We start from the raw sequence: 225,564 nt of genomic DNA, 5'->3' as shown, positions 1-225,564 counted from the left end.
ACTCAAGCCCGCTTGCGGGCTTGAGCAACTTGGATTCATGGGCGTGCTTTATGGACTTCTTAGAAGTCCATGCCGCCACTCAAGCCCGCTTGCGGGCTTGAGCAACTTGGATTCATGGGCGTGCTTTATGGACTTCTTAGAAGTCCATGCCGCCCATGCCGCCCATGCCGCCGCCGCCCATGCCGCCAGGCATGCCGCCGCCAGCCGAATCCTTCTTCGGAGCTTCGGCGATCATGGCTTCGGTGGTGACGAGCAGGCCGGCGACCGAGGCCGCGTCCTGGAGGGCCGTGCGCACGACCTTGACCGGATCGACGATACCCATGACGATCATGTCGCCATATTCGCCGGTCTGGGCGTTGTAGCCGAAGGTCGCGCCCTTGTTCTCAAGGATCTTGCCGGCAACGATCGAGGCTTCCGCACCAGCGTTGGCCGCGATCTGGCGGGCCGGAGCCTGCAGCGCACGACGAACGATGTTGATGCCGGCGGCCTGGTCGGCGTTGACGCCTGTCACCTTGATGTTGGCCGAAGCGCGCAGCAGGGCAACGCCACCGCCAGCAACGATGCCTTCTTCCACGGCCGCGCGGGTCGCGTTGAGGGCGTCATCGACGCGGTCCTTCTTTTCCTTGACTTCGACTTCCGTCGCACCGCCGACGCGGATCACCGCAACGCCGCCGGCGAGCTTCGCCAGACGTTCCTGCAGCTTCTCCTTGTCGTAGTCCGAGGTGGTCTCCTCGATCTGCTGCTTGATCTGGGCGACGCGGCCCTGGATCTCGGCTTTCTTACCGGCGCCGTCGACGATCGTGGTGTTCTCCTTGGAGATCGACACCTTCTTGGCACGGCCGAGCATGTTGAGGCCGACATTCTCGAGCTTGATGCCGAGGTCTTCCGAAATGACCTGGCCACCGGTCAGGATGGCGATGTCTTCCAGCATGGCCTTGCGGCGATCACCGAAGCCCGGCGCCTTGACGGCGGCGATCTTCAGGCCACCACGCAGCTTGTTGACGACCAGCGTGGCGAGCGCCTCGCCTTCGACGTCTTCCGAGATGATGAGCAGCGGCTTCGAGGTCTGCACGACGGCTTCGAGGACCGGCAGCATCGCCTGCAGGTTGGAGAGCTTCTTCTCGTGCAGGAGGATGTAGACGTCCTCCAGCTCGGCAACCATCTTGTCGGCGTTGGTCACGAAATAGGGCGAGAGATAGCCGCGGTCGAACTGCATGCCTTCGACGACTTCGAGTTCGGTCTCGGCGGTCTTGGCTTCCTCAACCGTGATGACGCCTTCGTTGCCAACCTTCTGCATCGCTTCCGCGATCATCTTGCCGACCGACTCGTCGCCATTGGCCGAGATCGTGCCGACCTGGGCAACTTCCTCGGAGGTCTTGATCTTCTTGGCGGCCTTGCCGAGAGCAGCGACCACTTCGGTGACGGCCAGATCGATGCCGCGCTTCAGGTCCATCGGGTTCATGCCGGCCGCAACCGACTTGTGGCCTTCCTGGACGATCGACTGCGCCAAAACGGTCGCGGTCGTGGTGCCGTCGCCGGCGATGTCGTTGGTCTTCGAAGCAACTTCGCGGACCATCTGCGCGCCCATGTTCTCGAACTTGTCTTCAAGCTCGATTTCCTTGGCGACGGTGACGCCGTCCTTGGTGATGCGCGGGGCGCCGAACGACTTGTCGATGACGACGTTGCGGCCCTTGGGACCGAGCGTGACCTTCACCGCGTCGGCGAGGATGTTGACGCCGCGCAGCATGCGCTCACGGGCATCGCGAGAGAATTTTACGTCTTTGGCAGCCATGTTTTAGCTCCTGGCAGGGGCTCGGATAGAGCCCGAAAAATTCAAGTTGAGGGTGAGGCCGATAATCAGCCGATGATGCCCATGATGTCGGATTCCTTCATGATCAGAAGGTCTTCGCCATTGAGCTTGACTTCGGTGCCCGACCACTTGCCGAACAGGATGCGGTCGCCGGCCTTGACGTCCAGCGGGACCAGCTTGCCAGCTTCGTCACGAGCGCCGGAGCCGACGGCGATGATCTCGCCTTCCTGCGGCTTTTCCTTCGCCGTATCCGGGATGATGATCCCGCCAGCGGTCTTGGATTCGGATTCGACCCGGCGAACGACCACGCGGTCATGAAGCGGGCGGAACTTCGACTTTGCCATTTTTTCTTCCTCGATGAGAACGGTGAGAAACAGTTCCTCCGTCCGGCGGCGCCGGACACATAGTTAGCACTCACCAAAGGCGAGTGCTAACGTGGCGCTGAAATAGGCCGCCGACCTGCCAGAGTCAAGGCGCGCGGAGCGCCTCTTGGTAGGATGGCGATGACTTATCGAAGCTTGGCCGAACCGAGCACCAGGAGCGGACAACGTTCCGCCAGGGGATAACTGCCGCTTGGCACGACGCGCACCTGGTCGAACCAACCGCGCGCCTCATCCTCCAGCATGGCCAGCGTCGCGAAGCTGTACTTCGTTTCGGAGCCCGCATAGACGTCGATCGTGTTGATGGATGCCATACTCCATCCGGTGCATGCGGCAAGGGCCTCCCGATTCGGAAACAGCTTGTCGAATGCCGCACGGATTGCTTGCACATCGACGCTGCTGTCGCAGTCGCCGGTCGTGCACGCCATGGCTATCCGCCATTTGAGCGCGTGGAAATTCTCGATTCCGCCGGCCAGGACCAGAGCTTCGATGCCGCGCAGGTCATCCGCGGTTTCCGGCCGAGCAAACACGCGGATCGCCGCACGCCGGCCAGGCTTTAGCACCCTTGCGATTTCACCGAACAGCGAACCGCGCGCGGCCTTGGTATCGACCGCCGACAGGCAGCCGTCGCCGATGACCGCGTCGAAACATTCCCGCTCGACCGGGAGGTCAAGCCAGTTGCCGGCCATCGCCCTTCGCGAGATGTTGTCGCCGGCCCATACGCCGGAAATCATGGCAGCCGATTGATCGATCGCCAACATCGATCTGCCTAGAACCGCCAGTTCAGGTGTCACCCCAAGCAGAAGTACATCGGCATTTCCGAGATCGAGTTCGCGCTCGAATATGCCGACGGTTTCCGGCGTCGGCCGGAGCGGGGCGTCCAGGAGCTTCCAGTGCCGATGATAACTGTCCCAATGATTCGTCATGCAGACCCGTTGGAGCCCAGGAAAGTCTGGCATTGATTGATTAGAGCCGCTTAATGGAAGTGGGGATGGAAGCCAAGAGGTTAGCTGGTGGCGCGCATCATTGTCATAACGCATGAGCATGACCGGTTTCTGGGTCGCCGCGGCCTTCTGCTGCGCCGGAATAGCCGTTACATGCTTTTCGATATTCTCGAGGACCTGAAGAGGCGGGGCCATTCGGTCCGGATTCAGCCTGGCCTCTCCGGACAATCCAGCGCCGATGTCGCGGTTCTGCACGTCGATGCGACAACGACACCGGCAGATTATCTCGAATATGCGCGGAGTTTTCCCTTATGCCTCAATGTCGGGGCCGCCGACATATCGAAACGGCGGGTAAGCGGAGCGCTTCTGGCCGAGGGCGACGGCTGGCTGGGCCCGGTCATCATCAAAAGCAATCTCAACAACCAGGGCATTCCGGAGACACGGCTCAATCGGCGGTCGAGGCGTGCCGGCCAACCGGCACCCTTTGCGCACGTGCCAGCCATGCCGTCCTACGAGGTCTACCAATCCCGGGACGACGTTCCCGATGGCGTCCTCGATCGCGATGATCTGGTCGTGGAAAAGTTCATCCCGGAAAAAGAACCTGACGGCTTTGCGGTGCGCTTCTGGGTGTTTTGCGGAGAGCGCGAGCGCTGCACCCGCTACGTCTCGCCAAACAGCCTGGTCAAGGCATCGGAAACGATCCGGCGCGAGCCCGCCGCTGTTCCCGACGAACTGCGCGAACGGCGGCGTGAACTCGGCTTCGACTATGGAAAATTCGATTTCGTCATGCATGAGGGCAGGGCTGTTCTCCTCGATGCCAACAAGACGCCCGGCCGCCCGCAGAACCTGGTGAAGATGTTCGCGGCCGGCGCTTCCGACCTGGCCGATGGTTTCGAAGGCCTCATCCGCCGGGCGAGATAAGGTCCCCGGTTGCCGGTCGCTAAAGAAACAGCCGCAACTGGGTGTGGATGATCGATCGGTAATCCTCGATGGTCCGGCGGCTTTCCGCTTCGCCCTGCGCAAGCGCCAGGCGCACAACGCCGCCGGCGAGCTGGAAGATCAGCAGAACCATGCGTTCGAATTGCTCGTGCTTTTCCGGCTCGAGCAAGGCGATGACGTGGTCGCAGAACATCTTGGCCTGATGCCGGGTTTCGGCGATGTCGAGATTCTTCAGCGCCTTGTCGGCCTGGATGGCGTTCTGCAGATCCTGGATGGCCGGATCGCCGGCGACCCGGCTGAGGTAGTCGTCAAGCAGCCGGTCGGACGCGGCGATGACGTCCTTGGCTTCGCGGACATCGGCGACGATCGCCGTCAATCGCGACCGGCTGACCTCCGAGAATCGCTCATAGAGCATCGCCAGGATCGCCGACTTGTTGGGGAAGTAGTGGTAGACGGTGGCGATCGGCCCGCCCGCCAGCATGCCGACCTCCTTCATGGTGACGGCATCGATGCCCTTCTCGCCGATCAGCCGCATGGTGGTCGACAGGATGGCGTCGATGCGCTCGCGGCTGCGCTCCTGCTTGGGCCTGCGCCTGGGCTCGGTGATCGTTCGACTTGCTTGCGTCATGCACCGATCTTTCGCACGAGTTCCCAAATTCCGGTTGACAAGAAATATGATCAAGTATCAGTTTCTGAAATACTGACAGAGTGTCAGCTTTTTTGCCGTGCGGCAAGGACGTTGGGAGGCGCCTATGGCTTCGACAAGCGCTGATCTTCAGGGCGAAGGCGACTGGCTGGTCGGCAATCCCAGCGGCGGGCAGCTCGCCTCGGCCCTGTGGATCGGGTCGGTCGGCCTGCTCATTCTCGGTCTGCAGCCCGTCCTGCTCGGCGCCCTCTATACCGAGGGCCATGTCAGCGGCGACGAACTGGCGTTGGTCGCCACCGCCGAGATGATCGCCATCGCGATTGGTTCGGCGATCGTCGCGATGCTGCTTTCCGCCCACAACATGCGCTGGAAAAGTGCCGTCCTCCTGCTGCTCTTGGCGCTGGCCAATGTGTGGACCGCCTATGCCGCCGGCGCCAACACGCTGATGGCGGCCCGCGCGCTGGCCGGCCTTGCCGAAGGCGGCCTTGTCGCGGTCGCCACCGAACTGATTGCCCGTTCGCGGCGCGCCGAACGCATCGGCGGCTATTTCGTCACCATGCAGACCCTGGCGCAATGCGCTCTTGCCCTGGTGCTGGCGCTCTATGTCATTCCAGCCGCCGGGTCGGCGGGCGGCTTCCTCGTTCTTGCCGTCGTCTGCGTCGCGTCGCTGGTGGTCGCCTTTGCTGTCCCCGCCGATTATGCCGATCTGCCGAAGGACGAAAACCTCGCCAATGTGCTGACGGCTTCCTCGATCACCGCGCTGTTATCGGTCTTCTGCTACTTCATGTTCTTCGGCGCCGTATGGGCCTTTCTGGAGCCGCTTGGCGCCCAATTCGGCATCGATGGCCGCACCGTCGGGCTGATCGTCTCGGCCAGCCTCGCGGCGCAGGTGCTGGGCGCGATGACGGCGACCGTGTTCGAGGCGCGCATCGACTATCGGCTTGCCATCACGGCGATCGGCCTCGTCGCGCTTGTCGCCTCGCTCGTGCTTGCCAGCGGGCCCGGCCTCACGATGTTCTGGGTCGTCGCCCTGATCATGGGTTTTATCCTGCTGTTCATCGTGCCCTACCAGATCCGGCTGGCGATCACCGCCGACGAGACCCGCACCGCCGTGCTGCTGGTGCCGGCCGCCCAGCTTTTCGGCCTGGCGATCGGACCGGTCGCGGCGTCGCTGCTCATCGACGGCAAGGAGTTTCGCCCGGTTCCCGAGTTCGCCGCCGCAAGTGCTGTCGCCAGCGTGGCGTTGCTCGGCCTGTTTGTCCTGGCGGCGCGGCGTCGCCGCGCGATTGCGTGAGCCCCATGTCGAACAGCTGGAGCAACTGGTCCGGCTTTGTCACCGCCGAGCCGCGGCTGCTTGCCAGTCCGGCAGATGCCGGCGAACTCGGCGATCTCATTCGCACCGCACCCGGCCCGGTCCGCGTCGTCGGCGCCGGTCACTCCTTCACGCCATTGGTGAAGTCCCAAGGCACCATCCTGTCGCTGGAGAAGCTGGAAGGGCTGGTTGCGCATGACGCGAAAAGACATCAGGCGCGTGTGCGGGCAGGGACGCGGCTTGGTCCGCTCATGCACATGCTGCAAGGCATCGGCCAGGGCCTGCCCAATATGGGCGACATCGACCGCCAAGCGATAGGCGGCGCCCTGGGCACGGCCACCCATGGCTCGGGGCCGACGCTGGGCGCGTATCACACACAGCTGGAAACGGTGCAGATCGTCGACGGGCTTGGCAAGGTCCGCGACTTCAAGCGGGAAGGGGATCAGGAAACGATCCATGCGATCGGCGTTGCGCTTGGCGCCTTCGGTGTGCTCAGCGAAGTGACGTTGAACAACATCGCGACCTACCGGCTGCGGCGCCGCAAATGGGTGCTGCCGATAGCCGACATGCTGCGCGATTTCGAAACGATGATGAGCGAGCACCGGTCGGCCGAATTCTACTACATCCCATTTTCAGGCTACGCGCAGTTCATCGCCAGCGACTTCAGCACCGAGGCGACCACTCCGCGCCCGACCGACGATGACGAGGGCTCCCTGCGCACGCTGCGCCGCCTGCGCACCGGGCTTGCCTGGCTGCCGTCGCTGCGCCGCAGGCTGATCCTGGGCGCGGTCGCCAAGGTGCCGGCCGAGGATTACGTGCAGGACTGGCTCAACGTCTATGCCAGCGACCGGCAGACCAGGTTCAACGAAATGGAATATCACCTTCCGTTCGAGGAGGGGCCGAAGGCGCTGGCCGAGATCATCGAACTGACCGAGAAGCATTTTCCGGAAGTCTATTTCCCGATGGAAGTGCGGTCGGTGGCATCGGATGAATTCTGGCTCTCCCCTTTCCACAAAAGGCTCACCTGTTCCATCGCCATCCACCATGACGCGGCGAACGATCCGTTGCCGTTCATGCGCGCGGCCGAGCCGATCTTCCGCAGATATGGCGGCAGGCCGCACTGGGGCAAGATGCACAGCCTGAAAGCGGCCGACCTGAAAAAGCTCTATCCGCGCTGGGACGATGCGATGGCGGTGCGCCGCGACATCGATCCGCAAAACCGCTTCGTCTCGCCCTATATGGCCGACCTGTTCGGCATCGAACCCAGTTCTTTCGGCATCCAGCCATGAAGGCGTATTTCGCCACGCTTTCGGATGCGCTGAGAGAGGCGGACATTTTCCAACCCTGCCTGCTGCTCGACCTCGATCGGCTGGATGGCAACATTGCCCTGGTGAAGAAGCGGCTTGACCCCAGTCTTGCCGTCCGTTTGGTCGACAAGTCGCTCGCTTGCCTCCCGCTGCTCTCCCATATCGGCAAGGCGCTTGGAACCCACCGCCTCATGACCTTCCATCCGCCGATCACCGAGGCGGTGCTGAAGGCGTTCCCGGATGCGGATCTGCTGTACGGCAAACCGATGCCGGTTGGCGCGGCCAGGGCGGTGCTTTGCAGAGGCGACGTGGCTTGGTCGCGGGTCTGCTGGCTGATCGATACACAGGAGAGACTGGCGGAATATGGCGCGCTCGCCGACGAACTCGGCGCCGAATTGCGCATCGCTTTCGAAATCGATGTCGGACTGCATCGCGGCGGCTTTGCCGAACCGGCGGCCCTGTCGCGGGCGCTGAATGCGCTGCCTACCCACAAAGGGCTGCGCTGCGAAGGCGTCATGGCCTATGAGGCGCATGCGCCGCACATACCCGGCCTGTTCGGTGGACCGGCCAAGGCGTTGGCGCAAGCCTCCGAACAGGCCGCCGCTTTCGTCGCGCGCCTCGGCGCCGACCAGCGCCATGTCCTGAACATTGGCGGCAGCAAGACCGCGCTGCTTCATCATGGCGGCATCGCCAATGAAGTGTCGATGGGCTCGGCCTTCGTGCTGCCCGTCGATTTCGACACGCCCGGCCTTGAGGGCTTCCAGCCGGCGGCCTTCATCGCGACGCCAATCCTGAAAGTGGTCGAGCCGATGCTGCCTGGCCCGCCGGCGGTCTCGCGCCTGCTGCAGGCGCTGGGCCGGTTTCCGCGCAAGGGCTGCTATCTCTATGGCGGCAAGTGGATGGCCGAACCGGTGTTTCCCGAAGGCATGACGACAAACGGCCTGCTTGACCTGTCTTCCAACCAGCAATTCATGGGTCTGCTCGCCCAGGCCGTCGTCAGGCCCGGCGACTATGCGTTCCTGCGGCCCACGCAGAGCGAGGCCGTGCTGCAGCACTTCGGACCGATCGCGGTGCTTTCCGGTGGCAGGATCGTCGACCGCTGGCCGGTGTTGCCGATGCTGTAAGCATCTCGGGCGCCTTCCCTAATGGCTGACTCCGTCAAGTAAATGATCGATCCTGTGCCAGCAGGAGATGACTCGAATGACAATCCACCATCAGCCAGACAAGGCTGCGCCCAACAAGGGCCTGATCGATGCGGTGCGGGCGTTCAACCGCTTCTACACCCGCCAGATCGGACTGCTCGATGAAGGGCTGCTGAAGAGCGCCTTCTCGCTGACCGAGGCACGCGTGCTCTACGAACTGGCGCATCGTGACGGACTGACCGCGACCGATCTCGGGCGCGACCTCGGTCTCGACGCCGGCTATGTCAGCCGTTTGCTGAAGAAGTTCGAGCGCCTTCACCTCATCTCCAGGGCCACGCTGACTTCGGACGCTCGGCAATCGTCGATCGCGCTGACGCCGGCGGGCAGGAACGCCTTCGCGCCGCTGAACCAGGGTTCGCACGATCAGGTCGCGGCGCTGCTCGATCGTCTGCCTGCGTCGGAGCAGGACCGGCTGGTCAAGTCCATGCGGACCGTGCAGCGTCTGCTGGACGCCGGTGCAGAGCCCAAAATCCCTTATCTGCTGCGGCCGCCGCAGGTCGGCGACATCGGCTGGATCATCCGTCGGCAAGGCATGCTCTACGCGCAGGATTATGGCTGGGACGAAACCTATGAGGCGCTGGTCGCCGAAATCCTCGCGGCGTTCGTAAAATCCTACGATCCGAAATGGGAGCGCGGCTGGATCGCCGAGCGCGAAGGCGAGGTCGTCGGCTCGGTCTTCGTCGTGCGCAAGTCGGATCAGGTGGCCAAGCTCAGGCTGCTCTATGTCGAACCTTCGGCACGGGGGCTCGGCATCGGCAAGCGCCTGGTCGAGGAATGCATCGGCTTTGCCCGCGCCAGGGGGTACAGGACGCTGACTCTATGGACCAACGATATTCTGACCGCCGCCCGGCACATCTACCAGGCGGCCGGTTTCAGGCTGATCGAGGAAGAGCCTCACCATTCCTTCGGCAAGGATCTGGTCGGCCAGAACTGGGAACTGGAGCTGTAGCAGCGCGTCATGCCTTGACGGGCACCCAGATCTCCAGCCCGCCATTGCCGGTGTGGGCATCGAATTCAGGCCCGTAGCGCTCGAATTCCGGCGCATCGGCAACCTCATGGCCGGATGCCGGCAGCCAGCTGTTCCAGATCGTATTGATCGTTCGCCGGATGGTCGAGATGTGTTCGCGATGCGTGAAAACGGCGTGTCTCTGCGCCGGCACCCGCACCCGTTGGAACTCCTTCGGCAGATCGGCGAAGTCGCGCACCTCGACGCCGACGACATAATCGAAATTGCCGGCATCGTCGCCGTTGAGGCAGACGCCGTAGAAAACGCCGGCCACTTGCCCGGGGATGTGGCCGATATGGGGAGCGAAGCGCTGCCATTGCATTGGAATGCCGGCGCTGGACTCACAACTGTAGCGCTCGCCCAGTCCGGCGATGAGGAATGGCCGGCTGGTCTCGAAGCGCGGTGGTTCAAGTGTGGTCAAAAGCGAATTGTCCATCAGGATGGGCTCCACGAGGTCGAGGGTCTCAGTCGAACCTTGCGCGCGCACCAGTTCCGGCGTGGTGCCGAACTGGTCGCGGAAGGCCCGGGTGAATGCCTCATGCGAGTTGTAGCCGGCGTCGAGCGCGACGCACAGGATGTCGGGCGCCCCGCCGGCCAGCCTGCGCGCCGCCTCGGTCAGCCGGCGCGAGCGCATGTAACCCATGACGGAGCGGCCGGTGGCGGCGCCGAAGGCGCGCGTCACATGAAAGCGCGATACGCCGCTGCTTTGGGCCACGTCGTCGAGCGTAACAGCCTCCGGCAGGTGGCTTTCGACAAACCATAGCGCCTTCTCGGTCGGGTTCATGTGTTCCTCGCATGTGGCGTCCTCACTCTGGCGCCTCGTTGCCCGGCCAGCTTGATCGAAATTGCGCATCGCGCAAATAGCGATCGGGCCCGCGCGGTGTCGTCCGCGCGGCCTGTCGTCTATCGTTGGCTCGGATGGCCGGCAATCGCCGTTGAACGGCCGGCTGGTTCAGCGGTAACGCGCCTGGTTCCATTTGTGGCCAAGCAGCGAAAGGATGATGATCAGCCCGTTGAAGAACTGGACGTAGAAGCCGCTGAGCCCAGCCGCCACGACGCCGGTTTGGATAAACGACACCGTGACGGCGCCGATCGCGCCGCCGGCCACGGTGCCGATGCCACCCCAGGTCGGCGTGCCGCCGACGAACACCGAGGCCAGCACCGGCAAGAGATAACCGTCGCCGGCGGTTGGCCACCAGGTGAAGTTGATCATTACCGAGAACGTGCCGGCGATCGCGGCCCCGATGCCGACGAAGACGAACACTTTCACCCGCACGCGCTTGACGTCGATGCCCATCTGCTGGGCACTGTCGGGATTGTCACCGACCACCTTCACCTGCGCGCCGAAGCGGTGGCGGTTATATAGCATCGCCGAAAGGACGACGAAGGCTATGGCCCAGAAGATCTGCACCGGAATGCCCAGGACCTGGCTGGAGAAGATCCTGTAGGCCCAGCTGTCGGCAAGGCTGGTCAGCGAAGTCGATCTGCCCTCATTGATGATCTGGATCAGGCCGCGCAGCAGGAAATTCATGCCGAGCGTGGCGATCAGCGACGACAGCCCGCCATAGACCACCAGCGACCCGACGAGGAAGCCGAGCAGCGTGCCGGTGACCAGCGCCGCCGCAATGCCGAGGAACGGATCGTAGCCCGCCTGCACCACCAGCGCGAAGACCCAGGAGGCAAAACCCATCGTCGCGGGAAACGACAGGTCGATCTCGCCGCAGGTGACGACGAAGACCAACGGCACGACCACGAACAGCGCCACGGGAAGCGTGGTGAGCACGGCGCTGTAGAGATACCAGGTTGTGAAGACCGTCGGGTTGGCGATCATGAAGACCGCCATCATGACGACGAACACGCCGAGCGTGCCAAGCGACGCGCGGTTGTCAAGGATGAAGCCGCGCATCCAGTGATCGGACGGGTGTTTCCACTCGTTCTGGGAACTGCCTTGGCGGGAAATGCCGGCCGACGGCTCATGCAGATCGGGCTCCATGGTCTTGCTCATCGTGCTCTCTGCTCCGCGTCGCCGGTGTCGTGCAGCCCGGCCAACCCGCCCGGATGGGCGACGTCTTCCATGAAGTTGATGAGGTCTTCGGCCGACTTGACCTCGCTGCGATCGGCGGTGAGCGCGACCTTGCCGCGATCCAGCACCACGAAGCGATCGGCGATGTCGAAGACATGATGGATGTTATGGCCGATGAACAGGATCGAGCGGCCGCTCGCCCGCACCTGGCGCACGAAATGGAAGACCTTGGCGGTCTCGGTCAGAGACAGCGCCGTCGTCGGCTCGTCGAGGACGATCAGTTCCGCCTGCTTGTAGATCGCGCGCGCGATCGCCACGCCCTGGCGTTCACCGCCCGAAAGCTGGCCGACGATCGAATGCGGCGTGAACACTTTCGAGGTGAAGCCGATCTCGCGCATCAGCCGGCTCGCCTCCTCGATTTCCTTGCCGACCTTCAGCCAGCCGAAAGGGCCGGTGAGTTCGCGGCCCATGAAGATGTTGCGGACGATCGTCTGCTGCACGGCCAGCGCCCGGTCCTGGAACACCGTTTCGATGCCGGCCTCGCGCGAACGTGCCGCATTCCATCCGGTCACCGGCTTGCCGCGGATGAGAATCTCGCCGCTGGTCGGCTTGACCACACCGGAGAGGATCTTGATCAGCGTCGACTTGCCGGCGCCGTTGTCGCCGATGAGGCCGACCACCTCGCCGCGATCGACGCTGAGATTGACCCCGCCAAGTGCGTAGACATGGCCGTAGGACTTAGCGATATCGCGCAGTTCTATGAGACGTTCGGCCATCGCATCCTCGCTTGATTGTCTGGCGCCAGCCTTCTCGCCAGCGGCCCCGCCGGCCGGGGCCTGATCCCGGCCGGCGGCTTGGGAGGTCAGCGCAGCGCCTGCTTGGCGAGTTCTGCGACGATCTCGTAATTTTCGGGCGTGACGAAACCGGCGCCGGTGTCGACGTTCATCGGCGCCAGACCCAGCACCACCTGCTGGCACAGGCTGAGGATCGGCAGATAGCCCTGCAGGAATGGCTGCTGGTCGGCCGTCAGTTGCACCCAGCCCCCCTTGAAGCCCTCGACGATCTGCGGGCTGGTGTCGAAGCCGAAGTTGAAGATGTCGCCAGGCTTTCTGCCAGCTGCCTGCATGTAGGTGGCGACATTGCCGAGCATCTGTCCGCCGGGATAGCCGACGGCCTTGACATCGGGATTGTTGAGCAGCGCTGCCGTAAGCACCGGTATCGCCAGATTGGGGTCGGAAGCCCATTCGCCGCTCGGCGGCGACGACAGCTGGATGACTTCGACGCCCGCCTCCTTCAAGGCCGCCACCGTGCCGCGCTCGCGTGCGCCGCGGCTCTCGTTCTCGAACGGGCCGATCATGATCGCCTTGTCGCCGGCCTTCAGCTTACCGAGCTTGAACGCTTCGGCGCCAAGTGCGCGGCCCTGCTGTTCCTGCTGCGCGCCGATATAGCCGCCACCGAACGCCGCCGTCACCTTCGGCACCGGGACGTTCTGGTACATCATCTTGATGCCCTCCTTATGGGCCTCGTCGGCGAGCGGCATGATCGCGGCGTCGCCCGGATGGCCCATCATGGCGATGCCCTGGGGCTTGACCGCGACCGCTTCGCGCAATTGCTGCACCATCTTCTCCGCGTCCCACTGGGAGAAGATGTAGTCGACCTTGGGTCCGAGATCTGCCGCCGCCTGCTTGGCGCCATTGTAGACGATGGTGCCGAAGGCGTCGCCCTCGGCGCCGCCGACGAAGAAGCGGATGTGGACGTCCTTGCACCATTGGGCGTCGAGCGCCTGCGCCGGCAAGGTGAAGATTGCGGCGGTAAGCGCCGTGGCCGCCGCCACGACGGCCGTGCGCAGAAGTGTCGTCCTGTTCGCGATGCTCATGCACGTTCCTCCCATTGTTTTCCTCGTCAGCCGAGGGGCCTTTGAACGATTGCTTTGGCAATGCCACTTGCGGCCGGCTCCTCCCGCCGACCGATCGTCACGCCGGATTTGGCAGGTAGCTCGCACCTCCCCGGCATAGTTTGAGATACTGCAGGGCGCGTGCCTGCCCCGTGATCTCGAGGTCGCCGCGATAGACCGGGTCGTGCCAGCCTTCGATGTCGATGGCGCCCTTGTACCCGGCCAGCCTGAGTTCACTGATCACCCTGGTCCAGTCGCTGTCGCCGAAGCCGGGCGTGCGCATCTGCACGAAGGGCAGGCGGCCGAACACGCCGTTCTCGCGGATGACGTCCCAGCGCACCGTGGCGTCCTTGCCGTGGACATGAAAGATGCGATGCGCCCATTTGCGGATCTGCGGCATCGGATCGATCAGGTAGACGAGTTGGTGGCAGGGCTCCCATTCGAGACCGAGATTGTCGTTGGGCAATTCGTTGAACATCAGCTCCCAGGCATCCGGATTGTGGGCGATGTTCCAGTCTCCGCCGGCCCAATTGCCGTCCATGGCGCAATTCTCGAAGGCGATGCGCACGCCCTTGTCGGCGGCGCGTCTGGCCAGTTCGCCCCAGACCTCGCGATAGCGCGGCAGGCTGTCGGTCAGCGGTTTCCCGCGGATGCGGCCGGTAAAACCGCTGACCAGCCTGGTGCCGAACAGATGGGCGTTGTCGATCACCGTTTTCCAGGCCTCGAGTACGCCGCGGTCGGTGTCGCCGCTCTCGAGCGGATTGCCGAACACGCCGATCGAACTGACGGTGACGTCGGCACCGCCAATCGCCTCTTCAATCTCTCCGGCGAGCCGCGGCAGATCCTTGCCGCCGAGCGTCTGCCAGAAAAAGGGCTGGATGCTCTCGAAGCCGAGCGGCAGGATTTGCCTGATATAGGCGGCCGGGTCTTCGAGATTGGCCCGCACCATGGTGCCGATCCTGATGTCGAGAAGCGGGTTCGGCATGGTCATCCCTCCTGCGATGCGATGTTCACGCGACGACCGGTCTCGGCGCTCTCGATCGCCGCGAAGACCATGGCAAGGCTCTTGATGTTGTCCGAGCCCCGTGTCTCCGGCGCGGTGCCGGTTTCCACGGCTTGCACGAAGTCGGCAATGACGCCGAGATGCCCGCCGATACGGTCGGACGGATCGAGGGGAGGCACCGTCACCAGCCCGACCTTGTCGATCAGGCCTTCGCGCTCCGGCAGCACGACTTCCGCCTTCACCTCGTCATGGCCGTCCCAGATCAGGCTGCCGCGTTCACCGACGATACGCCAGCTGCCCTCCCAACTGGTGCGAAAGCCGTCGGCGCACCAGCTGCCCCGATAGGTGAACATCCTGTTTCGGCCGAGCCCGAAAGTGGCGCTTGCCGACGACCCTTGCCGATACCAGGAATTGGCCGGCTCCCATTCCTGGCAATAGACATCGGCAGGTTCGCCGTTGACCATGTAGCGAGCGGCATCGAAGGTGTGGATCGCCATGTCGAGCAACAGCACGTGGCGCATCTCTTCGCGAAAACCGCCAAAGTGCGGCGCCACGAAAAAATCCGCGTGGATGCTGGTCGGCGCGCCGATGGCGCCTGAATCCAGAAAGCGGCGGATGCGCCGGACATTGGCGACATAGCGGCGGTTCTGAACGACGGCGTGGACGCGGCCGGCGCGCCGCGCGGCGTCGACGATGGCGCGGGCGTTGGCCGGACTGTCGGCGAGGGGCTTTTCCGTCAGCAGGTGACAGTGATGGGCAAAGGCCGAATTGGCCACCTCGCGGCGGGCGGCCGGAACGACCACATCGAATACCGCATCGGCTTTGGTCTGATCCAGAATGACGTCGAGATCGGTGCCGATCGCCGCCCCGGCGAGTTCGTATTCGCGGGCCCGCTGGCGTGCCCTGTCGGCGTCGAGGTCGACGAGACCGGCAATCCTGATTTCAGGGGACTGACGGGCGGCCTCGAGCCACGTTTTGCTCATGGCTCCGCACCCGACCAGGACGACATGCAGCATCCGGCGCTCCTCCGCCAACCCCTCCCGGTTGGCATTCACGGTTCTTCCGTAAACGTTTACGATGACACACCCGAAGGCGTAGAATGTCAACCGGATTTGTGGGCCGTTCGTCTGAGTGGCCTTGGCCGCAAGGTCCGCTAATGTTAGCGGGAACGGAGGGGATTGGTCTTGGCATCCAGCATTCACGATCTTGCGCGTCATTTGAATATTTCGATCGGCACGGTGTCGCGGGCGCTCAATGGGCGCGCCGATGTCAATGCCGAGACGCGGCAGCGCGTGCTCGATGCGGCGCGCCTACTCAACTATTCACCCAACCAGTCGGGCAGGAACCTGCGCCGGGGCACCACGCATGCCGTCGCGTTCATGCTGCAGCCCCACCCGGGTGATCAGCAATATGGCGAGCCGTTTTTCATTCCGTTCCTGAGCGGGTTGCAAGCGGCACTGGCCGAGCACGGGCTCGACCTGATCATCGTCATGGGCGCGCCCGCCGACTATCAGCAGGAGCGCCTGCGACGGGTCGTCGAGACACGCCGCGCCGATGCCGTGCTGCTGGCCTGGACCCGGCGTGAGGACGATCGCATCGACTATCTCAGCAGGGCCGGCTTTCCCTTTGCGACGCTCGGCCGAAGCCAGTCCGGTGACGAGACCTATCCCTCGCTCGACCTCGATTTCGAGAAGGCGGGCGCCGACGCAGTCGACCGCCTGGTTGCACGCGGCCACCGCCGCATCGCCGCCATCCGGCCGTCGCTCGACCTCAACTTCGGCTATCTGTTTCTTGATGGCTATCGCAAGGCGCTGCGGCGGCACGGCATCGACATCGATCCCGAGCTGATCGCCGACGGCTTCATCAACGAAGCCGGCGGCTACGCCGTGACGCCGCAAGTCATGCGCTCGAAGGATCCGCCGACAGCGATCATCTTCAACAATGACGCGATGGCGCTCGGCGGCTGCAAGGCGCTTGCCGAGATGGGGATCATGCCCGGCCAGGGCATCGCGGTGATGGTCATCGTCGATACGCCGCTCTGCCGCTATTTCTCCCCGGCGCTGACCGCTTTCCGCCCGGCATTGGAGCCGATGGGACGGCGGCTCGGCGAAATCCTGCTCGCCTCGCTGCCGGCTTTCGCCGGGCCCACGGGGCCGCAGACCATCAGGGAGGTCTGGCCGCTGGAACTGGTCGCGCGCGACAGCGATTGACCACACGCCTGTTTCCGCCATCCGCATTTGCCGGCTTTCATAGCGAAGTGGCATCTTGAATAGTAAGCACGCTTATTATATGTATCGCTCATGGTTTCAGATGGCATCGATAGATTGGGATTTTTGATCCACGACGTGCAACGCCTGATGCGCAAGCGCTTCGAGGCGCGCGCCAGCGGGCTCGGCCTGTCTTCGGCGCAATGGCGGCTTCTGGTCCGCGTTGCCAAGGAGGCGGGCGTTGCACAGGCGCGGCTCGCCGAACTGCTCGAAATCGAGCCGATCAGCGTTTCACGCCTGGTCGATCGGATGGAGGAGGGCGGCTGGATCGAACGCCGCTCCGACGCGACCGACCGGCGCGTGCGCATGATCTTCCCGACCGAGAAGGCGAATGCGGCCTATGCGGACGTCAAGAGCCTTGCTGGCGAGGTCTATGAGGAATCGCTCAGCGGCGTTTCGCCGGAAGACCGGCGCATCCTGATCCGGGCGCTGGATGTAATCGTGCAAAATCTGACGGACAGCGAAGCTTCGTCGCTTGAAAAGATCAAGAGTGCGGAAGGTGCGGCAGCATGAACGCGGTAGCCAAGGTAGAAGAAAACGCTCCCAAGGTGGAGATGGAAGCGCCGGTCCAGCCGGCATCAGCCCCGGTCGCGGTCGCTCCTCCAGTGCAACCCGCGCCGGCGCCGAAGAAGAAGCGCCGCTTCGGCCGCTTCTTCTTGATGTTCGCCTTGCCGGCGGCATTGATCATCGGCGGCGGCTATGTCTGGGTGACGGGCGGGCGCTACCAGGAAACGGAAAACGCCAATCTGCAGCAGGCCAAGGTGTCGATCGCCTCTGACACGGCCGGTCGTATCGTCCAGGTCGCCATAACGGACAACCAGACGGTCAAGCAGGGCGATCTCCTGTTCGCCATCGACCCCGAGCCCTACCGGATCGCGCTCGCCCAGGCGGACGCCGCGGTCGCTACCGCGCGTCTCAATGTCGAGCAGTTGCGCGCGGCCTATAGCCAGGCGCAGTCGCAGCAGAAGTCCGCTGCCAGCGAGGTCGACTATGCGCAGTCTCAATTCGATCGCGCCGCCGATCTTGCCCAGAAGGGCATCAACGCCAAGTCGTCGCTGGATCAGGCCAAGAACGATCTCGACAAAGCCAGGCAGCAACTGGCTGTTGCCGAGCAAGGCATCATCAGCGCCAAGGCGGCACTCGGCGGCAACCCCGACATCGAAACCGACAAGCATCCGACGGTGATGTCGGCGCTCGCGGCGCGCGACAAGGCTGCCTATGATCTGGAGCAGACCACCGTGAAGGCGCCTGCCGATGGTGTCGTCTATCAAGCCGCGTCCTTCAAGGTCGGCCAGTATGTCGGCTCCGGCACACCGTTGTTTGCGCTGGTCGAGACCGGCGACACCTGGGTCGACGCCAATTTCAAGGAAACCCAACTGACCAACATGAAGCCGGGCCAGAAGGCGGAGATCGTGGTCGATACCTATCCGGGCAGGACCTTCGAGGCGACGGTCAGGGCTATCGGTGCCGGCACCGGCGCGGACTTCTCGCTGCTGCCCGCCCAGAACGCCACCGGCAACTGGGTCAAGGTCACCCAGCGCATCCCGGTGCGCCTGGAACTGACCGACCCCGACGCCAAGGTGGCGCTGCGCACCGGCATGAGCGCCTCTGTTACGGTCGATACGGGCGTCGCGCGTGGCTGGCCGTCGATCTTCGGTCACGCTACGGCCGGCGAGCCCGCGAAGTAGTCGGCAGAAGCCCGCGGAGACCGGGCGGGTGAAAGCGAGTTGAAGGATTGGTCTGACGGGAGGGGTGGGAAGGATCAGCGTTTGGGCCGAGCCGCGTGGCTGCGGTCCAAAATCTGAAAACTTCGACACGGACCTGTCGGTCCTCAGGTTTCCGGGCGGCAGGCATCCGCTCATCAGAGACTTTCAGTCGATGTAACCCCCACATCGATAATCGCGTCCCACCGCGACGAAGGTCTCTCAACGGAAGGCTTTGCCGCCCGGAAACCCGTTGTACACGTTTCTGTTACCTTCTGGAAGTTCTGCGCCATGAGCACGTCCGAACCATTCAAAGAAGTGCCGCATCGTGGCCTGATCACGGTCGCGCTCATGCTGGCGACGGTCATGCAGGCGCTCGACACCACCATCGCCAACGTCGCGCTGCCGACCATGACCGGCGATCTCGGCGCCTCGCCCGACAACATCAACTGGGTGCTGACCTCCTACATCGTCGCCGCCGCCATCATGACGCCTGTCACCGGCTGGCTCGCCGACCGTTTCGGCCGCAAGGAGCTGTTCCTGACGGCGGTGGTCGGCTTCACCATCTTCTCGATGTTGTGCGGCCTGGCGTGGAGCCTGGAAACCATCGTGCTTTTCCGGCTGATGCAAGGTGTGTTCGGCGCCGCGATCGTGCCGCTGTCGCAGACCTTCCTGCTCGACATCAACCCCAAGGAGCGCCATGGTCAGGCGATGGCCATATGGGGCGCCGGCATCATGCTGGGACCGATCCTCGGCCCCACGCTCGGCGGCTGGCTGACCGAGAATTTCAACTGGCGCTGGGTGTTCTTCATCAACCTGCCGGTCGGCATCGTCGCCTTTCTTGGCATGGCGGCCTATTTGCCGGCGGTCGCCCGGCGGGTGCGCAGCTTCGATTTCTTCGGCTTTGCCATGATATCGCTCGGCGTCGGCGCCCTGCAGCTGATGCTCGATCGCGGTGGCGAGGTTGACTGGTTTTCCTCGGTCGAGATATGGATCGAGCTCGGTCTTTCGCTCACCGGCTTCTGGGTGTTCATCATCCACACGATGACATCGGAACATCCGTTTATCGATCCGAAGATTTTCCTCGATCGCAATTTCGTCACCGGGCTGGCGTTCATCTTCGTCATGGGCGTACTGATCCTGGCCTCGATGTCGCTGCTGCCGCCGATGCTGTCGACCATCTTCGGCTATCCGACGGTCACCATCGGCATCGTCATCGGGCCGCGCGGTGTCGGCACCATGATTTCGATGCTCGTCGTCGGGCGCATCATGGGCAAGGTCGATGCCAGGATTCTCGTCGTCATCGGTTTCCTCCTGACCGCGCAGTCGCTCTACACCATGGCAAGCTTCACCCCGCAGATGGATAACTGGCTGATCCTCAGCTCCGGCGTGATCCAGGGCCTCGGCATGGGCATGGTGTTCGTGCCGCTGTCGACGGTTGCCTTCGCCACGCTCGACGCCCGCTACCGCACCGATGCAACCTCGCTGTTCAGCCTGGTGCGAAATCTTGGCTCGTCGATCGGCGTGTCGGTCGTGACCGTGCTGCTGGTGCGCAACACCCAGATCAACCACGCCGAGCTTTCGACCTTCATCAACCCGTTCAATCCCAATCTCTGGGCGGTCTCGCCAGCAGCCGCCGGCGGCGACCCGACGGCACTGTCGCAGGTCGACCGAATGGTCAATCTGCAGGCGATGATGATCTCCTACGTCAACGACTTCAAAATCCTGATGATCATGACGCTGGCCGCCATCCCGTTCGTCTTCCTGCTGCGCAAGCCGAAAACAGCGCCGGCCGGCGGCGCGCCTGCCGCTCATATGGACTGATGTAGCGGCTGCTCGTCAGCGGATGTCCGCTGCCGGCGATGTCTTTGCTACCTGCCGAGCACCAGCGACCAGTAGCGCAGGTTGGGGTCGCGGCCGTCACGGACATAGGCAAGTCCGAAGCGGCTGAAGTCCGGATCGAGTATGTTGCGCCGGTGTCCCTGCGAGTGCATCCAGATATCGAACAGCTTCTGTTGGTCGAAGCGGCCGGCCGCGATGTTCTCGGCCGCGGCACCGTGTACGCCATTGTCCCTCATGCGCGAGGCGAAATCCTCGCCCCAGCCGGTGGTGTGGCTCATGTTTTCACGCTGCGCCATGTAGCCGGCCTGCTGCAATGCTGCTTGCTCCAACTGCGCGTCCGGGGTCAGCGGGCCGCGCCCGGCCGTGGCGCGCAGGCTTGCCAGCGTGCCGGTTGCCGAGGAGGAAACCCCGGCGCCTTGCCCTGTCGGCAGCGAGACGGTGCTGCAGGCGGCAAGCCCAAGCAAGGCCGCCAGGCCAGCCGCCTTGAGCCCAGCCGCCTTGAGCCAGCTGCGCCTGTTCAAGTTCGCGATCTGGTCGCAATCGATTTTTGAAGTGGTCATGCGTGCCTGACTCGGTCGCGATCATGGCTTTTGCCGGGCAGGCGGTTAAAAATCTCGATCGAAGCGGCCCCTAGTTCACAAGCGTGATGAGGCGGCTGGAGTACATCTCTCGATTTCCGAACACCGCCGTGCAGTCGGTCTTGATGGAAGAGTTGCCTGTCATCTGCACGGTCAAGCCAACAAGCCTCAGGCAGTCCCCCTGACCACTCATGTCCGAATTGCCGGCAAACGAAACGGCCGCGTCAGGCGCATAGACGAATCCGCTGATCGCGGAATTTGCGCCGCCATTCAGGGTCAGGGCCGAAATGTTCCCGCGGCTCTGGAAGATGGTGATGCCGGCGTAAGGCCCGCTGGTGGGCGGGGAAAGGTTCACCTTTTCATTGGCGTTTATAATGATCTGTGCCCCTTCCGTGAGGAATATGGTTACGCCCTGGCCGCTCAGGCTTCCGTTCCCGCCCGGCTTCAGGGTGACGCCGCGCAAGATGTAGACGCCCGGGTTGAGCGTGATGTTTCCTGACAATGTCTTGTCGCAATAGGTGCCGGGCGACAGCGTGTAGGTTTTGCCGTTCGGCACCGGCAGGCAAAGTGTGTAGGGGGGAGGGACGATGTCGGCCAGGGGATCGAAGGACGCATATTGATGTTCGAGCGGCGCGCCGCAGGTGAGATTGGCAGCGGGCGGAGAAAGCCCGGAAGTGCCGCCGACGGCCGATACGCAGCCCGCCGAGACCTGCGCGGAACCGCCCCTGCTGACGGCGTCGGACGCGTCCGAGTTTGCCGCGATCACGCAGTTGCTCATGGCGACATCGGTCGAGCCTTGCAGGCTCACCGCCGCCGACGCATGCGGATCGAGCGCCAGCACGCAGGCCTGCGCGCCCGGGTGCATCTTGACCGTTGCCGACCGGTGAGCTGGCCAGGGGGCAGCGCCATTGATGAAGCTCGGACGGTTGATGCCGGACGACAGCGAGATGTAATAGGCGCTCGGATCGCCGCTGGCGGTGGCCGAAAAGGCGGAAACGCTGTCTGAATATTCCTGCTGGTCGGCAATGCTCAAATTGGCTGCGAAGAATGTCAGCCCAAGCCCCTGGACATCGCTCGCGCTCATGCTGGGCAGGTATTTGGTGCCGACGGCAAGGCCAGCCGCGTCCAGCGAGTTCTGCAGTTGCGCGGCGTCATCGCTCGTGCCCGTCAGGTCGAGGGTGCCGGCGACGACTGCCATTATCGGCAGCAAGGCTACGGCGGTCGCCATGGCGAAATTGCCTCGTTCGCAAGACCAGAAGCCCTTCAACGTGAACATCGCCCCTCGCCAACCTTTGTAAAGCTCAGGTGATACGCTCTGGGTCTCTACGAGTAATTTAAGCAATAGCTAAAATGCATGGATTCTAAAATGAACTCAGTGGTTCGCCAGACGATGACCGCTCAGCAAACCTTATGAGACGCGGCGACAATCCCGGGAAGATCGGCTATTATGTCAGCGTTCTTGAAGTGGCAGCTACGGGCAGCCACCCTAGGCGGTGACCGCCCCCCGAGAAAAACGGAGGAAGGTTATGGCCGGCTTTCATGTCATGGCGGACGCGTACGGGATGCATGTGCAACCAGCGGTCCGCCGCATTTCCACGGCGGACCTCTGGGACGCGCTCAGACTTGGCGCCGATGACTTCTGGGCCAAGCCCTCGCATTACGTGTTCCTGTGCCTGATCTATCCAGTCGCCGGCCTGATCCTGACGCAGTGGACGTCCGGCTCCAACGCCATCCAGCTCGTCTATCCCTTGATGTCGGGCTTTGCCCTGGTCGGGCCGTTCGCCGCGATCGGACTCTATGAGATCAGCCGCCGGCGCGAGCTCGGCATGAACACCAACTGGCGGCATGCGCTCGATGTTCGCCATTCATCGGCGCTGCCCTCGATAGCGGTTATCGGAATCATGCTGTTCGCGCTGTTCCTGTTGTGGCTGTTCACGGCGCAGTCGATCTACACCAGCCTTTTCGGCGGCGAGCCGCCGGCTTCGGTCGGGGCCTTCCTGCGCGATGTGCTGACGACCAGCAAGGGCTGGAGGCTGATCCTTCTCGGCAACGCGGCCGGCCTGGTTTTCGCGGTGGTCGTGCTGGCGACCACGGTCGTTGCTTTTCCGCTTCTGCTCGATCGGGATGTCGGCGCCGTTTCGGCGATAGAGACCTCGGCGCGCGCGGTCATGGCAAATCCGCTGCAGATGGCGCTATGGGGCCTCATCGTCGCGGTGCTGCTGGTGATCGGCTCGATCCCGCTGTTTGCCGGTCTCGCCGTCGTCATGCCGATCCTCGGCCACGCGACCTGGCATCTCTACCGCAAGGTGGTCGAGCCGGCCCAGATCCGGCCGCCGCGCCGGCCGATGTGACGCTTCAGCGCTGCGCGTCGGTCGCCATCTTCAGCGCCAGCGCCGTCAGCACGGTTCCCATCATCCAGCGCTGGATGACCAGCCACAGCGGGCGTCCGGCGAGGAAGGTGGCGATCGAGCCGGCCGTCAGCGCGATGACGGCGTTGACGCTGAGGCTGATCGATATCTGCGTCGCGCCCAGCACCAGAAGCTGCGACAGGACATGGCCCTTGCCGGGGCTGATGAACTGCGGCAGCAGCGACAGATAGAGAACGGCCACCTTGGGATTGAGCAGATTGGTCATCAATCCCATGGCGAACAGCTTGCGCGGCCGGTCCTTCGGCAGATCGCGCACCTGGAATGGCGAGCGTCCGCCCGGTTTCACGGCCTGCCAGGCCAGCCACAAGAGGTAGAGTACGCCGGCAAAGCGCAGCACGTCATAGGCATAGGGCACCGCGATCAGCAGCGCCGTGATGCCGAACGCGGCCGACAGCACGTAGAACAGGAATCCGACCGCAACGCCGCCAAGCGAGATCAGTCCGGCCTTCGGCCCTTGCGACAGTGAGCGCGAGATCAGATAGATCATGTTCGGACCCGGCGTCAGCACCATGCCGAGGCAGACCAGCGCGAAGGCGAGATGGTTGGCGGTATCGGGCATTGTTCGTTCCCCAGCCTGCCGCGATGGATGAGAGACCATGCGAGCGGCCAATCTGTGCCTGTCACGGCAGCCGCCCGCAAGGGCTTGACGGCGCCGGGCGTTGCGCCAGGGGAAGGAACTCGGGTTAGCCGACGACGCGCAGGTTCGACAGCTCGTTGCCGATTTCCTTGAAATCGTTTGCCAGGCTGGCGCCGGTCGCATTCCAGAACAGCTTCGCCGGTTTGCTCGGATCCGTCGCATCCTTGCGGAAGCGTGAATTCGACGAGCAGGATTTCAGCGCATCGATCGCCAGCTTGTCGCTGGCCTTGGTCGTCGACAGATCGAGCGCCACCGTCATCACCATGATGTTGGCTGCCTTGGCGTTGTTGCAGAGCGTGGCCATCTGCTCGTTGAGGGCATTGGTGTAGTTGCCGTTCGAATAGTCGAACTGACCGATGGCGCTCGATGTGCCCATGAACAGGCGGCCGACCGAGGTGCCGTTGTAGCCGGGGTTGAGGTAGCCGAAGGACGCATAGGTCGATTTCGAATTGGCGGGGTCGGAATAGCCCAGCGAGGATGGCGTATAATAGGTGTTGGCGCCGTCGGTCAGCACGATCACCACCTTGTCGTTGCCTCTTTCGGCTTCCGGGCGCCCTTGCGTGAACGGCTCTCCGCTCGAGACCACCCGCCAGCCCCAGGCCATGCCCTCGGGAACATTGGTGCCGCCATTCGGCTGCATCAGGTCGATCGCCGCCTTGATCGAGGTGAGCCCGTCGGCGACGCTGACATCGGTCAGCGGCGTGATCGGGTTGGTGGTGCAGCTGTAATTCGGCCCGTTGCCGGCAGGCAGTGCCGGCGCATCGATCGGCCGCGGCTGGAAATATTTGGCCATGTTGCGCAGCCGCGATTGGCCGCTGCTGCTTGATGGATCGTCGTTCCACCAGCTGTTGATGGCACCATAAGTTACCGGTGCGGCCTCGTCGGGGTCCTGGGTGAGTTTCCAGTGATTGCCGGGTTCGTCGGGCGCGAACATCGGCACGAACATCGTTGCCGGATCGCCGACGCCGATGCCGGTGTTGGCCGAGCCACCGGACGGCGTGGCGTCGTTGATATTGTAAGGGTAGGGCCGTGCCTCGACGCAGCCTTGCCAACTGGCGAACGGACCGTAGGAGTCGACATAGTCATATTCGTTGTGGCTGCTTTTGCAGGTGTTGTTCGAATTGTATGCGTCGCAGACCACGCGCTTGCTATTGACGATACGCTCGTGGTTGGTGACGACCTTCATGTCGCGATAAAGCGAAAACCGGGTCAGCATCTGGCCTTCCTCGGTTCCCCAGCCGGTGCCGCGCTTGTACCAGATGCCGTTGGTCTGCTGGGCGTATTTGTTGGCGCCGTTCAGCGTCGACCAGTCGAAATTCTCGTTCGATACCGGCGACAGACCCTCGGTGTCCATCCACGAGGCGTTGCCGTTGCCGGGGCCGACATTGACGGAGGCGGCAAAGGGCACGAGGCCGAATTGCACCGGCCTGTCGACCTGCTTGATCATCGCGGCCTGCTGGGCAAGCGTGTCGACCAGTTGCTTGGCCGCTGTTTTGAGCAGATCGATGCGCATTTGTCCTGAGCCGGTGCCGGGCGTGACCATCGATCCGGAATTGTCGAGCACCAAGGCAACCTCCAGCGTATTTTTCAGCCGTACTTCCGAGCATGCAGTGAAACCGATATCGGTTTCGCCGGTGCCGCCGAGCAGTATCTTCGCCGTCGGCAGGAAATAAGGATCGTAGGTCAAGGTGCTGCAAATCTTCATTGTTCCGCCGCCAGCGGTGCTGCTGGGCAATGTGAGATTGAGCGTCGCCTTGGCGGGATCGATGCTGTTCAAATTGGCGTTGAAAAAGTCGAACGCGTAGGCTCTCAGCTGATCGTCGGTGGCGCCTTCCGTCAGCCGGCGGGCCGTGGCGAAGTTGGCGGCGTCGAGCGCGTTCATCACCATCTGCTTTTCACGGTTCATTTCCGTGAAATCGACGGCGATCGCCAGGCCGCCCATCAGCGGCACCATCGCCACAGCCGTCATGAGAGCATAGTTGCCGCGCCTGTCGCGGCGGAACTGACGCCAGATTTCAAACATGCTTGCAGCAGCCCCCGCCGACGGATTCTCGGCCGGCGCCAGCTTTCCACAAAACGCTGAAGGACGGGTTTGGGAAACCGCTCTATTGCTTGGTCGGCGCTTCACCAACCGCTAACCAATCAAGGCCGCGGCTTGCGCCGCAATTCGCGCCGATCAAGGCGAAAGCTGGTGACAGCATGGGCTGGTTCGGATAATTCGAACCGGCCGCGGGGAACCGTCGGCCGCTGTAACCGCAACGATCACACTGAAGGAAACGGCATGGCGGATTCGCCTGAAATCGTCGGCTCGCTCGAAGACGTCTCGAAAGCCTATTCGGCAATTCTTTGCGATGTCTGGGGGGTGGTGCACAATGGCGAATGGCATTTTCCGGCTGCCGCGGCTGCGCTGGCAGCGGCAAGGGCGGACGGCACTCCTGTCGTTCTGATCACCAATTCGCCGCGCCGCAGCGCCGATGTCGTGGCGCAGATGAGCGTGATCGGCGTTCCGCCATCAGCCTATGACCGTGTGGTGACCTCGGGCGACGTGACCCGTGATCTGATCGCGGAGGGCCCGCGCAAGGTCTTCCACATCGGCGCCGACCGCGATCTGACCCTTTATGACGGCCTCGATGTCGAACTCGTCGAGGAGTTCGAGGCCACCGGTGTGGTGTGCACCGGACTGTTCGACGACGAGGTCGAAAAACCCGATGACTATACGGAACTGCTGCGCCGGTTGCGCGCCAGGAATCTGCCGTTCATCTGCGCCAATCCCGATATCATGGTGGAACGAGGCGAACGGATCATCTGGTGCGCCGGCGCGCTCGCGCGCGACTACGCGCAGCTCGGCGGTCGCACGCTGATCGCCGGAAAACCCTACGCGCCGATTTACGAGGTCGCGATGAAGGAGGTGGCCGAGATCCTCGGCCGGTCGGTTGAGCGTTCGCGAATACTGGCAATCGGCGACGGCATGATGACCGACGTCAAGGGCGCTGCCGACAATGGTTTCGACGTCCTCTATGTCTCTGGCGGCATTCATGCCCGCGACTATGGCGATCCATCCCGGCCGGATCCGGCAAAGCTCGGGCTCTTCCTGGAGCGGCACGGCTATCGTCCGGTGGCCGTGATCGCAAGACTGCAGTAGGTGGCAATGGTCGCGTTCCAGCATCTTACGACAACCGCGCCGCTGCCCGCCGATCTGCGAGGGGGCGTGGTCGCGATCGGCAATTTCGATGGCGTCCACCGCGGCCATCAATCCGTGCTCGAACGGGCATTGGCGGAGGCCGTGCGGCGTGGCGTACCGGCCTTGGTGCTGACCTTCGAACCGCACCCGCGAACGGTTTTCAGGCCTGATCTGCCGCTTTTCGTGCTGACGCCGCCGCCGATGAAGGCGCGCCTCCTGTCGCTGCTGGGCTTTGCCGCGCTCGTCGAGCAGCCGTTCACGCGCGACTTCGCCTCGCTGTCGGCGGAAGCCTTCGTCACCAATGTGCTGGAGAGTGCGCTGGGCATTACCCATGCCGTGACCGGTTTCGATTTCCATTTCGGCAAGGACCGCCAGGGCGGGCCGGCTTATCTGATGGCTGCCGGCGAGCGCCACGGCTTCGGTGTCACCCTTGTCGACGCCTTTCGCGACGAAGGCGCCGAGGTGGTTTCGTCGAGCCGCATCCGTGCCTTGCTTTGCAAGGGCGAGGTGGCCGAGGCCGCCGGTCTGCTTGGCTATCGCTTTACGGTGGAAAGCGAGGTTGTCGGCGGCCAGCAGCTCGGGCGAACACTCGGCTTTCCCACAGCCAATATGAGGCTTCCGGCGGAAGCCACGCTCAAGGAAGGGATCTACGCCGTCCGCTTCCGTCGCGCGGACGGTACGCTGCACGACGGCGTCGCCAGCTTTGGCCGCCGCCCGACCGTCGACGACAATGGCGCGCCGCTCCTGGAAACCTTCGTCTTCGATTTTTCCGGCGATCTCTATGGCGAGACTTGCGAGGTGTCGTTCTTCGGCTTCCTGCGCAGCGAGATCAAGTTCGACGGGCTCGACGCATTGGTCGTGCAGATGAAGCGCGATGAAGCCGAGGCCCGCGCGCTGCTTGGCGGCGTCAAGCCGCTCTCCGGCCTGGACGCCGCGGTGGCGTTCTGAAGCATGATCCCGAAAGGGGAAACGAGTTCCTATTTCTTCAACGCAAGACCGACGGCGATGAAGGTCCAGCCCTGGAAGATCAGGTCGATCGCCAGGAACAGTCCGAGCACCCACAGGCTGTTGACCGGCCAGCCCATGGCGATGATCAGGCCCGCGAGCACGCTGATGACGCCCGCCGCGACAATCCAGCCCCAGCCGCGCTCCGGACGGTGGCTGTAGCCGACCCAGGCCCGCAGCGCGCCGGAAGCTACGAGCGCGATGGCCAGCAGGAAGGTCAGCACCGCCGAGGCGAGCAGCGGATTGTCGAAAGCGAAGAACCCTGCGACCGCATAAAGCAGTCCGCTGAGCAGCCAGTAGAAGAAGCGGCCCCAGGTCTTGACCCCGAAAGCATGCATGATCTCGATGATGCCGGCCACCAGCATCAGCCATCCGACAACGTAGACGGAAGCCACCGTGGCGATGAACAGATTGCCGAAGGCTACACCGCCGAGGATCAGCAGCACCACGCCCAGACCGACGAACCATCCCCATTTGTCACGCGTCCGGCCGATCGCGTTCTTCAGAGTATCGCCGTGCAAGGTCATGTCGCCACCTCCATAGAGGACCGCCAGCATGCAGGGAGGTTACCCTCGGCGCCGACCCGCGTCCAGCCGATGGCGGGCGCGATGGTGCAGGCAATGCGCGCTGGATGTCTCGCCCTTAAATCAAATTTTACCAAAGCCTCGTCAAAGCTGTCGCCGCAGGGCAGTTGTATCGTGTTAGTGGAGTGACCATGAGTCAGGTCGGGAAGATTTCTGTAGCCGTGGCTACTGTCGTGCTCGCCATGTCAGGCGCGGCCGAAGCCGGTGATGGCGCTTTCGGCTGGCTGTCCGGCGACTGGTATCTGACGGTCGGCGCGACCGGCCTGGTGGCGCCCAATTTCGAAGGCGGCAAGAAATACATGCTGAGCGCCCAGCCCATCATTTCGCTGGGCAAGGCCGGCCCCGCTGCTCGCTTCACCTCGCGCAACGACAATATTTCGCTGGCGCTTGTCGACGATGGCGGCGTCCGTGCCGGCCTGACCGGCAAGTTCCTGTTCTCGCGCGACGACGGCGATGCCGACGAACTCAGGGGGCTCGACCCGGTCCGCTGGGGCGGCGAGGTCGGCGGCTTCTTCGAATTCTATCCGACGGACTGGATGCGCGCGCGTGCCGAATTGCGGCATGGCATCCGAGCCCATAACGGCTTTGTCGCCGACATCGCCGCCGATGCATTCTACGATGTGACGCCAACCGTCAGGATTTCAGGTGGTCCGCGCGTGTCGTTCGCCTCGGCGAACTATTTCGATGCCTATTACGGTGTCAACGCGCAGGAAGCCGTGGCCTCGGGCTTGAGCCAGTACAATCCCGGCGGCGGCCTGAAATCCGTCGGCCTCGGTGGCGCGGTGACCTGGAAGGTGACCGATCCGATGACTGCCAGCCTGTTTGGCGAATATTCGCGCCTGGAGGGTCCGGCCGCCGATTCCAGCCTGGTCAGGGAGCGTGGCGACCGCAACCAGTTCATGGTCGGCGTGTCGACCACCTACCGCTTCGACTTCAAGATGTAAGCGAATCGAACGAGACGCTTTATTCCTGCGCTCTTCTCCGCTAAAAGCCCAGCAATGACGAGCTTTTTGCGCCTTCACGCGCCAACGATACGAATTACCAGCCCGGTGTTCCCAGCAGCCTGAAGGCTGTAGGAGCCGCCGGGAATATTGCGCGCGGCCTCTCGCGCTTTTCCAGATCATCAAAGCATGTCGCCCCGAGTGGGCCCCGTTTTTGGGAACGGCATGCGTGTAAAATAGAGTTTCACGCCGCAAGCCACGTGGCCCGGCATGCACATGGCAGACCAATGACCGACGAAACCCAATCGAAGATCGACTATTCGAAGACCCTTTATCTGCCGCAGACGGAGTTTCCGATGCGCGCCGGCCTGCCCGAGAAGGAGCCGGTGCTGGTCAAGCGCTGGCAGGACATGGACCTCTACCGCAAGCTGCGCGAGAGCGCGGCGGGGCGTACAAAATACGTGCTGCATGACGGCCCGCCCTACGCCAACGGCAACATCCATATCGGCCACGCGCTGAACAAGATCCTCAAGGACGTCATCACCCGCTCATTCCAGATGCGCGGCTATGACTCGAACTATGTGCCCGGCTGGGACTGTCACGGCCTGCCGATCGAATGGAAGATCGAGGAACAATACCGCGCCAAGGGCAAGAACAAGGACGAGGTGCCGGTCAACGAATTCCGCCAGGAATGCCGTGAATTCGCCGCGCACTGGATCTCGGTGCAGGGTGGAGAGTTCCAGCGTCTCGGTGTCATCGGCGACTTCAAGAACCCTTATACGACCATGGCCTTCCACGCCGAGTCGCGCATCGCCGGTGAATTGTTGAAGTTCGCCATGTCCGGCCAGCTCTACCGTGGTTCCAAGCCGGTGATGTGGAGCGTCGTCGAGCGGACTGCGCTCGCCGAGGCCGAGATCGAGTACCAGGACTACGAGTCAGACACGATCTGGGCGAAGTTTCCGGTGGCCAATCTCGTCGTCGCCAGTGTGGTGGACGGGCAGCCGGCGGAGCTCGATCCGGACCTGAGCGGTCGGTCGCTTGACCTGCTGGATGCTCATGTCGTCATCTGGACGACGACGCCGTGGACCATCCCGGGCAATCGCGCCGTCAGCTATTCGCCGCGTGTCGCCTACGGCCTCTACGAGGTGACGGCGGCCGAGAATGCGTTTGGCCCGCAGCCAGGCGAGAAGCTGATCTTTGCCGATGCGCTGGCAGAGGAAAGCCAGGCCAAGGCCAAGGTCACCTTGAAGCGTCTTCACGGCATCAGCGCCGAACAGCTTGGAAATCTTGTGCTTTCGCATCCCTTCAAGGGCCTCGGTGGCGGCTATGAATTCCCGGTTGCGATGATTGCCGGCGACCATGTCACCGACGATGCCGGCACCGGCTTCGTGCACACCGCTCCCGGCCATGGCCGGGAGGACTTTGATGCCTGGATGGACGCCGCGCCCGCGCTGCGCCAACGTGGCATCGACACCGAAATCCCGTTCACCGTCGACGATGCCGGCTTCTTCACCAAGGACGCGCCGGGCCTCGGCCCTGACCGCGAAGGCGGAGCCGCGCGCGTGATCGACGACAATGGCAAGAAGGGCAACGCCAACCAGGCGGTCATCGATGAGCTGATCAAGCGCAATGCGCTGTTCGCGCGCGGCCGGCTGAAGCACAGCTACCCGCATTCATGGCGTTCGAAGAAGCCGGTCATCTTCCGCAACACGCCGCAATGGTTCGTCTACATGGACAAGGACCTCGGCGACGGCACCACGCTGCGGGGCCGCGCGCTGAAGGCCATCGACGAGACGCGCTTTGTCCCGGCCGCCGGCCAGAACCGCATTCGCGCCATGATCGAGGAGCGCCCGGACTGGGTGCTGTCGCGCCAGCGCGCCTGGGGCGTGCCGATCGCCGTCTTCGCCGACGAGGATGGCAATGTGCTGAAGGATGAGGCCGTCAACCGCCGCATCATGGACGCCTTCGAGGCGGAAGGCGCCGACGCCTGGTTCGCGCCCGGCGCCAAGGAGCGCTTCCTCGGCAATCACGATGCCTCCAAATGGAAGCAGGTGATGGACATTCTCGACGTCTGGTTCGATTCGGGCTCGACACATGTCTTCACCTTGGAAGACCGGCCCGACCTGAAGTGGCCGGCCGACGTCTATCTCGAAGGCTCCGACCAGCATCGCGGCTGGTTCCACTCCTCGCTGCTCGAAAGTTGCGGCACCAGGGGCAGGGCGCCTTACGACACCGTCGTCACCCATGGCTTCACCATGGACGAGGATGGGCGCAAGATGTCGAAATCGCTCGGCAACACGGTCGTGCCGCAGGATGTGATCAAGCAGTCCGGCGCCGATATCCTGCGGCTCTGGGTGGTGACGACCGACTATTGGGAAGACCAGCGCCTCGGCAAGAACGTGCTGCAGACCAACATCGACGCCTATCGCAAGCTGCGCAACACCATACGCTGGATGCTGGGCACGCTCGCCCATGACGATGGTGAGGTCGTTCCCCTGGAGACGATGCCGGAGCTTGAGCGGCTGATGCTGCACCGGCTGGCCGAACTCGACGAGGTCGTACGCCAGGGCTACGACGCCTTCGAGTTCAAGCGCATCACGCGCGCACTGCTCGATTTCATGGTGGTCGAGCTGTCGGCCTTCTATTTCGATATCCGCAAGGACGCGCTCTACTGCGACGGCCCGTCGAGCGTGAAGCGCAAGGCCTCGGTCCAGGTGGTGCGCCATCTCTTCGATTGCCTGGTGAAATGGCTGGCGCCGATGCTGCCCTTCACCATGGAGGAGGCGTGGCTCGAGCGTCATCCCGATGCGATGTCGGTGCATCTCGACCAGTTCCCGCAAATCCCGGCGGGTTGGAGGAACGAGGCGCTGGCGGAGAAATGGCGCAAGGTCAGGCAGGTGCGCCGCGTCGTCACCGGCGCGCTCGAGATTGCGCGTGCCCAGAAGGTGATCGGCTCCTCGCTGGAGGCCGTCCCTGTGGTCACGATCAACGATGCGGCGCTCGAGGCGGCGATATCGGACGTCGACATGGCTGAAATGGCCATCACCAGCGATCTCGTCATTGCCCATGGCGAGGCCTCGCGAACCGCCTTCGCCCTCGATGATGTCAAGGGCGTTGCCGTGGTCGTCGAGAAAGCGCAGGATCGCGGCCTGGTCAAATGCGCGCGTTCCTGGCGCTACACCGCCGATGTCGGGCAGGATTCCGAGTTTCCGGATGTTTCGGCACGGGATGCCGCGGTGCTGCACGAACTGAAAGCGGTGGGAAGGCTCTAGTGCCTGTCGCCCAAAGAAGTGCACAAATGCCACGCCGCGCGGGTGCAAACCCGCCCGTGCGTTGCCCTTAACGAGCGGTTGAGGTAAACACGCGAAACTCCGGCAGACAAATTGTCGCCGGATTTCCGTCGCAAGTGCTTGCACGATGGGGACCGGACACAAGGCCGGTGCGATCGAGAGGTTGTCTAGAGTGGGACTTTTTGGCATGACCGAAAGATATAACGCGCGCCTTGCGCTGCTGGCGCCGCTTGTCGCATCGGGCCTCGCTTTGTCCGGCTGCATGGGCTCTCCGACCTACGGCACCGACAAGACCGCCGCCGAGCAACTGGCCGGCGATCTTACAGGCGCCGTTTCCTTCGCGCCGAAGCGCAAGGACCCGATCGACTACAAGCCGCGTCCCACCCTGGTGAAGCCGGCACCTGGCCAGAAGGAAGCGCTGCCTGCCCCGCAGGAAAGCATCCAGACGGCAAACGCCGGTTGGCCCGAATCGCCCGAGCAGCGCCGCGCGCGCCTGCGCGCCGACGCCACCGCACACCAGAATGATCCGGCCTACCAGTCGGAGATCGTCGATGACGTGCAGACGGATCCGGCTTCGGTGAAAAGGGCGATGGAGGAATCAGGATCCAGCCACCCGCCGGCGTGGAAACCCGCCGATTCCGACAAGGGCCGCGCCGCCGAGATCCAGCGCCGCCTTGCCGAGAGCAAGCAGGGCGATCCGAACACGCGTAAATACCTCAGCGAGCCGCCATTGGCCTACCGTGTCGCCTCCGATGCCGCGCCGCAGAACGAACTCGGCGAAGACGAGTACAAGAAAGAACGCGCTCTCAAGGCAAAGGCCGAGGGCAAGAAGGGCGGCTGGTTCGACTGGTTGCAGTAAGAACAAGTCGCGCAGGTCTTGCGGCGGCCTTGGCTCAGTCTCGACGTCCCCTGAAAAAATCCTTCAGCAGCAGGCCTGCTTCGGTCTCGGCCATGCCCGGATAGATGTCGGGCGTGTGGTGGCAGGTCGGAGAGGCGAAGAAGCGCACGCCGTTGACGACGGCGCCGCCCTTTTCGTCGGCCGCGCCAAAATAGAGACGGCGCAGCCTGGCGAAGGAGATTGCCCCGGCGCACATGGCGCAGGGCTCCAGCGTGACATAGAGATCGTGGCCGGTGAGCCGCTCGCTCGAGAGTTTGCCGCAGGCTTCACGGATCACCAGCATCTCGGCATGGGCCGTCGGGTCCGCAAGCTCGCGCGTGCGGTTGCCTGCACTGGCAATAACCGCGCCGCCATTGGCGATGACCGCGCCGACCGGCACTTCGCCACGCAAGGCTGCCGCTTCGGCCTCTTTTAGCGCCAGGGCCATGAAATCCGGCCTCTTCAAGGGGTTTGTCTTCCCATTATATCCTCGCCACCCGGCGGTGATCCTGTTATGGAGCGCATCAACCCGAAAAATCGGACTCGATTTTCGGAAATGATCATGCGCCAAATCAAAAGTGCTACAGCGTTCGTTGCGCGCCGAACGGATGCGCCACGCTGTAGCAGCGCAAACGGACAAAGGCCACATGGACGACAACGACAAGAAATCTCCGCGCAAAGCCGGCCCGGGCAGGAGTGGCCCGAAATCGGCAGGTGCACGTGGCCGCGATGCCGGCAAGGGCGGGAAGCCGTCCTTTGCTGCGAAAAAACCTTATGCGCCACGTGGCGATCGGCCGATGGCCGCCGACGGCGACCGGCCGAAGCGGGACTTCAAGGGCGGCGACAGGCCATTCAGCAAGGGACCGCGCCCCGAAGGCAAGCCTTATGAAAAGCGCGAAGGCACGCGCAAGCCCTACGCGCCGCGCGGCGACCGCCCGATGGCAGCCGAAGGCGAACGCAAGCCTTATGAAAAGCGGGAGGGACCACGCAAGCCCTACGCGCCGCGCGGCGACCGCCCGATGGCAGCCGAAGGCGAACGCAAGCCTTATGAGAAGCGCGAGGGACCACGCAAGCCCTACGCGCCGCGTGGCGACCGTCCGGTTTCTGCATCGGCGGAGGGCGGTGAAAAGCGCTTCGACCGTCCCAAGCGTGATTTCGGAGATCGTCCGAAGCGGGATTTCGCTGACCGTCCAAAGCGTGACTTTGGCGGCGACAGACCCAAGCGTGATTTCGGTGATCGGTCGCAAGGCGCGTCTGGCGGCGGCTTCAAGCCGCGCTCGCGGCCTGCCGAAGCAACGGAAGAAGCCGGCGAGCGCATCGCCAAGCGGCTGGCACGCGCCGGGCTCGCCTCGCGCCGCGACGCCGAGGAGTTGATCGCCGCCGGCCGCGTCAAGGTCAATGGCAAGGTGCTGGCCTCGCCGGCGTTCAACGTCATGCCCAATGACATCATCCATCTCGATGGCATGGAAATCCCGCCGATCGAACGCACGCGCCTGTTCCTGTTCCACAAGCCGGCCGGCGTCGTCACCACCAACCGCGATCCGGAAGGGCGCAAGACTGTCTTCGACGTGCTGCCCGCCGAACTGCCGCGGCTGATGACCATCGGCCGCCTCGATATCAACACCGAAGGCCTGCTGCTGCTGACCAATGATGGCGGCCTGTCGCGCGTACTCGAACTGCCGGCCACTGGCTGGTTGCGCCGCTACCGCGTGCGCGTTCATGGCAAGGTCGAGGAAAGCGCGCTCGCCGGCCTGCGCGAAGGCATTGCCGTCGACGGCGTCTTCTACGGCGCCATCGAAGCCAGCTTGGATCGCGAGCAGGGCTCCAACGCCTGGCTGACGATCGGTCTGCGCGAGGGCAAGAACCGTGAAGTCAAGAACATCCTCGGCGCGCTCGGCCTCGACGTCACGCGGCTGATCCGCATCTCCTACGGTCCGTTCCAGCTCGAGGATCTCGCCGAGGGCCATGTTCTGGAGATCAAGGGCCGGGTGCTGCGCGACCAGCTCGGCGAGCGCCTGGTCGAGGAATCCGGCGCCAATTTCGACGCCGAGATAACAAAACCGTTTTCCAATCAGCCGGTGCGGCGTACCGAAGTCCGAGAAGTCGAGCCCGAACGGCCGAAGTTTACGCGAGACGGCGAGCGCCGGCCGATCGGCGAGGGTGGGCTGATCAAGAACCGCAAACGCCGGGAAGGCAGCCGCGACGAGGCGCTCGGCAAACTGTCGACGAGCCCCGACAGGGGTGAGAGACAAGAAAAGAGCTTCGGCGATCGCGGTCCGCGACCGGAGCGCGGTGGCTTTGGCGATAAGCCGCGTGGAAGTTTTGGCGACAAGCCGCGCGGTGGATTCGGTGACAAGCCTCGCGGCGGCGGCAAGAAACCCGAGCGCGAGCAACGGCCGATCGAGCCGCCCGGCCAGCGCAAGGCCAATGTCTGGATGGCGCCGGGAGCCCGGCCGATCGGCAAGGGCAGGGCGGAGGCCGATGCGGCCAAGGCGGCCGAGAACAAGGCACGCAAGGCCTCGTTCAAGCCGTCTTATGGCAAGCCCGCCGGCAAGCCAGGTGGCGCGAAACCGTTCGGCAAGCCGCGTGGCGAGCGTCCAGGAGGCGCCGGTGGCGGCGAGCGGCCGCGCGGCGGCCCCAAGGGCCCCCGGACAAGATGAGAATCGTCGGCGGTGAGTTTCGCGGGCGTCCGCTGGCGACGCCCCGCAGCAGCGCCATCCGCCCGACGACCGATCGCACCCGCGAGGCCGTCTTCAACGTTCTGGCGCATCGCTTTGCCGGGCAACTGGACGGCGCGCGCGTGCTCGACCTGTTCGCTGGCACCGGCGCGCTTGGCCTGGAAGCCCTGTCGCGCGGGGCATCCTATGGCGTCTTCATCGAGGAATCGGCCGAGGGCCGTGGTCTGATCCGCGACAATGTCGAAGCCTTCGGCCTGACCGGACGCACCAAGATCTTCCGCCGCGACGCAACCGGCCTTGGCGAGGCGGGCACGCTGGCGCCGTTCGGCCTGGTCTTTGCCGATCCGCCCTATGGCAAGGGCCTTGGCGAGCTAGCCCTGCGGTCGGCCCAGGCCGGCGGCTGGCTGCGGCCAGGCGCACTCTGTGTGGTCGAGGAGACGGCGGTGGTTCCCTTCGAGCCAGGCCCGGGCTTTTCCGTGCTTGATGAGCGCAACTATGGCGAGACCGTGATCCGCTTCATCGAAGCTGCCTGAGAGGCCTGCTTTCAGCCGTGGCCTCTTTGCCGCCGCCTTTGCCGGCAACATGACCAACAATTCACTTTGCTTGTCGCCAGCGCCTTGCCTATCGTCGCTGCATGAAACCGGAGCCATCGATGACATCAAGGACTGAATGGCTTCGGGCCACGCTGCTGGCGACGTCGCTGGCATTGTTCATGACCGCCCCCGTCCTGGCGGACGGCCCCGTATTGCCAAGCACAGTGCCGGCCGAGTTCAAGGTCACGGACTTCCTGCTCGACAACGGCATGGAAGTGGTCGTCATTCCCGATCACCGCGCGCCGATCGTCACCCACATGGTCTGGTACAAGATCGGCAGCGCCGACGAGCCGCCGGGCAAATCCGGCATCGCCCATTTCTTCGAGCATCTGATGTTCAAGGCCACGGCCCACCACGCGGCCGGCGAGTTCGACCGCGCCGTCTCCGACATTGGCGGCTCCAACAACGCCTTCACCTCCTACGACTACACCGCTTTCCACGAGACGGTGGCACCGTCGGCGCTCGAGCTGATGATGAGCTTCGAAGCCGACCGCATGCGCAACCTCATCCTCACCGATGACGTCATCAAGACCGAGCGCGATGTCATCCTGGAGGAGCGCCGCTCGCGCATCGACAACAATCCGCAGGCCGTGCTCGACGAAGAGGTCGATGCCACGCTATGGCAGAACCAGCCCTATCGCATCCCGGTCATCGGCTGGATGCAGGAGATGGAGCAGCTGAACCGCACCGACGCGGTGGCGTTCTACAACAAATACTACCGGCCCAACAACGTCGTGCTGATCGTGACCGGCGATGTCGAACCGGACACGGTGAAGGCGCTGGCCGAAAAGACCTATGGCAAGGTGGCCCGCGGGCCGGACCTGCCGCCGCGCGTCCGTCCGGTCGAGCCGGAGCAGAACACCAGGCGCACGGTCACGCTCTCCGACGCTCGCGTCAGCGTGCCGAGTTTCTCGACACAATGGGTCGTGCCCTCCTATCACACTGCGAAGCCCGGCGAGGCCGAAGCGCTCGATCTGCTGGCCGAGATCCTCGGCGGCGGCAACCGCAGCCGGCTTTACCAGGCCCTTGTCGTCAAGCAGGGCATTGCTTCCGGCGCCGGTGCGTACTTCCAGGGCACCATGCTCGACGACACCAATTTCACCGTCTACGGCGCGCCGCGCGGTGACGCCAAACTGGCCGACGTCGAAGCCGCGGTCGATGCGGAAGTGGCGCGCATCGCCAGCGACGGCGTCACCCCGGACGAGCTCGAAAAAGCCAAGGACCGCTATGTCAGGTCGATGATCTTTGCTCGCGACAAGCAGGATTCCATGGCCAACATCTATGGCTCGACGCTTGCCACCGGCGGCAACGTCCAGGACGTGCAGCAATGGCCGGACCGCATCCGCAAGGTCACCACCGACGAGGTCAAGGCCGTTGCCGCGCGCTATCTGGTATTGGGCCGCTCGACGACCGGCTATCTCTTGCCGCAGCAACAGGCGGGGAATTGATGATGACGAACCAGTTTAGCGGCGCGTTGACGTCTCCCCGCCAGGCTCCCCCTTCTCCCCTCGCGCGAGAAGGGAAGGCCCTCCACGCCCTCGCAACCTTCTTCCTCTCCGTGCTCTTCCTGGTTCTGCCGGCGCTTGCCGCCCGCGCCATGGAGATCCAGTCCGTTACCTCCTCGAAAGGCGTCACGGCTTGGCTGGTCGAGGACTATTCCGTGCCGGTGGTCGCCGTCCGCTTCGTCTTCGGCGGCGGCTCGACGCAGGATCCGGTGGGGAAGGAAGGTCTCGCCAACCTGATGACCGGCCTGTTCGACGAGGGTGCCGGCCCGCTCGACTCGGAAGCCTTCCAGATCAAGCTCGATGATGCCGGGGCCGAAATGAGCTTCGACGAGACCCGCGATGGCATCTACGGTTCCATGCGCATGCTGGCCGAACAGCGCGACGAAGCCTTCGACCTGTTGCGTCTGGCGGTCAATGAGCCGCGCTTCGACCAGGCGCCGATCGACCGCATCCGCGCGCAGGTCCTGTCCGGCATCATCGCCAACGAGAACGATCCCGACACGGTGGCGCAGAACCGGTGGGCGCGCGCCGTCTATGGCGACCACCCTTATTCGCGTTCCGACCAGGGCACCAGGCAGAGCATCGCCGCCGTCACGCAGGCCGATCTCGAGGCCCTGCACAAGGCGGTGTTCGCGCGCGGCGGCCTGCATGTCGCCGTGGTCGGGGCCATCGACCCCGAGACCCTGAAGAAGAAGCTCGACATGGTGTTCGGCGACTTGCCGCGGGACCAGGCGCTCGCTCCTGTAGCCGATGTCGAGCCCAAGCTGGCGCAGCATATCGAGGTGAATTACGACCTGCCGCAGACATCGCTGCAGCTCGCCTGGCCGGGTGTGAAGCGCAAGGCCTCGGATTTCTTCCCGGCGGTGCTGATGAACGAGATCCTCGGCGGCGGAACTTTCACCTCGCGCCTGTTCCAGGAGGTGCGCGAAAAGCGCGGGCTCGCCTACAGCGTCAATTCCTCGCTGGTCAACCAGGACCATGCCAATGCGCTGATCGTCACCACTGGGACGCGCTCCGATCGCGCGGCCGAGACGCTCGCCATCGTGCGCGACGTCGCCAAGCGCCTGGCCGAGGATGGCCCGACTGAGGCCGAACTGGCGGCGACCAAGAAATATCTGATCGGCGCCTATGCGATCAGCAATCTGGATTCGTCGAGTTCCATCGCCGCCACGCTTGTCGAGCTGCAGATTGACGATCTCGGCATCGACTACATGCAGCGCCGGGCCGGCTATATCAACGCGGTGACGATCGATCAGGTCAAGGCGGCGGCGAAGAAGCTGCTGACGACCGAGCCGACCATCATGGTGGTCGGGCCGCCGCTGGCGGGAGCCGGCAAGGGATGAGCCCCACTTTCGGCATAGCGTTCGGCGGTGGCGGCGCGCGCGGTCTGGCGCATATCCATGTCATCGAGGCGCTGGACGAGCTCGGCATCAAGCCGGTGGCGATAGCCGGCTCGTCGATCGGCGCCATCATGGGCGCCGGCATGGCCTCGGGCATGACCGGCAAGGATATCCACGACTATGCCCGCTCGATCCTCGGCCGCCGTGCCGAGGTGGCGAGCCGCATGTGGCGGGCGCGGCCGGGCACGATCGCGGAAGCCATGCAAAATGGCATCCGCGTCAGCCAGTTCAATGTCGAGCGCATCCTGAAGGCGTTTCTGCCCGAGGCTATTCCCGAATCCTTCGCCGGATTGAAAATCCCGCTGAAGGTGACAGCAACCGACTATTTCGGCCACAAGCTCGCCGTGTTCGACGATGGCGACCTGCATTCCGCCCTTGCGGCCTCTGCCGCCATTCCTGCCGTCTTCCGTCCGGTGACGCGCGACGGCAGGCTGCTGATCGACGGCGGCATCTACAACCCCGTGCCCTTCGACCTGATCGAGAAGGATGCCGATATCATCATCGGCGTCGACGTGGTTGGCGCGCCGGAAGAGGCCGACCGCAAGCAGCCGACCTCCGTCGACCTGATGTTCGGCGCCACGCAATTGATGATGCAGTCGATCATCGCCAACAAGCTGAAACAGTGCCAGCCTGACATACTGGTCCGCCCAGCGGTATCGAAATACCGCGTCCTCGATTTCCTGAAGATCGAGGCCCTGATGAGCGAGACGGTTGAAATCAAGGATCGGCTGAAGCGGGAGGTGGAGGTCGCAATTGAACGGCGTTCCGCCAACGTCGAGGCAAAAAGGACAAGAACACCAGCCAGGTCGTGATCGCGGTCAGCGAGACTGCGAGGCTACTTTGTGCCGTGTCGGCGGGGCATCATGCCGAGGCGGCAACAATGCCTCCGCCTCGCTCAGTCCTTCGCCCGCTCCACATAGGACCCGTCCGCCGTCATCACCACGACGCGGGTGCCAGGCGCGATGTGCGGCGGCACGGTGGTGCGCACGCCATTGGAAAGCACGGCCGGCTTGTAGGAAGACGATGCCGTCTGGCCCTTGGTCGTCGGCTCGGTCTCGACCACTTCGAAGGTGGCGCGCTGCGGCAGCACCAGGGCGATCGCGATGCCGTTGAACTGTGACACCTGCACCGGCATGCCCTCCTTCAGATAGGGCGCCGCGTCGCCGACCACGGCTTCAGACACCGCCACCTGGTCGTAGGTTTCCGGGTTCATGAAGTGATAGCCTTCGCCATCGGCGTAAAGGAAGGTGTGCTCGCGCTCCTCGACATAGGCGCGCTCCACCTGTTCGGTGGTGCGGTAGCGCTCCGACACCTTCACCCCGTCGCCGATGCGGCGCATATCGAGCTGCGTCACGGGCGTGCCCTTGCCGGGGTGGATGTTTTCGGCGAAGAGGATCACATAAAGCTTGCCGTCCTTGTCGACGACATTGCCTTTGCGGAGCGAACTGGCGATGACTTTCACCACGGTTTTAAATCCTGCGAGAGTTGACTGGCGTTTGCCGGCTTGCGCGGCGCTGGATGGGGGCCTAGCGCATCTTGGCGCGAACCGCCAGCCCCCTCGGCGAACCGAAGCGCGCTGATGACCGCCGCGTCGCCCTGGTGGACGCCGCATGTCCATGCCGACCGCCGTCCGCGCCTGATGCTGCGCAACGGGATGACGGCTGCCTTGCGCGACTGGTTCGCCCGCAACGACTTCATCGAGGTGGAGACGGCGGCGCTGCAGGTCTCGCCCGGCAACGAGGCGCATCTGGCGGCCTTCGCCACCGAAGCGGTCGGGCCGGATGGCGTCCGCTCGCCGCTTTATCTCCACACCTCGCCGGAATTCGCCTGCAAGAAACTGCTTGCGGCGGGGGAGCAGCGCATTTTCAGCCTGGGGGCCGTCTACCGCAACCGTGAGCGCGGCCCCTTGCACCATCCCGAATTCACCATGCTCGAATGGTATCGGGTGGGCGAGACCTATGAAAGCCTGATGCGCGATTGCGGCGATCTGCTGGCGCTGGCCGCGACACGGGCAGGGGCCACGCACTTCTCTTTCAGGCGCCGCGACTGCGATCCGTTTTCCGAGCCGCAGCGACTGACCGTGGCGGACGCCTTCAGCCGCCACGCCGGGATCGATCTGCTGGCCACGGTCGCGCCCGACGGCGGCACGGACCGGGACGCGCTGCATGCCGCTCTGATCCAGGCCGGTCTGCGCACCGCGCCTGACGACAGCTGGGCCGATTTGTTCAGCCGCGTGATGGTGGAAAAGATCGAACCCAATCTCGGCTTCGGCCGCGCGACCATTCTTTGCGAGTACCCGGTCGCCGAGGCGGCACTGGCGCGGCCGAGCCCGAGGGATCCGCGCGTCGCCGAACGCTTCGAGCTCTATTGCTGCGGCGTCGAGCTCGCCAACGGCTTTGGCGAACTGACCGACGCGGCCGAGCAACGCCGGCGCTTCGTCATCGAGATGGACGAGAAAGAGCGCGTTTATGGTGAGCGCTACCCGCTGGACGAGGACTTCCTCGCCGCGTTGGCCATCATGCCGCAGGCCAGCGGCATCGCGCTCGGCTTCGATCGGCTGGTGATGCTGGCGACCGGCGCGCAGAAGATCGAGGACGTGATCTGGACTCCGGTCGCGGCATCTTGAAGACGGGCTGCCGCCCCTTTGATCTCAATGCGCGAATACCTGCTCCAGCGAGCGAAAGCCCTTGAATTCCAAGGCATTGCCCGAGGGATCCCGGATAAACAATGTCGCTTGTTCGCCGGGCTCGCCCTTGAAGCGGACCATCGGCCGCTCCAGCCAGTCTATGTCGTCGCGCGCTTCCAGCCGTGTCGCCAGACGCTGCCAGTCGTCCATCAAGAGCACAGCGCCGAAATGCGGGATCGGCACCAAAATGCCGTCGACCTTGCCGTCGCTTGCAGCTTGCGCGGCCTGCGGCCGCAAATGCGCCGACATCTGGTGGCCGTAGAGGTCGAAATCGACCCAGGTCGCCGACGAGCGGCCGATCGCACAGCCCAGTACCTCGCCATAGAAAGTTCGGGTTTCATCGAGATCACGGACTGGAAAGGCAAGATGGAAAGGCGTCATGGCGAAGGCTCCAGATAGGCAAAAACCGCGACGTCCGCTCTTTGCGGGCGCTTCGATGGCGATTTGGTCGCAACATCCTGATTGCCCTTCGGCCATTGCACAAGCGGCAGTGGAACAATAGATGGTGCGGCAGCACCTGCCTTCCGGACAGGCTGAAGAAAACAGGATCAAGTGCATGACCGACAAGCTCGACGCCGCGAAATTGACGGACCGTGTCGCGGCCCTGGTCGAGGCCGCCAAACGCGCTGGCGCCGATGCCGCGGACGCCGTCGCGGTGCGTGGCCGCTCGACCGGTGTTTCGGTGCGGCTTGGCAAGGTCGAAAACACAGAGGCGTCCGAGGGCGACGACGTTTCGCTGCGGGTGTTCGTCGGCCAGCGTGTGGCCAGTGTATCGGCCACCGCAGTGTCCGATCCGAAGGCCCTTGCCGAGCGCGCCGTCGCCATGGCCAAAGTGTCCCCCGAGGATCCCTACCAGGGTCTTGCCGACCCCGCGCTGCTCGCCAGACAGACGCGCGATCTGGACCTGTTCGATGCAACCGAAGTGTCGGCGGACCAGTTGAAGGAGGCGGCCCTTGCGGCCGAGGCGGCGGCTCTCGCCGTCAACGGCGTAACCAATTCGGCCGGCAGCAATGCCAGCGCCGGGCTGGGCGGGCTGGTTCTGGCCACCTCGCACGGTTTTCTCGGCCAGTATGTCGCCTCGCGCTTTTCGCGCTCGGCCAGCGTGATCGCCGGCGAGGGCACCGGCATGGAACGCGACTACGAATTCTCCTCGCGCCAGCATTTTGCCGATCTCGACGCGGCCGAGGATATCGGCCGCCGGGCCGGCGAACGGGCCGTGCGTCGCCTTGGCGCGCGCAAGGCGGCGACCGGATCGGTCGACGTGGTGTTCGACCCGCGCGTCGCGCGCGGCATTGCCGGCCATATCGCCGGGGCCATCAACGGCGCTTCCGTCGCGCGAAAAACCTCGTTCCTGCGCGACATGATGGGCAAGCAGGTGGCCGCGTCCGCCATCACCGTCACCGACGAGCCGCTGCGGCGCCGTGGCCAGGCCTCGCGCCCATTCGATGGCGAAGGCGTCGAGGGCGAGAAGCTCCTGATGATCGAAAAAGGCGTCCTCAATCACTGGTTCCTATCGACATCGGCGGCCCGGGAGCTCGGCCTCGTCACCAACGGGCGCGGCACGCGCGGCGGCTCCTCCGTCTCACCGTCTTCCACCAATCTTGCCATCGAGCCAGGCGAAAGGTCGCCGGAAGACCTGATCGGCTCGCTCAAGAGCGGCTTCTACGTCACCGAAGTGTTTGGCCAGGGCGTAGACATGCTCACCGGCGAATACAGCCGCGGCGCTTCGGGCTTCTGGATCGAAAATGGGGCGCTTGCCTATCCGGTCGCCGAAGTCACCATCGCCTCGAACCTGAAGACGATGTTCCTCAACATGATGCCCGCGAATGACCTTGATCGCAATTTCGGCACCGCCGCCCCGACGCTCCTGATCGAAGGCATGACCCTTGCCGGAGCATGAGCTGACCACCGCCGGTGCCGATCTGGACCTGCCGCTGCTGCGCGACGCCGCCCGCGAGGCGGGTCTCATCGCCATGCGCTACTTCGGCAACAATCCGCAGGTCTGGATGAAGGGCGGCACCTCGCCGGTCAGCGAAGCCGATCATGCCGCCGATGCGTATCTGCGCCAGACGTTGCTTGCGGCACGGCCGGATTATGGCTGGCTGTCGGAAGAGACGGCCGACGACCCGGCGCGGCTTTCGGCGCGCCGCACCTTCGTTGTCGACCCGATCGACGGTACGCGCGGCTTCCTTGAAGGCCAGCGCGCCTGGTGCGTCAGCGTCGCCGTCGTCGAGAATGGCCGCACGCTCGCCGGCGTGCTCGAATGCCCGGCGATGGACGAGACCTATTCCGCGCTGCCAGGCCAGGGCGCATTCCGCAACGGCAAGCGCATTGCGGTGCGCAAGCCAGGCGACAAGCCCGAGATTTCCGGCCTGAAGCAGTTGATCGACCTGATGCCGGCCGGCTGGCAGGAGCGGCTGCAACGGGCGCCCTACAGCCCTTCGCTTGCCTACCGCCTGGCGATGATCGCCAACGGCACGCTCGACGGCACCTTCGTCAAGCCGAACGCGCATGACTGGGACATCGCCGCCGCCGACCTCATCCTGCGCGAGGCAGGTGGCCAACTGCTCGACCCGCATGGCCACGCGCCGTCCTATGCCGGCGAGGTGACCCGCCACGGTGCGCTCGCGGCCGGCAGCGGCGAACTGCTGGCGGTGCTGGTCGACGTCATTGCCGGGCTGGATGGCTGAAAGCGTTTTCGAAGGTTCCAAAGTCGGCGGCTTTGGTCTAGACCTGTCACAAACTCACGATATGTGAAGGACCGACATGGCCGCGGAAGACGGAAAGAAACAGCTTTTGCATCTGGTATTCGGCGGCGAACTGAAGAAGCTTGGCGGCACCGAGTTCCGCGATCTCGATGCGCTCGACATCGTCGGCGTCTATCCGGATTATCAATCCGCGCACACGGCGTGGAAAGCCAAGGCGCAGGCCAGCGTGGACAATGCTCATATGCGTTATTTCGTCGTTCATCTGCACCGTCTGCTGGATCCCGATAGCAAGGCCACCGGTTGACTTCGATGGAGCATGATCTGGCGAAAGAGCCAGCCGGCGAGGCCGCGCCCACGGGCAGGGGCCGCAGCCGCACGACCAAGGCCTTCTGGCGCAGGATTCGCGAACCGCTCGCGCAGTCGCGATTCGTCAAGAACGCCATTGCCAGCCTGCTCGCGCAGTTCGTGCGGCTGGTTCGCCTGACCAGCCCCCTGGTCGCCGGATCGGCGCGCTTTTCGGGCGGCGCCTATGCCGAGTTCGAGCCGGGGATCATTGCTCTGTGGCATGGCCAGCACCTTTTGACGCCGGCCTATTACCCCAAGCGCAAGCCGCTGGTTGCCATGGTGTCGCGTAGCGCCGATGCCGAGCTCAACGCCCTGATGCTGGAGAAATTCGGGATCGAGGCGGTGCGCGGTTCGGGTGGGCGCGACAATGCCAGGCATCTCGACAAGGGCGGGGCTAAGGCGCTCATCGCCCTCAAAAAGTCGCTCACATCAGGCAAGAACGTCGCCATGATCGCAGACATTCCTCACGGTACCCCGCGCGATGCAGGGCTCGGTATCGTTCTCCTGGCTCGCCTCTCCGGCCGGCCGCTGCTGCCCGTCGCCATCGCCACCAGCCGCCGCAAGGTGCTGGAAAAGAGCTGGGACAAGACCACCATCAACCTGCCCTTCGGCCGCTCCGCCGTGACCATCGGCACGCCGATCTTCGTGGCGGCGGATGCCGATGACGCCGAAATGGAACGCAAGCGCCAGGAAATCACCACCGCCCTCAATGCCGCGACCGCCGAGGCCTACCGCCTCGTGGATGCTCCGCAGTGAGCGGCCGCTGGGCCCGCACCATGTTGTCGGCATACCGTTTTGCCGGCGCGGCAGCCTATCCGCTGGTCGGGCCTTATGTCGCCTGGCGCACCTCGCGCGGCAAGGAAGACCGCAATCGCCGGCGCGAGCGCTACGGCGTCGCCGGACGGCCGCGCCCCGAGGGCCCGGTGATTTGGATCCATGCCGCGAGCGTCGGCGAGACCTTGGCCGTCGTGCCGCTTGTCGAAAGCATCCTCGACTATGGCGTCAACATCGTGCTGACGACCGGTACGGTCACCTCGGCCCAGGTCGTCGACGAGCGGCTCGGCGACCGCATCATTCACCAATATGTGCCACTCGATCTGAAGCCGGCGGTCAGCCGCTTCCTCGATCACTGGAAACCCGATCTGGCGATCATCGCCGAATCCGAGATATGGCCGATGACCATCCTCGAACTTGGTGCCCGCCACGTGCCGCAGGTGCTGGTCAATGGCCGGCTCTCCGATCGCTCCTTCATGTCTTGGAAGAAGCGGGCCAACATCGCCGAGGCCCTGTTCGAGAATCTGGCCCATGTCGTTGCCCAGTCCGACGTCGACGGCGAGCGTTTTCGGGCGCTCGGCGCCCGGCCGGTGACGGTGTCGGGCAATCTCAAGGTCGACACCAACCCGCCGCCGGTCGACTTGCGAGCGCTTGGCACATTGCAGCGGCAGATCGGCGATCGGCCGACCTGGGCGGCGATCTCGACCCATGATGGCGAGGAAGTGGTCGCCGCGGAAGTTCACGCGACGCTGCACAGGCGTCACCACGGCCTTTTGACGATCGTCGTTCCGCGCCATCCCGATCGGGCCGAAGCCCTTGCCGCGCAGATTTCCGGCATGGGCCTTAAAGTCGCGCGGCGCAGCAAGGGCGACCGTATCGGGGCCGATACCGATATCTTGCTTGGCGATACGATCGGCGAAATGGGCTTGTATCTCCGGTTGACCGAAATCGCTTTCGTCGGCCGCTCGCTGACCTCCGAAGGCGGCCAGAATCCGCTTGAGCCGGCCATGCTCGACACCGCCGTTCTCGCCGGGCGCAACGTGCAGAATTTTCGCGAGGCCTACCAGCGCCTGCTCGACAGCGGCGGCGCCAAGCTGGTGCGCGACCGCGACATGCTGGCCGGCGCCGTCAATTTCCTCCTGACCAACGAAGTGGCGCGCCACGAGATGATGGCTGCGGGGATCGCGACTGTCGAAGAGATGCGCGGCGCACTGGCACACACGCTCAAATCGCTCGAACCCTATATCCAGCCGCTGGTGGTCAAGGCGCGCCTGAAGGGCGCCAACGGGCGTTAGAATGGCCTCCGAAGCACCGCCATTCTGGTGGGAAGAGCCGGACTGGAAGGTCCTGGCGCTGTCGCCGCTGTCGGCTGTCTATGCGCTGGTTGCCGGTCGCGGCATGCGGCGGGCCCGGCGCGAGAAGATCCAGGCGCCGGTTCTGTGTATCGGCAATTTCACCGTCGGCGGCACCGGCAAGACGCCGGTGGCGATCGCGCTCGCCCAACAGGCCAAGCGCATGCATCTGAAGCCCGGGTTCCTGTCGCGCGGCCACGGCGGTTCCTTCGCCGAGCCGCATGTCGTCGATGTCAGCCATGACAGCGCCAGGCATGTCGGCGACGAACCGCTGCTGCTGGCCGAACATGCCCCGGTGGCGGTGACGCCGAACCGTGCCGCCGGCGCCCGGCTGCTGCTGGAAAAACACGGTTGCGATTTCCTGATCATGGACGACGGCTTCCAGAGCGCGCGCATCCACATCGATTATGCACTGGTCGTGGTCGATGCCCGCTATGGGATCGGCAATGGCCGCGTCATCCCGGCCGGTCCGCTCAGGGCCAAGATCGTCGACCAGCTGGTCTTCACCAGCGGGCTGCTGAAGATGGGCGAGGGCACGGCCGCCGACGCCGTGGTCCGCCGAGCCGCGCGTGCCGGCCGGCCGATCTTCGAGGCCCACACGGAGCCGAGCAGCACGGCCGGGCTTGCCGGAAAGCGGTTCCTGGCCTTTGCCGGCATCGGTCATCCCGAAAAGTTCTTCGACACGGTGCGTGACGCCGGCGGCGAAGTGGTCCTGTCCAGGCCCTTTCCGGACCATCACTTCTACGCCGAGGACGAGCTTGCCGAACTGGCCGCGACGGCACGCGCCGAAGGCCTTGGCCTGATCACCACCGCCAAGGACGCCGCCCGGCTGCGTCACGGCGCCCCGCAGGACTTTCTCGACCGTCTCGACGTGCTGGAAATCGACACGGTGTTCGAGCTTGATCACGTGCCCGAACGCATCATCGAGGAAACGCTCGATGCCTGGCGGCAGCGCAAGTTGAGGAGATGAAGCTACTTCAGGAAAAAGTGCGTGGCGGTCTTCAGTCCGGAATTGCGTAAAACAATGAAGGAGAGCGGGTCAGATTCTATCAAACGCTGGGCCGCTCTAACTCCGTTTGCGCAACTCCGGATGCACCTCGATTTCGCGGCGCAGCGATGCGGTGGCGTTCACGTAGGGTTCCTGCCTGGCGACGCTCCAGTATTTCAGCTCGTCCAACGGGATGTTTTCGCCCGTCACCGCGCAGCGCACGAACGAGCCCGGGCTGGTGACCTGGAAATCGCCATCGAGATAGCGGATGCGGGCTTCCTTGCCGCCCGGGCCTTCGAAACGGTTCATCATGCAACGGCACTTGAGTTCATCGGGATTCAATCGCCATAAATCGTGGGCAAGGTCAAGCTTGGCGCAATGCTCATATAATATTGCGGTATGGCACAATGGTTGTCAGGAAGCGCCATGGACATCGCCAATGCCAGTATGACGTCTTTGCTGAAAGAAGCGCTCATTCCCGGGCCGGTGCCTTCGCCCAGGGCCGATCCCGCGACCGCGGCTCTGGTCAAAGCGCTCGTCCAGCCGGCGGCGCCCGCGATGGTGCAATCGGCGCAGTTCGCCGCCCAGGCGCTGCAAGGCTCGCTACCGCGGCCGGCCGGTCAAACCTCGCAACGCCTGTCCTCCCCCGAGATCGAGGATGCCTACCGGGCCGTCATGGAACCTGACGCCGCCACCCACCATGCATTGGCACGAGCCTCGACGGGTGGGGCAGGGACGGACACCGATCAGGCTTCGCGCGGCTTCGCTCCGCCGCGGATAACGGCCAACGACAGCACCCCCAAACTCGCGGCGCCGCCGGCCCTATCCACATTCTCGCCGGCCGTCGCTTCGGCCGCGGTGCTGGTCGCGGCCAATGTCAACGCGCCGCAACCGCGCGGCGCCTCCATCCGTCCAGCGGGCCATGCTCCCCGATCCGAGCCAGTTCCGTCGTCGCTGTGGACGATATCGATCGTGACGGCCATCGTCTCGGCCGCAACCACCACGATCGTGCTTTTGCTGTTCCGTTAAGCGAGTATCACGCGATTTCCAGCAGCGGCCGTCACGTATTCTCCGAGATGCGTCAGAGCCTAATCCTCATCCTGCAGGAAAGCTTCCAGCCTTGCCGAAGCAAGCCCGGCCTGTTCGGCAATGCGCCTGGCGAGATCCGCGGCGGCCGCGCGCGGCCGGCCCACCGGACGATCCAGCCAGTAGGAAACGGGATTGAGCACGGTGCGATCGTCAACGGCGACGAGGCGGCCGGACTGTATCTGGTGCTCGGTGAGCGGCGGCCGCGCCAGCGCGATGCCGAGGCCATGAGCCGCTGCATCGAGCACCAGATTGTAATCCTCGAAACGACGGTCTTGCGGGCGCGGCCGGTAGTCCATGTCCTGCGCGGCCAACCAGGCGCGCCAGCCCGAAGCGTCGGAATCGTTGATCAGCGGGAATTTGAGCAGCCGGGCTGGATCGCCGCTGCCGATCTCCCGTGCGAGGCCGGGCGAGGCGATCGGGAAGAGATATTCTTCGAACAGTTGCACCGAGACACGGCCCGGGATGCGGCCGCGACCGCAGCGCACCGACAGATCGATGCCTTCGTCGGCGAGATCGGCCTGGCGGTTGTCGACATCGAGCACGATGCGCAGGCGGGTGGGATCGTTCTCCAGCGCCGCCATGCGCGGCATCAGCCACAGGCCGCTCACCGAAGGAATGGAGGCCAGGCGCACCACCGCGGTGCCGCGCGGCTCCACCCACCGGTCGGAATTGACCGAGATCAGCGCGAAGGCTTCGGTGGTCCTGAGATGCAGGCGATTGCCTTCGTTGGTCAGCGTCACGCCGCGCGCGCCGCGCTCGAAAACCTTCAGGCCAAGCCAGTCCTCGAGTTTGGCGACCTGCCGGCTGACCGCGCCATGTGTGAGGTTGAGTTTTTCGGCGGCGGCCGAGAAGCTCCCCGTGCGCGCCGCCGCGTCGAAAGCGCGCAACGTCTCCAAGGGCAGCATACTGTTCGAGCTGTGATCCATGCTCACAGGTGACCCTCGATTTGGTCGTTTGTCAATTGACCTGGAAAGGCGTTTCCTGCTCCCGAGACCTGAAGAATCCGAGGCACTGGGATGAGCACGACGACAGGCACGTTGAATTCGACACAGCGGATGGACACCACGGCAGCCATTGCCGTGGCGCTGACGGTGATCGGCTGGGCCTCCGCCTTCCCGGCGATCCGGGCCGGGCTCGCCGCCTTTCAGCCGCTGGAGCTTGGCGCCCTGCGCTTTGCCATCGCCGCCGTGCCGGCGGCGATCTTCCTTGCCGTCAAGCGTCCGGCTCTGCCCAGGATCGGCGATCTCTGGCGCTTCGCCTTTGGCGGCGCCATTTTCGTCGCGCTCTACACGGCGATGCTCAATTTTGGCGAACTGACGGTCTCGGCCGGAGCGGCGGGCTTCATCATCAATGTCAGTCCCATCTTTACCGCCATCATGGCAATGGCGCTGCTCGGCGAGCGCTTCTCCGGCCTGGCCTGGATCGGCACGGTCATCTCCTTCGCCGGCATCGGCATCATCGCCGTCGCCGACGGGCATGGCCTTCATTTCAATGCCGGCGCGCTGCTGGTACTTGGCTCGGCCCTCTGCTCGGCCGTCAACACCATCGTCCAGAAGCCGCTGTTTGCCCGTCATCATCCGCTGACGATCGCGGCGTCCAACATGGTGCTCGGCGCGCTCTGCCTGGCGCCCTTCCTGCCCACCGCTCTGCAGCAGGCCGCTGTCGCCAACACTGCCGGCCTCGGCGCCGTCATCTATCTCGGCATCGTGCCGAGCCTGATTGCCTATGCGGCGTGGGCAACCGCGCTGTCGCGCCTGCCGGCGGCGCGTGCCTCGAACTTCCTCTATCTGGTCTCGCCGATGTCGGCCCTGATCGGCTTCTTCTGGCTGGGCGAGGTGCCGACGCTGCTCGGCATCCTCGGCGGCGCGCTGGCGCTCGGCGGTGTCATCGTGGTGAATTTGAAACGCTGATTCAAAAGCTTGCGATCTTTCCCTGACTCGTGTCGGGAACCACCGATTTCATCGCCAGTTGACGGCTGCCGCAAGGCAAGGCAACTGTCACTCGGTCTTGGCGGATGGTCGTCGCGGGCGCTGCGAGGTCGGGATGGGAAGACGTTTTATCTCAACGGTCGTTTGCTTGTTGCTGCTTAACGCGAAAGCCGTCGCGGGTTGGTACCACGTGGAAAACTACGAGGGTTTCCTCGGGCCGTCTCCCATCCATTTCTCCATACAGACATATGATAGCTTAGGCAGCGCGCCAAAGGTCGATGGAAGCTACTTCTACGACGCGAAGCAGAGCCCGATTGCGCTGTATGGCACGGTCAGCGGCACCAAGTTCGTGCTTTGCGAGATTTCAGACGACAAGGAATTCTATCGGATAATTGTGCAGGGGCCGAGACCCGCTGTCGATGCCACAAGCTGCCATTCTCCCTCGACCTCAATGGAAACGCTATGACCGGAAGCTGGAGCAAGGGCACTGATAGATATCCCGTCACCCTCAAGAAAATAGCGAGCCTGGATGACACTGGCGAGGCGAAGATCGATGGCACGGTCGAGATTTCCTTCTGGGCGCAGACAGCCACCGACAGGTTTTCGGGAATTTACACGAATACCAGCGCCGGCCTTTGCATGGAAAAAATGCGTGTCGTCAAAAAGAGCAGCCGCAAGGTTGTCCAGGAAATTACCTTCGCCGATGACGATGCGTGCAGTGCCGGCATGCTGATGACGACCATCTATATGAACGTCGAGAAATGGGTGGAGCGAGGCAAGGACGTCATTTCCGTGAATTTTCGAGGCGGTGGCGCCGGAACCGCGGTCGATTACGTCTTCAATTCACGGACAAGGAAATATCAGCGGAGGAAGTGAGGGCTGGCCGCCGGGCAGCCGTTTCACCGCCGTCCGAACAGCCGCTCGATGTCGGCCAGCTTCAGCTCGATATAGGTCGGGCGGCCATGATTGCAGGTGCCTGAGCCCGGCGTCGCTTCCATCTGGCGCAGCAGGGCGTTCATCTCCTCGGCCTTGAGCAGCCGCCCGGAGCGCACCGAGCCATGGCAGGCCATGGTGGCGGCGATCTTGTCCAGCCGTTCCTTGAGCGTCTCGACCGTGTCGTTGTCGGCAATCTCGTCGGCGAGGTCGCGGACCAATTGCTGGACGTTGGTCTCACCGAGCATCGACGGCGTCTCGCGCACGGCGACCGCACCCGGTCCGAAACGCTCAATGCCGAGGCCGAAGCGGGCGAGCGTTTCGGAATGCACGGCCAGCCGCTCGGCGTCCTCCTCCGGCAGGTCGACAATCTCGGGCAGAAGCAGCATCTGTGACGGCACCGGCCGCGCATGCAGCGCGTTCTTCAGCGCCTCGTAAACCAGCCGCTCATGGGCCGCGTGCTGGTCCACGATGATGAGCGAATCCCTGGTCTGGGCGACGATATAGTTCTCATGCACCTGCGCGCGCGCGGCCCCCAGCACCGCGCCGAGCAGCGTCTCCGCCGCCTCGCTCTGCCCGGCGCGCGCATCGGCGCTGGCAAGCGGGCCGGCATCGAACGCAGCTTGCTCATTTTCGCCAAATCCGCCCTGTCTTGCGCCGGTGTGTTCAAAGCCCGGGCTGTCGAATTGCATGTCGAGCGGCCGCTGCGGCGAGCGCGCGGGATCGAAGCCGGCGGCGCCTGAAGCGCGATAGGCCGCGTCGTAGCTGCGATGGCCATTGGCCGGGCCGGGATGCGCATAGGACGGGCTGCCCGGCCGAAACGCTGCCATCATGCCGGCGGCGCCGGTGGTGGCCGAGCGGATGCCGGCATCGGCCAACGCCTGCCGGATCGCGCCGACGATCAGCCCGCGCACGAGGCCCGGATCGCGGAAGCGGACATCGGCTTTGGCCGGATGGACGTTGACGTCGACGATGGCCGGATCGAGCGAAAGAAACAGTACCGTCACCGCATGGCGGTCGCGCGGCAGGACGTCGGCGAAGGCGCCGCGGATCGCTCCGGCGATCAGCTTGTCGCGCACCGGGCGGCCGTTGACATAGGCATATTGCTGCAATGCGTTGGCGCGGGTGAAGGAGGGGATCGACACATGGCCGGTCAGGTGCACGCCTTCGCGCATCGCGTCGATGGCAATGGAATTGTCGGGAAAGTCGGCGCCCATCACCTGCGCGACCCGGCGCAGGCTGCCGTCCGCGCTGTCATCGGTAGCCGGCAGTTCCAGAGTCGTGCGGTCGGAACCGGCCAGCGTGAAACGCACCGTGGGGAAGGCGATGGCGATGCGCTTGACGATGTCGCTGATGGCCGAGCTTTCGGCGCGTTCGCCCTTCATGAATTTCAGCCGTGCCGGCGTGGCGAAGAACAGGTCGCGCACCTCGACCGTGGTGCCGCGATTGGCCGCCGCCGGCTTGATTGGCAGGACGCGGCCGCCCTCGATGCCGATCTCTGCGGCGCTGTCGCTAGAGGCCGTGCGCGAGCGGATCGACAGCCGCGACACCGAGCCGATCGATGGCAGCGCTTCGCCGCGAAAGCCGAGCGAACGAATGTCGTTGATATCCTCGGTGAGCTTGGAGGTGCAGTGGCGTGCGATGGCCAGCGCCAGTTCCCGTTCAGGAATGCCGAAGCCGTCATCGGTGACGCGGATCAGGTTCAGCCCGCCGCCCGATGTGACGACTTCTACCTTGCTGGCCCCGGCATCGAGCGCATTCTCGACCAGTTCCTTGACCACGCTCGCCGGACGCTCGATGACTTCGCCGGCGGCGATCTGGTTGATCATCGTTTCGGAAAGCTGGCGGATGGGCATGCTCTGATCTTACACGGATTCGGTGGGCGCGCGCGAGGCCACTTTACGCCTGCGCCAGCAGCCAATCCCTAACCTTGCGCGCATTGTCGCTGAGCTCGCGGTTCTTCGGCCAGATGACGTAGAACGCGGTGCCCGTCTTCATGACATGGTCCGTCACCGGCACCAGCAGCCCGGTCGACAGCAGCCGCTCGACAAGGTGGCGCCAGCCGAGCGCGATGCCTTGCCCTTCCATGACCGCCTGGATCACAATCGCATAGTCATTAATGCGCAAGCCACGCTCCGCATTGCGGAGGCTGGCTCCGGCCGACTGGAACCATTCGTCCCAGTTCGGGGCCTCGCGATAGGGCTCTTCCAGATGAATGAGGCGGTGTGTCGCCAGTTGCTCGACGGTCTCGGGCCGGCCGAATTTCGTCAGATAACTGGGACCCGCGACCGGAAAGATCTCTTCGTCGGAGAGCGCTAGCGAGTGGTAGTCCGGCCAGTCGCGTGGCACGCCTCCGCGCACGGCAAGCGGAATGCCTTCCGCGATGATGTCGAGATCTCGGTCGCCGGTCTGGATGCGCAGATCGATGCCCGGCAGTTCGTCGCGGAACCTCTGCAGGCGCGGCATCATCCAGAACGAGCCGAAGGCGGTCGAGGCGGCGAGCGTCACATGGCCGCCAGTCGCCTGCAGACGCAGGTCCTCCGCCGACTTGCGGATGTGGGAAAGGCCGAGCGAGACGTCGGCATGGAAGCGCTCGCCGGCCTCGGTCAGGCTGACCTGGCGGTGGCGGCGCTGGAACAGCGTGGCGCCAAGCTGTTCCTCCAACCCGCGCACGGCATAGGAAACTGCGGCCTGCGTCATGCCGAGCTCGCGCCCGGCGGCGGTGAAACTCGACAACCGGCCGGCCGCCTCGAAGACGATCAGGCTGCCGGCGGAGGGCAGGAGGTGGCGAAGGCTTCGCATAAGCTCAGCTTATACAAGAGATCAGGATTTTCCAGCGTCACAGTCGAATTTCACCTCGCTAAGTTGACCGGGATCGAAGGGATGGAGGCTCCATGAACGCACCGGCCGCTGAATTGACCGAGCAAACCCATCGCCGTGGTGGTGGCCGTCTCGGGCGCAAGGCGATGAGGAGCGCGCCGATTGCCTCGTTCCCGACCCTGGTGCGCCAGATTCCGGTCTATAAGATCGTTCCCGATGAGGCGGTGGAACTGATCCACGAGGAGTCGCTCAAGATACTCGAAGAAGTGGGCTGCGAATTCCGCGACGACGGAGCCATCGAGCTCTGGAAGGCGGCTGGGGCCGATGTCAGGGAAACGCGCGTGCGTATCGACCGCGCGCTGCTGATGGAGCTCGTCTCGAAAGTCCCATCCGAATTCACGCTCCATGCGCGCAATCCCGAGCGCACGGTCCGCGTTGGCGGCAAGAACTCGATCTTCGTGCCGATGTATGGCGCGCCCTACATACGCGACCTCGACAACAACAGGCGCTACGGCACGCTTGCCGACCTCAACAATTTCCACAAACTCGCCTACATGGCGCCGGCGCTGCATTCCTCGAGTTCGGTCATCTGCGAGCCGATGGAAATCGCCGTGCCGAAGCGGCATCTGCACATCATCCATTCGGCGCTGAAACATTCCGACAAGCCGTTCATGGGCATCGTGACGTCCAAGGAGCGCGCCGAGGACACGATGGCGATGGCTGCAATCGTCTTCGGCGAGGAGTTCGTCCGCGAAAACCCGGTGCTGGTGGCGATCACCAACTGCAATTCGCCGCTGGTCTGGGACGCCACCATGATCGATGCGATGCGGGTCTATGCAAGCCACAATCAGCCGCTGATCCTGGCGCCGTTCGCGCTCTGCGGCGCCTCGACCGCGGCGTCGGCCGTCGGCGCGGTGGCGCAGGTCAATGCCGAGGCGCTCGCCGGCGTGGCCCTGACCCAGCTCATCCGTCCCGGTTCGCCCCAGATCTACGGCCAGTTCATGGTCACGGTCGACATGAAGACCGGCGCGCCGATGGGCGGGACGCCGGAGGCCGCCCAGATGATGTATCTGATGGGCGCGCTGGCGCGGAAATACCAACTGCCTTGGCGCACGTCGGGCTTTCATGTCGGCTCCAAGCTCAACGATGCCCAGGCCGGCTACGAATCCAACATGCTGATGCATGCAGCCATCCTCGCCGGCGCCAACTACATCTGGCATTCGGCCGGATGGCTGGAAGCGGGGCTCACCTGCGGTTACTCGAAATTCGCCACCGACTGCGAACAGCTTGTCGGCTGGTACAAATATGCCGGCGGCCTGCCTTTCGACGATTTCAAGGAAGCGATGGCAGCGATCCGCGAAGTCGGGCCGCAGGGCCATTTCCTCGGCACCCAGCACACGCTCGAGCATTTCGAGAAGGCTTTCTTCATGCCGAGCATCATGGACTTCAACTCCTACGAACAATGGAAGGCGGAAGGGGCGAAGGACCACGACACGCGCGGCCGCGAGAAGGCGCGCAACATGCTTGCCGACTATGAGGAGCCGAAACTCGACGAGGGCATTGCCGACGGTCTCAAGGATTTGATCGCGCGGCGCGAGGAAAAACTGCCTGACAGCGTTAGTTGAAAAAGCAGGCAAAGACCTCACGGGAACAACAAGGGGAGAATGACATGACGATTTTCAGAAGCAACGGCGATCGTGTGCCGCCCGCTATCGAAGCGATGGCGGCGGAAGCGAAGGCGGGTCGCATGGACCGGCGCGAGTTCCTGGCGCTGGCTAGCGCGCTTGGTGCGTCGACGGCATTTGCCTATGGCATGATCGGCCTCGCCGCGCCGACGCAAGCTGTGGCCGAGGAACCGAAGAAGGGCGGGACGCTGCACGTCTCGATGGCGGTGAAAGCGCAGAAGGATCCGCGCACTTACGATTGGGTGGAACTGGCCAATATCTCGCGTTGCTGGCTGGAGCCGCTGGTGCGCTACACCAGGCAATTCACCTTCGAGCCGGTGCTGCTCGAAAGCTGGGACATCAACGACGACGCCACCGAATACACGCTGCATGTGCGCAAGGGCGTCGCCTGGAACAATGGCGATGCCTTTAGCGCCGATGACGTGGTGCACAATGTGACGCGCTGGTGCGAGAAGGGCGTCGCCGGCAACTCGATGGCGGCCCGCGTCGGTGCGCTGATCGATGCCAAGACCGGCAAGGCCAGGGACGGCGCCATCACCAAGGTCGACGACAACACGGTCAAGCTGAAGCTCAGCGAGCCCGATATTTCGCTCATTCCCAATTTCACCGATTATCCGGCGCTCATCGTGCACCGCAATTTCGACGCCGATGGCGCCGACCCGATCAAGAAGCCGATCGGCACGGGAGCGTTTGAGTTGGTCTCTTACGACGTCGGCCAGAAGGCGGTGGTCAAGCGCCGCGAGAACGGCAAATGGTGGGGCGGCGAGGCGCCACTCGACGGTATCGAATTCATCGACTACGGCACCGATTTCAACGCCACCGTGAACGCGTTCGATTCCGGTGAAATCGACCTCAATTTCGAGTCGCCCGCCGACTTCATCGACATTCTCGACAAGATGGGGCTGCAGAAGTCTGAGGTCGCGACCGCCACCACGCTGGTTGCCCGCACCAACATCACGCACAAGCCATACGACGATCAGCGCGTTCGCAATGCGCTGCAGATGGCGGTCGACAACAACGCGGTGCTGCAGCTCGGCTACAACGGCCGCGGCACGGTCGGCGAGAACCACCATGTCAGCCCGATCCATCCCGAATACTATGCCCTGCCCAAGAAGGAGCGCGACGCCGCCGGCGCCAAGAAGCTGATGGCGGACGCCGGGCAGGCCGACTTCGAGCACGAGCTGATCACCATCGAGGACGACTGGCAGAAGAACACCGGCGACGCGATCGCCGGCCAGCTGCGTGACGCCGGCATCAAGGTCAAGCGCACGGTGCTGCCGGGCTCGACCTTCTGGAACGACTGGACGAAATATCCCTATTCGATGACCATCTGGTACATGCGCCCGCTCGGTGTCCAGGTGCTGGCGCTGGGTTATCGCACCGGCGAGGCCTGGAATGAATCGGCCTATTCCAACCCCGACTTCGACGCCAAGCTCAAGCAGGCGCTCTCGCTGATCGATGTCGCCAAGCGCAAGGAGGTGATGAAGGATGTCGAGCAGATCCTGCAGGACTCCGGCGTCATCATCCAGCCGTTCTGGCAGAAGCTCTACAGCCACACGAACAAGAAGGTGAAGAACTTCGGCGTCCACCAGACCTTCGAGATGGACCTCCAGAACGTCTGGCTGGACGCCTGACGCCAGAAGTTCTGCCACACAGCGCCGGCGCTCCCTTGCGCCGGCGCAATGCCGCCGATGGGGAAGAATTTGCATGTCCGGCCGGGTCTTCAAACGTTTGTTCGAGCCGGCCACCTTGCGTGGCAAAACATTGCGCAACAGGATCGTGTTTGGAGCCCATACGGCGAACATGGCCGAGAACGGGCTGCCGACCGAACGCCATGTCGGCTACTACGCCGAACGCGCCATCGGCGGGGCCGGCATGATCGTGGTCGAGCCGATGCCCGTGCATCAGGCCGCCGTGCTTACCCGTGGCAATTTCAGCCCGTCCGATGACCGCGTCATCCCGTATTTCCGCAAGGTGACGGAGGCGATCCGCGGCAACGGCGCCGTCGCCATCCAGCAGCTCTACCATGTCGGTCAGCACGCGGACGCGGACAACTCGTTTCACCCCGGTTGGTCGCCTTCCGGCCTGCCGAGCTACCACGATTCCGACGGCTCGCATCGGATGTCCGAAGCCGAGATCGAAGAAACGATCGACGGCTTCGTCCAGGCCGCGCGCCGTTGCCACCAGGCCGGCTTCGACGGCGTCGAGGTCTGGGCGGCGTACCATTCGATGCTGGACCAGTTCTGGACACCTTGGTCGAACCGCCGGGACGACCGATGGGGCGGCAGCCTCGAAAACCGCACCCGCATGAGCCGTGAGGTGATGACCAGGATTCGCCGGGAATGCGGCGATGATTTTATCATCGGTCTCGCGATCAATGATGAGCCCGAAGTCGAAGTGGCGCTGAAGCGCGAAGCGCTGGCCGAGATCATCGACCTCCACGACCGCGATGCCTTGATGGACTATGTCACTTGCGGAACGGGTTCCTACTTCGATTTCTACAAGATCATGCCGACCTTCGTTTACCCGGAGAAGCTCGGTGCCGACCTGGCGTCCGTGCTCAAATCCACCGTGCGTCACGCGTTGATCACCGCCGAGAGCCATATCCGCACGCCCGAGAACGCCGAGAGCGTGCTGAGCGAAGGCCGTGCCGATCTCGTTTCCATCGTGCGTGGGCAGATCGCCGATCCGCATCTGGCTGCAAAGGCTGCCGCCGGCCGGCCGCAGGACATTCGCGGCTGCCTGTCCTGCAACCAGATGTGCTGGGGCCGGCGCAGCCGTGACTACTGGATCAGCTGCGTCATCAATCCTTCCGCGGGGCGGGAATGGGAGTGGGGCGGCGACCGCTTTGCTCCGGCCGGCCAGCCGAAGCGCGTACTGGTCGTCGGTGGCGGCCCGGCCGGTCTCGAAGCGGCGCGCGCCGCGGCCGAGCGCGGCCATCGCGTCACGCTGGCCGAGGCATCCGATCGCCTTGGGGGGCAGTTCCGCCTTGCCGGGCTGCAGCCGCGCCGTGCCCAGATTCTGGACCTGATCGACTGGTATGAGCGCCAGCTCGGCCAGCTCCAGGTCGATATCCGCTACGGGCAGTATGTCGAGGCCGACGATGTCGAGCGCGAAGGCGCCGATCACGTCATCGTGGCGACCGGCTCGATGCCACCGGACGGCGCTTTCCAGCGGGCCTTGCCGCACTGGGAGAGCATTCCGGGCGGCGGTCCGGTGCTCTCGGCCGAAGCGGTGATGGCGCGCGAGGCGAGGCCGGGAAAAAATGTTCTCTTGCTGGACGATGGCGGCAATTGGAAGGGCTGCGGCACCGCCTGGAAACTCGCCGAGGATGGTCACAATGTAACGCTTGTGACACCGGACGCCCTGGTCGGCAAAGAGCTTCAGCGAATGGCCGTCGATGCGCCGCTGCGACGGGCACTCGCCAAGCTGAAGGTGCGGTTTGTGACCGAGAGCGCCGTCGTTCATTGGGACGGCAGGGTGGCCAGGATCGCTTCGCTGCTCGACGGGACCGGGCAGCAGGTCGAGGCCGACGCTTTGGTCTTCGCCACCACCAGCATGGCGCAGGACAGCCTGTCCATCGAGCTCGAAAGGCGCGGAATTGCGCATACCTCCATCGGCGATTGTACCGCCTCCAGACAGGCGGCATTTGCCATTCATGACGGGCGCAAGGTGGCGCTTGGTCTTTGACCATGGCGAAAGGCGCCAGACCAGGCAAGGCATGAACGAGGCTAATGTCTGAATGCGTATCAGGTCAATCAAAGTCTATCAGATGCTTCTGCCTGTTAAAGGCGGTGCCTACCGGATGGCCAGCGACACCGTGCAGAATTTGGACAGCACGCTGGTTGAAGTCACCACCGAGGATGGACTGTCAGGCTGGGGTGAGACTTGCCCGATCGGCCCTGTTTATCAACCCCAGCATGCTCTGGGCGCGAGAGCGGCAATTGCTGAAATAGCGCCGGGACTTATCGGCGAGAACACAGCGTCCATGCGCCGCCTCGCCAAACGAATGGACGAACGGCTGAACGGTCACAACTATGCCAAGGCGGCCTTGGACATAGCTCTCCTCGACCTCGCCGGCCAGTGGCTGGGCGTCCCTGTTTCAACACTTCTCGGTGGTGCGCTCACCGATCGCGTGCCGTCATACTACTCGACGACCGTCGGTGCTCCGGACGAGACCGCGCGTATTGCCGCCGACAAGGTCAATGCCGGATATCCACGGCTTCAGATCAAGATCGGCGGGCGGGATCTCGAACAAGACGTCGCCACTGTGCACAAAGTATGGGAGGCGGTTGGCTTCAGGGCCCGCATAGCCGTCGACGCCAATCGCGGCCTGACCGCTGCCGCGGCGCTGCACATCGATCGGCTTTGCCAGGCAATCCCGTTCGTGTTCGAACAGCCTTGCAACACCATGGAGGAAGTCGCTGGTCTCAAAGGGCGCGTTACGCATCCGATCTATCTCGATGAGAGTACCGAGGATTTGAATGCCGTGCTTCGGGCAGTTTCGTCAGGTATCGCCGACGGATTCGGATTGAAGGTCACCCGTCTTGGTGGTCTGACCAAGATGGCCACGGTCCGCGACCTGTGTGCGATACGATCTCTTCCGCACAGCTGCGACGATGCCTGGGGCGGAGACGTCATCGCCGCGGCATGCGTCCACCTCGCCGCTACCGTCGAGCCGAGACGTTTTGAGGGAGCCTGGATCGCGCAGGAGTACATCGAAGGGCATACCGATCCCGCAAACCCGATCGTGATCGAGAACGGGCATATACGCGTCCCGCAGATCCCAGGGCTCGGTGTCAAGCCTGAGCGCTCCCAACTCAACGCGCCGATCGCCACTTTCGGAAACTAAGGATCGTTGGATTTGATCTATGCAAGCAGACGCGCCGCCCGGAGGAGGCTTCATGAGCCGCAAAAAAGCCGATATGCACGATGCGTGGTATTGATTGCCTTCCGCAGTCAAACATTCGGGGAAATCCATGAAACTGCTGCTCGCTGCCATCCTGTCGATTGCCGCACCAGCCGCTGCATTGGCCGGCCCGGCGTCCGACGCCGTGAAGTTCTTCTATGTCCCGCAGGTCAAGTTCGAGGCCGACGCGCAATACCGCGATCGCTTCACCGAGCCGGTGACGAAACTGTTCGACCTCAACGACCAGGCCACCAAGAAGAATCCGGACCAGGTCGCCTGTATCGACTTCGACCCCGGCCTCGACGCGCAGGATTTCGACCAGAAGGCCCTTTCCAAGACACTGAAGCTGTCCGAGACGGTGGAGGGCGATACGGCGCAGGTGGTGGCGAGTTTCAGTCTTTTTCCGGAAGGAGACGATTCGCAGCGCGAAATGCACTGGTCGCTGAAGAAGGTCGACGGCAAGTGGAAGATATCGGACATTGCATCGAAGACCAGCGACTGGACGCTGAGCCAGCTCGAATGCATGGCGGGCCAAGATCCGGAGTGATGCGATGGCCGGTCGCACGCTTCTTTTGTTCTCGGCCGTGTGCCTGCTGGCGGCGGACTTGAACGGCGCGGCCGCTCAGGGGCTGTTGGGCGCGCCGCCGGCAAAAGCTCCGGCCGGGACCGCGCCCGATGACAGCGTGACGCCGCCGGCAACCCCGCCTGGCGGCGCCGCGGAGCCGCCGACCCCACCCGTCGCATCGCCGCCAAGCGAGCCTGCCGCTCCAATCCAGCCGGGGTCGCCGACCGCGGTGGTGCGGCCGTTCTACGATCAGGTCGGCCTGGAGGTCGATCCTGCTCAGCGCGGCCATTTCATCGATCCGGCGAAAGCCGTGCTCGACAAGAGCGATGCCTTGCGCAAATCCGGGCAGGGCGAGTGCCTGGACCCCAACATGGCGCTCGACAATGCGGACTACGACAAGGCCGAGATCGACAAGAGCCTGAAGACGCTCGAAGCGATCAATGGCGACCAGGCCAAGGTGATCGTCGCCTTCGTCGTCGCCGGTAACCCGCACCGCCTCGAATGGAAGTTCAAGAAGGTCGATGGCGAATGGAAGATAGCGGACCTTTTGTCGGTGACCGGCGAATGGGCGCTCAGCCAGTACCAGTGCGAATGATGGCCGAACTAGCCGCGCCCGCGATAGGGGGTGACGCCGGTATCCGGCAGCCAGGCGCCTTCGGGCGGAGCGCCGGTCTGCCAGAACACATCGATCGGAATGCCGCCGCGCGGATACCAATAGCCGCCTATGCGCAACCAGAGCGGCTTGGTCGCGGCCACGATGCGGCGTCCGATCATCACCGTGCAGTCTTCATGGAAGGCGCCATGGTTGCGAAACGAGGTCATGAACAGCTTGAGCGACTTCGATTCCACCAGGGCGGCATCGGGTGCGTAGTCGATGACGATGTGGGCGAAATCCGGCTGTCCGGTCACCGGGCAGAGCGAGGTGAATTCCGGGCAGGTAAAGCGCACGATCGCCGGCGGCCCGTCGCCGCGCGAAAACGGCACGGTTTCCAGGACCGCGGCTTCGGGGCTCTGTGGCGTCTCGACGTGCGTGCCGAGCTGGGTGAGATTTTTGGTATCGATCATATGCGGTTTCCCTTGGATTTGCCGCTCATAGCACAAATTAAAACGGCAGGAAGACGATGACCAGCAACGACCCGCTTCTCCAACCCTACCAGCTCAAGCATTTGACGCTGAAGAACCGGGTGATGTCGACCAGCCACGAGCCGGCTTACTCGGAGGACGGCATGCCGAAGGAGCGCTACCGGCTCTACCATGCCGAAAAGGCCAAGGGCGGCATGGCGCTGACCATGACCGCCGGCTCGGCGATCGTTTCGCGCGACAGCCCGGCTGCCTTCGGCAATCTGCACGTCTATGACGACCGCATCGTGCCGTGGTTGGCCGAACTCACCGATGCCTGCCATGAGCATGACTGCAAGGTGATGATCCAGATCACCCATCTTGGCCGCCGCACGGGTTGGAACAAGGCCGACTGGCTGCCGGTGCTCTCGGCTTCGCCGGTGCGCGAGCCGGCGCATCGCGCTTTCCCCAAGACCATCGAGGACTGGGACATCGAGCGCATCGTCGCCGACTATGCGTCGGCCGCCCAGCGCTGCCAGGCGGCCGGGCTCGACGGCATCGAGTTCGAATCCTACGGCCATCTGATGGACGGCTTCTGGTCGCCTGCCACCAATCATCGCGATGACGAGTATGGCGGTTCGCTCGACAACCGCCTGCGCTTCACCAACATGGTGCTCGATGCGGTGCGGGCGGCGGTCGGCGAGAAATTCGTCGTCGGCATCCGCATGGTCGCCGACGAGGATTTCGACAAAGGCCTGTCGAAGGAGGAGGGCGTCGAGATCGCCAGGCGGCTGGCCGGCTCCGGCAAGCTCGATTTCCTCAACATCATCCGGGGCTCGATCGAGACCGACGCGGCGCTCACCAAGGTCATTCCGGTGACCGGCATGCGGTCTTCGCCGCATCTCGATTTCGCCGGCGAGGTGAGGGCGGCGACGAAATTCCCGACCTTCCACGCGGCGCGCATTTCCGATGTCGCCACCGCGCGCCATGCGATCGCCACCGGCAAGCTCGACATGGTCGGCATGACACGCGCCCATATCGCGGATCCGCACATCATCAAGAAGGTGATGGAGGGCCGCGAGCACGAGATACGTCCCTGTGTCGGCGCTACCTATTGTCTCGACCGCATCTATGAAGGCGGCGAGGCGCTATGCGTTCACAATGCGGCGACCGGCCGCGAGGCGGATATCCCGCACGTCATTGTCAAGACGGAAGGGCCCAAGCGGAAAGTGGTGGTCGTCGGCGCCGGCGCTGGTGGGCTGGAGGCGGCGCGCGTCGCAGCCGAGCGCGGTCATCAAGTCACCATCCTCGAGGCATCATCACAAGCTGGCGGCCAGGTGCGTCTGGCGACCCAGAACCCGCGCCGCAAGGAATTGATCGGCATCATCGACTGGCGGCTGGCCGAACTCGACCGGCTCGGCGTCGAGATCCGCTATGACACCTGGGCGGAACAGGACGATGTTCTGGCGCTGGCGCCCGACGTCGTGGTGATCGCCACCGGTGGCCTGCCGCAGAACCCGCCGCTGGCCTCCGGCGACAATCTCGTCACCTCGAGCTGGGACATCGTGGCCGGCAGCGTCAAGCCGGCCGAAAATGTGCTGCTCTACGACGACAATGGCGGCCATCAGGGCATGGGCGCGGCCGAACTGATTGCCAACAGCGGCTCGAAGCTGGAACTGGTTTCGCCGGAACGCTTCTTCGCCCCCGAAATGGGCGGCATGAATCACGTACCCTATGTCAGGGCCTTCCAGGAAAAGGGCGTCACCGTCACCATCAATACCCGCCTGCGCTCGGTGCGGCGCGAGGGCAATCAACTGATCGCGGAACTCGCTTCGGATTTCGCCGATGGCTGGCGCGGAGAGCGCAGGGTCGACCAGGTGGTGGTCGAGCACGGCACGGCGCCGCTCGACGATCTGTATCTTTCGCTGAAACCGCTGTCGAAGAACGGTGGTGCGGTCGACTATGAGCGTCTGGCCAACGGCGGCGACATTTTTCCCAAGCGCAACGCGGATGGCGGCTTCGTGCTCTTGCGCATCGGCGACGCGGTTGCCTCGCGCAACATTCACGCCGCCATCTATGACGGGATCAGGTTCGGGATCAGGATTTGATCACGATCGGGTGGCGCGCAACGACCTTTGCAAGGAGAGCCACCTGCCGCTCTGGTCCGTTGCGCGCCGCGCATGATCGGCTTTCACCGGCCGTGCGATTCTAAAACATCTTGGCGGTCGCCATGCAGAGCACGGTGATGACCAGCAGCCCGCCGGCTATGCGTTCGCCCCTGGTCATTTTCGCGCGCAGCGCCGTTTGGGTCGCGGCATCGGCGCCGGCAAGCTGCCTGCTGGCGGAGCCCACAAGCGCGCCTTGCACGCCGGCGGCGATCAGCGCCGTCAAAATGCCGAGCGCCAGTATCTTTTCCATCGAGCCAAAAGCACCCTCATGAAAGAAATACCAGAGCAGCAAACCGGTCAGGAAAGCCAAACCGGCCGCGCCCATTTGCGGCCGGAAGAACCGCTCTGCCCGGATGTCCGGATCGCGGCCAACCGCGATGGTCGTGCCGGCCCAGAAGACGCCGGCCATGACGTGCAGGCCGATGACGGCGATATAAACATATTGCATGACCGCATTCCTCTCATTCGCCCACCGCCTACGCGCCGCAACCATGCTGCGATGCCATCAATAAGGCAAAATTAGATATCTAACGGTTAGATGTCAACCATGAAGCCAAGTTTCACATTCCCACTGCTTGCTCTACTGTCAGATCATGACACCATTTGACCGCCCGCCGGTCGGCATGAATCTCGGCCGAACCGCCAAGCTTGTCGCCCAGGCCTTCGACGCTGCCTTGGTTGAAGCAGGCGGCACATTGCCGGTCTGGCTCACGCTGCTGTCTGTCAAGTCGAGCGAGCTTGCCAATCAGCGCGAACTCGCCGGCATGATAGGCATCCAGGGCGCGACGCTGACCCATCATCTCAACGCGATGGAAGCGCAGGGCCTGCTGACGCGGCGGCGCGATCCCGTTAACCGCCGGGTTCACCTGGTCGAATTGACGGAGACGGGAGAAGCGCTGTTCGAGACGTTGCGGCAAGCGGCACTCGTCTTCGACAAGCGGCTTCGCAAAGGACTGTCCGACGAGCGTCTGGCGGAATTTGCGCAGGTGCTTGCGGCGTTGCGGAAAAACGTAGAGAGCTAGGAATGCCGGCCTGTTGGACGCACTGGCCTCGGCATGCATACCGACCATGAACAGCGTTGCCGGAACCTGCGCGGCCTCCAAGACGTCGAGGATGTTGCTTGTACCGTTCAGCGGACCGTCGTCGAAGGTGAGATAGATGGTGCGATCCGCGCCATGGGCAGGCAACGCCGACATCAACATGGCTGCCAGGGCAAGCCGAAAGAATGTCATGGGGCCGCTATCCCCTCGCGATCAGGACAGGCCGCCATTTCCGCGGCTGCTTGTCAAGGCTGGCCGGGTTACGCCAGGCTTCCCTGCAATACCGTCAGCCTGGCTTTCTTCGGCATGCGGGCGGTCAGCCATTCCAGCGCCTTGTCATGCGGCATCGGGAAGGCGATGGAATAGCCCTGCACCTGGTCGCAGCCGATCGCCATCAGCGAATCGAGCTCGGCCTCGGTTTCGGCACCCTCGGCAACGATGGAGATGCCCAGCCCCCGCGCAAGTTCAGTGATGGCGCGCACGATCTTGGAGTTGTCGCCATTCTCATGGATGTTTTGCACGAAGCGACGGTCGATCTTGAGCCTGTCGATCTCGTTGGGATTGACGTGGCTGAGCGAAGCGTAGCCGGTGCCGAAATCATCGAGCTCCAGATGCACGCCGGCCGCCCTGATATGACGCAGCTTCGCCGCGATGCCGGTCTTCTCGTCGTCCAGAATGACGGATTCGACGATTTCCAGCGACAGTTTCTGCGGCGGCAGTCCGGCTTTCTCCAGCGTATCGAACAAAAACGCATCGAAATCATGCTCGCGCAACTCGGTACCCGAGACATTGACTGCAAGCCGGCCGAAAGCAATCCCGGTCCGGTTCCATTCGGCGGCCTCGTTGATCGCCTTGCTGATCACGATACGGCCGATCTCCGGCATGAAGCCGCATTTCTCGGCGACCGGGATGAATTCGCCCGGCGAGATCATGCCGCGCTCGGGATGATTCCAGCGCACGAGCGCTTCGATGCCGCTGATGGTGCCGTCGGTCAGCGAGACCTGCGGCTGGAAATAGACCTGGAACGCCTTTTCGGAAATGGCGACCTTGATGTCGTGTTCGAGCTGCTTGCGGTAGTCGAGTTCGCGGCGCAGTTCCTCGGAGAAGAACGAGAAGTTGCCGCCACCCATTTTCTTGGCGGAGTAGAGCGCCAGATCGGCATGGACGAGCAGGTCCTGCGCATTGTCGGCATCGATCGGATAGACCGCGATGCCGCCGCTGGCGCCCGGGAGAATGGTGGTGCCCTGGAACACGATCGGCTCGTTGATGTGCACCAGGATGCGCCGTGCCAGCATGTTGATGTCCTCGGTGCTGCCGGCTCCGTTGAGGATCATCACGAATTCGTCGCCGCCGAGCCGCGCGCACAGATCCGACGCGCGGCAGGAATCGCGCATGCGCTGTGCCGTCACGACCAGGACATAATCGCCGGCGGCGTGACCCAGCGTATCGTTGATCTGCTTGAAGCGGTCGAGGTCGAGCTGGACTACGGCCAGGCGCTCGCGCCGGCGATGCGCGCCCTTGATCAGCGTCTCGAAATGGTCGGTGAGGAAGGTGCGGTTGTGCAGGCCGGTCAGGCCGTCATGCACCGCGATGAAGGCCATCGAATTGCGCGCGTCGACCAACTCACGCGTCTTGCGCAGGATCGCGTTGGACATCGGCCTGAAGATGAACAGCGCCACCAGCAGGATGACGCCGAGTGTGGCGTAGAACAGCGTGCGGTGGAGGGAGAGCAGCTTTTCGGAGCGCTCGTCGGCATCGGCGCTGATGCGCTGGCCGAGCGCGGCATAGCCCGACAGCGTGGCATTGGCGACCGAGGCATCGAGATTGACGCGGTCGGCGCCGCCCTTGTAGCCGCCATTGTCGCCAAGATTGAGCTGCGATTCCAGTGCAGAGACCAGCCGGTCGCCATTGGCGATCAGGCCAACCGAGAAATAGTCGAGATGGAAGGGCTTGGCGAAAAGCACGCTCTGGATCGACTTCGCATCGAGCTTGGCCGGCGATTGCGGATCCGCGCCCGTCTGCTTGAGCAGCAGATCGTAGTTCGTCTCGAACTCCGCCGTGGCCTGCTTCAGCGCGCTGACCAGCGCCGGCTGCTTGTCGCGCGAGGCGGCGCCCGTTGCGTTGGCCAGAAAGACGATGCGCTGCGACAGCGTCTTCTGCGTGCCGACGATGTCGAGCAAGGTGTTGTTGTGCTGCTGCGTGGCCATCGTCTGCTGCAGCAGGACGAAGGAGGCCGCGACCATGGCGGCAATGATCAGCAGCGCCAGCCAGTAGCCAGCCTTGATCAGCAGTATGAGCTTGCCTGAAACGGTTTGCACCGGCTGCTGAGACATGTTCGGGGGCGGTCCTCTCGCCAACGGATTTATGCGAGCACCATTGAACTGCAAACGTTAACAGGACTGGAAATCGACGGCCGGCCGGCGCGGACGAGAGGCGGAAAGATCACGAAATGGTTATCGGGTTCTTTCGCGGCCGGCCTGCATTTGAGCATTCGTCGGCCCATGCGTTTCCGGGTGGTCACCTGGGCAATGTCGGAACGTCCCAGCTGATGCTGCCCGGCCACCTGATCCGTCGCTTTTGCGATGGATTTTTTGTGCGGGCGGGACGACAGTCTGCCGACGTCAAACGGGGCCCGATCATGACCGCAGCATTTCTCTCCCATATCGACAGCGAGCTTGCCGGGTTGAAATCCGCCGGGCTCTACAAGTCCGAGCGGGTGATTTCCTCGATGCAGTCGGCTGAGATCGAGGTCGGCGGCGAGAAAGTGCTGAACTTCTGCGCCAACAACTATCTCGGCCTTGCCGACAGCGCGGAACTGCGCGCGGCGGCCACGCAGGCGCTCGACCGCTACGGCTACGGCATGGCCTCGGTACGCTTCATCTGCGGGACGCAGGAAGAACACAAGCAGCTCGAGACGACGATTTCGTCGTTCCTCGGCTTGGAGGACACCATCCTCTACGGCTCCTGCTTCGACGCCAATGGCGGCCTGTTCGAGACGCTGCTTGGCGAGGAAGACGCAATCATTTCCGACGCGCTCAATCACGCCTCGATCATCGACGGCGTCCGGCTGTCAAAGGCCAAACGCTTTCGCTACGCCAACAACGACATGGCCGATCTCGAGGCACGCCTGAAGGAAGCCAAGGATTGCCGCTTCCGGCTGATCGCCACCGACGGCGTGTTTTCCATGGACGGCATCATCGCCAATCTCTCAGGCGTCTGCGACCTGGCCGAAAAATACGACGCCATGGTCATGGTGGATGACAGCCATGCGGTCGGCTTTGTCGGCGGAAACGGGCGCGGTTCGCCCGAGCATTGCGGTGTCGAGGGCAGGGTTGACATCATCACGGGCACGCTCGGCAAGGCGCTCGGAGGCGCTTCGGGCGGCTACACCTCGGGCAAGAAGCAGGTGGTCGACTGGCTGCGCCAGCGCTCGCGGCCTTATCTCTTCTCCAACACGCTGATGCCGGCGATCGCCGGCGCCTCGATCAAGGTGTTCGAGCTGATCCGCAATGGCGACGGATTGCGCGAGCGCCTATATGCCAATGCGGCGCGGTTCAGGTCCCAGATGGGCAAGCTTGGCTTCACGCTGGCCGGGGCCGACCATCCGATTATCCCGGTGATGCTGGGCGATGCCACATTGGCGCAGGAGATGGCGGCGCGCATGCTGAAGCGTGGTATCTACGTCATTGGATTCTCATTCCCTGTGGTGCCGAAGGGCCAGGCCCGCATCCGCACCCAGATGTCGGCGGCGCACTCCAGCGCCGACATCGACCGGGCCGTGGAAGCGTTCGGAGCGGTCGGCAGGGAATTGGGCGTGATTTCCTGAAGGGCCGGTAGCGAAAAGCGATTCCGGATCAAGAGATTCAAGGGACAAGAGAATGTCGAACATGATGAAGGCACTGGTGAAGGCCAAGGCCGAACCGGGCATCTGGATGGAAGAGGTTCCGGTGCCGGAGATCGGCCCGAACGATGTGCTGATCAAGATCAAGAAGACCGCGATCTGCGGCACCGATGTCCACATCTACAACTGGGACCAGTGGGCGCAAAAGACGGTTCCTGTGCCGATGGTGACCGGCCACGAATTCGTCGGCACGGTAGCCGACTTTGGTGCCGCGGTCACCGAATACAAGGTCGGCCAGCGGGTGTCGGGCGAGGGACACATCGTCTGCGGTCATTGCCGCAACTGCCGCGCGGGCAGGGGACATCTATGCCGTAACACGCTCGGCGTCGGCGTCAACCGTCCGGGCGCCTTCGGCGAGTACCTGGCCATTCCCCAGCACAATGTGGTGCCGATCCCCGACGATGTGCCGGACGAGATTGCCGCGATCTTCGATCCCCTGGGCAATGCGGTCCACACGGCGTTGTCCTTCGATCTGGTCGGCGAGGATGTGCTGGTCACCGGCGCCGGACCGATCGGCATCATGGGCGCGCTGGTGGCGCAGTGCGTCGGCGCACGCAAGGTTGTCATCACCGACATCAACCCGGTGCGCCTGGCGCTGGCGAAGAAACTCGGCGTCCAGCATGTCGTCGACGCTTCGCAGGAGAAGCTGCGCGACGTCATGCCAGCACTCGGCATGACTGAAGGTTTCGATGTCGGGTTGGAGATGTCGGGCGCCGCACCTGCCTTCCGCGACATGATCGACACCATGAACAATGGCGGCAAGATCGCCATCCTCGGCATCGCCCCGACTGGTTTCGAGATCGACTGGAACAAGGTCATCTTCAAGATGCTGCACTTGAAGGGCATCTACGGCCGCGAGATGTTCGAGACCTGGTACAAGATGATCGCCCTGGTGCAGGGCCCGCTCGACGTCTCGGCGCTCATCACGCACCGCATCGGCATCGACGATTTCCAGGCCGGCTTCGATGCGATGCGCAGCGGCAGTTCCGGCAAGGTGGTGATGGACTGGTAACCGCGCGCATAGCGCCATCCGGTCTGCGCGAGGCGCCCCCTCTGTCCTGCCGGACATCTCCCCTCAAGGGGGAGATCAAATAACGGGATAGCTTTGCGCCAGGACGGAGGGGCGCGCTGTCCCGCCAGCCTATCCCCATTCTTTCAGCGCTACTTTTGTTCCAATGCCCTTTCAAGTGCCGCCACCCCACGCACAATCGCCGCACGTTCGTCCACGCCAAGTTTCGCCAGCAGTTCCCGCTCGAAACTCTGCGCTAGCGGCACCATCTCGCGATAGGCTGCAAGCCCGACTTTGGTAAGCGTCAAGTGCTCGACGCGGCGGTCGTTCTCGTCAGGTGTTCGTACCAGCCAGCGCCGCCGTTCTAACTCGGCCACGGCGCGCGAGACCTTGGTCTTGTGCATGGCCGACTGCTCGCCAAGTTCCGTCGCGGTCATCGTGCCGCGCTGTCCCAATCCCGACAACGTGCGCCATTCGGGCCGGGTCAGGCCATGGCGGTCCTTATAGACCTTCGAGAATTCGCGGCTGACCGCATCTGCAAGGCGGTAGAGCCGGTAGGGCAGAAAGCTTTCGAGTTCGAGAATGTCCATTGTCCGCATCCGGGAAAAACGGAAGATTGATAGTTACATTTTCGATGGTTACAAATGAAACCAATTTGGTCAATCCGGGAGGAAGCAATGGCCTTTTCCTATATGCCGGGTTTCGGCAACGACTTCGAAACCGAAACCTTGCCCGGCTCACTGCCGCAGGGACGCAACTCGCCGCAGCGGCCGGCCTACGGCCTCTATGCCGAGCAGCTTTCAGGCTCGCCCTTCACCGCGCCGCGCGGCACCAATGAGCGCTCCTGGCTCTATCGCATCCGGCCGAGCGTCAAGCACACGGGCAGGTTCAAGGCGGCGAGTTATCCCCTGTGGAAGAGCGCCCCCAATGTCGGCGACCACGAGCTGGCGCTTGGCCAGTACCGCTGGAATCCGGTGCCGATGCCGAAAGAGCCGACCGACTTCATCAAGGGTATGCGCACCATCACCACCGCCGGCGACGTGCTTGGCCAGACCGGCATGGCTGCCCATGTCTATGTCGCCAACCGCTCGATGACCGACGATCATTTCTTCAACGCCGACGGCGAGCTGCTGATCGTGCCGCAGGTGGGCAGCTTGCGCTTCATCACCGAGATGGGCGTCATCGAGCTTCGGCCCGGTGAAATCGCCGTGCTGCCGCGCGGCCTCGTCTTCAAGGTCGAACTGGTCGACGCCGAAGTGCGCGGCTATGTCTGCGAGAATTACGGCGCCAAGCTGACGCTGCCTGACCGCGGCCCGATCGGCGCCAATTGCCTGGCCAACCCGCGCGACTTCAAGACGCCTTGCGCCTGGTTCGAGGAGAAGGAGACGCCGTGCCGGCTGATCGTGAAATGGTGCGGCAATTTTCACGTCACCGAGATCGGCCATTCGCCGCTCGACGTCGTTGCCTGGCATGGCAACTACGCGCCCTATAAATATGATCTGGCGACCTTTTCGCCGGTCGGTGCGCTGCTGTTCGATCACCCCGATCCGTCGATCTTCACCGTGCTGACGGCGCCGAGCGGCGAGGAAGGCACCGCCAACATCGATTTCGTCATCTTCCCGCCGCGCTGGCTGGTGGCAGAAAATACGTTCCGGCCGCCCTGGTACCATCGCAACATCATGAGCGAGTTCATGGGCCTGATCCATGGCCAGTACGACGCCAAGGAGGAAGGTTTTGTCCCCGGCGGTATCAGCCTGCACAATCTGATGCTGGCCCATGGCCCGGATGCGCCTGGCTTCGAAAAAGCCTCGCGCGCGGACCTGAAACCGGTCAAGCTCGACAACACCATGGCCTTCATGTTCGAAACCCGCTTTCCGCAGATGCTGACCCGCTACGGCGCCGAACTCGAAACCCGGCAGGACAATTACATCGATTGCTGGGCCGACCTGAAGAAGCGGTTCAATGGCACGCCCGAGGGCGACTGGTCTTGAGCGGCAAGCCAATGCCGGACCGGCTGGTGCTGCTCGGGTCGAAAGGCGGTCCGGCACTGCGGCCGGGCGGGCCGTGGCCGAGCTCGACGCTGCTCGAAATCGGCGGGCGAGCCATCGTCGTCGATTGCGGGCTCGGCGTGACGCGCGGTCTGGTCGATGCCGGTGTCAGCCTGAAGGCACTCGACCTGATCTTCATCACGCATCTGCATTCCGACCATGTGCTGGAACTCGGGCCGCTGATCCACACCGCATGGACGGCTGGCTTGGCGACGCCGGTCACCGTGTTCGGGCCGCCTGGGCTTGGCCACTACTGGCGGCGCTTTTGTCAGGCGATGGAATTCGACATCGAGATCCGCATCGCCGACGAGGGCCGCCCCGATATTCGCGAGTTGGTCTCTATCGACGAATTCGTCCAAGGGCATGTGGTCGAGCAGCGCGGACTGAAGGTGACGGCGCTGCGTGTCGACCATCCGCCGGTGACCGATTGCTTCGCCCTGCGCTTCGAGCATGGCGAAAACAGCGTGGTGTTCTCGGCCGATACTGCCTTCTTTCCGCCGCTGGCCGATTTTGCCGATGGCGCTGCTATCCTCGTCCATGAAGCCATGCTGGAAGAAGGCATCGAGCGGCTGGTTGCCAGAACCGGCAATGGCGCGCGGCTCAGGGAACATCTGCTCGCCAGTCACAGCTTTGCCGAGGAGGCAGGCCGTATCGCCAGCGATGCCGGCGTCAAAAGATTGGTGCTCAATCACCTCATTCCAGCCGACGATGCCGAGATCGGCGAGGTCGACTGGATCGCCGCTGTCAGGAAAACATGGGCCGGCGACTTGACGATCGCTCGCGACGGCCTTGTTGTGGAGTTAAGCGGCGCCAAGGCCGCATCAGGAGAGGGAACCGCATGAAGCTTGCCACGCTGAAGGACGGAACACGCGACGGAAAACTCGTCGTCGTTTCGCGCGACCTGACGCAATACACCGACGCCTCGTTCCTGGCGCGCACGCTGCAGGCCGCACTCGACGACTGGCGCAGGATCTCGCCGCATCTCGCGACCATAGCGGAATCGCTGGAGAACAATGCGATGCCGGCGGCCCGTTTTCACGAGCATGACGCGCATTCACCGCTGCCGCGCGCCTATCAATGGGCCGACGGCTCGGCCTATGTGAACCATGTCGAACTGGTGCGGAAGGCGCGCGGCGTCGAGATGCCGGCAAGCTTCTGGACCGACCCGCTGATCTACCAGGGTGGCTCGGATTCCTTCGTTGCCCCGCGCGATCCGATCCGTCTAGCGGACGAGGCCTTCGGCATCGACATGGAAGCCGAGATAGCCGTCATCGTCGACGATGTGCCGATGGGCGCCAGCCACGATGAGGCGCGCGCCGCGATCCGCCTGATCACGCTGGTCAACGATGTCACGCTGCGCGCGCTGACCGGGCCGGAACTGGCCAAGGGATTCGGCTTCTTCCAGTCGAAACCGTCCTCCGCCTTCTCTCCGGTCGCGGTGACGCCGGATGAGCTGGGCGATGCCTGGGACGGCGGCAAGGTCAATCTGCCGCTGCTTGCCGACATCAACGGCAAGCCGTTCGGCCGCGCCGATGCCGGTGTCGACATGACCTTCGATTTTCCGGCCCTGATTGCTCACGCTGCCCGCACAAGGCCGCTGGTGTCAGGCACCATCATCGGCTCGGGTACGGTGTCCAACAAACTCGACGGCGGCCCGGGCAAGCCGGTCTCTGCGGGCGGAGCCGGTTATTCCTGCATCGCCGAACTGCGCATGATCGAGACCATTGTGTCAGGCGAGCCCAAGACACCTTTCCTGCGCTTCGGCGACACCGTGCGCATCGAGATGAAGGACAGATCAGGGCATTCGATCTTCGGCGCCATCGAGCAGAAGGTCGAGAAATACCAGCGGTAGGCACAATGAGAGGTTTGAGTGATGGACCTGCTGGATCATCTGCGTCGCATGGCGAAGAACAATCTCTGGTCGAACGACCGGCTCTATCGCGCCGTGCTTGCGCTGAAGCCCGGTGAATTCGAGGCCGAGCGCACCAACTTTTTCCCGTCGATCAAGGCAACGCTCAACCATGTCCTCGCGGTCGATCATCTCTATCTCGATTTTCTCGAAGACGGCGGCCTCGGTGCGGCTGCCTACGATGACTTCGTGCCTTTCGATGCCGCGCCGGAGCTTTACCTGGCTCAGCTTGCGGCCGACCGGCGGCTGATCGCCTTCTGCGATGGCCTGTCGAAGGCCGATCTCGATCGCAGCGTCGTCACCGACCGGCGCGAGGACGGCATGATCCCGGAAAAGACCGGCGATATCCTGGCGCACGTCTTCCTGCACGACATCCACCATCGGGGCCAGGTGCATGCCATGCTCGCGGGTACCTCCGTAGCGCCGCCGCAGCTCGACGAGTTCCTGCTCGATTATGACGTTAAGTTGAGAACAGCGGAGGTCGAACGGCTGGGATTATGAAACGTCATGCCAGCGCGACGTCATAGAGAGCAAATTGCTTGTCCGCTGTCAGGATGGTGAGATTTTCGACCTGCGCTTGGGCGATCAGCAGCCGGTCGAACGGATCGCCATGGTGGCGGGGAAGGCGGCCGACAACATGCGCATGCTGAAACGTGATGGTCAGCGGCTGGAATTGCATTCTCGGGAGTAACGCCGGCAGGTCGTCCGGAACGTCGAGTTTGCCGATCGATCGCTTGATCGCGATTTCCCAAACGCTTGCCGCGCTGGCGTAAACGGTCGCGTCCGATGCAAGGACAGCCCGGTGCTCCTCGCTGAGTCGAGGGTCGTCCTTAATAGACCAAAGGATAATTTGCGTATCGGCAAGAAAGGAGCCGGCAGTCATTTGACGTATTCGTCCCATTCGGGACCGAGTTCGTCAAAATCGTCCGCTATCCAAATCTTGCCCTTTAAGGCGCCAATACGGGGCAGGAGATTTTCGCCGAGCGGTGGCACCAGCCGAGCCGCGATCTTGCCGTGACGTGTAAGCACGATCTCTTCGCCAGCTTCCGCACGGCTGATCAGTTCCGACAGTTTTGCCTTGGCTTCTGCAATGGAAACATTCACGGGCTCGACCTCTTATGACCAAAATTTAGGTCATAATTAGTCGAGCCGCAAGCGGAGCCGGAGAAATTACTCTGCCGCCTGAACCTTGATCACACCGCGCTTGATCTGGTCCTGCTCGATCGATTCGAACAGCGCGCGGAAATTGCCTTCGCCAAAGCCTTCGTCGCCCTTGCGCTGGATGAACTCGAAGAAGATCGGCCCGATCACGGTCTTCGAAAAGATCTGCAAAAGAATCTTGGTCATGCCGCCGTCGACCACACCTTCGCCGTCGATCAGGATGCCATGCTTCTTCATCCGCTCGATCGGCTCGTCATGGCCGTTCACGCGGTCATACGACATGTCATAGTAGGTCTCGGGCGGGCCGGGCATGAATTTCAGCCCGTTCTCCGCGAGCTTGTCGGTGGCGGCGTAGATCTCGTCGGTTCCCACCGCGATGTGCTGGATGCCTTCGCCATTGTACTTCTTCAGATATTCGGCGATCTGGCTGGTTTCATCCTTGGACTCGTTGAGCGGAATGCGGATCTTGCCGCAGGGCGAGGTGATCGCCCGGCTGACCAGGCCCGTGATCTTGCCGTCGATGTCGAAGAAATGGATCTGCTTGAAACCGAACAAATTGCGGTAGAAATCCCACCATTTGTCCATCTGGCCGCGATAGACGTTGTGGGTCAGGTGGTCGAGGAAATAGAAGCCGACGCCTTGCGGCTTGGGGTCGCGTTCGCCGAGCCACTCGAATTCGGCGTCGTAGGCCGAGCCCTTCTTGCCATAGCTGTCGATGAAATAGAGCAGCGAGCCGCCGATGCCGACGATAGCAGGCACGTCGAGCGCCTTGTCGTCGCCTTCGTAAGGCGTGGCGCCCTTCGAGACGGCATGCTCGAAAGCGTGCTTGGCATCGACCATCCGCCAGGCCATCGAGGCAGCACAGGGGCCGTGCTTGTCGGCGAATTTCATCGCATGCGAGCCGGGCTCGGCATTGACGACATAGTTGATGTCGCCCTGGCGCCAGACGGTGATGTCCTTGGTGCGATGCCTGGCTACCGCGACATAACCCATGCGGGTGAACAGCTCGGCCAGCTTCTGCGGCTCCGCATGCGCGAATTCGACGAACTCGAAACCGTCGGTGCCGGCGGGGTTGTCTTTGCTGATCGTGGCGGGCGGCGCGTCGTGCGGGAAAGGACCCATGATATCCTCCGGAAGCTGCTCGGCCTGAAAAGACCGTCTGAAACCATAATAGCGCGGAGCCGGCGCACGGTGCTTGCATTCAAACGCTTGAAATGGTGATCTCATGCGCGAATCGTGCATGATGAAGGCCAAAGCCATGGATGACGCGCGCATTGATCAGTTCGACCGCAAGATAATGGCGCTTTTACAAGGCGACGCGCGGCTCACCAACAACGATCTCTCCGAGCGGGTGAACCTCTCTGCCTCGCAATGCTCGCGCCGACGCCAGCGGTTGGAGGAGGACGGCTACATCAAGGGCTATCGAGCGGTGCTCGACCGCGACAAGCTCGGTTTCTCGCTGGTCAACGTCATCTCGGTGACACTGGCCACCCACAATCGCGACAATGCGCGCCGCTTTAGCGAATTGGTGGCACGGCTGCCCGAGGTGCAGGAGGCTCATGCGCTGACTGGCGAGATGGATTACATCCTGAAGGTGGTAACGCCAGACCTCAAATCACTGTCGGAATTCGTCAACGGCGTGCTCCTGCCGCACGAATCCGTGCAGCATGTGAAGACGGCGATCGTGCTGGAGACGCTGAAGGAGACCGGCGCGCTGCCGATTTAACCCTTCGACTGCTGGATCAGCCCGTACAGATTGGTACAGCGGGCTCCGGAGCGGCAATAGGCGAACACCGGGCCGTCGAGCTCATCGAGCGCCTCGGCCTGGTCGTCGACATTCGCTCGCGTGATCTGGCCGCTGATCACCGGAATGTAGCGAAAGGCGAGGCCAGCGGCCTCGACCGCGGCCTTGAGCGTGTCCGCCGAAGGCTGTCCCGGCTGCTCATCATCAGGCCGGTTGCAGATCACGCTCTTGAAGCCGGCTTCCTTGATGGCGGCAACGTCCTCGGGCTGGATCTGGCCCGAGACCGAATAGTCTTCGCTGATCTGGCGGTATTCCATGGCTCGTATCCTCGCGATCTCTTTGACGGCAGTCTTGCCACTCCGGGAGGGGGGCGGCAATCCGCATCGAAGGAATTCTCTGCCAAATAGATATTGCGCGCCAGAAAATCCAACCGGGCCGATACGGCCCGGCTGGCCGCAGATCAAACTCAGCTGCCGAGAATGGCGCCTTTGATCTGGCGGATGTTGTTGTGCATCATGTCGATATAGGTCGAGCCAGGGCCGTCGGGCTGCGACAGCGCGTCCGAGTAAAGCGTGCCGCCGACCTTGATGCCGGTCTCGCTGGCAATCTGCTCGATCAGGCGAGTGTTGGTGATGTTCTCGACGAAGATGGCCGCGGCCTTGTCCTGCTTGACCTGCTCGACCAACTTGGCGACATCGGCGGCCGACGGCTCGGAATCGGTCGAGATACCTTGCGGGGCGAGGAAAGTCAGGCCGTATTCGTGCTCGAAATAGCCGAAGGCGTCATGCGAGGTGATGACGACGCGCTTTGCCTCGGGGATCGACTGGATCGCCGCCTTCACTTCGCCTTCCAGCGCGTCGAGCTTCTTGGTGTAGGCGGCGGCATTGGTCTGGTAGCTGACGCAGCCGTCGCTGTCGGCCGCACAGAAAGCTTCGGCGATGTTCTTCACATAGATCCTGGCATTGGCGATCGACTGGAAGGCGTGCGGGTCGGTGACCGTCTTGCCGCCGCCGGTGCCGGCGCCTTCGGCCGCGTCGGCTTCGGCGAATTCAGGCTTGAAGTCGATCGGCGTCACTCCCTTGGTCAGCGTGACGATCGAGGCCTTGGTGGCGCTGGCATCGACCAGCCGCTGCAGGAAACCTTCGAAATGCAGGCCGTTGACCAGCACGATGTCGGCCTTCGCCATGGCGACCGCGTCGGCAGGGCTTGGCTCATAGACATGGGCGTCGCCATCCGGCCCGACAATCGTGGTGATCGCGACGCGGTCGCCGCCGACGTTTTTGGCAAAGTCGGCAATGACCGTAAAGCTGGCGACCACTTTCAGCGGCGCCGCCAAGGCCGATGATGCGCCAAAGGCGGTTAATGTTATAACGCTCAATGTCAGGGCGGCGTGGATCGTTTTCAGCATAAGCGGGGTTCCTTCTAGGGGGTGAGGCGGATCAGGCCGTTCTGTGACGGTGATGGATGATGCGACCGCGCAGGATGCCGCGCGTGCCAAACAGGATCGAGGCGAAATAAACGACACCGGCCGACAGGATGATGGCCGGGCCGGAGGGCAACGACGCATGATAGGACAAGAGCAATCCGGCAATGCAGGAGGCAAAGCCGATCAGCACCGCCAGCACGCACATCGGCTCGACGCGTGCGGTCCAGAATCGCGCGGCTGCCGCCGGCAGCATCATCAATCCGACGGATAGCAAAGTGCCGAGCGCCTGGAAGCCGCCGACGAGATTGAGCACGACGAGGCCGAGGAAGATGAAATGCACCGGGCTGCCCATGCGGCTGACCGAACGCAGGAACAGCGGGTCGAGGCATTCGGCGACCAGCGCCCGCCAGAAGATGGCCAGGCTGGCCAACGTCACCGCGACGATGCCGGCAATCAGCATCAATGCCTCGTTGTTGAGCGCCAGCACCGTGCCGAACAGCACATGCATGAGATCGACGCTGGAGCCGCGGATCGACACCATCAGCACGCCGATGGCGAGCGAAATCAGATAGAAGGCGGCCATCGAGGCGTCCTCGCGCTGGATGGTGAAGCGCGAGACAGCGCCAGCGCCGAGCGCGACGATGACGCCGGCGATCAGGCCGCCAATGGTCATAGGCAGGATTTCAAGGCCATAGAACAGGAAGCCGGCGGCCGCCCCTGGCAGGATGGCGTGCGCCATGGCGTCACCCGACAGGCTCATGCGCCGCAGCATCAGGAAGACGCCGATGGGGCAGGCGCCGAGCGACAGCATCAGCGAGCCGAACAGCGCCCGCTGCATGAAGCCGAAATCGGCGAAGGGAGCAATGAAGAGACTGTAGAGCGCGTCCATCAGGCGGCCCTCGGTCCGGCGCCATGGTGATGGTCGTGATCATGGCCATGATGATCATGATCATGGCCATGAGCGTGCTCGTCAGGCTCGCACCAGGGGGCGTTCTCTTCCCAGGCTTCGTGGAAGCGGCGCGCGCGCAGCAGGTTCTCAGGCTTCAGCGTCTCCCGGGTATCGCCCCAGGCAACCGGCTGGCGGGCAAGCAGCAGTGTTTCGGGAAAATTCTGGCGCACCAGGTCCAGATCATGGACCACCACCATGATGGTGCGCTCTTCGCCATGCCAGCGCTTGATCAGGGCAATGAGGTCACCGACCGTCTTGGCGTCGACCGCGTTGAAGGGCTCGTCGAGCAGGATCAGGTCGGCATCCTGCAACAGCACGCGGGCAAACAGCGTGCGCTGCAGCTGGCCGCCCGACAGCGTGTCGATCGGCCGCTTCTCGAAGCCGCCGAGGCCGACGGCCATCAATGCTTGGCTGACGGCTTCGCGATCTTCCCTGGTATAGCGGCCGAGCATGCCGCGCTTCGGCCACAGGCCAAGCGAGACCAGATCGACGACGCGGGCGGGAAAGGAGCGATCGAGTTCCGACTGCTGCGGCAGATAAGCTGCCCGCACGCCCGACGCGCGGATGACCTCGCCGGCCATTGGCTTCAGCACGCCGACAATACCCTTCATCAGCGTCGATTTTCCGGAGCCGTTGGCCCCGACCACGGCCGTCAGCGAACCCTTGCGGATCGTGCCATCGAGGTGATGGATCGCGGGATGACTGTTGTAGCCCAGCGTCAGGTCACGGAAGGTTAGGCAGGTCTGGGTCATATCGTTCCGTTGGGAAGTCGAGCCTGGCCGCGATAGTGGCCGTTGGATATGTGATGTTATTACATTAGTCAACAGGCCAATCCGGTGGATTTGCGACCCGGCGGCTCAACTTGCCGTGAGTTTCTTCCGCGCTGGTCCAAGGAGATTTGGCGCCGGCGGCCTTGCCCGAAGCCCACGCCGACTCTAAACAAGCGCAACCCTCAAACGAAGGAACCTCGCAATGAGCATTCGTCGCATCGATGTTGGCCCGCGCATGAGCCAGATCGTCATACACGGCAACACCGTCTATCTGGCCGGCCAGGTCGGCGAGCCCGGCGGCAACGTCGCCGCGCAGACCCGCGACATCCTCGCGACCATCGACGAATTGCTGGCCAAGGCCGGCACCGACAAGACCAAGATCGTCCAGGCGATCATCTGGCTGGCCGACATGGGCACCTTCGCCGAGATGAATTCCGAATGGGACAAATGGGTGCCGCAGGGCCACACACCCGCTCGCGCCACCGGCGAGGCGAAGCTCGCCGGCCCCGAATATCTGGTCGAGATTATTATTACGGCTGCGCTGTAAAGCGGCTGTAGGTGCCGATCTTCCCCAAGCGGGAGATCGGCTTACCCCTGCGACGGCGTGAACCTTGCCACCAGCGTGTGGCTTTCCGCCGGATAGATGAAGCGCACGTGTGTAACCGGGTGCTCCGCGCTCCAGGTGCGGCGCTCCACGACCAGGCAAGGCGCGCCAGGATCGATATCGAGCACGTCGGCGATAGTCTCATCGGCGGCCACGGCGCGTATCCGATGTTCGGCCTCGCTCCACGGCACGCGGCCGATCAGCCATGGACCCGCCGCGATTTCCAGAAACTCTTCGTCCCCGGCTTCCGCGACCGCCGAAAGATTGATCAGACGTTGCTCGAGTGCGAATGGCCGTTCGCCGGCAAAATGAAGGCCTTCGACCGCCAGCACCGAACCCGCGGCGGACAATCCGAGCAACGCCCTGTCCTCCACGTTGCTGCGCCGCCTCAGGCGTTCCAGCCGTTCGTAGCGATAGGGCAGGCCGAGCGCCTCGACCTCGATCCTGATGTCGTGAAGCTCCAGCACCGCTGCCTGCGATTGCGGCTGGCGGACAAAACTGCCCGACCGGCGGCGGCGTTCAATCAGACCTGCCTTGGCCAACTGCGACAGAGCCTTGTTCACCGTCATGCGTGAGCATTTGTATTCGGCGGTCAGCTCATGTTCGAATGGGATACGGTGGCCGGGCGCCCAGGTGCCGGACAGGATCTTTTCGCGGATATCGGACAGGATGCGCTGATGCAGCGAGACGGTCTCGCTGTCGTCTATGTCCGTCCGTTCAGCCATGCTCATCTGCGTTAACCCTCGGAAAGCGCAGTCATCACGCTGCGAAACCGTGCGGCGATAGCCCCGCGCTTGGCGTGTCTGCCAGCGCTGACCTGTTTCTTGCCATGCACCCAGACGCAATCGACCTTGCTGCCATTGGCAAAGATCCAGGCATCGAGGATCGCGTCGCCGGTCTTGCCAGCCAGCGAGGGATTACCGACGTCGAGCGAGACGAGATCGGCGGATGCCCCAGTCGCGATTTGCGAGGCGCCGGCACCAAGGGCGACGCCACCGCCGTCAAGCGCTGCGTCGAACAGGGCGCGGCCTGTTGAGCCGCCGGCTACCGCAAGCACATTGCGGGCGCGGTGCGCGAGGCGCTGCGAATATTCGAGCTGGCGCAATTCGTCGGGCAGGCCGATCAGCACATTGGAATCGGAGCCGATGCCGAAGCGGCCGCCATGCTCCCTGAACAATGGCGCGGCAAAGGTGCCGTCGCCGAGATTGGCCTCCGTGATCGGGCAAAGGCCGGCAATGGCGCCGGTCTTCGCCATGCCGATGGTCTCGGCATCCGTCATATGGGTGGCGTGAATCAGGCACCAACGCTGGTCGACAGCGGCAGCCCCAAGCAGAAATTCGACCGGACGCGCGCCGGACCAGGCAAGGCAGTCCTCGACTTCCCTGACCTGTTCGGCGATGTGGATGTGGATCGGTCCGTTTGGCGCCATGGCGGTGACTTCGATCAGCTCTTCAGGCGTCGCGGCGCGCAGACTGTGCGGCGCGACGCCGACGACAGCTTGATTCAGCGCGCGAACCGATTCACGGCTTTTCTCCACAAGCCGGGCGAACTGATTCACATCGTTGATGAATCGGCGCTGGCCCTCATTCGGAGCTGCGCCGCCGAAAGAGGAGTGGGCGTAAAACACCGGCAGCAGCGTCAGGCCGATACCCGTTTCGCCAGCCGCGGCAGCGATGCGCTCGGCCATCTCGGCTGGGTTGGCATAGGGTTGTCCATCCCGATCATGGTGCAGATAATGAAATTCGCCGACGCGGGAAAAACCGGCCTCCAGCATTTCGACATAGAGCTGCGCCGCCACCGCCTCGACTTGGTCGGGAGTCATCGACAGCGCGAAGCGGTACATCACCTCGCGCCAGCTCCAGAAACTGTCGGCGGAGGGGCCTCGCAACTCGGCAAGGCCGGCCATGCCGCGCTGGAAGGCGTGGCTGTGCAGGTTGGGCATGCCTGGCAGCAGAATGGAATGGCGTTCATCACCGGGCAAGGCGGCGGCTTCAGGCTCCACGGCCGTAATGCGCCCATTGGCAAAAGTGATCCGCACATTGTTGTGCCAGCCGTTAGGAAGAAGCGCCTGTTCCGCAAAGATATCGGTCACTTTTCTCTCCGCTTTCCGGTCTCGTATGTGATGATGGCACTTGCAGTGCGTTTCAATATGTATATACATAATCGCCACCGATTGAAACGGAAAAGATGATGGCCGTAGAGAGCAGCAAAAACCACGTAGGGGGGCTTCGCCTGTGGCGCAATGCGCGTCTGGCGACCATGGCTGAAAATTCTGCCGGATTGGGTATCGTCGAGCATGGTGCGCTCGCCGCGCGCGACGGCCGCATTATCTATGCCGGTCCGCAATCCGAGATGCCCTCGGCCTTTGCCCAAGGCGAGATCATCAATTGCGAGGGCCGCTGGATTACGCCCGGCCTGATCGACTGTCACACCCATCTGATCCACGCTGGGAACCGCGCCAACGAATTCGAGATGCGGCTGGCCGGCGCCACTTATGAGGAAGTCGCCAGGGCCGGCGGCGGCATCGTCTCGTCGGTCAAATCCTTGCGTGCTGCCAGCGAGGGCGACCTGGTTGCCCAGACGCTGCCGCGCCTCGATGCGCTGATTGCCGAGGGCGTAACCACAGTGGAAGTAAAGTCGGGCTATGGCCTCGATCTCGAAAACGAGAAGAAGTCACTGCGCGCCGCGCGACAGCTGGGCAATGAACGCCGGGTGACGGTTCGCACGACCTTCCTTGGCGCCCACGCGCTGCCGCCGGAAGCCAAGGGCGACAAGGATGCCTTCATCGATCTCGTTGCCAAAACGATCCTTCCCGGCGTCGTCGAGGAAGGCTTGGCCGATGCCGTCGATGGGTTCTGTGAAGGCATCGCCTTTTCGCCGGAGCAGATGGCGCGCGTTTTCGATGTCGCCCAGGCGGCTGGCTTGCCCGTCAAACTTCACGCCGACCAGCTGTCCAATCTGCATGGCGCTGAACTTGCCGCCCGCTATGGCGCGTTGTCGGCCGACCATCTCGAATATACCGACGAGCCAGGCGCGGTGGCAATGGCCAAGGCGGGGACCGTGGCGACGATCCTGCCCGGCGCCTACTACTTCATCCGCGAGACCAAGAAGCCACCGATCGGCCTGTTTCGCCAGCATGGCGTCAGAATGGCTGTTGCCACCGACAACAATCCCGGCACCTCGCCGCTGACCTCGCTGCTTCTGACCATGAACATGGCGGCCACCCTGTTCGGCATGACGGTCGACGAATGTCTTGCTGGCGTCACCCGCGAAGCCGCGCGTGCGCTGGGGCTGCTCGGCGAGACCGGCACGCTGGTATCAGGCAAATCCGCCGATTTGGCGATCTGGGACATCGAGCGCCCCGCCGAACTCGTCTACCGCATGGGCTTCAACCCGCTGCATGCCCGCATCTGGAGAGGACAATGACCGAACTGACCCTGAAGCCCGGCAATGCGACGCTGGCCGACTGGCGCGCCATATACCGTGGCGCCGTGCCGAAACTGGACGATGCCTGCCGTCCGAAAATCAAGGCGAGTGCCGAAGCTGTCGCGCGCATCGTTGCCAAGGGTGAGCCGGTCTATGGCATCAACACTGGTTTCGGCAAGCTGGCCAGCGTGCGCATCCCCGCCGACGATCTCGAGACCCTGCAGCGCAACATCGTGCTTTCGCATGCCGCGGGCGTGGGCGAGCCGATGCCCGTTGCCGTTGCCCGGCTGATGATGGCGCTGAAACTTGCGAGCCTCGCGCAGGGCGCCTCCGGCGTGCGCTCGCAGACCATCGAGCTGCTTGAAGCGATGCTGGCCAACGACGTCATCCCGGTCGTGCCGGCGCAAGGTTCCGTCGGCGCCTCCGGCGACCTTGCCCCGCTGTCGCACATGACGGCGGTGATGATCGGCGTCGGCGAATGCTTTACTCCGCATGGCCGTTTCCCGGCCAAGGTCGCGTTCGTCTCGCACGGGCTGGAGCCGGTCACGTTGGGCGCCAAGGAGGGCCTTGCGCTGCTCAACGGCACCCAGTTTTCGACGGCCTATGCACTGGCCGCTTTGTTCGATGCCGAGGTGCTCTACCAGTCGGCGCTTGTCGCCGGCGCGCTTTCGACCGACGCGGCCAGGGGTTCCGACGCGCCGTTCGACCCGCGCATTCATCTGTTGAGAAAGCACCGTGGCCAGATCGAGACCGCTGACGCGCTGCGCGATTTGATGGCCGGCAGCGCCATCCGCGAGTCGCACCGGGTCGGCGACGAGCGTGTGCAGGATCCCTATTGCCTGCGTTGCCAGCCGCAAGTGATGGGCGCCGCACTCGATGTCCTGCGCAAGGCCGCCGATACGCTCGAAACCGAGGCCAATGGCGTCACCGACAACCCGCTGATCTTCGCAGAAGACGATACTGCTCTGTCCGGCGGCAATTTCCACGCCGAGCCGGTGGCTTTCGCCGCCGACATGATCGCGCTGGCCGTCTGCGAGATCGGCTCGCTCTCGGAACGCCGCATCGCCATGCTGGTCGATCCCGCGCTGTCAGGCATGCCCGCTTTCCTGACGCCCAAGCCCGGTCTGAACTCCGGCTTCATGATCCCGCAGGTTACGGCGGCCGCGCTTGTCTCGGAAAACAAGCAGAAGGCCTATCCGGCCAGCGTCGATTCCATCCCGACCTCGGCCAACCAGGAAGACCACGTCTCGATGGCCGCGCATGGCGCACGCCGCCTGATCGGCATGGTCGAGAACGCAACCGCGGTGATCGGCATCGAGTTGCTGGCCGCCGCCCAAGGCTGTGATTTCCATCAGCCGCTGGCGTCGAGCGCAGCACTGGAAGCCGTGCGCAAGCTGGTTCGCGCCGAGGTGCCGCATCTCGATAACGACCGGCACTTCCACCCCGACATGGAAAAGGCGATCGCCATGGTGCGCAGCGGTGCGGTTGTGAAAGCCGCGAGCGCGGTGGCACTGCCCTCGATTGCCGGAGCGGCGTGATGACGGCCACCCCTTGGCTCACGGTCACACGCGGCACGGCGCCGCTGCTGGTGTCGATCCCGCACACAGGTATCGACCTCGCCGGCCTCGAAAACCGGCTGGCCTCGCCTTGGCTCGGCCGTCGTGATTGCGACTGGTGGATCGACGATCTCTATGATTTTGCCGCCGGTCTCGGCGCCACTGTCGTGCACACCGCGATCTCGCGCACCGTCATCGATGTCAACCGCGATCCATCCGGCGCCTCGCTCTATCCCGGCCAGGCAACCACCGGCCTGTGCCCAACCGAAACCTTTGACGGCGACCCGCTCTACCGCGACGGCGAAGAGCCGGGGCCATCGGAGATCGACGAGCGCCGGCTGAAGTTCTTTGCACCCTATCACGCCGCCTTGCAGGCCGAGATCGACAGGTTGCGCACCTTGCATGGCAAGATTGTCCTCTATGACTGCCATTCGATCCGCTCGGTGCTGCCACGCCTGTTCGAAGGCACGCTGCCGGTGTTCAATCTCGGCACGAATGACGGCAAGAGCGCCGATCCGACGTTGCAGGCGATGGTCAACCAGATCATGGCCGAAACCGGCGAGACTTTTGTCGTCAACGGACGCTTCAAGGGTGGGTGGATAACGCGCCATTTTGGCCAGCCGCTACAGGGCGTGCACGCGCTGCAGATGGAACTCTCCAATCGAGGCTATATGCGCGAGCCCGAGGGGAAGGGCACGCCGGACAATTGGCCGGTGCCCTACGACGCCGCGTTCGCCGCTCCGATCCGCGCCACGCTGACGCGAATTCTTCAAACCGCCATTGACTGGGCCGGGCACTGACGCGCCGCCTCGTCCGAAAGGGACAATGATGAACAATCCCCGTCACAACATACGCGAAGTGCGCGCCCCGCGCGGCGACAAGCTCAATGCCAGGTATTGGACCACCGAAGCGCCGCTGCGCATGCTGATGAACAACCTGGACCCGGACGTTGCCGAAAACCCCAACGAACTGGTCGTCTACGGCGGCATCGGCCGGGCGGCGCGGACCTGGAACGATTTCGACCAGATCGTTGCTTCGCTGAAGATGCTTGGCGAGGACGAGACGCTGCTGGTGCAGTCGGGCAAGCCGGTCGGCGTGTTTCGCACCCACCCGGACGCGCCACGCGTGCTCATCGCCAACTCCAATCTGGTGCCGCACTGGGCGACCTGGGAGAAATTCAACGAGCTCGATAAAAAGGGCCTGATGATGTACGGCCAGATGACGGCCGGCTCCTGGATCTACATCGGCACGCAAGGCATCGTGCAGGGCACCTACGAGACCTTCGTCGAGGCCGGCCGCCAGCATTATGGCGGCAATCTCAGGGGAAAATGGATATTGACCGGCGGCCTCGGCGGCATGGGCGGCGCGCAGCCGTTGGCCGCCGTCATGGCCGGCGCCTGCTGCCTGGCGATCGAATGCAATCCCGACTCGATCGATTTCCGCCTGCGCACCCGCTATGTCGACGAGAGAGCCGAGACGCTCGACGAAGCCATGGAAATGATCGAGCGCTGGACCAAGGCCGGCGAGGCGAAGTCCGTCGGCCTGCTCGGCAACGCCGCCGAGATCGTACCCGAAATGTTCCGTCGCGGCATCCGCCCCGACATGGTCACCGATCAGACCTCTGCCCACGACCCCATCAACGGCTATCTGCCGAAGGGCTGGACGATTGCCGAGTGGCGCGAAAAGCGTGTCAGCGACCCCAGGGCGGTCGAGAAGGCGGCTCGCGCCTCCATGCGCGAACATGTCGAGGCGATGGTGGCGTTCTGGAACGCCGGCGTGCCGACGCTCGACTATGGCAACAATATTCGCCAGGTCGCCAAGGATGAAGGGTTTGAAAACGCCTTTGCCTTCCCCGGTTTCGTGCCGGCCTATATCCGTCCGCTCTTTTGCCGCGGCATCGGCCCGTTCCGCTGGGCGGCACTCTCCGGCGATCCGGAGGACATCTACAAGACCGATGCCAAGGTCCGCGAGCTCACTCCCGGCAACACCCATCTGCACAATTGGCTGGACATGGCCCGCGAGCGGATTTCTTTTCAGGGGTTGCCGGCGCGCATCTGCTGGGTTGGCCTCGGCGACCGGCACCGGCTGGGTCTTGCCTTCAACGAGATGGTGGCAAAGGGCGAACTGAAGGCGCCCGTCGTCATCGGCCGCGATCACCTCGATTCCGGTTCGGTCGCCTCGCCAAACCGCGAGACGGAAGCGATGAAGGACGGTTCGGACGCCGTGTCCGATTGGCCGCTGCTCAATGCGTTGCTCAACACAGCTTCGGGCGCCACCTGGGTGTCGCTGCATCATGGTGGCGGCGTCGGCATGGGTTTCTCGCAGCATGCCGGCATGGTTATCGTTGCCGACGGCACGCCGGATGCTGCAAGGCGCCTGGAACGGGTGTTGTGGAACGACCCGGCGACCGGCGTCATGCGCCACGCCGATGCCGGCTATGACATTGCGATCGAATGCGCCAAGGAGCACCAGCTCAACCTGCCTGGCATTTTGGGCTAAGCCATGCGCGTTCTTCGTGCCGCCGACTACCGCGTCATGCCGTGGAAGAACGGCGGCGGTACGACGACCGAGATCGCCGTCTCGCCCGCTGGCGCTGGGCTCGACGATTTCGACTGGCGCGTCTCGATGGCCCGGGTCGAGACGAGCGGGCCGTTCTCCAGCTTTACCGGCATCGACCGCACCCTGTCGGTTCTGGAAGGCGAGGGGATCGTGCTTAATGTCGCCGGCCGTCCGCCCGAGCGGATGACAGCGGCTTCCCAGCCTTTTTCCTTTCCAGCCGACCAGCCGACGAGTGCCGCGCTGATCGCCGGCCCGATTACCGATCTCAACGTCATGACCCGCCGCGGCCGCATGTTGCATCAAGTCGAACGCCTGCCGGTTTCGGCGCCTGTGGAAATCTCGACCGAGGCCTGTTCCACCCTCATCCTTTGCCACAGAGGCCATGCCATTTTCGCCGGCGCCACGCCTGTCCGCCTCGAGCCGCTCGACACCCTGCTGCTCGGGCCGGATGTGCCTATCTTGCGGGTTGAGCCCGCCCCGGATGCGACCCTTTTCGTGGTCCGCATAATCAGGGCCGCCTGACGGGTTTGCCGCCAACGGTTACCGCCTGTTTCCAAACATGATCGTGATGCCGGCGAAATATAGCGTACACTGACGATGGCATCACGAAAAAGCCCGAATCCTCTCCGTCGATCGGTCCCGACGGGAGCGAGGGGCGCTCGTCTTTGAGTTGGTCGAAAGATGACGCTCCGTCGTGGTGCGGAAACAAACTTTCGGCATAGGGGTTGATGCAGCCGATTGCATTTGAACCGGTTTTAGGGCCATTGCCGTGGCGGTGACGCCGCTGAGTGCCCGCTTACGGAATTTTCAATGAATATTCAGACGAACCCAGCCCAGATCGAGAAGACAAGCGCGAGCTTCCCGGCCATCACGGAAGAGCCGATACGATCGGTATTCCTGCCGGAGGAACGGCTCCGGCTGCTCGGCGAGAGCCTGGCCAAGGGCGATCTGACGGATCTGTTCGGCTTGATCCCGTTCGACTTCCAGGCCCGCATCCGTGACAGCGCCAAGAAGATCCTCGAAGTCTACCGGTCGACCAATGCCGCGCAGGGGAGGGGCGAAACCATCACGCCGGCCGCGCAGTGGCTGCTCGACAACAACTATCTGATCGAGGAAACCATTTTCCAGGTCAAACGCGACCTGCCGCGCCGCTTCTACCGGCAATTGCCAACGCTGAAACTGCCCGACGGCGGCACCGTGCCGCGCGCATTGGCTCTGGCCTGGACCTATGTCGCGCATTCCGACAGTTCCGTCTCGGCGACCATGTTCAAGTCCATCGTCCAGGGTTTTCAGTCGGTCGAGCCGCTGAAAATCGGCGAACTCTGGGCACTGCCGTCCCTTTTGCGCTTCGTGCTCATCGAAAACCTCCGCCGCCTGGCGGTCAGGGTCAACCGCACCCGCCAGATGCGCCAGATCGCCAACGACGTGGCCGACAAGGTGCTGGCGACCGACGACAATCCGGACCGGCAGGCGATCCTTGCCAATTTCAGCGCGCATGCACAGGACACCACCTTCGCCACTCAGCTGCTCTATCGCCTGCGTGACGGATCGCAGAATGCCGGCAAGGCGCTGGAGTGGCTGGAAGGCGAACTCGAAAAGACCGGCTCGGATGCCGAGGAAATCATCATTTCCGAGCACCAGACGCTGTCCAGCGGCAATGTGACCACCGGCAACATCGTTCGCGGCCTGCGCCTCATCAACGACGTCGACTGGACGGTGTGGTTCGAGGGCGTCAGTCGCATCGATACCGTGCTGCGCGAGCGCACGGATTTCGCCGCGCTCGACTTCTTCTCGCGCGATCAATACCGCACCGCGATCGAGGAACTGGCACGCCGCTCGAACCTGTCGGAGTACCGTGTCGCCGAAAAAGCCATCGAACTGGCCGGCCATGCTGTCAGCGAAACCGTCCCGGAGAGCGGTGAGGGGGTTGATGCCCAGGCTGCATCCGTTCACACCGATGTCGGTTTCTATCTCGTTGGCCCGCGTCGGCTGGAACTCGAAAAGACGATCGGTTATCGGCCCACGATCAGCCAGATCGTCAAGCGGACCTTCGCCAAAACCGGATGGCTTGGCATCGTCCTGCCCGTCTTCGCCCTGACCGTCCTGCTGCTCGTCCTGTCGGGCAACGCCCTTTCCAATCTCGGCCTGTCGGTTCCGTCCATCGTGCTGATGCTGGCCCTGTTTGCCGTGCCGGCCAGCGAAGGCGCGCTCGCTTTCTTCAACACCGTGGTCTCGCTCTTCCTCAAGCCGACACGCCTGATCGGCTATGACTACCGGCACGGCGTGCCGCCAGAGGCGCGCACCCTGGTGGTCGTGCCGTCCCTGATCGGCTCGCGTGACGATGTCGAGGAAAACATCCGCAACATCGAAGTGCATTACCTTGCCAATCTGGCGGACGAGATCCATTTCGCGCTGCTTTCGGATTGGCCCGACAGCAAGATCGAGATCGATGCGGCCGATACCGAGATCTTAGACTTCGCCCGTGCCGAAATCGCCCGCCTCAATGCGCGCTATCCCTCCGAAGGCGCGCCGCGCTTCTACATCCTGCACCGCCGCCGGCTCTACAATGCCGCTCAAGGGTCCTGGATGGGTTGGGAGCGCAAGCGCGGCAAACTGCACGAACTCGATCTGTTGCTGCGCGGCGACAGCGATACCACCTTCCTGCCGCTCGAAGTGCCGCTGCCGGAAAAAGTCGTCCATGTGATGACGCTCGACGCCGATACCCGCACCACCCGCGATGCGGTATCGAGCCTTGTCGGCAAGCTTTGCCATCCGCTCAACCGCCCGCATTTCGACGCCATCAGGCGTGTCGTCACCGCCGGCTACACCATCCTGCAGCCGCGCATCACCGCTTCGCTCACCAGCGGCGACGAAGCCTCGTTCTTCCAGCGCGTCTTCTCGGCCAATCGCGGCCTTGATCCCTATGTCTTCGCTGTTTCGGACCTCTATCAGGACGTCTTCAGCGACGGGTCCTTCACCGGCAAGGGCCTCTATCATGTCGATGCCTTCGAGGCCGCCTTGCAGGGCCGCATCGAGGAAAACACCATTCTCAGCCACGATCTGCTCGAAGGCGCGCTGGCGCGCGCCGCGCTGGTCACCGACGTCGAACTGGTCGAGGATTACCCGACCCGCTACTCGGTCGATGCCTCGCGCCACCATCGCTGGGCGCGCGGCGACTGGCAGCTTTTGGGATACATCTTCAACCCGCGCTCCGGCGTTCCGGCCCTGTCGCGCTGGAAGATGGTCGACAATCTGCGCCGCTCGCTGACGCCGATCTTCTGGGTGATGGCGGCGATCGCCGGCTGGACCTTGCTGCCCTTCACGCAGGCCGCGCAGTGGCAGGCCTTGCTGATCCTGAGCCTGTTCATGGCGCCGACCTTCGACGTCGTCAACGCCATCCTGCCCAAGAGCGGCGACCAGACGCCGCGCGGCCATTTCTCGGCGCTGGCGCGCGACGTCGCCTTCGGCACCGCCATGGTGGCGCTGAAGATCGTGCTGATGGCACATAACGCCTGGATGATGGGCGATGCCATCGTGCGCACGCTCTACCGGCTGTTCGTCAGCCGGCAGAACCTCCTGGAATGGCGCACCGCCTCGCAGGCGCACAAGGCCGGCGACAACGATGTCGGCTCCTACTACGGAATGATGTACGGCGCCGTGATCATCGGCTTTGTCGGCCTCGCCATTCCGGTGCTGGCCGATTCCACCGGTGCCTTCGTCGCCTTTTTCTTTGCCTTGTTCTGGATCGGCTCGCCGGCGATCGCCAGCTGGATCAGCCGCTCCGCTGAAACCGAGGATCGGCTGCGCATATCGCAAGCCGACATCCACACGCTGCGCACCGTGGCGCGCCGTACCTGGCATTATTTCGAGAGCTTCGTGACGGCAGAGCATCACAATCTGCCGCCGGACAATTTCCAGGAGAGCCCCGCGCCAGTCGTGGCGCCGCGCACCTCGCCGACCAATATCGGCGTCTACTTGCTCTCGGTCGTCTCGGCACGCGATTTCGGCTGGATCAGCCTGTCCGATGCCATCACCCGCATCGACGCCACCATGACCACCATCGAGAGCATGCCGCGCCATCGTGGCCATCTCTTCAACTGGTACGATACCACGACGCTGAAGCCGCTCTATCCGCTCTACATTTCGGCTGTCGACAGCGGTAATCTCGCCGGCCACCTGGTGGCGGTGGCGGCTGCCTGCGCCGAATGGGCGGAGGCCCCGTCCGTCCACCTGCAGGGCGATTTCGAGGGCATCCTCGATACGGTGACCATCCTGAGCGAAAGCCTCGATGAACTGCCCGACGACCGCCGTCAGTTGCGCCCGTTGCGCCAACGCCTTGTCGATCGCCTCGACGGCATGCGGCGCGCGGTGGAGACGATCAAGGCACAGCCGGAAATGGCCTCCATCCGCACCATCAACCTGGCGGTCCTGGCCGGCGAAATCCGCAAGCTCGCCACCGCCATTCACACCGAAGCCGCATCGCCGCAGAGCGACGTCATCGTAGACTGGACGGCAAGGCTCGAAACCACCTGCGAGGCGCACGTCCACGACGCCCACAGTGACGAGAACGCCGTCGAGGCTCTGCGTGCCAAGCTGCTCACCTTGCGCGAGCGCACCCGTCGTTTCGCCTTCGAGATGGAGTTCGCCTTCCTGATGCGGCCGGAGCGCAAGCTTTTGTCGATCGGCTACCGGGTCGAGGAACATCAGCTCGACGAAAGCTGCTACGACCTTCTCGCCTCCGAGGCGCGGTTGACCAGCCTGTTCGCCATCGCCAAGGGCGATCTGCCGACCGAACATTGGTTCAGGCTTGGCCGCCCGATCGTCGAGATCGGCTTCCAGGGTGCGCTGATGTCGTGGTCCGGCTCGATGTTCGAATATCTGATGCCGCCGCTGGTGATGAAGGAGCCGCAAGGCTCGATCCTCAACCAGACGAGCAAGCTGATCATCAAGCGCCAGATGCAGTATGGCCGCCAGAAGAATGTGCCGTGGGGCATTTCGGAAGCGGCCTACAACGCCCGCGACCGGGAACTGACCTATCAGTACACCAATTTCGGCGTGCCGGGGCTTGGGCTGAAGCGTGGCCTTGGCCAGAACACGGTGATTGCGCCTTACGCGACCATCATGGCGGCGCAGTTCAACCCGCGCGAGGCGGTGCAGAATCTGACCCGGCTGCGCGAGATCGGCGCGCTTGGCCGTCATGGCTATTACGATGCGGTCGACTTCACGCCGCAGCGCGTACCGGAAGGCACCAACCACGCGGTCGTGCTGAACTACTATGCCCACCATTCGGGCATGTCGATCGCCGCCGTCGCCGACGCCATCTTCGAAGGTCGCCTGCGCGATCGCTTCCACAGCGATCCGGTCATTGAATCGGCCGAACTGCTGCTGCAGGAGAGGGCGCCACGCGACATTCCGACCGCGACCGTCCGCACCGAGGCCGACGAGCGCTCCAAGGACGAGACCGAGACCGAGAGCCCTGACACCCGCATCGTGCTCGATCCCGCGCGGGCGTTGCGTTCGACCAATGTGATGTCGAATGGCCGCTATTCGGTGATGGTGACCGCGACCGGCTCCGGCTACAGCCGCTGGGGCGATCTTTCCGTCACCCGCTGGCAGCCCGATCCGGTCGAGGATCGGCTTGGCTCCTACATCTTCCTGCGCGATGCCGCCACTGGCGACTGGTGGTCCGCGACTTCGGAACCCAGGCGCGCGGCCGAGGAAAAGACGCAGGCCCTGTTTTCCGATGACAAGGCGAGCTTCGTGAAGCTGGTCGGCACGCTGCGCTCCGAAGTGGAGTGCATCGTCATCTCCGAGGGCAATGGCGAAGGCCGTCGCATCACGCTCTACAATGAGAGCACATCCGACCGTCACATCGAGGTGACGTCCTTTGCAGAACTGGTCCTGGGTTCGGAAGCTTCCGACAACGCGCATCCGGCCTTCTCGAAAATGTTCGTGGAAACGGAAATCGCCGCCAACAACGGCGCGATCTTCGCCACGCGCCGCAAGCGTGAAACCAGCGAACCGGATGTGACGCTGGTGCATTTCGTCACCGATCCGTCGGGACCGGCGCGTGATGCCGAGGCCGAGACCGACAGGCGCGCCTTCATCGGCCGTGGCCGCACCATCGTCGATGCCGCCGCCTTCGATCCAGGCGCCAGGCTTGGCGGCCATTCCGGCTTCACGCTCGATCCCATCGCCTCACTGCGTCGTCAGGTGCGCGTACCCGCCAACAAGAAAGTATCGCTGACCTTCTGGACCGTCGTCGGGGCAAACCGTGCCGAGCTGGAGGAGGCGATAAGCCGGCTCGACCATCAGGAGAGCTTTGCCCGGCAGGCGATGCTTGCCTGGACGCGTAGCCAGGTGCAGACCCGCCATATGGGCCTCAGTCTGACCGACGCGGCCAATGTGCAGAAGCTGGCGCGCTATCTGATCTATCCCGACCCGTTCCTGCGGTTGCCGGCCGAGTCCATCGCTTCCGGGTTGGGCAAGCAGTCGAGCCTGTGGCCGACCAGTATTTCGGGCGATTACCCGATCTTCCTGGTCAGGATCGGTGACGTTGCCGATCTCGAGATCGTAGCCCAGGCGTTGCGCTTCCAGGAATACATGCGCACCCGCGGCATGATGATCGACTTCGTCGTGGTCAACGAGCAGGCTTCGTCCTATGTCCAGGATCTGCAGCGCGCGGTCGAGACGCTGTGCGAAAACAGCCGCTTGCGCGGCAAGGAACTCGGACCCCGCCAGCACATTTTCGCGGTGCGCCGCGACCTGATGGAGGAAACCACCTACAAGACGCTGCTCGCCGTCGCCCGGGTTGTGCTGCATACACGTAACGGCACCATCTTCGACCAGATCGAACGGGCCGAGGCGGCCGCGCTGCAGGCGCGCGATGGCTTGCAGCCGGCAGGATTGCCGGGTTCGCGCGAAATCGCGGCGCTCGCACCGCAGATGCATGCATTTGCCTCGCAGGCGGTGGCCGACGTCAGCGCCGATGGCTCCGGCCTCAGCCTGTGGAATGGTTTCGGCGGCTTCGACGGCGACGGGCGGCACTATGTGGTGCGCCTGGCTGGCCGGCGCACGACGCCGCAACCCTGGATCAACGTCGTCTCCAACGCGTCGTTCGGCTTCCACACCTCGGCCGAGGGAGCGGCCTTCACCTGGAGCCGCAACAGCCGCGATTACCAGCTGACGCCATGGTCGAACGATCCGGTGTCCAACCGGCCGGGCGAGGGCGTCTATATTTACGACCAGGCCAGCGGCAAGGCGTTCTCTCCGCTCGCAGCGGTGGTGCGCGATCCCGCGATGACCTACGAGGCTTGGCATGGCCAGGGCTTCTCGACCTTCCGCTCGAAGCGCGGACCGTTGTCGATGGACCTGACCCATGTCGTCGATCCCATCGATCCGGTGAAGATCACGCGGCTGCGCATCCAGAATTCCGGCCCGGTACCGGCTCGGCTGCGCGTCTATGCTTACGCCGAATGGGTGCTTGGCGGGCATCGGTCGCGCACCGCGGCAACCATAGTGCCGTCCCGCGACGGAGCCACCGGCGCGTTGCTGGCGCAAAATCCCTACGGGCTCGATTTCAGCGAGCGGGTGGCCTTCCTCGCCGCCGACACCGGCGTCCACTCGGTGACGTCAGACCGGGCCGAATTCCTCGGCCGGCACGGGTCCAGCGAGCTGCCACAGGCGGTGCTGAGCGGTTCGGCCCTGTCGGGTCGCGTCGAGGCCGGAGATGATCCTTGCGCGGCGATCGCTCGCGACGTCGAGATTCCGGCCGGCGCCGACGTCACACTTATCTGGCTGCTCGGCGATGCCGATTCCGCGGCGCAGGCGAGCGCGTTGGTGCAGACGCACCGGGGCAAGGACTTCGACCAGCGCCTGGCCGACAATGAGCGCGAATGGCGCGCCTTCCTCGACACCATCCAGGTCGAGACGCCGGACAAGGCACTCGATGCCATGGTCAATCACTGGCTGCCCTATCAGAGCCTTGCCTGCCGCATCCGCGCCCGCTCGGCCTTCTACCAGGCAAGCGGCGCCTTCGGCTTCCGCGACCAGTTGCAGGACACGCTCGCCTTGCTGGCGCACGACCCGACGCTGGCGCGCGACCAGATCCTCAACGCCGCGCGGCGGCAGTTCCCGGAGGGCGACGTGCAGCATTGGTGGCTGCCGCGGACCGGCGCCGGCGTGCGTACCCTGATCTCCGACGACGTGGTGTGGCTCGCCCACGCCACGTCCCGCTATCTCATGGTGACCGGCGACGCCGCCATCCTGAAGGAGCAACTGCCTTTCCTCGATGGACAGGCGCTGGGTGAAGGCGAGCACGACGCCTTCTTCACCCCGGAAATCTCGAAGAAGACAGTGTCGCTCTACGACCACTGCGCGCGTGCGCTCGACCTTGCCATCAAGCGCAGCAGTCCAGCCGGCCTGCCGCTGATCCTTGGCGGCGACTGGAACGACGGCATGAACCGTGTCGGCGAACACGGCAAGGGCGAGAGCGTGTGGCTGGGTTGGTTCCTGTTGAAGACGCTGGGCGACTTCGCCGCGGTCGCCAAGACCGAGGGCGACACCAAGCGCGCACAGGCCTGGGCAAAGCATGCCGACGCGCTGAAGCGGGCACTCGAAAGCACGGCATGGGACGGCGAATGGTACCGGCGCGGCAGTTTCGATGACGGCACGCCTTTGGGCTCGCGTACATCGCAGGAGTGCAAGATCGACTCCATCGCCCAGTCCTGGAGCGTGCTGTCGGGCGAGGGCGACCCGGCGCGGTCGACCACGGCCATGCAGCAGGCGACGAAGCTGCTCGTCGACGACCGTCTCAAGATCGTCAAACTGTTCACGCCACCCTTCTCGAAGACACAGAAGGACCCCGGCTACATCAAGAGCTATCCGCCTGGCGTGCGCGAGAATGGCGGCCAGTATACCCACGCGGCGACGTGGTTCGTCATTGCGCTGGCCGAGATGGGGCAGACCGATGAAGCTTATCGCTGCTTCTCAATGCTGAATCCGGTCAACCACGCGTTCGACGAGGCCTCGGCCGAGCACTACCGAGTCGAGCCCTACGTGGTGGCGGCCGATATCTACTCCGGGGACGACAAGGGAGGTCGCGGCGGCTGGACCTGGTACACCGGGTCGGCGGGCTGGCTTTACCGGGCGGCGGTCGAAGGCATCCTGGGCATCGAACGGCGCGGCAAGCAGATCACATTCCGGCCGAAGCTGCCCAGCCACTGGGATGGCTACCAGGCTTCACTCAAGATGCTGGGCGCCGAGATCAAGGTCCAGGTCATTCGCGACAAAAAGGTCAAGACGATCTCGCTCGAAGTCAATGGTTCGAAGACAAAATCGACGTCCTTCGCACCCAAAGCTGGTGACCAGACCGAGGTCGTGGTCAAGATACCGGCATGAAATCAACCATTTAGTGATTAGATCGCGCGTCCTCCGGGACGCGCGATGCCGTGCATTGTTTACTTGCGCGCGGGGTGCCGACGACGTTGGCCAGCCGCCCGGACCAAGTCATGCCGGCCTGCCGTGATTAAAAATGTGGCACAGCTCGACCACTGCCATGATTTTGCCGCAAGGCTGACATTTCACCTTTTATCTCAAACTGTTAGGTGATCACGCCAGATTTCGTATCGTCGTCATCTTTTGTTCGCTAAATGGGAACGGAAGAGATAGACGGGCATTGTTTTGCGACGCATCAACCGTTACGTGTCAGGAAATGGTGCGGTGCACAATATTGGTATTGGGCACAATAGAACGTTGGCGGAGTAGCTGAAGTGTCACTTCTGCAGATCTATTGGAGAGCGCTGGGGTATCTGGCTGCCGACAAGAAGCGCGTCGCGCTGATCTGTTCGGCCAACGTCGCTCTTGCAGCCATCGCGATCCTCGAGCCGATCATGTTCGGCCGGGTCATCGACGCGATTTCCGCGCACGGTTCGGTTTTCTCCACGCTCGCCGTGTGGGCCGGCCTCGGCGCCTTCAATGTCATGGCTTTCGTCCTGGTGGCGCGCGGCGCCGACCGGTTCGCGCACGCCCGGCGCAGCGAAGTGCTCTGTCAGTCGTTCGAGCGCGTCATCACCATGCCGCTCGCCTGGCATCATCAGCGTGGCACCTCGAATGCCCTCCACACGCTGCTGCGCGCCGTCGAGACTCTGTTCAGTCTCTGGCTTGAATTCATGCGCCAGCACTTGTCGACCGCTGTCGCGCTCGTTCTGCTGGTTCCGACGGCGCTCAGCATGGATGTGCGCATGTCGATGGTTCTGCTCGTGCTCGGCGTGCTCTACGTCGGCATCGGCCGCCTGGTGATGAAGCGCACCAAGGAAGGCCAAGCCGCGGTCGAGCGTCACTATCACAAGGTGTTCGCGCATGTGACGGACTCGGTGAGCAACGTCGCCGTGCTGCAGAGCTACAATCGTCTCGGCTACGAGGCCGAGGCGCTGCGTGGCTACGTCAAGAACCTGCTCGACGCGCAGAACCCGGTGCTCGACTGGTGGGCTATCGCCAATGCGCTCAATCGGCTGTCGTCGACGATCTCGATGATGGTGGTGCTTCTGATCGGCGCTTACCTGGTCACTCATGGCCAGCTGCGCATCGGTGACGTCATCGCCTTCACCGGCTTCGCCACGCTGCTGATCTCACGGCTCGACCAGATGTCGGCTTTCGCGAACCAGATTTCGGAAGCTCGCGCCAAGCTCGAGGATTTCTACAAGCTCGAGGACTCGGCCGCCGATACCGCCGAGCCGGATGGTCTGCGCGACCTTGCCAACGTCACCGGCCATGTCCGTTTCGAGGATGTCAGCTTCGAGTTCGCCAATTCGGGGCAGGGCGTCAGCGACGTGTCCTTCGAGGTGCAGGCCGGCCAGACCGTCGCGATCGTCGGACCGACGGGTGCGGGCAAGACCACGCTCATCAACTTGCTGCAGCGCGTCTTCTCGCCGTCCAGTGGCCGTATCCTGATCGACGGCATCGATACCCGCACGGTGACCCGCAAGTCGCTGCGCCATTCGATCGCCACCGTGTTCCAGGACGCCGGGCTTTTGAACCGCTCGATCGAGGACAACATCCGCGTCGGCCGCGCCGATGCGACCAACGACGAGATCCATGCCGCCGCCACCGCGGCCGCGGCGCAGGATTTCATCCTGGCCAAGAGCAATGGCTACGACACGGTGGTCGGCGAACGTGGCGGCCAGCTCTCGGGCGGCGAGCGCCAGCGCATCGCCATTGCCCGTGCCGTGCTGAAGGATGCCCCGATCCTGGTGCTCGACGAGGCGACCAGCGCACTCGACGTCGAGACCGAGGACCGCGTCAAGGAAGCGATCGACGAATTGCGCCGCGACCGCACCACTTTCATCATCGCCCACCGCCTGACCACCGTCCGCGACGCCGATCTGGTCGTGTTCATGGACAAGGGCAGGGTGGTCGAGATGGGTGGCTTTGCCGAACTGTCGCTGCGCAACGGCCGCTTCGCCAGCCTGCTGCGCGCCGGCGGCCTGCTCAACGACGAGGAAGTCCGGCGCCTCAGCCGGTCGGTGCAGGGCGAGGCCGCCTGAGCCGTTAACGGTTCCGCCTTCTCCCGAACGGGAGGAGGCAAGACCAGAGCTGCGACACCGCCGCTCGATTGCCCCAAACGCATCGGCGGTCTATGTAAAGTCGCATGAGTGACATCACCTCACGCCTGAGCGGCTTGACCGATCTCGCCAATCCAACGCGGTTCGTCGGGCTTGCAGACAAGCTTGTGCCGTGGCTGGCGGCGCTCGCCGCGCTCACCCTCGCGATTGGCCTCTATATGAGCTTCACCGCGCCCGAGGATTTCCAGCAGGGTATCACCGTTCGCATCATGTACATCCACGTGCCTTTCGCCTGGCTCGCCATGATGTGCTACACGCTGATGGCGGTCTCCGCGCTTGGCACGCTGGTCTGGCGCCATCCGCTGGCCGATGTCGCGCTGAAATCGGCCGCACCCATTGGAGCGGTGTTCACCGCGCTGGCGCTGATCACCGGTTCGATCTGGGGCAAGCCGATGTGGGGCACCTGGTGGGTGTGGGACGCCCGCCTGACTTCCGTCTTCGTGCTGTTCCTGATGTATCTCGGCATCATTGCGCTGACCCGTGCGCTGGATGATGCCAGCCGCGCCGCCTGGGCCGCCGCTATCATCACGCTGGTTGGCTTCATCAATATCCCGATCATCAAATTCTCGGTCGACTGGTGGAACACGCTGCACCAGCCTGCCTCGGTGTTCCGGCTCGGCGGCCCTACCATCGACCCGAGCCTGCTCTGGCCTCTGCTGGTGATGGCTTTCGGCTTTACCGTGCTGTTCTTCGCGCTGCACCTGATGGCAATGCGCACCGAAATCCGCCGCCGCCGGGTGATAGCCATGCGGCGGGTGGCGGCGCGGCAGGCGGAGCGTCCGGTCTAAAACCTCATGTCATCAGCCCGCGAGCCGCCACTGGCAGCGTTTCGAGAACCTTCTCGCCGTCTATCAGATTGACCTCGTTGAACAGGTTGGTGACGACGCAGCAGTGGTCCGGCACCACGCGCACGCGTTCGCCAATGCGCAGCCTGCCGTCGCCGGAAAGCGTGACCGTGCCGTGCTCCTCGCTCAGGCCCGTCACCAGTGCTCCGGGGACGCCCATCAACTCTCCAAAATCCTTTAGCCCTAGCGTATCGCTGGACAGGGCCTTGCTGCCGCTATCGAGAATGGCGCGCGTCGCTGACGGATGGCTGACCACGGTTGCGAGCACCGTCAGCGCGCAATCGTCCAAGGTGCCGACGCCTTTGGCGACCTGGTAGCGATCGAGATAAATGTAGGTTCCCGGGCGATACTCCGTGACGACGGATGCGTCGACGGAGCGCCACATATCAGGCGTGCCGCCGCTGGAGATGCGCTCGCAGGCAAGCCCCGAGGCAGCCAGCGCCTGCTTGGCGGTGGCGAGCCAGGCTTCGGCTTCAGCCGCGCGGCCGGCGGCCGGATAGGTCATCAGTCCGCCGAAGGTGAGGCCACCAGCCTTGTCGATCAGCCTTGCCAGCGCCACTGCTTCATTGGCTGTCTGTACGCCGCAGCGACCCATGCCGGTGTCGCATTCGACCAGCACGGACAGAGGATGGCCGGCATCGGTGAAAGCTGCCGCGAGCCCTTCCAGCGTGTCCATGCTGTCGGCCGTGACCGACAGGGTCACGCGGCCATGCAGCGCCTTCAGCCGCGCGAGCTTGGCGCGCCCCAGGATGTTGTAGGGAAGAAAGATATCGGTCAGCCCGGCGTCGGCCATTACCTCGGCCTCGCCGATCTTCTGGCACGTGATGCCGACGGCACCTGCCGCCATTTGCTTCTTCGCCCAATAAGGCAGCTTGTGCGTCTTGATGTGCGGCCTGAGCTTCAGTCCGTTCTTGTCGGCATGAGCCTGTGCACGAGCAATGTTGGCTTCGGCGCGTGCGACGTCGATCAGGATCGAAGGCGTATCGAGGTCATGGATGGTCGGCATCGGCTATCCCTGTGCAATTCGCAAGGGGTTATGAGCCTCAAAGCAAGCGATGTCACGCGGCCAGCGGGCCGCGATCTGTTGGCCATGACTGGCGCGCGAAAGGCTCGAACAGGCAGGGCTCGATCAGGCAAGATGGATCGACACCGCACCGGCGTTCGGCTATGCGATTGTCGGAAAAATCGACACGAGGGTCATCATCATGAAACGCTCCGCCATCAACGACATCATCCGCGAAGCCGACGCTTTCATCCGCTCGTTCGGCTATATCATGCCGCCCTTCGCCTACTGGTCGCCGGAAGAGATGAAGGCGCGCCAGGTCGATTCCTCGGCCATCTTCACCTCGCGGCTCGGCTGGGACATCACCGACTACGGCCAGGGCAAGTTCGACGATCTCGGCCTGTTCCTTTTCACCGTTCGCAACGGCCGCTACGAGGACATGAAGAAGGGCATGGGCATGCTCTATGCCGAGAAGATCATGATTTCGCGCAAGGAGCAGATGTCGCCGATGCACCGCCACAACATCAAGGCCGAGGACATCATCAACCGCGGCGGCGGCAAGCTGGTGCTTGAACTGTTCATGCATGATCGCGACGGCGGCATCGACCCCAAGGCCGAAGTATCGGTGCCGGTCGACGGAACCATCCACAGGCTGCCGGCGGGCGGACTGCTGAAGCTCGATCCGGGCCAAAGCGTCACGCTCTTGCCCGGCGTCTGGCACGCCTTCTGGGCCGAGGGCAAGGATGTCCTGATCGGCGAGGTGTCGACCGTCAATGACGATCGCACGGACAACGTCTTCCGCGAGCCGATCGGCCGTTTCGCCGATATCGAGGAAGACACACCGCCCCTGCATCTATTGGTGGCGGACTACGACAAATGGCTGGGCTGAGGGCACCCGTCCTCAACCAATTCGCCCCCGATTTGCGGGCCAGAAACCAAGCCCGAGGAGAAATAAGTCTTGAAATCAGCTCTGGTTCTAGCCATTGCCGCCTTGGCGGCGCTCGGTTTCGGTATGCCGGTCCAGGCGGCGGGCTTCACCAATATCGTCCTTTCCGCGACGAAGGACGGGGGAACGCCTCAGAGCAACTTCCCTGTCGAGACACCGGTGATCTACGTCTCGGCTGACCTTGTGGATATCGCGCCAACCTCGAAAATCACATTCTCCTGGGTCTCGGTTGATTCCCACGGTGCCGCGCCGGAAAACTATACGATCGACAAGGTCGACCTCGACGTAGGAGCCAACAATCAGGCTGATTCACAACTCAGCAAACCCACGGCGGGATGGCCGGAGGGCACCTATCGGGTTGATTTGGCCATCGATGGAACGGTTGCTGAATCGGTGCCCTTCAGCATTCCATGATTGAACTGCCCGGGAAGGGTGCGATGGGCATCAAGGACAACAGCTGAGTGCCGATTGCACGCCCGTCCGGCACAGGCACGATGAGCTGATCGGCACATCGGCCTTGGCCAGCGCCGTGGCGAGTTTTGCCTGCAGTGCAGGCAGCTCTTGGCTCTCGCCGCGCCGCCCCAAACATTCCACCAGCCCGTGCAGCGCCCAGACATTGTCCGGGTGCCGGGCGCAGCGCTGCACATTGCCGCTCAGGCCGAGATCGTCGCGATAGACCTGCTCGGCCTCTTGCGCGTGGCCCTGGTCGAGAAGCAGCGCCGCCAGCGCATGGCGCGGCGGGTGCATCCACGCCCACGGCTCGGTGTAGGACAGATTGTCGTCCAGCTCGACCGCGTGCCTGAGATGGCCATAGGCCTGCTCGTGCAGGCCCTGATGATAGGCAAGCTCGCCGTCGAGCAAGGCGGCACCGACGGCGAGCGAGGCGCGGGCCGGGTTGCTGAGAAAACGCCGCTCGGCTGGAATGCCTTCGAGATGCTGGTGGAAGCGTTCACGCTCGCGCTCGGCGTCGGTGAATTGCCTCAGCGTCGCATGCGCCACGCCCTTGGCGTAATGCTGCATGGCCGCCGTCAGCGTATAGAGGCCGGGCTCTTCGGTTGCCGGCTCGCCGATGATTTCCCGCCAGCGACCGAAGCGCACCAGCACGTGCGATTTCATCGCATGATAGCCTTCCACGGTCTGGGTGAGTTTGGGCCGATCCTGGATGGCGACCACGTCGCGCGTCACCAGGCTGCGCACCTTGTCGGCGGCCCACAGCGCCGGCTGGTACTGGCCCGACAACATGCAGGTGAACATCATCAGGTGCAGATCGTGGCAGCAGCCGAGCAGATAATAGGTCGGCTCATTGGCGTAGGCGAGATAAAGGTCGTTGGCCCGAACCGCCTTTTCGCTGGCGAGCTTCGCCTTCTCATACTCGCCGCACAGCACATAGATATGCCCCGGCATGTGGTTCATGTGCCCGGCATCGGGGCACATCTCGCCGAGCAGATCGGCCGAGCGCATGCCGCGCTCCGGCTGGGTCGACATTTCCAGCAGATGGATGTGCAGGTGGACGATCGCCGGATGCTGCGTGATGCCGGCTTCGTCTGCGAGCCGGATTGACCGCTCGCAAACCTCCAGCGCCTCGACGACATCGGAATTCGGCGCCGGTTCACCGGTCTTGAGGTTCCACAGGCGCCGCACCGTGCGCATCATCAGCGCCTCGACGAGAAGCGCCATCACATCGTGATCGTCGGGAAACTCTGATAGACCCGCCGCATCGTGGCGGCATAGGCGTCGTCCCATTGCTCGAATTCCTGTGGCGTCACCCGGTGCGGTTTCTGGAAACGGCAGGCCAATGCCTCGATCAATTGCCTTTCGACCTCGCTGGCTGCAGCCCCACTGGCGCGCGCGAGCTGGGCATGCTCGAAGCAACGCTTCGTCGCGCTGTTTGCCTCGGCCTCGCCATGCTCCTTCCAGGTCAGATTGTAGAAAGGCCCGGCTGCATAGGCGATGCCCCAATGAACCATCGGGCAGTCCGGATCGGTCTCCAGCGCCTTCTCAAAGCACTTGATGCCTTCCTCATGGTTGAAGCCGTAGCACCAGTTCAGACCGATGTCGAACCAGCGCTGGGTCTCGGAGGAGCGGGTGGAGATCGGGCGGCGGTAAGCGCCGAGATTGAAGCGATCCATGGGTCTCATTCAAGTCCGGTTCGCCGCGAGCCAAGCCCTGGCCAGATTCTTCGCCATCAATGTGTTCCGAAATTCGTAGCCATGGCAAACACCATGGTTTTGGGGTGAATGTGAAGAGCGGCAGCGCGCCGTCCTAGTCGGTTGCCTCGGGCGCCGCTTCGTCTTGCCAGCCGCCTAACTCCGGCAGGTCGTCAAGCCAACTTTTCTCGGTCATCACGGCATCGCCGGCCCGCGGTGCGGCCTCGGTGGCGTTTTGAATCAGCCAATCCACCCACTTCCGATAGGCAACCGGGTCCATCCGGGGCGGCAGCACCTTGGCCTTCAGCAGCATCCTCTTGCTGAAGCTGGTTTGCCTGCGCAGTTTGGTCGTCGTGAACTTGATAGCCTTGCCTTGATATTCAACCGTCCAGCGGTCGCCTCCATGGCCGGCAAGCCTTTCTACGGCGAAACCGGCATCGACCGGTCTCTCCCGCCAGGGAAGCTCGATGGCGTTCCTCCTCAGATCGATGGCCCATCGCCTGTAGTTGGCCCCGGGACGCTGGGGCGGCAGCACGCCGGCCTGTTCGAGCATCTTCCGTCGGAAGGTAGGCTGCTTCTTGAGCTGGCCGGTCGTCAGCTCGATGCGATGTCCACGGAATTCGACATGCCAGCGGATCCTCCCATTGCCGACATACTTCACCAGCCTGTCGATAAAGAACTCGCCATCGGCAAGCATCACGCAGCCTTGGCTGATGCTTTCGACGATGAACTCGGTGTCAGTGACCATCAGGGGGCCTTATGCAGGATTCGTTCGCGAAGCGTAGCGACAGCGATGTGCCGGATTTATGCACCAGAAAAGTGTTCCGGTTCCGATTTTCGCTAAGTGACCATTTTCATTGAAAAATGCTTGGCTGGGGTTCCTGGAAGCTTTTCAAACTTTCTGGGTCGCGCCTCAGCCTGAATTGCGGGTGCTTATGGACAAAGTAGGATACTAGATTCGGGTTTGTGAGGCATCGACTTCCTGGCGCGTTTGCCCACCTCATGTGCACGTCCGGAGGTATCCAAATGTGATTGGCAGCTTTGCGCCTCATCGGCCACTCAGCATCCCGTCGCACTGCCTGAAAGCGGACGTAGTCCGCAACAGCTTGTAAGTCGCCTGCTCGACAGAGATCTGACCTATCAGTGTCCGCACTGCGAAGCCAAGCTCGGTCGATTTCCAAGCTCTGCCTAAGGTTTGGTGGCCAATGCGGAACTTTTGGCAGGCCGAGAGCTTCTCCAAGCTCGAGACCACAGGAGGAACGAGTGGCCAATCTTGGAAGACTTGCGATCGCTATGCTGGGGGTCTTGGCTTATCAAAACCGCGACAAGATCGCAGAGATGATCCGTGGAGCGGGAGAGCGCGATGCAAACAATCCGCAAGGGGGGATACTGGACCAGGTGTCCAGGGGCGTTGCCGGCACCGCGCTTGGCGATATTCTCGACCGTTTTAAAAATGCAGGTGCTGGCCCGAAGGTGGACTCCTGGGTTGGCACCGGGCCGAACGAGCCGATCGAGCCTCATGAGGTGGAAAAGGCTATTGACGCGCAGACGCTGGAGGCACTTTCAACGCAGACTGGCCTCTCGCGCGAGGAGCTCATTGCGAGGATCACCAGGGATCTGCCGGACGCCGTTAACCAGATGACCCCAAACGGCAAGCTGCCAGCAGATCACCGAACGAACGACTCGGTCGAGCCGACCCTACTAGACGACGTGCCACGGACCGGGAGCGGGACGCCGAAGCAATAGGAACAGGCTATGAGATATGGTCCCCATATTCTGCTGAGTTTACTTGTCACCATGGTGCCCACGTCGCTGCTCGGTGCTCAGGGATGGCAGGGCTTCGGGATCAAACATCTCGGCTTCGTGTTCGATGTCCCCCCGGGGTTTGTACTTACCCAGCGCTCCGACCAAGGGGCAGCCTTCGAGGGCAAAAACAAAGCGTTTCTCGCAGTATGGGGGGCGCAACTCGGCAAGGCGAGTTTTCGCACCGAGATAGAGCATCGCATGGCAGTGAATGAGCACGACGGCTGGAGGTTGACCTATAAGCGAGTGACGCCGCAATGGGCCAGCTATTCTGGGCTGAAGGACGGTCAGATACTGTATGTCCGGGCCGTCAAAGTCTGCGACGGCCGCGCAGCACTGTTTACGGCCACCTACAATCGTGACGAAAAGCTCCCCTACGATCCGATTGTCGTTCGCATGGTAAAATCGCTAAGGGCCGATGGTTGTTAACCAAGCTGTATACGACCCGGCTGGATGGCGCTGCTTGCATGTCCTGCTGGTAGGGCATCGCATCGATCTCCAGAGGCCAGTCCGATCAAAGCGACGTCAACGGTTCTACGCCTCCTGGTTGTCCACGCTTGAGAGTCACGGCCCTGGACGCGACCGCTCGCCGGCGAGGCCCTTCGCTGCCGGCATCCGTCGAGACGGGTACGCGTGAGCACGGCATCGAAGCTCCAGGAACAAAGTGGTTCCGCTAATGTTGGGAGAAAAATTAGCGGAGACTAATATGAAATTCTTACCCGTTCTGGAACCGTGCGACACATGGGCGGTATTCGACACCACGAGCGACGAACCGGCCGAGTTTGCAGGTGAGTGCCTCATTGGTCTGACAAAGGCCGCCGCTATTTGGCTCTCGGCAAGAGCCAGCGACGATGAAAGAAGAAACCGTTGCCGGCATGCATCGAGCATCAGCGTACTGGGTAGCGGTGGGTTTCTTCAGCAGCAACCGCGTGAACAGTCGTGGGGGTGATGAGTGACGAGGCCATGGCCGCCGTATTGGCCTCACGCGATGATGAAGTGCAGGTCCTCGGTGTATTCGACGCAGCGAACAAGAAAGAAGCCGCCCTTGAACTTCGCCGTCTTGGAGAGGCAGTTCACTTTTTGGCCAACGCGTCGGTATTGGGCTACGACGTTCGTTCTGCGATAATCTTTCATGGAGTTGCGGGAGCGCCATGCTTGAGGGCGAAGCAATGTGAGCAACTTTGGGCGAAACACGGCGCGCTGCTGGTAAAGTAACACTGCAGTTCTTGATGGAAGGCTTGTCGGTGACGGGCTGGTCCGACTGTGTCTGCGAGTCCTGGCGGCTGGCCCGGGCCTCGCCCGATCCGGCTGCTTTACGGATGACTGCGTTGAAAGGATCCATGTGAGGACATCTGGCCGGATGCCCCGATCAACTTGACCTCAAGTCACTGGATGGGCGATTGGGAACCGGCAGCGTGCTCGGGGGGAGAACGCGCCGACGGCCGTATTGCCTCTCCCCAAAGCGCCTCATGGCGCCTGTGGCGTTCGCCAAACTCCGAGCCGCTTTTTGACTAGCCGGATTTCAAGCTAAGACACTAGCCAATCACGGCATTTCTTCACGACCGCCAGAGCCATGCGAGAAGGACTGGATTTCATCCATGTCGATCTTCCCGTCACCGTTCTGGTCGATTGCAGAGAAGATTCTGCCGACAGCCTCCTGGACCTCGTTCTCGGACAGCGATCCGTCACCATCCGTGTCCAGAAGCGCCAGTACAAGTCGCATCCCGGTGCCGCGCATCATGCGAGGACCATGATTTCCGACCATTCCATGCTCACCGGCCGGGCCGCCATTGCGGTGCCGCTGCCAACCGTCTCCATGACGGGAAGCTTCCTCTTGACGGTTGTCACCCTCCTCTTGCCGATTGTTACCTTCGTTAGAGCTCCGATCCTGTTGCATTCTCTCCTGGACGGCTTGCTCAATCATCTGGCGAATCATTTCATGCGTCGGCCCACCCGTCTGTCCGCTCACATCCGGCAGTTGCCCAGTTCCGGGCTGTTGGGTCGCCGGGGTTGGTGCAGGTGTTCCGTTCGTCTGGGCGAGCGCGGGGAAGGCCGCGAACATCAAAGCGGCGGCCGCGGTGGTCGTGCAGCGTGGAAATCTCATGACATGCTCCATTGGTTGGTCGTGGTCTGCCTCAAGCTGTTTGGCTGGCCCCCAACTTGGAGTTCATTCCGATTGTTCCTCCCTGGAGATCGGGTCACGATGAAGTTACACGACCATGGAGTACGGGCTTCAACATACTGTGCCGACAGCAGCCGCACGTCATGGCCACGTGCAGTCAATTCTCGCCCAACAACGCAATGAGCTGCAGGCTTCGATCCCGACCAGGTAGCGTGGCAGGCCCTCGAAGAATGGCAGCACGCGCCCACGCGTCAGCTTCCTGCGAACGACAATCTCACCTCGTGGACTTGCAGGATCGGCAGCTGCGGCGGCCTCATGCGAGCCGGCCGGGGCGAAACTGAAAAACAACGATTAAAGAGGTGTGGCTGGGGAACCTGGATTCGAACCAGGACTAACGGAGTCAGAGTCCGTGGGTCTACCGTTAACCTATTCCCCAGCAGGCGTGACTATCGCCATAAAGGCGAAAATCGCGCGGGCTGAACGGCTGAGCCGCTTGAGCGCTGCCTTGTAGCCGCCAGTGGAAAATAGTCAAGTCTGCTTTGCGGTTCAATTGCCAGGTTTTGTCACCGGTTTCGAACGCCAGCTTTTCCCGTGGCGTGCGAACCTCCAAGCCTCAGCTCTCCTTGCGGCTGAACTGCGAGCGTTCGAAGAACAGCACGATGCCCAGGCCCAGAAACAGCGGGACGATGAGATAAAACAGCCGGAACACCAGCAGCGCCGCCACCACGCCGACCGGGTCCATGTCGGAAAGCCCGGCCAGGAACACCACCTCGAAAACGCCGAGGCCGCCTGGCGCGTGCGAAATCTGGGCGACCGAGAAGGAGACCAGGAAGACGCCCAGCACGACGAAATAGCCGGGATTGTGCACCTCGGGCAGGGCGAAGAAGATGATCGCCGCGGCCGCGAGCAGTTCGATCGGGCCGATCAGCAACTGCCTGGCGACGATCGGCAGCGCCGGATAGTGCAACTGAAAGCCGGCAATCCTCAGCGGGCGCAGGTGCAGCCAACTGCCGAATGCATAGGCTGCGATGAGGACCAGCATCGCAATGCCTGCCGCCTTCGACAGGCCGTGATGGGCAATGCCGGAAAAGCGGTCGATGATCTGCGGCTCGAACACCAGCACAAGGCCGGAGGCCAGTAACGTCGACAGTACGAAGGTTATCCAGCAGATCGCCACCAGCACGCCGACTTCCTGGCCGGTCAGCCCCCTTGTGCCGTAGGCACGGTAGCGGATGACGGCGCCGGAGAAAACCGAGCCGCCTATATTGTGCGACAGCGCGTAGGTGGTGAAGGAGCAGAGCGTCACGAACAGCCACGACACCTTCTTGCCAATATGCAGCAGCGCGATGTGATCGTAGCCGGCGAGCGCGGCATAGGCGACGACCGAGCTCAAACCCGCCAGGATCCAGCCACGAGTTGGAATGGCCGCCAGCCCGTCCCAGACGTCGTCGAGCGAGATGCCGCGCAATTCATGCCAGAGCAGCAGCAGCGAGAAGATCACCGCGCCGATGCCGACGACCGGCCAGAAATAGCGTTTCCAGTTCATTGCCCGACTGCCATGCGTTGCGTATCCGCTTCCTTTCCATCGAGAGGCCGTCCGCCCCGGATTCCCCATTCATTTCAGAAATGCCTTATTGAAGCCGGCTATTCAACCGCGAACACTTGTCGCGCCTGATGCCATCCCTGTTTGCCGGGCGGCGCGACGGTGTTGCGCTACCAGCCCAGCCTTGCCGGTGCATTACGCCAGTGCAAAAACAGGCCCGCGCACCCAGCCGGCAAAATTCAGCATGCGGCTCTTGGTGATCGGGCACGGCGCTGTTAGTCTGGCGGCAACTTGAAACATGCCAAAGCGCCTGCTGCGTCCTTCACCGGTTCGCGCGGCGCCGGAAGGAACGACAGTGGAAGACCGCGACACCGGCGCAGGCGCGCCGGAGGTGGGCGCGTCCAGCGCTTCCCTGGGGCCATCAGGCCCGGGGACAGCCGGTTGGCAGCAACGCCGCCCAACGGAGCCTCGCTCCGTGAATGGGCAGGCTGGCGACGCGACCCAGAAGGGCAAGCCCAAGAAACGGCGCAAGCGAAGGCGTGGACGCAAGGTTTTTGCGCGCGACGAGGCGCGCCCAGGGGACAATCTATCGCCGGTGCAAGGCAAGGCTCATGTCGCGGTGGTGGATTTGAAGCCTGTTGCCGCGGCGACAATCTCGCCCGCCGCCTCATTGCCTCGCCCCGAACAAGGCCACCGCCGGCCCCCGGTGCACGAGCTTCCCGTCTTCGCCGCGCTGGACCTCGGCACCAACAATTGCCGGCTGCTGGTCGCCGTTCCCACGCGTCATGGCCAGTTTCGCGTCATCGATGCCTTCTCGCGCATCGTCAGGCTGGGCGAGGGGCTCACCGCCAATGGCCGGCTCGGCCAGCCGGCGATGGACCGCGCGGTCGAGGCGCTGAAGGTCTGCGGCGATAAATTGCGCGGTCGCAAGATCAGGAAGGCAAGGCTGATCGCCACCGAAGCCTGCCGAACAGCCGAAAACGGCGTGGAGTTCCTCGATCGCGTCGAACGCGAAGCCGGCCTGAAGCTCGAGATCATCGACCGCCAGACCGAAGCCCGTCTCGCGGTTTCCGGCTGCGGTTCGCTGGTCGAGCGCGACACGCAGGGCGTCGTCCTGTTCGACATCGGTGGCGGGTCTTCCGAGATCGCGCTGATCGATCTCACCGGCCGCCGTTCGCCGCGGCTGGCCAATCACATCGTCTCATGGACCTCGCTGCCGGTCGGCGTCGTCTCGTTGGCGGAACGCTTTGGCGGCCGCACCGTGACGCGCGAGATATTCACCGCCATGGTCGACGACGTCGCCGGCAGGCTGGCCGCTTTCGATGGCCGCGATCGGTTGAGCCATCTCAAGGCCAGCCCGAATTTTCATCTGCTGGGCACTTCGGGCACGGTGACGACGCTGGCCGGCGTCCATCTCGACCTCGAGCGCTACGATCGCCGACGGGTCGACGGCCTGTGGATGGACCGCGACAGCGTCGACCGCATGGTGGAGAAACTGGTCGGCTGGGATTTCCAGCAGCGCTGCGCCAACCCCTGCATCGGCGCCGACCGCGCCGATCTCGTGCTGGCCGGTTGTGCCATCCTCGAAGCAATCCGCGCCGTCTGGCCCTCGGAGAGGCTGCGCGTCGCCGACCGGGGCTTGCGCGAAGGAATATTGAGTGAGCTGATGGCCGATGACGGCGTCTGGCGCAATGACGGGCGTGCTAGGGCATCATGATCATGCTCAAACAAGAAATCAGGCAATGACGAAGAAACCGGAAAAGCCAGGGTCCGCCAGCATTCGCGTGCTGAAGACGCGGATCAAGAAGAAAAGCGGGCTGAAGGAATCGTCGCGCCGCTGGCTGCAGCGCCACATCAACGATCCCTATGTCCAGCGCTCCAAGGCCGACGGCTATCGCTCGCGCGCGGCCTACAAGCTGATCGAGATCGACGACAAGCACCACCTCTTGAAGCCCGGCATGAAAGTAATCGATCTGGGTGCCGCCCCCGGCGGCTGGTGCCAGGTCGCGGCCGCGCGCACGAAATCGACGGCCGAAAACCCGCATGTCGTCGGCATCGATTATCTCGAAATGGACGCCGTGCCCGGTGCGCCGGTGCTGCTGATGGATTTCCTGGACGCCGACGCGCCGCAAAGGCTGGCCGAGGCGCTGGGCGGGGATCCGGATGTCGTGCTGTCCGACATGGCGGCGCCGACCACCGGCCACAAGCGGACCGACCATATCCGCACCATGCATCTGTGCGAGGTGGCGGCCGATTTCGCGCTCTCGGTCCTCAAGCCGGGCGGCCATTTCCTCGCCAAGACCTTCCAGGGCGGCGCCGAAAATGAGTTGCTCTCGATGCTCAAGAAGAATTTCCGCTCCGTCCATCACGTCAAGCCGCCGGCCTCACGCGATGAATCGGTGGAGCTCTATCTGTTGGCCAAGGATTTTAAGGGGCGAGAGTCCGGTCCGCCGCCAGGCGGATCGGAACGTCCAGTGGACGTTCCGAAGGACTCGAGCGCCCCGAGCCATAGCGAAGGGCCGGGGGACGCCGACGGCTGAAAGGCCAGCTCCCCGCCGGTCCGCCGCCAGGCGGATCGGAACGTCCAGTGGACGTTCCGAAGGACTCGAGCGCCCGGAGCCATGGCGAACGGCCGGGGACGCCGCGGCTGATCGCTCTACGGCGACTTATCACTCTCCCGGCGATCTGACGGGTTCCAGCGTCTTCGGCGTCGTCAGCCGGCCATGGCCGGAGACGGCGTTACCGGCGTCGGGCGCCATCCGCATGAACGACAGCGACGCCGCCGCCGACACCGCCGCCACGATGAAGAAGGCGGTATGGAAGTCGCGCAGCGTCAGCGGGCCGCCATGGATCGAGGTCGAGACTTCCAGAATGCCGCCGGCGAGCGCCACGCCGAGCGCGATCGAGAGCTGCTGGAACACCGCCGTGATCGGCGTTGCCTTGCTGGTATCCTCGGCCGACACCTCGGCATAGGAGAGCGCGTTGACGCCGGTGAAGAACATCGAGCGGATGAAGCCGCCGACCAGCAATATGGCCAGCATCAGCGCGTAAGGTGTTTCGGGGGTGAAGAGGCCGTAGATGGCGATCGATGCGGCGGCGACCAGCGAGCCGACGATCAGCACGCGGCGAAAGCCGACAACGCGGAAGATCAGCGCGGTGACGAATTTCATGCCGATGGCGCCGATCGCCGAGACAAAGGTGATCATGCCGGACTGGAACGGTGTCAGCCCGAACCCGATCTGGAACATCAGAGGCAAAAGGAAGGGCACGGCGCCGATGCCGATGCGAAACAGCGAGCCGCCAAGCACCGACGAGCGGAACACCTGGTTACGGAACAGTTCGAGCGCCAGCAGCGGATTTTTGGCGCGGCGCGCATGCATGAGGTAGAGCCCGCCCGACAGCAGTCCCACGGCGATCGTGATGAAGCCGGTGGCCGGCGGCAGATAAGGCAGGCTGACCACAGACAGGCCAAAGACGACGCCGGAAGCGGCCAGCCCGCTCAGAACGAAGCCGACGAAATCGAGCGGCGGCGTCTCGGTTGCCTCGGTTTCCGGCAGGAAGCGGGTGGCAAGCCAAATGCCGATCAGGCCGATCGGGACGTTGATCAGGAAGATCCAGTGCCAGGTGAAGTAGGTGGTGATGAAGCCGCCGATCGGCGGACCCACCAGCGGGCCGACCAGTGCGGGAACGGTCAGCCACGACATGGCGGCGACCAGTTCGCTCTTGGGCGTGGCGCGTACCAGAACCAGGCGCCCGACCGGGGTCATCATGGCGCCGCCAATGCCTTGCAGGAAACGCGCGACCACGAAGGCGGGCAGAGAACCGGAGAGGGCACATGCTACCGAACCGGCAATGAACACTGCAATCGCGGCACGAAAGATGGTCTTGGCGCCGAAGCGATCGGCCATCCAGCCGCTGATTGGAATGAAGATCGCCAGCGACACCAGATAGGCCGTCAGCGCCAGTTTGAGCGCGATCGGGCTGGTGTGGATGTCGATGGCGATCGCCGGTAGCGATGTCGCGATGACGGTCGAATCCATGTTTTCCATGAAGAGAGCGACCGCCAATATGAGCGGAATGGTGCGGTTCACAAGACGCGTCCGGACTGATTCTCTGTGTCGTCGGCTGGGGCAAGCCGGCACGCAGGGCGGTTATCACGGGCAGAGGGTGATGTCGTGTTAAATTGCTGTCACTTTTGTGCGACTGCAAGGATGCGGCCTTTCGCTTTGGCATGCCCCATGCCGGCAGAGATCCCTGCCAGGCAAGGGACACCTTGCATGGAACGACACACGTCATTATTGTAGTGAATATAACTACTATGGGACATTGCCATGGAAAAAGGTGTTTCGGCGGCCGATGCCAATCGCAGGTTTTCTCTCCTACTGCGCGGCGTTCGCGAAGGACAAAGCTACGTGGTGACCAGTCACGGGCGTCCGGTCGCTCGGATCGTGCCCGCGGATCATCAGGAGGGTGTGGCTGCCCGATCGCGCGCGGCGTTGTTGTCGCGCCTTGAGCGCCAGCCTGTCATGAATGCCGGGCAGTGGACGCGCGATGAGCTTTATGAGGACGAGCATTGAAGATCGCGCTCGATACGAATATCCTTGCTTACGCGGAAGGGGTGAACGGTGCGGAGAAGCGCGACATCGTTCTCGAATTGCTGCGCGATCTCCGGCAAGATGACGCGGTTATTCCTGTTCAGGTTCTTGGTGAACTCTTCAAAGTTTTGGTCCGCAAAGCAGGAAGACCGCCCCTGGAGGCACGGGATGCCCTTCTGAGCTGGAGCGACGCATTTTCCGTTGCCGCGACGACGCAAGACGTGATGATGATGGCCGCTGATCTGGCTACCGATCATCGACTCAGCATTTGGGACTCGGTCATTCTCTCCACGGCCTCGCAAGCTGGCTGTCGGCTGCTGGTCTCGGAAGATCTGCAAGACGGCTTCACATGGGGCGCGGTCACTGTCGTCAGTCCTTTCGCAGCGCCGCGTCACCCATTGCTTGATGCTCTAGCGGGGAAGTCTGGCGACTAGAACGCGGAGCGACGCAACGATCGGCTTTTCATCCGTCCCGCGACGTGTTACCAGCCACCGCCAATCCTGAAAGGGAATAACGAGTCGGCGCTGTCCATTCCGGTCCAGCGCTTTTTCGCATTCAAAGGGCTGGCCATGGCAAAAATCATTGAAACGTCTACCGGCGCACTGGCGCTGACCTTTGACGACGTGCTTTTGCAGCCCGGTCATTCCGAGGTCATGCCCGGCCAGACCGACATCCGCACTCGCATCGCCGGCGACATCGATCTCAACGTGCCGATCCTGTCGGCGGCGATGGACACGGTCACCGAGGCAAGGCTCGCCATCGCCATGGCGCAGGCCGGCGGCATCGGCGTCATCCATCGCAATTTCTCGCCCGCTGAACAGGCCGAGCAGGTGCGGCAGGTCAAGAAATTCGAATCCGGCATGGTGGTCAACCCGGTCACGATCGGGCCCGACGCCACGCTCGCCGACGCATTGTCGCTGATGCGCACCTATTCGATCTCGGGCATTCCGGTGGTCGAGAATGGCGGCGCCGGTGGCCACAAGACCGGGCGGCTGGTCGGCATCCTGACCAACCGCGATGTGCGCTTCGCTTCCGATCCGGCGCAAAAGGTCTACGAATTGATGACCCGTGAGAACCTGATCACGGTCAAGGAGAACGTCGACCAGGACGAGGCCAAGCGGCTTCTGCACCAGCACCGCATCGAGAAGCTGGTGGTGGTCGACAAAACGGGCAATTGCGTCGGGCTGATCACCGTCAAGGACATCGAGAAGTCGCAACTCAACCCGCACGCGACCAAGGATGCGCAGGGGCGCCTGCGCGCCGCGGCCGCCACCAGTGTCGGTGATGACGGCTTCGAGCGCGCCGAGCGTCTTATCGAGGCCGGCGTCGATCTTTTGGTGATCGACACAGCGCATGGCCACTCGCAGCATGTGCTGGACGCGGTGACGCGGGCGAAGAAGCTTTCCAATTCCGTGCGCATCCTGGCCGGCAACGTCGCCACCGCGGAAGGCACGCGGGCGCTGATCGACGCCGGCGCCGACGCCGTCAAGGTCGGCATTGGCCCGGGCTCCATCTGCACTACCCGCATTGTGGCTGGGGTCGGCGTTCCGCAGCTTTCGGCCATCATGTCGGCGGTCGAGACAGCGCACAAATCAGGCGCCTCGGTGATCGCCGACGGCGGCATCAAATATTCCGGCGATCTCGCCAAGGCACTCGCCGCCGGCGCCAGCGCCGCCATGATCGGCTCGCTGCTTGCCGGAACCGACGAAAGCCCGGGCGAGGTCTATCTGCACCAGGGCCGCTCCTTCAAGGCCTATCGCGGCATGGGCTCGGTCGGCGCCATGGCGCGGGGCTCCGCCGATCGCTACTTCCAGGCCGAGGTGCGCGACACGCTGAAACTGGTGCCGGAAGGCATTGAAGGGCAGGTTCCCTATAAAGGACCTGTGTCTGGCGTGCTGCACCAGCTTGCGGGCGGGCTGAAAGCCGCTATGGGTTATGTTGGTGGCCGCGACCTTGCCGATTTCCGCGACCGCGCCACCTTTGTGCGCATATCCAACGCCGGACTTCGTGAAAGCCACGCCCATGACGTCACGATTACCCGCGAAAGCCCCAACTATCCCGGCGGAGCCTGATTCTTCCGGACTTTGGGGGAACTTGACCGCCATGGTGCTGCGCTTGTCGCGCCATGTCGGGGCGCTCTGCTTCCTCTCGGCGGCGGTTTTTGTCGCCATGACGGGGATGGAGTTCTTCTATTTCCGTCGACTGAGCGGGGGCCTGGCTTCGCTCGACATGCGTTATTTCGGATTCACGCCCGACGAAGGCATGGCCTGGCTGACGGCGCTTGGCCGGCGCGGCAGCGAGATCATCCTGGTCTGGCACTACCTGACCTTCGATCTTCTGTTTCCGGCGCTGTTGTCGCTGACGCTGGTCAGCCTGATCCTGGCAACTGGCCGGCGCCTGAAGAATTTCCGCGTGCTGCCGGCGCAGATGCAGGCGGTCTTCGCGCTGATCCTGGTGCTGCCCTATACACTCGCCGACTACGCCCAGAACATCGCCGTGGCGCGCCTTCTGTCCGATTTCCTCTACGCCAACCCGGACTCGCTGTCCTTTGCCTCGGCGCTGATCGTCACCAAATTCGCGCTTCTCGCCGTCCCGGTCATCGTCATTGCCGCTTTCTGGCTGGCAGGCCAAAGACGTCGGAGTTGAAGCGGAGCAGGGCAGGGGCGGCTTCATGAACCAGACCACGATCTTCTGGCCTGTGCTGGCTCACGTGCTGCTGATCTACATCGTCTATATCGTCATGGGCCGGCGCCGCTATTTTGCTGTCAAGTCGGGTGAAGCCAAGGTCGGCCAGTACAAGGTTCGTTCGACCGAGCCGGCCTCAACTGTCACCGTCGCGAACAATTTGATCAACCAATTCGAACTGCCGGTGCTTTTCTACGTGCTGTGCCTGACACTGCACATGACCAACGGCGTCAATTACATCACCCTCGCACTGATGTGGATTTTTGTCGCGTCGCGCTATTTTCACGCCTGGTTTCACCTGACCAGCAACAAGCTGCTGGTGCGCAACCGCTCCTTCGGGTTGGGCGCGGTGGTGCTGGCGCTGGGCTGGATCTGGCTGGCCCTGCACTTGCTCGCGATCGTATGAGCTGCGCTAATCACCTTCTCGAAAAAGGAAGAGGGAAAGGCCGGCGCCTATAGATCGAACACCGCGATCTTGCGATTGTCGAACTTGATGCCGATCTCGCCGCGTACCAGCTTCAGCGCGTGTTCGCCGAACACGGCGCGCCGCCATCCTTGCAGCGCGGGCACATCGGCATCCTCGCCCTCGGCGGCGATGCGATCGATGTCATCGCTGGAGGCCAGCACCTTCGAGGCGACGCCCTGCTTTTCGGCGACGATCCTGAGCAGGACCTTCAACAGTTCCGCGGCCGCATTCGAGCCCTCGGGCGGCTGGAAGTTTTTCGGCAGTTTCGGCATCTGCTCCTTGGGCAGGGCGAGCGCGGTGTTGACCGCGCTGAGCAATGCCGTCGCCGTCGAGGAGCGTTCCCAGCCTTTTGGCGTGGTGCGCAGCTTGGCAAGGGCTGCCGCATCGCGCGGTCCTTGCTGCGCGATCTCGTAGATCGCGTCGTCCTTGAGCACACGGCCGCGCGGCACGTCGCGCTCGCGCGCCTCGCGTTCGCGCCACGCCGCCACGGCCTGCACGATCGCCAGTTCCTGGGGCTTGCGAAGCCGCATCTTCAGCCGCTTCCAGGCATCCTCGGGGTGCGGATCGTAGGTCTCCCGCGAGGTCAGGACATCCATCTCCTCATTCAGCCAGTGAGCGCGGTTTTCCCGCGCCAGCTCGGCGTTGAGATGCTGATAGACCTCGATCAGATGGGTGACGTCGGCCAGCGCGTAATCAAGCTGCTTGTCGGACAGCGGCCGATGGCGCCAGTCGGTGAAGCGCGACGACTTGTCGAGCCGCGCCCCGGTGATGCGCTGTACCAGCTGATCGTAGGAAACGCTGTCGCCGAAGCCGCAGACCATCGCCGCCACCTGGGTATCGAACACCGGGTGCGGAACGAGGTCGCCGAGATGGACGATGATTTCGATGTCCTGGCGCGCCGCATGGAAGACTTTGACCACCGCCTCGTTGGCCATCAGCCTGAAGAAGGGAGCCAGGTCGATGTCAGGTGACAGCGGATCGATCAGCGCGGTCACGCCGGGCGCGGCCATCTGGATCAGGCACAGGATTGGCCAGAAGGTCGTTTCGCGGATGAATTCGGTGTCGACGGTGACGAAATCCGACTTTTCGAAAGCGGCGAGAACGGTCTCGAGTTCTTTCTGGGTGGTGATGACGTGCATCAAATCGCTTTTGGCAGGAGTAGGGTCTTCCTAGATTTCAGCCGGGAAGGCTTTCGTCAAGCTGTGGCGCCACCGTCACGGTCCTTCCGGACTGTCTGGATCGCTATTTCTCCTCGCCAGCCGTGCGAAAATGGTCGACGTGCGCAACAGCGCCGTGAAGCGGCTGCGCTTGCCTGCCGGTACTCCAGAGCGTGCCTGCATGCGGTAGAGGATGACGGCGATGAAGATCGCGTAGACCACGGCGCTGAAGACGAACAGCGCGCTTGGCCCGAAATACTGCATCGCGGTCGAGGCCGCGAAAGGGCCGCCAATAGCGCCGAAGGAGTAGAACAGCATCAGGGCGGTGTTGATCAGCACGAACTCGCCGGCATCCGCGCGGTCGTTGGAATGTGCCGCCGACAGCGAATACAGCGGCATGGCGAAACAGCCGAAGATAAAGATGATGATGAAGTTGAGCAGCGGGTTGCTGCCGGCGATGAACACCAGCGCCAGAGCCGAAAGCATCGCGCAGCAGGTCGTCATCAGCAGCACCCGGCGCCGATCCCAGCGGTCGGAGAGGTAACCGAGCGGATACTGGATGATGGCGCCGCCGAAAATGCCGACGTTGACGAAGGTGACGACATCGCCGACCGACATGCCGATCTGCTCCGCATAGACCGGCGACAAGGTGCGAAAGGCACTGTTGGTGACGCCGACGGCGATGCAGCCAAAGCAGCCCAGAGGCGAAATCCGCCAGACGCGGGCCAGATCGAGCTTGACCTCTTCCGGCGGCGTCGGGTTGGAGCGGTCGCCGAGCGAGACCGGCACCAACGACAGCGTGATCATGATCGACATGATTGCGAAGATGGTGAAGCCACCGGCGCCGAAGACGGGAATCAGGAACTGGGCTGATGTCACCGATCCGGTATCGACCATCCGGTAGATCGCCAGCACGCGGGCGCGGTCGCGGTTGGTGACGCCGGAATTCAGCCAGCTTTCGACGATGGTGAACAATCCGGCGAAACAGAAGCCGCCGGCAAAGCGCACCGCGCACCACATCACCGGATCGAGAACCAGCACGAGCAGCAAGGTGCCGACGGAGGCGATCGCCGCCAGCGCCGAAAACGCCCTGATATGGCCCACCGCCTTCATGATGCGGGTGATGGCCAGGCAGCCGAGCAGGAAGCCGGCGAAATAGAAGGTGCCCATCAGGCCGATGTCGGAAGCCGAAAACCCTTCCTGCGCGCCACGCAGCGCGATCAGCGTGCTCTGCAGCCCATTGCCGCCGAGGAGGATGCCTGCGGCGAGAAGAAGCGGGATCAGGGGACGGATGGAGGACATAAAGGAATACAGCCGCTCATCGTTGATCCTTTTTGGACCATCGTCTCCGTCGATGCCAGCGGCATTTGCCAATGAAAAGGCAGCAAGGCCTCGGCCCGAATTCAGCTCGGCGGATGAAACAGATGTCGATGGCGACCGGCAGCGCCGGTTAATCGGTCAGAGTATCAATCGACGCGCTCAAAAATGTCTAGGCTGGTCCCGAAGGCGCGCCATGTTCCAACCGTGGTCAGCTTTGCGGGCTCACCCTCGGCATCGGCTGAAAGAGCCAGGCCAGCCACCGTGTGCCACAACATCTCGATCTTGCCGTCTCGAAAAATGCCGGTATAGCTGACCGCCGCCGGCCCCGTCTTTCCTGACGCCGCGGAAGTAAAGCCGATCACATCTCCATGAGCGGCCCCGTGAAGAGGCACTTCCATCCCGGAAAAGCTGCTGTCGGGCAACGCTGTCTTGAAGACACCGCGGATCAAACCCTCACTATCGTCCTCAATAATTACAACCGAACCGTATTGATTGCGCCAAGTGCCCTTCCAGGAAAACACGTTTGCCTCCTCTCGGTCCATCATGCGCTAACGCGACAGGCGGTTCACCGTTCCGCCACATGACCGGCCATAAATTGAAAGCCGAAGTTCCAAGCTGAGAGATCGCCCCTCCGTCCCTTTGCCTTGACAAACCATGCCTCTCATGCGCTTTTCGCGCAAATTTTGGGCCGGGCTGCGATGCTTTGGCCCGCCACTCACAATCCCGGACTTTTATCCATGACCATGCACCGTTACCGCAGCCATACCTGTGCCCAGTTGCGAAAGAGCGACGTCGGCAATTCCGTTCGCCTGTCGGGTTGGGTGCATCGCGTGCGCGACCATGGCGGCCTGCTGTTCATCGACCTGCGCGACCATTACGGCCTGACCCAGATCGTCGCCGATCCCGATTCGCCTGCCTTCAAGATCGCCGAGACCTTGCGCGGCGAATGGGTGATCCGCGTCGATGGCGAGGTCAAGGCGCGCTTGCCCGAGACCACGAACGCCAATTTGCCGACCGGCGAGATCGAGATTTTCGCCCGCGAGATCGAGGTGTTGTCGGCGGCCAAGGAATTGCCGCTGCCGGTGTTCGGCGAGCCCGATTATCCCGAGGACATCAGGCTGAAATACCGCTTCCTCGACCTGCGCCGCGAGACACTGCACAAGAACATCGTGGCGCGCACGAAGATCATCGCCGAGATGCGCAAGCGCATGGGCGAGGTCGGCTTCACCGAATTCTCGACGCCGATCCTGACCGCCTCGTCGCCGGAAGGCGCGCGCGACTTCCTGGTGCCGTCGCGCATCCATCCCGGCACCTTCTACGCGCTGCCGCAGGCGCCGCAGCAATACAAGCAGCTGATCATGGTGTCGGGCTTCGACCGCTATTTCCAGATCGCGCCCTGCTTCCGTGACGAGGACCCGCGCGCCGACCGCTTGCCCGGCGAATTCTACCAGCTCGACCTCGAAATGAGTTTCGTCGAGCAGGACGACGTGCTGTCGACCATGGAACCGGTGATGCGCGGCGTCTTCGAGACCTTCGCCAACGGCAAGCCGGTGACGCAGAAATTCCAGCGCATCCCCTATGATGTCGCCATGCGCAAATACGGCTCCGACAAGCCGGACTTGCGCAACCCGATCGAGATGCAAGCCGTCTCCGACCATTTTCGCGATTCCGGCTTCAAGGTGTTCGCCAACATCCTGGCCAACGATCCGAAGGCCGAGGTGTGGGGCATTCCGGCAAAGACCGGCGGCAGCCGCGCCTTTTGCGACCGCATGAATAGCTGGGCGCAAGGCGAGGGCCAGCCGGGGCTGGGCTACATCTTCTGGCGCAAGGAAGGCGACAAGCTCGAAGGCGCCGGCCCGCTCGCCAAGAACATCGGCGAGGAACGTACCGAGGCGATCCGCCTGCAGCTCGGCCTTGCCGACGGCGACGCCGCTTTCTTTGTCGCCGGTGATCCGAAGAAGTTCGTGTCGTTCGCGGGCGCTGCGCGCACCCGTGCCGGCGAGGAGCTGAACCTCGTCGACCGCGAACGCTTCGAACTGTGCTGGATCGTCGACTTCCCGTTCTTCGAATGGAACGAGGAGGAGAAGAAGATCGACTTCGCCCACAACCCGTTCTCGATGCCGCAGGGTGGCATCGACGCGCTGAACGGCGAGGATCTGCTCGGCATCAAGGCCTTCCAGTACGACATGGTCTGCAACGGTTTCGAGATCGCCAGCGGCGGTATCCGCAACCATTTGCCCGAAACCATGGTCAAGGCGTTCGAGACGGTCGGGCTCGACCGCGCCACGGTCGAGGAACGCTTTGGCGGCCTCTACCGTGCCTTCCAGTATGGCGCGCCGCCGCATGGCGGCATGGCTGCGGGCGTCGACCGCGTCGTCATGCTGCTGGTCGGCGCCAAGAACCTGCGCGAAATCACCATGTTCCCGATGAACCAGCAGGCTTACGACCTGTTGATGAACGCGCCGTCGGAAGCCTCGCCGCAGCAGCTTCGCGATTTGGCGCTGCGCGTAGCGCCGGTGAAGAAGGACTGACGGGTGCAACTGCCCTTTCTCCCCGTCACTATACGGGGAGAAATGTCCGGCAGGACAATGAGGGGCAGCGCGGGCTGGCGATTTGCGAGCGATCGTAGCAGCCGAGGCCTTCTGACAGGCAATCGTTTCAGACTGGAATTCATATTCGCAAGCGTCGGCGCTGCCCCTCATCCGCCTGCCGGCACCTTCTCCCCGTATAGTGACGGGGAGAAGGCAGCTAATTCGATCAGTCCTCGTTCGCCTTGACGCTGACGCCGAGCGTCTTCGGCAGGTCGAGCGGGTTGGACATGGCGCCCGCCATGATCAGCGCGAACGGCACCGATGCCGGCGGCTCGGCCGAGATTTCGAGGCTCTTCGGATCGTCGAGATATTTGCTGACCGCCGCCGTAACCTGGGCCGTCAGCTCGGGATTGTTGAGCTGCGCCATGCCGAACGGCACGATTGCCTTGGCTTGGTTGGCGATGTCCTTGGCCGACATGCCCTGCTGCTTGCCGACATAGTCCAGCACCTTGCCGGTCAGCGAATCGTCGTCGAAGCGGATCGATGCGCTGTTGAACGAAAGCTGCTGCAACAGGCCGAGCATGGCCATGCCTTGCGCCGAATTGTCGGCGCCTTCCGGCTGTGCGGCCATCTTCTTCTGCATTTCCTGCAGCGACTTGATGAAATCGATCGTGTAGCCGCCGAGGTCGAACGTCATGCCGAGCGTGCCGGCATTCTCGACGGAGATGTCGTATTTCGACAGCTCCATCTTGCCGTCCGACGGCTGCCAGGTGCCGGCCATTTCAAGATTGCCCGAAATGTTCTGGTAGCCGAGCGCGTTGATGACCTCCTTGGACTTGGGGTCCTCGACCAGCGAGAGATCGGCCGTGAATTTCTCCGTGTTGGCGGTGAATTCCATCGCCTTGCCGTCGGCGGGCGGCGTGATCTGGATGGCAAGCCCGTCCATCGAAAAAGCGGTCTTGTCGGCGACCTTGACCGTCATGTTCGAGAGTTCAGCGGATTTGTACATCATCAGCGAGCCAAGCGGGCTGGTGGAGCCGTCGGCCGGCACCGTCATGTCGTGGATGACGAAGGGGCTGAGATCCAGGGTGACGCCGTCCTTGCTGTGTTCGAAGGCCGAGGTCGATACGGTGCCGATATCATAGCCGCCATTGGCTTCGGTGATGTTCTCGAGCTTGACGTCGCCGATCGTCAGCGCTTCCTTTTCCGCGGCCGGTTTCACGGACACGCCCTGCAGCACCATGCTGGTGTTGTCGCCGGTCACGCCGGTCCAGGAGATGTCGACGCCCTGGGCGGAGAGTGCTGCCTTCAGCCGGTCCGCGACCGCCGCGTCCTGGGCAAGGGCCGCATTCAGCGGCAGCGTGAGCAAGAAGGTCGAAAGTGCGAATTTCCGGAGAGTTGAGCGGTTGATTGTCATCGCAAGGTCCCTGAGAGTGTCCTGAAATTATTTTTCAATTCTTTGCGCCATCACCATTCCGTGACGAACTGGACGGGAAAAAGGCGTGTCCCGGCACAATGGTCGAAAATCGCGCTGAAAGGCAAACCCGATCCGACCGCTATTGGAGAATGCAGTGAATTTGGCATGAAGGTCGAGCCGCCAGCGTGCTTCGCAATAGATGCGGCATGTAACAGATTGATGTTGGCCGGCAAGCTCGACCTTGCGGTTTTCTGTTGCAGAATTGCGCGCAAATCGACTGCTCCGGTGCGCGCCTCTTGCCGCGAATCACCCGCTCGGCTAGGTGCAGCCCATGGGAAAAAGGCTTTTGCCGCCTGACAATGGCGGCGGCGATCATATCGAACCAGTCGACCTCAAGAAGGCGCTGGAAGAGCGCTATCTCGCCTATGCGCTGTCGACCATCATGCACCGGGCGCTCCCGGATGTGCGCGACGGACTGAAGCCGGTCCATCGCCGCATCATGCACGCCATGCGCCTGTTGCGCCTCAACCCCGACCAGGGGTTCGCCAAATGCGCTCGTATCGTCGGCGAGGTGATGGGCAAGTTCCACCCGCATGGCGACCAGTCGATCTATGATGCGCTGGTGCGGCTGGCGCAGGATTTTTCGATGCGCTATCCGCTGGTCGACGGCCAGGGCAATTTCGGCAACATCGACGGCGATAACGCCGCCGCCATGCGCTACACCGAAGCGCGTATGACCGACGTGGCCACCGATCTGCTTGCCGGCATCACCGAAGACGCGGTCGACTATCGGCCGACCTACAATGAAGAGGACGAGGAGCCGGTCGTGCTCCCCGGTGCCTTCCCCAATCTCTTGGCCAACGGCTCGTCCGGCATCGCGGTTGGCATGGCGACCTCGATCCCGCCGCACAATGCCGCAGAGCTCTGCGACGCGGCGCTGCATCTGATCGAGCATCGCGATGCGCCGGTGGCGAAGCTGATGGATTTCGTCCAGGGCCCGGATTTTCCGACCGGCGGCATCATCGTCGACAGCCGTGCCTCGATCCTCGAAGCCTATGAGACCGGCCGCGGCGGGTTTCGCGTGCGGTCGAAATGGAACCAGGAAGACCAGGGCAGGGGCACCTGGAGCATTGTCGTTACCGAAATCCCCTATGGGGTGCAGAAGGCGCGGCTGATCGAGAAGATCGCCGAGCTGTTGATGGCCCGCAAGCTGCCGCTGCTCGAGGATATCAGGGACGAAAGCGCCGAGGACATCCGCGTCGTGCTGGTGCCGAAGAGCCGTTCGGTCGACCCAGGCATCCTGATGGAATCGCTGTTCAAGCTGACCGAGCTCGAAAGCCGTTTCCCGCTCAACATGAATGTGCTGTCGCGCGGCAAGGTGCCCAACGTGCTGTCGCTGAAGGGCGTGCTGCAGGAATGGCTGGACCACCGCCGCGACGTCCTCATCCGTCGCTCGAAATTTCGCCTCGGCGAGATCGAGAGGCGGCTGGAAATCCTTGCCGGCTACCTGATCGCCTATATCAACATCGACGAGGTGATCAGGATCATCCGCGAGGAGGATGAGCCCAAGCAGGTCATGATGGCCCGCTGGTCGCTCACCGACACCCAGGCCGAAGCGATCCTCAACATGCGGCTGCGCGCCTTGCGCAAGCTGGAAGAATTCGAGATCCGCAAGGAATTCGACGGCCTGACTGCCGAGAAGAAGCAGATCGAGGCACTGCTGGCGTCCGATGCCAAGCAGTGGTCGACCATCAAGTGGGAAGTCACTCAGGTTCGCGAGAAGTTCGGTCCGGAGACCGAGCTCGGCAAGCGCCGCACGCAGTTCGCCGACGCGCCCGAGCACGACCTGACCGATATCGCGCACGCCATGATCGAGCGCGAGCCGGTCACCGTGGTGGTTTCGGAAAAAGGCTGGCTGCGGGCGATGAAGGGCCATCTGGCCGATTTTTCGACGCTGACCTTCAAGGAGGGCGACAGCCTCAAGCTCGCCTTCCATGCCCAGACGACGGACAAGGTTCTGGTCTTCACGACCGGCGGCAAGTTCTATACGATCGGCGCCGACCGGCTGCCGGGCGGCCGCGGCCATGGCGAGCCGATCCGCATCATCGTCGACATGGACAATGACCAGGACATCGTCACCGCCTTCGTCCACGATCCCAAGCGCAAGCTGCTGCTCGCCTCTTTCGACGCCAACGGCTTCATCGTTCCCGAGGAAGAGGTGGTCGCCAACACCCGCAAGGGCAAGCAGGTGATGAACGTCAAGGCGCCGGACGAGGCCAAGCGCTGCGTGCCGGTCACCGGCGATCACCTGGCCATCGTTGGCGAGAACCGCAAGATGCTGGTGTTCGCGCTCTCGGAAATTCCGGAGATGGGTCGCGGCAAGGGTGTGCGGCTGCAGAAATACAAGGACGGCGGCCTGCTCGACCTCAAGCCGTTCACGCTGGAGACCGGTCTCTCCTGGCAGGATTCGGCCGACCGTACCTTCACCCGGTCGCGCGAGGAATTGGCTGAATGGATCGGCGCCCGGGCGTCGGCGGGACGGATGGTGCCTAAGGGATTCCCAAGGACTGGGAAGTTCGGCTAGAAGCTGCCGATCTCCTCCCTCGTGGGGGAAATGGCCGGCTGGCCAGAGGAGGCGCTGTCCCGCCAGCGCATCAAATGGCTGGCTACACCTCTCGCAATTCTCGGTCCTTAAGATCGGATCAGAGGTTCACGCCCCCTCTGTCCTGCAGGAGATTCCCCACGAGCGGGGAGATTGGCAGCTGCGCCATCACCATTTGGAGTATCGTCACGACTGCTGCACTATATCGGTGCATAACTGACCGGATGGGCCGGGGAGAACAGGGCGTTTGAAGGAAGCAAAGATCCAGAAGCCGGAACGGCAGCAGCGCCTCTTCGGGCTGTCCACACCGCTTCGTTCGGCCGTCATACCGCCGCTCTCGGCGGCGCGCTGGCTGCTGGTGCTGATCGTTGCCGCCGGCGTCTATTTTTTCCATGGCTTCCTGTTCCCGGTGCTGGCCGCCCTCGTTATCGCCTTCGCCAGCTGGCCGCTCTACCGACGGCTGCTGGTCGGCGTCGGCGGCAACCGAACCATCGCCGCCACATTTGCCATCCTGTTCATCCTGGCCTTCCTGGTGATACCGATCGCGCTTGCCGGCACCTATGCCATCAACGAGGTGCGCGAATGGGTCGGCTGGGCGATAGAGACCAACCGCCACGGTGCGGTGACGCCGCACTGGATCGCCACCCTGCCTGTGGTGGGTGAATGGCTGAACGAGCAGTGGACGACCAATCTCGGCCATCCCGGCGGCATCGGCGAACTGATCCAGCTGGTCAGCGGCGCCAATATAGGCAGCATCTACCGCGGTGCGCTCGCCGCCGGCGGCAGTGCTTTCAGCCTCTTTCTGACGCTGCTGTTCATGATGATCGCCCTGTTTTTCGCCTATCGCGACGGCGAGAATTTCGCCGGCCAGATCGACCGCCTCGGCGAGCGCATCCTGCCCACCCGCTGGGAACGGATCTCGCGCGTCGTGCCGGCGACCATTTCCTCGACCGTGACCGGCATGACGGTAATCGCCATCGGCGAGGGACTGGTGCTGGGCATCGCCTACTGGCTGGCTGGTGTGCCGTCGCCGGTGACGCTCGGCGCGCTGACCGGCGTGATGGCGCTCATCCCCGGCGGTGCGCCATTGTCCTTCACATTGGTCTCGATCTACCTCGCCGCCAGCGGCTCACCGATGGCCGGCCTGGCGCTGTTCATCTGGGGCACGGTCGAGTTGTTCGTCGTCGACAAGACGTTGCGCCCCAAGCTCGTCGGCGGCCCGATAAAACTGCCCTTCCTGCCGACCTTTTTCGGTTTGATCGGCGGCGTCAAGACCATGGGTTTTCTCGGCCTGTTCATCGGCCCGGTGCTGATGGCGCTGCTGGTCGCGATCTGGCGCGAGTGGCTGCGCGAGGTGGAACTGGCCGACGAGATCGTGCCGCCGAATGAAATCGAAGCCGGTCCACAAATCGAAGTCCTGCCCGAACCCAGCGTGGTCAAGAAAGCCAGCGCCTGAATCTCGACCTCTACGCCGGATGGTGTACCGCGAGGTCGCCTCGGCGCTTGCGTCCATCATGCAACTGCCAGACCGAATGGGCGACGAGCGTGACGATCAGGATGCCGCCGCCGATCAGGCTGTTGCGGGTCGGCGTCTCGGCAAAGATCATCCATACCCAGATCGGCGCCAGCACGGTTTCGAGCAGGTAGAACATCGCCACTTCCGGTCCTGAAATGTATTTCGGCCCGGCGGCGAGGCAGAAGAACGAGATCGGCATGATGACGGCGCCGTTGAAGATGATCCACCATGGCGCGTTTACGTGAAAGCCTTCGCCGCTCACCATGAAGGCCGCCAGCCCAAGCGGCAGAAGTACGCCGATCAGCGAGGTGAATCCCATATCCTTGCCGCTGGCGCGCGAGAGGGTGATCGCGACCGCGATGAAGAAAGCCGAGCACAGCGCCATGAAATCACCGAACAGCTTGCCGCTGCCAACCGAACCGCCGACGATGACCAGCACGCCGAGGATCATGACCAGCATGGCCGCGATCGTCACCGCTCCCGGCCTTTCCCGTAGGAATATCCAGGACAAGAGTGCGGCGAAGACGGTGTTGAAGGCCAGGATGAACACCAGGTCGGCGGTCGAGGTGTGGAAGACCGCGGTAACGAAGGTGATCGAGGTCAGCCCATAGCATATCGCCACGATCAGCCCGGACCAGCCGGGGATAAGCGGCGGGACATTCCGGCTCAGCGCGCGCCAGACCGACCAGATGATCATCGCGGCGATGAAGGTGGTTCCGGTTCGCAGCAAAAGGATGGTCCACGCGCCGCCATCCGCAAGGCGGATCAACGGTATGTCGACGGTCAGTATCAGTCCGCCGATGGCGGTTATCAGAAGGCCCTTCTGGTGATCATGGTGAGAGGACATGCAGGAACTTTCGCAATTGAATTGCAGGCGGCCGGTCGGCGCAAGCGCGCACTCTCTCCAGCCGAGCGGCTGAAAGACCAGCATCCCCTGCCTTGAAACAGTTTAAGCGTGGATCGGGGGAAAACTCAGCGTCAGACCGCTTCGTTGGTATAGCGCTCCCAGCCTTTTGGGCCGAGATGCTCCTGCGGCATGAAGCGCATCTTATAATTCATCTTGCGCGAACCATTGACCCAGTAGCCAAGGTAGACATGGGGCAGCCCCATCGCCTTGGCACGGGCGATATGGTCGAGGATCATGAACGTGCCGAGCGAGCGGCTTTCGAAATCGGGATTGAAATAGGAATAAACCATCGACAAGCCGTCGGCCATCTTGTCGGTGAGCGCCACCGCTATGAGTTCACCCTGGCCTTTGCCGGTGATGAAGGTGTCGGGTCCGCGCCGCCGGTATTCGATCACCTTGGTGTCGACATGGGTATCCTCGACCATCATGGCGTAGTCGAGCACCGTCATGTCGGACATGCCGCCGCGGCGGTGGCGGGCATCGAGATAGCCGCGAAACAGTGAATATTGTTCGGTCGAGGGCTCGGCGTTGTGCATGGCGCCGACGAGGTCGGAATTGTGCTGCAGCACGCGCTTCATGTTGCGGCTGGCGGTGAACTCCTGTGCCAGGATACGCACCGACACACAGGCGCGGCAGGTCTCGCAGGCTGGCCTGTAAGCGATGTTCTGCGAGCGCCGGAAGCCGCCTTGCGTGAGCAGGTCGTTCATCTCCGAGGCCTTGTCGCCGACCAGATGCGTGAACACCTTGCGCTCGAACTGGCCGTCGAGATAGGGGCACGGCGACGGCGCGGTCAGGAAGAACTGCGGCGACTGGGTCGGGTGCTGCGTCATCGAGCCTTGGAAACACTCCTTCGAATCGCTCTACCTTTGGCTCCAGCGGCGAAAAATTCAACAGGATTGTGAAGGTGTGGGCAACTCAACACCTTCACATTTGCGCTCAAGGGGGCTGCGGCTTTGCTTCAGGGCGGTTTCAGCGGCCGGTGCGGCTGACGACAGTGCCGAGCAAAAGATCGTGCAGCGTGCGCTTGCGGTCCGAGAACAGGGTCACCAGCAGGACCAGCGGCGACAGGATGACGTTGCCGGCCCAGAACAATACGGAATGGACGACCGCGGTCAGCCCGTCGATGCGGGTGCCGTCGAGACGGTCGAGGCGGATGCCCATCATCTTCATGCCCGTGGTGGCCTGGTCGGCGCTGCCCAACGTGTTCCAGATGTAGAGGATGGCGACTGCCGGCACCAGGACGCCGAACAGCATCCAGCCCAGGCCGAGGGTCAAGAGCCCGAGGAAGAACACCAGGATGGCGACCGGAATGCTCAGCAGGCCAACGATGAGATAGTCGAGCACGAAAGCCAGAATGCGCCTTGTGCGCACGCCTTCAAAAGCCCTGACATCGTCGAGCCGGGTGTTGATGATTTCGCCGTCGAGAACGCGAGCGTTCATGTCATTTCCTCGTAACAGGGGCCTGCTTAGCCTGCGCCCCACCGCACCAGAAATGGTGAGGGCTCATGGTGGAATCAAGATCGGACCGTTTCGCCGCGGCGCCAGGCGGGACAGAATGGGCTGAGGGTCCGAAGCGGTTGAATTTGCAGCACGGATGGCGTTAGCTTGCTGCGGCGCAACAAGACGCCGAGGGGACGGGGCAATATGGACTACGACATGCTGGTCATCGGCAGCGGCCCTTCCGGCCGCCGCGCCGCCGTGCAATCGGCCAAACTCGGCAAATCGGTGCTGGTGGTCGACCGGGGCCGGCGCCTTGGCGGCGTCTCGGTGCACACCGGCACCATTCCTTCCAAAACGCTGCGCGAAACGGTGCTCAATCTCTCGGGCTGGCGCGAGCGCGGCTTCTATGGACGCGGCTATCGGGTCAAGCAGGATATCTCGGTCGGCGACCTGATCGAGCGCCTGCACAAGACGCTCGACCACGAGGTCGAGGTGCTGCAACACCAGTTCATGCGCAACACGGTCAAAAGCGCGCGCGCGGCGGTGAAATTTCTCGGCTCCAACAAGGTCAGCCTGACATCGGACAATGGCGACTACAGCGAAGTCGGTTTCGCCAACGCACTGATCGCCGTGGGCACCAGGCCGCATCGGCCGGCCGACGTGCCCTTCGACAAGACCCGTGTCTTCGACAGCGACGAAATGCTTGAACTCGACCGCCTGCCACGCACGCTGACGGTGATCGGCGCCGGCGTCATCGGCGTCGAATACGCCACGATCTTTTCCGCGCTCGACGTACCGGTGACGCTGGTCGAGCCGCGCAACTCCATCCTCGATTTCGTCGACCGGGAGATCGTCGACGATTTCATCCACCAGATGCGCGACCGCGGCATGACGATAAGACTGGGCAGCGCGGTCAAGGAAATCCGCTCCAAGCCGGATGCCGCCGAGGTGGAACTGGCCGATGGCCGCACCATCCGCTCCGAGGTCGTGCTCTACGCCGCCGGTCGCACCGGTAATGTCGGCAGCCTCGGCCTCGACGTGGTCGGCATCGAAGCCGACTCCAGGGGCCGCATCAAGGTCGATCCCCAGACTTTCCAGACCAGCGTGCCCAACATCTACGCGGCCGGCGACGTCATCGGTTTTCCAAGCCTCGCCTCGACCTCCATGGAGCAGGGCAGGGTGGCCGCCTGCCATGCCTTTGGCGTGACCCTGCCCGCGCCGCCGGAGACTTTCCCCTACGGCATCTACGCGGTGCCGGAGATCTCGACGGTCGGCCAGTCCGAGGAGCAGGTGCGTCAGAGCGGCGGCGCCTATGAGGTTGGCGTCGCGCGCTTCCGTGAGACGTCGCGCGGCCACATCATGGGCGTCGACACCGGCTTCCTGAAGCTGTTGTTCTCGATCAAGACGCGGCGCCTGCTCGGCGCGCACATTGTCGGCGAGGGCGCCACCGAACTCATTCATATCGGCCAGGCGGTGATCAATCTCGGCGGCACGGTCGACTTCTTCGTCAACAACACCTTCAACTATCCAACCCTGGCCGAGGCCTACAAGATCGCCGGCCTCGACGCCTGGAACAGGATGGGAAGAGGGTAGCCCTGTCTGGTGCAAGTTCGGGGGGAGCCGTACACTCCCCTCCATTCTGTTGCCACTTCGAGCGGCTGCTGGAATTCCTGGCGGGCGAGGGCATGGCGGCGATTCCAGCCATGGAATTGCTGATGACGGTCGGCCGCTACACGGTCGGCTGTGTCACAGAGGAGCAAGCCGAATATCCGTCAGGTCCGGGGCGTGGCGAAGCGCTGGATGCCGCGGCGCATGATCATCCGCTCTTGCGCGAAGCCTTGGTGCACTACCGTGCCGGCGGACACGAGGCGCTGTTTGAAAGCGGGCTCGCCCTGCTGATCGCCGGGGCAGAAGTTCGAATGGTGGCCGAACGCTGATTGGGCAGCGAGCGGTCGCAAAGGCGGTCAGCCTCCCTGTGCCGCTCCGGCCAGCCATCGCTCGACGATCGCGGCGTCCGGGTCGCCGATTTCGTGGCCTGATGGAACGATCCGGGCGTCGATCTCGCTACCGTGCCGGCTGAGCAGCGTCACCAGCGCCAACGCGAAAGGCCCGTAGGTCTCGTCCGCCGCCCCGGCAATGATCAGCGTCCGTGTGCCCATGAGGTCCGTTGAAGGCACCTTGTCGAGCACCGGCATTGGCCTCAGCAGCGCCGCGCTCCGGACAATGCCGGGATGGAGCAGCATCAGGCTCGAAACCAGATTGGCGCCGTTCGAATAGCCAAGGAATGTCGCGTGGGCGAGATCGAGCCCATGGCGCGCGGCGACTTCGCTTGCGAATGCCGCGAAGGCGGCGGTTTCGACACGGATGCTTTGCTGGCCGAAGCGCGTCGGCGTGATTCGCTCGAACCAGCGAAAACCGTCCTCCTGCGGGATGCGGCCCCGTACCGCGATCAGGGGGGCGTCGGGCGCGATGCGCCTCGCCAGCGGCACCATGCTTGTCTCGTCGACACCCGATCCATGCAGCAGGAACAGGCACGCGCGGCCGCTTTTGCCGGCACCGAGGAGGCGATAAGGAAAGGCTAGATCCAGCATCGGAGGGCCATTTTCGACACTGGCGCCAGTCATACCGCATCCCGTTGATTATATGAGGTTTCGCTCAATTTGCCGGCTTCAAAACGCAATATTTTCATGCTCCGCGAAAGTTGATTGAACCAGGCTCATTCCGGCCCGTTTCTGCGCCGATACACTCCCTGTGGGAGGAATCGAAGCGGTGCGTCGGGGGTCGCATTGCTGGACATGAACAACCAGCTTTGAGGCCTTTTGTCGATGACTACCCCTGTTTCGCCAGATCGCGATTTGCGTGTCTTGGAACGCGACACGCGTATCGATGTGCTGCGCGCGCTGGCACTGCTCACCATCTTCGTCGACCATGTGCCGGGCACGGCTTTCGAGACCCTGACCTACAAGAATTTCGGTTTTTCGGACGCGGCTGAGGCGTTCGTGCTGATATCAGGCATTTCGGTCGCGCTCGCCTACGGCACCAAGTTCCGGCCGGGCGGCCGGCTTCTGGCGGCCTTGAAAATGTGGCGGCGGGCGGGCGTGCTCTACGTCGCCCACATCGTCACGACGATGGTGGTGATGGCCCTTTTCTGCGCCGTGGCGGTGTTTGCCAGGCGGCCGGAACTGCTGACGCTCATCAACATCGAGCCCTTGATGAAAAACACGCCGCAAGTGCTGGTCGGCATCGTCACGCTCGGCCACCAGCTCGGCTACAACAACATCCTGCCGGTCTATGCGGCGCTGCTTTTGATGGCGCCGGCGTTCGTCCTGTTCGTCAGCTCCAGGCCCGCCGCGGCGCTTGTCGTGTCCGGCACGCTATGGCTGGTTGCCGGAATTTGGGAGATCGCTCCGCCCAATTACCCCGAGCCCGGTTTCTGGTTCCTCAACCCGTTGTCCTGGCAGTTCCTGTTCAACATCGGCCTTGCCGCCATGCTGCATGTCAGGCGCGGCGGTGTCATTCCGGTCAACCGCTGGCTTGTCGGCGCGGCCTCGGCCTATGTGCTGGCGGCTCTGGTGTGGGTGCATAGCCCGCTCTGGGGACAGATAACGTGGTTCAACCTGCCGGTGGTGATCGGCGGCTTCGACAAGACCTTCCTGTCGTTGCCGCGGCTGTTGCACATCCTGGCGGTCAGCTACCTCGTCGTCGCCCTGCCGACGGTGTCAAACGTGTTCCGCACCAGCCCCGACCATCCGCTGGCCATACTGGGCAAAAGATCGCTGCCGGTCTTCATCGCCGGCACGGTGATCGCAATGGTCGCGCAGGTGATGAAGCTGATCAATCCGGGCGGGCTCGTCTATGACAGCCTGCTGATATCGGCCGGCATCGCCATGCAGTTCGCGCTCGCCTTCTATCTCGAATGGCTGTCGACCATCGGCGGTTCGGGCAAGGCCCGCACGGCCCAAACGGTTCCCGCGCCGGTTCGTGCGCCTTTGGGGACTGCCATGGCAAGAGCCAATCGGTAGGCGGTTCGGCCGTGCGGTTCAGCCGCGTGGCGAAGCCGTCGAGGCTCGCACGATCAGTTCGACCGGCAGTTGATGCCGGCTGACCGGCCCGTCGCTCTCCAGGATCGCCCTGACGGCAAGGCGGCCCATCTCGGCAATCGGCTGGGCGATCGTGGTCAATGGCGGCTCGGACACCGCTGCTTCCGGAACACCGTCGAAGCCGACGATGGAAACGTCGTCAGGCACGCTCAGCCCGCGTGCGCTCAGCCATTCGAGCGCCACCAGGGCTATTCTGTCCGACATGGCCAGAATGGCGGTGGGCGGCGTGTCGGAGGCGAAGATGGTCTCGAGCCCCGCCTTCGTGCTCGCCACGTCGTTGGCGGTCTCGTAGACAGGCACTTTGGTTATGTCGACGCCAACCCGCGAAAGCTCCCGGAGATAGCCGGTGAGGCGGTCGCGCGTTCCGGCATAGGTCGCCGCCCGAACCTGTTCGGCCGAAACAAGGCCCGTCCTGTTGTCCGCGAAGGGCAGGGCCATGACGGCGAAGCGGCGATGGCCGAGATCCGTGAGATGGCGGGCCGCCATGCCGGCGCCGGCGATGTTGTCGACTCCGATCGCGGCGACCGAGCCGTCCTCGGAGTCGAGGTCGAGCGCGACGAAGGGCAGCTTGCGCTCACGTGCCAACTCCACCAGGCGCGAGCCACCTTCGATGCAGAAGACGATGAAGCCGTCGACCAGAGCGCTCTGGATGTTCCAGGCAAGCTGCTCGTTGTTGGCGGCCGAGACCAGGGAAATGCCGGCTCCGGTCGCATCGCAAGCTTGCGAGATGCCCGCCATCATGACGCGCGCAAACGGATCGTCGAAGAAATAGGAGAGGGGCTCGGCGGTGGCCACGCCGATGGCGTTGACCTTGCCGGCCCGCAGCAGCCTGCCCTTTGGATCGGGGCCGCCATAACCCATTGCCTCGGCCGCGGCGCGAACCCGTTCGCGGACCTCCTCGCGCACGATCTCGGGGCGGCTGAATACGTTGGACGCGGTGCCGTGCGAAACACCGGCGGCCTTGGCGATGTCGGCCAGCCGTACGGGTCGTCGATTGCCTGCGGTGAGTGACGCCATTTGTGCGTGCCTCCTGACATCCATGTAGCACGTTCTTCCGCCGCATCTAGTATTTTCGTTGGATCGATTCAAATTTTGCTTGACCTACGCCGGTTTCGATCCTAGATTTTGAATCGATCCAAGTGGCAGCTTGTTCTGCTGAATGGCCAAAAAGGGAGGAGCGCCATGCATCCCGTCAACTACCTGTTCGCCGACATCTACCGCAACGACTGGAATATCGGGTCAGCCACCAACAAGGCTAGGCATCGTGGTGAGACGGGCCCATGGGTTCGCGATCTTCGCTTCTTGGTGGCGCGCAAGCGGAGCTGATCAAACCGGCTTTTTTCGCGCCCGACGATTGGATCGATTCAAAGACAAGGAGGATGAGTCATGCATCCCATCAAGCAACTGTTCGAAGATATCTACCGCAACTACTGGGGCATCGCACCGGCCACCGAGCGACCGGAAGCGCGACGGCGGGTGAAACCTGCTGTTGGCGGCCGTGCCCTTTGGGTTCGCCCGGAACGCCGCCGGGATTGACCTCAAGCACTCATTTCAGGGTCGTGGACGTGCCACGGCCGAGATCGCTATCGCCAGCCAGCCTGCAATGAGCAGGGTGCCGCCGATCGGCGCCGACATCGGAAACAGCCTTGAGCCCCAGAAATCGCGGGCGAGAAGATCGCCCGCGAAGAGGAGCAGCCCGGCGAGCAGAATGAGGCTGGCGATGCGCAGCCAGCGGTTCGCGCCGATAAGGCCGATGGCGAGGAAGACCGACGCATGCATCAGCAGGAACGACGCGGCGGTGCCGGTAAAGGCGCCGCCGCGGTGGGCGGCGGCCGCCGAAAGCGCCACCCCCGCCGCGCCGACGAGGCCGCCGGCAAGCACGAGGAGGCGGCTGCCGTTTGGATCGGGGTTCATGGCCGGCGTGCTCCTTCTTTCTTCAGCAAGCGTCAGGGCTTGCGCGCTTCCAGCGCCATATGCCGCGTCCGCCGCGACTGGACGATCCAGTTGTAGGCCGCCCCGAGCGCCATCAGCACCGACGTGCCGAGAAACACCGCCGGCATGCCGAAATGGCCGCCCACAAAACCGCCGGCCAGTGGCCCCGCGACCTGTCCGACATACTGCGCCGAGATCGCAAGGCCAAGCACGTTGCCGCCAACGCCGTCGGGGATGTTGTGCCTGATGACACTGGTGATGCAGGGCAGGAGGCCGCCCAGCGCCAGGCCCATCAGGAAACGCAGGCCGATAAGCTGCCAGCTATTGGTGACAAAAGCCTGCGGGATAAGGAGCAGCGCCGAAACCGCCAGTGCTCCCACGACAACGTTCCAGTGCCCGATCCGGTCCGCGAGCTTGCCGAGCCAGGACGCCGAGAGGATGGTGCCCAGCGCGGCGGCCGACATCACAACGCCGGCGACGAGCGTCACCCTGCTCTGGTCCTCAATGAGCTGCTGCACATAGACGGTGATGATCGGCTCGATCGACATTGTGGCGAAGGCGAGCAGCATGCCGGTGGTCAGCATGGCCACGACCGGGCGCTTGTCCGGGATCTGCGACCAGCCGCTTTTCGGTTTTGCCGCCGACACCGGTTTGGCTGGCTTCGGGCGCGGGCTCTCCTTGATGAGGAAGGTCGTTGCCAGGAAGGCGAGGAAGATCACACCGCCTGACAAGAGGAAGGTGGCGCGAATGCCGATCACCGGCGGCAGCACGCCGCCCAACAGGGGACCGACCAGCGAGCCCGCCGTAATGCCCGCCGACAGCACGCCAAGCGCCCAGCCGGAACGCTCCTTCGGCGTCTGCATGGCCACCAGTATGGTTGAACCGGAGGAATAGCCGCCCGCGAAGCCGATCAGCAGGCGCAGCAGAACCAGTTGCCAGACCGTCTCGACCATGCCCGTCAGCGACATGCAGATCGCCATGCCGAAGGAGGCGCGCACCAGCATCACCTTGCGCCCGTAGCGGTCACCCAGGCGCCCCCATAGCGGCGCTACTGTGGCCGCGGCGAAGAAGGTGGCGCCATAAGCGACGCCGGACCACTGCACGATTGCCGCGTGGCCCTGTGCGCCGAGCTGTTCGACATAGAGCGGCAGGAATGGCAACAGCAGGGTCATGGCGATGAGCGTGCTGAACGAGCCCGCGAAACAGACCGCGAGATTGCGCCGCCAGTGAATGTTGTAGCCGCTTTGCTGCTTGTCTTCCTGCGTCATGCCCTGCCTGCCCGGTATCAGCGCTTGTTGCGGATACCATTTTGGGATACCAAACTGGTCTCCGTCATGAACTTCACGCCGGCCGCTGTCAATGCGGCTTCGGAAAGGACGCGCGATGTCGCAGATGCAGAATGTCGAACGGCAGCTTCGCGAGATGATCCTGGCGCTCGAGATCGGGCCGGGAGAGCGGCTGACCGAACGCTGGATCGAAAGCCAATTCGGCGCCTCGCGCACGCCTGTCAGGGCGGCGCTGCTGCGGCTGGAGACCGAGGGGCTGGTCGGCAGGGACGGGCGCGGCTGGACCGTTTCGCCCATCAACCTGGCCGAACTCGAGCAGGTTGCGGTCTATCGCGAGGCGGTCGAGATCGCGGCATTGCGGCTGACGTGCGGGCAAGCCGACAAGAGCGCCATCGATGTCATCGAGGCGATGCTCGATTCCTGCGACGAAAATACGCCGCGCGAGGAGTGGCATCGTGTCGGCATGGATTTTCACATCGAGCTGGCGCGGCTCTCCGGCAACGAATTCCTGTTCCGGGCGGTTCGTGACGCGATGACGCGTCTGTCGCGCGCCCGCTGGCTGGAAGTGCGTGACGAGACGGCCCTTGGCCGTGCCTGGGTCGAACATCGCGCCATTCTTGCCGCGACACGCCTCGGTCAGGCCGATGAAGCCGCGCGGCTGCTGTCGGCCCACATCGTCGGCAGCCGTGATCGGCTGGTGACGTCGCTTGCCAACGATCGACGCGGCCTTCGCGCCAGGGGATTTGCCGTCGTCGCCGCTTAATGCGGTCCATGCGCTGCGGCGCGCTGGCCGGAAAAACAGACGGGTCTGACGTGAAGCGCACTTTCGGCCTCGCTTCAAGGAGGCCGATGGCGTAAGAGCGGCGATGGAAAACAACCGGTTTGAAACACCTGTGACCGTCAAATCCGTCACGGCGGGAAGCACTCAGCTCTTGCGTTCGGCAAGGGAGGCTTCCGATTACCTCCTCAACAACTGGCCCGGCAAGCGCAGCCCCAAGCATCGTGCGGCGCTGCAGGCCTGTCACGACGCGCTCGCCGGCGACAAGCCGGCGATGAATGCCAGGCGCGCTTTCATCGCCGCGGCGCGGGAAGTGGATGTCTTCATCAGCGACAAGGCGCCAGCCTGATATTAGCTCGCGGTTTGGGCTGACAATTGGATTTGAGGCTCGGCCCGCATTAGCGGGCCGGATGCCGTTAATCCTTCGTTTCGGTCTCAGTCTCGGTTTCAGGCTTCGTACGTTCGCGCGCGGCAACCTTGGCCGCCAGCTTTTCAGCCTTCTTGGCCGCTTTCTGGCGGTCGCGCTCCTTGCGTTCCTGATCGTAGTTTGGTGCTCGCGCCATGTCGGCTCCTTTTGTGACTGCCTTGCGGCCCTGAGCCTGCCTAGGAGCATTAGCCGTCAAACACAACAGCCGAAGCGACAATGCGTGGCTGCGGCATCGAAGAGATGGGGGCGCTTGCCAGATCGGCGCCACAATGATGTAGGACATGCGGGCGCCATGAATTGAGAACCGCCCGTTTGTTTTGATCAAGTGACCGATGGCCACAATTTCGCGGACCGCAGCAAGAGTTTTCTATTATGCGAGAAACGTCGCGCGCGATGTCGCTCCGCAAGCGTTGTTTCGTGCCCGGCTGGCTGGCCGTCTCGAAAGGGCCAGGCTTTCCGGTGAGGCGGCGCGCCGCAGGCTGAATTACTACAACAAGTTGCAGGATGGTTTCGCGCCAAGCGCCGATGCCATGCGCATCGGCAAACTGCCCTTCACGCCGACCATGTACTATTACGACCTGAAGGAGTTCGCCCGCTACTTCGATCCCGGCCTGCTCATCGACCTGGAATTCGGCGACGTCAGGAATGTCCCCAAGGTGCCTTCGATCGTCAAGGACCGGCCAATCTGTGCTGACGACAAGAACGCGATCATCATGAAACTCGACAAGTTTCGTCATTTCCAGATGCCGGCTGACGCGATGTCGTTCGCCGACAAGCTGCCGTCCGTTGTCTGGCGCGGTGATCTCAACAATCCGATCAGGACAAGATTTCTGAACGCTGTGCGCGACCTGCCGTTCTGCGATGCCGGTTCGCACAAGCCGAACGCACCGCCCGAATACGCCAGGCCTTTTCTCAGCATCAGCCAGCACCAGCGCTATCGCTACATCGTCTCGCTCGAGGGCAACGACGTGGCGACCAATCTCAAATGGATCATGAATTCGAAGTCGCTCTGCATGATGCCGCCGCCGACCTATGAGACCTGGTTTGCGGAGCGGCAGCTCGAAGCCAACGTCCACTATGTGCCGCTCGCGGCGGATTTCTCGAACCTTGAGGACCACGTCGCCTATTTCGAGCGGAATCCGGCGGAGGCGGAGCGCATCATCGCGGCTGCGAACGCCTATTGCCGGACATTCGACGACGAACAGACCGAGCAGACGATCTCCCTGCTGGTGCTCTACAAATACTTCGTGCTCTCGGGCCAGATCAAACCGGATGCCGAGGTGTGGCGCTACATAACGGGCTAGTTGCGGCGCTCGGTCGAGGCCGCCAGCCGCATTCGGGCGCTATCGGAATGCGTGGCTGGATGGTAGGGCATCATGCTGCGGGAACCATCCCGACCTTCACTTGTTCAACCGCGTTTATCTTTGATCAAAAGAGTCCATGGCCACCCTCCAACGAACGACGGCAAAGGTCTTCTACTATGCGCGGAACGTCATGCGCGATATCGCGCCCCAGGCGATCTTCCGGCGGCGATTGGCCAGCCGCCTGCAGCAGGCCAGGCTCTCGGACGAGGCCGTGCGCCGGCGACTGAATCACTACAACAAGCTGCAGGACGCTTTTACACCAGGCCCGGATGCTGTGCGCATCGACAAGATACCGTTTGAACCGAGCATGTACTATTACGACCTGAAGGAATTTGCCCGCTATTTCGATCCATCATTGCTCATCGACCTGAAGTTCGGTGATGTCATCGGCGTGCCCAAGCTGCCGACCCTCGTCAAGGACCGGCCGATCCGCGCCGACAACGGCAATGCCGTCGTCATGAAGTTCAACAAATTCCGCCACTTCCACATGCCCCTCGATACCGTCGCCTTCGCCGACAAGCGCCCTGCCGTGGTCTGGCGCGGCGACCTCAACAACCCGATCAGGACACGGTTCCTGGATGTCGCGCGCGACTTGCCGTTCTGCGATGCCGGTTCGCACAAGCGCAGCGCACCGGCTAAGTACAGCAAGCCTTTCCTCAGCATCAGCCAGCACCTGCGCTATCGCTACATCGTCTCGCTGGAGGGCAATGACGTGGCGACCAACCTCAAATGGATCATGAATTCCAACTCGCTCTGTCTGATGCCGCCGCCGACCTACGAAACATGGTTCGGCGAGAGCCAGCTCGAGGCCGGTATCCACTATGCGCCGCTTGACCCGGATTTTGCCGATCTCGGCGAAAAAGTGCGCTATTTCGAAGCGCACCCGGCCGCGGCGGAGCGCATCATCGCCGCAGCCAATGCCTATTGCCGCAAATTCTCCAATGAACGGGACGAGCATGCGATCTCCTTGCTCGTCCTCTACAAATATTTCGTGCTCGGCGGCCAGATCGAACCCGATCCCGAACTCTGGCGGTTTATCGGCGGCTAGCTCTTGCTCTCTGCCTGACGCTGATCAGATATCGCTGCGGTCGAGAACCAGATCGGCTGGGCCGAAGCGATCCTTCGCTGTCAGTTGCTGGTGCCAGTAGGGGTAGAGCAGAGCCGGCCGGCTGACCGCGTCGAGGCGCTGGCGTTCTTCGGTGCCGAGCTTCAGGGCCGCCGCCGCAAGGTTGTCCTTGAGCTGAACGTCATTGCGGGCACCGATCACCAGCGAGGAGACGGCAGGGCGTCCGAGCAGCCAGGCGAGCGCCACCTGCGCCGCCGAGACGCCACGATCCTTGCCGATCTCGACCAGCACATCGACGATCCGCCACAGCCGGTCCTCGTCGCGGATCGGCGGCTCGGACCAGCCGGCAAGCTGGCGAGCGGTCGGGCTGTCGCGGCGGTATTTGCCCGACAGCAGGCCGCCGGCGAGCGGGCTCCAGACCAAAACGCCCAGCCCTTGGTCGACCGAGATCGGCAAGAGCTCGTACTCGGCCTCGCGCGCTTCCAGCGTATAGTGGATCTGCTGGGTGACGAAGCGTTGCTGGTGACGGCTGTCGCTGATGGAAAGCGCCTTCATCACCTGCCAGCCGGAATAGTTGGAGCAGCCGATGTAGCGCACCTTGCCCTGGCTGACCAAACTGTCGAGCGCGGCAACGGTCTCCTCGAGCGGAGTGAGGCCGTCCCATTGGTGGACGAAATAGATGTCGATGACATCGGTCTTCAAGCGCTTCAGGCTGCTCTCGCATTCACGGATCAGATGATGGCGCGACAGGCCCTCGTCGTTCGGGCCCTTGCCGATCCGCATCCGCGCCTTGGACGCGATCAGCACATCGTTCTTGCGCTTGCCGCCGAGAGCTTCGCCTATGATCTCTTCGGAGAGGCCGTTGGAATAGACATTGGCGGTGTCGATGAGGTTGATGCCGGCATCGATGCACATATCGATCATCCGCTTGGCTTCGGCGAGATCGCTGTTGCCGACCGCGGCGAAGGGCCCGGCGCCGCCGAATGTCATGGTGCCAAGCGTCAGTGTCGAAACCTTCAGGCCGGAACGGCCAAGGGTGCGGTATTCCATGTCAGATCCTCACGATTTTGTTGAAGAGGCGTGCCGGCAAGGCAGGCCTGGAAGGCGACCGCGCATTTGTAGGACAATTCGGCCGGCTTGTCGCCATGCGACGACGGTCGATCGATCGTACATTGCGGAATTTGCAACGCCGGCAATTGCGCCTGTGCTGCAATAAAACCGTCACTGCCGGCCTATATTGAAGTCGGCTCAGGTGTTTCCATTGGCCAGCAATTGGAGCGCCCAGTGGTAACCGACAGGGCTTGCAAGCGGAGCAGTTGATATGACCGAGCTGAAACAGAATTCCCCTGCCAAGGACTGGCTTGAAGCCGAGCTCGCCGACACGCTCGACGAGGACTATGAGCTCGAAATGTCGGAGCCGGCCCTCTCGATGGAGATCGCCAAGATCTACAAGAACTCGCATCCGCCTTCGATCGATCGCATGCAGTATTTTCGCGACCTGATCAGCCTCCAGTCCGAATTGATCAAGCTGCAATCCTGGGTCGCCTACCACAAGAAGAAACTGGTGGTGATATTCGAGGGCCGCGACTCCGCTGGCAAGGGCGGCGTCATCAAGCGCATCACACAGCGGCTCAATCCGCGTATCTGCCGCGTCGTGGCGCTTCCGGCTCCGACCGAACGCGAGAAGTCGCAATGGTATTTCCAGCGCTATGTCCCGCATTTGCCGGCAGGCGGCGAGATCGTTTTGCTCGACCGCTCCTGGTACAACCGCTCCGGCGTCGAACGGGTAATGGGTTTTGCCAGCCCCGAGCAGGTCGAGGAGTTCTTCCATGACGTGCCGGAGTTCGAGCGCATGCTGGTGCGCTCGGGCATCACCGTGGTCAAATATTGGTTCTCGATCACCGACGAGGAACAGCAAATGCGCTTCCTGATGCGGATCCACGACCCGATGAAACAGTGGAAGCTGTCGCCGATGGACCTGCAGTCGCGGGTGCGCTGGGAACACTACACCAAGGCCAAAGAGGAGACCTTCGCCCGCACCAACATTCCCGAGGCGCCCTGGTTCATCGTCGAGGGTAACGACAAGAAGCGCGCGCGGCTGAACTGCATCGACCATCTGCTCAAGCAGCTGCCGTATGAAGAGGTCCCGCACGAGGAGATCACGCTGCCGGAGCGCGTCTTCAACCCGGAATACGAGCGCCAGGTGCTGCCGCGCGAGCTTTACGTGCCGGAGAAGTATTGAGCGAGAGTTTGTCCTTCTCCCCGTCACTATACGGGGAGAAGGTGCCGGGCAGGACAATGAGGGGCGGCGCTGGCTTTGACAATTGAGCCCGGATAAACCCCCGCGCGCGCTATCTTCTTCTGCTGACACATTGCCATCGGACATGCTCGACAGCGCAATCTTCTAGCGCTAGCGCCGCCCCTCATTGTCCTGCCGGACATTTCTCCCCGTATAGTGACGGGGAGAAATGGGCTTTCGTCGAGGGTTTCGCCACCTTACGCCCGCTTGATCACCACGTGCGTGGCCAGTGCCGTCGCCACCTGTTCGCCGCACTGGTAGCCCAGATTCAGCATGTCGAGGCCCGCAAAAAGGTTCTCGCCTCTGCCAAGCAGCACCGGCGAGATCGCCAGGTGCATCTCGTCGATCAGCTTTTCCTGCAGATACTGCCGGATGGTGGAGACGCCGCCGCCGACCCGCACATCCTTGCCTGACGCGGCGGCTTTGGCCTGTTCGAGAGCCGAATGGATGCCGTCGGTTACGAAATAAAAAGTCGTGCCGCCTTCCATCACGATGGGATCGCGCTTGTAATGAGTCAGCACGAAGGTCGGGACGTGATAGGGCGGATTGTCGCCCCACCAACCCTTCCAGCTGTCGTCAGGCCACTCGCCCCGGATCGGCCCGAACATGTTGCGGCCGAGGATCCAGGCGCCGACATTCTCGAAGCTGCGCGCCGCAAAGTCTTCGTCAACGCCTGTCTCGCCGCCTTCCTGGCCAAACATCTTGCGGAAGGTGCGAGTGCTGAAAGCCCATTTGTGCAGGGCCGGTCCGCCGACACCGAGCGGATTTTCAAGGCTCTGATCGGGACCGGCGCCATAGCCGTCAAGCGACAGGCTGAAAGCGTTGACGCGAAGTTTGGACATGAGGACCTCCTCCTTGAGAACCGGTTGTATTTTGCAAGTGGTTTCTTCTATCAAACTGATCTTGAATTGCAAGCGGTTTTCGAGGCGGAAAAAAGGTATTTCCGAATCTTGCCGCCAAGCTACGGTCGCCGCCTCATTGGCCGGTCAGTGGCGCGCGACGATCTCAAGGGCCTCGCTGTGCCTGATCGGCAGGTCGCGGGCGGCAAGCGCCTCCCGCATGGCTTTCGCCATCGTCTTGGCATCGCGATAGGCAAGCATGTCCGTTTCTTCGGGTCACGGCGAAGCCTTTGTCAGTGCCCGCAATGCCGACACCTTCGCCCGACGGTGAAACGGGTCAGGAAGCATCCTCAGGAGGCGTTCGCCATACCTCTTGGCCGAGGTGCGGGCTGCCGGCCGCTCCCATCATAGCTGCAGCCGCCAGTTTTTGTCAGCGGGTTTTCGATAGAACCGCCGACCAGTCGAAAGAGTGGTGACATCTACTGAAGTGCCTTGCCCGGGAAGTCGGGCTACCCCTTCAGCATCACAGCCACTTCGGGTGCGAAATAGGTCAGGATGCCGTCGCAGCCGGCGCGCTTGAAGGCGAGCAACGATTCCAGCATCGCCTTCTCTCCATCGATCCAGCCATTGGAATCAGCCGCCTTGATCATCGAATATTCGCCCGAGACCTGGTAGGCGAAGGTCGGCATCTGGAATTCGTCCTTCAGCCGGCGGATGATGTCGAGATAGGGCAGGCCGGGCTTGACCATCAGCATGTCTGCGCCCTCGGCGAGGTCCTGTTCGGCCTCGCGCACCGCCTCGTCCGAATTGGCGTGGTCGATATAATAGGTCTTCTTGTCGCCCTTGAGCAGACCGGCGGTGCCGACCGCCTCGCGATAGGGGCCGTAAAAGGCCGACGCGAACTTTGTGGCGTAGGACATGATCGCCACGTCCTGGAAACCGTTGGCGTCGAGCGCGTCGCGGATGGCGCCGATACGGCCGTCCATCATGTCGGACGGCGCGATGATGTCGGCGCCGGCCGCCGCCTGGATGACGGCCGCCGCCGCGACCTGTTCGACGGTCTCGTCATTGACGATGATGCCATCGCGCAGGATGCCGTCATGGCCATGGCTCGTGAACGGGTCGAGTGCGGCGTCTGTGATGATGCCGATCTCGGGTACCGCGTCTTTGATGGCGCGTGTGGCGCGGTTGATGATGTTTTCAGGGTCGAGGATGTGGGAACCCGTCTGGTCGCGCAGGCCGAGATCGACGTTGGGGAAGGTGGCAAGGGCCGGGATGCCGAGCTTGGCCGCCCGTTCGGCCTCCTTGACGGCAAGGTCGACCGAAAGCCGGAAGACGCCGGGCATGGCGGCAATCGGCTCTCGGACATTCCTGCCCTCGACGACGAAGATCGGCCAGATCAGGTCGTCGACCGAAAGCCTGTTCTCCTGCACGAGCCGGCGCGACCAGTCGGCCTTGCGCATGCGGCGCAGGCGGCGGCTGCCGGTGACGTCATCGACGCTGCGCGTGCCGGCAGCTTTTGCTGGGGTGAATTTGTTCATGGCCAAAACTCCGGATCCGCGGCTTTTACCACGAGCCCTTGTGCTGACCAATGCGACACGTTTGTGCCAGCGCCGAAAGCTGCCACAGCGCTGTCCCGCCACGCCTATTGGTTCAGGGCTGCCCGTTGCCCGAAAGGATCTGTGCCGCGCCTCCGATTGCCACACGGAACGCGTCGTCGAAGCTGACACCGCGCACCTGCCAACGATAGGTCTTGCCGTGGTCGGCCAGTCGCCAATCGGCGACCCAGCCCAGTTCCTTGTCGCTCCACACGATGCTGCCGGCGAGCGCTCGGTCGCCTCCGGCTTGCTTCGCCACTCGATCCAGCCTTGCCATGTCCGTCGCGCGCAGCGCTTCTTCGCCCAAGCCGGCAAGTTGCGCGGCCTTGGGAAGCGCGACATGCATCAGCATCGGCCCGCTGGCATTGACGAAGGATTCGCGCATCGTCTCGCCACGCCCTTCCTCGGCGCTCAGCATGAAATGCCGCGCGCCTTGTTCGGTCGTGAGGAAGACGGTGAGTGTCGGCCGCTCGCCAAGCCAGGGCCTGCTGCCGAGCGACGCCAGCAGCCTGTCGATCACATCAGGCTTGTAGAAGCAGGTGAGATCGTGCGGCCGGTCATGCGTCCCTTGCTCGTCATGGATCGGAATGCCCTCCATCCGGTCATGGTAGCGGAACCAGTCGACAAAGCTGCCGGCCTTGTCGCGCAGCGCGTCCATTTCGCGTCTGGCAAGCAGCCGCTGATCGCCCGAAACACGGACGAGCACCTTGTCGAGGCAGGTCCTGAAGCCGAGCTGACGATTTTCTTCACCCTGGCCGGTGACAATGGTCTGCGAGTGGTAAAGGTCGCCAAGGTCGGCTGCCCCCGCGGGGACATTGGTTGCCCACAAAAACGGCAGGCAACTCAGAACAAAGGCAAAGCGCAAAAATTGCGGCATGGCTAACTATCCTGCTCTCGGCCTGTCGTACCGGCCACCAATGTCTAGCATCGGCGACCGCTAGCCGCCAAGATCGAGGCGGCCAAGCTGCAGCCATTGACGCACCCATGTGCCGCCTTTAGCACTTCAGTCCCGCAGGCGCGGGAACAAGGATTCTCTGGCGATGGATTTTGGTGGAGGCGACGAAATTCGCTTCGAAAGGTTGGGCAGGGCCGGGGTCGTCACGCTGACGCGGCCGCAGGCGCTCAACGCCGTCACCCATCGCATGATCAAGGCGCTGGGCAAGGCCCTGCGGTCTTGGGAGCGCGACGAGGGTGTGGATGTCGTCGTGGTCAAGGCCGAGGGCAGGGCGTTTTCGGCCGGGGGCGACATCCTGCACATCTACGAAGCCGGCCGGGCTGGAAACCCACCGGTCGAATTTTTCGCCGACGAGTATCGCCTCAACGCCTACATCGCGCGTTTCAAGAAGCCCTATGTGGCGCTCATCGACGGTATCGTGATGGGCGGCGGGGTCGGCATTTCCTTCCACGGTTCGCACCGGGTGATGACCGAGAATGCCCAGTTCGCCATGCCGGAGGTCGGCATCGGCTTTTTCCCGGATGTCGGCGCCAGTCATCTGCTGCCCGACCTTGGCGGTTCCTTCGGCATGTACCTGGCGCTGACCGGGAACCGCATTCGTTATGGCGATGCGCTGTGGTCGGGGCTGGCCACCCACACCATCAAGGCTGAAGACCAGGCAAGCTTCCTCGATCGGCTGGCGCTGACGGACGATCCGGAATCGGTGCTGCGCGGTTTCTTTGTCTCGGCCAAGCGGGAGACCGACAGGCCGATCCTGGAGGCGATCTCCCGCCATTTCGCCCAACCGTCGCTGCCGGATCTGATCGACAGCCTGGACCGCGCGGGCAATGACGAATTCGCCACCGGGACGCTGGCAACGATCCGCACGCGCTCGCCGACCAGCCTTCGCGTCGCCTGGCGACAGATCAGCGCCGGGCAGACATTGTCGATGGACGACTGCATGAGGATGGAGTTCCGCATCCTGAACCGGATGCTGGCCGGCCACGATTTCTACGAAGGCATCCGTGCCGCCATCATCGACAAGGGCTCGAAGCCGCAATGGCGGCCGGCAGCGATCGATGCGGTTAGCGAGGCGGATGTCGAGGCCTATTTTGCCCCGCTCGGCGATCGGGAGCTCGAGCTGTGAGCGAAGTGACATCGAGACGCGTCATCCTGCAGCCCTCGACGGTCGAGGTGATCTTCGCCTGGTTCCAGCGCGTCATCGCGGGCTACTGCCTGCTGTTCGGCATCCTCTACTGGATCAAGCTGATCGGCTTCTATCCGGGCTCGCTGTGGCGGTTCGACCTTATGCCGGTGCATTGGCAGGTGGCGGCGGTGATGCTCGCCGTGTTCTTTCCCTTCGCCGCGGCGGGGTTGTGGATGCTGGCGTCCTGGGGTCCGGTGATCTGGTTCATCTGCGCGGTCACGGAGACGGTCATGTATGCCGGCTTTCCCGAGCTTTTCGGCCATCGTCTGCTGATTATCGTCTCGCATGCCTGCGTGGCGCTGCTCTATATCGTCTTTCGCGTCGTCATCTACCTGCAGAAACGACCGGCACGGCACTAATGCATGTCGCCCCGAAGTGTCCTCGGTTGCGGGACAACGACATGCATAAAATCAGAAGCCTGCGGCAGGTCGGGCGAATCCTGTTCGCCGCGACACGCTGCAAGCCCTTGTACGCGTTGACGACCTGGCGACCGCCTGAATCCGGCGCGGCGATCATTGCCTAAATCTTTAGGTTAATCATCCTTGCTCGGGTGACCGTTCGTTAAGCGTCTTGCGAAACCTCTTACCGGTAAGCTCTTGTTAGCCCTAGCGTTTAAGTCGAATTTTATGAGTATTCGATAGTGTCGCGATCAAGGTGAAAAACAAAAAATCACCAAGGCGACAAACGAGAGGCAAAGACAATGATCAATTCGCGTCCGGCGGCGAAGACCGCCAACGTTTCCGACGATCGCCGCGAGGCTATCCGTTCCCTGTACATGGAATCGCTGCAGCTGGTCGAGCGCCTGCACCGCCGTCTGCTTGATGTCATCAAGGACGAATTCGACCGCAACGGCCGCTCCGACATCAACGCCATCCAGGCGCTGCTGCTCTTCAACATCGGCAATTCCGAGCTGACCGCCGGCGAACTGCGCTCGCGTGGCTATTATCTCGGCTCCAACGTTTCCTACAATCTGAAGAAGCTGGTCGATCTCGGCTTCATCAATCACCAGCGCTCGCGCATCGACCGCCGTTCGGTCCGTGTCTCGCTGACGCCGAAAGGCAATGAAGTGGCAGACGTGGTTGCCGGTCTCTATGAGCGCCATGTCGGCTCGATCGAACAGGTCGGCGGCATCAACACCGACGAGTTCAAGCAGATGAACCGCGCTTTGCAGCGCCTCGACCGCTTCTGGAACGACACGATTGCCTACCGGATGTAAGAGCATCCTGGAAACGGAGCCCCGCCGCAGAAGCGTGGCCGAAACAGCGACCTCCAGTCAGGGCCGGTGCCGAAAAGCACCGGTCTTTTCTTTTCGCGCGTTCGGCCAAAGCAAATTACGGGCCAAGGCCACGTTGCCGCCATATTCCAATGGAACCGAGAGCGGCAGTGATGCTGTGGTGAAGACCATGCGTCCACCCGCAACCGTGTCGCGCCCCTTGCCTTGGTCGCCAATGTGATACGGACCATGGTTGGCTAATTGTTAAGATTGCCGATTTTAGAGTGCGGGCGAGATCGCGCGATGGTCGACGCAGCAAGTGATCGAACCGCTACAAGAATGTCTGGAACGTCCATGAGAACCAGCCGCCGCTTTTTCCTTTCCGGAGCCTCCGCGCTCGCCGCCGCCGTGATGGCTGGGCGTGCGAATGCGCAGGATGTGATCGGGGATATCCTGAAATCCTCGGCCCGCGGCAACTGGGACGATCAGTTCGATGCCCGCGCCAGCGAAGGCGGCAAGGTGGCCTCGACGCTGCCCATCTTCAGTCCCCAGACCGTCGCCTTCACCGAGCAGGCGGTCGCGCAGTATCAGAACATTGTCGGGCAGGGCGGTTGGACGGACGTTCCCGCAACCAAGAAGCTGCAACTCGGCGTCGATGACCCGGACGTGGTGCCGCTGCGCAAGCGCCTGATGGTTGCGGGCGACCTGTCGCAGAGCGCCGGCATTTCGACGGCTTTCGATTCTTACGTCGATTCGGCGGTCAAGCGCTTCCAGTTGCGCCACGGCCTGCCGGCTGACGGCTCGATGGGCAAATACACCTACGCCGCGATGAACGTTTCGGCGCAGATCCGGCTCGGCCAGTTGCAGACCAATCTGCAGCGGCTGAAGGAAAAGGCCGGCACGCTGGGCAGCCGTTATGTGCTGGTCGACATTCCGGCGGCGCAGATCGAAGCGGTCGAGAACGACCGCGTCGTGCTTCGCCACACCGCGATCGTCGGCAAGATCGATCGCCAGACGCCGATCGTCAATTCCAAGATCAACGAGATCATCGTCAATCCGTACTGGAACGCCCCGGTCTCGATTGTACGCAAGGACATCATTCCGTTGATGCGGAAGGATCCCGATTATCTCAAGAACAGCCATATCCGCCTGTTCGCGCCCGATGGCAGCGAAGTCGATCCGATGAATGTGGACTGGTCGACGGACGATGCGGCCAAGTACCGTTTCCGCCAGGATCCCGGTTCGGAAAACGCCATGGCGTCGGTCAAGATCAATTTCCCGAGCCCGGACGGCGTCTACATGCACGACACGCCGCAGCAGAGCCTGTTCGGCAAGATGATGCGCTTCGATTCCTCGGGCTGCGTGCGTGTCCAGAACGTGCGCGATCTCGTCACCTGGATCCTTCGCGACACGCCCGGCTGGGATCGCCAGCATTTCGAGGCGGCCATCAAGACCGGCCAGAACACGCCGATCCAGGTCACCAACCCGGTGCCGGTGCATTTCCTCTATCTCTCTGCCTGGTCGACAGGACCCGGCGTCGTCCAGTTCCGCGACGACGTCTATGCGCTCGACGGCAACAGCGAACTGCAGATCACGTCTTCGCTGTAACGAGCTGATATTTTTTCCAAAAAGCCGCTCTCAGGGGCGGCTTTTTTGTTGCGGACGCCGTCAGATCCACTCATTCGACCGGCTGGACGAAGCTCAGGCGATTGGCGGTGGTCGGCAAACAGCCGGGATCGTGCCATGGACGTCGCCATCTTCATTCTCGTCGTGCTCGTCTTCGTTGCGCTGTCGGGCGCGCTCGTCCGGCTGGTTCGGGTGCCGCTGCCGGTGCTGCAGATCGCCATCGGCGCGGCCCTTGCCTGGCCGGCCAAGGGCCTGCATGTCGAGATAGATCCGGAGCTTTTTCTGCTGGTGTTCATCCCGCCGCTCCTGTTCGGCGACGCCTTCGCGGCGCCCAAGCGCGAACTCGTCGCCTTGCGCGGACCCATACTCGATCTCGCCGTCGGGCTCGTCTTCTTCACCATTGTCGGCTTCGGCTATGCCTTGCATTGGCTGGTGCCGAGCATTCCGCTCGTCGTCGCATTCGCGCTGGCTGCCGTGCTGTCGCCGACCGACGCCGTGGCGGTGTCCGCGATCGTCGACAGGAATGTGGTTCCGTCCCGGCTGATGCACATATTGGAGGGCGAGTCGCTGCTCAACGACGCGTCGGGCCTGGTCATGTTCCGCTTTGCGGTGGCGGCGGCATTGACCGGCAGCTTCTCCTTCGCGGGAGCCTCGCTCAGCTTCCTCTACGCCGTCGCCGCCGGCATCCTGGCCGGTGTCGCGGCGCTGTTCATCGCCGCCAAGGCGCTGCAACTGCTCAACCGCATCGGCGGCGTGCCGGCCGAGGCGCAGGTTCTCGTCATGATCCTGCTGCCTTTCGTCGCCTATCTCGGCGCCGAGCATGTCGGCGCCTCGGGCATCCTGGCGGCGGTCACCGCCGGCCTGCTGACCGGGGCTTCCGGCATGTACCGCTTCCTCGGCGTGTCGGCGCGCATGCAGACCCTGTCGCTTTGGGCGACGCTCACCTTCGTCTTCAATGGCGCTCTGTTCATCCTGCTCGGCCTGCAGCTTCCCGACATCATCCGCAAGGTCCCACCGGAACTGTCCAGCCGTCATTGGCTGATCGAGCCGGTGGCGACGGTGCTGATCCTGACGCTCTGCCTGATCGGACTGCGCTTCCTGTGGATCTGGGTCGGCGACATCGCCCAGGCGATCGCGGCGCGCATCGGCAAACGCGAGGCCGAGCCGTTCGGATTTCGCGTCCGGCTTGCCGGCTCCGTGGCCGGCGTGCGCGGCGCCATCACATTGGCGGGCATCCTGTCATTGCCGCTCGCTTTGCAGGACGGCTCTCCCTTTCCGGCACGCGATGTGGTGATCTTCCTTGCCGCCGGCGTCATCATCTGCTCGCTTCTGATCGCCAGCCTTGCCTTGCCCAGGATAGCGCGGGGGCTGGTCGAGCCGGGCAAGGATCCGGCGGCGGCGGAAGAGCGCCGGGCGCGCGTGGGCGCCGCCAATGCGGCGATCGCCAGGATCGAGAGCATCGCCAACGAGGCAGGCGAGGGCGAGGCGGTCCAGGCCCGGCTGGCCGTCGCCGACAGCATCGTGGCAGGCTACCGTAGACGCATCGCGGCTTCGGACGAAGCCGACGAGGCCCGCGCCGAGGCTCGCGAGGCCGGCAGGCTGGAACTGGAACTCAGGGCGGCCGGCATCGAAGCCGAGCGTGCAGCGCTGCGCGCCATGTTCCGCAGCCAGGAGATCAACGATCACACGATGCGCGCGCTGTTTTCTGAAATCACCTTGACCGAGGCCTTGTTGAAGCAGCGGCGGGACAGGAAATAGCGATCCGCCGCGATCTGTTGGCGCAAACCGGCCAGCAAATTTCGCGCTGCAAACGTGGCGAGCCCAAAACAACTGTGTTAATGGCCCGGCGAACGCAATGCATGTCGCCCAAGGCCGTTGAGTGGTTCGGGACGACGGCGTGCACGAATTTGCCCTTCCAACCCTAGGGGAACTCAGGCCATGGCAACAGCAGCGGCGGCGTCCAACAAATTCGAATCCTTCTTCGAAACCACTTTGGAAGATGCCGATCCGGAGATCTTCGGCGCCATCCGCAACGAGCTCGGTCGCCAGCGCCACGAGATCGAACTGATCGCCTCCGAAAACATCGTCTCGCGCGCCGTGCTCGAGGCGCAGGGGTCGATCATGACCAACAAATATGCCGAGGGCTATCCGGGCAAGCGCTACTATGGCGGCTGCCAGTTCGTCGACGTGGCCGAGGAACTGGCCATCGAGCGTGCGAAAAAACTGTTCGGTTGTAACTTCGCCAACGTCCAGCCGAATTCCGGCAGCCAGATGAACCAGGCGGTGTTCCTGGCGCTGCTGCAGCCCGGCGACACTTTCATGGGCCTCGACCTCAATTCCGGCGGACATCTCACCCATGGCTCGCCGGTCAACATGAGCGGCAAGTGGTTCAAGGTCGTCTCCTATGGCGTGCGCAAGGACGACCATCTGCTTGACATGGACGCCATCGAAAAGACCGCGCACGAGACCAAGCCGAAGCTGATCCTGGCCGGCGGCACAGCCTATTCGCGCATCTGGGACTGGAAGCGTTTTCGCGAGATCGCCGACGCCGTCGGCGCCTATCTGATGGTCGACATGGCGCACATTGCGGGCCTCGTTGCCGGCGGTGTGCATCCCTCGCCCCTGCCGCACGCCCATGTGGTGACGACCACCACGCACAAATCGCTGCGCGGCCCGCGCGGCGGCATGATCCTGTGCAATGACGAGGATATCGCCAAGAAGATGAACTCGGCGGTGTTCCCCGGCCTGCAGGGCGGACCGCTGATGCATGTCATCGCCGCCAAGGCGGTGGCCTTCGGCGAAGCGTTGAAGCCGAGCTTCAAGGTCTATGCCGAAAGCGTGGCCGCCAACGCCAAGGCGCTTGCCTCCAGCCTCAAGGAAACGGGCCTCGACATCGTCTCCGGCGGCACCGACAACCACCTGATGCTGGTTGATCTCAGGCCTAAGAACGCCACCGGCAAGCGCGCCGAGGCGGCCCTTGGCCGCGCCAACATCACCTGCAACAAGAACGGCATCCCCTTCGATCCGGAGAAGCCCTTCGTTACCTCTGGCGTGCGGCTCGGCACGCCCGCGGGCACCACGCGCGGCTTCGGCCAGGCCGAGTTCCGCGAGATCGGCAAGCTGATCGCCGAGGTGCTGGATGGGCTCAAGGTCGCCAATTCCGACGAAGGCAATGCCGCGGTCGAGGCGGCGGTCAAGGCCAAGGTCGTCGCATTGACCGATCGATTCCCCCTCTATCCCTATCTCGGTTGATTCCTTATCTCGGTTGACCGGGCGCGAAGCGTCATCTTTTATCCACCGGCATCGCGTCACCCCTGATCGGGTGACGCATCGAACCGGAGAATTGATGATGCGCAATTTCTGTCTTGCTTCTCTCGGCGCCTTCGGTTGGCTGGCCGCCTGCGGCCCCGTTTTGGCGCAGACGCAGCCCTCCGCGGACATGCCTGCCACAAGCACTTTCGGCCGGTGGACGACCATGGTCGATACGCTCGACACCGGCCAGGACGCGCACAAGACCTGCGCGGCCTCCACGGCGTTCTTCGATGCGAGTGGCAATTCGGGCACGCTGACATTGTCAATCTCGACCGGCGACGCGCTGCCGCCCGATGCTTATCCGGCAATCTTGATCACCATCGACAACAAGAGCCTGCTAACCGGCAAGAAGATCGCGGCGACTTTCGGCGATCCCGGCGTCAAGGTTTCGACGACTGTCTATTCCAATGACGCCGTCAACGGCCGTCCGAGCTGGACGGTCGACAACCAGGCCAAGACCAGTCTTGCGCTGCTGCGGGCCATGCGCCAGGTTACCTCGCTCGATGTGGCTTTCGGCAAGCAGGCTGTCGCCAGCATTCCGATGGACGGTTTTACAAAGGCCTATCGCAATCTCGGCGCGTCTTGTGGCTTTCCAACCAAGGACGTGGCGCCATAGCGGGCTGGCCGGCGCAACTGCTTGCCGTGCTGGCAATCTTCCTCGCGCCTCGCTATCTCTGAGGTACGGCAGGCCGTGGAAAAGCGGAACTGCTTCAATCCGCACCGGAAAGGTTCTAAGCCTTTCACCCCACCAGATTCGCGAACCCAAGGCTCTCCATGCGCTGTCCCTATTGCCAGTCCGAAGATACGCAGGTGAAGGATTCGCGCCCCGCCGAGGATGGCGCGGCGATCCGCCGGCGGCGTGTCTGCCCCGATTGCGGCGGCCGTTTCACGACGTTCGAGCGCGTGCAGTTGCGCGACCTCGTCGTGGTCAAGAAGTCGGGACGAAAAGTGCCGTTCGACCGCGACAAGCTGTTGCGCTCGGTCGAGATCGCGGTGCGCAAGCGCAATGTCGACCCCGAGCGCATCGATCGCGCGGTGACCGGGATCGTGCGCCAACTGGAAAGCTCCGGCGAAACGGAAGTGGCCTCGGGCGAGGTCGGCCGGCTGGTCATGGATGCGTTGAAATCGCTCGACGATGTCGCCTATGTGCGCTTCGCCTCGGTCTATCGCAATTTCCGTGAGGCCAAGGATTTCCACGAGCTGCTCGGCGAGCTGAAGGGGGACGAAGAAAAGAGCGAAGAGGACGCCGGCTGAGCATGGCAGCACCGGAACGCAGCGAGGCCGAACAAGCGGCCCTTGACCGCCGTTTCATGGCTGCGGCCTTGCGGCTGTCGCGCAAGAACGCCGGACGCACCTCGACCAACCCTTCCGTCGGCACGCTGATCGTGCGCGATGATGGGACCGGGCCGATGATCGTCGGTACCGGCGTCACCGCCGTCGGCGGCCGGCCGCACGCCGAGACCGAGGCGCTTGCTGAGGCCGGCGAACTCGCGCGTGGCGCAACCGCCTATGTCACGCTCGAGCCTTGCGCCCATCACGGCCGCACACCGCCTTGTGCCAACGCGCTGGTCAATGCCGGCATTGCGCGTGTCGTGGGTGCCGCCAGTGATCCCGATCCGCGGGTCTCCGGCAAGGGTTACGCCATCCTGCGCGAGGCCGGTGTCGAAGTGGTCGAAAAGGTCCTCGCCACGGAAGCTGCCGAACAGATGGCGGGCTATTTGATTCGCTCTCTGAGAAAGCGCCCGGAAGTAATTCTGAAGCTTGCGCTTTCCAGCGACGGCAAGATCGGCAGGGAAGGCGCCGGCCAGGTCGCGATAACAGGCGACATGGCGCGCCGCGAAGTCTACCTGATGCGCGCCGAGGCGGACGCCATCCTGGTCGGCATCGGCACGGCGCTGGAAGATGATCCGGCACTGACGGTGCGTTTGCCCGGACTGGAGAACCGGTCGCCGGCACGCATCGTGCTCGACCGCCAGATCAGGCTGCCGGAGGGCTCGAAGCTGGTGTCGGGCGTCGATCGCGTACCTCTTTATGTGGCGGCTTGCCTGGAGGCCGATCCGCAGCGCCGGGCCGCGCTCGAGCGTGCCGGCGTGCGCTTCATCGGTACGGAGACGCACGAGGGCGGAGTCGCATTGCCGGAGCTGCTCGAGGATTTGGCGGCGCTTGGCATGGCAAGCGTGCTGGTCGAGGGCGGCGCCAAGGTGGCGAGCGCCTTCCTGGCCGACGGGCTGGTCGACCGCATCGTGCTGTTCCAGGGACCGGAAGCGATCGGCCAAGATGGCATTGCATCGCCTGTCGACGCTGACCATGTCCCCGTGGGTTTTCGCAAGCTGCGCGAGATGCGGTTCGGCGAAGACGGTTACGCCGAATGGATCAGGGATTTTCAGGGATAGCGATCGATGTTTACCGGGATTGTCACCGATATCGGCACCGTGGCCGCCATCAAGCCGCTGCGGGAAGGGGTGGGACTGCGCATCGACACCGCCTATGATCCCGAGACCATCGCCATCGGCGCGTCGATTTCCTGCGGTGGCGTCTGCCTGACGGTCACGGCTTTGCCCGACAGCGGCTCGAACGCGCGCTGGTTCGAGGTCGAGGCCTGGGAGGAGGCGCTCAGGCTGACCACGGCGTCCGGTTGGAAGTCCGGCACCAGGATCAATCTGGAACGGGCGCTGAAGATCGGCGACGAGCTTGGCGGCCACATCGTTTCGGGCCATGTCGACGGCACCGCCGAGATCGTTGAACGCCGGGATGAGGGCGATGCGGTGCGCTTCACACTGCAAGCGCCGCGCGATCTGGCGAAATTCATCGCGCCGAAAGGCTCCGTCGCGCTTGATGGCACCTCGCTCACTGTCAACAGGGTCGAGGGCACCCGCTTCGACGTGCTGTTGATCCACCACTCGCTGACCGTGACCACCTGGGGCGAGCGCAAGGCAGGCGACCGCGTCAATCTCGAGATCGATACCATGGCCCGCTACGCCGCCCGGCTGGCGGAGGCGGCGAAAGAGGGGCTTTGATCGCCTGCGGGACAGTCCGACCCACGGCAATCTGATACGCGTCGGGCAATCTTCCGCTTGCGATCAAACCGGCTTCGGCCTAAGTCACCGGCGACTCCGGAGACATCTATGGCTGGCACATCCCAACACGGCAAGGCGTTCATTCGTCCCAAGAAGAAGGCTCACCTCCTCGTCATCGAGGCGCGCTTTCACGACGACCTTGCCGACGCACTGCTCGATGGCGCGACAAGCGCGCTCGACGAAGCGGGCGCGACTTACGACGTCGTCACTGTTCCCGGTTCGCTTGAAATTCCCGCGGTGATCACCTTCGCGCTCGACGGCATGGCCGAAGGCGGGACGGGCTATGACGGCTTTGTCGCACTCGGCACCATTATCCGTGGCGATACCTATCATTTCGACATCGTCGCCAATGAATCCAGCCGTGCGCTCATGGACCTGTCCGTGCAGGACTCGGTCTGCATCGGCAACGGTATCCTGACCACCGAGAACGATGCGCAGGCGTGGACGCGGGCCAAGCGCTCCGAAGGCGACAAGGGCGGCTTTGCCGCGCGCGCGGCGCTGACCATGATCGCGTTGAAGGAACAACTGGGAGCGCAATCGTGAGCGAACCCGCTTCGCCCGGACAGCCCGCGGTGCGCCACGCCAACAAGCGCGGCGCTGCCCGTCTGGCCGCCGTGCAGGCGCTCTATCAGATGGATGTCGCCGGCAGCGGCGTGTTCGAGATCACCGCCGAGTACGAGGCGTTCCGTCTCGGCAAGGAAGTCGACGGCGCGCTCTATCGCGAGGCGGACGCGCAGTGGTTTCGTGCCATCCTGACCGGGGTCGTCGAGAACCAGAAGACCATCGATCCGATCATCCGCCAGGCCCTGACCGACGACTGGCCGCTGTCGCGCCTCGATTCGACGCTCCGTGCCATTCTGCGCGCGGGCGTCTACGAACTGATGAAGCGCGAGGACGTTCCTGTCGCGGTCATCGTCACCGAATATGTCGACATCGCCAAGGCCTTCTACGAGGAAGACGAGCCGAAGCTGGTCAATGCCGTGCTCGACCGCGTGTCACGCCGGGTGCGTGGCGAGGGACGCGGCAAGGACGCTTCGTGACCGCCATCGCCGTCGAGGCGGGCAAGGAGGCGCGGCGCACCGCGCTGATCCTCGCCGCCTCGCAGGCGATCATCGGCTCGGCGGCTCCCATCGCCATTTCCATGGGCGCGCTGGCCGGGCAATATCTGCTCGGCGCCGACAAATCCCTGGCGACCGCGCCGATCACCGGCTTCAATCTCGGTGTGGCGCTAGGCGCCTTGCCCGCGGCCGCCATTATCCGCTGGCTGGGGCAGCGTGGCGGTTTCATGACCGGAACCGTGGTCACCGCGCTCGGCGGGCTGGTCGCCACCCTGGCTTTATTCCACGGCAGCTTTTGGCTGTTCGCGTTCGCGCTGCTCGTCATCGGTGTCGGCGGCGCCTTCGTCCAGCAGTTCCGTTTTGCCGCGGCCGACAACGCGCCGCCGGCGTTCAAGGCCCGCGCCATCTCCTTCGTGCTCGCCGGTGGCATCATCACCGCCATCCTCGGGCCGCAGATCGTCATCTTCACGCGCGAATTATTCGCACCAGTCATGTTTGCCGGTTCCTTCGCCTCGATCCTGCCGCTGGCGGCTGTCGGCGCCGTCATCCTGTCGTTCCTTCGTTTGCCGTCGAGGACCGCGAGCAAGGTGGACGTTGCCGACGGCGATGCCCGACCCCTTTCCGAAATCGTCACCAAGCCGCGTTTCGTCGCGGCGCTCTTCTGCGCCGTCGGCAGCTACGCGCTGATGAGTTTCGTCATGACCGGCGCGCCGCTCGCCATGGTGGGCTGCGGCCTGTCGGAGGACGATGCGACGCTGGGCATCTCCTGGCACGTCATGGCGATGTTCGGGCCAAGCTTCTTCACCGGCTCGCTGATCCATCGCTTCGGCGCCGAGCGCATTGTCGCCCTCGGCCTTCTGTTGCTGATCGGCTGTGCCGTCGTTGCCTTGTCGGGCCTGGCGCTGTGGCAGTTCTGGACGGCGCTGATCCTGCTCGGCCTCGGCTGGAATTTCAGCTTCATCGGCGCCACCGCCATGGTGGCGGCCAGCTACCACCCTTCCGAAAAGGGCAAGGTGCAGGGCTTCCACGACTTCGTCCTGTTCGGCTCCGTCGCCTGTGCGTCGCTGATGTCGGGCATGGTCTACAACGCCTGGGGCTGGACCATGCTCAACTGGATGATCTTTCCCGTCGCCGCACTTTGCTTCGTGGCACTCGGCGCGCTGAAGATCACAAGCTTGCGGCCGGCTTGACGCGAATTTGAAAGCTATGCGTCCGGCGGCAGAACCTGAAGCACCCGCGCTATGAACATATGGAACTCAGCCATGTAATTGCGCAGGAAATCCTCAGTGGATTCAACCGTCACCTCGCCGTCATCCGTGATCAGTCCCGGCGTGAACTGGATATAGGCTTCGGGCGCATTCATCTGCGGTGAGTTGCAGAAACTCAGCACGCTGCGGAGGCTTTGTTGGGCGACAGCGGTCGCGATCGCGCCCGGCGATGTTCCGATGACGGCCGACGGTTTGCGCGCGAATGAATTCTTGCCGTGGGGGCGGCTGGCCCAGTCGATCGCGTTCTTCAGTCCGCCGGGGATCGAGCGATTATACTCCGGGGTGACGAACAGCACGGCCTGGACGGAGGCGATCGCCTTTTTGAAAGCCTGGGCGGCCGGCGGGAAATTGGCGTCGTAGTCGTAACTGTAGAGAGGCAGATCCTTGAAGCCGATTTCCGTCATTTCGAGCTCGGGAGGGGCAAGTTGAACAAGCGCCTTCGCGAGCTTGCGGTTGATGGATGCCTGGGCAAGGCTGCCGATGAGATAACCGACCTTGTGTATGGCCATGACACGCTCTCCGTGTTTGCCGCCACCCTCGTGGCATTATTCACCCGATAGCGGCCAATCGCCAGCCCGCTGTTGCCGCCAGGCCCAAATCGGCGCGTCCGGAACAAAAATATTGCGCTGGTCCCCCTTCTTATGAAACCGTGTGCCCCGACTGGCCGTTGAAGCCATGCTCATATGCGGCCACCCGCATTCCGGTTTACAGCAAGGGGTTTCACAATGTTTTCAGTCAAGGTTCTGGCCAGCGCGGCGATGGCGCTCGCCATCACGGCGGCTTCCGCGAGCGCTCAGGTCGTCGTCTCCTCGAAAATTGACACCGAGGGTGGCGTGCTCGGCAACATTATCCAGCTCGTCCTCAACGCCAACAACATCAAGACCACGGACCGCATCCAGCTCGGCGGCACGCCCGTGGTGCGCAAGGCGATCACCGCCGGTGAGATCGACATCTATCCCGAATACACCGGCAACGCCGCCTTCTTCTTCGAGAAGGCCGATGATCCCGTGTGGAAGGATGCCGCCAAGGCCTATGAGACGGCCAAGAAGCTTGACTACGACGCCAACAAGATCGTCTGGCTGTCACCGGCACCGGCCAACAACACCTGGGCGATCGCCCTGCGCAAGGAAGTGACGGACGAGAACAAGCTCGTCACGCTGTCGGACTTCGGCAAATATGTCGCCGGCGGCGGCAAGGTGGTCCTGGCGGCCTCCGCCGAGTTCGTCAATTCGGCGGCAGCCCTTCCGGCCTTCCAGACTACCTACGGCTTCACGTTGAAGCCGGACCAGCTGATCACCCTCTCTGGTGGCGATACGGCGGCAACCATCGCGGCCGCCGCCAACCAGACCAGCGGCGCCAATGCTGCCATGGTCTACGGCACCGACGGGGGCATCGCGCCATCGGGCCTCGTGGTGCTGACTGACGACAAGGGCGTGCAGCCGGTCTATCAGCCGGCGCCGATCATCCGCGAATCCGTGCTGAAGGAGCATCCCGAGATCGAAACGCTGCTGAAGCCGGTCTTCGCCAAGCTCGATCTCGTCACGCTGCAGGAGCTGAACGGCCGCGTGCAGGTCGGCGGCGAGCCGGTCAAGGGCGTCGCCGAGGACTTTTTGAAGAAGAACGGGTTTTTGAAATAGCGACGCGTCGATAGCGACGTCAGGGCGAGGCGCCTTATGACCCCGCGTTTCGATAAGCTCGGCGTGGTCATCGCTGCACTCGCTGCTTACGCCGCGTTTCTCGCGCCGTTCGCCACCTTCCGCGCGAACCGCATCGTTCCCGGCCAGGCACGCTCTATCGTCGAGGCACTGCCGCAGGCGATAGGGCCGTTGCTGCTCGCAATCATTGTCGCGGCGGCAATCATCGCGCTCCTCAAAACGCCGCTCGTCTTGCGCCTTGCGGCGAGCGTCGTGACGCTTGTCGCGCTGGCGCTGCTCATCGGCGTCGCCGGCACATTCCTCACTCCAGCCGGGAATACCTTTGCTCGGGTCTCGCCGGCATCCGGCTTCTGGATTCTCATCTTCGCCTTCACGCTGTTGCTCGCCGACGTGCTGACCCGGCTCAACCTGTCGCCCTCGGCGCGCGTCGGCGTGCTTGTCGTTGCGGCGCTGGCCATCGGCTTGCTGCTGATTTCGGGACGCTGGGACAGCCTCTCGATCCTCAAGGAATACTCCAACCGCGCCGACAGCTTCTGGGCCGAAGGCTCCAAGCATGTGACCCTTGCTCTCGGCTCGTTGCTTGCCGCCGTGATCGTCGGCCTGCCGCTCGGCATCCTGTGCCACCGTGTCGAGAGCCTGCGGGCCGGCGTCCTCAACGTCTTGAACATCATCCAGACCATTCCCTCGATCGCGCTGTTCGGGCTGCTGATCGCGCCGCTTGGCTGGGTCGCGGCCCACGTTCCGGGGGCCGCCGCGCTCGGTATCAGGGGCATCGGCACGGCGCCCGCCTTCGTCGCCCTGTTCCTCTATTCGCTGCTGCCGGTGGTGGCCAACACCGTGGTCGGCCTTGCCGGCGTGCCGCGTGCCGCCAATGACGCGGCGCGGGGCATGGGCATGACGGACCGCCAGCGCCTTTTCGGTGTGGAGTTTCCGCTGGCCTTTCCGGTGATCCTCACCGGCATCCGCATTGTGCTGGTGCAGAATATAGGCCTTGCCACCATCGCCGCGCTGATCGGCGGCGGCGGTTTCGGCGTGTTCGTCTTCCAGGGTGTCGGCCAGACGGCGATGGACCTGGTGCTGCTTGGCGCAGTGCCGACCGTGGCACTCGCCTTTGCCGCCGCCATCATCCTCGACGCCGTGATCGAAATGACCGCCACCAAGCGCAGGGTTGAAACGGCATGATCGAAATCGAAGGCATCACCAAGCGCTATGACGCGACCACTGTCGTCGACGACGTCTCGATGGTCGTCGAGCCGCGCACGGTCTGTGTCATTGTCGGCACCTCGGGCTCCGGCAAGACGACTCTGCTGCGCATGATCAACCGGCTGGTCGAACCAACCGCCGGCGTCATCAAGCTCGATGGTGCCGACAATCGATCGGTGCCGGGGTACGAACTGCGCCGCAGCATCGGCTACGCCATCCAGGGCCACGGCCTGTTTCCGCATCGCACGGTGGCGCAGAACATCGCTACCGTGCCGGTGCTGCTTGGCTGGGACAACGCACGCATCAAGTCCCGCGTCGACGAGCTGATGACGCTCTACCAACTCGACCCCCAGGAATTTGGGCCGCGCTACCCGCATGAACTGTCCGGCGGCCAGCAGCAGCGCGTCGGCGTTGCCCGCGCGCTCGCCGCCGAACCCAACGTGCTGTTGATGGACGAGCCGTTCGGCGCACTCGACCCGATCATCCGTACCAAGGCGCAAGAAGATCTGCTGGCAATCCAGAAGCGCTTCGGCACCACCATCATCCTCGTCACTCATGACATGGAGGAGGCCGTGCACATGGGGGACAAGATCGCGGTGATGGATGCCGGCAAGCTCGTGCAATATGCAAGGCCGGCGGAGATCCTGGCGAACCCGGCCAGCAGCTTTGTCGAAACCCTGGTCGGAGCCAGCGAAAAACCATTCAGGCTACTGTCGCTGGGGCGGGTACGCGATGCGGTGGAGCAGGGCGGTGCCGAAGGCGAGGCGATCCCTGGTGACGCCAGCCAGCGTGACGCGCTCGCGGAACTTCTCTGGTCCGGCAGGCCGGCGCTGCCGGTGAAGGGTGCCGACGGCCAGCCGATCGGCCGCGTCACCCTGGACGGACTGGTCAAGCGCGCGGCGAGGCCGGCATGAAGGCCTGGCTGCCGCTGCTGCTCAGGCTTGCGCTGGTGGTGTTGCTTGTTGCCTTCATCACCAGTCCGGGGTGGTTCGAGCCGTTGCTGAAGCCGCTGACCGAAAACAACGCTCCCGTAATCTACAATCAGGGCAGCCTGCTGACGCTGACGCTGCTGCATCTGCGCACCGTGTTGATCGCGACCGTCGCCGCCACCATCGTCGCGGTGGCGCTCGCCATCCTCGTCACCCGGCCGGCTGGCGTCGAATTTCTGCCGTTGTCGCGCAGCCTGGTCAACATCGGCCAGACCTTTCCGCCCGTGGCGGTGCTGGCGCTCGCCGTGCCGGCAGTCGGCTTCGGCGAGAAGCCGACGCTGATCGCGCTGTTTCTCTATGGACTGCTGCCGATCTTCGAGAACGCATTGACCGGGTTGACGACGCTGCCGGCCAATGTCGTCGAGGCGGCGCGTGGCGCCGGCATGACCGGCTGGCAAAGGCTCACCAAGGTCGAGTTGCCGCTCAGTGCACCGATCATCCTTGGCGGCATAAGGCTCTCCGTGGTGATCAGCCTGGCCACGGCCACCATCGGCTCGACGGTGGCCGCCAAGACACTCGGCGAGGTGATCATCGCCGGCCTGCTATCCAACAATCTCGCCTTCATCCTGCAGGGCGGCCTGATCGTGGCGGCCCTTGCCGTGCTGATCTATGACGGACTGTCGGCGGTAGAGCGCTATACGGCGCGCCGGATGGGCCGCGAAGCGGAATGATCCTCGGGAGACCGGAGGTCTTGCCCTGGATGGTTCCCTAGCGTGATTTCAATCGATCTAAATCGAAGGCCCTTTCGGCTCTGCCGTCGCGGGTTTTGTCTTTTGGGCGAAAGCCGGGCAAAAACCGAACAATATCTTGACGTTCGCGGCCCTGTTTCGCATACACCGATGCGAAGAGGTGGATTCCGCGCGCGGAATCCGGTCTTTGTCTCAACGGCCCAGGGAGGGGTTCTTTTGGGCCAACAATCGAGGAAAATTCGGCAATGACCATTATTTCCGCCGTCATCGCCTGCGGCCTGCTTTCAATCCTATACGCCATCTGGGCGACACGTTCGGTCCTCGCGGCCGATCAGGGCAATGCACGCATGCAGGAAATCTCCGCCGCCATCCGCGAAGGCGCCCAGGCCTATCTGGCGCGCCAATACACCACCATCGCCATCGTCGGCGTGGTCGTGCTCGTGCTCGCCTGGTGGCTGCTGTCAATCACCGCCGCCATCGGCTTCCTGATCGGTGCCGTTCTGTCGGGTGCCGCCGGCTTTATCGGCATGCATGTTTCGGTGCGGGCCAATGTACGCACCGCGCAAGCGGCTTCCAACAGCCTCGCCGCCGGCCTCGACATCGCTTTCAAGTCGGGCGCCATCACCGGCATGCTGGTCGCCGGCCTCGCTCTGCTGGGCGTCTCCATCTATTATCTCGTCCTGACCCATTTCATGGGTCTTCAGCCCAACGATCGTATCGTCATCGACTCGTTGGTCTCGCTCGGCTTCGGCGCCTCGCTGATCTCGATCTTCGCCCGTCTCGGCGGCGGCATCTTCACCAAGGGCGCCGATGTCGGCGGCGACCTGGTCGGCAAGGTCGAAGCCGGTATTCCGGAGGATGATCCGCGCAACCCGGCCACCATCGCCGACAATGTCGGCGACAATGTCGGCGATTGCGCCGGCATGGCCGCCGACCTGTTCGAAACCTATGCGGTGACGGTTGTCGCCACCATGGTTCTCGCCGCCATTTTCTTCGGCGGCACCGCTGTCCTCGGTGCCGCGATGCTGTATCCGCTCGCCATCTGCGGCGCCTGTATCCTGACCTCGATCGTCGGCACCTTCTTCGTCAAGCTCGGCTCCAACGGCTCGATCATGGGCGCGCTCTACAAGGGCCTGATCGTGACCGGCCTGCTGTCGATCGTCGGCCTCGGCGTCGCCACCTCGGCCACGCTCGGCTGGGGCGAGGTCGGCACCGTCGCCGGCATGACGATCACCGGCAAGAACCTGTTTATCTGCGGCCTGATCGGCCTCGTGGTGACCGGGTTGATCGTAGTGATAACCGAGTACTACACCGGCACCAACAAGCGCCCGGTCAACTCCATCGCCCAGGCGTCGGTGACCGGCCACGGCACCAACGTCATCCAGGGCCTCGCGGTCTCGCTGGAATCGACGGCACTTCCGGCAATCGTCATCGTCGGCGGCATCATCGCCACCTACCAGCTCGGCGGCTTGTTCGGCACGGCGATCGCCGTCACCACCATGCTCGGCCTCGCCGGCATGATCGTGGCGCTCGACGCCTTCGGCCCGGTCACCGACAATGCCGGCGGCATTGCCGAAATGGCGGGCCTTCCCAAGGAAGTGCGCCACTCCACCGACGCGCTCGACGCGGTCGGCAACACCACCAAGGCGGTAACCAAGGGCTACGCCATCGGTTCGGCCGGCCTCGGCGCGCTGGTGCTTTTCGCGGCCTACTCGAACGACCTGAAGTTCTTTGCCGCCAATGGCGACAAATATCCCTACTTCCAGGGCATGGGCGAAATCTCCTTCGATCTCTCCAACCCTTACGTCGTCGCCGGCCTGATCTTCGGTGGCCTGATCCCCTATCTGTTCGGCGGCATCGCCATGACGGCGGTCGGCCGCGCGGCGGGCGCCATCGTCGAGGAGGTGCGCAAGCAGTTCCGCGAGGATCCGGGCATCATGGCCGGCACCTCGAAGCCGAACTATGCGCGCGCGGTCGATCTCCTGACCAAGGCGGCGATCCGGGAAATGATCATCCCGTCGCTGCTGCCTGTGCTGGCGCCGCTCGTCGTCTATTTCGGCGTGCTGCTGATCTCGGGCTCGAAGGCGTCCGCCTTCGCAGCGCTCGGCGCCTCGCTGCTCGGCGTCATCGTCAATGGCCTGTTTGTAGCCATCTCGATGACCTCGGGCGGCGGCGCCTGGGACAACGCCAAGAAGTCATTCGAGGACGGGTTCACCGACAAGGACGGCGTCAAGCACCTCAAGGGCTCCGAGGCACACAAGGCTTCGGTGACCGGCGACACCGTCGGCGATCCCTACAAGGACACCGCCGGCCCGGCGGTCAACCCGGCGATCAAGATCACCAACATCGTGGCGCTCCTGTTGCTGGCCGTGCTCGCGCACGGCTGAGCGGGAGCGGATGAAAAAACCCGCGGGGAGCGATCCCCGCGGGTTTTTCATGTCAGCTGACTGGTCGCTTGGTCCGGCATCTGGACGCCGCGTGCGCGACAGCCGCTATTCTCCGGTTTCTTCCCGCTTGCTGCCTCCGAGGTACATAGCCAACAGATCATCCACGGTCGGCTCCCGTTCAGGCATGGGCGGCAGGCCGCGTACCTTTCGCAGCATGGAGACAAAAGCACCGCGTTGGTATTTGCGGCGAAACTCCACGGATCTCGGATGAACGCCGCATGCAGCCCAAACCCTGCGTTTCAGATAACTGGATTTCTTCAGGCGAGACGGCACCGCCGCCGCGGCAAGAACCTTGACACGCAGGTCGTCCGGTATGCGCATGCGGTCGATGAGTTCCTCCTGCTCCATTGCCGTGTCATCGAGATAACTGCCGCTGCGCTGGCCGGAGAAGATACTCAGCACCGTCAGGTGCGGCATGGTCGCGATCACGGCTCCCTTTCGCCAGGCCCGGAAGAGCCAGTCCTGCGAACTTTCGCATGAGCATTCGCTGGCAGGCCGCCAGGGGCCGAGCCAGTCCAGCGACGCCCGCCTGACCACCTGTGCCGATCCGTATCCGGCCGTGACGACGGGATCGTAAAAACCGTCTTTGCCCATTCCGTAAATCGAGGTCTTGAGAGCATCGTCTCTCGTCCGCACCGGTTCGATGATGGCGCCACGAGCGATGACGACATCCGCGCCGGTCGCATCGATCCATCCCGTGGTTGCCGCCAGATGATCCGGAAACCAGAGGTCGTCGTGATTGAGCACGGCGACAAGCCGGCCGCGCGCCCTGGCAAAACCGATATTATTGGGGCCGGATTGCTCGCCGAAATTGACGGGCAGGTCGATATAGAAGATGCGCGGATCGGCGAATTCGGCGATGATCGCCGGTGTCTCAGGGCGACAGTCGTCGCCGATCACCAGAATTTCAAAATCCTGCAGCGTCTGGCGCAAGACGCTGAACAGCGTCTGTCGCAAGGCTGCGGGACGATTGTGGGTGGCGATCACCACCGAGACGAGCGGCACGCGCTGCCCTGTTGCATCGAACAAGCGCGATCCTTCCACGCTACACCAGCTTGTAGGGGATTTGTTCGGTGTCCGGTGGCAGGCGCCAATGGTCGGGCGCGTCGTAGGCATAGGCCTTGTCGACGAGATTGAGCAGCAGGGCGATCTCCGGCCCGAGCGCCGTCACGCCGTGCCACACGCCTGGCGGGATTATGACGATCGCCGGCCGCAACGCGCCGAGTATCTTGTGCCACACCGTGCCGAAACTGGGCGAAGCCTTCCGGCCGTCATAGAGCGATATGCGGACGCTGCCGGCACAGCAGAAGAGCCGATCCAGCGTCACCCTGTGCGCATGCCAGCCGGTTACCGCGCCTGGATACATCGTGCGTTGAAACACCTGGCCGACAGGCGATGGATCAAGTCCCCACTCATCCCGAAAGACCTCGGTCAGATAGCCGTTGGATGTAGCGACCGGCCTGATTTCCTTGATTGTGACGCCATCCATCGACGGCGGATCGATGGCAAGCCAGTCTGATGTCACCGTCTGCCGGTCGGGTGTCCCGGTCGCCATCCAGCCAACCGGCATCGCATGGTCGTCACTGCTCATGTCCAAATCCCCCAGCCTGACGGTTTGATATGGGTTTGCCCCATCACTGGCAAGCCGGGCCCCGTTAACAAAAACCCGTGGGATCGCTCCCACGGGTTTTTGGTCGCCTGAGACATTTCTGTTCCCCAAAGTCAGGGAAGCAGGATTCTAGGGATCAGGGGGTGCCGCCGCCGGGAATGCCGGGCGCCAGCTTGCTGGCGCCGTTGATGATCTGGCTGAGGAAGTTCTGGTCCTTGCCGCCGGTTGGCGTGGTGCGCGAAATGAAGTCGAAGATCTTGCCGTCCTTCAAGCCGTAATTGGCGATCTGGGTGACGCGGCTGTCCGGGCCGAAATAGACCGCCAGCACTTTCTGGTCGACCAGCCTCGGCTTGTCGAACGCGACGTAGCGCTTGCGCGTCTGCGAAATATAGTAAAACGCCTCATTGTCGAAAGTCGCCGTGGTCGACGGCGTGCCGAGTGCAAGGAGCACCTGCTCGCGGCTGGAACCGACCGGCACGGAATCGATCGCCTGCTGATCGAGGACATAGCCTTGCGTGAACGTCTCGCTCGGATTGAGGTCGCCGATCATCTTGTTGGTGTGGCATGCCGACAGCGCCGCTACGATAGCCAGCAGCGAGATCGCGCCGGCAGCCCTGGAATTGAAACCCGACTTGAAATTCAGCGCGCGCAACAACAATTCTCCATTATATCGCCGCAACTTGCGCTGGGCCGCAAAACCGGTAAACCAGCTTGCTTGCCGATGCAACAAGGCCAATTCAACAAACGGTCCCCGGAGACCATCCCCATGTTCCAGCGCCTTTTTGGCCGCGAACGCCACGCCAACCGCGCCATCACCGACGCGCTTTACGCACAAATCGTGGCGGCGGCGCGGCAGACTGGTTTTTATTCCCACTGGAATGTGCCGGACACGCCGCTTGGCCGTTTCGAGATGCTTTCGCTGCACATGTTCCTGGTCCAGCACCGCTTGCGCGGAGAGGACGGCGTGGCGCAAGAGATCGCGCAGGTGCTGATCGACGAATTCTTTCTCGACGTCGATCATTCGCTGCGGGAACTGGGCATTGGTGACGTGGGTGTGCCAAAACGCATGAAGAAGCTGGCGAAGATGTTCTATGGCCGCACCGCCGCCTATGATGATGCGCTGGAACGAAACGACCATGACGGTCTGACCGCGGCACTTGCCCGCAATGTCCGTCCCGACGCCGGCGGCTGGCCGGAAGCGTCACGTTTGGCCGGGTATGTCGCCGACGCCAGCCGGCAACTGAGTGCGCAGCCGACCGAATCGATCGTTGCCGGCACTGTGGCGTTTCCCGTAGCCAACGGAGGCTGATCGATGAAACACGTGGATATGCAAAGTCCGGTATCCTTTTTCGCCAATGTCGCGCGTCTGCCGCACAAAGGGCTGCCGGTTGTGATCGAGGCCGATGCCGCCCAGCGCGCGGCACTTGCCGAGACCCATGGGCTGCTGTCGGTCGAAGCCTATCGCGCCGAACTGCTGGTTACGTCATGGAAGCGCAACGGCGTTAAGGTCAGCGGCCGTGTCGAGGCGGACATTACCCAGGCCTGCATCGTCACGCTCGACCCCATCGAAGCGCATGTTGAAGAGCCGTTCGAGGCGCTGCTCTTGCCCGAGGACTCCAAACTCGGACGGCAGGGATTCGAAGGTGGCGGCGAAATCCTGCTCGATGCCGACGGCCCCGACAGTCCCGAGACATTTTCGGGCGACACCATCGATGTCGGGGCACTTGCCGAACAGTTCTTCGGCTTGGCCATCGATCCGTATCCGCGCAAGCCCGGCGCCTCGATTGGCACCGATGACGACACCGGACCGGCCGAGAATGAATTTCAGCAAAAACTGCGATCCTTGCTGCGAAAATCCTGAAAACCTCGCTCGCGACGGAAAAGTCGGTTGTGCGACAGCCTAAAACCGCTATTTTCGCCGAACCTTTGCGATCACTAAAACGACTTGCCGCCTAACCGTGAGATGAATACCGCGTGATCAGGATTTCCATCGATGCCATGGGCGGCGATCACGGACCAGCCGTGGTCATTCCGGCGCTCATGACGGTCGCGACCCGCCGTCCCGACATCCGCTTCGTCATCTACGGACGTGAGGAACTGGTGCGCCCGGAACTCGCCAAATTCCCCAAATTGTCCGAGGTCAGCGAGTTCTTCCACTGCGAGATCGCGGTCAGGATGGATGACAAGCCGAGCCAGGCGCTGCGCCATGGCCGCTGGAAATCGTCGATGTGGAAGGCGGTCGAGGCGGTGAAGTCGGGCGCTGCGGATGCATGCATCTCCGCCGGCAATACCGGTGCGCTGATGGCGATGTCTAAATTCTGCCTGCGCACCATGGCGACCATCGACCGCCCGGCGATCGCGGCATTATGGCCGACATTGCGCGGCGAAAGCGTGGTTCTGGACGTCGGCGCCACCATCGGCGCCGACGCGCACCAGCTCATTGATTTTGCCATTCTCGGCACCGGCATGGCGCGTTCCGTGTTCGGCATCGCCCGACCCACGGTTGGCCTGCTCAATGTCGGTGTGGAGGAGATCAAGGGCCAGGAAGAGGTCAAGGAGGCGGGACGCATGTTGCGCGAAGCCAATATGGCCTCGATGAATTACCATGGCTTTGTCGAAGGCGACGATATCGGCAAGGGTACGGTCGACGTCGTCGTGACGGAAGGCTTTGCCGGCAATATTGCTCTCAAGACGGCGGAAGGCACCGCGCGCCAGATAGCTGGCTATCTACGCGCCGCGATGAGCCGCACCCTGATGGCCAAGATCGGCTATGTCTTTGCCAAGGGCGCCTTCGACCGCCTGCGCGAAAAGATGGATGTCGGCCGCTCCAATGGCGGCGTCTTCCTGGGGCTGAACGGCATCGTCGTCAAAAGCCATGGCGGTGCCGACTCGGACGGTTTCGCCGCGGCGATCGAACTCGGCTATGACATGGTGCGCAACAATCTGCTTGATCGCATCGAGGCCGACCTCGACCTGTTTCATGCGCGCAACCCGCATGCCCTGACATCAAGGAAATCCGACGTCGTTACCGACGCAAGGGAATAGGAAAGAATTTTGATCAGATCAGTTGTGCGCGGCACGGGCGCCGCGCTGCCCCGCCGCATCATGAAGAATGCCGATTTTGAAGGTATGGTCGAGACCTCCGACGAGTGGATCGCTCAGCGCACCGGCATCCGCCAGCGCCATATCGCGGCTGATGACGAGACGACGGCTTCGCTGGGCGAGGCCGCGGCGCGTGCCGCCCTTGCCGATGCGGGATTGACCCCGGGCGATATCGATCTGGTCGTACTGGCGACCTCGACCCCCAACAACACGTTCCCGGCTACCGCGGTCGAGATCCAGAACCGGCTCGGCATGCAGCACGGTTTTGCCTTCGACATGCAGGCGGTATGCTCGGGTTTCGTCTATGCGGTGACGACAGCCGATCTCTACATCCGCGGTGGCCTTGCAAAGCGCGTGCTGGTGATAGGCTCGGAGACCTTCTCACGCATCCTCGACTGGAGCGATCGCTCGACCTGCGTGCTGTTCGGCGATGGCGCCGGTGCGGTCGTTCTGGAAGCCGGTGAGGGGGCCGGCACGATCGCCGATCGCGGCGTCCTGGCGGCCAGCCTGCGTTCCGACGGCTCGCACAAGGAAAAGCTTTTCGTCGACGGCGGACCGTCGACGACGGGCACGGTCGGTCATCTGCGCATGGAGGGACGCGAGGTCTTCAAGCACGCGGTCGGCATGATCACCGATGTCATCGAGGCGACCTTCTCGGCCGCCGGTATTACCGCCGACGATCTCGACTGGTTCGTGCCTCACCAGGCCAATAAACGGATTATTGACGCTTCAGCCAAAAAGCTCGGGATAGCTGAGCAAAAGGTGGTGGTGACCGTCGATTTGCACGGTAACACGTCGGCTGCTTCCGTACCGCTGGCGCTGTCGGTGGCCGTCGCCGACGGCCGCATCAAGAAGGGAGATCTGGTGCTCCTGGAGGCGATGGGCGGCGGCTTCACCTGGGGCGCCGTTCTGGTTCGCTGGTAAGTGCAGAACGGTCCGGTTTCGGTCCTTGACCTTGCCGGATCAATTACTTAGGCTCTGCCGTTGTTGTGCCGATTTTATGTTTGAGCTGATGGGACGGTCGCATGGGGGGAAAGACACTTACGCGCGCCGACCTTGCCGAGGCCGTCTACCGAAAGGTCGGTCTGTCGCGCACTGAATCCGCCGAACTCGTCGAGGCGGTGCTGGACGAAATCTGCGAAGCGATCGTGCGCGGCGAGACGGTGAAGCTGTCGTCTTTCGCGACATTTCATGTCCGCTCCAAGAATGAGCGGATCGGGCGCAATCCCAAGACCGGGGAGGAAGTACCGATCCTGCCGCGCCGGGTGATGACCTTCAAATCGTCCAACGTCCTGAAGAACCGCATCCTGCGTTCCCACCAGAACAGCAAGGCCAAGGGCGGCAAATAGCCTCCATTGCACGGTTGAAAACCGGCTCCGCGACAACGGCGGACTTGAATATTGCTTCACAAACCGCTGAAATAAGGCCCGATTCGGCAGCATGGCCGGATGGGTGTTCTGGCTTATGATCGATTCCGCACCTGCGGAACAAGCTCTTCTCATTGTTGAGCGGGATCTCGTCGGAGCACCGTTCCGGGCTACACGCCAGCGTGAGGATTTCGCCCATGGACAAGAGCCCTGACGCCTTCCGCACCATCAGCGAGGTCGCTGAAGATCTCGACCTGCCACAGCATGTGCTGCGTTTCTGGGAGACGCGCTTCAACCAGATCAAGCCGATGAAGCGTGGCGGCGGCCGCCGCTACTACCGGCCGCAGGATGTCGAACTGATCAAGGGCATCCGCCATATGCTCTATGACCAGGGCTACACCATCAAGGGCGTGCAAAAGCTGCTGCGGGAAAACGGCAATCATTTCCTGGTCGCCATCGGCAATGGCGACATGGCCGCCGTCGAGGCGATCTCGCAGCGCAAGCAGGCCGATCAGGTGCCGCTGACGCCGGCAGCCCAACCGCGCGGCGGAGATGACGAACTGGTTGGCCAGCCAAGGGTCAAGCCCAGCCGCCGCTTTTTCGGCCTGGGCAAGGGCGACGAGGAAGGTCCGGTTGCGCCGGACGCGTCGAAGCTCTCGCGTGACAACCGCGCGCTGCTGCAGGAAGCGCTGTTTGACCTCCTGGAATGCAAGCGCCTGCTCGACCAGGTGCGCTGACCGCCGCGAAGCGCTTTAAAGCCTCGAAACTGGAACTCGCTTTGGGGTGAGGCGTTAGGTTTCCTTCTGCAAGACAAGGAAACGCATGATGGCATCATTTTCGACCCTTTCGGACATCGACCTCGAAAAGCAGGTCGCGGCTCTCTCGAGGGAACTCGCCGCGTTGCGCAAGGCAGTGTCGAAGCGGGGTGGCGCTTACTATGAAGACGGCCGTGATGCTGCTCTTGATACGTATTCGGATCTTGCGGAGCGTCTGCGCGATGCCATGCCGGCAATCCGCAAACAGGGCAGGGTGATCGAGAAATCGGCACGCGAACATCCGGCGGCGGCCGCAGCGGTCGGTCTTGTCGTACTCGGTCTGGTCGCCAGCCTGCTGTTCAGCCGGCGCTGACTGCTACCCAAGAATTTCCAGAGAGAAAATGGCGGCTCGCCCTCCGGCGCGGCCGCTATTCCCATTGACGTCAGCGGTTTGCGATACCGCTCCGGAATCTGGCCGAAGCGCGTCGGCGTAGAGGCGCACGGCACCGCTGTGCTGCCGGTGCAGAAAGGCGGATCGATCGATCCGCCACAGCCGCTCGATTCCGCGGCGATGGCCGGGTTTGTCCAGTAGTCCCGGCCTGGCATTGTGACCAGGAGAAAACCAGCCTTGGACAAGAAGCCAGGGCTGGTCTTCTCGTTGCGGTGCTTAGGCCTTGTTGCCCATCTTCTTCATGTGATGATGGTGGTGGCGATGATGGTGACGGTGATGATGGTGGTGACGATGGTGATGATGCTTTGCCATTGAGGCCGCGTCCGCGCTTGTCGCGCCGACCACCGGCACCGCGAAAGCCATTGCAGCTGCAAGCCCGAGGGCCGAGAGGAGGGATTTCTTCATTGGATCGTTTCCTTTTTCGCAAGCAGGTATCGATCGGGCCGATATCCCGACCGCCGCGAACGGAATTACGCTCCTGAATTTTTTCGTCAGTATTTCCCGATTGTAGAATCTTGTTTCTGAACTGTTTCCCAGGAACCGGCTTCCTGCCCCATGATCGCCAGGGCCGAAGCCGGCTGCTTTGGCTTACATGGGCGGGATCACACCATTGTTTCCGACCACGACGCGGCTGGAACTCAGCGTGCCGTCCGCCTCGCGCTGAGCGGTAACGAAGACCGTCGCACTTGGTTTGAGATCGGTCGGGGCGGCCGGCGCGAAAGTCACGACAGGCGTTCCGTCGGGGATCGAGATATTCTTCGTCTGCCCATTGTCATAGGTCAGCGTCACGGCACGCCCGTTTATGTCGGTGACGTCCGCGACGGTGCCGTTGGTCATGCGGCTGTTCGGCTCCAGGTCCCAAGGGCGATCACCCTCTCCAGTGCCTTTCAAGGCCGCTGGAAAGACCACCACTTCCAGCGCGCCGCTGCCGCCGTCAGCCTTGGAGACGGAGGCGATGCCGACGAAATCGCCCTGCTTAATGTCTTTTACCGATGCGTTGGCGACGCCTGAAAGCTTCCAGCCGTCTTTCAGCTTGATCGCGGCCGTGTCGCCTTGACGGGTTTTCACGGTCAGCAGCGACGGCTCGAAACTGACCACCGTGCCGCGCACGCGCAATGTGTCCGCCGCCTGCGCGCTGGCCATGACGATGCCGGAAAGCATGGAAATCGTGCCGAGCACGAGGAGAGGTGTCTTGAGGCTCATTGGAGTATCCTTTGGGAAAGGCTGGCTGGAAGGAATGGTTCACGCCAGCGACGTCGAGATAACGAACGGGTGGGGCGAAACTGCCGGGCAAAACCCGTTCGCGCGTTCAAAACAACTTGATCGGGACAGGGCGTGGCAGCCCCATGGCATCCGGGTCACGATGCCGTGACGGCCAGATTGGCGCTTGGCAAATCGCTGGCGAGAGGGCATCTTCCTGCTCGTCTCAGGCAACATCCCATTTTGATCAAACGCTTTCAGCCAACGGAGTTGCCAATGCCCAACAATGCAAAAAGCCACGCCCCCTCCGAACCATTAGCCAACGAGATCGGACCGGACTACAACGCCCTCAGGGCAATGCGGGAAACGCGCGGGTACAGCCTCGAAGCGCTTTCGCTGACCTGCGGCCTCTCGGTCGAAGAGATCGAGGACATCGAGAGCGGCCGGGCGGCCGACCCGGCGAAGCTGCGTCGTATTGCGTCCGCGCTTCGTCTGCCGCAGGATGCTCCTATTGCTTCCGCCGTACCGACGCTGGCCGCACAAGGCCGGCCTCAGGCATAGAATCGGCGCCAGGGCATGCGCGAGAAACCCGCCAAGGTCGCTTGGCGGGTTTCTTGTGGACGCCATGGCGTTCGCCTGCAGGCCGGGCTTGCCGATTTGCAGACTTGCCGATTTGCAGATCGCACGTGTCCATACGCGGCATCCATCCGCGCCAAACGCATCCGCCGTGCAGCGGGTCTGAACCGTGAGTTTTTCGACATGAGTCTGGATTCCGTCGGTGCCTTCTTCGCGGCTCGCGCGCCTGATATCGAGGTCGTCGTCACGCAATCAAGTTCGGCGACGGTGGCGCTGGCGGCGGAGGCGCATGGTGTGTTGCCGGCGCAGATCGCCAAGACGATCTGCCTTCGCGTCGGCGAGCGCACCATGCTGGTCGTGACCAGCGGCATCGCCAGGCTCGACAACCGCAAGTTCAAGGACCAGTTTGGCGGCAAGCCACGCATGCTGGACGCGCAAGAGGTTGTCGCTGCCACGAGTCATCCGGTCGGCGGTGTCTGCCCGTTCGGCCTGCCGTCGCCGCTGCCGGTTTATTGCGACGTCTCGCTGCGCCAATTCGACGAAGTCGTCCCCGCCGCCGGCGCCACCAATGCCGCTGTCCGGATTGTACCACAGCGCATGGCCGATCTTACCGGTGCCGAGTGGGTCGATGTGTGCCAAGCGTAGTAGCCGGAGCTTGAGCCGGACAAAGCGGGCGATTCGACAATCGAGTGATGCGGCAGGGCTTTTGGGGACAAGTCCTGCTTCGAAATGGTCGGAGTGGCCGGATTCGAACCGACGACCCCTTGACCCCCAGTCAAGTGCGCTACCGGGCTGCGCTACACTCCGGACCGGTCGCGATGTATCGTGATAACCCGGCTCGGGTCAACCGAAATTCGGCGTTAATCGTACCGGTGCCGATGTGATGGCTGGTGGACCCGGCAATACCGGCCGCAATAGCCGCTGATGGCGGTATTCGAGCGCTATGGCGCCCCAGATCAAGCCGAGCAGCAGATACATATGGCGCCAGTGGTCGATGTCGATGAAGGTGCCGAGCCCGACATTGCCGATGAAGGCGACGTAGGCGCATAGGAGGTAAGGCTGCCACGGCCGGTCGCGCAGCAGGATGCGGAATCCGGCTGAGATCGTCCAGACGACCAGCGTCAGGAACGAGACGAAGCCGAGCCAGCCATAGTCCATCAGCATCTTCAGCCAGATGTCGTGTGTGTCCTCGCTGAAGATCGTGCCGAAGACCAGCGGCCCGATGCCGAATGGGTGCTCCATCGCCATCTGAAAACCGAGCGTGTAGCGGGCGAAGCGGCCCAGGCGTGCGGTGTCGTAGCTCTGTTCCAGATGCGCGCGGCTGGAGAACATCTCCGATACACCGGGCAGTTGCAAGATGATGATGATTGCGATGGCCAGCAGCGACAGCGCGGCGATCGTCATGATCACCACCCGGAGCCGGAACATGCCGCTGGCGCTCTGCAGGAACAGGCAGCCGGTGAGCAGGATGGCCGAGACCGCGAACATGCCCCAGGCACCACGCGAGAAGGAGAAGAAAATGCCGGCGCTGAGGATCAGCAGCGGCACAGCCAGCAGCGGCATACGCGTGACTGGGCCCGTCAGCAGCAAATAAAGCAGATAGATGCCGGGCAGCACCAGGAACGGCCCGAACACATTCGGGTCCTGGAAGGCGCCGGCGGCGCGGTCGTATTTGGTGAAAATTTCGGCACCGGGGAAGGCGTGGAAATAGCCCGCTATGCCAAGCAGCGACGTCGCCACCGCCGAAACGACATAGGCATTGAAGATCAGCCGGTAGAGGTTCGGCTGCGTGGCCGTAACCGATGCGAAAAACACCGCGCTGAAAGCGAGAAACAGCGACACGGCAAGATAAAGCGGGGTGTTGGCGAGATCCGCCATCTGCGTCATGGAAATCATGCCGCCGATGTTCATCGTCACCAGCAGCACCAGAAGCGGCATGGCCGCGCGCGACATCCTCAGGCCGAACAGCGCCCAGATGGCGATCAGCGCGGCCATGTAGATTTCGTAAGGCGCCGGCTCGCTGATGACGAAGCCGGACAGAAGAATGCCGAGCACGACCGCGCTCGAGGAGATCAGCGTGATCAGCTTGGCGTTGACCGCCGCGCGCGGCAGATCATGGCTGATCGCGCTCAATAGGCGTTTTCCGTGTTCAAGAGCCGGACCGGCGTCAGGAACAGGATCCGCAGGTCGAAAAGCAGCGACCAGTTCTCGATGTAGTAGAGGTCGTATTCCGTCCGCATGCGGATCTTTTCATTGGTGTCCATCTCGCCGCGCCAGCCATTGATCTGCGCCCAGCCGGTGACCCCGGGCTTGACCTTGTGGCGCGCGAAATAGCCGTCGACCACCTCGTTGTAGAGCAGGTTGTGCGACTGCGCGGCAATGGCGTGCGGGCGCGGACCGATGAGCGACAGTGAGCCCAGCAGCGAGTTGAAGAACTGCGGCAGTTCGTCGATAGAGGTCTTGCGGATGAAGCGGCCGACACGGGTGACGCGCGGATCGTTCTTGGTCACCGTCTGCTTGGCGGTCGGATCCGACCGGTCGGTGTACATGGAGCGGAACTTGTAGACCTCGATGATCTCGTTGTTGAAGCCATGCCGCTTCTGCTTGAACAGCACCGGTCCCTTGCTGTCGAGCTTGATGGCGATCGCGGCGGCCAGCATCACAGGCGAGAACACGACGATGCCGATGAGGCTGAAGATGATGTCGAAGGCGCGCTTGGCGACCGAATCCCAATCGTTGATCGGCTTGTCGAAGATGTCGAGCATCGGTACTGAACCGATGTAGGAATAGGCGCGCGGACGGAATTGCAGCGCGTTGGAATGCGCCGACAGCCGGATGTCGACCGGCAGCACCCACAGTTTCTTCAGCAATTGCAGCACGCGCGATTCGGCGGTCAGCGGCAACGACACGATCAGCATGTCGATGCGGGCAATGCGGGCGAATTCGATCAGTTCCGAAATCGTGCCGAGCTTGGGATAACCGGCGACGAGGGATGGGGAACGCTTGTCGTTGCGATCATCGAAGATGCCGCAGATGCGGATGTCGTTGTAAGGCTGCTTTTCCACCGAGCGGATGAGCACTTCCGCCGCCTTGCCGCCGCCGACGATGACGGCGCGCCGTTCCATGCTGCCATCGCGCGCCCAGCGCCGGATCAGCCTCGACATCACCAGCCTGAGACCGTAGAGGCAGATGAAGGCGACGACGAACCAGGTGCCGAACAGCAGGCGCGAATAGTCTTGCGACATCTTCATGGCGAATGCCGTCAGCGCCATCAGCGCGAAGGTGCCGGCCCAGACCAGCAGGATGCGCCCAAAATTGGCGAGCGGCCGCATCAGGGACACCACCTGGTAGCAATCGGTGACATCGAGCAGCACCACGGCGAGGAACGATGCGGCGGCGATCGTCAGCGGATATTGCCAGGCGAGATAATTGAAGAATCCGACATAGTAGAAATAGACGCCGAGCCCCGAGACGAACAGCACCGCGAATTCGACCATGCGCAGCACGCCGCTGACCATGATCGGCGACATCGTATCGCGCCGGTATTGCGACGCGACCTGCCGGGCAACGTCGTTCATGCCGCCGGGCTTGTCGCCGTCGGCAGGGCCGTCGAAGTGACGCACCGCTTCTGATGAAAAGCGGTGCGCGGGGTCGATCTCGTTCATGGAACAGTCCGCAAGCTTCCCCAGGGTGATTAGCAAAAGAGAGCTAAGAAACCCTTGAAACAACCTGTGGCTTTGGAAGGGCCCGAGCTAACTTGCGAGCGCGGCGAAGTAGGCCTTCTCGATTTCGGCGGCCATGACGTCGGCGCCGAAGCGCGCCCTGAGCGTGGATTCGTCAGGCATCAATCGGCGATAGGTGGCAAGGTCGCCCAGCGCCTGGCTCATTTTGTCGGCGAGCTCGGCCGGATCCGGGCGAATCAGGGCGGGGGAGCTTGGACCGAAAATCTCCGGTATGCCGCCGACCGAGGTCGCGATAACAGGTCTTGCCGCGGCAAGTGCCTCCAGCACGGTATAGGGCATGGCTTCCGCGCGCGAAGGAACGACGACGAGCGCCCCCAGCACAAAGGCCTCCCGGGCCGGCATTGGCGGCAGGAAACGGACATTGTCTTCAAGCCCGAGGCGTTTCACCTGCGCGTGGTAGCGGGGCAGGTCGTCGCCGTCGCCGACCATCACCGCACTCGGTGCGCGGCCGAGCCGGGGAGCGGCGGCGGCCAGGGCATCGATGAAGATATCCGGGCCCTTGAGGTCCCGCATCATGCCAATATAGAGCAAATCAGCCGCATCGGCCCTGGCGGCTACCGGCTCGAATTCGGTGGTGCGAAGTCCATTGTAGACCAGCGTGTTCGGGATCGGCGGTTCACCCACCTTCCTGCGGTAGGTCCGCCGCTCGTAGTCGGAGACGAACAGCAGGCAATCGGTGAAGCGCGCCATGAGATACTCGAGCGCGAAGAACAGCTTTCCGGTGGCTGTGTTCTCGTCATAGTGGAGAGAGCCGCCATGCGGCGAATAGAGGCGGGCTACGCGAGACCTTGATACCCGCAACAATGAGCCGAACAGACGGGCATAGGCGCCACCCTTGGCGCCATGTCCGTGCAGCACGTCCGGCCGCAATTCCTTGATGATCCTGTAGGTGCGCCGGGCCGAGGCGAGGTCGCCCGGGCCGACGTGACGCTGCATTGGCGTACGATGAACGCCGAGCGCCAGCATGTCCTTCATCTGCCCGAAAAGATGCTCCTCGAATTCACCGCCGGTGGTCGAGTCGCAGACGATGCCGACCATGTGGCCGGCGGCGACCTGCGCTTCCGCCAGGTCGCGCACGTGCCGGAAAATTCCTCCCACGGGTGAGCGAAAGCAGTGGACGATCCTGAGCTTGTCCGCCACGAGGTGTCTGTCAGAACAGACGTTCGCGGACGTAGACGGTATCTCCCGGCAGCAGGGGATCGGAGGTGACCACACGGCCAGTTATCACCTTGCCGTTGATATCGCGGGTGATGTCGACGCTCTCCTGGTTGGCGCGTGGCGTGAAGCCCCCGGCAATGGCGATGGCCTTCTGCACCGTCAGGCCGGGCACGTAGGAATACTGGCCGGCGGCGCCCACTTCGCCCATGACGAAGATCGGCCGGTAACGATCGATCTCGACCGAGACGTCGGGGTCGCGCAGATAGCCCTGCCGCAATTTGTCGGCGATCTCCTTTTCCATCTGCTGCGCGGTATGGCCCCGTGCCGGTATGGCGCCGACGAGCGGGAAGGAGATATAACCGGACTGGTCGACGCTGTAGCTGTTGGTCAGGCCCTCCTGTTCGAACACAGTGACGCGGACCCGGTCGCCTGCGCCGAGGCGATAGGGCTGTTCGAGGACCTCGTGGAAGGCGGCCGGCGTCGGCCGGTAGCTGGAACAGCCGGCGAGCATCGAAACGGCAAGCAGTGCGCGAAACAGGGAAGCAGTGCTTTTCATGACCGGACAGGTACCTTCGACTGGCCGCTGCGATGTCGCAGCAAACATCTGGGATCGGGTCCGTTATCATCCTGTTAGGGTTAATGGCCGGTAAAGGAGCGCGCCAATAGCGTTTTAGCAGGCAAGGTTTTGCTATTTTATCGATTTTTTTGTCGGCCCCGGCAAAATCCTAACGGAAGCTTACCGTGATCTTAACGGCTGGGTTACCATAGTTGTTTACGGTGCATGCTGATCCAGTTTCGGAGTGGGATGCATGTCCGTTCAATCCGCGGCCGCAGACGTCGACGTTGATCTTAGGCAGCTCTTCGCCAGCCTGGGACGCAACTGGCTGCGGATTCTGGTCTTCGTTCTGGTGGTGACGGGGCTTGCCTTCGTGGCTGCGTCGTTCGCGACCCGCCATTACAAGGCCCAGACGCAGGTGGAGATCGCCCCGCGAGAATCGGTCTACACGCGGCCCGCCAGCAGCAATCCGGACAGCGACAAGCCGATCCTCGACGAGCAGGGCGTTGCCACCCAGGTCCAGATAATTTCGTCCAACGAGATCCTCAAGCAGGTCGCGCAGAAGCTCGGCCTGTCGCGACTGGCCGAGTTCGACGAGACGATCAACATGTCGTCGCTGAGCCGCGTGCTGATCCTGCTTGGCCTGAAGAACGACCCGATGGATGTTCCGGCCGACGAACGTGTCCTGAAGAAGATGCGCGAGAAGCTCAACGTCTACGGCGTTGAAAAGACTCGCATCATTGCCATCGAGTTCTCCTCGGAAGATCCGAAGCTCGCGGCCGCCATCCCCGATGCCATTGCCGCCGCGTACATTGCGGGGCAGGGCGCGGCTAAGAGCGAATCGAACACCGCCGCCGCCGACTTCCTGGCGCCCGAGATCGCCGATCTGTCCAAGCAGGTCAGGGATGCCGAAGCCAAGGTCGCGGCTTACCGCTCGCAGTCCGACCTCCTGATGGGCGGCAACAATTCCACCCTGGCCACCCAGCAATTGGCCGAGCTGTCGACCGAGTTGTCGCGGGTGCGGGCCAACCGGGCCGCGGCCGAAGGCACGGCCGAGAGCGTGCGCAAGGCGCTGCAGAACGGCGGATCGCTGGATTCGCTGCCGGAAGTGCTGTCTTCCGATCTGATCCAGCGCTTGCGGGAGCGCCAGGTCGAGCTGCGCGCCAACATCGCCGATCTGTCGACGACGCTGCTCGACAATCATCCGCGTGTTCGCGCGGCCAAATCGCAACTGACCGATCTCGACGCGCAGATCCGCAGCGAAGCCCAGAAGATCATGAAGGGCCTGGCGATGCAGGCCGATGCCGCCAAGGCGCGCGAAAGCCAGCTCGTCGCCGACGTCAACACACTCAAGGCTGCTTCGGCGCAGGCCGGTGAGCAGCAGGTCGGTCTCGACGCGCTGCAGCGCGATGCCGCCGCCAAGCGCCAGCAGCTCGAACTCTACCTGACCAATTATCGCGAGGCGGCGTCGCGTCAGGATCGCAACTATATCCCGGTCGACGCCCGCATCGCCTCACCGGCTTCGGTCCCCGCAGAGCCATACTTCCCCAAGGTCGGGCCGATCGTCGGTGCTGCCGCCGCGGCTTCCCTTCTGCTGGCGGCCGTGTTCACGCTGCTGCGGGAGCTTTTCTCGGGCCGTGCCATGCGCCCAGCCAGGGGCGCGCGATTTGAGCCGATCGACGAGGTGACGATGCCGCCGGCCGCCTATCAGGAGCCGTCCACCCGCCTCGAACCGGCTGTCGCCACTGAGCGCGCCACTCGCACCGCCGACGTATCATGGCCCGAAACGGTCACGGAAACTCCGGCGCAGCCGCGGTCTGCCGCCGAGTTCGAGCCCGTCGCCAAAGCGGAGCCTATCGCCGAGCCTGAACCGTTGGCCAAATCCGAATCCTTGACCAAATCTGGACCCGTGGCAGAGCCTGAGCCCATGGCTGAGCCGGAACCCGTGGAGGTTCGGCGGCCGCGCTCCGTGCTCGGCGAGATCGACGTCGAGAAGGCAGCCGAGAAGCTGATCGCCAGCGGGGCCGCGCGCGCCATATTCGTTTCCCCCGAGGGCGATGAAGCGGCGGCGTCGGCGATCCTGGTGGCGCGCGAGGTTTCCGACGCCGGACTGCGCGTCCTGCTGCTCGACCTCACTGCCTCAGGGGCTGCCTCGCGCCCGATGCTGGACAGCGGGCTTTTCCCGGGCATCACCAATCTGCTGGCGTCGCAGGCGCAGTTCAGCGACGTGATCCATGGCGACCTCTATTCCGACTGCCATGTCATCCCCGTCGGCACGGCCGATCCCGTCCGTGCCATGCGTGCCGCCGATCGGCTGCCGATCATCATGCAGTCGCTGACAACAGCCTACGATCTGGTGGTGGTCGAGTGCGGGCCGGCCGATGCACAAGGCATCAGCCGTCTGGGCGGCGAGGCCACCGAGGTGTTCTTGTCCATGCTGGAGGCCGACGACGAGGTGACGCAGGCCGCGGTCAAGCTGATCGAGAGCGGCTATCCCGACCTGACGCTGGTGACGCCGCTCGGCCACGAGCCGCCAGGCAATCCGGTGCCGGGGCGGCGTTCGGCTGCTTGAGATAACAGCTGTTCAGAGGCCCATCAGGTCTATTCGAGTTTCAGCGTCGTCACATCGAATATCCTGTGGCGTATTGGGGCTAGTTTTCGTCTTCCGTGGGCACGGGCGCTGTCTGTCCAACGGCCTTGCGGCGCAGCAGCTTGGCGAGCTTCCAGATTGCCGGGCTGTTCTTGACAAAGGCCTTCAGCCGCGCGCCCTGGCGAAGCGCCTGTCCCAGCGCACGGCCCTTGAGCGTCAGCGGGACGAGGACTTCGAAATGCCGGGTTTCGATATCGCACCATAACCGTTTGTAAGGCTCGTCTCCGACGGAGAAATCATAAACCGCGAACCCGCTCCGGCAGGCATCCTGGATGTTGTCGAAGAACAGGAAGTCGCCCGGGCTGGTGTGGGCAAGATCATCCTCGGCGATCGCTCCGAACTCGCAGATCAGCCGCCTGCCCGAGCGGCTCGCTCCAGTGACGGCGCGCAGCTTCCCGGCGACTTCCAGCCCGTGCAGCACGAAGCAAGGCTTGTCCCCGGCAAGTGCTTGCTTGAACAGCCCCCGGAAGAAGGCGCGTGTCCGGTCGTCACCGAAGACGTTGGCGATGCCCATCTTGCGGAAGCGCTGTTCCTTCATCTCGAAGAACGCGTCGAGCAGCCTCTCCACGTCGTCGGCACTGCTCGCCTCGATGCGCCGGTAGCTACCGACAGCCTCGAACTTGCGTGTCTGCGAACGATGCTTCTTGCGTTTGCGCTTGCCGCTGGCGCGCAGCAGCAGCGCATCGAATCCGCCGCTGAGGTCGACGGCCAGCGAAAGATTGGGGCTGGCGAAGTGATCGAGCGATGCCAGCGGATTGGCGATGCCGTCGAGATCGGGCAGCAATCTTTCCAGCGCGATGAGATCGATATCGGGGCGGAATTTGGCGATCGCCGCGAGCATCGACTGGATGGCCGTGAGGTCGCCGCTGGCCAGCCATTGCGGTTCGGCGGCGCAGAAATTGCCATTGGCGTGGCGGCCGCCCATGAACTGGGCGACCCGCAACGGGCCGCGCTTGACCACCTCCAACGCCAGTGCGAAGGCCGGCTTGCCCTCCAGTTCCAGCGTGGCAATGAGCAGATCGGGCCTGACCTCGGCGGCCCAATTCAACACCCATGCCGCACTTTGCGCTGGAGCATAGAGCGCCGAACGACAGAACGTCGCATATGCCGCGAGCCCCTCGGCGGCGGCAATGGAAACTAACGGCCCCGCGGCATTTCTGGGTAGCGTGCGTGGCGAGGCCTGGCTCGCCGCGAGCCGCTTGCCATCAAATGACGCGGTTGCGTCAACCATACCTCAATCCTTAAGGCGTATTGATCCCGATTTGGGGGCGCTCGGGCGTATTCCGTGCTTGGTTAGCCTAGGCGCAAAAGGTGAATGAATGATCGACGGTGGGGAGGCAATCCGGAAACTGGCGCTCAACGTCGCCCGTTATACCGGCCTCGCACCGCTGGCCAGGCCGTTTGTCGGCGGCATCGGCGCCATCCTGATGCTGCATCGCGTGACGGCGACGCCCGAAAAGCCCGACAGCGTCAACCGGCACCTCAACATCGCGCCCAGTTTCCTCGATGCCGTGATCGCCGACATGAAAGCGGGCGGCTATGCCTTCGTTTCGATGGATGAAGCGGTGGAGCGTATCGAGGCAGGCGGCAAGGGCGGCCGGTTCGCCACCATCACCGCCGACGATGCCTATCGCGACAACATGACCGAAGCCCTGCCGGTGCTGGAAAAGCATGGCGCGCCGCTCACCATCTATGTGGCGCCCGGGCTGATCGATGGCTCCGCCCACCTTTGGTGGGATGTGGTGGAGGATATCGTCAATGCATGCGACCGCCTGACCCTGGCCACATCGAACGGCCCTGCGGCGATCGATTGCGGGACCCCCGCCAGGAAACATCAGGCCATCGCCCGCCTGCATGCCTATTTCACCACCGAGGTCCGCGAGGAAGACCTGCGGACCGTGCTGCGCGGTCTCGCCGCGTCGAATGGCGTCGACGCCGACGCCCCGCGCCTGCGCACGCTGATGAACTGGGATGAGATCCGCACCGTCGCCGAGCACCCTCTGGTGACGATAGGCGCCCACACGATCAACCACAGCAACCTGAAGCGGCTTTCCGAGGCCGATGCGCGGTGCGAGATCGGCGCCGTCAAGGACATGCTGCGGACCGGACTTGGCGAGGAGCCGCGCCATTTCGCCTATCCCTATGGCTATGCCAGCGCCGTCGGCTGCCGCGAAGTGGGCTTTGCGCGCGACGCCGGCTATGCCTCAGCCGTGACCACCCGCCACGGCGTGCTGCGCGCCGAACATGCCGGCTTCCTGCATGCCTTGCCGCGCATTTCGGTCAATGGCCGCTACCAGAGCCTCGCCCACATCCGCACCATGCTGTCGGGCGTGACGACCCCGCTCGCCAATGCCGGCAAGATGGTCGTTACCGTCTGACGTACGGCGTGACCGGGCAGGGCTCAGCGCTTAGTCCGCGGCTCCAGCATCAGCCATTTGATGATGCCCATTGCCGGCAGCACCCAGAGCAGGCCGCTGACGAGGAAGAACAGGAATTGCACCAGCGCGCCCGATTCCGACAGGCGGGCGACGGCGAAGACCGAGGCGACCAGCGCGTAGATGATGACCAGCGCCAACAGCAGGAACATTCCGATCAGTTTTTTCAGGCGAATGGGCATGTCTTGGCCTCGTTGATGGCTACCGCTTAGGCCCAACGCAAAGCACGCGCAACCCACGACACCGGGCGCGACGGCGTGCCGCGCTGCGCGGCCTTGCCAGCAGGAGTGCGATGGTTCACCAATCCGCGACATTCAACCTGCCGGGACATATCCATGGCCGCCATCACCGCCGCCGCGCCTTATCAGGCCCGCGACCGCGACCTGCACAACCGGGCACTCGTGCGCGGCTGGCTCTACGTCGTGCTCCTGGTGCTGTTCGCGCTGGTGCTGGTTGGCGGCGCCACGCGGTTGACCGAATCCGGCCTTTCGATCACCGAATGGCAGCCGATCCATGGCGTCGTCCCGCCGCTCAACGACGCCGAGTGGCAGGAGGAATTCCAGCGCTATCAACAGATCCCGCAATACGCCGAACTCAACAAGGGCATGAGCGTCGAGGCGTTCAAGTCGATCTTCTGGTGGGAATGGGCGCATCGCCTGCTGGCGCGCAGCGTCGGCCTGGTCTTTGCCTTGCCGCTGCTGGTCTTCTGCGCGACGCGTCGCATCGAGCGCGGCCTTGGGCCGAAACTGGTCGGCATTCTGCTTCTCGGCGGCCTGCAGGGGGCCATCGGCTGGTGGATGGTGGCGTCCGGCCTGGTCGACCGCGTGTCGGTGAGCCAGTACAGGCTGGCGACGCATCTCACGCTGGCGGCACTTATCTTTACCGCGACCATGGTCGTCGCGCGTGGCCTTGCGCCGCATTCCGAGCCCGCGGCCGATCGCTCGACGCAGCGGCTGGCTGGTTTCATCGTGCTTCTGGCGCTGGTCCAGATCTATCTCGGCGGCCTGGTTGCCGGTCTCGACGCCGGCATGAGCTACAACACCTGGCCGCTGATGGACGGCCGGATCATCCCCGGCGATCTGCTCGTGCTCGAGCCAGCGTGGCGCAATTTCTTCGAAAGTCCGAAAACGGTGCAGTTCATCCATCGGCTTGGCGCCTATACGGTCTTCGCCGTCGCGCTCTGGCACATGATCGCCACGCGTCTGCGTCTGCCCGGCTCAACGCATGCGCGACGCGCGACACTGTTGTTCGTTCTAGTGCTGGTGCAGGCTTCGATCGGTATTGGTACGCTGCTGATGCAGGTGCCACTGCACATGGCGCTGACCCATCAGGCTTTCGCGCTCGTCGTGCTGGGCTTTGCCGCCGCGCATTGGCGCGGCACCAAGGGCGCCTATCCCTTACCCAACGAGATTGCCGTCGGACGTTGAGTGCAGCCGATCACATCCAGAATTCGTTCGACTGGGTCGTCTTCTCGCCGTCGAATTCAGCCTGACGCAGTGCGGCGGCGGATGGTGCCGATTTGTCCTGGTCGGCCTGGCCGCCTGGTCCTGATTTGCCTTGGCAACCCTGTCAGCGGCCTTGAGCGCATCGAGCCTGGCCTGGGCGACGGCGATATGCACCTGGCGGTCTGGGGAGCCGTCCTCGAGCCGCACCTTCCAGATGCCGCTCGAAAAGGTCTCGGCCATGAGTTCCGGTTCGCTGACCTTCCAGCGCGCTGGAAAGGCTGGTGCATCCATCAGAGACCGAGCATCAGGTCCATGTTCTGGACGGCCGCACCCGAAGCGCCCTTGCCGAGATTGTCGTAGACCGCCAGCAGCAGCGCCTGGGCTCTGCTGTCGTTGGCAAAGACATAGACCTTCATGCGGTTGGTGCCGTTGTAGATCTCCGGATCGATGTCAGGCACGCGTTCCAGATGTGCATAGGGCGCCACCTCGACCACCCCGCCCTGGATCGCGGCGAAATGGTCCGCAATGGCGGCGTGAAGTTCGGCACCCGTCGGCACGCGGTCGAGGCCACCGAGCTGCAACGGCACCACCGTGATCATGCCTTGCGCGAAATTGCCCACCGCCGGCTGCATAATCGGATCATGCGACAGCTTCGCATAGGCCTTCAATTCCGGCACGTGCTTGTGCTGCAGGGTCAGGCCATAGGGCAGGAATTCCGAAGCGTCCTCGCCCTTGGCGACATAATCCTCGATCATCGGGCGCCCACCGCCCGAATAGCCCGTAATGCCGTTGACCACGATCGGGAAACTGGCCGGCAGCAGGCCTGCGGTGACCAGTGGCCTGAGCGTTGCGATCGGCCCCTGCGGCCAGCAGCCGGGATTGGCGACGCGCTTGGCCGTGGCGATCTTTTTCGCCTGCTCCTTGTCCAGTTCGGCGAAGCCATATTCCCAGCCTTCGGCCACGCGATGCGCGGTCGACGCATCGATGACCTTGGTGGTTTCGTTGGCGATCAGCGAGACGCTTTCCTTGGCCGCATCGTCGGGCAGGCATAGGATCGCGATATCGGCGGCGTTGAGGAATTCGGCGCGGGCGGCCGTTTCCTTGCGGCGCTCGACCGGGATGGAAATGATCTCCAGATCGCCGCGCTCGGCAAGCAGCGCCCGGATCTGGAGGCCGGTGGTGCCGTGCTCGCCATCGATGAAGATTTTCGGTTTCATTGCCTGATCAAATTCCCTGATATCTCGAAACTATATGCCGTTGCCATGATTGATCGTGGCGCCATTGTGGTTGCCGTTGTTCAGCTCCTCGAGCCGGGCCTTTCGCTCGGCCAGCAGACCGAGATATTGCATGGCCACCATCGAGCCGGCGATCGCCGTTATATCGGCGTGATCGTAGGCCGGCGCAACCTCCACGACATCGGCCCCGACAATATCGACCTGGTTCAGCTGGCGCAGCGTCGACAGGATCTTCGCCGACGACGGGCCACCCGAAACCGGCGTGCCGGTTCCCGGCGCATAGGCCGGATCCAGGCAGTCGATGTCGAAGGTCAGATAGGTCTTCTTGCCACCGGTGCGATCGACGATCGCGTAGGCGATGTCGGAGGCGCGCATTTCCTCGATTTCATGACCATGGAGAATCTTGATGCCGAATGTGTCGGGCGCATGGGTGCGAATGCCGATCTGGATCGAGCGATCGGGATCGATGATGCCTTCCTTGACCGCGCGGCCGACGAAGGAACCATGGTCGATGCGCTTGCCGTCATCGGGCCATGTGTCCTGATGGGCGTCGAACTGCACCAAGGCCAGCGGTCCGTGGATGGCGGCGTGCGCCTTGAGCAGCGGCCAGGTGACGAAATGGTCGCCGCCGAGCGTCAGCAGGAAGGCGCCCGATTTCAGGATCTTGGCCGCCTCGCGCTCGATCGTGCCGGGCGTCTTCTGATGGTTGCCCGAATCGAGCAGGCAATCGCCATAATCGACCACGGCGAGGTGTTCGAACAGATCGCGCGAGAACGGGTATTGCGGGTCGTTGTCGAGGATCGCGGAGGCGCGGCGGATCGCCTGCGGCCCAAACCGGGCGCCCGGTCGGTTGGTGACGGCGGCGTCGAAGGGAATGCCCCACACCACCGCATCCGCGCCCTTCACGTCCTTGGTGTATTTGCGCCGCATGAAAGACAGCGCGCCGGAGTAGGTCGGCTCGAGGGCACCACCCGTTTTGGAGCGGGTGGTGAAGGCATGGTCGATGGTGTTGGTCGCCATTACGGGTCCTCGTTTTCATCGGGGTGCAACAACTACAGAACCGGCATGGAAGATGCCAGTCACGGCTTGGGGAGACGAAACCGCGCCGCCCGGGTGCCACGGCAAGACAGGACTTGTATCATCATGACGCAGACCGCGTTTCTTAATCCGTCGGATGCCGTGGTGTCGACCCACACCGGTACGATCGCCGGCGATCGGTTCCGGGTTCTCGATTCGTGGCGCGGCATCTGCGCGTTGCTGGTGGCACTGTTTCATTTCCCGACCGCCTCGACGATCTCGCAGAGCAGCTTCATCGGTTCGTCCTATCTTTTCGTCGACTTCTTCTTCGTCCTTTCCGGCTTCGTCATCGCCTCCAGCTATGCCGATCGGCTCGGCCGCACTCAGGAGGTCTGCCGCTTCGCGCTAGTCCGTTTCGGCCGCATCTATCCGCTGCATCTGGTCATGATTGCCGCCTTTGCCGCCTTCGAGCTGCTGCGGCTCGTGCTGCCGCAGCTGCATGGCACGGGCGCTGCTCCTTTCACCGGTGGCTTCGACCTCAGGAGCTTGGCTGCCAATCTCCTTTTGCTGCAAGGTGTCGGCTTCGAGGATCGGTTGACCTGGAACGCCCCGAGCTGGAGCATCTCGGCCGAGTTCTTTGCCTATCTCCTGTTTGCCGGCGTGCTCTTCATCGCCGGCGCGCGCGCCTGGATATGGTTGGTCGCCGCCGCTGTCACCGCGCCGCTGTTCCTGCTCGGCTTCTCCACGCATCATATGGATGTGTCCTATGATTTCGGCTTCATCCGCTGCCTCTACGGCTTCTCGCTGGGCGCCCTGCTGGCCTGGTTTCAGCATGATTCCATTGCAGGAGCGCGACAGGTTCTGGCCGCAAACGGCCCGAGGATGAGCTGGACTGTTGCCGAAATCGTCATGGTGGTCGTCATCGCTCTCTTTGTCTCGCTGGCGGGCGACAATGACGCCGGCATCGCCGCGCCCCTGGTGTTCGCCTTGGCGCTGTTTCTCTTCGCCCATGAAGGCGGCTGGATCAGCGCGTTGCTGAGGACGCCGTTGATGCTGACGCTCGGCGCGCTGTCCTATTCGATCTACATGGTCCACATCTTCGTTCAGGCGCGCCTGATCAATGTCGCCGGGCTGGTCGAGCGCAAACTCGGCCTCGGCCTGGTTGGCGACATCGTACTGCGTGGCGAGCCCGCGACCGGCTTTGGCGCCGGCTGGACGGGGACCGTGGCGATCGTCGTCATGCTCGCCGCCACCATCGCCGTGTCGTGGGTGACATGGCGCCTGGTCGAAATGCCTGCGATGGCCTGGTTCCGCCGGCTGTCGAAGCGCATCTGACCCGCATCCGTCCAACCGCTAATGCATGTCGCCCAAATTGAGCTCGGTTTTGGGGAAGACGACATGCATGAAAACAAAGACCTAATGCACGTCGCCCGGAAGCGTCCTCGGTTCCGGGACAACGACATGCATAAAATCAGGAGCTTACAGCGGGTCGGGCGAAGCCGATTCGCCGCGACGCTGTAAAGCGCGTCGCCTGAATCGGTTTCGACGCGACGCGCTTTAGCCGGCTTCGTTCACCGGGATGTCACCGATGTCGCCTATCCCCGGCTCGATCCGGCAAGGAGCGATTCTCGATGCGGACGATCTGGCTGAGCCTTCTGCTTTCCACGGCGCTTTCCGCCGCTTCCGGTCAAGCCTTGGCCGGCGAAACCCGCGCCAGGCAGATCCTCGACCGCTTCGAACATGCCAACCAGTGGCGCGACCATGTCATGGTGGCCGCCCATCGCGCCGGCAGCATGCAGGCCGGCAAGACGCTCTATGCGGAAAACTCGCTTGCCGCCGTGGAGGGCTCGATCGCGATCGGCGCCGAAATCGTCGAGGTCGACATCCGGCGCTCGAAGGATGGTGCGTTCATCGTCGTGCATGACAGCTGGCTCGACCGCACGACGACCTGCAAGGGCGAGGTCATCAACTACACGCTGGCCGAGTTGAAGAGATGCCGGCTGGTGATCGAGGGCACCCATGCCGTCACCAACGAGACCGTCTCGACATTGCGCGAGATGCTGATGGCGACACGGGACAGAATCCTCATCAATCTCGACAACAAGCTCGAAGTCGGCGACCTCCCGGGCATGATCGCGATAGCGCGCGAACTCGGCATGGCCGAGCAAGTCATCGTCAAGGAAAACCTTTGGGACCAGAACAGGATCAGCACGGTGAAGGCGGCCATGACTGCCGCAGGCGGTGGCTTCCAGTTCATGCCGATCATCGCCGATGACGCGGTCCATGATGCGGGCTTCGCCTCGACGGTCGACCACGTCTTCGCGCCGCGCGCGATCGAACTGATCAACTGGCGGGCGGGCGCCGAGACGCTGACCGAAACCGGCGGGCCGCTGTTCAGCACGCGCATGCGCGCTGAGGCGGTAAGGGGCGACTGGCATATCTGGGCCGACACCTATGCCATCGTCAACAAACCAGGCGGCTTCCTCGCCGGCGGCCGTGGCGACGAACTGGCGGTCCAGGCCAGCTTGCCGCGCGAAGCCTGGGGCTTCTGGGCCGATCGTGGCGCCACCATCATCCAGACCGACGAGCCGAAAGCGGCGATCGGCTGGCTGGCGGCGAATGGTTATCGGGTGCCCTATGCCGGCACGGGCGAACGCATCGAGCCAGCCGCGACCGCCAGCATCAATTGATCCGCCGCGTTCAAGCAAAAAGGCCGCACGGAGGCGGCCTTTTCGATTGTCCGAAAATTCGAAACGGTTAGCGCTTCGAGAACTGGAAGGAACGGCGGGCCTTCGCCTTGCCGTACTTCTTGCGCTCGACGACGCGGCTGTCGCGGGTCAGGAAGCCGCCCTTCTTGAGCACGGCGCGCAACGCCGGCTCGTAATAGGTCAGCGCCTTCGAGATGCCGTGACGCACCGCGCCGGCCTGGCCGGAAAGTCCGCCGCCGACGACGGTGGCGATGATGTCGTATTGGCCCGAGCGGTTGGACGCGATGATCGGCTGGTTGAGGATCATCTGCAGGACCGGACGCGCGAAATAGCTCGCGAATTCCTTGTCGTTGACGACGATCTTGCCGGAACCCGGCTTCACCCAGACGCGCGCGATGGCGTTCTTGCGCTTGCCGGTGGCGTAGGCGCGGCCCGACTTGTCGAGCTTCTGGACGTGGACGGGGGCGGCGGCCTGCGTATTGGTGTTGCCGGTGGCGGCGCCCAGTTCTGCGAGCGAGGAAAGCTCAGCCATCTTATGCGACCTTCTTGTTCTTGGAATTCAGCTTGGCCACGTCGAGGACTTCTGGCTGCTGGGCGACATGCGGATGCTCGGCACCTGCATAGACGCGCAGGTTCTTCATCTGGCGGCGGCCGAGCGGGCCACGCGGAACCATGCGCTCAACGGCCTTCTCGACGACACGCTCGGGGAAACGGCCCTCGAGCAGCTGACGCGCGGTGCGCTCCTTGATGCCGCCGGGGTGGCCGGTGTGCCAGTAATAGACCTTGTCGGTGAACTTCTTGCCGGTGAATACCACCTTGTCGGCATTGATGACGATGACATTGTCGCCGTCGTCGACATGCGGGGTGAAGGTCGGCTTGTGCTTGCCGCGAAGATGATTGGCGATGACAGTGGCGAGACGGCCGACGACGAGACCCTCGGCGTCGATCAGGATCCACTTCTTCACCACATCCGCAGGCTTCTGCGAAAAGGTTGTCATGTTTTCTGCTCTCGGTTCTGACCTTCGGGAGTGAAGGCGTTTCTTGTTGCTTGGATTGGCGAAAGACGCTTGTCATCAGCCAATAACAAAACGGCGGCCTTTGCGGGCCGCTGCTTCGTGAAGGCTTATAGGCGAGGGTGGCGATTGCGTCAAGACAAGCTAAAAAGCAGATTTCCAAGAAAGTGCAGCAAAATCAGATGTTTGGGAAAAGGTATTATTTTACCACACCTGCAATCGTTTGTGTCTCGGGTCCGCCTTAGTGCTTTGCCTCGATTTCCTTGCGAGCCGCGCTGGAAAGGAATGCTGACCGGGTAATACCGCGCTGGCGTGCGGCAGTGTCGATAGCTCGCAGGACACCACGCTCGAAAGTCACATTGGCTCTGACGACCGCGCTGTCATTGTCGATAAGCGGCACCGAGACCAGATAGCCGCCTTCGGCAAGCGCGTTCCGTATTTCGGGGAGAGCGACAATCGCTTCGTGGCTGGATGGTTCTGGAACAGGCATGTCCTCCGCCCACAATTGCAAGGCTTCGACGGCGCTGGGTACGATGTCCTCCGCTCTATCCGCAGCCGAAAAGCAGCCGGGAATGTCCGGAAAGCGAATACCAAACGCGCTGTCGGGGTCTTTGTCGACCAAAGCGAAATAGCTCTTCATTACGGAACTCCAGTAGAGGTCGACCTATCTGATCCAGCCAGCTTGCTTGGCGATCGCACGAGCAGTGCCGGTGGGCAGGTCCTTTTCGGGATGCGGAACAATCAGCACGATCTCGCCCTTTCGGAGTTTGTGATGAGAGCCGCGGATGGAAATCAACTCAAACCCGTCCTCCTTGAGGCGCCTCAATATCTTTCGGCTGTCACGCTCGATCACAAGTTGCCTGTGCGCATATATATACGCATCGCCAAGAAGTTCAATCGTTACGATCGCTGCGGCGGGATCGAATACGTACCCGTGGCATGCGCGATCGTGTGTCCTTCCGGGCCGGCGACGATGTCAATGTCGAACACCATCAGGCTCTTGCCGAGCTTCAGGATGCGGCAATGGCCATCGATCGGCCCGGCTTCGGCCTTGCGCACGAAGTTGATGTTGAGGTTGGTGGTGACCGAGAGCGCATCCGGCCCGGCATGGCTGAGCACGCAGACATAGCCGCCAATGTCGGCCAGCGTGAACAGGGCAGGGCCGGACACCGTGCCGCCGGGACGCAAATGCCGTTCACCGGCATTGAGCCGTACGATGCAGCCGCCTGGAAACACGTCGATCGCCTCGTAGGCGGCGGCACTCTCGTTGAGTTGGGGAAAGACGGTTTCCATTAACAAATTGATCTGCGTTGCGGTCAGCACCGGCTTGAGGTTGGTCTGGGCGGGCATATCGGTCTCTCGTTCTGCGCCAAGCCTGTATGGGCGCAGCCGGGTGTTTCTGGCAACATATACATCATGCTGGCGCAAGCGATGGGTGTTGGACGAAACCCGATCCGATATTAGATACTCTGCCTGCACGACCGGAATCGCGGAGATCTTAGCCATGGCCGAAATCCTTGCCATCAAGCCTGCTGCCACCGACGAGGGCCCGGTCACGACAAGACGGGAGAAGGGCGTGCTGCGCCTGACGCTCGCCAATCCGCCCGCCAATGCCCTGTCGCTTTCGGTGATGGCGGCGCTCGTGGCGGAGTTGGAACACGCCAAGGCGGACAAGGCCGTTCGCGTTATTGTGCTGTCGGCGGCCGGCAAGGTGTTCTGCGCCGGCCACGACCTCAAGGAAATGACCTCGCGGCGTGCCGATGCCGATCGCGGCAAGGCCTTCTTCGAAGAGACCTTTGCCGCTTGCGCCATGCTGATGCAGACGATCGTGCGCCATCCCTTGCCTGTCATCGCCGAGGTGGACGGCCTGGCGACAGCCGCCGGCCTGCAATTGGTCGCCAGCTGCGACCTGGCGATCGCCTCGCATGAGGCGACCTTCTGCACGCCGGGCGTCAACATCGGCCTGTTCTGCTCGACGCCGATGGTTGCGCTGTCGCGCAACGTCTCGCGCAAGCAGGCGATGGAGATGCTCTTGACCGGCGAGACGATCGACGCCGCGACCGCCAAGGAATTCGGCCTCGTGAACCGCGTCGTGCCGCGCGAGTACCTGAATCAGATTGTCACCAAATACGCGCAAGCCATTGCTTCCAAATCCTCTTTGGTGATCAAGACCGGCAAGGAAGCTTTTTACGCGCAGGCCGAGATGGGCTTGGCCGATGCCTATGCCTATACCGGCCGCGTCATGGTCGAGAACATGCTGGCGCGGGACGCGGAAGAGGGCATCGGCGCTTTCATCGGCAAGCGCAAGCCGGAATGGACGGACGAATAGGATCATGGAACCGCGCATTTCCATCATCACCATCGCCACCGAAGATCTGGATCGCGCCGTGCGCTTCTACGAGGCGATGGGTCTGAAGCGCCACGCGGGGATCACCGACGGTGTCGCCTTCTTCCAGATGGGCGGCGCGATCCTCGGCCTGTTCCCGCGCCCCAGCGCCGAGGAGGACTCCGGTATCACCTTCGCCCAGGCGCCCTCGGCCGTCTATCTCGCCTACAACACCCGCTCCGATGCCGAGGTCGACGAAGTGCTGGCGCAGGCGGAAAAGGCCGGCGGGCGCATCATCAAGCCGGCCGGCCGCGCCTTCTGGGGCGGCTGGTATGGGTACTTCGCCGATGCCGACGGGCATGTTTGGGAGGTGGCTCATAACCCGGCCTTTCCGATCGCGGACGACGGCACGATTTCGCTGCCTGATTGATGGCCTACCGCAAGCAACTGACACGGCTCAAGGCACCGTACCTCAAACGGATTTTGCTCGACCGGGAGCGGGTTACGGACTGGGAAAAGTATCCGTGGAACCTGCCGCTGTTTCGCGGCCACGCGTTCGAGCTCGAATTCACCACGCCCATCACCATCATCGTCGGCGAGAACGGCACCGGTAAATCCACGCTGCTCGAGGCGATCGGCGCGCTGGCCGGCTATGACGAAGCGGGCGGCGGCAAGGGTTACCGGCCCGTCGACCATTCCGGCGCCATCGACAAGAGTGGCGCCGCACTGGCAAACACCTTCCGTGGCCACTGGTTGCCAAAAGTCACCGCCGGCTGGTTCTTTCGTGCCGAATCCTTCTACTCGGTGGCCCGCTACCTCGACCAGGCAGCGCTGGAGGATCCGTTCAAGCCACCGCCGCCGGATTTCCTGTCCTGGTCGCATGGCGAAGGCTTCATCCGCTTCTTCGAGGAGCGCTGCCGCAGGCAAGGCATCTATATTCTCGACGAGCCCGAGAGCGCGCTTTCGCCGACGCGCCGGATCGAATTGCTGAAGATGCTGCGGCGCATGGACCAATCGGGCACTGCGCAGGTGATCATGGCGACCCATTCGCCGCTGTTGATGGCCTGTCCCGGCGCGCAACTGTTCCGCATCAGCCGCTTTGGGCTCGAGCCTGCCGACTTTCGTGATACCGACCACTTCCGCATGCTGCGCGATTTCAGCAATGACCCGCGATCCTTCATGGAGGAAGCACTTGGGGAGACGAGGGATGACCGTCAGTGACGAAGATCTCAAATGGCGGGTCGAACAAGCCTGTCGTGAAGGCTGGCCGGCGGCCACCGAGACGGTCGCCGACGGCTGGCTTCTGCGGCGATCGAGCGGCAAGATCCGCCGCACCAATTCGGTCAATCCTTTGCGTGGCAAACGGGCGGAGCCGGACTCAACGCTTGCCGCCGCGGAAGCGTTTTATGCCGGTCACGACCAGGCAGTCCTGTTTCGGGTCCCTGACATCGCCAGCGAGATGGACACCATCCTTGATCGCCACGGCTATGACACCGAGGGCGGCTCGATCCATCTGTTTGCCGGTATCGAAGAATTTAAGGTGTCGCCCGACGCGCGGGTTACCATCTTACCGGCACCAAGCGAAAGCTGGTTCGACGCGCGGTTTCGCATGGGAGCCTATGGAGACACCGATCGCCGGATCGTCCGCGAAATGACGAAGTTGATCGTCGGGGAGCGGGCTTTCGTGTCGACGGAGCTAGAAGGCGCGATTGTTGCCGTGGCCTTTGGCGTTATCCGGGATGGCATGCTCGTCGTGGAATCGGTTGAAACGGACGGCCATTTCAGGCAGCAAGGCCTCGGTCGCAAGACCGTAGGCGGTCTGATCGGTTGGGCTCGGCAGGCGGGGGCGGAGGCGGCGTGTCTGCAAGTGGTTGTCGACAACTCTCCGGCCCGCGCGCTCTATGCCTCGCTTGGTTTCAATCGCGAACTCTACCGATACCACTACCGCAGGAAGATGATTGCCGCATGAACCACGACACTTACGAAAATGCCTACATTGCCGGCATCCTCAATTCGGTGAAGTCGATCGCCATGGTCGGGGCGTCGGCCAATGATGTCAGGCCGAGCTATTTCGTCCTGAAATACCTGCTGGCCAAGGGGTTTTCGGTGTTCCCGATCAATCCTGGCCAGGCCGGCAAGGAAATCCTCGGCCGAATGACCTATGCGAGGCTGGCCGACATACCGGAGCCGATCGACATGGTCGATATTTTCCGCAATGCCGCGGCGGTCCCAGGCATCGTCGACGAGGTGTTGCAACTCGATCCCTTGCCGAAAGTCATCTGGATGCAGCTTGCCGTGCGCCATGACGAGGCAGCCGCCCATGCCGAAGCGGCCGGCATCAAGGTGGTGATGAACCGCTGCCCCAAGATCGAGTATGGCAAGCTCTCCGGCGAGATCGGCTGGACCGGCGTCAATTCCGGCGTGCTGTCGTCCAAGAAGCCGCTGATGCGCCAGGGTTTTCAGAGTTTCGGCGTGCGCCAGAAATAGGCGCGGCGCAGAGGCGCAAAATTATTCCGCGGAACGCCGCATTATCCTGCGGTGTGATTGAAGGATCGGCGCCGAAAGGTATTTTCTTCTTTGCATTCGCACGTCGCCTTCGCCAAGAATGCGCGGCCAATTTAGGAAGTTCAAAGGGAGGTTTCAGTGACCCGTTCGCCAGGTTTCAACACGCTCGCCGTCCATGCCGGCGCCAAGCCCGATCCGGCCACCGGCGCGCGCGCCACGCCGATCTACCAGACGACCTCCTTTGTTTTCGATGACGCCGACCACGCCGCTTCGCTGTTCGGGCTAAAAGCTTTCGGCAACATCTATACCCGCATCATGAACCCGACCCAGGCAGTGCTCGAAGAACGCGTCGCGGCCCTCGAGGGCGGCACGGCCGCCCTTGCGGTCGCTTCCGGCCATGCCGCGCAGGTCATCGTGTTCCACAATCTGATGCAGCCCGGTGACAATTTCGTCGCCGCCAACAAGCTTTACGGTGGTTCGATCAACCAGTTCGGCCATGCCTTCAAGAATTATGGCTGGGAGGTGCGCTGGGCCGAAACCAATGACATCTCGACCTTCGAGAACCAGATCGACGACAGGACCAAGGCGATTTTCATCGAGAGCCTGGCCAATCCGGGCGGCACCTTCGTCGATATCGAGAAGATCGGCGACATCGCCCGCAAGCACGGCCTGCCGCTGATCGTCGACAACACGCTGGCCTCGCCCTATCTGATCCGGCCGATCGAGCATGGCGCCGACATCATCGTCCACTCGCTGACCAAGTTCATGGGCGGCCACGGCAATTCGATTGGCGGCGTCATTGTCGACGGCGGCACCTTCGACTGGTCGAAGTCGGGCAAATACCCGATGCTGTCGGAACCGCGCCCCGAATATGGCGGCCTCGTGCTGCACGAGACCTTCGGCAATTTCGCTTTTGCCATCGCCGCGCGCGTGCTCGGCCTGCGCGATCTCGGCCCGGCGATCTCGCCGTTCAATGCCTTCCTTATCCTGACCGGCCTCGAGACCTTGCCGCTGCGCATGCAGCGTCATTGCGACAATGCGATCACCGTCGCCGGCTGGCTGTCCAACCACCCCAAGGTCGCCTGGGTGAATTATCCCGGCCTGCCCAGCGACAAGAACAACGCGCTGCAGAAGAAATATTCGCCGCTGGGCTCCGGCGCCGTGTTCACCTTCGGCCTCAAGGGCGGCTACGAGGCGGGCATCAAATTCGTCGAGGCACTCGAACTGTTCTCGCACCTGGCCAATGTCGGCGACACCAAGTCGCTGGTCATCCACCCGGCATCGACCACGCACCGCCAGCTTTCCGACGAACAGAAGGTCAAGGCTGGTGCCGGACCCGACACGGTGCGGCTGTCCATCGGCATCGAGGATGTCACCGACATCGTCGCCGACCTCGAACAGGCGCTCGCCAAGGTCTGACCTGATATGACCGCGTTTCTTTCCGTCGACACCAAAGGCGTCGAACCCGAATCCGGCGCGCCGGCGCCGGATCGCCTGATCTCGGGCGATCCGAAATTCCGCACCTGGAATGTCGAGGAGCGCGACGGCGGCCTCTATGCCGGCATCTGGGAATCGACCCCGGGCAAGTGGCGCATCGTCTATGAAGAATGGGAGTTCTGCCACATTCTCTCAGGTGTTTCGGTAATCGCCGAAGAGGGCGGCCAAGCGCGCACCGTCAAAGCCGGTGACAGCTTCGTGCTGCGGCCGGACTTCAAGGGAAGCTGGGAAGTGCTTGAAACGACTCGCAAGGAGTATGTGATCAAGCTTTGAAGCTTGATCACATATCGAGAATCCGATCGGATTTCCCGGCAGCTCGCTAGCTAAAAATGGAAGGCAAGTCGTTCCAGCCCATGGAAGTGGTATGTGTCGCGGAAGCGCGGCTGTTCGGCGAGATGCAGGTGCGGGTGCCGCTCGAACAAGGTCCTCAGCGAAACCTGCAGTTCGAGGCGGGCCAGCGGCGCACCGATGCAGAAATGGATGCCGGCGCCGAATGATACATTCTTCTGGTCGGTGCGCTCCGGCCGGAAGGTCTGCGGTTCGGCGAAGGCATGCGGATCATGATTGGCCATGCCAAGCAGAAGTCCGATCGTCTGGCCCGGCCGCACGACGATGCCGGGCGCGATTTGGATTTCGTCGTAGGCATAGCGCATGAACATGTGCAGCGGCGCGTCGAAACGAAGGCATTCCTCGACCGTCGCCGCCGTCGCCTCGGGCGAGGTAAAGAAGCGGCGCGGGTCGCCGCCTTGTGCCAGGATGGAATGGATGGCATTGCCGGTCTGGTGCACGGTTGCTTCGTGGCCGGCGTTGAGCAGCAGGATGGCCGAGGAGACCAGCTCGTCCTCTGACAGTTTCTGGCCGTCTTCCTGGGCCGAGATCAGCAGCGACAGCAGGTCATCGCCCGGCTTCTTGCGCCGCTCGGCGACGTAGCCGCGCAGGAAATCGGAAAATTCGCCCGCGGCACGGTTGGCCGTCTCCTCGGTCTCACGGGTGCGGCCATGGATATACATGGCAACCATTTGATGCGACCAGTCGAGCAGTCGCGGCCCCATCTCCACCGGCACGCCAAGCATTTCGGCGATGATGGTGATTGGCAGCGGGGAGGCGAAGGCCGGCAGGAGGTCGACGGCCTTGCCAGGTTCGAAACGATCGATCAATTCGTTGGCGAGCGCCTCGACGCGCGGCCGTAACCGTTCGACCTGACGGGAGACGAAAGCCCGGTTGACCAGTGTTCTCAGCCGCGTATGGACCGGTGGCTCCAGCTCGAGCATCGAATTGGCTTCGATGCCGTCGAATGCCTTGAGATGGGTCCTGTCTTGTCCGACACCGCGGCTGTCGGGGATGCCGGCCGGGTTCTGGCGGCCGAAACGGCGGTCGCGCAACAGCCGGTTGACGTCGCCGAAGCCGCCAAAGCACCAGAAGCCGAACTCTTCCCAGAAAAACGCATTCGAGGCTTCGTGCAGGAAGCCGTAGGCCTCGTAAGGGTTCAGGAAGAAAGCCGGTTCGCGCGGGTCGAGTCTGAGCTGGCGAGTGGCTGGATCAAAGGCCAGATAGGAGAGCGTCGATTTGGTCATGCCAGACCCATAGCGCGGCTTGCCAGCCCTGTTCCAGACCGTATGTTGCGTCCGACAGCCCGATGCATTGAGCCAGGCAGTAGGGTTGCGGAAGGTCTGAACGGATGAATGTGATCGTTGTCGGCGCGGGTATCGCCGGTCTGTCCACGGCGTGGTCGCTGGTCAAGGCGGGCCACGCCGTGTCGGTTGTCGAGCAGGGGCCGATCCCCAATCCGCTGGCGGCATCGGGCGACCATCACCGCATCATCCGCCGCGCCTACCGCGCTGGAACCGGCTATGGGCTGCTGATCACCGAAGCCTACGAGGCCTGGGACGAGATGTGGGCCGATCTCGGCGAGAACCACCTCGACGCGCGGGGCTTCGTCTGCGTTTCGCGCGAGCCCGGCGACGAGGCCGAGGAATACCGCGAGGGCCTGGAAGAGGGAAAATTCCCTTTCGAATTGCTGGGACCGGAGGCAGCCGTCGAGCGCTGGCCGTTCCTTGAGGCCGGCTCGTTCCGCTACGCCTATTTTTCGCCCGAGGGCGGCGCGCTGCATTGCCGCAAAATAGCGGCCGGGCTGGCCAAATGGCTGCGTGCCAATGGAGCCAACGTCTACGAGCACAGCAAGGTGACGGAGATCGATGCCGAGGCCGGCCATATCGTGCTCGAATCCGGCGAGACGATGCAGGCCGACCGCATCGTCGTTGCCGCTGGCGCCTGGGTGCTGAAACTATTCCCCGAACTCGGCGGCGAATTGAAGACCTTTCGCACCGCGCTCGCCTATGTCGAGCCGCCGGCCGATCTCAAGGCCGCTTGGGAGGCGGCGCCCGTCATTCTCGATGTCGGCGGCACGACCGACGGCTATATGATCCCGCTTACGCGGGGCGCCGGCATGAAATTCGGCTCGGGCCTGCACAAGGTGCCGACCAGCGACGCCGACTGGAACCGCGAGCCGGTGCCCGGCGAGGGCGAGGCGATCCGCAACCTGTTTTCGCCGCCGATCGCCCGCATCGAGGAGTACAAGGTGACCGAAGTGGTCACCTGCGCCTACACGTTCACCGATGACGAGAGATTCCTGGCGCATGAGACCGGCAAGTGCCTGGTCGTCTCGGCGTGCTCGGGTCACGGCTACAAGTTCGGCGCGGCGGTCGGGCGTCGTGTGGCCAAAGCCATTGGCGATGGCGATGTCGTCGGTCTTAAGGCCTGGCTGCGGGCCGAGGTGGCCTAAGCCTAGTCCTGGCAGTGCCTTGGAATATGCACCCGCCGCCAGCCGGATGAGCCTTCGCGCACCAGCACGCGGCGCGGGACGGTCTGGTACGCGGCGGGAATATCGATGACGCGCCTTTGCTCGGGCCGCACCAGCACCTCCTCGGCGATGGTGTCATATTGCGCCGGAATGACGACGCGCCGCGTGCGCTCGGGCTGGATCACCACCGTCTCGGCGACGCGTTCAAAGCGTGCCTTGTGCCAAACCTTGCACAACACGCGGCGGCCATGGATGACGCGCCATTCCCAGGAATAGCCGCCGCCATCGACCCTGACGGTGTGATAGACGGTCCTGGTGGCCGCAGGCACCACCTCATACCGAACCTGGGCCGGCACAGTCATCACCACTCGCTCGCGCGTGCCATAGATCGGCGGATCATAGTCGACGATCTGCTGGCCGGGAGGGCTGACCATGACGTCTTCGTAGACGGTGTCGTAAACGGCCGGTGTGTGGACGGGCTCGTAGCATTCGACGGCGCGACCACCGGCCGCCGTTTGCGAAATCGAGCCGAGCATGGTCATCCCTGCAATGGTGGAGCATGCGGTTTTCCCGGACATGGCACTCCCCGTCTGAACTGTAGGCACAAGTTCAACGTTGAATTGTAGGGGAAGCCGTTGCGGAGAAAAGCGGTTTTGGCGCATTTCGTTAAGTGACGAGGTTAAGAAACTGCTACCCTGGCGGGGCCGGTCGGTATTTGAGGTCGGCGTGGCATCAGCTGCTGCTAATTCTTGCCCGGAAGCTTGATTCGACTTACCCAGATGGCTAGGACGGGTCGGCCTTGCACAAGGATGAGCCGGCATCCTATTTACATCTTAACGATCCAGAACCGATTCTGCCCGAGCTGCCAGCCTGTCCGGCGCCGGAAACCCACCGCGAGACAAGAGATAACTGATGAAGAATCCCGTCGAAACCTACATGAACCTCGTTCCGATGGTGGTCGAACAGACCAATCGCGGCGAGCGGGCCTACGACATTTTCTCGCGCCTCCTCAAGGAGCGCATCATTTTCATCACCGGTCCGGTCGAGGACGGCATGGCGACGCTGGTCTGCGCGCAGCTCCTGTTCCTCGAAGCGGAGAACCCGAAGAAGGAAATCAACCTCTACATCAATTCGCCGGGCGGCGTCGTCACCTCGGGCATGGCGATCTACGACACCATGCAGTTCATCAAACCGGCCGTGTCGACGCTGTGCATCGGCCAGGCGGCCTCGATGGGCTCGCTGCTGCTGACCGCCGGCCACAAGGACATGCGTTTCGCCACGCCCAACGCCCGTATTATGGTTCACCAGCCGTCCGGCGGCTTCCAGGGGCAGGCGTCCGATATCGAGCGTCACGCCCAGGACATCATCAAGCTGAAGCGTCGCCTCAACGAGGTCTATGTCAAGCACACCGGCAAGAGCTATGAGGACATCGAGAAGACGCTCGACCGCGACCATTTCATGACCGCCGACGAGGCCAAGGATTTTGGCCTGATCGACAAGGTCATTTCGTCGCGCGAGGCGGCCGAGGGGGCGTTGGCATAAAGGCTAGTTGGCAGTTGGATGGCACCATCACGCGCTTTTGGCGTGTCTTGCGTCATTTCGGCCACAATTGGCTGTTCCCTCGGAGGTCGGGATTGCCTACGTTAAGGCTATGTTGATTTTCGACGGCTTAGCTTTGCGTGGGGAAGCTGCGAATCATTGCCACGTTTTCTGATTTGTGTTTCGTACGGAATACGTTGCGGGAGCCGGAAGACTGGCGGCGGCGGATTCCCGCGATAAATAGAGTATGCGCCCTTTCAGCCAGACCATCGGCGGGCGGCCATGAAAGGACATGAAAATGAGCAAGGTCGGCAACAACAGCGGTGATTCCAAGAACACGCTTTATTGCTCGTTTTGCGGCAAGAGCCAGCACGAGGTGCGCAAGCTGATCGCCGGTCCGACGGTGTTCATCTGCGACGAGTGCGTCGAGCTGTGCATGGATATCATCCGCGAGGAGAACAAGACCTCGATGGTGAAGTCGCGCGAGGGCGTGCCGACCCCGCAGGAGATCCTCAAGGTTCTCGACGACTATGTCATCGGCCAGCCCTACGCCAAGCGCGTGCTGTCGGTGGCCGTCCACAACCACTACAAGCGCCTCGCGCATGCCGGCAAGAACAACGATGTCGAGCTGGCCAAGTCCAACATCCTGCTGATCGGCCCGACCGGCTGCGGCAAGACGCTGCTGGCACAGACGCTGGCCCGCATCATCGACGTACCCTTCACCATGGCCGACGCCACGACGCTGACCGAGGCCGGTTACGTCGGCGAGGACGTCGAGAACATCATCCTGAAGCTGTTGCAGTCGGCCGACTACAATGTCGAGCGCGCCCAGCGCGGCATCGTCTACATCGACGAGATCGACAAGATTTCACGCAAGTCCGACAATCCCTCGATCACCCGCGACGTGTCGGGCGAGGGCGTTCAGCAGGCGCTGCTCAAGATCATGGAAGGCACGGTCGCCTCCGTGCCGCCGCAGGGCGGCCGCAAGCACCCACAGCAGGAGTTCCTGCAGGTCGACACCGCCAACATCCTGTTCATCTGCGGCGGCGCCTTCGCCGGGCTGGACAAGATCATTTCGGATCGCGGCAGGAAAACCTCGATCGGCTTCGGAGCTGTCGTCGCCTCGCCGGAGGATCGCCGCACGGGTGATGTTTTCCGCTTGGTCGAGCCCGAGGATCTGTTGAAGTTCGGCCTCATTCCGGAGTTCGTCGGCCGTCTGCCGGTTCTGGCGACGCTGGAGGATCTCGACGAGCCGGCACTGATCCAGATCCTGACCGAGCCGAAGAATGCGCTGGTCAAGCAGTACCAGCGCCTGTTCGAGATGGAAAATGTCGATCTGACCTTCCACGAGAACGCGCTTTCGGCGATCGCCAAGCGCGCCATCGAGCGCAAGACCGGTGCGCGCGGCCTGCGTTCGATCATGGAAGCGATCCTGCTCGACACGATGTTCGAACTGCCGGCGCTCGAAGGCGTGCGCGAGGTTGTGATTTCGGAAGAGGTGGTGACCGGCAGCGCCCGGCCGCTCTACATCTATTCCGAACAGAAGGAAAAGAAGGGCAATGTCAGCGCCTGATATGGCACTTGGCCCTATATTTTTATGGAACGGCGCCCCTGCGGCGCCGTTTTGCTGTGAGGAACCGGCACAGCGTCGCGATGGAGTGGATTGGGGACGATGTTAACTCTTGATCTTTGCCCTGCCTGCCTCCACCTAACACGAGAAGGCCGAGGTGCCCGATTTCTGTGCTGTAAAACTCCCGTCATAAACGGTGGTAGGCGGAACGATCCCCGGTCGTTAATATGAGATTCGCGGTTGGCCTGATGGTGGCCGCGACATGAAAGGTTGGACAATGGCCAAAATATCCAAGGCTCCCAGCGACGGCGTCTTCGCGGTCCTCCCACTGCGCGACATCGTGGTGTTCCCGCATATGATCGTTCCGCTCTTCGTCGGGCGCGAAAAGTCGATCAAGGCGCTGGAAGAGGTGATGGGTCAGGAAAAGCAGATCCTGCTTGCCACCCAGATGAATGCCGCCGATGACGATCCCGAGCCCGATGCGATCTTCGACATCGGCACGCTCGCCAATGTGCTGCAATTGCTGAAGCTGCCCGACGGCACCGTCAAGGTTCTGGTCGAAGGCGCCTCGCGTGCGAAAATCGTCTCCTTCACCGACCGTCCCGACTTCCACGAGGCCAAGGCCACGGCTCTGGTCGAACCGGAAGAGGAGGAGGTGGAGGTCGAGGCCCTGGCCCGCTCGGTCGTCACTGACTTCGAGAACTACGTCAAGCTGAACAAGAAGATCTCGCCCGAAGTGGTGGGTGCCGCCAGCCAGATAGACGACTATTCCAAGCTCGCCGACACGGTTGCCTCGCATCTTGCCATCAAGATCCCTGAAAAGCAGGAAATGCTGGCCACGCTTTCCGTCAAGGAGCGGCTGGAAAAGGCGATGGGCTTCATGGAAGCCGAAATCTCCGTCCTGCAGGTGGAGAAGCGCATCCGCTCGCGCGTCAAGCGCCAGATGGAGAAGACGCAGCGCGAATACTACCTCAACGAGCAGATGAAGGCGATCCAGAAGGAGCTCGGCGAGGGCGAGGACGGCCGCGACGAGGCCGCCGAGATCGAGGCTCGCATCAAGAAGACCAAGCTCTCCAAGGAGGCCCGCGAAAAGGCGGATGCCGAATTGAAGAAGCTCAGGACGATGTCGCCGATGTCGGCCGAATCGACTGTCGTGCGCAACTATCTCGATTGGCTGCTGTCGATCCCGTGGGGCAAGAACTCCAAGGTCAAGCAGGACCTGGCCTATGCGCAGAACGTGCTCGACACCGATCACTTCGGCCTCGACAAGGTCAAGGACCGCATCGTCGAGTATCTTGCCGTGCAGAGCCGCCAGAAGAAGCTGAAGGGGCCGATCCTGTGCCTCGTTGGCCCTCCCGGCGTCGGCAAGACCTCGCTCGGCAAGTCGATCGCCAAGGCGACCGGTCGCGAATTCATCCGCATGGCGCTTGGCGGCGTGCGTGACGAGGCCGAGATCCGTGGCCACCGGCGCACCTATATCGGCTCGATGCCCGGCAAGGTCATCCAGTCGATGAAGAAGGCCAAGAAGTCCAACCCGCTCTTCCTGCTCGACGAGATCGACAAGATGGGCCAGGACTTCCGTGGCGATCCGTCGTCCGCGCTGCTCGAGGTGCTCGACCCCGAACAGAACTCGACGTTCATGGACCACTACCTCGAGGTCGAATACGACCTGTCGAGCGTAATGTTCGTGACGACGGCGAACACGCTGAACATCCCTGCGCCCCTGATGGACCGCATGGAGATCATCCGTATCGCCGGCTACACCGAGGACGAGAAGATCGAAATCGCCAAGCGGCACCTGATGCCGAAGGTGATCCGCGATCACGCGCTGCAGCCAAAGGAGTTCTCCGTCGGTGAGGACGCGATCCGCGCCATCATCCAGACCTACACCCGTGAAGCGGGCGTCAGAAGCCTGGAGCGCGAGCTGATGAAGCTCGGGCGCAAGGCGGTGACCGAGATCCTGAAGACGAAGAAGAAGACGGTGAGCATCACGGCGGCGAACCTCGCCGACTATCTCGGTGTTCAGCGCTACCGCTTCGGCCAGGTCGAGGCTGACGATCAGGTCGGTGTCGTCACCGGCCTTGCCTGGACGGAAGTCGGCGGCGAGCTGCTGACGGTCGAAGGCGTCATGATGCCCGGCAAGGGCCGCATGACGGTGACCGGCAATCTGCGCGACGTGATGAAGGAATCGATCTCGGCGGCGGCCTCCTATGTCCGCTCGCGCGCCATCGATTTCGGCATCGAGCCGCCGCTGTTCGACAAGCGCGACATCCACGTGCACTTGCCGGAAGGCGCCACGCCGAAGGACGGTCCGTCCGCCGGTGCCGCCATGGCCACGGCCATCGTGTCGGTGCTGACGGGTATTCCGGTGCGGGCCGATGTGGCGATGACTGGCGAGATAACGCTTCGCGGCCGCATCTTGCCGATCGGCGGCCTCAAGGAGAAGCTGCTCGCCGCACTGCGCGGCGGCATCAAGAAGGTGCTGATCCCGGAAGACAACGCCAAGGATCTGGCGGAGATCCCGGACAACGTGAAGAACGGCATGGAAATCATTCCGGTCTCACGCGTCGGTGAGGTGTTGCGCCACGCGCTGGTGCGGATGCCGGAGCCGATCGAATGGGTCGAACCGGTCAATCCGCCGGCTTCCACGGACACGAGCGATGACGCTGGAAAGTCGCTTGCGCATTAGTTTTTTCTAAGGTTGCAGCGCACAAACAGAAAGCCGGGCCTCGCGCCCGGCTTTTTCATGTGAAAAACCCCGGAATTCCGGGCTTTTTCCGCTATTTTCCTGCCTTTTCGACTTGGTTGCGGGAACGCTTCTTTCTAAAGTCCGTTTCCTGCCGGATGAGTCGTGAGTTCCGGTGTTCTCATGGAAGGGAATTTTTATGAACAAGAACGAACTGGTGTCCGCTGTCGCCGACGCCGCGAGCATTTCGAAGGGTGACGCGCAGTCTGCGGTCGATGCAGTGTTTTCTGTCATCTCCGGCGAACTGAAGAAGGGCGGCGATGTCCGGCTTGTCGGCTTTGGCAATTTCACCGTGTCAAAGCGCGCCGCATCCACCGGCCGCAACCCGCAGACCGGCGCCGAAGTGAAGATCCCGGCGCGCACCGTGCCGAAGTTCTCGGCCGGCAAAGGTCTCAAGGACGCCGTCAACTAAGCGCGTTTTTATTTTTGAAAAAACCAGAAAAGCCGGGCTTGCCCGGCTTTTCTTTTTCGGCGTATTGGGCCGGACGGTAGCTCCTCAAGCTGTCGGGGCGTCGGCGCGCATGAGGCCTTCGTTCTTGAGGTCGGCCCAGAGCGCTGCAGGGAGTTTGGCGTCCAGGAGCGAGCGGTTGCTCTCGACCTCTTCAGGCCGCTGACCGCCGGGGATGACCGAAACCACCGACGGGTGCAACAGCGGGAACTGCAGGGCGGCTTCGATCAACCTGACCCCATGGCGCTTGCAGACGGCCTCGATGCGCGCCACGCGATCGAGCACTTCCTGCGGCGCCTCGGAATAATTGTAGTAAGCGCCGGACTTCGGTCCGGTGGCCAGGATGCCGGAATTGTACGGGCCGCCGAGAACGATGCCGATGCCGCGTTTCTGGCAAAGCGGCAGGAACGATGTCAGCGCCTCCTGTTCCAGCAGCGTATAGCGCCCGGCAAGCAGGAACAGGTCGAAATCGCCGCGCTCGGCCAGGGTCTGGGCCACCTGCCATTCGTTGATGCCGCCGCCGAACGCCTTGATGACGCCCTGGTCGCGCAAGGCGAGCAGGCCATAATAGCCCGAACGCATGAACTCTTCGATGCGCCGGTCGGACGCCTCCTTGCTGCCGTGGGTGAAGATATCGACATCGTGCACGAACAGGATATCGATGCGGTCGACGCCAAGCCGCTCCAGCGAGGCCTCGAACGAGCGCATGACGCCGTCATAGCTGTAATCGTAGACCTCCTTGCGCGACGGCGTGTCGAAGAACTTGCCGATGCCGGTGCGCTCTTCTGGCGGGCAGGCGCGCATGATGCGGCCGACCTTGCTCGACAGCACGTAGTCGTCGCGCTTCCTGGATCGCAGGAACGGATTGAGGCGCGTTTCCGATAGGCCGAGCCCATAGAGGGGCGCGGTGTCATAATAGCGGCAGCCGGTCGCCCAGGCGGCCTCCAGCGTCGCATTGGCATCCTCGTCGGAGACGGCGCGGTAAAGATTGCCGAGCGGCGCTGTACCGAAACCCAGCTCCGTGAAGGTGATGCCGCCATTGCCGATGCGGTCGAAATGCCGTGTCTTCATATCTTGAAATTTTCCCGGATTGATTTGTCTGACATGACACTATCACGCTCGTGGCTTGGCAAAAGCGCCGCTGAGCGTTGGACACGCATTTTCCCGGTTGCTAGCATGAACGAAATCAAGCTGTTCCGGGGAAAAGCGTGATCAGGAATTGCCAATCCAATTCGATTGCCGGCGCGCAGGCGGCGCGGCCGTGAGCAACTCCAGCTCGGAGATGTTCAAGACCGCGCTCGACGAGCTTGGCGCGGTGCTGGCGCGCGTCGATGGCGATCGGATCGACGCCGCCTGTGGGATGCTGGTCGGTGCCAGACAGATCGTCGTCTATGGCTGCGGCCGCGAGGCCTTGCAGGTGAAGGGCTTCGCCATGCGGCTCTATCATCTGGGCCTGCCGGTTTCGGTCGTCGGCGACATGACCACCCCGCCTGTAGGGCAGGGCGATGTCCTGCTTGTCAGTTCCGGACCCGGCGAAACCTCGACCGTACTCACCCTGATGCGCATCGCGCGCGAGGCAGGCGCCACCGTCCTGCTCCTGACCGCCCAGGCAGGCGGCAGCGCCGCAGGGCTGGCCGATTTGACGCTGCTGATCCCGGCGCAGACCATGGCCGACGACCAGGGGCCGCAAAAGACGTCGGTGCTGCCGATGGGCTCGGTGTTCGAGGGCGCGTTGTTCGTGCTGTTCGAGATCATGGTGCTGAAACTCAGGGAGATGACCGCGGCGTCGCCGGAAGCCATGCGCGCCCGCCACACCAACATGGAATAGATCATGCGCTATGAACTGATGCTGCCGCACCAGATCCGAAAGGCAATCGCCCAGAATTGGCCGGTCGCGCTGCCGCTCGGCGTGCTGGAATACCATGGCGAGCACATGGCCGTCGGCATGGATACGCTGGCAGTCATCAAGACGCTGGAGCTGTTCGAAAAAGAGAGCGATGTCGTCATCCTGCCGCCCTTCTACTATGGCGCGGCGAGTTACGCGGTGGCACCGCCGGAAGGCAGCGGCTCCGTCCAGGTCGGCGGCAATCAACTGGCGCCATTCGGCGAGGCGCTGTTCTACAGCCTGCTGCGCATTGGGTTTCGCAACATCCACGCCATCATTCATCACCAGACCGAGAATTTCGCCGCCGGCATGCCGACGGATCTCGCCTTCAAGACCGCAGGCAGACAGGCGATCTTCCGCTTCCTCGAGAAGCAGCGTGGCGAGGGCTGGTGGGGTTCAGAGACGATGGCCGACTATTATGCCGGACATGCCGAGGGCGAAAACTTCTTCAACTGGGTGCAGGTGCACCCGCTGATGCCGACCGCCATGAACGGCAAATATCCGTTCGACCATGCCGGCATCGGCGAGACATCGCTGATGCTGGCGCTATGCCCGGAAGCGGTGGACGCCGCGCATTTCGCGGACAACAAAAGCTGGTATACGGCAACTGCGGCGGAAGCCTCGGCAGCACTTGGACAGAAGGGCGTCGCCATGATCATGGATCATCTGCGCGCGATCCTGAAGGCTTAGATTAGCGCGACCTTTCTCCGACCGAGGGGAGGTGAAGACGCCCGGTCACTTCACCGCGCCAGCGGTCATGCCCATGATCAGGTAGCGCTCCAGGGCGATGCCGATGACCGCCAGTGGCGCGATTGCCGCCGTGGCAAGGGCTGCCATCGACCACCAGTTGATGCCCTGCGAGCCGGTCTGGCTCGCCACCATGACGGGAATTGTCTTGGCGTCCGTGGACGTCAAAAGGGCGGCGAAGAAGTACTCGTTCCAGCACAGCACCATCGCCAGGATGAAGGCGGCCACCATGCCCGGCAGCGCGATCGGCATGACGATACGGAAAAAGGCGCCCCAGATCGACAGGCCGTCGACGAGGGCTGCTTCCTCGAGTTCGACGGGGATGGAATTGAACTGGTCGCGCATGATCCAGATGACGATCGGCAGCACCATCAGCGTGTAGAGCAGGATCAGCCCGACGCGGGTATCGAGCAATCCGACTTCGCGGTAGAGCACCAGGAAGGGCAGGGCCAGCACCACCGGCGGCAGGATGAGCTGCGACAGGAAGAAGAAGGAGATGTCCTCGTTCTTGAACCAGGCGAAATGGTAGCGGTAGCGGGTCAGGCCATAGGCGGCGAGGCTGCCGATGATGATCGCCAGGCTCGACGCGCCAACCGAGGTGATGACCGAATTCATGAAGCGCTTGAGGAACTCGTCGCGCACCGTCGATGTCTGGAAGATCGAGTCCGGTGACAGGCCAAGCGATCGCCAGCCTTTCCAATCCGGCTGGAAGTCGACGAACGGGATCAGGTGGCCCTGGGTGACATCCACCGCCGTCTTGAACGATGTGGTGATGGTCCAATAGATCGGAAACAGGCAGATGAAGCCCCAGCAGGCGAGCGCGCCATAGATGAAGACGCGGCTGGCGAGGAAGCTCGCCGGCGAGCGGATTTCGGATGCGACGTAGTCGGTGGTCTGAACGCTCATCTCTACCTAATTCACATTGCGGACGAAACGACCGGCGAACTTCAACAGCCAGGTCACGAACACCACGATGATGACGAGATAGGCCATCGCCAGCATGGTGCCATAGCCAACATTCGAGCGGTCGCGGTATTCGCGGTAGATGAAGCTCGAGACCGAATCGGTGGCGCCGCCCGGACCGCCCGAGGTGACCGTGATGATGATGTCGGCAAGCTTCAGCTTGAAGATGATGCGCAGGATCACCGCCGTCACCGACACCGGCAGCATCAGCGGGAAAGTGACCTGCCAGAAGGTTTGCCAGGCCGTGGCGCCGTCGACACGTGCCGCCTCCAGCACCTCGCGCGACATCGCCTGCAGCCCCGCCAGCAGCATGATCATCATGAAGGGGATGAAGGTCCAGGCGTCCAGCAGCATGATCGAGATGCGGGCGGTGATCGGGTTCGAGAAGAAGGCCGGGTCTTCCCAGCCGAGATGGCGCGCCAGCGTGGCTGCCGGTCCAAAGCGGTATTCCATCAGCGACTTGCCGATCATCCACGACACCGCGACCGGCGACAGCATGAGGGGCATCAGGAACACCACCCGGAAGAACTTTCGAGCCCGGATCTGCGCGTTGAGGAGCAGTGCCAGGCCAAAGGCGATGACATATTCGACCAGCACCGCCAGCACATAGAGTACCATGTTGAACAGGGCGTTGCGGTAGTAGGGGTCGGCGAGCATCTGCCAGAAATTGTCCAGCCCGTTGAACCTGCGGCCGCTGAAGGAGGAGAGGTTCCAATCGGTAAGCGCGATGTAGAAGCCGAACAGGGTCGGGAAGATCACCATCGCAATGGTGAACAAAAGGGCCGGCAGCAGGAACAGCGCGCGCTGGCCGTCCTCGCCGCGTGTAAGAACCTGGCCGATGCCGATCGCCACACCCCACAGCACATAGGCGTAGACCACGGGCCGCCATGTCTCGAAGCCGATCGTATCGACCTCGGTCTTGTAGAGGATCTGCACCACGATCGTCGCCAGCAGGCCGAACGTGGCAATCGCCATCAGCGCCCATCCCAGACGCCTGCGGCCCGGCGGGATCAGATCATTGGGGGCGGCGTCTGCCGGCCACCGGGTCGCGGTCGAAGTCTGGTCAGTCACAAATCTCGCCCGTTTGGAAGGGAAGGCTGTGGCCCGGCGCTGCCGCCGGACCACGGTTCACAGGGCAGCCTACATGCCGAGCGAGGCCTTGTAGAGCTTGATCTGCTTGTCGCGGCCAATCTGGTCGGTCAGCTTCTCCCAGGCGGCTGCGATGGCATCGGCGCCTTCCTGCGCCTTCATCTTGCCGGCGAAGGTGTTGGCCAGGATATCCTCGGCGGCGCTGTAATACTGGAAGATGCCGGGGATGCGCGGCTCGATCGCCGCGTTGGGATGGTTGTAGCTGTCGCCTTCCGACTTCAGGTATGAGGTGATGAACGCCTCGTCGTAGCCGGCCGCCACCCACTCCGGAATGTCGAAGTGCGAATTGCGGTAGGGCTGGAAGCCCGACGGATACATCGCCGTCCAGATCGACAGGTCCTTGCCGCCGAGATGGGCGGCGGCCGACCATGCCGCCTTCTTCTTCTTTTCGTCGCTATCGACGCGGGCCATGACATAGACGCCCCAGCCGAGATAGGCGCAGTTGGGCGAATAGTTCGGGCCGCTGGCGAGCTTCTCCCACTTGCCGGTCTTGGAGTTGTAGACATCGTCGGAGCCCGGCAGGATCGAGAAGCCGGTGACATCGCCGATGACCGAGCTGTCATTGGTCTTGACGTTCGAGCCGACGTCGCCCCACCAGGGGATCATCGAGCCGGTGCCGGCCAGGAACTGCTGGAAGGCGGTGGTGTTCGGGTCGGCATTGATCTGGTCGGCCGGCTCCGACGGCAGGGCGTCGATGACGTCCTGGATGGCGCGTACCCAGGCCGGATTGTTGATGCGAGGCTTCATCGTGTCGGCGTCGAACAGCCAGGCCTTGTCGTCGGGATGCTTGGCGTAGGCGGTGGCACGGCTGCCCAGGAAATAGAAGCCGAACCCGCCCCAGGGCTTGGGCGCGTCGAGGTAGCCGTAGACATCCTGGCCCTTGAACTTCTTGCCTTTCAGGAACTTGGTCACGGCCTGAACCTCTTGCCAGGTCTTAGGCACGCCCCATTCGCTCGTCGCCCCGCCATCCTTCCACTGCTTGGCGAGGTCGGCATCGGCAAACACGTCGGTGCGGTAGTTGAAATTGTGCGCGTCGCCGTCGATGGTGACCCGGTACTGCTTGCCATCCCACGTGCCGACGGGCGGCTTGAGGTAGTTGACGAGATCGTCGAAGTCGATCTGCTTCTTGACCCAGTCGGGCATCTCCGAAGTCAGGCCTTTGCCGCAGACGTCGCCCTCGAACGGCGCGCCCATCTCGATAATGTCGAAGTCGACGGTGCCGGTGGCGATCGACTGCTGCAGGCGGGCGTTGTAGTCGGCCTGCGCCAGGTCGATCCAGCTGATCTTGGCGCCGGTATAGGTCTCCCATGGCTTCAGGAAACCACGGAACAGCACATTGTGCAGGTTCTGGTTGTTGAGTCCCATGAAGGTGAGCTCGACGCCGGCGAACTCGCCTTCCTTGACATTGGCCTTGGTCGCCTCCAGGCAAAGCTCGCCGACCTTCTGGAAGTCGGCGTCTGTCGGCTGGCCTTTGCCAACCCCGGGGATCTGCAGGATTTTCGAGCGCAGTTCGCTTGCGGCGGAAGCCGGGCGCGTCAGCGCGCCAAGTCCGGCGCCGGATGCGGCGGCGATCGCGGCCATCGAGGCCGCGCCCTTCAATATGTCGCGCCTTGTGGCGCCGGCACGTACCAGTTTGTCGTAAAGACCTACTCGCATGGACTATTTCCTCCCAGAACGTTAGTCGTGAATCGAAAGTGCCAATCGTGCCGGGCGCTGGCCTTTTTAGAAGCGAAATCAGGACCCCGACCTGCGTCGCTTCGCGTTCCGTTTTTTCGGGTAGAGTACCGGCGTTCGGATTGGCGCTCGTCACTATTCTCACAACCAAACGCCGTGTCAACGAGGACGGGTTTTTATCTATAAGAGACCGACTTGCCCTGACCGGTCGCGTTGGTTAGCTTCTGCGCCTACGGCCAGTGGAGCCGATGGGGGAACGATGGCTCAAGTCGCGATCAGCAATGTGGCCAAGGCGTTTGGAACCGTCAAGGTTCTGCACGAAGTCAGCGTCGACATTGCCGATGGCCAGTTCGTCGTGCTTGTCGGCCCGTCCGGTTGCGGAAAGTCCACGCTGCTCAGGATGGTGGCCGGGCTGGAGACCGTCTCCGGCGGCACGATCGCCATCGGTGACCGTGTCGTCAATCACCTGCCGCCCGCAAAACGCGACATCGCCATGGTGTTCCAGAACTATGCGCTCTACCCGCACAAGACGGTCGAGCAGAACATGGCCTTCGCCCTCAAGCTGCGCAAGACCGATCCGGCCGTGGTTGCCGAGCGGGTCAAGCGCGCCGCCGACATCCTCGACCTCAGCCCCTATCTGAAGCGCTACCCGCGCCAGCTTTCCGGCGGCCAGCGTCAGCGCGTCGCCATGGGGCGCGCCATCGTGCGCAATCCGCAGGTATTCCTGTTCGACGAGCCGCTTTCGAATCTCGACGCCAAGCTGCGCGTCCAGATGCGCACCGAGATCAAGGAACTGCACCAGCGGCTGAAGACCACCACCATCTATGTCACCCACGATCAGATCGAAGCCATGACGATGGCCGACAAGATCGTCGTCATGCGCGATGGCCGCATCGAACAGGTCGGCGCGCCGCTGGAGCTTTTCGACCGGCCGGCGAACCTTTTCGTTGCCGGCTTCATCGGCTCGCCGTCGATGAACCTGCTCAAGGGTACCGGGCGCAAGGGCGGCGTCGAGATTGCCGGAACGCTATTCCCGGTCGCTCCGAACAACACCGTCGAGGAAGGGCGCTCCGTCGTCTATGGTGTGCGCCCCGAACATCTCGAAATCCATCCCGAAGGCGTGCCGGCGAAGATTTCCGTGGTCGAGCCGACCGGCTCGGAAACCCTGGTGTTCCTCCGCTTCGGCGACGGCGAGATGGTGGCGCTGTTTCGCGAGCGCCATGACTTCAAGCCCGGCGATACGCTGAAGCTCCGGCCAAGGCTCGACCATATCCATCTGTTCGACGCCGAGGCCGGCAAGCGTCTCTGATCTCAAACGCACTCCACGAGGACCATCATGCTCAAAGGGATCGATCCGTTGCTCAATGCCGACGTGCTCCAGGCATTGCGGGCGATGGGGCATGGCGACGACCTGATCATCGCCGACACCAACTTCCCGTCCGATTCGGTGGCGCGCCAGACGGCGCTCGGTCGGGTGCTGCGCATCGATGCGCCAGCGGCGCAAGTGGTCAAGGCGGTGCTGTCGCTCTACCCGCTGGACACGTTCGTCGATGATTCCGCCGCCCGAATGGAGATCGTCGGAAAGCCGGACGAGATCCCAGCCGTGCAGAAGGAAGTGCAGAAAGAGATCGATGCCGCGGAGGGCAAGTCCTGGCCGATGGTGCCGGTCGAGCGTTACGCCTTCTACGAGCGCGCCAAGCAGGCCTATTGCGTCATCCAGACCGGCGAACGCCGCTTCTACGGCTGCTTTGCCTTCCGCAAGGGCGTCGTGCCGCCGGATGCGGAGTAGCGGCATGGCCTCGGGCAAGCCGGTCGTCATCCTCGGTGTGTTTGTCGCCGACACGGCCTACAGGGCCCAGCGCCAGCCGCGCATGGGCGAAACGATCCTTGGCAATTCCTTCAAGCTGGGGCCAGGCGGCAAGGGGTCGAACCAGGCCGTGGCCGCTGGCAAGCTGGGGGCCGACGTCGCGTTCCTGACCCGCCTCGGTGTCGATGCCTTCGCCGACATGGCCAAGCGGACCTGGAAGGATGCCGGCGTGAAGAGCGCCGCCATCGACACGCCGGACAGCTACACCGGTGCCGCCTATATCTTCGTCGAGGAGGGGAGCGGCAACAATGCCATCATCGTCAGCCCCGGCGCTGCCATGCTGATCACGCCCGAGGACATCGAAGCCAATGCCGACCTTATCAGGGGTGCCGGTGTTTTCGTGACGCAGCTCGAACAGCCGATCGATGCCGCGATGCGGGCGTTGGAGATCGCGCGCGGGGCCGGGGTGACGACCATCCTCAACCCGGCACCGGCGGCAAAGCTACCCGACCGCATCTATACGCTCTGCGACTATCTTACACCGAACGAGACAGAGACGGAGGAGTTGACCGGGCTGAAAGTTTCTTCGGTCGACGAGGCCCGCGCCGCCGCCGGCAAGCTGCTCGAAAAAGGCGTCGGCACGGTCATCGTCACGCTGGGCGAAAAGGGCGCGCTCCTGCACACGAAGGATCGCTCCGAGCATGTTTCCGCCATCAGTGCCGGCCCTGTCGTCGAAACCACCGGCGCGGGGGACGCCTTCAACGGCGGCCTGGCCGCAGCACTTTCGCGCGGCGTGGAGCCGCTGGAGGCGGTGCGCTTCGCCTGCGCCGTGGCCGGCATTTCGGTGACCCGTCCAGGCACGGCACCGTCTATGCCGACATTGCAGGAGGTCGAGGCGTTGCTGGCCAAGCGCTGAGGCTGCTCAGGGTTCGCGGGGTCCCGGAGCCCAGACCGTTCTGGCCTCCGGGTCAGTGGGCGTTGAGAAGCTACTGCATGACGTAGCAGCGCTTTCCCTGGTCGGGAGCGGGATCGCCGAATGCATCGTTGTCGCATTGGACGCCATTGCGGAACACGTCCTGCGTGAACCGGCCGCGGGCGCCATACCTGACCACCTTGCGGCCATAGAAATCGCAGAATTCGCCTTCCTCGGCGCAGACCGCCCACTTCTCGCGGCGTGGCTGATCGTAGTCGTCGTTCGACTCGTCACGGTCGCGCTTCACGATGAAGCAGAACTTTTCCTTGCCCGGCGCGGGATCGCCGAAAACGCGGTTCGAACAGGGTACCGCGTTGCGCTCGATGTAACGCGAGGTCGTGCGGCCCCTGGCGCCGTAGACGACCTCGGCGGGATAGGGCAGGCGGCAGATCTCACCCTCGCGAGCGCATCGCTGCAGCCGGTCGGCCGACGCGGCGGCGGGAAAAAGGACGGATGCGGCCGTCGTCGCGCCACCCAGGCAAATCAGCGTGAATATCGTGCGCGTGGAAATGTTCGGTGCAATTGACATTACGTCCTCCATGCCATTCCGGCAGCATACTGCAATGTGGCTGCCTGCGGCATGAATCGAGCGTTTTGTGGGCGGTTGCGCAAGCAGATTCGCAACGACCAAGTCGTCCGCTGTCCGCAGGGCCTCTTCGTCCGTTGCTTGGCGACCCACACGAATCGCGTTGTGGATTCCAAGGCATCGCTCATGCAAGGGCGATTTTGGAGCCGAGAAAAACGGGGCCGAAGAAGGTCTTCGGACGCTGTTCCTGGAGAGGTCTTTGACAATTTTGTCGGCATTTCCCCGGAGCCAAGGATCATCGTCCTTGAGGGGAAATGGCGCGAGTGACGGGGCTCGAACCCGCGACCTCCGGCGTGACAGGCCGGCACTCTAACCAACTGAGCTACACCCGCGCATTGACGAGCACGTGTCAGCCGTGTTCGTCGTTGGGGCGCTGGATAAGGGGTTCGCTACCGGGTGTCAAGCGCACCAAACCATCATAACGCCAAACAGGAGAAGGTTTTTTGACAGCCGGCATTTTGTTCGCAAATCCGGCCTGCGAACAGGGCATCCCGCACTCATTTGGCCTTGCGAAGCAGGTCCCGACCGCTTAAAGGTCCGGCCCGGAGCGGGCGATTAGCTCAGTTGGTAGAGCGCTTCGTTTACACCGAAGATGTCGGCGGTTCGAACCCGTCATCGCCCACCATATTGTATTTAAATAGTATTTTGACGTTCAGTCCCTCTTAAAGCTGCAATCAGTTTGGCTCGTAGCTACAGAATAGCAACAGCTGACTCAGCACTGCATTCAGCGACAGAGCCGCTGAATCACGTGGCCAGTCGCTCAGGACGGAGGGATCAGTGAGGCAGTGTTCTATGCACGGCTGAAGAAGGGCATGACCCCCGACGAGGTAGTCTATACCCCTCGTGATGCCCCGGGGTTGGAGGTGTTAGAACAACAGAAACCCGATAGGCATCACCTCAGCGTGGACTGATCGATCTTGATTTCCAGTGGCAAACCCGGTCACCTTCCGCCGAGCCGGGCGAGTGTCCCTGTCAAACGGATTTGCTCGGCAATCTTTGGGGGGCGCACATGAGCCTATCTGATCTGACGCGGTCAGCTGTCGAGTTGGCCGTAGCCGAGTATGACGAGATCGGTCCCGAGCGCTTTTTGGAAAAGTATGGCTTTGCCAAGGCTCGAAAGTACTTTTTGGTCATTGAAAATCGTGAATATCACTCGAAGGCCATCGCGGGGGCAGCCCATGGTTTCCTTCCCGGCCAACCTATGCCGCTGCACTCAATCGATTTCTCAGGTGGGGAGAACACCGTTGCGCACGTGCTGGGCAATCTCGGCTTTGTCGTGCGCTCCACAGAACCAAAGCCCCGCAATCCGACTTGGAACCGTGATGAGCTAATCCTAGCGCTCGATCTCTATTTGGAGAACCCAGCTTCTCCACCGGGCAAGACCAGCAGCAAGATCGCCAAGCTGTCGGAAGATCTGAACAAACTGGCCGCGATCCTCGGCGTTTCAGGTGATGGGCAGTTCCGCAACCCAAACGGCGTCTACATGAAGGTGATGAACTTTCGACGTCTTGATCCTACGTTCGCTGCTGTAGGTAAAGCTGGCTTGAGCCATGGTGGGCGAGAGGAAGAGCTTGTCTGGACGGAATTCTCCCAAGCCCCCGACCTATTGCGCGCCGTCGCGACCGCGATCCGGGCCGCCATCGTCGCGGAAACGCTGCATACTGCCCAGCCTAAGCTCGACTACGTAGAAGAAGCGGAAGAAGGCCGCCTGCTAACGGTCCTGCACCAACGAAGAGAACGTAACAGAGGGCTAGTGGAAGCCCGTAAGCAGAAAGCTCTGGGAGAGACGCACGAGCTCCGTTGCGAAGCCTGTGACCTGTCTTTCGGGGACCGGTATGGCCCGCATGGCGACGGCTTCATCGAGGTGCATCACGTTCGACCGCTCCATACGCTGAGAGAGGGCGACAAAACGGCGTTAACCGACCTCGCGCTTGTCTGTGCAAACTGTCATCGGATGATCCACCGTCGCAAACCTTGGCTATCGGTTTCGCAACTCAGGACGCTATTAAACGAACTCTCCACGGCAGCCCGCCCTGAGACAAATTGAAACCGAGAAAGATTGGCGGTCCGGGTTTTATCGCAATGCAGGAGACCATTTGTCTACCACACGCCCACCGCGCTCACTGGCTGCAAAACGAGGATGGTGTGATCGTATACGTGGTCTCGGAGATCTTCGTCAGATTCCCCGATCCCACATCGTAGAAGCGCCGGACACACGTGTCATATTTGCCGTTGCTCGTGTCCATCCAGTCAGCCTGCAGGAGAGTGCTGTCGATGCCGTAGCGGAGTTGAAGCTGGTAGTTGTCCTCGCCGCCTAGCGGGAAATCGACCAGCCTCCCATCGCGGCCATCGATCAGAAACGCGAAAATGCAAGACGTGCCACAGCCGATCTCGATCAGGGTAAAGTGGCCGCCGTAGTTCGGGCCGGACTTCATGCCGTTCCGTATCCTCGTTTTGAATTGAGCGACAGAGCCTGCGAACTTCGGCAGGACCGGCTTTCCCTTGAGATACATTTTCGTTGGATAGTCGCCGAATTTGGGTTCTGCCACTGCCGGTGAGACGGCGAGTAAAATGGCTGCTAACAACGCTAAAATCAGTTTCATCATGCTGCCCAAATCCCCTCAATGACGCGGCAATGCCTCCGGCCGCCAAACCTGTCAACAGTTTCCTACACCGGGTTTTAACTGAGACCTCTCACTATTCCGCGTAGACTTTAGATGCCTTCGTGGGACTACCTGCCGACTGCTGACTAGATTGGGGAATTTGATCTGAACGTGCCATCCAATATCTGGTCCATGATCCGGCAGCAGGTTTTGCAGCGCGACGGCTATTGCTGTGTGTCTTGTGGCATCAGGCTCAAGTCGGTGGATGCGGATGTACACCATTTGCTCCCCCGCTCGATGGGCGGAACCGACGAAATGTCGAACTTAGTGACGCTCTGTGACGGCTGCCACGCGCGCCACCACCCAAACTTAGCAGGTGGTCTGGCGAGACGGGTGATGGAGATATGGGCTGTGCGCCTTGCAAAATGGCTGGACCGTGAAGGGGTGGTGACCGAAGCGGCGGGCAACTTCGGACCCGCTCTGCGGCTGTTCGGACTGGCCCGGTTTCGTCAGGGTCAATTGCCAATCATACTGGCAGCGCTATCTGGAAGATCCGTGCTGGTCGTAAGCCCTACGGGTTCCGGCAAAACGCTGTGTTTTCAGCTCCCCGCGGTGCTCCGACGCGGAGTTGCCCTCGTTGTATCTCCCTTGAAGGCGCTGATGGCAGAGCAGGTGTCCGACCTCCTCGGGAAGAAGATACCGGCAACGTTCATCAACAGTGATCTGAGCCGTGAGGAGAAGGAGACCCGATTTTCTCTGCTTGGCCTGAAGGCCATCAAGCTCCTCTACGTAGCGCCGGAGCGCTTCTTTGTTCGCAGCGATGCGGAGCGCAGCCAACTCAAGCGGAGCGAGCCGTCCTTTCTGATCATCGACGAGGCCCATTGCGTTGACCGCTGGGGTGACGACTTTCGCCCCGAGTACGGGCGCTTGCGCGAGGTTCGGGAAAAGCTCGGTGCTCCCCCCGTCTTGGCTTTCACGGCTACTGCTGGAAAGGAAATGCAGGACCGGATTCTCGCCTCGCTAGGCATCCCGGACGCGAAGGTGTTCGTCCGCGATGTGGATAGGCCAAACATCGCGATGTTGCGACGGCATTGTAGATCTGAACAGCGGGCGCAGGAAATAGCATCCATGCTGGCGCTGCCCCACTTGAAGGGGCAGAAGGCGATGATTTTCGTCCCTACGGTAAAAGTGGGTGACGAGCTGCGGACTGCTTTGTCGGCGATGGGGTTGGACATCCCATTCTATCATTCCAAGCTGGGAACTGCATGGGAGCGGCAGGAACTCGTGAAGCGCTTCTTGGGGCAGAGCCGCCCAGTGGTCGATCAGATTGTCTGCACCAACGCCTTTGGCATGGGCCTCGACGTTCCTAACGTGCGGCTGGTGGTGCACTGGCAGCAATCAGCATCTGTTGAAGACCTGTTGCAGGAGTTTGGCCGTGCTGGAAGAGATGGGAAGCCGTCGGTCTCGGTCATGTTCCACGACGGTAAGGGCCGAGGTGATACGGGACGCCTCAAATTCATGGCCGAGTTGACTGTCTCGAATGCACCGGGGGACAAAGACCAAAGAACGGTAATGCTGGAGCAACGGAACCGGAACATCGATCAGG

Annotated in this window: 214 protein-coding genes, 4 tRNA genes and 4 pseudogenes (1 of these 222 only partly in view); 132 read left to right on the top strand and 90 right to left on the bottom strand. The window is 63.0% G+C overall.

Annotation, left to right across the window (positions count from 1 at the left end; translation table 11 throughout):
• Window positions 1-136 precede the first annotated feature (136 nt).
• From groL to FJ943_RS09610, 3 genes are all read right to left on the bottom strand, one after another.
• Entirely contained in the window at window positions 137-1,792 is a 1,656-nt protein-coding gene (groL, locus tag FJ943_RS09620; protein WP_015318388.1) for a chaperonin GroEL, read from the bottom strand.
• Window positions 1,793-1,857: 65 nt separating this feature from the next.
• The gene (gene groES / locus FJ943_RS09615; protein ID WP_006203049.1) at window positions 1,858-2,154 is read right to left on the bottom strand and encodes a co-chaperone GroES; all 297 of its coding nucleotides are present in this window, start codon (window positions 2,152-2,154) and stop codon (window positions 1,858-1,860) included.
• 164 nt (window positions 2,155-2,318) lie between these two features.
• Window positions 2,319-3,329: a class I SAM-dependent methyltransferase gene (locus tag FJ943_RS09610; protein ID WP_224594115.1), complete on the bottom strand. Its 1,011-nt coding sequence runs from the start codon at window positions 3,327-3,329 to the stop codon at window positions 2,319-2,321.
• Between FJ943_RS09610 and FJ943_RS09605 the strand changes: the two genes are divergently transcribed.
• Entirely contained in the window at window positions 3,288-4,055 is a 768-nt protein-coding gene (locus tag FJ943_RS09605) for a hypothetical protein (protein WP_224530089.1), read from the top strand. The genes FJ943_RS09610 and FJ943_RS09605 overlap by 42 nt on opposite strands.
• Before the next feature lie 19 nt (window positions 4,056-4,074).
• Here the strand turns inward: FJ943_RS09605 and FJ943_RS09600 are convergent, their stop codons facing one another.
• Complete coding sequence (locus FJ943_RS09600) at window positions 4,075-4,701, bottom strand: TetR/AcrR family transcriptional regulator (RefSeq protein ID WP_140720968.1); 627 nt, start codon at window positions 4,699-4,701, stop codon at window positions 4,075-4,077.
• A 124-nt stretch (window positions 4,702-4,825) separates the two neighbouring features.
• On the opposite strand from FJ943_RS09600, the gene FJ943_RS09595 reads away from it, so the two are divergent.
• The 4 genes from FJ943_RS09595 (at window position 4,826) to FJ943_RS09580 (ending at window position 9,489) form a co-directional block, all read left to right on the top strand.
• Window positions 4,826-6,013: an MFS transporter gene (locus FJ943_RS09595; protein ID WP_140717617.1), complete on the top strand. Its 1,188-nt coding sequence runs from the start codon at window positions 4,826-4,828 to the stop codon at window positions 6,011-6,013.
• Between the two features lie 5 nt (window positions 6,014-6,018).
• Complete coding sequence (locus FJ943_RS09590; RefSeq protein WP_140720965.1) at window positions 6,019-7,320, top strand: D-arabinono-1,4-lactone oxidase; 1,302 nt, start codon at window positions 6,019-6,021, stop codon at window positions 7,318-7,320.
• Entirely contained in the window at window positions 7,317-8,462 is a 1,146-nt protein-coding gene (locus FJ943_RS09585; RefSeq protein ID WP_140720962.1) for an alanine racemase, read from the top strand. Before FJ943_RS09590 ends, FJ943_RS09585 begins: the two co-directional genes overlap by 4 nt.
• A 76-nt stretch (window positions 8,463-8,538) precedes the next feature.
• On the top strand, window positions 8,539-9,489 hold the full coding sequence (locus FJ943_RS09580) for a helix-turn-helix domain-containing GNAT family N-acetyltransferase (RefSeq protein WP_140720959.1): 951 nt from the start codon (window positions 8,539-8,541) through the stop codon (window positions 9,487-9,489).
• Window positions 9,490-9,496: 7 nt separating this feature from the next.
• Here FJ943_RS09580 and FJ943_RS09575 read toward each other — a convergent pair whose 3' ends face one another.
• The 6 genes from FJ943_RS09575 to FJ943_RS09550 form a co-directional block, all read right to left on the bottom strand.
• The gene (locus tag FJ943_RS09575; protein ID WP_140720956.1) at window positions 9,497-10,330 is read right to left on the bottom strand and encodes an AraC family transcriptional regulator; all 834 of its coding nucleotides are present in this window, start codon (window positions 10,328-10,330) and stop codon (window positions 9,497-9,499) included.
• Window positions 10,331-10,498: 168 nt separating this feature from the next.
• Window positions 10,499-11,551, bottom strand: coding sequence for an ABC transporter permease (locus FJ943_RS09570; RefSeq protein WP_140661869.1), 1,053 nt, complete (start codon window positions 11,549-11,551; stop codon window positions 10,499-10,501).
• Window positions 11,548-12,345 (bottom strand): ATP-binding cassette domain-containing protein, encoded by a 798-nt coding sequence (locus tag FJ943_RS09565; protein WP_015318378.1) that lies wholly within the window; start codon window positions 12,343-12,345, stop codon window positions 11,548-11,550. Before FJ943_RS09565 ends, FJ943_RS09570 begins: the two co-directional genes overlap by 4 nt.
• Window positions 12,346-12,431: 86 nt before the next feature.
• Window positions 12,432-13,445 (bottom strand): substrate-binding domain-containing protein, encoded by a 1,014-nt coding sequence (locus FJ943_RS09560; RefSeq protein WP_140720953.1) that lies wholly within the window; start codon window positions 13,443-13,445, stop codon window positions 12,432-12,434.
• A 97-nt stretch (window positions 13,446-13,542) separates the two neighbouring features.
• The gene (locus tag FJ943_RS09555) at window positions 13,543-14,448 is read right to left on the bottom strand and encodes a sugar phosphate isomerase/epimerase (RefSeq protein WP_181174526.1); all 906 of its coding nucleotides are present in this window, start codon (window positions 14,446-14,448) and stop codon (window positions 13,543-13,545) included.
• A gap of 2 nt (window positions 14,449-14,450) precedes the next feature.
• Complete coding sequence (locus FJ943_RS09550) at window positions 14,451-15,482, bottom strand: Gfo/Idh/MocA family oxidoreductase (protein ID WP_140720948.1); 1,032 nt, start codon at window positions 15,480-15,482, stop codon at window positions 14,451-14,453.
• 168 nt (window positions 15,483-15,650) lie between these two features.
• Between FJ943_RS09550 and FJ943_RS09545 the strand changes: the two genes are divergently transcribed.
• From FJ943_RS09545 to FJ943_RS09530, 4 genes are all read left to right on the top strand, one after another.
• Complete coding sequence (locus tag FJ943_RS09545) at window positions 15,651-16,676, top strand: LacI family DNA-binding transcriptional regulator (RefSeq protein WP_140720945.1); 1,026 nt, start codon at window positions 15,651-15,653, stop codon at window positions 16,674-16,676.
• A 90-nt stretch (window positions 16,677-16,766) separates the two neighbouring features.
• Window positions 16,767-17,246 (top strand): MarR family transcriptional regulator, encoded by a 480-nt coding sequence (locus tag FJ943_RS09540; protein ID WP_015318373.1) that lies wholly within the window; start codon window positions 16,767-16,769, stop codon window positions 17,244-17,246.
• Window positions 17,243-18,421, top strand: a complete 1,179-nt coding sequence (locus FJ943_RS09535) for an HlyD family secretion protein (protein ID WP_140720942.1) — start codon at window positions 17,243-17,245, stop codon at window positions 18,419-18,421. Before FJ943_RS09540 ends, FJ943_RS09535 begins: the two co-directional genes overlap by 4 nt.
• Window positions 18,422-18,727: 306 nt before the next feature.
• Window positions 18,728-20,260, top strand: coding sequence for a DHA2 family efflux MFS transporter permease subunit (locus FJ943_RS09530; RefSeq protein WP_140617140.1), 1,533 nt, complete (start codon window positions 18,728-18,730; stop codon window positions 20,258-20,260).
• A 47-nt stretch (window positions 20,261-20,307) separates the two neighbouring features.
• Here the strand turns inward: FJ943_RS09530 and FJ943_RS09525 are convergent, their stop codons facing one another.
• Together FJ943_RS09525 and FJ943_RS09520 are read right to left on the bottom strand one after the other, a co-directional pair.
• A complete protein-coding gene (locus FJ943_RS09525; protein ID WP_181174525.1) occupies window positions 20,308-20,838 on the bottom strand; it encodes a CAP domain-containing protein in 531 nt (176 codons plus the stop codon).
• Window positions 20,839-20,908: 70 nt separating this feature from the next.
• Window positions 20,909-22,132, bottom strand: a complete 1,224-nt coding sequence (locus FJ943_RS09520) for a pilus assembly protein TadG-related protein (protein ID WP_140721029.1) — start codon at window positions 22,130-22,132, stop codon at window positions 20,909-20,911.
• A 250-nt stretch (window positions 22,133-22,382) separates the two neighbouring features.
• Between FJ943_RS09520 and FJ943_RS09515 the strand changes: the two genes are divergently transcribed.
• Window positions 22,383-23,207 (top strand): DUF2189 domain-containing protein, encoded by an 825-nt coding sequence (locus tag FJ943_RS09515; protein WP_140617139.1) that lies wholly within the window; start codon window positions 22,383-22,385, stop codon window positions 23,205-23,207.
• A gap of 4 nt (window positions 23,208-23,211) precedes the next feature.
• On the opposite strand, the gene FJ943_RS09510 is transcribed toward FJ943_RS09515, so the two are convergent.
• Both FJ943_RS09510 and FJ943_RS09505 read right to left on the bottom strand, forming a co-directional pair.
• Window positions 23,212-23,844 carry a LysE family translocator gene (locus FJ943_RS09510; protein ID WP_015318367.1) on the bottom strand — a complete coding sequence of 211 codons (633 nt, stop codon included), beginning with the start codon at window positions 23,842-23,844 and terminating at the stop codon, window positions 23,212-23,214.
• A 124-nt stretch (window positions 23,845-23,968) separates the two neighbouring features.
• On the bottom strand, window positions 23,969-25,945 hold the full coding sequence (locus FJ943_RS09505; RefSeq protein WP_181174524.1) for a TadE/TadG family type IV pilus assembly protein: 1,977 nt from the start codon (window positions 25,943-25,945) through the stop codon (window positions 23,969-23,971).
• Window positions 25,946-26,203: 258 nt separating this feature from the next.
• On the opposite strand from FJ943_RS09505, the gene FJ943_RS09500 reads away from it, so the two are divergent.
• Together FJ943_RS09500 and FJ943_RS09495 are read left to right on the top strand one after the other, a co-directional pair.
• Window positions 26,204-27,064, top strand: coding sequence for a TIGR01459 family HAD-type hydrolase (locus tag FJ943_RS09500; protein ID WP_140720939.1), 861 nt, complete (start codon window positions 26,204-26,206; stop codon window positions 27,062-27,064).
• A 6-nt stretch (window positions 27,065-27,070) separates the two neighbouring features.
• On the top strand, window positions 27,071-28,051 hold the full coding sequence (locus FJ943_RS09495; protein WP_140721023.1) for a bifunctional riboflavin kinase/FAD synthetase: 981 nt from the start codon (window positions 27,071-27,073) through the stop codon (window positions 28,049-28,051).
• 29 nt (window positions 28,052-28,080) lie between these two features.
• Here the strand turns inward: FJ943_RS09495 and FJ943_RS09490 are convergent, their stop codons facing one another.
• Entirely contained in the window at window positions 28,081-28,635 is a 555-nt protein-coding gene (locus FJ943_RS09490) for an HdeD family acid-resistance protein (protein WP_015318363.1), read from the bottom strand.
• Window positions 28,636-28,823: 188 nt separating this feature from the next.
• On the opposite strand from FJ943_RS09490, the gene FJ943_RS09485 reads away from it, so the two are divergent.
• The 3 genes from FJ943_RS09485 (at window position 28,824) to FJ943_RS09475 (ending at window position 33,782) form a co-directional block, all read left to right on the top strand.
• A complete protein-coding gene (locus FJ943_RS09485; protein ID WP_140720936.1) occupies window positions 28,824-29,636 on the top strand; it encodes a MipA/OmpV family protein in 813 nt (270 codons plus the stop codon).
• Between the two features lie 284 nt (window positions 29,637-29,920).
• Window positions 29,921-32,905 carry an isoleucine--tRNA ligase gene (gene ileS, locus FJ943_RS09480; RefSeq protein ID WP_140720933.1) on the top strand — a complete coding sequence of 995 codons (2,985 nt, stop codon included), beginning with the start codon at window positions 29,921-29,923 and terminating at the stop codon, window positions 32,903-32,905.
• A gap of 205 nt (window positions 32,906-33,110) precedes the next feature.
• A complete protein-coding gene (locus FJ943_RS09475; protein ID WP_015318360.1) occupies window positions 33,111-33,782 on the top strand; it encodes a hypothetical protein in 672 nt (223 codons plus the stop codon).
• A 34-nt stretch (window positions 33,783-33,816) separates the two neighbouring features.
• Here the strand turns inward: FJ943_RS09475 and FJ943_RS09470 are convergent, their stop codons facing one another.
• Window positions 33,817-34,266 (bottom strand): nucleoside deaminase, encoded by a 450-nt coding sequence (locus FJ943_RS09470; RefSeq protein ID WP_041163474.1) that lies wholly within the window; start codon window positions 34,264-34,266, stop codon window positions 33,817-33,819.
• Window positions 34,267-34,447: 181 nt separating this feature from the next.
• Here FJ943_RS09470 and FJ943_RS09465 point away from each other — a divergent pair, with 181 nt between their 5' ends.
• The 5 genes from FJ943_RS09465 (at window position 34,448) to FJ943_RS09445 (ending at window position 40,788) form a co-directional block, all read left to right on the top strand.
• Window positions 34,448-36,460 (top strand): pseudouridine synthase, encoded by a 2,013-nt coding sequence (locus FJ943_RS09465; protein ID WP_140720930.1) that lies wholly within the window; start codon window positions 34,448-34,450, stop codon window positions 36,458-36,460.
• Complete coding sequence (gene rsmD, locus FJ943_RS09460) at window positions 36,457-37,011, top strand: 16S rRNA (guanine(966)-N(2))-methyltransferase RsmD (RefSeq protein ID WP_015318357.1); 555 nt, start codon at window positions 36,457-36,459, stop codon at window positions 37,009-37,011. The genes FJ943_RS09465 and rsmD overlap by 4 nt, the downstream gene beginning before the upstream one ends.
• 119 nt (window positions 37,012-37,130) lie before the next feature.
• Complete coding sequence (locus FJ943_RS09455) at window positions 37,131-38,519, top strand: pitrilysin family protein (RefSeq protein ID WP_140720927.1); 1,389 nt, start codon at window positions 37,131-37,133, stop codon at window positions 38,517-38,519.
• A gap of 2 nt (window positions 38,520-38,521) precedes the next feature.
• Window positions 38,522-39,919, top strand: a complete 1,398-nt coding sequence (locus tag FJ943_RS09450) for a pitrilysin family protein (protein WP_181174523.1) — start codon at window positions 38,522-38,524, stop codon at window positions 39,917-39,919.
• Window positions 39,916-40,788 carry a patatin-like phospholipase family protein gene (locus tag FJ943_RS09445; RefSeq protein ID WP_140717647.1) on the top strand — a complete coding sequence of 291 codons (873 nt, stop codon included), beginning with the start codon at window positions 39,916-39,918 and terminating at the stop codon, window positions 40,786-40,788. Before FJ943_RS09450 ends, FJ943_RS09445 begins: the two co-directional genes overlap by 4 nt.
• A gap of 83 nt (window positions 40,789-40,871) precedes the next feature.
• Here the strand turns inward: FJ943_RS09445 and efp are convergent, their stop codons facing one another.
• Window positions 40,872-41,441 carry an elongation factor P gene (efp, locus tag FJ943_RS09440; RefSeq protein ID WP_015318353.1) on the bottom strand — a complete coding sequence of 190 codons (570 nt, stop codon included), beginning with the start codon at window positions 41,439-41,441 and terminating at the stop codon, window positions 40,872-40,874.
• Between the two features lie 114 nt (window positions 41,442-41,555).
• Between efp and epmA the strand changes: the two genes are divergently transcribed.
• On the top strand, window positions 41,556-42,602 hold the full coding sequence (epmA, locus tag FJ943_RS09435) for an EF-P lysine aminoacylase EpmA (RefSeq protein WP_140720921.1): 1,047 nt from the start codon (window positions 41,556-41,558) through the stop codon (window positions 42,600-42,602).
• A 24-nt stretch (window positions 42,603-42,626) separates the two neighbouring features.
• Here the strand turns inward: epmA and FJ943_RS09430 are convergent, their stop codons facing one another.
• A complete protein-coding gene (locus FJ943_RS09430; protein ID WP_027042200.1) occupies window positions 42,627-43,043 on the bottom strand; it encodes a VOC family protein in 417 nt (138 codons plus the stop codon).
• A 175-nt stretch (window positions 43,044-43,218) separates the two neighbouring features.
• Here FJ943_RS09430 and FJ943_RS09425 point away from each other — a divergent pair, with 175 nt between their 5' ends.
• The 6 genes from FJ943_RS09425 (at window position 43,219) to lpxK (ending at window position 48,811) form a co-directional block, all read left to right on the top strand.
• Window positions 43,219-44,562: a TldD/PmbA family protein gene (locus FJ943_RS09425; RefSeq protein WP_140661884.1), complete on the top strand. Its 1,344-nt coding sequence runs from the start codon at window positions 43,219-43,221 to the stop codon at window positions 44,560-44,562.
• The gene (locus FJ943_RS09420) at window positions 44,549-45,352 is read left to right on the top strand and encodes a 3'(2'),5'-bisphosphate nucleotidase CysQ (RefSeq protein ID WP_140617129.1); all 804 of its coding nucleotides are present in this window, start codon (window positions 44,549-44,551) and stop codon (window positions 45,350-45,352) included. The genes FJ943_RS09425 and FJ943_RS09420 overlap by 14 nt, the downstream gene beginning before the upstream one ends.
• 76 nt (window positions 45,353-45,428) lie before the next feature.
• Window positions 45,429-45,674, top strand: a complete 246-nt coding sequence (locus tag FJ943_RS09415; RefSeq protein ID WP_140661886.1) for a DUF4170 domain-containing protein — start codon at window positions 45,429-45,431, stop codon at window positions 45,672-45,674.
• 5 nt (window positions 45,675-45,679) lie between these two features.
• Window positions 45,680-46,471 carry a lysophospholipid acyltransferase family protein gene (locus FJ943_RS09410; protein WP_140720918.1) on the top strand — a complete coding sequence of 264 codons (792 nt, stop codon included), beginning with the start codon at window positions 45,680-45,682 and terminating at the stop codon, window positions 46,469-46,471.
• Window positions 46,468-47,784 carry a lipid IV(A) 3-deoxy-D-manno-octulosonic acid transferase gene (gene waaA, locus FJ943_RS09405; protein WP_140720915.1) on the top strand — a complete coding sequence of 439 codons (1,317 nt, stop codon included), beginning with the start codon at window positions 46,468-46,470 and terminating at the stop codon, window positions 47,782-47,784. Before FJ943_RS09410 ends, waaA begins: the two co-directional genes overlap by 4 nt.
• Before the next feature lies 1 nt (window position 47,785).
• Window positions 47,786-48,811, top strand: coding sequence for a tetraacyldisaccharide 4'-kinase (gene lpxK, locus FJ943_RS09400; protein WP_140720912.1), 1,026 nt, complete (start codon window positions 47,786-47,788; stop codon window positions 48,809-48,811).
• 96 nt (window positions 48,812-48,907) lie between these two features.
• Here the strand turns inward: lpxK and FJ943_RS09395 are convergent, their stop codons facing one another.
• Window positions 48,908-49,141: a DUF2093 domain-containing protein gene (locus tag FJ943_RS09395; RefSeq protein ID WP_010915490.1), complete on the bottom strand. Its 234-nt coding sequence runs from the start codon at window positions 49,139-49,141 to the stop codon at window positions 48,908-48,910.
• Between the two features lie 114 nt (window positions 49,142-49,255).
• On the opposite strand from FJ943_RS09395, the gene FJ943_RS09390 reads away from it, so the two are divergent.
• Complete coding sequence (locus FJ943_RS09390; protein WP_140617124.1) at window positions 49,256-49,858, top strand: hypothetical protein; 603 nt, start codon at window positions 49,256-49,258, stop codon at window positions 49,856-49,858.
• A gap of 59 nt (window positions 49,859-49,917) precedes the next feature.
• Here FJ943_RS09390 and FJ943_RS09385 read toward each other — a convergent pair whose 3' ends face one another.
• Window positions 49,918-50,844, bottom strand: coding sequence for a LysR substrate-binding domain-containing protein (locus FJ943_RS09385; RefSeq protein WP_083883064.1), 927 nt, complete (start codon window positions 50,842-50,844; stop codon window positions 49,918-49,920).
• A gap of 90 nt (window positions 50,845-50,934) precedes the next feature.
• On the opposite strand from FJ943_RS09385, the gene FJ943_RS09380 reads away from it, so the two are divergent.
• A complete protein-coding gene (locus FJ943_RS09380; protein ID WP_140720909.1) occupies window positions 50,935-51,828 on the top strand; it encodes a DMT family transporter in 894 nt (297 codons plus the stop codon).
• Window positions 51,829-52,308: 480 nt separating this feature from the next.
• Entirely contained in the window at window positions 52,309-52,722 is a 414-nt protein-coding gene (locus FJ943_RS09375; protein ID WP_140720906.1) for a hypothetical protein, read from the top strand.
• 23 nt (window positions 52,723-52,745) lie between these two features.
• Here FJ943_RS09375 and mutL read toward each other — a convergent pair whose 3' ends face one another.
• Window positions 52,746-54,635 carry a DNA mismatch repair endonuclease MutL gene (mutL, locus tag FJ943_RS09370; RefSeq protein WP_140720903.1) on the bottom strand — a complete coding sequence of 630 codons (1,890 nt, stop codon included), beginning with the start codon at window positions 54,633-54,635 and terminating at the stop codon, window positions 52,746-52,748.
• Window positions 54,636-54,678: 43 nt separating this feature from the next.
• Window positions 54,679-55,581 (bottom strand): LysR substrate-binding domain-containing protein, encoded by a 903-nt coding sequence (locus tag FJ943_RS09365; RefSeq protein WP_140720900.1) that lies wholly within the window; start codon window positions 55,579-55,581, stop codon window positions 54,679-54,681.
• Window positions 55,582-55,673: 92 nt separating this feature from the next.
• Between FJ943_RS09365 and FJ943_RS09360 the strand changes: the two genes are divergently transcribed.
• From FJ943_RS09360 to FJ943_RS09335, 6 genes are all read left to right on the top strand, one after another.
• Window positions 55,674-57,224 carry a trimethylamine methyltransferase family protein gene (locus tag FJ943_RS09360; protein WP_140720896.1) on the top strand — a complete coding sequence of 517 codons (1,551 nt, stop codon included), beginning with the start codon at window positions 55,674-55,676 and terminating at the stop codon, window positions 57,222-57,224.
• Window positions 57,225-57,268: 44 nt separating this feature from the next.
• Window positions 57,269-58,918 (top strand): ABC transporter substrate-binding protein, encoded by a 1,650-nt coding sequence (locus FJ943_RS09355; RefSeq protein WP_140720893.1) that lies wholly within the window; start codon window positions 57,269-57,271, stop codon window positions 58,916-58,918.
• 73 nt (window positions 58,919-58,991) lie between these two features.
• Entirely contained in the window at window positions 58,992-60,974 is a 1,983-nt protein-coding gene (locus FJ943_RS09350; protein ID WP_140720890.1) for an FAD-dependent oxidoreductase, read from the top strand.
• Between the two features lie 52 nt (window positions 60,975-61,026).
• Window positions 61,027-62,136 (top strand): mandelate racemase/muconate lactonizing enzyme family protein, encoded by a 1,110-nt coding sequence (locus tag FJ943_RS09345; protein WP_140720887.1) that lies wholly within the window; start codon window positions 61,027-61,029, stop codon window positions 62,134-62,136.
• A 127-nt stretch (window positions 62,137-62,263) separates the two neighbouring features.
• Window positions 62,264-62,740 carry a DUF3828 domain-containing protein gene (locus FJ943_RS09340; RefSeq protein ID WP_015318334.1) on the top strand — a complete coding sequence of 159 codons (477 nt, stop codon included), beginning with the start codon at window positions 62,264-62,266 and terminating at the stop codon, window positions 62,738-62,740.
• 4 nt (window positions 62,741-62,744) lie between these two features.
• Window positions 62,745-63,353, top strand: coding sequence for a hypothetical protein (locus FJ943_RS09335; RefSeq protein WP_140617116.1), 609 nt, complete (start codon window positions 62,745-62,747; stop codon window positions 63,351-63,353).
• Window positions 63,354-63,361: 8 nt separating this feature from the next.
• On the opposite strand, the gene queF is transcribed toward FJ943_RS09335, so the two are convergent.
• Window positions 63,362-63,823, bottom strand: a complete 462-nt coding sequence (queF, locus tag FJ943_RS09330) for a preQ(1) synthase (RefSeq protein ID WP_015318332.1) — start codon at window positions 63,821-63,823, stop codon at window positions 63,362-63,364.
• 56 nt (window positions 63,824-63,879) lie between these two features.
• Between queF and FJ943_RS09325 the strand changes: the two genes are divergently transcribed.
• Window positions 63,880-65,925: an NADH:flavin oxidoreductase gene (locus FJ943_RS09325; protein ID WP_140720884.1), complete on the top strand. Its 2,046-nt coding sequence runs from the start codon at window positions 63,880-63,882 to the stop codon at window positions 65,923-65,925.
• 100 nt (window positions 65,926-66,025) lie between these two features.
• Here the strand turns inward: FJ943_RS09325 and FJ943_RS09320 are convergent, their stop codons facing one another.
• Window positions 66,026-66,433, bottom strand: coding sequence for a hypothetical protein (locus FJ943_RS09320; protein ID WP_015318330.1), 408 nt, complete (start codon window positions 66,431-66,433; stop codon window positions 66,026-66,028).
• A gap of 145 nt (window positions 66,434-66,578) precedes the next feature.
• Between FJ943_RS09320 and FJ943_RS09315 the strand changes: the two genes are divergently transcribed.
• A complete protein-coding gene (locus FJ943_RS09315) occupies window positions 66,579-67,007 on the top strand; it encodes a MarR family transcriptional regulator (protein ID WP_015318329.1) in 429 nt (142 codons plus the stop codon).
• A 33-nt stretch (window positions 67,008-67,040) separates the two neighbouring features.
• On the opposite strand, the pseudogene FJ943_RS29920 reads toward FJ943_RS09315, so the two are convergent.
• Together FJ943_RS29920 and FJ943_RS09305 are read right to left on the bottom strand one after the other, a co-directional pair.
• Window positions 67,041-67,181 (bottom strand): annotated as a pseudogene (locus tag FJ943_RS29920) (polysaccharide deacetylase family protein); the annotation flags it as partial.
• Window positions 67,182-67,285: 104 nt separating this feature from the next.
• Window positions 67,286-69,358 (bottom strand): EAL domain-containing protein, encoded by a 2,073-nt coding sequence (locus FJ943_RS09305; protein WP_140720881.1) that lies wholly within the window; start codon window positions 69,356-69,358, stop codon window positions 67,286-67,288.
• A gap of 305 nt (window positions 69,359-69,663) precedes the next feature.
• Here FJ943_RS09305 and FJ943_RS09300 point away from each other — a divergent pair, with 305 nt between their 5' ends.
• Window positions 69,664-70,851: a glycine C-acetyltransferase gene (locus FJ943_RS09300; RefSeq protein WP_140617110.1), complete on the top strand. Its 1,188-nt coding sequence runs from the start codon at window positions 69,664-69,666 to the stop codon at window positions 70,849-70,851.
• A gap of 52 nt (window positions 70,852-70,903) precedes the next feature.
• A complete protein-coding gene (gene tdh / locus FJ943_RS09295; protein WP_015318326.1) occupies window positions 70,904-71,938 on the top strand; it encodes an L-threonine 3-dehydrogenase in 1,035 nt (344 codons plus the stop codon).
• Window positions 71,939-72,087: 149 nt separating this feature from the next.
• Here the strand turns inward: tdh and FJ943_RS09290 are convergent, their stop codons facing one another.
• Complete coding sequence (locus FJ943_RS09290; protein ID WP_181174522.1) at window positions 72,088-72,525, bottom strand: MarR family transcriptional regulator; 438 nt, start codon at window positions 72,523-72,525, stop codon at window positions 72,088-72,090.
• An 87-nt stretch (window positions 72,526-72,612) separates the two neighbouring features.
• Here FJ943_RS09290 and hmgA point away from each other — a divergent pair, with 87 nt between their 5' ends.
• From hmgA to FJ943_RS09270, 4 genes are read left to right on the top strand one after another with little or no spacing between them, the layout of a single operon-like run.
• On the top strand, window positions 72,613-73,926 hold the full coding sequence (hmgA, locus tag FJ943_RS09285; RefSeq protein WP_140720876.1) for a homogentisate 1,2-dioxygenase: 1,314 nt from the start codon (window positions 72,613-72,615) through the stop codon (window positions 73,924-73,926).
• A gap of 11 nt (window positions 73,927-73,937) precedes the next feature.
• Window positions 73,938-74,825: an MBL fold metallo-hydrolase gene (locus tag FJ943_RS09280; protein ID WP_181174532.1), complete on the top strand. Its 888-nt coding sequence runs from the start codon at window positions 73,938-73,940 to the stop codon at window positions 74,823-74,825.
• Window positions 74,822-75,835: a fumarylacetoacetate hydrolase family protein gene (locus FJ943_RS09275; RefSeq protein ID WP_140717681.1), complete on the top strand. Its 1,014-nt coding sequence runs from the start codon at window positions 74,822-74,824 to the stop codon at window positions 75,833-75,835. Before FJ943_RS09280 ends, FJ943_RS09275 begins: the two co-directional genes overlap by 4 nt.
• A 21-nt stretch (window positions 75,836-75,856) precedes the next feature.
• Window positions 75,857-76,393 (top strand): DinB family protein, encoded by a 537-nt coding sequence (locus tag FJ943_RS09270; RefSeq protein ID WP_140662076.1) that lies wholly within the window; start codon window positions 75,857-75,859, stop codon window positions 76,391-76,393.
• 4 nt (window positions 76,394-76,397) lie between these two features.
• Here FJ943_RS09270 and FJ943_RS09265 read toward each other — a convergent pair whose 3' ends face one another.
• From FJ943_RS09265 to hppD, 3 genes are all read right to left on the bottom strand, one after another.
• Window positions 76,398-76,775: a type II toxin-antitoxin system VapC family toxin gene (locus FJ943_RS09265; RefSeq protein WP_015318320.1), complete on the bottom strand. Its 378-nt coding sequence runs from the start codon at window positions 76,773-76,775 to the stop codon at window positions 76,398-76,400.
• Complete coding sequence (locus FJ943_RS09260) at window positions 76,772-76,996, bottom strand: type II toxin-antitoxin system prevent-host-death family antitoxin (protein ID WP_140661902.1); 225 nt, start codon at window positions 76,994-76,996, stop codon at window positions 76,772-76,774. The genes FJ943_RS09265 and FJ943_RS09260 overlap by 4 nt, the downstream gene beginning before the upstream one ends.
• A gap of 66 nt (window positions 76,997-77,062) precedes the next feature.
• Window positions 77,063-78,175 (bottom strand): 4-hydroxyphenylpyruvate dioxygenase, encoded by a 1,113-nt coding sequence (gene hppD / locus FJ943_RS09255; protein WP_140720870.1) that lies wholly within the window; start codon window positions 78,173-78,175, stop codon window positions 77,063-77,065.
• Window positions 78,176-78,311: 136 nt separating this feature from the next.
• Here hppD and FJ943_RS09250 point away from each other — a divergent pair, with 136 nt between their 5' ends.
• Window positions 78,312-78,779 carry an Lrp/AsnC family transcriptional regulator gene (locus FJ943_RS09250; protein ID WP_140721020.1) on the top strand — a complete coding sequence of 156 codons (468 nt, stop codon included), beginning with the start codon at window positions 78,312-78,314 and terminating at the stop codon, window positions 78,777-78,779.
• Here FJ943_RS09250 and FJ943_RS09245 read toward each other — a convergent pair.
• The 4 genes from FJ943_RS09245 to aztA all read right to left on the bottom strand — a co-directional run bounded on the left by FJ943_RS09245 (window position 78,776) and on the right by aztA (window position 81,924).
• Window positions 78,776-79,114 carry a TIGR01244 family sulfur transferase gene (locus FJ943_RS09245; RefSeq protein ID WP_140720867.1) on the bottom strand — a complete coding sequence of 113 codons (339 nt, stop codon included), beginning with the start codon at window positions 79,112-79,114 and terminating at the stop codon, window positions 78,776-78,778. The two genes, FJ943_RS09250 and FJ943_RS09245, sit on opposite strands and share 4 nt — an antisense overlap.
• A gap of 149 nt (window positions 79,115-79,263) precedes the next feature.
• Complete coding sequence (gene aztC / locus FJ943_RS09240; protein ID WP_140720864.1) at window positions 79,264-80,205, bottom strand: zinc ABC transporter substrate-binding protein AztC; 942 nt, start codon at window positions 80,203-80,205, stop codon at window positions 79,264-79,266.
• Between the two features lie 31 nt (window positions 80,206-80,236).
• Window positions 80,237-81,112, bottom strand: a complete 876-nt coding sequence (gene aztB / locus FJ943_RS09235) for a zinc ABC transporter permease AztB (protein ID WP_015318314.1) — start codon at window positions 81,110-81,112, stop codon at window positions 80,237-80,239.
• The gene (gene aztA / locus FJ943_RS09230; protein ID WP_015318313.1) at window positions 81,112-81,924 is read right to left on the bottom strand and encodes a zinc ABC transporter ATP-binding protein AztA; all 813 of its coding nucleotides are present in this window, start codon (window positions 81,922-81,924) and stop codon (window positions 81,112-81,114) included. The genes aztB and aztA overlap by 1 nt, the downstream gene beginning before the upstream one ends.
• Window positions 81,925-82,144: 220 nt before the next feature.
• Here aztA and FJ943_RS09225 point away from each other — a divergent pair, with 220 nt between their 5' ends.
• Window positions 82,145-82,489: a RidA family protein gene (locus FJ943_RS09225; protein ID WP_023773346.1), complete on the top strand. Its 345-nt coding sequence runs from the start codon at window positions 82,145-82,147 to the stop codon at window positions 82,487-82,489.
• Between the two features lie 41 nt (window positions 82,490-82,530).
• On the opposite strand, the gene hutC is transcribed toward FJ943_RS09225, so the two are convergent.
• Both hutC and FJ943_RS09215 read right to left on the bottom strand, forming a co-directional pair.
• Complete coding sequence (gene hutC / locus FJ943_RS09220) at window positions 82,531-83,271, bottom strand: histidine utilization repressor (RefSeq protein ID WP_085986622.1); 741 nt, start codon at window positions 83,269-83,271, stop codon at window positions 82,531-82,533.
• Between the two features lie 11 nt (window positions 83,272-83,282).
• Entirely contained in the window at window positions 83,283-84,638 is a 1,356-nt protein-coding gene (locus FJ943_RS09215) for a formimidoylglutamate deiminase (protein WP_140661906.1), read from the bottom strand.
• Window positions 84,639-84,736: 98 nt separating this feature from the next.
• Between FJ943_RS09215 and hutI the strand changes: the two genes are divergently transcribed.
• The 8 genes from hutI to FJ943_RS09175 all read left to right on the top strand — a co-directional run bounded on the left by hutI (window position 84,737) and on the right by FJ943_RS09175 (window position 102,496).
• Window positions 84,737-85,972 carry an imidazolonepropionase gene (hutI, locus tag FJ943_RS09210; protein WP_140720861.1) on the top strand — a complete coding sequence of 412 codons (1,236 nt, stop codon included), beginning with the start codon at window positions 84,737-84,739 and terminating at the stop codon, window positions 85,970-85,972.
• Complete coding sequence (gene hutH / locus FJ943_RS09205; protein WP_140720858.1) at window positions 85,969-87,510, top strand: histidine ammonia-lyase; 1,542 nt, start codon at window positions 85,969-85,971, stop codon at window positions 87,508-87,510. The genes hutI and hutH overlap by 4 nt, the downstream gene beginning before the upstream one ends.
• The gene (hutG, locus tag FJ943_RS09200) at window positions 87,510-88,328 is read left to right on the top strand and encodes an N-formylglutamate deformylase (protein ID WP_140720855.1); all 819 of its coding nucleotides are present in this window, start codon (window positions 87,510-87,512) and stop codon (window positions 88,326-88,328) included. Before hutH ends, hutG begins: the two co-directional genes overlap by 1 nt.
• A gap of 28 nt (window positions 88,329-88,356) precedes the next feature.
• Complete coding sequence (gene hutU / locus FJ943_RS09195; RefSeq protein ID WP_140720852.1) at window positions 88,357-90,027, top strand: urocanate hydratase; 1,671 nt, start codon at window positions 88,357-88,359, stop codon at window positions 90,025-90,027.
• A gap of 3 nt (window positions 90,028-90,030) precedes the next feature.
• Entirely contained in the window at window positions 90,031-90,609 is a 579-nt protein-coding gene (locus tag FJ943_RS09190; protein ID WP_140720849.1) for a HutD family protein, read from the top strand.
• Between the two features lie 288 nt (window positions 90,610-90,897).
• On the top strand, window positions 90,898-99,486 hold the full coding sequence (locus FJ943_RS09185; RefSeq protein ID WP_140720846.1) for a glucoamylase family protein: 8,589 nt from the start codon (window positions 90,898-90,900) through the stop codon (window positions 99,484-99,486).
• A gap of 371 nt (window positions 99,487-99,857) precedes the next feature.
• Window positions 99,858-101,630: a glucan ABC transporter ATP-binding protein/ permease gene (locus FJ943_RS09180; RefSeq protein ID WP_015318303.1), complete on the top strand. Its 1,773-nt coding sequence runs from the start codon at window positions 99,858-99,860 to the stop codon at window positions 101,628-101,630.
• A gap of 104 nt (window positions 101,631-101,734) precedes the next feature.
• The gene (locus FJ943_RS09175; protein WP_140717704.1) at window positions 101,735-102,496 is read left to right on the top strand and encodes a heme ABC transporter permease; all 762 of its coding nucleotides are present in this window, start codon (window positions 101,735-101,737) and stop codon (window positions 102,494-102,496) included.
• A 4-nt stretch (window positions 102,497-102,500) separates the two neighbouring features.
• Here the strand turns inward: FJ943_RS09175 and FJ943_RS09170 are convergent, their stop codons facing one another.
• Window positions 102,501-103,559: a D-TA family PLP-dependent enzyme gene (locus tag FJ943_RS09170; RefSeq protein ID WP_140720844.1), complete on the bottom strand. Its 1,059-nt coding sequence runs from the start codon at window positions 103,557-103,559 to the stop codon at window positions 102,501-102,503.
• A gap of 199 nt (window positions 103,560-103,758) precedes the next feature.
• Here FJ943_RS09170 and FJ943_RS09165 point away from each other — a divergent pair, with 199 nt between their 5' ends.
• Together FJ943_RS09165 and FJ943_RS09160 are read left to right on the top strand one after the other, a co-directional pair.
• On the top strand, window positions 103,759-104,445 hold the full coding sequence (locus FJ943_RS09165; protein WP_015318300.1) for a D-lyxose/D-mannose family sugar isomerase: 687 nt from the start codon (window positions 103,759-103,761) through the stop codon (window positions 104,443-104,445).
• A gap of 69 nt (window positions 104,446-104,514) precedes the next feature.
• Window positions 104,515-104,916, top strand: coding sequence for a hypothetical protein (locus FJ943_RS09160; protein WP_140720841.1), 402 nt, complete (start codon window positions 104,515-104,517; stop codon window positions 104,914-104,916).
• 30 nt (window positions 104,917-104,946) lie between these two features.
• Here FJ943_RS09160 and FJ943_RS09155 read toward each other — a convergent pair.
• Both FJ943_RS09155 and FJ943_RS09150 read right to left on the bottom strand, forming a co-directional pair.
• Window positions 104,947-106,631: pseudogene (locus FJ943_RS09155) on the bottom strand (hypothetical protein).
• Window positions 106,632-106,764: 133 nt separating this feature from the next.
• A complete protein-coding gene (locus FJ943_RS09150) occupies window positions 106,765-107,397 on the bottom strand; it encodes a hypothetical protein (RefSeq protein WP_140720838.1) in 633 nt (210 codons plus the stop codon).
• A 515-nt stretch (window positions 107,398-107,912) separates the two neighbouring features.
• Between FJ943_RS09150 and FJ943_RS09145 the strand changes: the two genes are divergently transcribed.
• From FJ943_RS09145 to FJ943_RS09135, 3 genes are all read left to right on the top strand, one after another.
• Window positions 107,913-108,395: a YidB family protein gene (locus tag FJ943_RS09145; RefSeq protein WP_140720836.1), complete on the top strand. Its 483-nt coding sequence runs from the start codon at window positions 107,913-107,915 to the stop codon at window positions 108,393-108,395.
• A gap of 9 nt (window positions 108,396-108,404) precedes the next feature.
• Window positions 108,405-108,881 (top strand): hypothetical protein, encoded by a 477-nt coding sequence (locus FJ943_RS09140; protein ID WP_140720833.1) that lies wholly within the window; start codon window positions 108,405-108,407, stop codon window positions 108,879-108,881.
• A gap of 519 nt (window positions 108,882-109,400) precedes the next feature.
• On the top strand, window positions 109,401-109,667 hold the full coding sequence (locus FJ943_RS09135; RefSeq protein WP_140720830.1) for a hypothetical protein: 267 nt from the start codon (window positions 109,401-109,403) through the stop codon (window positions 109,665-109,667).
• Window positions 109,668-109,995: 328 nt separating this feature from the next.
• Here FJ943_RS09135 and FJ943_RS09130 read toward each other — a convergent pair whose 3' ends face one another.
• The 4 genes from FJ943_RS09130 to FJ943_RS09110 all read right to left on the bottom strand — a co-directional run bounded on the left by FJ943_RS09130 (window position 109,996) and on the right by FJ943_RS09110 (window position 112,120).
• A complete protein-coding gene (locus FJ943_RS09130) occupies window positions 109,996-110,556 on the bottom strand; it encodes an EF-hand domain-containing protein (RefSeq protein ID WP_140720827.1) in 561 nt (186 codons plus the stop codon).
• A 380-nt stretch (window positions 110,557-110,936) separates the two neighbouring features.
• A tRNA-Gln gene (locus tag FJ943_RS09120) sits at window positions 110,937-111,010 on the bottom strand.
• Entirely contained in the window at window positions 110,996-111,184 is a 189-nt protein-coding gene (locus tag FJ943_RS09115; protein ID WP_140720824.1) for a hypothetical protein, read from the bottom strand. The genes FJ943_RS09120 and FJ943_RS09115 overlap by 15 nt, the downstream gene beginning before the upstream one ends.
• Window positions 111,185-111,187: 3 nt before the next feature.
• Window positions 111,188-112,120 (bottom strand): lysylphosphatidylglycerol synthase domain-containing protein, encoded by a 933-nt coding sequence (locus FJ943_RS09110; protein WP_140720821.1) that lies wholly within the window; start codon window positions 112,118-112,120, stop codon window positions 111,188-111,190.
• Window positions 112,121-112,472: 352 nt separating this feature from the next.
• On the opposite strand from FJ943_RS09110, the gene FJ943_RS09105 reads away from it, so the two are divergent.
• Window positions 112,473-113,834, top strand: a complete 1,362-nt coding sequence (locus FJ943_RS09105; RefSeq protein WP_140721017.1) for a Ppx/GppA phosphatase family protein — start codon at window positions 112,473-112,475, stop codon at window positions 113,832-113,834.
• A 25-nt stretch (window positions 113,835-113,859) separates the two neighbouring features.
• Window positions 113,860-114,657, top strand: coding sequence for an RlmE family RNA methyltransferase (locus FJ943_RS09100; protein ID WP_140720818.1), 798 nt, complete (start codon window positions 113,860-113,862; stop codon window positions 114,655-114,657).
• A 129-nt stretch (window positions 114,658-114,786) separates the two neighbouring features.
• Here the strand turns inward: FJ943_RS09100 and FJ943_RS09095 are convergent, their stop codons facing one another.
• Window positions 114,787-116,208 carry an MFS transporter gene (locus FJ943_RS09095; RefSeq protein WP_140720815.1) on the bottom strand — a complete coding sequence of 474 codons (1,422 nt, stop codon included), beginning with the start codon at window positions 116,206-116,208 and terminating at the stop codon, window positions 114,787-114,789.
• Between the two features lie 240 nt (window positions 116,209-116,448).
• Between FJ943_RS09095 and FJ943_RS09090 the strand changes: the two genes are divergently transcribed.
• From FJ943_RS09090 to FJ943_RS09070, 5 genes are all read left to right on the top strand, one after another.
• On the top strand, window positions 116,449-116,694 hold the full coding sequence (locus FJ943_RS09090; RefSeq protein WP_140617089.1) for a type II toxin-antitoxin system prevent-host-death family antitoxin: 246 nt from the start codon (window positions 116,449-116,451) through the stop codon (window positions 116,692-116,694).
• Entirely contained in the window at window positions 116,691-117,146 is a 456-nt protein-coding gene (locus tag FJ943_RS09085; protein ID WP_140720812.1) for a PIN domain-containing protein, read from the top strand. Before FJ943_RS09090 ends, FJ943_RS09085 begins: the two co-directional genes overlap by 4 nt.
• A 135-nt stretch (window positions 117,147-117,281) precedes the next feature.
• Window positions 117,282-118,784, top strand: a complete 1,503-nt coding sequence (gene guaB / locus FJ943_RS09080; protein WP_140720809.1) for an IMP dehydrogenase — start codon at window positions 117,282-117,284, stop codon at window positions 118,782-118,784.
• A gap of 31 nt (window positions 118,785-118,815) precedes the next feature.
• Complete coding sequence (locus FJ943_RS09075) at window positions 118,816-119,358, top strand: hypothetical protein (protein WP_181174521.1); 543 nt, start codon at window positions 118,816-118,818, stop codon at window positions 119,356-119,358.
• A gap of 25 nt (window positions 119,359-119,383) precedes the next feature.
• Complete coding sequence (locus tag FJ943_RS09070) at window positions 119,384-119,803, top strand: MAPEG family protein (RefSeq protein WP_140720803.1); 420 nt, start codon at window positions 119,384-119,386, stop codon at window positions 119,801-119,803.
• A gap of 47 nt (window positions 119,804-119,850) precedes the next feature.
• Here the strand turns inward: FJ943_RS09070 and rnd are convergent, their stop codons facing one another.
• From rnd to FJ943_RS09055, 3 genes are all read right to left on the bottom strand, one after another.
• Window positions 119,851-121,002, bottom strand: coding sequence for a ribonuclease D (rnd, locus tag FJ943_RS09065; RefSeq protein WP_140720801.1), 1,152 nt, complete (start codon window positions 121,000-121,002; stop codon window positions 119,851-119,853).
• A gap of 75 nt (window positions 121,003-121,077) precedes the next feature.
• Window positions 121,078-122,322 (bottom strand): MFS transporter, encoded by a 1,245-nt coding sequence (locus FJ943_RS09060; RefSeq protein ID WP_140720799.1) that lies wholly within the window; start codon window positions 122,320-122,322, stop codon window positions 121,078-121,080.
• 164 nt (window positions 122,323-122,486) lie between these two features.
• Window positions 122,487-122,861: an avidin/streptavidin family protein gene (locus FJ943_RS09055; protein WP_015318281.1), complete on the bottom strand. Its 375-nt coding sequence runs from the start codon at window positions 122,859-122,861 to the stop codon at window positions 122,487-122,489.
• Window positions 122,862-123,083: 222 nt separating this feature from the next.
• Here FJ943_RS09055 and aspS point away from each other — a divergent pair, with 222 nt between their 5' ends.
• The gene (aspS, locus tag FJ943_RS09050; RefSeq protein ID WP_041163861.1) at window positions 123,084-124,871 is read left to right on the top strand and encodes an aspartate--tRNA ligase; all 1,788 of its coding nucleotides are present in this window, start codon (window positions 123,084-123,086) and stop codon (window positions 124,869-124,871) included.
• A 226-nt stretch (window positions 124,872-125,097) separates the two neighbouring features.
• Here aspS and FJ943_RS09045 read toward each other — a convergent pair whose 3' ends face one another.
• Window positions 125,098-126,288, bottom strand: coding sequence for a hypothetical protein (locus tag FJ943_RS09045; protein ID WP_140718259.1), 1,191 nt, complete (start codon window positions 126,286-126,288; stop codon window positions 125,098-125,100).
• A gap of 331 nt (window positions 126,289-126,619) precedes the next feature.
• On the opposite strand from FJ943_RS09045, the gene parC reads away from it, so the two are divergent.
• Both parC and FJ943_RS09035 read left to right on the top strand, forming a co-directional pair.
• Window positions 126,620-128,872, top strand: coding sequence for a DNA topoisomerase IV subunit A (parC, locus tag FJ943_RS09040; RefSeq protein WP_140720797.1), 2,253 nt, complete (start codon window positions 126,620-126,622; stop codon window positions 128,870-128,872).
• A gap of 265 nt (window positions 128,873-129,137) precedes the next feature.
• A complete protein-coding gene (locus FJ943_RS09035) occupies window positions 129,138-130,346 on the top strand; it encodes an AI-2E family transporter (RefSeq protein WP_015318277.1) in 1,209 nt (402 codons plus the stop codon).
• A 10-nt stretch (window positions 130,347-130,356) separates the two neighbouring features.
• Here FJ943_RS09035 and FJ943_RS09030 read toward each other — a convergent pair whose 3' ends face one another.
• From FJ943_RS09030 to FJ943_RS09020, 3 genes are all read right to left on the bottom strand, one after another.
• A complete protein-coding gene (locus FJ943_RS09030) occupies window positions 130,357-131,253 on the bottom strand; it encodes a DMT family transporter (protein ID WP_140720795.1) in 897 nt (298 codons plus the stop codon).
• A gap of 131 nt (window positions 131,254-131,384) precedes the next feature.
• Complete coding sequence (locus FJ943_RS09025; protein ID WP_015318275.1) at window positions 131,385-132,143, bottom strand: arginyltransferase; 759 nt, start codon at window positions 132,141-132,143, stop codon at window positions 131,385-131,387.
• A gap of 139 nt (window positions 132,144-132,282) precedes the next feature.
• Window positions 132,283-132,753, bottom strand: coding sequence for an RDD family protein (locus tag FJ943_RS09020; protein WP_015318274.1), 471 nt, complete (start codon window positions 132,751-132,753; stop codon window positions 132,283-132,285).
• A gap of 204 nt (window positions 132,754-132,957) precedes the next feature.
• Between FJ943_RS09020 and sthA the strand changes: the two genes are divergently transcribed.
• A complete protein-coding gene (gene sthA, locus FJ943_RS09015) occupies window positions 132,958-134,346 on the top strand; it encodes a Si-specific NAD(P)(+) transhydrogenase (RefSeq protein ID WP_140720793.1) in 1,389 nt (462 codons plus the stop codon).
• Complete coding sequence (locus tag FJ943_RS09010) at window positions 134,322-134,690, top strand: TetR/AcrR family transcriptional regulator C-terminal domain-containing protein (protein WP_140720791.1); 369 nt, start codon at window positions 134,322-134,324, stop codon at window positions 134,688-134,690. The genes sthA and FJ943_RS09010 overlap by 25 nt, the downstream gene beginning before the upstream one ends.
• 27 nt (window positions 134,691-134,717) lie before the next feature.
• Here the strand turns inward: FJ943_RS09010 and FJ943_RS09005 are convergent, their stop codons facing one another.
• Window positions 134,718-135,377, bottom strand: coding sequence for an alpha/beta hydrolase (locus FJ943_RS09005; RefSeq protein ID WP_140718253.1), 660 nt, complete (start codon window positions 135,375-135,377; stop codon window positions 134,718-134,720).
• 201 nt (window positions 135,378-135,578) lie between these two features.
• Between FJ943_RS09005 and FJ943_RS09000 the strand changes: the two genes are divergently transcribed.
• A complete protein-coding gene (locus FJ943_RS09000; RefSeq protein WP_140720789.1) occupies window positions 135,579-136,775 on the top strand; it encodes an OpgC family protein in 1,197 nt (398 codons plus the stop codon).
• An 18-nt stretch (window positions 136,776-136,793) separates the two neighbouring features.
• Here the strand turns inward: FJ943_RS09000 and FJ943_RS08995 are convergent, their stop codons facing one another.
• On the bottom strand, window positions 136,794-137,870 hold the full coding sequence (locus FJ943_RS08995; protein ID WP_015318270.1) for a substrate-binding domain-containing protein: 1,077 nt from the start codon (window positions 137,868-137,870) through the stop codon (window positions 136,794-136,796).
• A 165-nt stretch (window positions 137,871-138,035) separates the two neighbouring features.
• Here FJ943_RS08995 and FJ943_RS29585 point away from each other — a divergent pair, with 165 nt between their 5' ends.
• Both FJ943_RS29585 and FJ943_RS29580 read left to right on the top strand, forming a co-directional pair.
• A complete protein-coding gene (locus tag FJ943_RS29585) occupies window positions 138,036-138,179 on the top strand; it encodes a hypothetical protein (RefSeq protein ID WP_015318269.1) in 144 nt (47 codons plus the stop codon).
• Between the two features lie 60 nt (window positions 138,180-138,239).
• On the top strand, window positions 138,240-138,389 hold the full coding sequence (locus FJ943_RS29580) for a hypothetical protein (RefSeq protein WP_181174520.1): 150 nt from the start codon (window positions 138,240-138,242) through the stop codon (window positions 138,387-138,389).
• 15 nt (window positions 138,390-138,404) lie between these two features.
• Here the strand turns inward: FJ943_RS29580 and FJ943_RS08990 are convergent, their stop codons facing one another.
• Entirely contained in the window at window positions 138,405-138,767 is a 363-nt protein-coding gene (locus tag FJ943_RS08990; protein ID WP_140720787.1) for a DUF423 domain-containing protein, read from the bottom strand.
• Between the two features lie 32 nt (window positions 138,768-138,799).
• A complete protein-coding gene (locus tag FJ943_RS08985; protein WP_140720785.1) occupies window positions 138,800-140,053 on the bottom strand; it encodes a multidrug efflux MFS transporter in 1,254 nt (417 codons plus the stop codon).
• A gap of 115 nt (window positions 140,054-140,168) precedes the next feature.
• On the opposite strand from FJ943_RS08985, the gene FJ943_RS08980 reads away from it, so the two are divergent.
• A complete protein-coding gene (locus FJ943_RS08980; protein ID WP_015318265.1) occupies window positions 140,169-140,834 on the top strand; it encodes a GntR family transcriptional regulator in 666 nt (221 codons plus the stop codon).
• A 103-nt stretch (window positions 140,835-140,937) separates the two neighbouring features.
• Entirely contained in the window at window positions 140,938-141,198 is a 261-nt protein-coding gene (locus FJ943_RS08975; protein WP_015318264.1) for a DUF982 domain-containing protein, read from the top strand.
• A 67-nt stretch (window positions 141,199-141,265) separates the two neighbouring features.
• On the opposite strand, the gene FJ943_RS08970 is transcribed toward FJ943_RS08975, so the two are convergent.
• Window positions 141,266-141,412 carry a hypothetical protein gene (locus FJ943_RS08970; protein WP_015318263.1) on the bottom strand — a complete coding sequence of 49 codons (147 nt, stop codon included), beginning with the start codon at window positions 141,410-141,412 and terminating at the stop codon, window positions 141,266-141,268.
• A 196-nt stretch (window positions 141,413-141,608) separates the two neighbouring features.
• Here FJ943_RS08970 and FJ943_RS08965 point away from each other — a divergent pair, with 196 nt between their 5' ends.
• Both FJ943_RS08965 and FJ943_RS08960 read left to right on the top strand, forming a co-directional pair.
• Entirely contained in the window at window positions 141,609-142,580 is a 972-nt protein-coding gene (locus tag FJ943_RS08965) for a glycosyl transferase family 90 (RefSeq protein WP_015318262.1), read from the top strand.
• Between the two features lie 136 nt (window positions 142,581-142,716).
• Entirely contained in the window at window positions 142,717-143,688 is a 972-nt protein-coding gene (locus FJ943_RS08960) for a glycosyl transferase family 90 (RefSeq protein WP_140718247.1), read from the top strand.
• A 24-nt stretch (window positions 143,689-143,712) separates the two neighbouring features.
• Here the strand turns inward: FJ943_RS08960 and FJ943_RS08955 are convergent, their stop codons facing one another.
• Window positions 143,713-144,756 (bottom strand): aldo/keto reductase, encoded by a 1,044-nt coding sequence (locus FJ943_RS08955; RefSeq protein WP_140661935.1) that lies wholly within the window; start codon window positions 144,754-144,756, stop codon window positions 143,713-143,715.
• A gap of 271 nt (window positions 144,757-145,027) precedes the next feature.
• Here FJ943_RS08955 and ppk2 point away from each other — a divergent pair, with 271 nt between their 5' ends.
• The gene (ppk2, locus tag FJ943_RS08950) at window positions 145,028-145,948 is read left to right on the top strand and encodes a polyphosphate kinase 2 (RefSeq protein WP_015318259.1); all 921 of its coding nucleotides are present in this window, start codon (window positions 145,028-145,030) and stop codon (window positions 145,946-145,948) included.
• A gap of 254 nt (window positions 145,949-146,202) precedes the next feature.
• Here ppk2 and FJ943_RS08945 read toward each other — a convergent pair whose 3' ends face one another.
• The 4 genes and pseudogenes from FJ943_RS08945 to FJ943_RS08930 all read right to left on the bottom strand — a co-directional run bounded on the left by FJ943_RS08945 (window position 146,203) and on the right by FJ943_RS08930 (window position 149,319).
• Complete coding sequence (locus FJ943_RS08945; RefSeq protein ID WP_140720783.1) at window positions 146,203-146,847, bottom strand: dihydrofolate reductase family protein; 645 nt, start codon at window positions 146,845-146,847, stop codon at window positions 146,203-146,205.
• Window positions 146,848-146,997: 150 nt separating this feature from the next.
• A pseudogene (locus FJ943_RS29915) lies at window positions 146,998-147,105 on the bottom strand (glyoxalase superfamily protein); the annotation flags it as partial.
• Window positions 147,106-147,353: 248 nt separating this feature from the next.
• The gene (gene hemB, locus FJ943_RS08935) at window positions 147,354-148,385 is read right to left on the bottom strand and encodes a porphobilinogen synthase (protein WP_140617064.1); all 1,032 of its coding nucleotides are present in this window, start codon (window positions 148,383-148,385) and stop codon (window positions 147,354-147,356) included.
• A gap of 112 nt (window positions 148,386-148,497) precedes the next feature.
• Window positions 148,498-149,319 (bottom strand): DUF2066 domain-containing protein, encoded by an 822-nt coding sequence (locus FJ943_RS08930; RefSeq protein WP_140720781.1) that lies wholly within the window; start codon window positions 149,317-149,319, stop codon window positions 148,498-148,500.
• A gap of 163 nt (window positions 149,320-149,482) precedes the next feature.
• On the opposite strand from FJ943_RS08930, the gene FJ943_RS08925 reads away from it, so the two are divergent.
• The 13 genes from FJ943_RS08925 to FJ943_RS08865 all read left to right on the top strand — a co-directional run bounded on the left by FJ943_RS08925 (window position 149,483) and on the right by FJ943_RS08865 (window position 162,059).
• Window positions 149,483-150,523, top strand: coding sequence for an enoyl-CoA hydratase/isomerase family protein (locus FJ943_RS08925; protein ID WP_140720779.1), 1,041 nt, complete (start codon window positions 149,483-149,485; stop codon window positions 150,521-150,523).
• Window positions 150,520-150,942 (top strand): DUF6163 family protein, encoded by a 423-nt coding sequence (locus FJ943_RS08920; protein ID WP_015318253.1) that lies wholly within the window; start codon window positions 150,520-150,522, stop codon window positions 150,940-150,942. The genes FJ943_RS08925 and FJ943_RS08920 overlap by 4 nt, the downstream gene beginning before the upstream one ends.
• Before the next feature lie 341 nt (window positions 150,943-151,283).
• Window positions 151,284-151,799: a winged helix DNA-binding protein gene (locus tag FJ943_RS08915; RefSeq protein WP_013896002.1), complete on the top strand. Its 516-nt coding sequence runs from the start codon at window positions 151,284-151,286 to the stop codon at window positions 151,797-151,799.
• A 351-nt stretch (window positions 151,800-152,150) separates the two neighbouring features.
• Window positions 152,151-153,404, top strand: coding sequence for a murein L,D-transpeptidase (locus tag FJ943_RS08910; RefSeq protein ID WP_015318251.1), 1,254 nt, complete (start codon window positions 152,151-152,153; stop codon window positions 153,402-153,404).
• Between the two features lie 135 nt (window positions 153,405-153,539).
• A complete protein-coding gene (locus FJ943_RS08905) occupies window positions 153,540-155,180 on the top strand; it encodes a Na+/H+ antiporter (protein WP_140720777.1) in 1,641 nt (546 codons plus the stop codon).
• A 180-nt stretch (window positions 155,181-155,360) separates the two neighbouring features.
• Window positions 155,361-156,674 carry a serine hydroxymethyltransferase gene (gene glyA / locus FJ943_RS08900; RefSeq protein WP_015318249.1) on the top strand — a complete coding sequence of 438 codons (1,314 nt, stop codon included), beginning with the start codon at window positions 155,361-155,363 and terminating at the stop codon, window positions 156,672-156,674.
• Window positions 156,675-156,771: 97 nt separating this feature from the next.
• Entirely contained in the window at window positions 156,772-157,350 is a 579-nt protein-coding gene (locus FJ943_RS08895; protein WP_181174531.1) for a hypothetical protein, read from the top strand.
• 158 nt (window positions 157,351-157,508) lie between these two features.
• A complete protein-coding gene (gene nrdR / locus FJ943_RS08890; protein ID WP_015318247.1) occupies window positions 157,509-157,988 on the top strand; it encodes a transcriptional regulator NrdR in 480 nt (159 codons plus the stop codon).
• A 2-nt stretch (window positions 157,989-157,990) separates the two neighbouring features.
• Window positions 157,991-159,127 carry a bifunctional diaminohydroxyphosphoribosylaminopyrimidine deaminase/5-amino-6-(5-phosphoribosylamino)uracil reductase RibD gene (gene ribD / locus FJ943_RS08885; RefSeq protein WP_140720773.1) on the top strand — a complete coding sequence of 379 codons (1,137 nt, stop codon included), beginning with the start codon at window positions 157,991-157,993 and terminating at the stop codon, window positions 159,125-159,127.
• Window positions 159,128-159,133: 6 nt separating this feature from the next.
• Window positions 159,134-159,751, top strand: coding sequence for a riboflavin synthase (locus FJ943_RS08880; RefSeq protein ID WP_140720771.1), 618 nt, complete (start codon window positions 159,134-159,136; stop codon window positions 159,749-159,751).
• A gap of 108 nt (window positions 159,752-159,859) precedes the next feature.
• Window positions 159,860-160,354, top strand: coding sequence for a 6,7-dimethyl-8-ribityllumazine synthase (gene ribH, locus FJ943_RS08875; protein ID WP_015318244.1), 495 nt, complete (start codon window positions 159,860-159,862; stop codon window positions 160,352-160,354).
• Entirely contained in the window at window positions 160,351-160,851 is a 501-nt protein-coding gene (gene nusB / locus FJ943_RS08870; protein WP_015318243.1) for a transcription antitermination factor NusB, read from the top strand. The genes ribH and nusB overlap by 4 nt, the downstream gene beginning before the upstream one ends.
• Entirely contained in the window at window positions 160,848-162,059 is a 1,212-nt protein-coding gene (locus tag FJ943_RS08865; protein ID WP_140720770.1) for an MFS transporter, read from the top strand. Before nusB ends, FJ943_RS08865 begins: the two co-directional genes overlap by 4 nt.
• Window positions 162,060-162,073: 14 nt before the next feature.
• Here the strand turns inward: FJ943_RS08865 and FJ943_RS08860 are convergent, their stop codons facing one another.
• Window positions 162,074-162,646: an NADPH-dependent FMN reductase gene (locus FJ943_RS08860; RefSeq protein ID WP_015318241.1), complete on the bottom strand. Its 573-nt coding sequence runs from the start codon at window positions 162,644-162,646 to the stop codon at window positions 162,074-162,076.
• A gap of 249 nt (window positions 162,647-162,895) precedes the next feature.
• Here FJ943_RS08860 and FJ943_RS08855 point away from each other — a divergent pair, with 249 nt between their 5' ends.
• The 5 genes from FJ943_RS08855 (at window position 162,896) to FJ943_RS08835 (ending at window position 169,060) form a co-directional block, all read left to right on the top strand.
• Window positions 162,896-163,774, top strand: coding sequence for an ABC transporter substrate-binding protein (locus FJ943_RS08855; protein WP_224691512.1), 879 nt, complete (start codon window positions 162,896-162,898; stop codon window positions 163,772-163,774).
• Window positions 163,775-163,810: 36 nt separating this feature from the next.
• The gene (locus tag FJ943_RS08850) at window positions 163,811-164,974 is read left to right on the top strand and encodes an ABC transporter permease (RefSeq protein ID WP_140617052.1); all 1,164 of its coding nucleotides are present in this window, start codon (window positions 163,811-163,813) and stop codon (window positions 164,972-164,974) included.
• Window positions 164,971-165,909: an ABC transporter ATP-binding protein gene (locus FJ943_RS08845; protein ID WP_140720768.1), complete on the top strand. Its 939-nt coding sequence runs from the start codon at window positions 164,971-164,973 to the stop codon at window positions 165,907-165,909. Before FJ943_RS08850 ends, FJ943_RS08845 begins: the two co-directional genes overlap by 4 nt.
• A complete protein-coding gene (locus FJ943_RS08840; RefSeq protein WP_015318237.1) occupies window positions 165,906-166,655 on the top strand; it encodes an ABC transporter permease in 750 nt (249 codons plus the stop codon). Before FJ943_RS08845 ends, FJ943_RS08840 begins: the two co-directional genes overlap by 4 nt.
• Window positions 166,656-166,918: 263 nt before the next feature.
• Entirely contained in the window at window positions 166,919-169,060 is a 2,142-nt protein-coding gene (locus FJ943_RS08835; RefSeq protein ID WP_015318236.1) for a sodium-translocating pyrophosphatase, read from the top strand.
• Window positions 169,061-169,165: 105 nt separating this feature from the next.
• Here the strand turns inward: FJ943_RS08835 and FJ943_RS08830 are convergent, their stop codons facing one another.
• From FJ943_RS08830 to FJ943_RS08820, 3 genes are all read right to left on the bottom strand, one after another.
• Complete coding sequence (locus FJ943_RS08830; protein ID WP_140720766.1) at window positions 169,166-170,149, bottom strand: glycosyltransferase family 2 protein; 984 nt, start codon at window positions 170,147-170,149, stop codon at window positions 169,166-169,168.
• A gap of 16 nt (window positions 170,150-170,165) precedes the next feature.
• Complete coding sequence (locus tag FJ943_RS08825; protein WP_140720764.1) at window positions 170,166-170,711, bottom strand: dTDP-4-dehydrorhamnose 3,5-epimerase family protein; 546 nt, start codon at window positions 170,709-170,711, stop codon at window positions 170,166-170,168.
• Window positions 170,712-170,865: 154 nt separating this feature from the next.
• The gene (locus tag FJ943_RS08820) at window positions 170,866-171,381 is read right to left on the bottom strand and encodes an outer membrane protein assembly factor BamE (RefSeq protein WP_140720762.1); all 516 of its coding nucleotides are present in this window, start codon (window positions 171,379-171,381) and stop codon (window positions 170,866-170,868) included.
• 114 nt (window positions 171,382-171,495) lie between these two features.
• Between FJ943_RS08820 and FJ943_RS08815 the strand changes: the two genes are divergently transcribed.
• The 8 genes from FJ943_RS08815 to FJ943_RS29575 all read left to right on the top strand — a co-directional run bounded on the left by FJ943_RS08815 (window position 171,496) and on the right by FJ943_RS29575 (window position 176,719).
• Window positions 171,496-172,038 (top strand): ubiquinol-cytochrome C chaperone family protein, encoded by a 543-nt coding sequence (locus FJ943_RS08815; protein WP_140661951.1) that lies wholly within the window; start codon window positions 171,496-171,498, stop codon window positions 172,036-172,038.
• A 3-nt stretch (window positions 172,039-172,041) separates the two neighbouring features.
• Window positions 172,042-172,590, top strand: coding sequence for a DUF177 domain-containing protein (locus FJ943_RS08810; protein WP_015318231.1), 549 nt, complete (start codon window positions 172,042-172,044; stop codon window positions 172,588-172,590).
• A 113-nt stretch (window positions 172,591-172,703) separates the two neighbouring features.
• Window positions 172,704-173,774: a phosphate acyltransferase PlsX gene (plsX, locus tag FJ943_RS08805; RefSeq protein ID WP_140617047.1), complete on the top strand. Its 1,071-nt coding sequence runs from the start codon at window positions 172,704-172,706 to the stop codon at window positions 173,772-173,774.
• Between the two features lie 9 nt (window positions 173,775-173,783).
• Window positions 173,784-174,755 (top strand): beta-ketoacyl-ACP synthase III, encoded by a 972-nt coding sequence (locus FJ943_RS08800; RefSeq protein ID WP_015318229.1) that lies wholly within the window; start codon window positions 173,784-173,786, stop codon window positions 174,753-174,755.
• 101 nt (window positions 174,756-174,856) lie between these two features.
• Window positions 174,857-175,180, top strand: coding sequence for an integration host factor subunit alpha (locus FJ943_RS08795; protein ID WP_010915609.1), 324 nt, complete (start codon window positions 174,857-174,859; stop codon window positions 175,178-175,180).
• A 215-nt stretch (window positions 175,181-175,395) separates the two neighbouring features.
• Window positions 175,396-175,935, top strand: a complete 540-nt coding sequence (locus tag FJ943_RS08790; RefSeq protein WP_015318228.1) for a MerR family transcriptional regulator — start codon at window positions 175,396-175,398, stop codon at window positions 175,933-175,935.
• A gap of 88 nt (window positions 175,936-176,023) precedes the next feature.
• Window positions 176,024-176,326 carry a hypothetical protein gene (locus tag FJ943_RS08785; RefSeq protein ID WP_015318227.1) on the top strand — a complete coding sequence of 101 codons (303 nt, stop codon included), beginning with the start codon at window positions 176,024-176,026 and terminating at the stop codon, window positions 176,324-176,326.
• A gap of 255 nt (window positions 176,327-176,581) precedes the next feature.
• Entirely contained in the window at window positions 176,582-176,719 is a 138-nt protein-coding gene (locus tag FJ943_RS29575; protein WP_157163662.1) for a hypothetical protein, read from the top strand.
• A 273-nt stretch (window positions 176,720-176,992) separates the two neighbouring features.
• Here the strand turns inward: FJ943_RS29575 and FJ943_RS08780 are convergent, their stop codons facing one another.
• Window positions 176,993-177,607 (bottom strand): hypothetical protein, encoded by a 615-nt coding sequence (locus FJ943_RS08780; RefSeq protein ID WP_140661952.1) that lies wholly within the window; start codon window positions 177,605-177,607, stop codon window positions 176,993-176,995.
• A 273-nt stretch (window positions 177,608-177,880) separates the two neighbouring features.
• Between FJ943_RS08780 and FJ943_RS08775 the strand changes: the two genes are divergently transcribed.
• Together FJ943_RS08775 and FJ943_RS08770 are read left to right on the top strand one after the other, a co-directional pair.
• Window positions 177,881-178,165 carry a helix-turn-helix transcriptional regulator gene (locus FJ943_RS08775; RefSeq protein WP_140717549.1) on the top strand — a complete coding sequence of 95 codons (285 nt, stop codon included), beginning with the start codon at window positions 177,881-177,883 and terminating at the stop codon, window positions 178,163-178,165.
• A gap of 198 nt (window positions 178,166-178,363) precedes the next feature.
• On the top strand, window positions 178,364-178,825 hold the full coding sequence (locus tag FJ943_RS08770; RefSeq protein WP_140617044.1) for a YbaK/EbsC family protein: 462 nt from the start codon (window positions 178,364-178,366) through the stop codon (window positions 178,823-178,825).
• Window positions 178,826-178,910: 85 nt separating this feature from the next.
• Here FJ943_RS08770 and FJ943_RS08765 read toward each other — a convergent pair.
• The 5 genes from FJ943_RS08765 to FJ943_RS08745 form a co-directional block, all read right to left on the bottom strand.
• Window positions 178,911-178,987 (bottom strand) — tRNA-Pro (locus tag FJ943_RS08765).
• Window positions 178,988-179,023: 36 nt separating this feature from the next.
• Window positions 179,024-180,313 (bottom strand): O-antigen ligase family protein, encoded by a 1,290-nt coding sequence (locus FJ943_RS08760; RefSeq protein WP_140720760.1) that lies wholly within the window; start codon window positions 180,311-180,313, stop codon window positions 179,024-179,026.
• On the bottom strand, window positions 180,310-181,845 hold the full coding sequence (locus FJ943_RS08755; protein WP_140617042.1) for an undecaprenyl-phosphate glucose phosphotransferase: 1,536 nt from the start codon (window positions 181,843-181,845) through the stop codon (window positions 180,310-180,312). Before FJ943_RS08755 ends, FJ943_RS08760 begins: the two co-directional genes overlap by 4 nt.
• 87 nt (window positions 181,846-181,932) lie before the next feature.
• Window positions 181,933-183,063, bottom strand: coding sequence for a glycosyltransferase (locus FJ943_RS08750; protein WP_140661954.1), 1,131 nt, complete (start codon window positions 183,061-183,063; stop codon window positions 181,933-181,935).
• A gap of 10 nt (window positions 183,064-183,073) precedes the next feature.
• Window positions 183,074-183,637, bottom strand: coding sequence for a polysaccharide biosynthesis/export family protein (locus FJ943_RS08745; protein ID WP_041163468.1), 564 nt, complete (start codon window positions 183,635-183,637; stop codon window positions 183,074-183,076).
• A 253-nt stretch (window positions 183,638-183,890) separates the two neighbouring features.
• Here FJ943_RS08745 and FJ943_RS08740 point away from each other — a divergent pair, with 253 nt between their 5' ends.
• The gene (locus FJ943_RS08740) at window positions 183,891-186,209 is read left to right on the top strand and encodes a Wzz/FepE/Etk N-terminal domain-containing protein (protein WP_140720758.1); all 2,319 of its coding nucleotides are present in this window, start codon (window positions 183,891-183,893) and stop codon (window positions 186,207-186,209) included.
• 79 nt (window positions 186,210-186,288) lie between these two features.
• Here FJ943_RS08740 and FJ943_RS08735 read toward each other — a convergent pair whose 3' ends face one another.
• A complete protein-coding gene (locus FJ943_RS08735) occupies window positions 186,289-187,518 on the bottom strand; it encodes a GNAT family N-acetyltransferase (protein WP_140720756.1) in 1,230 nt (409 codons plus the stop codon).
• An 88-nt stretch (window positions 187,519-187,606) separates the two neighbouring features.
• Here FJ943_RS08735 and FJ943_RS08730 point away from each other — a divergent pair, with 88 nt between their 5' ends.
• The gene (locus FJ943_RS08730) at window positions 187,607-188,665 is read left to right on the top strand and encodes a polysaccharide deacetylase family protein (protein WP_140720754.1); all 1,059 of its coding nucleotides are present in this window, start codon (window positions 187,607-187,609) and stop codon (window positions 188,663-188,665) included.
• 23 nt (window positions 188,666-188,688) lie between these two features.
• Here the strand turns inward: FJ943_RS08730 and FJ943_RS08725 are convergent, their stop codons facing one another.
• On the bottom strand, window positions 188,689-188,904 hold the full coding sequence (locus tag FJ943_RS08725) for a DUF2842 domain-containing protein (protein ID WP_140720753.1): 216 nt from the start codon (window positions 188,902-188,904) through the stop codon (window positions 188,689-188,691).
• Between the two features lie 153 nt (window positions 188,905-189,057).
• Here FJ943_RS08725 and FJ943_RS08720 point away from each other — a divergent pair, with 153 nt between their 5' ends.
• Window positions 189,058-190,149 (top strand): COX15/CtaA family protein, encoded by a 1,092-nt coding sequence (locus tag FJ943_RS08720; protein WP_140720751.1) that lies wholly within the window; start codon window positions 189,058-189,060, stop codon window positions 190,147-190,149.
• A gap of 201 nt (window positions 190,150-190,350) precedes the next feature.
• Here the strand turns inward: FJ943_RS08720 and FJ943_RS29910 are convergent.
• From FJ943_RS29910 to speB, 3 genes and pseudogenes are all read right to left on the bottom strand, one after another.
• Window positions 190,351-190,458: pseudogene (locus FJ943_RS29910) on the bottom strand (3'-kinase); the annotation flags it as partial.
• The gene (argC, locus tag FJ943_RS08710; RefSeq protein ID WP_140720749.1) at window positions 190,458-191,384 is read right to left on the bottom strand and encodes an N-acetyl-gamma-glutamyl-phosphate reductase; all 927 of its coding nucleotides are present in this window, start codon (window positions 191,382-191,384) and stop codon (window positions 190,458-190,460) included. The pseudogene FJ943_RS29910 and the gene argC, both read right to left, overlap by 1 nt.
• A 30-nt stretch (window positions 191,385-191,414) precedes the next feature.
• Window positions 191,415-192,422 (bottom strand): agmatinase, encoded by a 1,008-nt coding sequence (speB, locus tag FJ943_RS08705; protein ID WP_140720748.1) that lies wholly within the window; start codon window positions 192,420-192,422, stop codon window positions 191,415-191,417.
• Between the two features lie 123 nt (window positions 192,423-192,545).
• On the opposite strand from speB, the gene FJ943_RS08700 reads away from it, so the two are divergent.
• On the top strand, window positions 192,546-193,754 hold the full coding sequence (locus tag FJ943_RS08700; RefSeq protein ID WP_140720746.1) for an acyltransferase: 1,209 nt from the start codon (window positions 192,546-192,548) through the stop codon (window positions 193,752-193,754).
• A 296-nt stretch (window positions 193,755-194,050) separates the two neighbouring features.
• Window positions 194,051-195,109: a glycerophosphodiester phosphodiesterase family protein gene (locus FJ943_RS08695; protein WP_140720744.1), complete on the top strand. Its 1,059-nt coding sequence runs from the start codon at window positions 194,051-194,053 to the stop codon at window positions 195,107-195,109.
• A gap of 67 nt (window positions 195,110-195,176) precedes the next feature.
• Here FJ943_RS08695 and rpsI read toward each other — a convergent pair whose 3' ends face one another.
• The 5 genes from rpsI to FJ943_RS08670 all read right to left on the bottom strand — a co-directional run bounded on the left by rpsI (window position 195,177) and on the right by FJ943_RS08670 (window position 197,490).
• Window positions 195,177-195,659, bottom strand: a complete 483-nt coding sequence (gene rpsI, locus FJ943_RS08690; RefSeq protein WP_140720742.1) for a 30S ribosomal protein S9 — start codon at window positions 195,657-195,659, stop codon at window positions 195,177-195,179.
• Window position 195,660: 1 nt separating this feature from the next.
• The gene (gene rplM, locus FJ943_RS08685; protein ID WP_010915638.1) at window positions 195,661-196,125 is read right to left on the bottom strand and encodes a 50S ribosomal protein L13; all 465 of its coding nucleotides are present in this window, start codon (window positions 196,123-196,125) and stop codon (window positions 195,661-195,663) included.
• Between the two features lie 256 nt (window positions 196,126-196,381).
• Window positions 196,382-196,780 (bottom strand): type II toxin-antitoxin system HicB family antitoxin, encoded by a 399-nt coding sequence (locus FJ943_RS08680; protein WP_140720740.1) that lies wholly within the window; start codon window positions 196,778-196,780, stop codon window positions 196,382-196,384.
• 24 nt (window positions 196,781-196,804) lie between these two features.
• Window positions 196,805-196,990, bottom strand: a complete 186-nt coding sequence (locus FJ943_RS08675; protein WP_140721014.1) for a type II toxin-antitoxin system HicA family toxin — start codon at window positions 196,988-196,990, stop codon at window positions 196,805-196,807.
• A 50-nt stretch (window positions 196,991-197,040) separates the two neighbouring features.
• Complete coding sequence (locus tag FJ943_RS08670) at window positions 197,041-197,490, bottom strand: PaaI family thioesterase (protein WP_140720738.1); 450 nt, start codon at window positions 197,488-197,490, stop codon at window positions 197,041-197,043.
• A gap of 154 nt (window positions 197,491-197,644) precedes the next feature.
• On the opposite strand from FJ943_RS08670, the gene FJ943_RS08665 reads away from it, so the two are divergent.
• The 7 genes from FJ943_RS08665 to FJ943_RS08635 all read left to right on the top strand — a co-directional run bounded on the left by FJ943_RS08665 (window position 197,645) and on the right by FJ943_RS08635 (window position 202,741).
• Entirely contained in the window at window positions 197,645-198,469 is an 825-nt protein-coding gene (locus tag FJ943_RS08665) for an enoyl-CoA hydratase (RefSeq protein ID WP_140720737.1), read from the top strand.
• A 4-nt stretch (window positions 198,470-198,473) separates the two neighbouring features.
• Entirely contained in the window at window positions 198,474-198,896 is a 423-nt protein-coding gene (locus FJ943_RS08660) for a VOC family protein (RefSeq protein ID WP_140717524.1), read from the top strand.
• Window positions 198,896-199,687, top strand: coding sequence for an AAA family ATPase (locus FJ943_RS08655; RefSeq protein ID WP_140720735.1), 792 nt, complete (start codon window positions 198,896-198,898; stop codon window positions 199,685-199,687). Before FJ943_RS08660 ends, FJ943_RS08655 begins: the two co-directional genes overlap by 1 nt.
• The gene (locus FJ943_RS08650) at window positions 199,674-200,435 is read left to right on the top strand and encodes a GNAT family N-acetyltransferase (protein ID WP_140720734.1); all 762 of its coding nucleotides are present in this window, start codon (window positions 199,674-199,676) and stop codon (window positions 200,433-200,435) included. The genes FJ943_RS08655 and FJ943_RS08650 overlap by 14 nt, the downstream gene beginning before the upstream one ends.
• Window positions 200,432-200,953, top strand: coding sequence for a CoA-binding protein (locus FJ943_RS08645; protein WP_140720732.1), 522 nt, complete (start codon window positions 200,432-200,434; stop codon window positions 200,951-200,953). Before FJ943_RS08650 ends, FJ943_RS08645 begins: the two co-directional genes overlap by 4 nt.
• A gap of 156 nt (window positions 200,954-201,109) precedes the next feature.
• Window positions 201,110-202,390 carry an O-acetylhomoserine aminocarboxypropyltransferase gene (locus FJ943_RS08640; RefSeq protein WP_140661967.1) on the top strand — a complete coding sequence of 427 codons (1,281 nt, stop codon included), beginning with the start codon at window positions 201,110-201,112 and terminating at the stop codon, window positions 202,388-202,390.
• A gap of 6 nt (window positions 202,391-202,396) precedes the next feature.
• Window positions 202,397-202,741, top strand: coding sequence for a cupin domain-containing protein (locus FJ943_RS08635; protein ID WP_140720730.1), 345 nt, complete (start codon window positions 202,397-202,399; stop codon window positions 202,739-202,741).
• A 50-nt stretch (window positions 202,742-202,791) separates the two neighbouring features.
• Here FJ943_RS08635 and FJ943_RS08630 read toward each other — a convergent pair whose 3' ends face one another.
• Complete coding sequence (locus tag FJ943_RS08630) at window positions 202,792-204,042, bottom strand: cytochrome P450 (RefSeq protein ID WP_140720728.1); 1,251 nt, start codon at window positions 204,040-204,042, stop codon at window positions 202,792-202,794.
• 104 nt (window positions 204,043-204,146) lie between these two features.
• On the opposite strand from FJ943_RS08630, the gene FJ943_RS08625 reads away from it, so the two are divergent.
• Window positions 204,147-205,250 carry an FAD-dependent oxidoreductase gene (locus FJ943_RS08625; RefSeq protein ID WP_140720726.1) on the top strand — a complete coding sequence of 368 codons (1,104 nt, stop codon included), beginning with the start codon at window positions 204,147-204,149 and terminating at the stop codon, window positions 205,248-205,250.
• Window positions 205,251-205,252: 2 nt separating this feature from the next.
• Here the strand turns inward: FJ943_RS08625 and FJ943_RS08620 are convergent, their stop codons facing one another.
• On the bottom strand, window positions 205,253-205,846 hold the full coding sequence (locus FJ943_RS08620) for a hypothetical protein (RefSeq protein WP_140720724.1): 594 nt from the start codon (window positions 205,844-205,846) through the stop codon (window positions 205,253-205,255).
• Between the two features lie 334 nt (window positions 205,847-206,180).
• Here FJ943_RS08620 and clpP point away from each other — a divergent pair, with 334 nt between their 5' ends.
• The 4 genes from clpP to FJ943_RS08600 all read left to right on the top strand — a co-directional run bounded on the left by clpP (window position 206,181) and on the right by FJ943_RS08600 (window position 211,535).
• On the top strand, window positions 206,181-206,810 hold the full coding sequence (gene clpP / locus FJ943_RS08615) for an ATP-dependent Clp endopeptidase proteolytic subunit ClpP (protein WP_015318198.1): 630 nt from the start codon (window positions 206,181-206,183) through the stop codon (window positions 206,808-206,810).
• Window positions 206,811-207,105: 295 nt separating this feature from the next.
• Window positions 207,106-208,380: an ATP-dependent Clp protease ATP-binding subunit ClpX gene (gene clpX / locus FJ943_RS08610; protein ID WP_013532190.1), complete on the top strand. Its 1,275-nt coding sequence runs from the start codon at window positions 207,106-207,108 to the stop codon at window positions 208,378-208,380.
• A 274-nt stretch (window positions 208,381-208,654) separates the two neighbouring features.
• Entirely contained in the window at window positions 208,655-211,066 is a 2,412-nt protein-coding gene (lon, locus tag FJ943_RS08605; RefSeq protein WP_015318197.1) for an endopeptidase La, read from the top strand.
• Window positions 211,067-211,262: 196 nt separating this feature from the next.
• On the top strand, window positions 211,263-211,535 hold the full coding sequence (locus FJ943_RS08600) for an HU family DNA-binding protein (RefSeq protein WP_015318196.1): 273 nt from the start codon (window positions 211,263-211,265) through the stop codon (window positions 211,533-211,535).
• Between the two features lie 84 nt (window positions 211,536-211,619).
• Here FJ943_RS08600 and FJ943_RS08595 read toward each other — a convergent pair whose 3' ends face one another.
• Window positions 211,620-212,642 carry an aldo/keto reductase gene (locus FJ943_RS08595; RefSeq protein ID WP_140617024.1) on the bottom strand — a complete coding sequence of 341 codons (1,023 nt, stop codon included), beginning with the start codon at window positions 212,640-212,642 and terminating at the stop codon, window positions 211,620-211,622.
• A 190-nt stretch (window positions 212,643-212,832) separates the two neighbouring features.
• On the opposite strand from FJ943_RS08595, the gene FJ943_RS08590 reads away from it, so the two are divergent.
• Both FJ943_RS08590 and FJ943_RS08585 read left to right on the top strand, forming a co-directional pair.
• Window positions 212,833-213,399: an SIS domain-containing protein gene (locus tag FJ943_RS08590; RefSeq protein WP_140717510.1), complete on the top strand. Its 567-nt coding sequence runs from the start codon at window positions 212,833-212,835 to the stop codon at window positions 213,397-213,399.
• 3 nt (window positions 213,400-213,402) lie between these two features.
• On the top strand, window positions 213,403-214,146 hold the full coding sequence (locus FJ943_RS08585) for a creatininase family protein (RefSeq protein WP_140617022.1): 744 nt from the start codon (window positions 213,403-213,405) through the stop codon (window positions 214,144-214,146).
• A 45-nt stretch (window positions 214,147-214,191) separates the two neighbouring features.
• Here the strand turns inward: FJ943_RS08585 and FJ943_RS08580 are convergent, their stop codons facing one another.
• From FJ943_RS08580 to FJ943_RS08570, 3 genes are all read right to left on the bottom strand, one after another.
• Window positions 214,192-215,109, bottom strand: coding sequence for a carbohydrate ABC transporter permease (locus tag FJ943_RS08580; RefSeq protein ID WP_023773222.1), 918 nt, complete (start codon window positions 215,107-215,109; stop codon window positions 214,192-214,194).
• Window positions 215,110-215,115: 6 nt separating this feature from the next.
• Window positions 215,116-216,237, bottom strand: a complete 1,122-nt coding sequence (locus FJ943_RS08575) for a sugar ABC transporter permease (protein WP_140720722.1) — start codon at window positions 216,235-216,237, stop codon at window positions 215,116-215,118.
• A 69-nt stretch (window positions 216,238-216,306) separates the two neighbouring features.
• Window positions 216,307-217,971 carry a sugar ABC transporter substrate-binding protein gene (locus FJ943_RS08570; RefSeq protein WP_015318190.1) on the bottom strand — a complete coding sequence of 555 codons (1,665 nt, stop codon included), beginning with the start codon at window positions 217,969-217,971 and terminating at the stop codon, window positions 216,307-216,309.
• Between the two features lie 277 nt (window positions 217,972-218,248).
• Here FJ943_RS08570 and ugpC point away from each other — a divergent pair, with 277 nt between their 5' ends.
• The 3 genes from ugpC to rbsK are packed head-to-tail and all read left to right on the top strand — an operon-like array spanning window position 218,249 to window position 220,712.
• Entirely contained in the window at window positions 218,249-219,298 is a 1,050-nt protein-coding gene (gene ugpC, locus FJ943_RS08565; RefSeq protein WP_015318189.1) for a sn-glycerol-3-phosphate ABC transporter ATP-binding protein UgpC, read from the top strand.
• A 27-nt stretch (window positions 219,299-219,325) separates the two neighbouring features.
• Window positions 219,326-219,778 carry an RbsD/FucU family protein gene (locus tag FJ943_RS08560; RefSeq protein WP_140617019.1) on the top strand — a complete coding sequence of 151 codons (453 nt, stop codon included), beginning with the start codon at window positions 219,326-219,328 and terminating at the stop codon, window positions 219,776-219,778.
• 4 nt (window positions 219,779-219,782) lie between these two features.
• Window positions 219,783-220,712 (top strand): ribokinase, encoded by a 930-nt coding sequence (gene rbsK / locus FJ943_RS08555; protein WP_140661974.1) that lies wholly within the window; start codon window positions 219,783-219,785, stop codon window positions 220,710-220,712.
• A 70-nt stretch (window positions 220,713-220,782) separates the two neighbouring features.
• On the opposite strand, the gene FJ943_RS08550 is transcribed toward rbsK, so the two are convergent.
• Window positions 220,783-221,298 carry a hypothetical protein gene (locus tag FJ943_RS08550; RefSeq protein WP_015318186.1) on the bottom strand — a complete coding sequence of 172 codons (516 nt, stop codon included), beginning with the start codon at window positions 221,296-221,298 and terminating at the stop codon, window positions 220,783-220,785.
• A 312-nt stretch (window positions 221,299-221,610) separates the two neighbouring features.
• A tRNA-Asp gene (locus FJ943_RS08545) sits at window positions 221,611-221,687 on the bottom strand.
• Between the two features lie 217 nt (window positions 221,688-221,904).
• On the opposite strand from FJ943_RS08545, the gene FJ943_RS08540 reads away from it, so the two are divergent.
• Together FJ943_RS08540 and FJ943_RS08535 are read left to right on the top strand one after the other, a co-directional pair.
• Window positions 221,905-221,980 (top strand) — tRNA-Val (locus FJ943_RS08540).
• A gap of 384 nt (window positions 221,981-222,364) precedes the next feature.
• Window positions 222,365-223,402: an HNH endonuclease gene (locus FJ943_RS08535; protein ID WP_210242402.1), complete on the top strand. Its 1,038-nt coding sequence runs from the start codon at window positions 222,365-222,367 to the stop codon at window positions 223,400-223,402.
• Window positions 223,403-223,475: 73 nt separating this feature from the next.
• On the opposite strand, the gene FJ943_RS08530 is transcribed toward FJ943_RS08535, so the two are convergent.
• Entirely contained in the window at window positions 223,476-223,961 is a 486-nt protein-coding gene (locus FJ943_RS08530) for a hypothetical protein (RefSeq protein ID WP_140720721.1), read from the bottom strand.
• Between the two features lie 168 nt (window positions 223,962-224,129).
• Here FJ943_RS08530 and FJ943_RS08525 point away from each other — a divergent pair, with 168 nt between their 5' ends.
• A protein-coding gene (locus tag FJ943_RS08525; RefSeq protein ID WP_246671847.1) for a RecQ family ATP-dependent DNA helicase crosses the window boundary here: on the top strand, window positions 224,130-225,564 show its 5' portion. It continues 242 nt past the right edge of the window; the window shows 1,435 of its 1,677 coding nt (coding positions 1-1,435); it begins with the start codon at window positions 224,130-224,132; the stop codon falls past the right edge of the window.

The sequence above is a fragment of the Mesorhizobium sp. B2-3-10 genome (genome assembly GCF_006442275.1).
Taxonomy (GTDB): Bacteria; Pseudomonadota; Alphaproteobacteria; order Rhizobiales; family Rhizobiaceae; genus Mesorhizobium; species Mesorhizobium australicum.
This window is presented reverse-complemented; position numbering and strand designations above follow the sequence as displayed.

Bases quoted from the DNA above. Each gene is read 5' to 3' on its own strand.
- FJ943_RS08955 (WP_140661935.1), bottom strand. From the start codon at position 144,756: ATGGAATACCGCACCCTTGGCCGTTCCGGCCTGAAGGTTTCGACACTG.
- FJ943_RS09070 (WP_140720803.1), top strand. From the start codon at position 119,384: ATGAACCAGACCACGATCTTCTGGCCTGTGCTGGCTCACGTGCTGCTG.
- FJ943_RS08970 (WP_015318263.1), bottom strand. From the start codon at position 141,412: ATGGCGCGAGCACCAAACTACGATCAGGAACGCAAGGAGCGCGACCGC.
- FJ943_RS08825 (WP_140720764.1), bottom strand. From the start codon at position 170,711: ATGAGCAGTGACGACCATGCGATGCCGGTTGGCTGGATGGCGACCGGG.
- FJ943_RS08995 (WP_015318270.1), bottom strand. From the start codon at position 137,870: ATGGCGTCACTCACCGCAGGCAATCGACGACCCGTACGGCTGGCCGAC.
- FJ943_RS09515 (WP_140617139.1), top strand. From the start codon at position 22,383: ATGGCCGGCTTTCATGTCATGGCGGACGCGTACGGGATGCATGTGCAA.
- FJ943_RS08725 (WP_140720753.1), bottom strand. From the start codon at position 188,904: ATGCCCATTCGCCTGAAAAAACTGATCGGAATGTTCCTGCTGTTGGCG.
- FJ943_RS09000 (WP_140720789.1), top strand. From the start codon at position 135,579: ATGACTACCCCTGTTTCGCCAGATCGCGATTTGCGTGTCTTGGAACGC.
- hutU (WP_140720852.1), top strand. From the start codon at position 88,357: ATGAACAATCCCCGTCACAACATACGCGAAGTGCGCGCCCCGCGCGGC.
- FJ943_RS09565 (WP_015318378.1), bottom strand. From the start codon at position 12,345: ATGGCCGAACGTCTCATAGAACTGCGCGATATCGCTAAGTCCTACGGC.
- FJ943_RS09430 (WP_027042200.1), bottom strand. From the start codon at position 43,043: ATGACGCCTTTCCATCTTGCCTTTCCAGTCCGTGATCTCGATGAAACC.
- FJ943_RS09270 (WP_140662076.1), top strand. From the start codon at position 75,857: ATGGACCTGCTGGATCATCTGCGTCGCATGGCGAAGAACAATCTCTGG.
- FJ943_RS09610 (WP_224594115.1), bottom strand. From the start codon at position 3,329: ATGGCCCCGCCTCTTCAGGTCCTCGAGAATATCGAAAAGCATGTAACG.
- FJ943_RS08650 (WP_140720734.1), top strand. From the start codon at position 199,674: ATGACCGTCAGTGACGAAGATCTCAAATGGCGGGTCGAACAAGCCTGT.
- FJ943_RS08655 (WP_140720735.1), top strand. From the start codon at position 198,896: ATGGCCTACCGCAAGCAACTGACACGGCTCAAGGCACCGTACCTCAAA.
- clpP (WP_015318198.1), top strand. From the start codon at position 206,181: ATGAAGAATCCCGTCGAAACCTACATGAACCTCGTTCCGATGGTGGTC.
- hutC (WP_085986622.1), bottom strand. From the start codon at position 83,271: ATGGCTGAACGGACGGACATAGACGACAGCGAGACCGTCTCGCTGCAT.
- FJ943_RS08550 (WP_015318186.1), bottom strand. From the start codon at position 221,298: ATGTCAATTGCACCGAACATTTCCACGCGCACGATATTCACGCTGATT.
- FJ943_RS08570 (WP_015318190.1), bottom strand. From the start codon at position 217,971: ATGCGAGTAGGTCTTTACGACAAACTGGTACGTGCCGGCGCCACAAGG.
- sthA (WP_140720793.1), top strand. From the start codon at position 132,958: ATGGACTACGACATGCTGGTCATCGGCAGCGGCCCTTCCGGCCGCCGC.
- FJ943_RS09520 (WP_140721029.1), bottom strand. From the start codon at position 22,132: ATGTTCACGTTGAAGGGCTTCTGGTCTTGCGAACGAGGCAATTTCGCC.
- FJ943_RS29585 (WP_015318269.1), top strand. From the start codon at position 138,036: ATGCATCCCGTCAACTACCTGTTCGCCGACATCTACCGCAACGACTGG.
- lon (WP_015318197.1), top strand. From the start codon at position 208,655: ATGGCCAAAATATCCAAGGCTCCCAGCGACGGCGTCTTCGCGGTCCTC.
- FJ943_RS08755 (WP_140617042.1), bottom strand. From the start codon at position 181,845: ATGAACGAGATCGACCCCGCGCACCGCTTTTCATCAGAAGCGGTGCGT.
- FJ943_RS09340 (WP_015318334.1), top strand. From the start codon at position 62,264: ATGAAACTGCTGCTCGCTGCCATCCTGTCGATTGCCGCACCAGCCGCT.
- FJ943_RS09580 (WP_140720959.1), top strand. From the start codon at position 8,539: ATGACAATCCACCATCAGCCAGACAAGGCTGCGCCCAACAAGGGCCTG.
- hemB (WP_140617064.1), bottom strand. From the start codon at position 148,385: ATGAACAAATTCACCCCAGCAAAAGCTGCCGGCACGCGCAGCGTCGAT.
- FJ943_RS08915 (WP_013896002.1), top strand. From the start codon at position 151,284: ATGATCAATTCGCGTCCGGCGGCGAAGACCGCCAACGTTTCCGACGAT.
- FJ943_RS09075 (WP_181174521.1), top strand. From the start codon at position 118,816: ATGGTGCTGCGCTTGTCGCGCCATGTCGGGGCGCTCTGCTTCCTCTCG.
- rbsK (WP_140661974.1), top strand. From the start codon at position 219,783: ATGGCCTCGGGCAAGCCGGTCGTCATCCTCGGTGTGTTTGTCGCCGAC.
- FJ943_RS09535 (WP_140720942.1), top strand. From the start codon at position 17,243: ATGAACGCGGTAGCCAAGGTAGAAGAAAACGCTCCCAAGGTGGAGATG.
- FJ943_RS08930 (WP_140720781.1), bottom strand. From the start codon at position 149,319: ATGCCGCAATTTTTGCGCTTTGCCTTTGTTCTGAGTTGCCTGCCGTTT.
- FJ943_RS08695 (WP_140720744.1), top strand. From the start codon at position 194,051: ATGCGGACGATCTGGCTGAGCCTTCTGCTTTCCACGGCGCTTTCCGCC.
- FJ943_RS09500 (WP_140720939.1), top strand. From the start codon at position 26,204: ATGGCGGATTCGCCTGAAATCGTCGGCTCGCTCGAAGACGTCTCGAAA.
- FJ943_RS09060 (WP_140720799.1), bottom strand. From the start codon at position 122,322: ATGTCCTCCATCCGTCCCCTGATCCCGCTTCTTCTCGCCGCAGGCATC.
- aztC (WP_140720864.1), bottom strand. From the start codon at position 80,205: ATGCTGAAAACGATCCACGCCGCCCTGACATTGAGCGTTATAACATTA.
- groES (WP_006203049.1), bottom strand. From the start codon at position 2,154: ATGGCAAAGTCGAAGTTCCGCCCGCTTCATGACCGCGTGGTCGTTCGC.
- FJ943_RS08810 (WP_015318231.1), top strand. From the start codon at position 172,042: ATGAAACACGTGGATATGCAAAGTCCGGTATCCTTTTTCGCCAATGTC.
- FJ943_RS09595 (WP_140717617.1), top strand. From the start codon at position 4,826: ATGGCTTCGACAAGCGCTGATCTTCAGGGCGAAGGCGACTGGCTGGTC.
- FJ943_RS09555 (WP_181174526.1), bottom strand. From the start codon at position 14,448: ATGCCGAACCCGCTTCTCGACATCAGGATCGGCACCATGGTGCGGGCC.
- FJ943_RS09510 (WP_015318367.1), bottom strand. From the start codon at position 23,844: ATGCCCGATACCGCCAACCATCTCGCCTTCGCGCTGGTCTGCCTCGGC.
- FJ943_RS08670 (WP_140720738.1), bottom strand. From the start codon at position 197,490: ATGCCCGCCCAGACCAACCTCAAGCCGGTGCTGACCGCAACGCAGATC.
- FJ943_RS09345 (WP_140720887.1), top strand. From the start codon at position 61,027: ATGCGTATCAGGTCAATCAAAGTCTATCAGATGCTTCTGCCTGTTAAA.
- FJ943_RS08790 (WP_015318228.1), top strand. From the start codon at position 175,396: ATGGACAAGAGCCCTGACGCCTTCCGCACCATCAGCGAGGTCGCTGAA.
- FJ943_RS09570 (WP_140661869.1), bottom strand. From the start codon at position 11,551: ATGAGCAAGACCATGGAGCCCGATCTGCATGAGCCGTCGGCCGGCATT.
- FJ943_RS09505 (WP_181174524.1), bottom strand. From the start codon at position 25,945: ATGTTTGAAATCTGGCGTCAGTTCCGCCGCGACAGGCGCGGCAACTAT.
- FJ943_RS09385 (WP_083883064.1), bottom strand. From the start codon at position 50,844: ATGGATCACAGCTCGAACAGTATGCTGCCCTTGGAGACGTTGCGCGCT.
- FJ943_RS09360 (WP_140720896.1), top strand. From the start codon at position 55,674: ATGAACGCACCGGCCGCTGAATTGACCGAGCAAACCCATCGCCGTGGT.
- FJ943_RS09300 (WP_140617110.1), top strand. From the start codon at position 69,664: ATGACCGCAGCATTTCTCTCCCATATCGACAGCGAGCTTGCCGGGTTG.
- FJ943_RS09475 (WP_015318360.1), top strand. From the start codon at position 33,111: ATGACCGAAAGATATAACGCGCGCCTTGCGCTGCTGGCGCCGCTTGTC.
- FJ943_RS09250 (WP_140721020.1), top strand. From the start codon at position 78,312: ATGGATGACGCGCGCATTGATCAGTTCGACCGCAAGATAATGGCGCTT.
- FJ943_RS09045 (WP_140718259.1), bottom strand. From the start codon at position 126,288: ATGACAATCAACCGCTCAACTCTCCGGAAATTCGCACTTTCGACCTTC.
- FJ943_RS08840 (WP_015318237.1), top strand. From the start codon at position 165,906: ATGAAGGCCTGGCTGCCGCTGCTGCTCAGGCTTGCGCTGGTGGTGTTG.
- FJ943_RS08535 (WP_210242402.1), top strand. From the start codon at position 222,365: ATGAGCCTATCTGATCTGACGCGGTCAGCTGTCGAGTTGGCCGTAGCC.
- FJ943_RS09465 (WP_140720930.1), top strand. From the start codon at position 34,448: ATGGACGACAACGACAAGAAATCTCCGCGCAAAGCCGGCCCGGGCAGG.
- FJ943_RS09530 (WP_140617140.1), top strand. From the start codon at position 18,728: ATGAGCACGTCCGAACCATTCAAAGAAGTGCCGCATCGTGGCCTGATC.
- hmgA (WP_140720876.1), top strand. From the start codon at position 72,613: ATGGCCTTTTCCTATATGCCGGGTTTCGGCAACGACTTCGAAACCGAA.
- FJ943_RS08845 (WP_140720768.1), top strand. From the start codon at position 164,971: ATGATCGAAATCGAAGGCATCACCAAGCGCTATGACGCGACCACTGTC.
- hutI (WP_140720861.1), top strand. From the start codon at position 84,737: ATGGCCGTAGAGAGCAGCAAAAACCACGTAGGGGGGCTTCGCCTGTGG.
- FJ943_RS08975 (WP_015318264.1), top strand. From the start codon at position 140,938: ATGGAAAACAACCGGTTTGAAACACCTGTGACCGTCAAATCCGTCACG.
- FJ943_RS08815 (WP_140661951.1), top strand. From the start codon at position 171,496: ATGTTCCAGCGCCTTTTTGGCCGCGAACGCCACGCCAACCGCGCCATC.
- FJ943_RS09375 (WP_140720906.1), top strand. From the start codon at position 52,309: ATGACCGGAAGCTGGAGCAAGGGCACTGATAGATATCCCGTCACCCTC.
- FJ943_RS09335 (WP_140617116.1), top strand. From the start codon at position 62,745: ATGGCCGGTCGCACGCTTCTTTTGTTCTCGGCCGTGTGCCTGCTGGCG.
- epmA (WP_140720921.1), top strand. From the start codon at position 41,556: ATGACCGCCGCGTCGCCCTGGTGGACGCCGCATGTCCATGCCGACCGC.
- lpxK (WP_140720912.1), top strand. From the start codon at position 47,786: ATGGCCTCCGAAGCACCGCCATTCTGGTGGGAAGAGCCGGACTGGAAG.
- speB (WP_140720748.1), bottom strand. From the start codon at position 192,422: ATGGCGACCAACACCATCGACCATGCCTTCACCACCCGCTCCAAAACG.
- FJ943_RS09490 (WP_015318363.1), bottom strand. From the start codon at position 28,635: ATGACCTTGCACGGCGATACTCTGAAGAACGCGATCGGCCGGACGCGT.
- FJ943_RS09190 (WP_140720849.1), top strand. From the start codon at position 90,031: ATGCGCGTTCTTCGTGCCGCCGACTACCGCGTCATGCCGTGGAAGAAC.
- FJ943_RS09365 (WP_140720900.1), bottom strand. From the start codon at position 55,581: ATGCGAAGCCTTCGCCACCTCCTGCCCTCCGCCGGCAGCCTGATCGTC.
- FJ943_RS09550 (WP_140720948.1), bottom strand. From the start codon at position 15,482: ATGCTGCATGTCGTCCTGGTCGGGTGCGGAGCCATGAGCAAAACGTGG.
- FJ943_RS09185 (WP_140720846.1), top strand. From the start codon at position 90,898: ATGAATATTCAGACGAACCCAGCCCAGATCGAGAAGACAAGCGCGAGC.
- FJ943_RS09455 (WP_140720927.1), top strand. From the start codon at position 37,131: ATGACATCAAGGACTGAATGGCTTCGGGCCACGCTGCTGGCGACGTCG.
- FJ943_RS08860 (WP_015318241.1), bottom strand. From the start codon at position 162,646: ATGGCCATACACAAGGTCGGTTATCTCATCGGCAGCCTTGCCCAGGCA.
- FJ943_RS08905 (WP_140720777.1), top strand. From the start codon at position 153,540: ATGGACGTCGCCATCTTCATTCTCGTCGTGCTCGTCTTCGTTGCGCTG.
- FJ943_RS08530 (WP_140720721.1), bottom strand. From the start codon at position 223,961: ATGATGAAACTGATTTTAGCGTTGTTAGCAGCCATTTTACTCGCCGTC.
- FJ943_RS09425 (WP_140661884.1), top strand. From the start codon at position 43,219: ATGACCGACAAGCTCGACGCCGCGAAATTGACGGACCGTGTCGCGGCC.
- FJ943_RS09355 (WP_140720893.1), top strand. From the start codon at position 57,269: ATGACGATTTTCAGAAGCAACGGCGATCGTGTGCCGCCCGCTATCGAA.
- FJ943_RS08625 (WP_140720726.1), top strand. From the start codon at position 204,147: ATGAATGTGATCGTTGTCGGCGCGGGTATCGCCGGTCTGTCCACGGCG.
- aztB (WP_015318314.1), bottom strand. From the start codon at position 81,112: ATGGACGCGCTCTACAGTCTCTTCATTGCTCCCTTCGCCGATTTCGGC.
- FJ943_RS09165 (WP_015318300.1), top strand. From the start codon at position 103,759: ATGAAACGCTCCGCCATCAACGACATCATCCGCGAAGCCGACGCTTTC.
- FJ943_RS09410 (WP_140720918.1), top strand. From the start codon at position 45,680: ATGGAGCATGATCTGGCGAAAGAGCCAGCCGGCGAGGCCGCGCCCACG.
- ribD (WP_140720773.1), top strand. From the start codon at position 157,991: ATGGCAGCACCGGAACGCAGCGAGGCCGAACAAGCGGCCCTTGACCGC.
- FJ943_RS08735 (WP_140720756.1), bottom strand. From the start codon at position 187,518: ATGGTTGACGCAACCGCGTCATTTGATGGCAAGCGGCTCGCGGCGAGC.
- FJ943_RS08665 (WP_140720737.1), top strand. From the start codon at position 197,645: ATGGCCGAAATCCTTGCCATCAAGCCTGCTGCCACCGACGAGGGCCCG.
- FJ943_RS08660 (WP_140717524.1), top strand. From the start codon at position 198,474: ATGGAACCGCGCATTTCCATCATCACCATCGCCACCGAAGATCTGGAT.
- FJ943_RS09150 (WP_140720838.1), bottom strand. From the start codon at position 107,397: ATGGTCACTGACACCGAGTTCATCGTCGAAAGCATCAGCCAAGGCTGC.
- FJ943_RS09600 (WP_140720968.1), bottom strand. From the start codon at position 4,701: ATGACGCAAGCAAGTCGAACGATCACCGAGCCCAGGCGCAGGCCCAAG.
- FJ943_RS08960 (WP_140718247.1), top strand. From the start codon at position 142,717: ATGGCCACCCTCCAACGAACGACGGCAAAGGTCTTCTACTATGCGCGG.
- FJ943_RS29580 (WP_181174520.1), top strand. From the start codon at position 138,240: ATGCATCCCATCAAGCAACTGTTCGAAGATATCTACCGCAACTACTGG.
- FJ943_RS09265 (WP_015318320.1), bottom strand. From the start codon at position 76,775: ATGACTGCCGGCTCCTTTCTTGCCGATACGCAAATTATCCTTTGGTCT.
- FJ943_RS08835 (WP_015318236.1), top strand. From the start codon at position 166,919: ATGACCATTATTTCCGCCGTCATCGCCTGCGGCCTGCTTTCAATCCTA.
- guaB (WP_140720809.1), top strand. From the start codon at position 117,282: ATGGCAAAAATCATTGAAACGTCTACCGGCGCACTGGCGCTGACCTTT.
- ppk2 (WP_015318259.1), top strand. From the start codon at position 145,028: ATGACCGAGCTGAAACAGAATTCCCCTGCCAAGGACTGGCTTGAAGCC.
- FJ943_RS09350 (WP_140720890.1), top strand. From the start codon at position 58,992: ATGTCCGGCCGGGTCTTCAAACGTTTGTTCGAGCCGGCCACCTTGCGT.
- hutG (WP_140720855.1), top strand. From the start codon at position 87,510: ATGACGGCCACCCCTTGGCTCACGGTCACACGCGGCACGGCGCCGCTG.
- FJ943_RS08785 (WP_015318227.1), top strand. From the start codon at position 176,024: ATGGCATCATTTTCGACCCTTTCGGACATCGACCTCGAAAAGCAGGTC.
- FJ943_RS09290 (WP_181174522.1), bottom strand. From the start codon at position 72,525: ATGGACATTCTCGAACTCGAAAGCTTTCTGCCCTACCGGCTCTACCGC.
- ribH (WP_015318244.1), top strand. From the start codon at position 159,860: ATGGCTGGCACATCCCAACACGGCAAGGCGTTCATTCGTCCCAAGAAG.
- FJ943_RS08645 (WP_140720732.1), top strand. From the start codon at position 200,432: ATGAACCACGACACTTACGAAAATGCCTACATTGCCGGCATCCTCAAT.
- FJ943_RS09275 (WP_140717681.1), top strand. From the start codon at position 74,822: ATGAAGCTTGCCACGCTGAAGGACGGAACACGCGACGGAAAACTCGTC.
- FJ943_RS08680 (WP_140720740.1), bottom strand. From the start codon at position 196,780: ATGAAGAGCTATTTCGCTTTGGTCGACAAAGACCCCGACAGCGCGTTT.
- FJ943_RS08980 (WP_015318265.1), top strand. From the start codon at position 140,169: ATGTCGCAGATGCAGAATGTCGAACGGCAGCTTCGCGAGATGATCCTG.
- parC (WP_140720797.1), top strand. From the start codon at position 126,620: ATGGGAAAAAGGCTTTTGCCGCCTGACAATGGCGGCGGCGATCATATC.
- FJ943_RS08740 (WP_140720758.1), top strand. From the start codon at position 183,891: ATGTCCGTTCAATCCGCGGCCGCAGACGTCGACGTTGATCTTAGGCAG.
- FJ943_RS08700 (WP_140720746.1), top strand. From the start codon at position 192,546: ATGACGCAGACCGCGTTTCTTAATCCGTCGGATGCCGTGGTGTCGACC.
- FJ943_RS09560 (WP_140720953.1), bottom strand. From the start codon at position 13,445: ATGAGCATCGCGAACAGGACGACACTTCTGCGCACGGCCGTCGTGGCG.
- rpsI (WP_140720742.1), bottom strand. From the start codon at position 195,659: ATGGCTGAGCTTTCCTCGCTCGCAGAACTGGGCGCCGCCACCGGCAAC.
- FJ943_RS09445 (WP_140717647.1), top strand. From the start codon at position 39,916: ATGAGCCCCACTTTCGGCATAGCGTTCGGCGGTGGCGGCGCGCGCGGT.
- FJ943_RS08600 (WP_015318196.1), top strand. From the start codon at position 211,263: ATGAACAAGAACGAACTGGTGTCCGCTGTCGCCGACGCCGCGAGCATT.
- FJ943_RS09005 (WP_140718253.1), bottom strand. From the start codon at position 135,377: ATGACTGGCGCCAGTGTCGAAAATGGCCCTCCGATGCTGGATCTAGCC.
- hutH (WP_140720858.1), top strand. From the start codon at position 85,969: ATGACCGAACTGACCCTGAAGCCCGGCAATGCGACGCTGGCCGACTGG.
- FJ943_RS08855 (WP_224691512.1), top strand. From the start codon at position 162,896: ATGGCGCTCGCCATCACGGCGGCTTCCGCGAGCGCTCAGGTCGTCGTC.
- ileS (WP_140720933.1), top strand. From the start codon at position 29,921: ATGACCGACGAAACCCAATCGAAGATCGACTATTCGAAGACCCTTTAT.
- tdh (WP_015318326.1), top strand. From the start codon at position 70,904: ATGTCGAACATGATGAAGGCACTGGTGAAGGCCAAGGCCGAACCGGGC.
- FJ943_RS08965 (WP_015318262.1), top strand. From the start codon at position 141,609: ATGGCCACAATTTCGCGGACCGCAGCAAGAGTTTTCTATTATGCGAGA.
- FJ943_RS08910 (WP_015318251.1), top strand. From the start codon at position 152,151: ATGAGAACCAGCCGCCGCTTTTTCCTTTCCGGAGCCTCCGCGCTCGCC.
- hppD (WP_140720870.1), bottom strand. From the start codon at position 78,175: ATGGGTCCTTTCCCGCACGACGCGCCGCCCGCCACGATCAGCAAAGAC.
- FJ943_RS08775 (WP_140717549.1), top strand. From the start codon at position 177,881: ATGCCCAACAATGCAAAAAGCCACGCCCCCTCCGAACCATTAGCCAAC.
- FJ943_RS09395 (WP_010915490.1), bottom strand. From the start codon at position 49,141: ATGATGAACCGTTTCGAAGGCCCGGGCGGCAAGGAAGCCCGCATCCGC.
- FJ943_RS08580 (WP_023773222.1), bottom strand. From the start codon at position 215,109: ATGAGCGTTCAGACCACCGACTACGTCGCATCCGAAATCCGCTCGCCG.
- glyA (WP_015318249.1), top strand. From the start codon at position 155,361: ATGGCAACAGCAGCGGCGGCGTCCAACAAATTCGAATCCTTCTTCGAA.
- FJ943_RS08560 (WP_140617019.1), top strand. From the start codon at position 219,326: ATGCTCAAAGGGATCGATCCGTTGCTCAATGCCGACGTGCTCCAGGCA.
- FJ943_RS08745 (WP_041163468.1), bottom strand. From the start codon at position 183,637: ATGAAAAGCACTGCTTCCCTGTTTCGCGCACTGCTTGCCGTTTCGATG.
- FJ943_RS08595 (WP_140617024.1), bottom strand. From the start codon at position 212,642: ATGAAGACACGGCATTTCGACCGCATCGGCAATGGCGGCATCACCTTC.
- aspS (WP_041163861.1), top strand. From the start codon at position 123,084: ATGCACCGTTACCGCAGCCATACCTGTGCCCAGTTGCGAAAGAGCGAC.
- FJ943_RS08585 (WP_140617022.1), top strand. From the start codon at position 213,403: ATGCGCTATGAACTGATGCTGCCGCACCAGATCCGAAAGGCAATCGCC.
- FJ943_RS09110 (WP_140720821.1), bottom strand. From the start codon at position 112,120: ATGAACTGGAAACGCTATTTCTGGCCGGTCGTCGGCATCGGCGCGGTG.
- FJ943_RS09030 (WP_140720795.1), bottom strand. From the start codon at position 131,253: ATGTCCTCTCACCATGATCACCAGAAGGGCCTTCTGATAACCGCCATC.
- FJ943_RS09450 (WP_181174523.1), top strand. From the start codon at position 38,522: ATGACGAACCAGTTTAGCGGCGCGTTGACGTCTCCCCGCCAGGCTCCC.
- FJ943_RS09380 (WP_140720909.1), top strand. From the start codon at position 50,935: ATGAGCACGACGACAGGCACGTTGAATTCGACACAGCGGATGGACACC.
- FJ943_RS09325 (WP_140720884.1), top strand. From the start codon at position 63,880: ATGACCAGCAACGACCCGCTTCTCCAACCCTACCAGCTCAAGCATTTG.
- rplM (WP_010915638.1), bottom strand. From the start codon at position 196,125: ATGACAACCTTTTCGCAGAAGCCTGCGGATGTGGTGAAGAAGTGGATC.
- FJ943_RS09245 (WP_140720867.1), bottom strand. From the start codon at position 79,114: ATGGAATACCGCCAGATCAGCGAAGACTATTCGGTCTCGGGCCAGATC.
- FJ943_RS09140 (WP_140720833.1), top strand. From the start codon at position 108,405: ATGAGATATGGTCCCCATATTCTGCTGAGTTTACTTGTCACCATGGTG.
- FJ943_RS08795 (WP_010915609.1), top strand. From the start codon at position 174,857: ATGGGGGGAAAGACACTTACGCGCGCCGACCTTGCCGAGGCCGTCTAC.
- FJ943_RS09025 (WP_015318275.1), bottom strand. From the start codon at position 132,143: ATGACGCAGCACCCGACCCAGTCGCCGCAGTTCTTCCTGACCGCGCCG.
- FJ943_RS08630 (WP_140720728.1), bottom strand. From the start codon at position 204,042: ATGACCAAATCGACGCTCTCCTATCTGGCCTTTGATCCAGCCACTCGC.
- FJ943_RS09170 (WP_140720844.1), bottom strand. From the start codon at position 103,559: ATGCCGACCATCCATGACCTCGATACGCCTTCGATCCTGATCGACGTC.
- FJ943_RS09305 (WP_140720881.1), bottom strand. From the start codon at position 69,358: ATGTCTCAGCAGCCGGTGCAAACCGTTTCAGGCAAGCTCATACTGCTG.
- FJ943_RS09590 (WP_140720965.1), top strand. From the start codon at position 6,019: ATGTCGAACAGCTGGAGCAACTGGTCCGGCTTTGTCACCGCCGAGCCG.
- FJ943_RS09495 (WP_140721023.1), top strand. From the start codon at position 27,071: ATGGTCGCGTTCCAGCATCTTACGACAACCGCGCCGCTGCCCGCCGAT.
- FJ943_RS09605 (WP_224530089.1), top strand. From the start codon at position 3,288: ATGCTTTTCGATATTCTCGAGGACCTGAAGAGGCGGGGCCATTCGGTC.
- queF (WP_015318332.1), bottom strand. From the start codon at position 63,823: ATGATCGATACCAAAAATCTCACCCAGCTCGGCACGCACGTCGAGACG.
- FJ943_RS09100 (WP_140720818.1), top strand. From the start codon at position 113,860: ATGACGAAGAAACCGGAAAAGCCAGGGTCCGCCAGCATTCGCGTGCTG.
- rnd (WP_140720801.1), bottom strand. From the start codon at position 121,002: ATGCACGTCATCACCACCCAGAAAGAACTCGAGACCGTTCTCGCCGCT.
- FJ943_RS09130 (WP_140720827.1), bottom strand. From the start codon at position 110,556: ATGAGATTTCCACGCTGCACGACCACCGCGGCCGCCGCTTTGATGTTC.
- aztA (WP_015318313.1), bottom strand. From the start codon at position 81,924: ATGACCCAGACCTGCCTAACCTTCCGTGACCTGACGCTGGGCTACAAC.
- FJ943_RS08770 (WP_140617044.1), top strand. From the start codon at position 178,364: ATGAGTCTGGATTCCGTCGGTGCCTTCTTCGCGGCTCGCGCGCCTGAT.
- FJ943_RS09575 (WP_140720956.1), bottom strand. From the start codon at position 10,330: ATGAACCCGACCGAGAAGGCGCTATGGTTTGTCGAAAGCCACCTGCCG.
- FJ943_RS09415 (WP_140661886.1), top strand. From the start codon at position 45,429: ATGGCCGCGGAAGACGGAAAGAAACAGCTTTTGCATCTGGTATTCGGC.
- FJ943_RS08925 (WP_140720779.1), top strand. From the start codon at position 149,483: ATGGATTTTGGTGGAGGCGACGAAATTCGCTTCGAAAGGTTGGGCAGG.
- ugpC (WP_015318189.1), top strand. From the start codon at position 218,249: ATGGCTCAAGTCGCGATCAGCAATGTGGCCAAGGCGTTTGGAACCGTC.
- FJ943_RS09485 (WP_140720936.1), top strand. From the start codon at position 28,824: ATGAGTCAGGTCGGGAAGATTTCTGTAGCCGTGGCTACTGTCGTGCTC.
- FJ943_RS08990 (WP_140720787.1), bottom strand. From the start codon at position 138,767: ATGAACCCCGATCCAAACGGCAGCCGCCTCCTCGTGCTTGCCGGCGGC.
- FJ943_RS09390 (WP_140617124.1), top strand. From the start codon at position 49,256: ATGGACATCGCCAATGCCAGTATGACGTCTTTGCTGAAAGAAGCGCTC.
- FJ943_RS08880 (WP_140720771.1), top strand. From the start codon at position 159,134: ATGTTTACCGGGATTGTCACCGATATCGGCACCGTGGCCGCCATCAAG.
- FJ943_RS08945 (WP_140720783.1), bottom strand. From the start codon at position 146,847: ATGTCCAAACTTCGCGTCAACGCTTTCAGCCTGTCGCTTGACGGCTAT.
- FJ943_RS08620 (WP_140720724.1), bottom strand. From the start codon at position 205,846: ATGTCCGGGAAAACCGCATGCTCCACCATTGCAGGGATGACCATGCTC.
- FJ943_RS09525 (WP_181174525.1), bottom strand. From the start codon at position 20,838: ATGACCACTTCAAAAATCGATTGCGACCAGATCGCGAACTTGAACAGG.
- FJ943_RS08985 (WP_140720785.1), bottom strand. From the start codon at position 140,053: ATGACGCAGGAAGACAAGCAGCAAAGCGGCTACAACATTCACTGGCGG.
- FJ943_RS08635 (WP_140720730.1), top strand. From the start codon at position 202,397: ATGACCGCGTTTCTTTCCGTCGACACCAAAGGCGTCGAACCCGAATCC.
- nrdR (WP_015318247.1), top strand. From the start codon at position 157,509: ATGCGCTGTCCCTATTGCCAGTCCGAAGATACGCAGGTGAAGGATTCG.
- FJ943_RS09280 (WP_181174532.1), top strand. From the start codon at position 73,938: ATGCCGGACCGGCTGGTGCTGCTCGGGTCGAAAGGCGGTCCGGCACTG.
- FJ943_RS08780 (WP_140661952.1), bottom strand. From the start codon at position 177,607: ATGAGCCTCAAGACACCTCTCCTCGTGCTCGGCACGATTTCCATGCTT.
- FJ943_RS08730 (WP_140720754.1), top strand. From the start codon at position 187,607: ATGATCGACGGTGGGGAGGCAATCCGGAAACTGGCGCTCAACGTCGCC.
- FJ943_RS08895 (WP_181174531.1), top strand. From the start codon at position 156,772: ATGCGCAATTTCTGTCTTGCTTCTCTCGGCGCCTTCGGTTGGCTGGCC.
- mutL (WP_140720903.1), bottom strand. From the start codon at position 54,635: ATGCCCATCCGCCAGCTTTCCGAAACGATGATCAACCAGATCGCCGCC.
- rsmD (WP_015318357.1), top strand. From the start codon at position 36,457: ATGAGAATCGTCGGCGGTGAGTTTCGCGGGCGTCCGCTGGCGACGCCC.
- FJ943_RS09020 (WP_015318274.1), bottom strand. From the start codon at position 132,753: ATGAACGCTCGCGTTCTCGACGGCGAAATCATCAACACCCGGCTCGAC.
- FJ943_RS09315 (WP_015318329.1), top strand. From the start codon at position 66,579: ATGACACCATTTGACCGCCCGCCGGTCGGCATGAATCTCGGCCGAACC.
- groL (WP_015318388.1), bottom strand. From the start codon at position 1,792: ATGGCTGCCAAAGACGTAAAATTCTCTCGCGATGCCCGTGAGCGCATG.
- FJ943_RS09175 (WP_140717704.1), top strand. From the start codon at position 101,735: ATGAGTGACATCACCTCACGCCTGAGCGGCTTGACCGATCTCGCCAAT.
- clpX (WP_013532190.1), top strand. From the start codon at position 207,106: ATGAGCAAGGTCGGCAACAACAGCGGTGATTCCAAGAACACGCTTTAT.
- argC (WP_140720749.1), bottom strand. From the start codon at position 191,384: ATGAAACCGAAAATCTTCATCGATGGCGAGCACGGCACCACCGGCCTC.
- FJ943_RS08720 (WP_140720751.1), top strand. From the start codon at position 189,058: ATGGCCGCCATCACCGCCGCCGCGCCTTATCAGGCCCGCGACCGCGAC.
- FJ943_RS09320 (WP_015318330.1), bottom strand. From the start codon at position 66,433: ATGCAATATGTTTATATCGCCGTCATCGGCCTGCACGTCATGGCCGGC.
- FJ943_RS09135 (WP_140720830.1), top strand. From the start codon at position 109,401: ATGAGTGACGAGGCCATGGCCGCCGTATTGGCCTCACGCGATGATGAA.
- FJ943_RS08850 (WP_140617052.1), top strand. From the start codon at position 163,811: ATGACCCCGCGTTTCGATAAGCTCGGCGTGGTCATCGCTGCACTCGCT.
- FJ943_RS09090 (WP_140617089.1), top strand. From the start codon at position 116,449: ATGGAAAAAGGTGTTTCGGCGGCCGATGCCAATCGCAGGTTTTCTCTC.
- FJ943_RS09225 (WP_023773346.1), top strand. From the start codon at position 82,145: ATGAGCATTCGTCGCATCGATGTTGGCCCGCGCATGAGCCAGATCGTC.
- FJ943_RS09585 (WP_140720962.1), top strand. From the start codon at position 7,317: ATGAAGGCGTATTTCGCCACGCTTTCGGATGCGCTGAGAGAGGCGGAC.
- FJ943_RS09540 (WP_015318373.1), top strand. From the start codon at position 16,767: ATGGTTTCAGATGGCATCGATAGATTGGGATTTTTGATCCACGACGTG.